Below are 223,791 nucleotides of genomic sequence, written 5' to 3'. Positions count from 1 at the left end.
GCGGCGCATGCTGGCTTCAACATCCGGAGCGCGACTGAAGGTCAGCGAGATCGCGCTCGGCTGCGGCTTCAACGACGTGTCCTACTTCAACCAGGCTTTCCGCAGCCGCTTCGGGGCAGCGCCCACCCAGTTCCGTCCCTGAGACGCGGCTTGGCCGATCGTCGCGAGGCGAGCGGTGGGGAACGCTGACGACTCGGCGCCGTGTCTCCTTACCCATCCGGGCAAAGAAAAAGCCGCCGGCTCGCGCCGGCGGCTCCTTGCTTGCGATGCTTCCCGCGTCAGTGGGCGACAAGGCCCGCCGCGGCGTCGTCCTCGGATGCCTTCGGCGTCGCCGCCTTCAGGTCCTCTTCCCAGACGATCGGCGTCGGCTGACGCACCAGCGCGTGCTGGAGCACCTGGTCCATGCGCGAGACCGGGACGATCTCGAGCCCGCTCTTCACCGACTGCGGGAGATCGACGAGGTCCTTGGCGTTGTCCTCGGGGATCAGCACCTTCTTGATGCCGCCGCGCAAGGCGGCGAGCAGCTTCTCCTTCAGGCCACCGATCGGCAGCACCCTGCCCCGCAGCGTGACCTCGCCGGTCATGGCGACGTCGCGACGGACCGGGATACCGGTCATGATCGAGACGATCGCCGTGGCCATGCCGATGCCGGCCGACGGACCGTCCTTCGGGGTCGCCCCCTCGGGCAGGTGGACGTGGATGTCGCGCCGGTCGAAGAGCGGCGGCTCGATGCCGAAATCGATGGCGCGGGAGCGGACATAGGACGCCGCCGCCGAGATCGATTCCTTCATCACGTCGCGCAGATTGCCGGTGACGGTCATCTTGCCCTTGCCGGGCATCATCACGCCTTCGATCGTCAGCATCTCGCCGCCGACCTCGGTCCAGGCCAGACCGGTGACGACACCGACCTGATCCTCGGTTTCCGCCATGCCATAGCGATAGCGCGGCGGGCCGAGATAGTCCTCCAGCACCGCGGGAGTGACCGCGACCTTCTTCTTCTTCGACAGCACGATCTCCTTCACCGCCTTGCGGACGGTGTTGGCGATCTCGCGCTCGAGGTTACGCACGCCGGCCTCGCGGGTGTAGCGGCGGACCAGCGTCGTCAGGGCCTCGTCGTCGATCGACCATTCCTTGGATTCGAGGCCGTGCTTCTTGATCGCACCCGGGATCAGGTGGCGACGCGCGATCTCGGCCTTCTCGTCCTCGGTGTAGCCGGCGATACGGATCACCTCCATCCGGTCCAGAAGGGCCGGCGGGATGTTCAGCGTGTTCGCCGTGGTCACGAACATCACGTTCGACAGGTCGTAGTCGACCTCGAGGTAATGGTCGTTGAAGGTCGCGTTCTGCTCGGGGTCGAGCACCTCGAGCAGGGCCGCCGACGGATCGCCGCGGAAGTCCTGGCCCATCTTGTCGATCTCGTCGAGCAGGATGAGCGGGTTCGAGGTCTTGGCCTTCTTCATCGACTGGATGATCTTGCCGGGCATCGAGCCGATATAGGTGCGGCGGTGACCGCGGATCTCGGCCTCGTCACGCACGCCGCCGAGCGACATGCGCACGAACTCGCGGCCGGTCGCCTTGGCGATCGACTTGCCGAGCGAGGTCTTGCCGACGCCCGGAGGGCCGACGAGGCACAGGATCGGGCCGGCGAGCTTGTTGGCACGCTGCTGGACGGCGAGGTATTCGACGATCCGGTCCTTGACCTTGTCGAGACCGAAATGATCGTCGTCGAGCACCTGCTGGGCTGCGGCGAGGTCCTTCTTGATCTTCGAGCGCTTCTGCCAGGGGATGCCCAGCAGCCAGTCGAGATAGTTGCGCACGACCGTCGCCTCGGCAGACATCGGTGACATCTGCCTGAGCTTCTTGACCTCGGCCAGCGCCTTGTCGCGCGCTTCCTTGGTCAGCTTGGTCTTGGCGATGCGCTCTTCCAGCTCGGCCAACTCGTCGCGGCCTTCCTCGCCGTCGCCGAGTTCCTTCTGGATCGCCTTCATCTGCTCGTTGAGATAGTACTCGCGCTGGGTCTTCTCCATCTGGCGCTTGACGCGCGAGCGGATGCGCTTCTCGACCTGGAGAACCGACATCTCGCTTTCCATCAGCGAGAGCACCTTCTCGAGCCGGTGGGCGACGTTCATCACCTCCAGCACGGCCTGGCGGTCGGCGATCTTCACGGCGAGATGCGAGGCGACGGTGTCGGCGAGCTTGGCCGGCTCGTCGATCTGCGAGACCGCAGCGACGATCTCGGGCGAGATCTTCTTGTTGAGCTTCACATAGCTCTCGAACTCGCTGACGACCGAGCGGCCGAGCGCCTCGACCTCGACCTTCTTGCCGGGCTCCTCTTCGAGCGCGACGGCCTCGGCCTGGTAGAAGCTGTCATCGGCGCTGTAGCTCAGCGCCTTGGCGCGGCCGACGCCCTCGACCAGCACCTTGACGGTGGAGTCCGGGAGCTTCAGCAGCTGCAGCACGCGGGCGAGCGTGCCGATCTCATAGATATCCTTGGTCTCCGGATCGTCGTCGCCAGCGTTCTTCTGGGTGGCGAGCAGGATCAGACCGTCGTTCTTGACCACCTCCTCGAGCGCGCGAATGGACTTCTCGCGGCCGACGAAGAGCGGCACGATCATGTGCGGGAAAACGACGATGTCGCGCAGCGGAAGGACCGGATAGGTGCCGGTCGTGCCGGGGACGAGCGGAGCGCGGGGCGTCGAGCCTGTCATGTCTTGTCCTTCAAGTTTTCGCCCGACCGATCCCCTGGATGGGCGACCGAACCGGACGTTCCGCGCCGGCGCGACCATTCGCGCCAACCGCCCCTGCGACTCACGCCCTCAAAGGCACGCTGTCTCGCAGGTGATGTTAAAGTGGATGCTTCCCGGCCAGCTTTCAAGCGACCCGCCGGCGCAGTCCACCGCAGCTTCCACTGCATGCCGGGACACGAAGCCGCGACCCGGGCAGATGGCCGAAGCAGTTTCGTGCAGTCGCGGCCACCAGCTCGACAAAGCAAAACGCGCGCCATGAGGCGCGCGTCTGAAAGTGGGACAGCTTAGTGCCGGATCAGGCCGAAGCGGACTTCGCCTCTTCTTCCCTGTCCGAGTAGATGAACAGCGGGCGCGACTTGGTCTCGACCGCTTCCGGCCCAATGACGACCTGCTCGACGCCTTCCAGCCCCGGCAGCTCGTACATGGTCTCGAGCAGGATGCCTTCCATGATCGAGCGCAGGCCACGGGCGCCGGTCTTGCGCTCGATCGCCTTGCGGGCAATCAGGCTCACCGCCTCGTCGGTGAAGGTCAGCTCGGTGTCCTCCATCTCGAACAGGCGCTGGTACTGCTTGACCAGCGCGTTCTTCGGCTCGGTCAGGATGGTCTTGAGCGCGGCCTCGTCGAGATCCTCGAGCGTCGCCAGCACCGGCAGACGGCCGACGAACTCGGGGATCAGGCCGAACTTCAGCAGATCCTCGGGCTCGACCTCGCGGAAGATCGCGCCGGTGCGGCGGTCGTCGGGGGCCTTCACGGTCGCGCCGAAGCCGATCGAGGTGCCCTTGCCGCGGCCGGAGATGATCTTGTCCAGCCCGGCGAAGGCGCCGCCGCAGATGAACAGAATGTTGGTCGTGTCGACCTGCAGGAACTCCTGCTGCGGATGCTTGCGCCCGCCCTGCGGCGGCACGGAGGCGACGGTGCCTTCCATGATCTTCAGCAGCGCCTGCTGGACGCCCTCGCCCGAAACATCGCGGGTGATCGAGGGATTGTCCGACTTGCGGCTGATCTTGTCGATCTCGTCGATGTAGACGATGCCGCGCTGCGCCCGCTCGACATTGTAGTCGGAGGCCTGGAGCAGCTTCAGGATGATGTTCTCGACATCCTCGCCGACATAGCCGGCCTCGGTCAGCGTCGTCGCATCAGCCATGGTGAAGGGCACGTCGAGGATGCGGGCGAGCGTCTGCGCGAGCAGCGTCTTGCCCGATCCGGTCGGACCGATCAGCAGGATGTTGGACTTCGCCAGCTCGACGTCGTTGTGCTTCGTCGCGTGCGAGAGCCGCTTGTAGTGGTTGTGGACGGCGACGGAGAGCACCTTCTTGGCGTGGTCCTGCCCGATGACATAGTCGTCGAGGACCTTGCGGATCTCCTTCGGCGTCGGCACGCCGTCCTTGGACTTCACGAGCGCGGACTTGGACTCCTCGCGGATGATGTCCATGCACAGCTCGACGCACTCGTCGCAGATGAACACCGTCGGGCCCGCGATCAGCTTGCGGACCTCGTGCTGGCTCTTGCCGCAGAACGAGCAGTAGAGCGTGCTCTTCGAATCGCCGCTGCTGACCTTACTCATTGTCGATCTCCATCTCGGAAGACGAAGCCAGCCACCGAATAACGGCGGGCCGATGTCGTCTCTCCGTCATAGTAGGCGCTCAGATCACGATTATTGGGTTAACGCATCGCTGTGGCGCAGGTGCCGACGAAACTGACCCAAAATCGGACCCCTCGAGCGCCTAACGCGCCCTTCCGATTCCCTCATGCAAACATGAGGCCTAGTGATAGGCAATATGGGCCCTCCTGCCCGGCACGCCAAGCCTTGGCCTGGCAGGAGGATCCAGGTCGCTCAGGCGGCCTCTTCCGGACGCTTGTCGATGACCTTGTCGATCAGGCCGAAATCGCGGGCCTGCTCGGAGGTCATGAAATTGTCGCGCTCCAGCGCCGCCTCGATGTCCTCGTAGGAACGGCCGGTGTGCTTGACGTAGATCTCGTTCAGGCGCCGCTTCAGGCTCTCGACCTCGCGGGCATGGATCAGGATGTCCGTGACCTGGCCCTGGAAGCCGCCGGAGGGCTGGTGAACCATGATGCGCGCGTTCGGCAGGGCGAAGCGCATGTCCTTGGCGCCGGCGGTGAGCAGCAGCGAGCCCATCGAGGCAGCCTGACCGACGCAGAGCGTCGTCACCGGGCAGCGGATGAACTGCATGGTGTCGTAGATCGACAGGCCGGAGGTGACCACGCCGCCGGGCGAGTTGATGTAGAAGGAGATTTCCTTCTTCGGGTTCTCGGCCTCGAGGAAGAGCAGCTGCGCCACGATCAGCGACGCCGAGTAGTCCTCGACCGGGCCGGTCAGGAAGATGATCCGCTCGCGCAGGAGGCGCGAATAGATGTCGAAGGCGCGTTCACCGCGGCTCGACTGCTCGACCACCATCGGGACGAGATTGTTGTAGGTCTCGATTGGATCGCGCATCGCAGCCAGTCCTTGAGGTGCAGGGGGCGGGAATCAGCCGATATCGGCGAAGGCCCCACATAAGCATGCCGGCCCCGCCTGAAAAGGGAAGCGCCGCCCGGCCGAAGCCGGGCGGCGCAAATTCAGCAACCTTGGCGCCGAAGCGGGCTCAGGCCGAGGCCTCGTCGCTGGCGGCGGCCTTCTTGGCCTTCTTGGCCTTGGCCGGCTTGGCCTTCTCCTCGCCTTCCGCCTCGTCATCGGCGTAGAGCTCTTCGCGGGAGACGCTCTTGTCCTCGACCTTCACCTGGCCGAGGAGGTGATCGACGACCTTCTCCTCGAAGATCGGGGCGCGGATTTCGGCGAGCGCCTGCGGGTTCTTGCGATAGAACTCCCAGACTTCCTTTTCCTGGCCCGGGAACTGGCGGGCACGCTCGATCAGGGCCTGCGTCACCTCGTCGTCGGCGATCTGGATCTTGGCCTGCTCGCCGATCTCGGCCAGCACGAGGCCTAGACGCACGCGGCGCTCGGCGATCTTGCGGTACTCCGCCCGCGCCTCTTCCTCGGTGGTGTTCTCGTCGGCGAAGCTCTTCTTCGCCTCCTTCATGTCGGCCTCGACCTGGCTCCAGACGCTGCCAAACTCCTGGTCGACCAGGGTCGGGGGCAGCTCGAAGGCGTACTTGGTGTCGAGCGCGTCGAGCAGGCTCTTCTTCAGCTTGCGGCGCGACTGGGCGCCGAGCTCGCGGCCGAGCTGCTCGCGGATCGCGGCCTTCAGCGCATCGAGCGACTCCATGCCGAAGCCCTTGGCGAGCTCGTCGTCGATCTTGAGCTCGCCCGGGGCCTGCACGTCGTCGACGGTGACGGCGAACTCGGCCGGCTTACCGGCGAGGTGGGTCGCGGTGTAGTTCTCGGGGAAGGTCACCGAGACGGTGCGCTGCTCGCCCTTCTTGGCGCCCTGCAGCTGGTCCTCGAAGCCCGGGATGAACTGGCCGGAGCCGAGGTCGAGCGGGATGCCCGTGCCGGTGCCGCCGTCGAAGGGCTGGCCTTCGAGCGTGCCGGTGAAGGAGATCAGCAGGCGATCGCCCTTCTCCGCGACGGCATCGTCGCCCTTGCTGGCGAAGGGACGGTTCTGGCCGGCCATGCGCTCGAGCGCGGCGTCGACATCGGCCTCGGGGGTCTCGGTGACCGGCTTGACCAGCGAGACGTCCGACAGGTCGGCGAGCTCGATCTTCGGCAGAACCTCGAGGGCGACGGTGAAGGCGAGGTCGCCCTTGGCCTCCATAGCGGCCTCGATCTCGTCCTTGTTCTCGGGGAACTTGATCTGCGGCTCGAAGGCGAGCTTCAGGCCGTGGTCGGCAACGATCTTCTGGTTGGCCTCGTTGACGGCGTTCTGGACGACGTCGGCCATGACCGAGCGGCCATAGAGACGGCGCAGATGGCCGACCGGGACCTTGCCGGGGCGGAAGCCGTTGATCTTGGCCTTGCCCTGCAGGTTCTGCAGTTCGTCATCGAGCCTCGTCTTCAGGTCGGCGGCGTTCAGCACCACCTGAAATTCGCGCTTGAGGCCCTGGGACAGGGTTTCGGTCACGTTCATCGTTCTGATCCGCCAACAGCTCGTTACTTCAATGTCCAAAGCGCGACGCCGGATGACCGCCGCCGCGCTCGCGAAATTCGCATCCTGGTGCGGGCGAAGGGACTCGAACCCCCACGACTTGCGTCGGCGGAACCTAAATCCGCTGCGTCTACCAGTTCCGCCACGCCCGCCAACCGATACACCGCGTGCGAGCAAACGCAGCGCCGCCATCGTTGGGCCGCGGTGCTATACGCATTTGCGACGGAGGATGCAGCAAAAAAATGCGACGTTTCTGCGAAGGAGCCTCTCAGGCGCCCACTCTCGCCAGCGGCGACGGGCCGCGCTATGTCGCTTAGTCATGAAAACCGATCTTCCCGCGACCGGCCCGCAGGCCGGACCGAATCGCCGCCAGGCGCTCGCCGGCATCGCGGGAATGGCCGTTCTGGGCAGCGCCGCACCACTACGAGCGCAGGCGCCGGCGGCGGCCGGCCCGGCTAGCGAGCCCGCCCCCACCCCAGCGGCGCGCGAGCTGATCGCCGCGCCCGCCAAGGCACGGCTGCGGCCGGCACCGGCGACGGAAAGCGAGGTCTGGGCCTTCGACGGCAGCAGTCCCGGACCTACCTTGCGCATGAAGCTCGGCGAAACGCTGCGGCTCAACCTGCAGAACCGCACCGACAAGCCGCTCTCCCTGCACTGGCACGGACTGCGTCAGGACCAGACCATGGACGGCGTCGGCGGCTTCAGCCAGGAGGCTACCGCTCCGGGCGACAGTTTCGAATACCGGCTGACGCCGCGCGATTCCGGCAGCTACCTCTATCGGCCACTCCTGCTCGGCGGCTCGTCCGAGCCGGCCGGACGCGGGCTCTGCGGCCTTCTCGTCGTCGAGGAAAAGGAGCCGCCGGCGGTCGACCTCGACCTGCCGGTGCTGGTCGGCGACTGGCTGCTCGGCGACGATCACAAGCTCCTGCCCTTCCCCGCGACCGGCCAGGAGGGTGCCGCCGCCGGCCGGCTCGGCAGCTGGCTCACCGTCAACAGCAAGCCGCCGCCGGAGCGGGTCGCGCTGCCGCCGGGTGCACGCGTGCGCCTGCGCCTCGCCAATGCCTGCAATGCCCGGATCATGCGCCTGCGCTTCGACGGGCTGAAAGCCTTCGTCGTCGCGGTCGACGGCCAGCCGACCGAAACCTTCGAGCCGGTGCGGGCCCAACTGCCCTTCGCGCCCGGCACGCGCTACGACGTGATCTTCGACATGCCGGAGGAGATCGGCGCGAGCGCCAGCGTCACGGCGCTGATCGGCCCCGGCATGCCCTTGGTGCGCTTCGTCAGCGAGGCCGCCAAGCCCGGGACAAAACGCGTCGCCGCCAGCCCGATCTCGGCCCTGGCGCCCAATCCGACGCTGCCGGCCGAGGTCAGGCTGCAGAACGCCAGCCGGGCCGAAATCCTCGTCGAGGGCGGCGCCAAGGTCGGTGCGGACAACAAGCTCAATCTCGACGGCGTCGACCAGGCGCGGCCATGGCGCCTCAACGGCGGAACGGGCGCTGCGCAGAGCAAGCCGCTGCTCAGCGTCCGGCGGGGCTCGCCGGTGGTGATCGGTATCACCAACAAGACCGACTTCCTGCAGCCTTTCCATGTCCACGGCCACAGCTTCCGGCTGCTGCACCCGCTCGACGATGGCTGGGAGCCCTATTTCCTCGACACGGTGCAGATTCCCGAGGGCAAGCGCCTGCACATCGCCTTCATCGCCGACAATCCCGGCCGCTGGCTGATTTCATCGACGGTGCTGGAGCGCTTCGACCTCGGCCTCTGGACCTGGTTCGAAGTGCTCTGAGCGCAGACCGGGCGCTCGCGCCTCAGCGAATCTCGACCTCGCGGCCGAGCAGGCGCGCGAGCTGCTTCAGCCGCCCGGTGACGCGCTGGCTGGCCAGCGAGCGGAATTCCGGCGGCAGGCTCAGGATCAGGCGTCGGTCATCGCAGACCAGCGTCGTCTGCGACAGGATCCCTGGCATGCCTGCCGACATCAGATAGGCGACGCGGAAGATCGCTGCGACCACATGCGCTCGCTCGAGCACGCGCGGTGTCAGCAGGCGGCGAAGGCCTTCCGCAGCCGGAGCCGCGCCCTTCAGCCCGGCATAGCGGTAGAAGGCGGTCAGCGACAGGAAGGCACGGCCGGCATGGTCGACGCCGCTGAACGGCGCGTGGGCGATGACGTTGAGGGTCTGCTCGCCGCGATAGTCGGGATGGGCCCGCCAGCCAATGTCGGAGAGCAGGCACGCAGCGATCTGCAGGCGCTTCAAGGCCGGTTCATCGTTCGGATAGGCACTGTCGAGCAATCGCTCGGCCCAGGGGACCAGATCCGCGGCATGGCGTGGATCGCGGGCGCGCAGCTGGTTGTAGTCCTGGGCACCGCGGAGCAAGGCGTCGGCATCCCGCTCCGCCGGAGCGAGCTGCTCATGCATGAGCCCTTCGCGGACACCGTGCGCCGAGATCACGACCTGGCGCGGGCGGCCGCGCTTTATCAGCTGGTCGAGCACGAGCGCGCCATAGGCGAGCAGCGGCCGGCGGGCCGAGGAGATCGCCTCGATCGATTCGAGCATGGCGGCGTCGGCGCGCTCGACGAGACGGACGAACTCGCTCGCCTCGCGGGCCGGCACGGTGTAGCCGTGCATGACGTTGAGCGGATAACCGGACTGGCGCTGATGGAGCGTCGCGAGCGCGCGCCAGGTGCCGCCGACGGCGAAGAAATCACGGCCACGCATCGCGGCGAGCTGCGGGTGGTTGTCCAGATCGTCCCGGACGATCTTCTCGGCAGCCTTGATCGAGTTCTTCGCGCGGTCCATCAGCGCGAGGCCGCCGAGCGCCAGGCTGACGCCCTCCCCGACCCTGCTGCCGTCGACCGCCGCGAGTTCGAGCGATCCGCCGCCGAGATCACCGACCACGCCATTGGGCCGATCGAAACCGGAGATGACGCCGAGCGCCGAGAGATAGGCCTCGCGGTCGCCCGAGATCAGCTCGATCGGCTGGCCGACCGCCGCCTCGGCGCGGGCGATGAAATCGGGACCGTTCGAGGCATAGCGCGCCGCTGCCGTGGCGATGACGCGCAATTGCGCGACATGCATCGCCTCGCAGAGGATGCGGAAACGGACGAGCGCCGCCAGCGCCTTCTCGACCGCGTCGGCGGCGAGCATGCCGGTCGAGGCGACCTGACGGCCGAGCCCCGCCATCTCCTTCTCGTTGAAGACCTGCCCCGGTGCCCGGGACAGGTTCTCATAGACGACGAGGCGGACCGAGTTCGAACCGATATCGATGATGGCGACGGTATCACCCAGGCTCAAACGCCCTTGCGCCTGCTCAGGCCTTCTTGCCGGAACGGCGGGAAAGGCTGCGAGGACTTGAACTGGAGAGTGATTTTCCACGACCGGACAGGCTCGGATTCGTCATAAAGTACTTGTGGGCGTTGAACGACTCTTCGGCCGACGGCGGGACAATGCGTCGCGAGCCGCCATCGGGCAAGATGGTCCAGCTCTGTTCGTTGTCGAGAAAATTGGCCAGCATGATCTGCTCGAGCAGCTGCTGGTGCACGGTGGGGTTGAGGATCGGCGTCAGCGCCTCCACACGGCGGTCCAGGTTGCGCGGCATCAGATCGGCCGAGGAAATGTAGAGCTTCGCCTTGGGCGACGGCATGCCGTGCCCGGCGCCGAAGGCATAGACACGGGTATGCTCAAGGAAGCGCCCGACGATCGACTTGACCCGGATATTGTCGGAAAGGCCTGGGACACCGGGTCGCAGGCAGCAGATGCCGCGAACGACGAAATCAATCTGAACGCCGGCCTGGCTGGCGTCATAGAGCGCGTCGATGATCTCGGGGTCGACCAGCGAGTTGCATTTGCCCCAGATCGCGCCCTTGCGGCCGGCCTTCACATGCTCGATCTCCTCGGCGATGTCGTCGAGCAGCCGCTTCTTCAGGTTGACCGGCGAGACCGCCATGCGCTCGAGCTCAGCCGGTTCGGCATAGCCGGTGATGAAGTTGAAGATCCGCGCCACGTCCTGCGCCATCACCGGATCGGCCGTGAAGAAGGAGACGTCGGTGTAGATGCGCGCCGTGATCGGGTGGTAGTTGCCGGTCGCGATATGGCAGTAGGTCACGAGCTGGCCTGCCTCGCGGCGGACCACCATCGAGAGCTTGGCGTGCGTCTTGAGCTCGATGAAGCCGTAGACGACCTGCACGCCGGCGCGCTCGAGGTCCTTGGCCCAGCGGATATTGGCTTCCTCGTCGAAGCGCGCCTTGAGCTCGACCAGCGCCGTCACGGACTTGCCGGCCTCGGCCGCCTCGGCGAGCGCCTGGACGATCGGCGAGTTGGAGGACGTCCGGTAGAGCGTCTGCTTGATCGCCACGACATTGGGGTCGCGCGCCGCCTGCTGCAGGAACTGCACGACGACGTCGAAGCTCTCATAGGGGTGGTGGACGATCAGGTCCTTCTGGCGGATCGCGGCGAAGCAGTCGCCGCCATGCTCGCGAATCCGCTCGGGGAAGCGGGCATTATAGGGCTTGAACTTCAGGTCCGGCCGGTCGACCCCGACGAGCTGCGAGAGCTCGTTCAGGCCGATCATCCCGTCGACGATCACGATCTCGTCAGGATCGACCCTGAGTTCGCGCACGATCAGCTGGCGCAGGTGGTCCGGCGTGTCGGCATGCAGCTCGAGGCGGATGACGACGCCGCGGCGGCGCTGCTTCAGCATGCTCTCGAAGACGCGGACCAGATCCTCAGCCTCCTCCTCGATGTCGAGGTCGGAGTCGCGAATGATGCGGAAGGAGCCAGTGCCCTTGATCTCATAGCCCGGGAAGAGCTTGCCGATGAACAGCGAGACCAGGTCCTCGAGCATGATGAAGCGCTGCACGCCATCGCGCGCCAGATCAGGCACCTCGATGAAGCGGTCGATCTTGCCGGGGACGCGGATCAGCGCGTCGAGAGCGCGCCCGTCGCTGATGCGCTCCAGAGCCAGCGCCAAGCTGAAGCCGAGATTCGGAATGAACGGGAAAGGGTGGGCGGGGTCGATCGCCAGCGGCGTCAGCACCGGGAAGACATAGTGCAGGAAGCGATCCTCGAGCCAGACACGCTCCTGCGGGCCGATATCGGCAGCCTTCAGGAGGATGATCCGGTTGTCCTGCAGGTCCTGCCTGAGCTCGACCCAGCGCGTCTGCTGGTCGCGGGTCAGGTCGGACACCGCCGCGCCTAATGCGACGAGCTGCTCGGCCGGGCTCAGCCCGTCCTGGCTCGGCGTCACCACGCCGGCCTTGAGCTGCTCCCGCAGTCCGGAGACCCGGACCATGAAGAACTCGTCGAGATTGTTGGCCGAGATCGAGAGGAAGCGCAGCTGCTCCAGCAGCGGATGGTTGCGGTTGGAGGCTTCCTCCATCACCCGGCGGTTGAACTGCAGCCAGGACAGTTCGCGATTCATGAAGCGCTGCGGCGATTGGCGCAGCTCATGGTCCACAGTGAGCACCGTGGCCTCCGGTGCCGGCGTCGCTGCCCTCGAAGCCGCCGCTTCGGCCAGATCCTGGTTCATTCGCCTCGCCTTCGCCGCTGCCGCTCGTGTCACTGCCAATCCTGTAGCTGTCGTCTGTGTCGGTTTGCCGTCGGCCGACCATCGGCCCACTCACCCTCAAGGCATCCTAGCGTAACGCTTCGATGACATTCGAGGTCCAGCGCCATGAGCAATGTTCGCGGCGGGCGTGTTCCAGCCCTTTTCCTATGACGGCCGCGCATGCCGTGCGGCCCGCTGCCGCAATTGTCGCCATGAGGGCTCAGGAACCTTGCGCTCAAACCCGCTCTCCTGTTTGGTCGCATGCGAATCCCGCATGCCGCGCCAGACATTTCCAGAGAACGATCTTGTCAGAACTCTCTTCAGCCCACGACCATGACGACATCGTCTACCCCTCGGCAGTGCCGTTCATCCTGGCGCATCTAGCCTGCTTCGGCGCGCTCTGGAGCGGCGTGACCGCGACCTCGCTCTGGCTCTGCTTCGGGCTTTACTGGCTGCGCATGTTCGCCGTCACGGCCGGCTATCACCGCTACTTCTCGCATCGCTCCTACAAGACCAGCCGCATCGGCCAGTTCGTCCTCGCCTTCCTCGCCCAGTCGACCGCGCAAAAGAGCGTGATCTGGTGGGCCTCGAAGCACCGGCATCATCATCGCTTCGCCGACACCGAGCACGACGTGCACTCGCCGGTGCAGAGCTCGTTCTTCTATTCGCATGTCGGCTGGATCTTCAGCCGCCAGCACCACGAGTTCGACGGCTCGACCGTCACCGACCTCACCCGCTTCCCCGAGCTTCAGCTGCTGCACCGCTTCGAACTCGCGCCGGCGATCCTGCTTGCCCTCGCCTGCTTCGCCATCGATGGCTGGTCGGGTCTGTTCGTCGGCTTCTTCATCTCGACCGTGCTGGTCTACCACGGCACGTTCTGCATCAACTCGCTCGCCCATGTGCATGGCGACAAGCACTACGTCACCGGCGACGAGAGTCGGAACAATTGGTGGCTGGCGATCATCACCATGGGCGAAGGCTGGCACAACAACCACCATGCCTATCAGTACAGCGTGCGCCAGGGTTTCCGCTGGTGGCAGTGGGACCCGACCTATTACCTGATCCTCGGCCTGTCGAAGCTTCGTCTGGTCTGGGATCTGAAGGCGCCGCCACAGGCCGTAATCGACCGCTCGCAGGCCCTGCCCCCGCGCGTCATCGAGCGCTCGGCCGAGCGCCTCGCCGCCTCCGTGCCGGTCGAGCGGATCGTCCAGGGTCTGCGCGATGCCTATGCCAACGCGCCCGGCCTGCCGGAGATGCATCTGCCCGCCCTGCCGACCCTGACCCTGCCTGAGCTGCGCGAGGCGCTCGCCGCGATGCAGAGCCGCGCCGGCGAGCGGCTGCACGCCATCCAGCTCCAGGCCCATGAGGCGATGGCGCAATGGCATATGCCGACGCTGCCGACCCGCGAGGAACTGACGGAGAAGGCGGCGGCCATGTTCGTCAAGACACCGTCGCTCGACGCCATCGCCGCGCGTGCGCACGACATGCTGCTCGAGGCGATCCATGCCCGGCTAGTGGCGACGCCAGCAGCCGCCAAGGCCTGAACCTAGTCGGCGTCGAACAGGCTGGCCGCGACTTCGTTCGCCATGGCGCGGGTGACGCGCCGGCCGCGTTCGAGCGAGAGCCGGTCGATGGCGTCGACGAGGTCGCGGGCCGCTGCGAAGGAGCGCTCCATGCGGAGCGCCAGCGCCTCGATGGTGCTGGTGTCGACGATCAATTGCCGGTCGACGAAGAGCTTGACCAGCAACGCCCGCAGCAGCGCATCATCGGGGGCCGCGATCTCGGCTGCAGGGGCGAGCCGCAGACGCGAGAGCAGGTCCGGCACACCAAGCCCCCATTGATCGGGGGGTGTACGCGCCGTCAGCAGGGCAAAGCCGCCGCGCGCCTTGATGGCGTTGAGCAGATGGAACAGCGCCCGCTCGTCGAGCCGGCCGGCATCGCAATCCTCGATGACCAGCGCCCCGCCGGAGGCGAGATGCGGCACCTTGGCCTCGTCGATCTCGCTGGCCTGCAAGGTCCAGGCATGGGCACGGGCCGCCCAGATCGCGGCAAGATGCGTCTTGCCCGAGCCCTCGGGCCCGACAAGGCGCAGCCAGGCATCCGGCCAGGCGGGCCAGCTCTCGACCAGCCCATAGGCCTGCTCGTTGGAGGGGCCGACGAGAAAATCCTCGACGCCGTGCCGGCTGTCGACCGGCAGGTCGAAGGCGAGCTGGCGCGGCCGGCGCGGCGGCTCAGTTCCCGGCATGACGGTCGACATGCTTGGCTGCGGCCTTGGGGGCAGCGCCATGATAGAGATTGCTGGCGAGATATTGGCGCAGGGCGAAGCGCATCAAGACGCCGATGATCGCCGCCAACGGCACCGCGAGCAGCAGGCCGACGAAGCCGAAGAGCGAGCCGAAGGCGAGCAGCGCGAACATCAGCCAGACCGGGTGGACGCCGATGGAGTCACCGACCAGCTTGGGCTGCAGGATGTTGCCTTCGAAGAACTGACCGGCGGCGAAGACGGCGAGCGTCGCCAGCGGCATCGTCCAGTCCGGCCAGAACTGCACGGTCGCGACACCGACGGAGAGAACGAGGCCGGTCAGCGAGCCGACATAGGGGATGAAGGAGAGGAAGCCGGAGATGATGCCGATCAGGGCGCCGAAGTTCACCCCGAGCAGCGAGAGCCCGACGGCGTAGAACAGCCCGAGCAGCAGGCAGACCAGCGCCTGCCCGCGCAGGAAGCCGGCGATGGCGGTGTCCATCTCGTGCAGCAGACCGCGGATCGTGTCGCGATGATCGCGCGGCAGCCAGCCATCGACGGTCTCGACCATGCGATCCCAGTCGGCGAGCAGATAGAAGGCGATGACCGGCGTCAGCACCAGCAGCGAGAAGACACCGATGATCGCGGTGCCGCCCGACCAGAGCGATTGCAGAAGGCCGCCGACCCATTTGGTCGCCTCGCCGACGAAATTGCCGAGCTGGCTCTGGGCATCCTCGGCGAGCTTGGCCCCGCCGAAGCGCTCGATCAGAGGCGCGCCGCGCTCCATGACCAGCGCCTGCAGCTTGGCGGCGACTTCAGGCAGGCGCGTCACGAGGCCGGCAAGCTGCTGGCTCAGCAGCGGCAGCAGCAGCACGAGCGCCAGCACGAAGAACAGCAGGAAGACGCACAGGATGACGATGGTCGCGGTCAGGCGGCGCATGCCGAACCGCTCCAGCCGGTCGGCGAGCGGATCGAGCAGATAGGCCAGCGCGAGCGCGGCTATGAACGGCAGGAGCACGTCGCGCAACAGGAGCAGCGCAAGCACGAAAACCGCGAGTGTGAGGGCCCAGAAGGCGAGTTGACGCTGAAGACTCATCCGCTGTCCTGAACTCGCCGTTACGCACTGTCCGCAGGGCCCGGGAGGCCGGCCGGGCGTCCTAGAGAATAGGAGCGCATCGGCGAGGTTCCAAGCTCAGGCCGCCATATGGCGCAGCCAGAAGGCGAGGTAGGCCGCCATCGAACCGACCGTCAAGAGCGCCACGGCGAGCTGAGCGACCGGGATCGCAGGGCCGAGATCGAGCCCGAAGGCGCGCGAGCCCAGCATCAGCGCGGCGAAGATAAGCTGCGCAGCCGTGTTGAGCTTGCTGACGGCGAAGGGCGCGATCTCGAGCGGCTTCTCCATCAACCAGGACAGGATCACCGCCGTGACGATCATGATGTCGCGCGAGACGACCAGGATGACGAGCCAGGCCGGGATCGCCCCGACCATGGCGAGGGTGATGTAGATCGAGACGATCAGCGCCTTGTCGGCGATCGGGTCGAGATAGGCGCCGAGTTCGCTTCCCATGTCGAAGCGTTTGGCGATGAAGCCGTCGACCGCATCGGAAATCCCGGCCGCGACGAAGAGCAGGAAGGCAGCCAGCCAGCGCTCGTTGATGATCATCACGATCACCAGGGGGACGAGGATCAGACGGCCGATGGTGATCAGGTTCGGAAGCGTCATCGCCGGGATCGTGGCCAGGATTCGTCGCGAGAACTACGACTGAAGGCTAATGCATGTGCTGGACAACTGCGAAACGCTTTCGTGGAAGAGCCGCTGCCGGCTTGCCAGCGGGGCCGCCCTTGCCTATCGCTCCCCGCACAGCAAGGAGCGCGGTTTCATGACCAAGACAGGCGGCAACGGGCTGACCTATGCGCAGGCGGGCGTCGACATCGATGCCGGCAATGCCATGGTCGATGCGATCAAGCCTCTGGTGCGTTCGACCCGGCGGCCGGGCGCGGATGCCGAGATCGGCGGGTTCGGCGGCCTGTTCGACCTGAAGGCGGCGGGGTTCAGCGACCCGATCCTGGTCGCCGCCAATGACGGCGTCGGCACCAAGGTGAAGATCGCGATCGAGAGCGGCCGGCATTCGACCATCGGCATCGACCTCGTCGCGATGTGCGTCAACGATCTCGTCGTGCAGGGCGCCGAACCGCTGCTCTTCCTCGACTATTACGCCACCGGCAAGCTCGACCCGCAAGCGGGCGTCGAGATCGTGCGCGGCATCGCCGAAGGCTGCCGTCAGGCCGGCTGCGCCCTGATCGGCGGCGAGACCGCCGAGATGCCGGGCATGTATGCCGACAAGGATTACGACCTTGCCGGCTTCGCCGTCGGCGCCGCCGAGCGCGGCTCGCTGCTGCCGCGCGCCGATCTGGTCGCGGGCGACGTCGTGCTCGGCCTGCCCTCCTCCGGCGTCCACTCCAATGGCTATTCGCTGGTCCGGCGCATCGTCGCGCTCTCCGGCCTCGCCTGGGAGGCCTCCGCCCCCTTCGCGCCCGGGCAGAGCCTCGCCGAAGCGCTGCTGACGCCTACGCGGATCTATGTGAAGCCGCTGCTGCAGGCGCTTAAGGCGGCGCCGGGGATCAAGGCGCTGGCGCACATCACCGGCGGCGGCTTCCCCGACAATATCCCGCGCGTCTTGCCCGACGATCTCGGCGTCTCGCTCGATCTCGCCGCGATCCCGGTGCCGCCGGTCTTCGGCTGGCTCGCCAAGGTCGGCGGCGTCGCCGAGCGCGAGATGCTGCGCACCTTCAACTGCGGCATCGGCATGATCGTGGTCGCCTCGGCGGCCGAGGCCGACGCCGTCGTCGCCGCGCTGCGCGAGGCCGGCGAAGCGCCGGTCCGGCTCGGCGAGGTCACGCCGGCCGGCAGCGAGGGGCAGGTCGCCTATCGCGGGAAGCTCGGCCTGTGAGCACGACGCCGCGGCGGGTCCGCACCGCGATCCTGATCTCGGGCCGCGGCTCGAACATGGTCGCGCTGATCGAAGCAGCGCAGGCCGCCGATTTCCCGGCCGAGATCGTGCTGGTCGCCGCGAACCTGCCGGAGGCAGGCGGGCTCGATCGCGCCCGACAGGCCGGCATCGCCACCGCCAGCGTCGACCATCGCCCCTTCGGCAAGGACCGGGAGGCTTTCGAACGCAAGCTCGACGAGGTCCTGCGCATCAACCAGATCGAGCTCGTCGCGCTCGCCGGCTTCATGCGGGTGCTGACGCCCTGGTTCGTGACGCGCTGGCAGGGCCGGCTGGTCAACATCCACCCTTCCCTGCTGCCTGACTTCCGCGGCACGCACACTCATGCCCGGGCGCTGGAAGCCGGCGTCGCCGAGCATGGCTGCACGGTGCATTTCGTCGTGCCCGAGCTCGACGCCGGCCCGACCATACTGCAGGCGAAGGTGCCGGTCCTGCCCGGCGACGACGAGGCAAGCCTGTCGGCGCGCGTGCTGGAGCAGGAGCACGTCCTTTATCCCAGGGCGCTCGCTCTGGTGGCGTCTGGCGCGGCCAGACTGGAAACCGGCGCTGGCGTCGGAACTTGAGGGCGCCAACCACGTAGCTTGCTTGGCCACAGCACAGACAAAGCTCCGCCGCTAACTATCCCGGCAAACTCACCTCGACAGCCGCCATTTGGCGAGGCATGACCGCAACCGAGCGTTGTATCGGAGGCGGGCTTGGCCATTTTCCGCTGGGTATCACTCGCAATATCGCTGGGCCTGACGGGCTATGCGATGTGGGGGCCGCTTTCCGACTATGTCGGCGCAGTGCTGGCGCAAGGGTCACCCCGTGCCTCGTCCCCGGAGCACAGCGCGAATGTGCGCAGCTGCGACGTGCTCGCCGGGAATCCGGAGGATCCGGAACGGGTCCTTGCGGTCCCGAATGCCACGAACCTGATCGGCCGGCTTTTTCTTGGCGCGAACGAAAGCGACGCCATCGCCCCCTGCCGTGCCGCGATCGAGGAGCAGCCGCATGTGCGCCGGCTGAGCTATCAGCTCGGCCGCGCCTATGAGCGCGCGCAGCGCGGCAAGGAGGCGCTCCCGGCCTACCGTCAGGCGGCCGAAGCAGGCCATGTCCTGGCCATGATCAAAGCCGGCAAGTCGCTGCGACAGGGCTTCGATGGCGTGGAGGACCGCGCGGAGGCACGGCGCCTGTTCGACAGGGCCGCACAAGCCGGCAATCCCGAAGCAATGTACTTCTTCGCGATCATGCTGGAGCGCGCGCAAGGCGGCCCCCAGGAGCTGCCAGAGGCCCGGCGATGGTACGGGCAGGCCGCGGAAGCCGGCAACGTCTGGGCGATGCGCGATTTCGCCCAGATTCTGGAAAACGGGCTCGGCGGCCCTGCGGACTTGCCGGCCGCACGGCACTGGTATGAGGAAGCGGCGAAGGCCGGCAATGACGACGCCATGTATCATTTGGCCCGCGTTCTCGACAGCGGGCTGGGTGGCCCGCGGAATGAGCCGGATGCCCGGCGATGGCTGGAGAAGGCCGCGCAGGAGGGTGAGCGAAGCGTGATGCTATGGTTCGATGTCGTCAAAGACCCGCTCATGCCTCGTGATCTACCAGCGGCACGCCGCTGGCTCGCCGAGCGCTTCCCGGACAACGCTCCCGACGCCATGAACAACCTTGCCATCATGCTGGCGCAGGGCCGTGGCGGCCCCAAGGACGTGCCTCAGGCGCGGCTCTGGTTCGAGCGAAGCGCCCAGGCCGGTCACTTGGACGCCATGAACAACCTGGCCGACATGCTGCGCATGGGTGTTGCCGGCTCTGTGGACCTGCCACAGGCAAGGCGCTGGTACGAGCAGGCAGCTCAGGCCGGCGAGATCAGGGCGATGATCAATGTCGGCGCCATGCTGGAGGGTAGTCTCGGCGGACCGCAGGATATGCCGGAAGCACGGCGCTGGTTCGAGAAGGCCGCGCAAGGCGGCGAGAAGATCGCGATGTACAATCTCGGCGTCCTGCTTGAAAAAGGCGAAGGCGGCCCGCAGGACCTTCCGCAAGCGCGCATCTGGTACGACAAGGCAGCGCAGGCCGGCCTGCTGCAAGCGGCGGAAAGTCTGCGCGCACTCGACCAGCAAATGCGCTAGCTGAGCGCGCCCCGAACGGACAGCGCACGCCTACTGAACGCTCGCCGCCACCGCCGCCTGCTGCTCCAACGCCCGCCGGGCCGCGACCTCCTGCTCCTCCTTCTGCCAGCGGCGGAAGAGGTCGGCGCGACGCGCCGGATAGCGCTCTTCGCGCGCCGTCAGCTCGGCGATGCGGTCGGTCCGGAAATGGCGGAAGGCCTGCCGGAGCTCGCACCAGGCAATGACCATGCGCACGCGCTCGAAGAAGGTCAGGCCGATCGGCCAGATCACCCGGCTCGACGATTTCCCGGCCTCGTCGCGATAGCTGATCTCGAGCTTGCGGCCATTGCGGATCGCGGCACGCACCGCCGCGACGTCAACCTGGTCGACCACCATGTCCTTGCAATAGGCCGGCGCGAACAGCGCTCCGTCGAGCAGGATCGGCCGCAGATGCGCCGGCAGAACCGCCGCGACCTTGGAGACGACATCCTCGGCGGCGCGCGCCAGCGTCGGGTCGGCGCGCTCGGAGAGCCAGCGCATGCCGACCAGCACGGCCTCGATCTCGTCGGGCGAGAACATCAGCGGCGGCAGGTCGAAGCCGGCATCGAGGACATAGCCGATGCCGGCCTCGCCGCGCACCGGCACGCCCTGGCGCAGCAGCGCGGCAATGTCGCGATAGACGGTGCGCACCGAGACATCGAGCTCGGAGGCGAGCGTCTCGGCGGTGACGGGGCGGCGGCGACGGCGCAGCCCCTGAATCAGATCGAGCAAACGTTCAGCGCGTTGCATGACGGGGCTTCCGCTTCGGGAAAGATCGGTTAGCGTCACTCTGCCGCAGACGCCCTGACAATCATTGTCAGGAGCGTGGCAGCAGTATGGTGGCCGGCCGGCGTGCAAATGTACCGCCGCGAGGAGGATTCATGTTGGAGCTGCACGTTTTCGGCCCCGGCTTCGGCCTGCCGGACCCGAGCCCTTTCTGCGTCAAGGCCATGATCCTGATGGAGATGTCGGGACTGCCCTATCGCCGGGTCCGCGGCAATCTGCGCAAGGCGCCGAAAGGCAAGTTCCCGGTTCTGGTCGACGACGGTGAAATCGTTCCGGACACCAGCTTCATCAGGCTGCATCTCGAGCGCAAGCACGGCATCGACTTCGACAAGGGGCTGAGCGCCGAGCAGCGCGGCCTCGCCTGGGCCGTCGAAAAGATGCTGGAAGATCACCTCTACTGGCAGATCGTCCAGGAGCGCTGGGCCAATCCCGCCAATTTCGACAAGGGCCCGCGCCATTTCTTCAACGCCGTGCCCGCGCCCCTGCGCCCGCTGATCATCGCCATGGTCAAGCGCGAAGTGCGCCGCAACCTGCACGGCCACGGCATCGGCCGGCACAGCGACGAAGAACGGCTGACCCTGGCGCGGCAGGCGCTGGATTCGTTGTCCGAGCTGCTAGGCAGCAAGCCCTACCTGACCGGTCCGGACCCGTGCGGCGGCGACGCGACGTTCGGCGCCTTCATGATCTCGGGGCTGTGCGAGACCTTCGACTCACCGCTGCGGAGCGCGCTCAGCGAGCACGCCAACCTCGTCGCGTATGCGGGCCGGATGCGGGATCGCTACTTCAAGGCCGACGCGGAGGCCGCGCCGGTCTGACGCCAGATGGCCTCAAGGCCGCTGCAGCTTGCAGCGGTCGATGAAGTCATAGCCCTTGGCGCGGGCGGAATCGTTGAAATAACCGGTCTCACGGAAAGCCTGGAGTTCGTCCTTGGTCATCGCGTTGACCGTGCCCTTGGCGTAGCAGCTGCAGGGCGAGTGCACCGCCTCGCGGGTGGTGTTCATCAGCCGCGACTGGGTGACCAGGCAGGCGTCGAAGGCGCGCAGCTGGATCATGTAGGGCGTCAGGTTCTTCGCGGTCGGGTCCGGCGGCGGCAAGGCGCTGGTGCCGGCGGCGGCCAGCGCCCCCTGCGAAACCAGCATGGACAAACCCACGGCCCAGAAGGCCGCACCAACCCGCCGCGTGATCATTGTCGATACCGTTCCGTCTTCGCGGCGCAGCCCGAGCGAAACCCCGAATCCGCTCTCGATTGACCCGCCTGCGTAGCGGAGGATGGTCCACAGCATCGGTGAAAAATCAATGACGCAAAGGTCACACCTTGCGAATCCAGACCCTGTTGTCGTGGAAGGCCGCACCGCCGAAAGGCGCGATCGAGTCCGCGCCGGTTAGGGTGTTGATGCCGCGTCCGCCGCGATGGGCGCCGTTCGGCCAGATCGACTCGGCGATGACGACGCCGCGCACCAGCCCGTCGAACAGCACCGCGTCGAGATGCACCTCGCCGCGACGGTTGCCGACCAGGATCGCGTCCCCCTGAGCGATTCCCAGCTTCGCCGCATCGTCCGGATGCAGCATCAGCGTCGGCCCGCCCTCCTTCTTGCGCGCCGTCGGCGTCTCGGTGAAGGACGAGTTCAGGAAGTTCCGGGCCGGACTGGTGGCGAGCCGGAACGGGTGCTCGGCATCAGCCGTCTCGATGACGTTCCAATGGTCGGGCATGGCCGGGATCGCGACATGCGGGCCGGTGAGGCCGGCATTGCTGTTGGGGACCTTGCTCCAGTCCGGCTTGAAGCGGAACCTGCCGCCCGGCCAGCCGAAGCCCTTGAGATAATGCGCCGTCTCAAAATCCGGCTGGATGTCGTGGAATTCGCTGGCGATCAGTTCCTCGAGCGTGCCGCGTCCGGTCTGCTGCAAGGTCCAGTCGACGATCTCGCGCGGGTTCATCGAGAAGCCGCGATGCTCGGCGCCGAGGCGCTGGGCCAAAGCGCAGATCACCTCATGGTTCGAGCGGCACTCGCCCGGCGGGTCGATCAGTTTGCCGCCCCACATGATGTGCTGGTGCCCGCCGCCCTGATAGAGGTCGTCATGCTCCATGAACTGCGTCGCCGGCAGGACGATGTCCGCCATGGCGGCGGTCTCGGTCAAGAACTGCTCGTGCACGACGGTGAAGAGGTCGTCGCGGGAAAAGCCGCGCTTGACCAGTTCCTGCTCGGGCGCGACCGAAACCGGATTGGTGTTCTGGATGAACAGCGCCCTCACCGGCCCGCCCTGCCGCAATGCCTCGGCATCACCCGTCAGGATGCGGCCGATCTGCGACTGGTCGAGCTGACGAACCTTCGGGTCGGCCTTGTCGAGCCCCTCGATCAGGCCCTTGCGCCATTTGTAGACGCCGCTGTTCGAATGGAAGGCGCCGCCGCCCTCATGCTGCCAGGCGCCGGTGACGGTCGGCACGCAGAGCGCCGCATGCATGTTGACCGCGCCGTTGCGCTGGCGCGCAAAGCCGTAGCCGAGCCGGAAATAGCTGCGCTTGCGGGTGCCGACGAGCTCGGCGAAGGCCTCGATCTCTTCGATCGAAAGGCCGGTGATCGCCGCGGCCCATTCGGGCGTGCGCGTCGCCAGATGCGCTTCCAGCTCCTCGGTTCCGTCGGCAAAACGGGCAAGGTAGTCGCGGTCCGCGAGGCTGTCGCGGAAGAGCACATGCATCACGGCGCAGGCGAGCGCGCCGTCGGTGCCCGGCCGCAATACGAGGCCGAGATCGGCCTGGTCGATCGTGGCGTTGCGATAGATGTCGATCGCCACGATCTTGGCGCCGCGCTCCTTACGGGCCTTGACCGCGTGGTGCATGACGTTGACCTGGGTGTGCACCGGGTTGGTGCCCCAGATCACGACGCAGTCCGACTTCGCCATCTCGCGCGGATCCGCCCCGGCGAGCCGTCCTGTGCCGGCGATGTAACCGGTCCAGGCGGACGTCGTGCAGATCGTCGAGAACTGGCCGGAATAGCGCTTGGCATTGCGCAGGCGGTTGATGCCGTCGCGCATCACCAGCCCCATCGTGCCCGCATAGTAATAGGGCCAGATCGTCTCGCCGCCGAACTGCTCCTCCAGCGCGAGGAAGCGCTCGGCGATCTCGTCCAGCGCCTCGTCCCAGGAGATGCGCTCGAAAGCGCCCGAGCCCTTCGGGCCGACGCGGCGCAATGGATACAGCAGGCGGTCAGGATGATGGATGCGCTCGGCGTAGCGCGCCACTTTGGCGCAGATCACGCCGTCCGTGTAGGTCTGTCGCTTGCTGCCACGGACCCGCCCGATGCTGCGGCCGTCGATGACCTCGACCTCCAGCGAACAGGCCGATGGGCAATCATGCGGACAGACGGAAGGCAGGCGCTGGACGCGAGGAAGTTCTGTCATGCATCCTTCCTAGAACAGGTCCAGGCTCTCCGGAAGTCGTTCCCGCCAAGACCGGCGGCGATACAGCGCATGGTTCCGATTCGTACCGAATCGGCCTCTTCTGGTAGGCAGCAGCTTTCCGCCCGCCCCGACGCGGCGCATCAACCTCGGGTTAAGACTAATGAATCACATTGTCGCCGTTGGTCTGGTCTGGGGCGCCTCGGCGCCGGAGTTGTGATGATGCGTTGCGTTGCGTTCCTTGCGGGCCTTGTCGGCCTGGCTTCCGTGCTTGCGGCTCCTGCAAAGGCACAATCTCCGGAATACACCCAGTACACCTCGCCTGAATCGGTCCAGAACTGGCACCTGACGCTGGGCGCAGGCCTGCGCTACCAGCCCGATTATGTCGGCTCCAACGACTACATCTTCCGGCCGCGCGGCATCATCTCGCTCGGGCGCGGCACCAGGAGCACCTGGTGGTCGGCCGAGGACGACGCGATCAGCATCGGCTTCTTCTCCGGCAAGGCCTGGCGCGTCGGCTTCTCCGGCAACCTGCTCTGGGAGCGCAAGGCGAGCACCAACGCGGCGCTGCGCATCACCGGCGTGCCGGACACCAAGTTCGGCGGTGAGGCCGGCATGTTCGCCGAGTTCTACCCGACTTCGTGGCTGCGCGGCCGCGTCGACCTGCGCCGCGGCATCGTCGCGCATGACGGCGTCGTCGCCGAGTTCAAGGTCGAGGCCTTCCAGCGCATCGGCGCCTGGTCGATCGGCGCCGGGCCGCGCATGACCGTCGCGAGCGCCGACTATGTCCGCACCTATTTCGGCGGCGGCTGGGCCGGCAATGGCGGCCTGCTGCAGCGCTTCAACACCGGCGTGCACTCGGTCGGCGCGATCGCCCAGGCGACCTATGCCTGGAGCGACAAGCTCCAGACCACGGCCTATGTCGAGTACAAGCACCTGATGGGCGACGCCGCCAAGGCGCCGATCGTCAAGACCTATGGCGCGCGCGATTCGATCACGGTCGGCGTCTCCGCGACCTACGCCTTCGACCTCGGCTTCAAGTAGCAGGCTCGCCAGACATTCCACCGCCTCGTCCAGGGCGGTGGCCGAAAGAGAAAGGGCGGGTCCTTGCGGACCCGCCCTTCTTTGTTCTCGATGCCTGAAAGAGGCAGTCGGCTCAGCCGACGATCTCGTTGCCGGCGAAGAACTGCGCGATCTCGATCGCGGCGGTCTCCGGCGCATCCGAACCATGGACGGTGTTCTCGCCGACGGACTCGGCGAAGAGCTTGCGCACGGTGCCCTCGGCAGCGTTGGCCGGGTTGGTGGCGCCCATCACCTCACGGTAGGCGGCGATGGCGTTCTCGCCTTCGAGGACCTGCACGACGACGGGGCCGGAGGTCATGAACTCGACGAGCTCGCCGAAGAAGGGACGCGCGCTGTGGACGGCGTAGAAGGTCTCGGCCTGGGCCTTGGTCATCTGGATGCGCTTCTGCGCGACGATGCGCAGGCCGGCCTTCTCGATGACCGCGTTGACCGCGCCGGTGAGGTTGCGGCGCGTCGCGTCGGGCTTGAGAATGGAGAAGGTACGCTGGACAGCCATCGTTGTAATCCTTGGGGCAAAATCGAGAGAATGCGGCGCGCTTATAGCGGCGCCCCTTCCGTGCCACAAGGCTACCGACGGCTTTCCCGCCTCAATGGCGCGTCAAGAACCTGCGCGCCTCGCGCAGCGCCTCGGCGATTTCCTCGCGGCTCATCTCCTGGGCCAGTTCGGCACGGTGGGCCGCGGCGCGGCTGCAGCCCTTGGCGAGCGCGACGTTGAACCATTTCTGCGCGGCGACCAGATCGACCGGGGCCGTGCGGCCGGCGGCGTGCATCAGGCCGAGTTCGTAATAGGCCTCCGCCGAGGCTTCCATCGGGATCGCCAGCGAAGCCGGGATCGCGCTCATCTCCATGCGTGCCATGACAAACCACCCTGTTTTCATCGTGGCCCGGCCCTTCCTGGACCGCGCTTCGTGAGGAGGAGGTTCGAGCCCGGCGGTAAAAGACTCCGCTAAAATTCGAGATGAATCGAAGCTCAACGACTCGTAAGCGCTGGGTTAAATCAACGTTCGATTCAGCCTCGCAATCCGAAATGACGAATACTTTCAAAGCGCTGCCAAAGTTACGCTGCGGCAGGCATTGACGGAGGATTCACCTTCGCGAGCATTCGGCAGAGGCCAGGCAGCAGCCGGCCCGCCCTCTTGAAGCCAGTCCGGGCTCGGATATAGTTTACATCTGAACCATGCGATCAACGCTGGTCACTGCCTGAGGAGGAACGTCATGAGGCTTCGCCCATACGCGGTCGCCGCCACGCTCGCCATGCTCGCAACCCCGACCCTGGCCCAGGAGGTCACCGGCACCTGGCTGCGCGACAGCGGCGCCTCCAAAGTGCGCCTTGCGAAATGCGGCGATGCCGTCTGCGGCACGATCTCCTGGCTCAAAGACAGCAGCGGCCCGGCCAAGCTCGGCCAGCGCATCTTCTACGACATGAAGCCGTCAGGTGCAGGGAAATGGAGCGGCAGCGCCTTCAATCCCGAGGACGGCAAGACCTATTCGGGCACGATGACGCTCTCCGGCGACACGCTGACCACCGCTGGCTGCGTGATGGGCGGCCTGATCTGCCGCTCGGTGAAGTGGTCGCGGAGCAATTGACGCAGAGCCCGTTTAGCTCGGCCAACCGTCATGGTCGGGCTTGTCCCGACCATCCACGTCTTCGCTTCGCTGCTCGAACATAGTGTTCGAGTCGTGGATGCTCGCCACGAGGGCGAGCATGACGGCCGTGGGTTCAAGCGGCGTCAGCGTGCCTTCTGGCCGAAGAGGATCGCCTTCTCCTCCGGCGTCGAGATGCCGGCCGGGTTGCGCAGCTCCTGCGCCACCGCGAGGCCACGCTGGACGGCCGGGCGCGCCAGCATCGTCTCGATCCAGCGCGCCACATTGGGGAACTGAGCGATGTCCTGGCCCTGGCGCTCCCAGCCGCGGGCCCAGCCGATGCAGGCCATGTCGGCGATCGAATAGGCGTCGCAGATATAGTCCCGGCCTTCGAGGCGCCGGTTCAGCACGCCATAGAGCCGGTTCGCCTCATTGGTGTAGCGGTCGACCGCATATGGCACCTTCTCCGGTGCGTAGATGCGGAAATGATGGGTCTGGCCGAGCATCGGGCCGAAGCCACCCATCTGCCAGAACAGCCATTCGTCGACCGCGACGCGGGCGCGCTCGTCGGTCGGATAGAACTTTCCGGTCTTGCGGCCGAGATATTGCAGGATCGCGCCGGACTCGAAGACCGAGATCGGCTCGCCGTCCGGTCCCTCCGGATCGATGATCGCCGGCATGCGGTTATTGGGCGAGAAGGCGAGGAATTCCGGCTTGAACTGGTCGCCCTTGCCGATGTTCACCGGGATGACATTGTAGGGCAGCCCGAGTTCCTCGAGCATGATGGTGATCTTCCAGCCGTTCGGCGTCGGCCAGTAATAGAGGTCGATCGGCTTGGCCTGCACTTGCGACATGCGATGCTTCCTCGTCTGCGTTGAGGTTGGCCGATCAATCTAGGAAGCCGCCTGCGGCTGCGTAAGCCGATTCGCCGCGCGTCCAGGGCGGGCGCGCCATGCCGTGAGAGGGCAAGGCCGCCGGCTCAGAGCTCCAGCTTGAAGCCCTCATGACTCTGTTCGAAGCCGAGCCGCCGATAGAAGCGGTGTGCCGCCTCGCGGGACTTGTTCGAGGTCAGCTCGACCAGGCCGGCCCCGTTGCGCCGGGCGAAATCGACCGCGAAGGCGACCATGACGGCGCCGATGCCGCGGCTGCGTTGAGCCGGGTCGACATGGACGCTCTCGAGCTTGGCGCGCTTGCGGCCGCGATTGACCAGGCCCGGGATCAGGGTCACCTGCAAGGTGCCGACCACAGCGCCGTCGAGCTCGGCAACGAAGAGCGTGTTATGCGGGCTCGCCGAGACCTCGTCGAATGCGGTGAGATAGGCCGGATGAGCCGCCTCGTCCTCGATCTCGGCCGCCGTTCGCGTCTGCTTGGCCGCGCCCATCAGGATCAGGGCGGCGATGCGCGCTGCATCGGCACGGGTCGCCTCGCGCATCGCGATTCCATCTCGATTGGACACGTCGTTCATCGTTGTCTCCGGAGGAAGGGCGGGCGCGGGCACGGTCAGCTCACGAACAGCCGCTTGGCCATGATCAGGGTGTTGGGCGTGTCCTCGCGGCCGTCGAAACGGGCCTGGCGCTGCAGGAAGAAGCCCATGCGTTCGTAGAAGGCGATGGCGAGCTCGTTCTGGCTCTCGACCTCGAGCCTTGCCACCGGCGCGTCGGGAAAGCAGGCGAGCGCAACCTGGAGCAGAGTCCGACCGATCCCCTCGCCCTGCCTCGCCGGCAGGACATAGAGCCGGGTCAGCAGCGCCGCATGATCGGGCTCGCTGCGGGCGGAGGCCGTACCGACGACTTCCCGGCCGAGCATGGCAATCAGGAAGACGCCGCTCTCGCGCCCGAGCTGGGCGGAAAGAGCATCGAGCGAATGCCAGGCGTTGGTGATCTCGGCGACGCGGCGCCAGCCATAGATGCCGTCATAGGTCGCGTGCCAGGTCTCGACCAAAAGCGAGCGCACGGCCGGCAGATCGGCGGCGAGCGCATCGCGGATGATGAGACCGGTCTGGGTCACGGCACGCGCCTGCGAAACGAGGGTCGGCGACACCCCAGCCACGTCATTCCGGCCGCAGCGAAGCGGAGCGCCGGGATCCATCGTAGAGCATCCAGCCCCTCGATGGATCCCGGATCTTCGCGGCTGTGCCGCTTGTCCGGGATGACGGCGTGTCTCAGGCTTTAGATTCCCAATTTGGCTTTCAGGATCTCGTTCAGAGCCTGCGGGTTGGCCTTGCCGCCCGAGGCCTTCATCGCCTGGCCGACGAACCAGCCAAGCATGGTCGGCTTCAGCTTGACCTGCTCGACCTTGTCCGGGTTGGCGGCGATGATCTCGTCGACCGCCTTCTCGATCGCGCCGGTGTCGGTGACCTGCTTCATGCCGCGGGCCTCGACGATCTCGCGGGGGTCACCCCCCTCGGTCCAGACGATCTCGAACAGGTCCTTGGCGATCTTGCCGGAGATCACCCCCTCGCCGATCAGGTCGACGAGCCCACCGAGCTGCGCGGCGGAGATCGGCGAGGTGGAGACGTCCTTGCCTTCCTTATTGAGGCGGCCGAACAGCTCGTTGATCACCCAGTTGGCGGCGGCCTTGCCGTCGCGGCCCTTCGCCACCGCCTCGAAATAGTCGGCCTGGTCGCGCTCGGCGACGAGCACCGAGGCGTCGTAGGGCGAGAGCCCGTATTCGGCGATGAAGCGGGCCTTCTTGGCGTCCGGCAGCTCCGGCAGGTGCTGCTTCAGATCGTCGACGAAGGCGTCGTCGAATTCGAGCGGCAGCAGGTCGGGATCGGGGAAGTAGCGATAGTCGTGCGCCTCTTCCTTCGAGCGCATCGAACGCGTCTCGCCCTTGCCGGGATCGTAGAGACGGGTCTCCTGGTCGATCTTGCCGCCATCCTCGAGGATGCCGATCTGGCGGCGGGCCTCGACCTCGACTGCCTGGCCGATGAAGCGGATCGAGTTGACGTTCTTGATCTCGCAGCGCGTGCCGAAAGGCTCGCCCGGCTTGCGGACGGAAACGTTCACGTCGGCGCGCAGATTGCCCTTCTCCATGTCGCCGTCGCAGGAGCCGATGTAACGCAGGATGGTGCGCAGCTTCGAGACATAGGCCTTGGCCTCGTCGGCAGAGCGCAGATCCGGCTTGGAGACGATCTCCATCAGCGCGACGCCCGAGCGGTTGAGATCGACGAAGCTCATGGTCGGGTGCTGGTCGTGCATCGACTTGCCGGCGTCCTGCTCGAGATGCAGGCGCTCGATGCCGACGCTGATCTGCTCGGTCGGCGACAGGTCGACCGCGATCTCGCCCTCGCCGACGATCGGGTGCTTGTACTGGCTGATCTGGTAGCCCTGCGGCAGGTCGGGATAGAAGTAGTTCTTCCGGTCGAACACCGAGCGATGGTTGATCGCCGCGTTGAGCCCGAGGCCGGTACGCACCGCCTGACGCACGCATTCCTCGTTGATCACCGGCAGCATGCCGGGCATGGCGGCGTCGACGAGGCTGACATGGGCGTTCGGCTCGCCGCCGAATTCGGTCGAGGCGCCGGAGAAGAGCTTGGCGTTGGACGTGACCTGGGCGTGGATCTCCAGGCCGATCACGACCTCCCAGTCACCGGTTGCGCCCTTGATGAGCTTCTTCGGATCGGCGGGACGTGAATGGGCGTTCATGGCGATATTCCGGAAACGGCGGGCGTGCCGGCCCTGCCAGAAATTGACGACCACCTCAGGTAGAGCGTTGGGCAGCCGCCAGCAAGCATCTGTTGCCGTCACGTTGCGGTAGGGCCACAATCCCTTCCGCAACGCACAAGACCGCTGCACTGTCGAGTGATGGAACTTGACAATCGTCAGCGGCGAGGCCTTTTAGCCGGATTGGCCGGAAACCGCGCAAGGTTGCGCCGGACACGCATTTTCGGAGTTTCATATGATCCGCCGTCGCTCCAGCCGGGCGCTCCTCGCATTGGCGGCCCTGCTTCCGGCCTTTTCGCTCGAAGCCATGGCCCAGGGCGCGCCGCCGGCGCCCCCGGTCACCGTCGCGACGCCGCTCGCCAAACGCGTCACCAACTGGGACGAGTTCACCGGCCGCTTCGAAGCCGACGAGCAGGTCGAGGTGCGAGCCCGCGTCTCGGGCTTCGTCGACAAGGTCCATTTCAGGGACGGTGACATGGTGAAGGCGGGCGACCTGCTCTTCACCATCGACCAGCGCCCCTACACGCTCGCGGTCGACGCCGCGCGCGCCGAGGTCGCCCGCACCAAGGCCCAGGTCGACCTCAACCAGAACGAGGTCGAACGCGCCGAGGCGCTGACGCAGAACCGGACGATCACCGCCCGCGACATCGACCAGCGCCGCGCTAACCTCAACGGCGCGATCGCCTCGCATCAGGCGGCCGAGGCCAATCTGAAGACGGCCGAGCTCAACCTCGAATGGACGCAGGTGCGCGCACCGCTCGCCGGGCGGCTTTCGAACCGCCGTGTCGACCCAGGCAACCTGATCGCGGGTGGCCAGTCAGGCGCAACCCTGCTGACGACCATCGTCGCGCTCGACCCGATCAAGTTCGTTTTCGACGTCTCGGAGTCGGACTACCTGCGCTACGCCCGCCTCGCGAGCCTGCGCGGCGTTACTCCCGAGGCGCGCGTGCGTCTCTCCGACGAGACCACGTGGACGCGCATCGGCAAGATCGACTTCGTCGACAACACCCTGAATGCGCGCTCGGGCACGATCCGCGGCCGCGCTGTCTTCGCCAATCCCGACCGTTTCCTGACGCCGGGCGCCTTCGGGCGGCTGCGTCTCGATGCCGGCGAGGTCGATGGCCTGCTGGTGCCGGATTCGGTGATCGTCTCGGACCAGGCCAACAAGATCGTGCTGACGGTCGGCGCCGACAACAAGGTCGTGCCCAAGCCCGTCACCCTCGGCCAGATCACGGACGGGCTGCGCGTGATCACCAAGGGCCTGACCGCCAGCGACAAGGTGATCGTCAACGGCCTCGCCAACCCCATGGTCCGGCCCGGCGTGACGGTGACCCCGCAGCCATCCGAGATCAAGGCGGCGGCCGCCAAGTAGGCGCGCCCCGCGACCAGCGCTGACGGCCCGCCCGTCCGCCCTGCCCTTCCGGCCAGGACCCGACAATGTTCCGCTTCGCCCATTTCTTCATCGACCGGCCCATCTTCGCCACCGTGCTCTCGGTGCTGCTGACGATCGCCGGCGCCATCACCCTGCGCACGCTGCCGATCGCGGAATATCCCGAGATCGCGCCGCCGACCGTGACGATCACCGCGACCTATCCGGGCGCCTCGGCCGAGGTCGTCGCCGCCACGGTCGCGGCGCCGATCGAGCAGGAGGTCAACGGCGTCGACGACATGCTCTACATCTCGTCGCAATCGACCGGCGACGGGCGCGTGACGATCAACGTCGTCTTCAAAGGCGGCACCGATGTCGACCAGGCCCAGGTGCTGGTGCAGAACCGCGTCTCGGCGGCCGAGCCGCGCCTGCCGCAGGAGGTGCGCACGCTCGGCCTGCAGGTCCGCAAGGCCTCGCCGGACTTCCTGATGGTCATCCACATGCTGTCGCCGGACGGCTCGCGCGACCAGCAATACGTCTCGAACTACACGACTCTGAACGTCAAGGACGTGCTGACCCGCGTCGAGGGCGTCGGCGACGTCCAGGTCTTCGGCGCGCGCGACTATTCGATGCGCGTCTGGCTCGACCCGGCCAAGGTCGCCTCGCGCAATCTGACCGCCGGCGATGTCGTCGCCTCCATCCGCGCCGCCAACATCCAGGTCGCGGCGGGCGCGATCAACCAGCCGCCGGCCACTTCGGACGGCGCCTTCCAGCTCTCGGTCAACACGCTCGGTCGACTCACCACCGTTGACGAGTTCTACAACATCGTCGTCCGCTCAGACGCGGATGGCGGCACGATCCGCGTGCGCGACGTCGCGCGCGTCGAGCTCGGCGCGCAGGACTATCTCTCGAACTCCTATCTCGACAACAAGGAAGCGGTCGCGATCGGCGTGTTCCAGCGCCCGGGCACCAATGCGCTCGCGGCCTCCGACGCTCTCATCAAGACGATGCAGGAGCTGTCGAAGAACTTCCCGGCCGGTGTCGAGCACACCATCGTCTACAACCCGACGGAGTTCATCAGGGAATCGGTCTCCGCCGTGGTGACGACGCTGCTCGAGGCGGTCGTGCTCGTCGTGATCGTCGTGATCCTGTTCCTGCAGACCTGGCGCGCGGCGATCATCCCGATCATCGCGATCCCGGTCTCGCTGGTCGGCACCTTCCTGGTGATGAGCGCGGTCGGCATCTCCTTCAACACGATCTCGCTGCTGGCGCTGGTGCTGGCGATCGGCATCGTCGTCGACGACGCGATCGTCGTCGTCGAGAACGTCGAGCGCTATCTGGCGCAAGGCATGAGCGCGGTGGACGCCGCCCACAAGACCATGGACGAGGTCGGCGGCGCCCTGTTCGCGATCGCGCTCGTGCTCTGCGCGGTGTTCATCCCGACGGCCTTCATCACCGGCCTGCAGGGCACCTTCTACCAGCAGTTCGCGGTGACCATCGCGGCCTCGACGGCAATCTCCTGCTTCGTCTCGCTGACGCTGTCGCCGGCGCTGGCTGCGATCCTGCTGAAGCCGCATAGCCATGAGGAGCCGAGGGGCGTCCTGGCGACGCTCACCGCGCCGCTGCGCTGGTTCTTCAAGTACTTCAACATGGCGTTCGACTGGCTCTCGCGCGCCTATGGCGCGGTGACCTCGCGCCTGATCCGCTTCGGCGTGATCATGCTGCTGGTCTATGCCGCCCTCATCGCGGTCGCCGGCCAACGGCTCGCCGCAGTCCCGACCGGACTGGTCCCGCAGCTCGACCGCGGCTACTTCATCGCCGTCTTCCAGCTGCCGCCGGGCTCGTCCTTGCCGCGCACCGACGCGGTCATCCGCAAGGCGACCGACATTCTGCTGTCGCGGCCCGGCGTCGCCCATGCCGTCGCCTTCGCCGGTCTCGACGGGGCCACCTTCACGCTCGCCCCCAATGCCGGCGTCGCCTTCGTCACGCTCAGCGACTTCCGCGAACGCGCCAATGCCGGCCTGACGACCCAAGGCATCCTGAACGACCTCAGGACCCAGCTGTTCCAGATCGGCGAGGCTTTTGCCCTGATCATCGAACCTCCGGCGGTTCCGGGCATCGGTAGTGGCGGCGGCCTCAAGGGCTATGTCCAGGATCGCGGCGGCCGTGGCCTCACGGCGCTGGAAGCAGCCACCTGGGCCGTGGCGGGAACCGCGGGCCAGACCCCCGGCATCCAGCAGCCCTTCACGCTGTTCTCGACGAGGACGCCGCAGATCTACGCGGATATCGACCGGACCAAGGCGGAGATGCTCGGGGTGCCCGTCACCCGCATCTTCGAGACGCTGTCGATCTATATGGGCTCGGCCTATGTGAACGACTTCAACCTGCTCGGCCGGACCTTCCGCGTCACGGCCCAGGCCGATAATCCGCACCGGCTTGACGTCCGCGACGTCGCCAATCTGAAGACGCGCAACACCGATGGCGAGATGGTGCCGATCGGCTCGGTCGCGACCTTCTCTGACACGACCGGCGCCTATCGCGTGCCGCGCTACAACCTCTATCCGGCAGCCGAAGTGCAGCTGTCGATGGCGCGCGGCTACTCGACCGGCCAGGGCATCGCGGCGGTGGAGAAGATCGCGAGCCAGGTCCTGCCGGCCGGCTTCGGCTTCGAATGGACCGAGATCGCGTTGCAGGAGAAGCTCGCCGGCAACACCGCCATCATCGCCTTCGGTCTCGCCGTCGTCTTTGTCTTCCTGCTGCTGGCGGCGCTGTACGAAAGCTGGACCTTGCCGCTGGCAGTCATCCTGATCGTGCCGATGTGTATCCTCGCGGCAATGATCGGCGTCGGCTACAAGGATTTCGACCGCAACGTGCTGGTGGATATCGGCCTCGTCGTGCTCGTCGGCCTCGCGGCGAAGAACGCGATCCTGATCGTCGAGTTCGCCAAGCAGGCCGAGGACGAAGGCATGAGCCGGCGCGATGCCGCCATCGCCGCAGCACGGACCCGTCTGCGGCCGATCCTGATGACCTCGCTCGCCTTCATCCTCGGCGTGCTGCCCCTGACCATCTCGGTCGGCGCCGGCGCGGAGATGCGGCAGGTGCTCGGCATCGCGGTGTTCTCCGGAATGATCGGCGTCACCCTGTTCGGCCTGCTGTTCACGCCGGTGTTCTATGTGGTCGTGCGCTGGCTCGCCTCGCTCGTTCCGCAGAAGAAGAAAAAGCCGGAGACGGAAGCCGCGGCGCCCCAGGGGCACTGAGGCGCACGCAAACGAACCCCGCCCCGGCCGCCCGGCCCGGGCGGGGTTTTTCGTTTCCGGAGGGCGAAGCCGAGCGCCGGCTCTCAGTTCCGCATGATCTTAGTTCTGCAGGATCTTGGAGCCCTTGATCGTCACGTCGGAGCTCGCGACGGCGTTGATCCTGCCGCCTGCCCGGATATTGACGTCCTTGCCCTTGAGATCGACCGTGCCGTCCTTCTTCAGGTGGAACGAGGCCGCGCCTGAATCGAGGAGCATCCCGTCGGCGGCCTCGATGCTGAGGGCCCGGCCGCTCGCGATAGCAAAGTCCTTGCTGCTGTCGATATCGATGCTGACCGAGGCCGCGACCTCGAAGGCGCGCGTCGCCAAGCTGATCTGCCGGTTGGCGTTGAGGTTGAGTGCCGTTGCGGCGAAGATGCCGATGCCCGTGCTGGCAGCCAGCCTGATGCCCGCGCCAGATTGCAGCGTGTAGGCGCTGCCGACGCTGGTCCTGAAATTGCTGCCGGCGTTAAGCGCCAGTTCGGCCCCGGCGCTGATCGTGCAGTTGCCGCCTACGGTGATGCTGAGCCCATTCGGCGCGGTAATCGCCACCGAACCGCCGCGACCGACATTGATCGCCTGAAGAAGGGCCGCGAGCTGGGCTTCGAGCGCGGCCACGCGGCGCGTCAGCGCCTCCACTTCCGGTGTCGCCATGAGACCGCCTCCCCTGAGCTGGACCCCGTCCTCGACCCGCAGCCGGGGCAAGTGTATCACGGCCCCGGCAGGCAGCAGCACGCAATGACGTTACGGCAAAGCGACCAGCGCCCTCATCCCGGGTGACGGCATCGGCGGAAGGGAGCGGTGGGACGGTGACACAAAGCCCTGCCCTGGTCTGGTTCCGCGAGGATCTGCGCCTCTCCGACAATCCGGCCCTGACCGCGGCTCTCGCGCACGGCCCGAGCCTCTGCCTCTACATCTTCGACACATCGCCGGAGCGGCGCGCGCTTGGCGGCGCTGCGCGCTGGTGGCTGTCGCGCTCGCTTATGGCGCTCTCGACGGCGATTGCCGCGCGCGGCGGCGAACTGCTCGTGATGCGCGGCGATCCGGCCGAGATCCTGCCCCAGCTAGTGCGTGATGCCGGCATCGGCTTCGTTGCCTGGAACCGGCGCTACGAGGCCAGCGCGATCGCACTCGACAAGGCCTTGAAGGCGGAGCTCGTCGCCAGCGGGGTCGTCGTGGAGAGTTTCAACGCAGCCCTGCTCAACGAGCCCTGGCAGGTGAAGAGCAAGGCCGGCGAGCCGATGCAGGTCTTCACGCCCTATTGGCGTGCGGCGCGCGAGCGCGGTACGCCGGGCCCGCCCCTGCCGGCGCCAGAGGGCATTCGCCGGGCGAAGCTGCCGGCAACCCTGCGCAGCATGACGCTGTCGGTCGAGGAGCTCGGTCTCGAACCGCGCAAACCCGACTGGGCCGGGGGCCTGCATGCAAGCTGGACGCCCGGAGAGGACGGCGCCCAGGCCCGCCTCGCCGATTTCCTCGACGACGGTCTCGCGGGCTATCGCACCGAGCGGGACAGGCCTGACCGGCCGGGGACCTCACGGCTCTCGCCGCATCTGCGCTTCGGCGAGATCGGCCCGCGTCAGATCTGGCATGCGGTGCAGATGGCGCTCGAGACGGGCGAGACGAAAGGCAGCCCCGCCGACGCCGAGAAGTTCCTGTCGGAGCTCGGCTGGCGCGAATTCTCCTATCACCTGCTCTTCCACAACCCGGAGCTGGCGACCCGCAACTTCAACCGGCGCTTCGACGGCTTCGGCTGGGAACAAGATGCCGCCGGTCTCGCTGCCTGGCAGAGAGGGCTGACCGGCTACCCGATCGTCGACGCCGGCATGCGCGAGCTCTGGGAAACGGGCTGGATGCATAACCGGGTGCGCATGGTGACCGCCTCCTTCCTGATCAAGCATCTGCTGACCGACTGGCGCGCGGGCGAAGCCTGGTTCTGGGACACGCTGGTCGATGCCGACCCGGCCAACAACGCCGCGAGCTGGCAGTGGGTGGCGGGGTCGGGGGCCGATGCCGCGCCCTATTTCCGTATCTTCAACCCGGTGACCCAGGGCGAGAAGTTCGACCCCGACGGCGCCTATGTCAGGCGCTTCGTGCCGGAGCTGACGAAGCTCGACGCCAAGTTCATCCACAAGCCCTGGACTGCTCCGCAAGCCGTTCTGCGGGAGGCTGGAATCAGTCTCGGCGAGGACTACCCCCGCCCGATCGTCGATCTCGACTTCGGCCGCAGGCGTGCGCTGGCCGCGCTGGCAGAGCTCCGGGCCGAGACCGGATCGGAATCCGCCTGACACATGACCTCCGGGCCTGCGGGAACTTGGGCGCTCCGCAGGCTCCTGAACGAAACTGTCCGCGCCGTGTTGTCGGATCAACCTAAGACCGATCGTCCTATGGTCCTGAATTCGAAACAGGAGAGGCAAATGTCCTATTATGTCGACGGCTTCGTGCTCGCCGTTCCCAAGACCAAGATCGAGGAGTACCGCAAGCTCGCCAGCCTGGCCGGCGACGTCTGGATGGAGCATGGCGCGCTGAGCTATGTCGAATGCGTCGCCGAGGACGTGCCTTATGGCGAGCTCACCTCGTTTCCGCGAGCCGTGCAGGCCAAGGACGACGAGATCGTCGTCTTCTCCTGGGCGACCTACGAATCGCGCGCCAAGCGCGACGAGGTCATGGCCAAGGTGATGGCCGATCCCCGCCTGAAGCCGGACATGGAGAACATGCCCTTCGACGGCAAGCGGATGATCTTCGGCGGCTTCACCACCATCGTCGAACGCTGAGCTTCCGGCGCGAGGTGCGGCGGCCGCTTCAGCCGTCGCGGTTCGCGCCGCCTGCCAGCGCCCGCGCCGCCCAGAAATAGAGCGGATAGGGCAACAGCCTGATGAGCTTCAGGGTCCAGGCGAGGCGGCGCGGGAAGACGATCTCGAAGCCGCCACGGGCGAAGCCATCGGCGATGCGCGCCGCTGCCGCCTGATCCGTCATCAGCAGCGGCATTGCGAAGGTGTTGCGCTTGGTCATCGGCGTGTCGACGAAGCCGGGATTGACCAGCTGCAGGCGGATGCCGAGGCGGTCGCATTCGAAGCGCAAACTCTCGCAGAGATGGATCGCGGCCGCCTTGGACGCGCCATAGGCGCCGCTTCCGGGCATGCCCGCATAACCGACGAGAGAGGCGTTCACGGCGATCTGGCCCTTGCTGCGGTCGCTCATGTTCTCCATCAGCGCCGCAAGCCCGCGCACGACGCCGAACAGATTGACGGCGAAGATGCGCTCGAAGGTCGTCGCATCCAGGCCGTCGGGCCGGTTTCCCTGGGCCGTTCCGGCATTCAGGAACGCCAGCGCGATCGGCCCGTGAACGCTCTCGATCCCCTCGACCACGGCGCGCATCGCCTCGGGGTCGGTAACGTCGCCGGCATGGGCGACGATGCGCCCCGAAAGGCCGGCGCCCTGCAGTGCGACCTCCTCGAGCAGTTCGAGCCGCCGCGCCGTGATCGCGACGGTCCAGCCCCGCCGCGCCAGTTCGAGCGCCACCGCCGCGCCGATACCGGAGCTCGCACCGGTGATCCAGGCGACGCCGTCCTTCGGCTGCATGCGTGGCATGGTCATCGAGGGGTCCCCACGCCGGTGACGGACCGGCGATCCAGCCCGGCAACCTAGTCACAGCTGCAGCGCGGCGGAAGCCCCGTCGGCGAAGAGGACGCCCGATCGCAGGCATCTTTGCCGCGGCCGCCGGGCCTGCGATAAGCTGACGATCCCAGGGAGATCTTCATGCCGACCGAATTGCTGTTCCGCGCCGACGCCTATCAGAGCGAAACCATGGCGACCGTGCTCGCCATCAACGAACGCGGCGGCATCGAGCTCGACCGGACGGTATTCTACGCCACGGGAGGCGGCCAGCCCGGCGATGCCGGCCTGCTGGTCACGGCCGATGGCCGCGAGATCACGATCGGCACCGCGATCTACAATCCCGAAGACAAGAGCCGCATCCTGCACGTCCCGCTCGAAGGCCAGGCGGCTCCGGCCATCGGCGACGCCGTCACCGCCCGACTCGACTGGCAGCGGCGGCTGAAGCGGATGCGCATCCACACCGCGCTGCATTTGCTCAGCGTCGTGCTGCCCTATCCGGTCACCGGCGGTGCCATCGGCGAGGGCGACGGCCGGCTCGATTTCGACATCCCGGAAGGCGGCCTCGACAAGGCCGAGATCGCCGAGAAGCTCAACGCGCTCGTGGCGCGCAATGCGGATGTCACCGAAAGCTGGATCACCGACGAGGAGCTCGACGCCAATCCCGGCCTGGTCAAGACGATGTCGGTGAAGCCGCCGCGCGGCTCCGGCCGCGTCCGGCTGGTCAAGATCGGCGAGATCGACCTCCAGCCCTGCGGCGGCACGCATGTGCGCAACACCTCCGAGATCGGTGAGGTCCTGGTCACCGACATCGAGAAGAAGGGCAAGCAGAACCGGCGCGTCCGCATCGCGCTCGCCTGAAGATCTCCCTTCAAGTCACTGAAATCAGACTCCTTCGAGGAAAAGCTCCCATGGCCAGCAACGATGTCTTCGTCTCCACGCAATGGCTGGCCGAGCGGCTCGACGCGCCGGACATCGTCGTCGTCGACGGCTCCTGGTACCTGCCGGCCCACGCCCGCGACCCGGCCGCGGAATATGCCGAGCGCCGCATCCCCGGCGCCGTGCGCTTCGACATCGACGCGGTGAAGGACACGACTTCGGCGCTGCCGCATATGATGCCGCGCCCCGAGGCCTTCGCCGCAGCGGTCGGCGCCATGGGGATCGGCGACGGCATGCGCATCGTGGTCTATGACGGGCTCGGCCTGTTCTCGGCGCCGCGCGTCCGCTGGACCTTCCGCACTTTCGGTGCCCGCGACGTGGTGATCCTTGACGGCGGCATGCCGCAATGGCTGGCCGAGGGCCGCCCGGTCGAGGAAGGCGCGCCCCGTGCCCGCCAGCCCCGCAGCTTCACGGCGCGCCTCGACCATTCCGCCGTCGCCGACATGAACGATGTGGCGAAGGCACTGGAGACCGGCTCGGCCCAGATCGTCGATGCCCGCCCGGCCGATCGCTTCCGCGGCGAAGCGCCGGAACCGCGGCCTGGCGTCCGCTCCGGCCATATGCCGGGCGCGCTCAACCTGCCCTCCTCGGCGCTGGTGGCGAACGGCAAGCTCAAGGCGCCCGAGGCACTCGCCGCCGCCTTCCGCGAGGCCGGTGTCGACCTCGACAAGCCGATGGTGACGAGCTGCGGCTCGGGCGTCTCGGCCGCGATCCTCTCGGCCGCGCTGGAGACGCTCGGCAAGCCTGCACGGGCGATCTATGACGGCTCCTGGTCGGAATGGGGCGCGAGCGCCCGCCCGATCGCGACCGGCCCGGCAAAGGGCTGAGGCGCATCTCAGCCTTTCACTCACATTCGGGCGTGGCGCCGCTGGAACACTCGGGCGCCCGCCTGCGGCAACTGTGGCCCAGGCGCCACAGATTACGGTTTCTTTGTGGCATCGCCACCCGGCGTTTCGTTTTGGCCTTCCGCCGAAATTGACTGCATGCAAGTCATTCTAACGTTACGTTAACTCAGGATTCTCCAGAGCCCGGGCCTCGCGGCGCGGTGGGTGATGACGACTCTCGCCCCCGGTGCCGCTGCCTCTCCAGGCAGGGCGCAGTTGACGTAGCTCCGGCCGGTTCCTCCGGCCCGGATCGTCTGCTGCAAACATTGCGAGAGCCCGTCCTGCGATGGCTAACCGGATTTCCTATCGGAACCGCTCCTTGGCGTGCCTGCTCGGCAGTACGGCCATCGCCCTCGCCCTGCCCGGGCTGGCCCAGGCGCAGATGCGCTGGGACGGCAGTGCGAGCAGCGACTGGAACAACGGCGACAACTGGAACACCGGCGTGGCCCCAACAGCCGGCAGCAACCCGGTCGTCGCGGGCCCGGCGCCGGCGATGCCGGTCATTTCGGGCGGGACAACCAGCCTTGGAACCCTGTTCGTCGGCTACGAAAACGGCCTCGGCGGCGCCAGCCTCGACATCCAGGGCGGCGCCAGCCTGACGACCGGCACAGCCGTTATCGGCGAGCAGTCTATCAACAATGCGGGCAATGCGCGGGAGACAGAATCCGGACTGGCGCGGCTTTCAGCGGCGTCGAGCTGGAACGGCGGCTCGATGAACATCGGCTCCTACGGAGCCGGCACGGTAGAAGTCCTCGGCGGCAGCACGCTGACCACGAGCAGCATGACCATAGGCGTGCATCACAACAGCACGACCAACCGGGCTGGCAACGGCACGCTAACGATCTCGGGAGCGGGCTCCCAGTGGACAGCGAGCGGGAGCAGCACCATCGGCAGCAACGGCCGCGGCACGATCTCCGTTGCTGCGGGCGGCAAGGCGATCATCACGGGAGGAACGACCCTCGGGAGCAGCTCGACCGGTGTCGGAGAGGTCACGGTCAGCGGGACCGGCTCGCGCTGGGAAATTGCGAGCGGGATCTTCACCATCGGCAGCAGCGGCAGCGGTGAGTTCACCTTGAGCGGCGGCGCCACCGCCAAGACGGGGCGTATCAATCTCGCCAGCAGCGCCAACTCCTCCGGCGCGCTGACGGTCACGGGAGCCGGCAGTCGTTTCGAGGCGGGGCAGATCTGGGCAGGCCAGGGCTCCGCGGCCATGATCTCGGTGAACGCAGGCGGCGTGCTTCAGGGCACACATCTGCTCCTCGGCACCACGGCCACTGGCGAGGGCCGAGCGGAGCTGCGCGGCGCCGGCAGCCTGATCGCCAGCAGCACGTACACCGCAGTCGGATACCTGGGCAAAGGCGAGTTGACGCTCTCCGACAGCGCAACGCTGCGCGGCGTGGTCCACATCGCGCTTGGAGCCGGTAGCCGGGGCACGCTGAACATTGGCGCAGCCGCGGGCAGCACAGCTGCGGCAGCCGGCGTGATTGACGCCGCCACTGTCCAGTTCGGCGCCGGCACCGGCAAGCTGGTGTTCAACCACACCAGCACCGATTTTCGGCTCGCCGCCGAGATCAAGGGGGCCGGCACGATCGAGCATCATGCCGGCACAACCCTGTTCACCGGCAACGGTGGAAGCTTCAGCGGCACGACCTCTATTTCCGGCGGCACCTTGCTGGTCGGCGATGCCTCGGGTGGTTCGCTCGGCGGCGCGGTCTCGGTCCTCGCCGGCGGAACGCTCGGCGGCAGCGGCATGATCGGCAGCCTCACCCTGGCCAGCGGCGCCACGCTTTCGCCCGGAAACTCGGTGGGCATGCTGACGGTCGGCGGCAACGTGACCTTCAATGCCGGCTCGACTTATCGGGCCGAGATCGTCGGCGGGGCATCCGATCTGCTCAGCGTCGGCGGCACGGCGAGCCTTGCCGGCACACTGCAGCTTGTCGCCGGCGGCGGCAGCTACAGCTTCAACGCGCCCTATACCGTGCTGAGCGCGGCGGGTGGGCGCAGCGGTACCTTCGGCGCCGTCAACACCAGCGGCAGCTTCGGCGTCGGCGTCACCAGCGAAGTCACCTATGGCGGCAACGACGTCACGGTGACGCTGAAGCCCGGCTCCCTCGTCGATGCCGGCTCGAATCCGGAACAGGTGCCCCCGAGCCCGTCACCGGGCAATCCGCCGAGCCCGGCGCCCAATCCCGTCTATAGCACGGCCTCCGGCCTCTCGCTGAACACCTGGTCGGTGGCCGCCGCGATCGACCGCGCCGTAGCGAACGGCGCCGATCCCTCCTTCCTCTACCAGATTTATGCCCGCGGTGACCGCCAGGCCCTGATCGCGGCCCTCGATACCCTGAGCGGCGAAGTCCACTCCACCATCGGCATGATGGGCTGGGAGGCCGCCGGCGGCTTCCTGCGGGCGATGCTCGACCCCTTCGCCACCGGCCGTGATCCCAATGCCATGCCCGGAGCCGCCGGCGCCTTCGCCACGGCCGGCTCCTACGCCTCGACCGGCTCGCAGGCCGAGCTGCCCTCGGCGAAGGGCCCGCGCATCGCACCGCAATTCGTGCCCGACCCGCTCTACAATGTCTGGGGCCAGGGTTTCGGCAGCAAGAGCCGCTCGGGCGCCGACATCGCGCGCGGCAGCCACGCCAGCGACGCTTCGAGCGGCCATCTCGCGCTCGGCGTCGATCTGCGCGTCCTGCCCGACACCATCCTCGGCGTCGCGATCGCCGCCGGCGAAACGCGCTCCAGCCTGTCCGGCGCCCTCGGCGACGCCAAGGCCGACATGCTGCAGGCCGGTCTCTACGGCATGACCCGGATCGGCGCACTCTCGCTCGGCGCCTCGCTCGGCTATGCCTCGGCCGATGTCGAGACGAACCGCGCCATTCCGCTGATCGGCGCCTTCGCCGTCCGCGCCAAATATCGCGCCGAGATCTGGAGCGGCCGCGCGGAAGCCGCCTGGCGCCTCGCCTCCTTCGGCGGGCTCAGCGCCTCGCCCTACGCCGCCTTCACCGCCCAGAACCTTCGCACTCCGAGCTTCGTCGAGCGTGACGGCGTTACCGGCCTGCCCAGTGGCGTCGCCGTCCAAAGCCGCGACGGCACCACTGCCCGCGCCGAACTCGGCCTCAGGGTCGATGCGGCCACCACCCTGTTCGGGCTCTCGACCACCGCCTTCGGCAAGCTCGGCTGGGGCTATTACGCCCGTCGCGACAACCAGTTCGCCGCAAGCCTGATCGGCCTGCCCGGCGCCGGCTTCGGCTTCCAGGGCACGAGGCCCGACCGCAATGCGGCGCTGATCGCCACCGGCATCGATGTCCGGCTCTCGAACACCGTCAGCCTCGGCGCCCGCTTCGACGCCGAACTCTCGCAGAACACCCAGTCCTATGCCGGAGCCGCAACCCTGAGGGTCAGCTTCTGAGACCGGCCTGGGCCTCCGCCCGCCGGCCTCAGAACACCGACCAGCCGGTCCTCTCCACCAGGCTCTCCAGCGCCAAGGCGCCGACCAGCGAGGTGCCGGCGGCATTGAGCCCCGGCGACCAGACGGCGATGGCGGCGCGACGGGGCGCGATGGCGAGGATGCCGCCACCGACGCCGCTCTTGCCGGGCAAGCCGACCTTGAAGGCGAACTCGCCGGACGCGTCGTAATGGCCGCAGGTCATCATCAGCGCCTTGACCCGGCGGGCCCGGGCCGGCCGGCAGATCGTCTCGCCGCTGAGCGGGTCGACGCCGTCTGCAGCCAGGAAGAGGCCGGCCCGGGCGAGCTGAAGGCAGCTCAGCTGCAGAGAGCACTGATTGAAATAGACCTCGAGCACCTCGGCGACCGGGTTCTGGAGGTTGCCGAAAGCCCGGATGAAGTTGGCGAGACTGGCATTGCGAAAGCCGGTCTGCGCTTCCGAGCGCGCCACTTCACCGTCGATCGAGACCTCGGCATCATCGGCGCGGGCGCGCAGGAAGCCGAGAATTTCCGCGATCGTTTCCGGCGGCCGGCGGCCGGCGAGCAGCGCATCGGTCACGACGAGCGCGCCGGCATTGATGAAGGGGTTGCGCGGCACGCCGCGCTCCTCTTCGAGCTGGACGATCGAATTGAAGGGCGAGCCCGAGGGCTCGCGGCCGACATGCTGCCAGAGCCGCGCCCCGACCCGCTCGAGCGCCAGCGTCAGGGTGAAGACCTTGGAGATGCTCTGGATCGAGAACGGGACCGCGGCATCGCCGGCGAAGGCCCGCACGCCATCGCAGGTGATGACCGCGATGCCGAAGCGCCTGGGGTCGACCTGCGACAAGGCCGGAATGTAGTCGGCGACGCGCCCGGCGCCGATATGGCCGGCAACATCGGCATGGACCGCGGCGACGACTTCGGAAAGACCCTGCATCCGCCCATGGCTCCAGCCGCCGGCCCACGCGGGCCTTCTCGGGCGCAGCCTCGCATCCCGTCAGCCGCCGGGCAATCGGCCCGCGCGAGGCTCTCGTCTCGTGCCGGCCTTGGCAAGTCCGACCGAGCTGCGTCATGCTGGCGATCGCTGCGGAGGCGCGCGATGACCTATTGCCTTGGAATCCTGCTGCCCGCCGGGCTGATCCTCGCTTCCGATTCAAGGTCGAGCGCCGGCGTCGACCAGATCGCCGTGGTCGAGAAGCTCGCCCTGTTCGAAGTGCCGGGCGAGCGCGTCATCGCCATCCTCTCGGCCGGCAATCTCGCGACCACGCAGGCGGTGGTGACGATGATCCGCCAGTACAGCCGCCACAAGCAGGAGAGCGCCGGCAGCGTCGAGAACCGGGACATCCTGGCGGCCCGGACCATGTTCGACGTGGCCCAGATCGTCGGCAGCACGCTGCGCGAGGTGCTGCGGCTCAACCGCAGCTTCGTCGAGCCCTATGGCGACCCGAACGGCACCTTCCTCGTTGCCGGGCAGATCGCCGGGGAGCCGCACCGGCTGTTCCAGGTCTACTCGGCCGGGAACTTCATCGAGGCGCTCGGCCGCACGCAGTTTCTCCAGCTCGGCGAGACCAAGTACGGCAAGCCGATCCTCGACCGGGCGCTGAGCCCGACGAGCGGGCTCGACGAGGCCGCCAAGCTCGCCCTGCTCTCCTTCGACGCGACGATCCGCAGCAATCTCTCGGTCGCGCCTCCGATCGACATGCTGCACTACGAGAGCGGCAGCTTCTCGACGCGTACGCTCGCAAAATACGACAGCAACCACCCCTACTGGACGGATCTGCGCCAGCGCTACAGCGACGGTCTGACGGCCTTGGTAGCAGGCCTGCCCGACCCGCAATTTCCGAGCTAGGGAACCTCCAGAACCGCGATCATCGCCGCATAGCCGCGGCGGCGGGCATGATCGAGCGGCGTCGTGCCGCTGCGGTCGGCAATGTCGCGGCGGGCACCGGCCGCAACGAGCGCGCGGGCGGTTTCGACATGGCGCCGGCCGCCATCTCCGAGGATCACGGCCTCGATCAGCGCGGTCCAGCCGAGATTGTTGACATGATCGAGCGGCGCACCGGCCGCAATCAGCGCCTTGACGACCTCGTCATGGCCGAGATGGGCGGCGGCGATCAAAGCCGTGCCGGCATAGGGGCTGGTGACGGCCCGCGCATCGCCGCCGATGGCAAGCGCGACCCGCATGGTCTCGACATCGTCATTGACCGCCGCGATCGTGATCGCGTCATAGCGCTGGCTGTCGAGCGCACGCGGATCGGCCCCTGCCCGGACCAGGGCTCGCATGATCTCGCGCTTGCCGGCATGGGCTGCGACATGCAGCGCTGTGCGGCCATGGCCGTCGCGGGCATCGAGAGCCGGCTTCTGCGCCAGAACTCGCTCCAGCGCGGCCATGTCGCCGCGATGGGCCGCAGCATGCAGCCCGCTATAGGCGGCGATCTCGGCCTCCGACGGCGGAATCTGCGCGACCGTGCGGAAGCCGAATCCGGCCGACGCCGCCAGCAGAAATACGAGGCCGGCGACAGCGTTTCCGATTGCCCGTTGCCCAAAAGCCATGGTCGCATCCTGCCATTTCCACGGCCGGCGCAAGAGGCAGCAAGCTGCACAAAAAAAGGACAGCAATTCTGCCCTTTCCCCCTTGTACCGCACCGCGGAACGCCCTATCTCTTGTGCACCGCAGCAGAGATGCTGTGGCGCCCTCCTTGGGCGTTTCCTCCCTAGACTTCGGCCTGCGCTCCGGCGCGGGCCTTTTTCTTTTCGGGAGGCTAGCCGGGCCGACGCAGGCCGGCAATCACTCCGGCGGCTCAGCCTCAGTCGATTGCGATCATCACGTCTGAAGCCTTGACCACGGCATAGGCCTTCTGACCGACCGCCAGCTTGAGCTCGTCCACCGCGGCATTGGTGATTGCGGAGGTGACGATCGTGCCGCCGACATCGAGGCGGACATGGGCGGTGGTTGCGCCCTTGGTGATCTCGACGATGGTCCCCTTGAGCTGATTGCGGGCGCTGATCTTCATGATCGTCTCCAGATGGAACGACGAGCCGCGGCATGCGGACTCGACCTTTGCAGCCTTGCGCTATATTCAACTGAATATAGCGACAACAGCCAAAGCGAGGTCAGCAATGTCATTCCCCCGTCGTCAAGTCCTGGGTTTTGCCGCCTCGCTGCTGATCGGCCTCGCCGCAGCCACTTCCCAGGCGCAGGCGCAGTCCAAGGAACTGGTGATCTTCGCAGCCGCCAGCCTGAAGAACGCGCTGGACGAGGCTGCCGCCAGCTGGGTCAAGGAGAGCGGCAAGCCGGCGCCGAAGATCTCCTATGCCGCCAGCAGCGCGCTCGCGAAGCAGCTCGAGCAAGGCGCCCCCGCCGACATGTTCCTCTCGGCCGATCTCGACTGGATGGACTATGCGGCCGGAAAGAACCTGATCAAGCCCGATACCCGCGTCAGCCTACTCGCCAACCGGATCGCGCTGATCGCCCCCTCCGATTCGACCGCGACCGCCACGCTGGCGCCCGGCGTCGACCTCGCCGCGACGCTCGGCGCGGGCCGCCTCGCCATGGCCAATGTCGATTCCGTGCCGGCCGGGAAATACGGCAAGGCGGCGCTGGAGAAGCTCGGCGGCTGGGACAAGGTCAAGGACAAGGTCGCGCAGGCCGATAATGTCCGCGCCGCGCTGCTGCTCGTCTCCCGTGGCGAAGCGCCGCTCGGCATCGTCTACGCGACCGACGCCGCCGCCGATCCGAAGGTCAAGGTGATCGCGACCTTCCCGGAGGACAGCCACCCGCCGATCATCTACCCCGTCGCGGTGACCAAGGATTCGACCAACCCCGACGCCGCCGCCTTCCTCACCTTCCTGCGCGGCAACGGCGCCAAGGGCTCGTTCGAGAAGCAGGGCTTCACGGTTCTGAACAAGCCTGCCAGCTCTTCGTGAGCGACTGGCTTTCCGCCGAGGAATGGACGGCGGTCCGGCTTAGCCTGCTCGTCGCCACCACTGCGATGGTGGCGAGCCTGCCATTCGGCATCGCCATCGCCTGGCTGCTGGCGCGCGGACGGTTCTGGGGCAAGTCGCTGCTGGATGCCGTCGTGCATCTGCCGCTGATCCTGCCGCCCGTCGTCACCGGCTACCTGCTGCTGATCGGCTTCGGCCGGCGCGGCCCGATCGGCCAATGGCTCTATGACTGGTTCGGGATCGTACTCTCCTTCCGCTGGACCGGGGCGGCGCTGGCCTGCGCCGTGATGGGCTTTCCGCTGCTGGTCCGCGCGATCCGCCTCTCGATCGAGGCCGTCGACCGCAAGCTGGAGGATGCGGCCGGTACGCTCGGGGCGAGCCCGGCCTGGGTCTTCCTCACCGTGACGCTGCCGCTCTGCCTGCCCGGCATCCTTGCCGGCATGATCCTGTGCTTCGCCAAGGCGATGGGCGAGTTCGGCGCCACCATCACCTTCGTCTCCAACATTCCCGGGGAAACGCAGACCCTGCCTTCAGCGATCTACACCTTCACCCAGGTTCCGAACGGCGACGCCGGCGCGCTGCGGCTGACGCTGATCTCGATCGCGATCTCGGTCGCGGCCTTGTTCGCCTCCGAGGTGCTGGCGCGGGTTATCGGAAAGCGGATCGCAGTCGAATGACCAACGCCATCGAAATCGCGGTTTCGCACCAGCTCGGCGCCTTCGCGCTCGCGGCCGATTTCACCTCGAACGGCCGCCTGACCGCCTTGTTCGGACGCTCGGGCTCCGGCAAGACCTCGCTGGTCAACATCATCGCCGGACTCATTAGGCCACAGCGCGGGCGCATCGCGATCGACGGGCAGGTGCTGCTCGACAGCGAACGCGGCATCTTCGTACCCAAGCACAAGCGCCGCATCGGCTACGTCTTCCAGGAGGCGCGGCTGTTTCCGCATCTCACGGTCAGGCAGAACCTGCTCTACGGCCAGTGGTTCGCGCCCAAGACCGATACCGTCGGCAGCGAGATCGCGGACGTGCTGGATCTGCTCGGCATCGGGCACCTGCTCCACCGCCACCCCGGGAGGCTTTCGGGCGGCGAGAAACAGCGCGTCGCCATCGGTCGCGCCTTGCTGGCCAAACCGCGCCTTCTGCTGATGGACGAGCCCCTCGCCTCGCTGGACGAAGCGCGCAAGGCCGAAATCCTGCCCTACATCGAGCGCCTGCGCGACGCTTTCGGCATTCCGATCGTCTATGTCTCGCATTCGGTCGCGGAGGTTGCGCGGCTGGCGTCCAATCTCGTCGTGCTCGATCAGGGCAGCGTCATCGCCAGCGGCAGCACGATCGACCTGATGTCACGGCCGGACGTGCCGCTGCTGTCGGCAGCGCCTGAAGCCGGCTCGGTTCTCGACGCGCGCATCCTGCGCCATGAACCCGAGCACGGCCTCTCCGTGCTGGAAACCCAGGCCGGGCAGGTTCAGGTACCACATCGGGCGCAGCCTCTCGGCAGCCAGCTGCGCGTGCGCATCCTCGCCAGCGACGTGCTGATCAGCCTGCAGCCGCTGCAAGGCATCAGCGCGCTCAACGTGCTGAGCGGCACCATCGCAGAGATCGGCGCGCGCCGGAGCGGAGGATCGGCCCTCGAGATCGGGATCGACTGCAATGGCGCCAGCCTGCTCGCGCGGCTGACCAGCAAATCGGCGGCGCATCTGGGCCTGAAGCCCGGCCAGTCCGTCTATGCCGTGGTCAAGAGCGTGTCGATCGACGGCCAGTGAAGCGCGCGGCTCAGTAGAGCCGCGTCCGGTAGGCCTCTTCGAGATTGGCATCGGCCTCGGCCGCGTCCACCGCCTTGGTCTGCTCGGCGACGATGCGCCCGAGCGTCGGGAAGCTGCCGCGCTCGACCTGCGCATCCTGCGCCCAGAGCTTCGAGCGGATCAGGGCCTTGCCGCAATGGAAATAGGCCTCGTCGACCTCGACGAGCAGGCCGAGCTTCGGCGTCTTCTCCTGCACGGTCGTCGGTTCGAGCAGCGCCTCGTCGCGCGTCAGCCTGGCCCGGCCATTGACCCGCAGCGTCTCGTTGATGCCGGGCACGAAGAAGACCAGCCCGACGCCCGGCGAGCTCAGCACATTGCCGAAGCTGTCGACGCGGTTGTTGCCGCGTCGATCGGGGATCAGCAGGGTCTTTTCGTCGAGCACCTGCACGAAGCCTGGCCCATCGCCGCGCGGGCTCGCATCGGCGCGGCCCTCGCTGTCCGAGCTCGCCAGCACCAGGAAGGGCGAGAGCGCGATGAAGTCGCGGCAGAAATGGTCGAGCCGGTCGATCACCTTGCGCTCGGCGAGCAGATGGACCTCGCCGACCAGGGCGCGCAAGTGCTGCGCGTCCGCAACTTCACTGTCAGGCTTCTCGCTTGTCGTCATCCCGCCCTCCGGCCGGCCGCGCTCCCGGCCGCACGATCAGCCGGGACAGGCTCCTCTCACGTCGACCTAGCATGAACCGGGCCGGCCGCCGAGGCCGCTCCTCGCAGAGCCGGCTTCGACAGTTGCCATCGCGATTCAGGGCCCTGCGAGATCGATTCAGATTTCCGGCGGAAGATCCTGATATTACGCCGGAAAGGAACGCATTGGTCTCAGCGCGGGTCCGGCTTGGTGCGGTTGGCCCCCTGGCGCTCCAGCATCCAGCCGGGATATTCGCGCGGCAGGGCGCTGACCGCGTCGAGGCTCGCCAGCTCCTCGGGCGACAGGACGATATCGACCGCCGCCAGATTCTCGGCGAGCTGCTCCGGGCGCTTGGCGCCGACGATCACGCTGGTCACGGCCTGCTGGTGCAGAAGCCAGGCGAGCGCGATCTGCGCGACGCTGCGTCCATGCGTCTCGGCGATGCCGCGCATCGCGTCGATGACGTCGTAGCCGCGCTCGCGATCGACGGGCGGGAAGTCGAAGCTGGCGCGGCGGCCATCACCACCCTGCTCGTTGCGCCGGTCGTATTTGCCGGAGAGCAGGCCGCCGGCGAGCGGGCTCCAGACCATCAGGCCGACCTTCTCGGAGAGCAGCATCGGCACGATCTCGCGTTCCAGATCGCGGCCGGCGATGGTGTAGTAGGACTGCAGCGAGGCGATGCGGGAGAGCTGGCGCCGCTCGCAGATGCCGAGCGCCTTGGCGACCTGCCAGGCCGCCCAGTTCGAGACGCCGACATAGCGGACGTGGCCCTGGCGGACGAGGCTGTCGAGCGCCTCCAGCGTCTCCTCCATCGGGGTGACGCTGTCGAAGGCATGAATCTGGTAGAGATCGACATGGTCGAGCTGAAGGCGCTTCAGGCTGGCCTTCTCCTGCTCCATGATGTGGTAACGGCTCGCGCCGCTGCCGTTCGGGCCCTGCCCCATGCGGCTGAAGACCTTGGTCGCGACCACGACCTCATCTCGGGCAATGCCGAGGTTGCGCAGGGCCTGGCCGGTGATCTGCTCCGAACGCCCTTCGGCATAGACATTGGCGGTGTCGATGAAGTTGATGCCGGCATCGAGCGCCGTCCGGACCAGCGCGTCCGCCTCCTGCTGCTCGAGCCTGCCGATATGCCCCCAGAAGCCCTCGTCGCCGCCGCCGAAGGTCATGGTGCCCAGGCATAGTTCGGAGACGAGCAGGCCGGTTTGGCCAAGCGTGTGATAGCGCATGACGATCTCTTTCCATTCGAGGAAAACGCCCGGACAGCATCGATCTCGCCGATCGCTCGTGGTCGGCCGTCACCGGGCCTGCTGAAGATAGTGCAGCAGAGAAGCGACGCAACGGCATCGCGGCCGAAGGTTGCGCCGCTCTCCGCCTCGTGAAGCCGCGTCGCGAGCGCAGTGCACATAGCCAGCCCGCAAATCTTGCATACAAAATGGCTTTAGCGTTGACGCTCCCGGCCGATGACGGGATAGTCGCGCCCCCTATAGAGCCCTTCCGGAACATCATGCCTCGTCCGACACCGTCCTCCGCGCTCGAGAATCTGCGCGTCCTCGATCTCTCCCGGGTCCGCGCCGGCCCGACCTGCGCCCGGATCTTCGCCGATTTCGGCGCCGACGTGCTGAAGATCGAAAGCCCGCCGGGGGTCGACCCGAACGAGAACATGAGCGGGGCCCGGCATGGCTACGACATGCAGAACCTGCACCGGAACAAGCGCTCGCTGACGCTCAACCTGAAGAAGGAAGCCGGCAAGGCGGTGCTGCGCCGGCTGATCGCCGATGCCGACCTGCTGATCGAGAATTTCCGCCCGGACGTGAAGGACCGGCTCGGCCTCGATTTCGAGACGCTGCATGCGCTCAATCCGCGCCTGATCCTGGTCTCGGTCTCCGGCTTCGGCCAGACCGGCCCCTATCGCCTGCGTGCCGGCTTCGACCAGATCGCCCAGGGCATGGGCGGCATGATGTCGGTCACCGGCCTTCAGGGCCAGGGACCGGTGCGGGCCGGCATCGCAGTGGCCGATTCCGCCGCCGGCCTCTACGGGGCGATCGGCGCGCTGGTCGCGCTGCAGGAGCGCGCGGTCTCCGGCAAGGGCCAGTGGGTGCAGACCTCGCTGCTCGAGGCGCAGATCGCGATGATGGATTTCCAGGCGGCGCGCTTCCTGGTCGAGGGCACGGTGCCGCCCCAGGCCGGCAACGACCACCCTTACGCGACCCCGATGGGCGTCTATGCGACGCGCGACGGCCACATCAATCTCGGCGTCGGCGCCGAAGGGCATTGGCGCTCCTTCTGCGGGGTGCTCGGCCGGCCGGAGCTGGCGAGCGACCCGCGCTATGACAGCGTCGAGAAGCGCTATGCGGCACGGCCTGAGCTGCGCATCCTGCTCGAGAAGATCATGTCGACGCAGGACAGCGCCTACTGGCTCGACGCCTGCGAGAAGGCTTCGGTGCCGGCGGGGCCGATCTACTCGGTCGACGCCATGTTCGACGATCCGCAGGTGCAGCATCTCGGCATCGCGCAGCCCGTCACCCACCCGGTTCTCGGCGACATCCGGGTCATCGGCGAGCCTGTCGGCCTGTCGCGCACCCCGGCGAGCGTGGTTTCGCCGACCCCGGACGCCGGCGAGCATAATGACGAGATCCTCGCCGAGCTCGGCTATGACGCCGCGGCGATCGCGCAACTGCGCGCCGACGGCGCGATCTGAAGAGGTTTTCCGATGACTGACGAGATTCTCTACGACGTCGCCGACGGGATCGGCACGATCACGCTGAACCGGCCGCAGGCCCGCAATGCGCTGACCTTCGCCATGTATGAGCGTTTGGCAGAGATCTGCAGCGCCCCCGAGAGCCACGGCGCGCCCAAGGTGATCGTGATGACCGGCGCCGGCGAGAAAGCCTTCGCGGCCGGCACCGACATCGCGCAGTTCCGCGAGTTCAAGACCGCCGAGGATGCGCTCGCCTATGAGAACCGCATCGAGAAGGTGATCACGGCGATCGAGAGCTGCTCGGTGCCGACGATCGCGGCGATCTCCGGCGCGGTCACCGGCGGTGGCGCGGCGATCGCCTGCGCCTGCGACCTCCGGATCGCGACGCAATCGGCCCGCTTCGGCTTCCCGGTAGCGCGCACGCTCGGCAACTGCCTGTCGATGGCGAACTATGCAAGGCTCGCCAGCCTGCTCGGCCCGGCCCGCGTCAAGGACATCATCTTCACCGCCCGGCTGGTCGAGGCCGATGAAGGCCATCGCGTCGGCCTCTACAACGAGCTCGTCGCCGACCACGCGGCGCTGCTGGCGCGCGTGAACGAGCTCGCCGAGACCATCCGCAGCCATGCGCCGCTGACCATGCGCGCCACCAAGGAGGCACTGCGGCGCCTCACCGAGGCGGCCAGCGCCGGTGTCGACGGCGATGACCTCGTCGCGCTCTGCTACACCAGCGCCGACTTCCGCGAGGGCATGGAAGCCTTCCTCGGCAAGCGGACGCCGAACTGGCAGGGCAAGTAGTCCGCCTGAACTATCCGCTGCCCGGTACCCGCGCCGTCAGACGCGGGTGCCGCCATCGGCCATGATCACCGACGCCGTCATGAACGACGCCTCGTCGGAAGCGAGCCAGAGGATCGGCCAGGCGACTTCGCGCGGATCCGCCCAGCGGCGCTGGATGTTGTGGTCGACCTTCTCGGTCCGCAAATCCTGCTCGCTCTTGCCCTGCGGGGCGAAGCGGCGGACATGGAACGGCGTCAGCGTCAGGCCGGGACAGACGGCGTTGACCCGCACGCCGCGATCGGCCTCCTCGAAGGCCAGCGTCTTGGTCATCGAGATGATGCCGGCCTTGGCGACGTCGTACTGGCCCATGCCGCCGCGCGGGTTGAAGGCGTGGGTCGAGGAGATGTTGACGATCGCGCCCTTGCCCGCCTGCCGCAGCGCCGGCAGCGCCTCCCGGGCGAGATAGGCATAGCTCAGCAGGTTCACGGAAAGGATCTTCTGCCAAGTCTCGGCCTTGGCCTCGTCGAGCGGCTCATAGGAGCGGATGCCGGCATTGTTGACGAGGATGTCGAGCCGGCCGAAGGCGGAGAGCGTCTCGGCAACGATCGCCGCCGCCGAAGCCTCCTGCCCGACATCCCTGGCGATCTCCAGGATTTCCGCGCCCGGCACCGCTGCACGGATCCGTGCGCCGACCTCGGCGAGCGCCGAGGCGTCGATGTCGACGAGCGCGACCTTCGCGCCCTCCTCGGCGAAGAGTTCGGCGGTCGCCGCGCCGATGCCGCCGGCACCGCCGGTGAGGATCGCGACCTTGCCTGCAAGACGGGCCATGAGTGCTTGCCTTTCCGGACGGCGCTGTCAGCCGACGAGTGAAGTGGTCGAATGGAGTTCGCCCTGGCCGCGGACGACGCGGTAGAGCCAGACGAGGCTGTAAACGGCCATGAGCGCGCCGCAGCCGGGGATGGCGGCATACCACCAGCCCTTGTCGAGCCGGAGGAACGGCGTCGTCTCGCCGGCCATCTGCATGAACTCGATTCCGTAGAAGACGAGGATCAGCGCAAAGCCGAACATGGCGAGGTTAATCAGGATCTCGAGCATGCGCCGCAGATTGGGCGGCAGCAGGCTCTCGAGCATCACGACACGGTAGAGAACGCCTTCGCGCCAGAGCGCGAGCGAGGTTAGCATCACCATCCAGATGAACAGGAACTCGATGATCTCGTCATAGCCCGCGATCGTGAAGAGCGGCACGATCCGCAGCACGATCGCGGCCCCGAGCAGGACGAAGACGCCCAGCATGCACAGGATCGCGGCGACCTTGCAGGTGACGGCGACGAGCCTGTCGAGAACTTCCAGCGCGGCGATCATCGCGTCACTCCATAGCCCAGCGCATGAGGCAGCCAGAGCGAGAGGCCCGGCACATAGGTGATCAGCATCAGCACGCCGATCAGCGCCAAGACGTAGGGCCAGATCTCGCGCGTGATTTCGCCGATCGAGATCTTGGCGATGCCGGCGACGACGTAGAGGCAGAGCCCGACCGGCGGCGTCACCAATCCGATCATCAGATTGAGCACGAGGATCACGCCGAAATGGACCGGGTCGATGCCGAGCTGGACCGTGATCGGCAGCAGCACCGGGAAGGCGATGATCATCAGCGCGATGCCCTCGATGAACATCCCGAGGACCAGCAGCGCTACATTGATGATCAAAAGGATCATCCAGGGCTCGGAGGAGAGCGTCAGCAGCGCCGTCAGCACGGCATTGGGAATCTGCTGCTGCACCAGAACCCAGCCGAAGGGCGCCGCCAGTGCGATGATGAACATCACCTGAGCGGTCTGGCGCGCGCTTTCCCAGAGCACGGCGATAGTGTCATCCCAGCTCAGCTCCCCGTAGACGAACCGGCCAAGGACGAAGGCATAGGCTGCGGCGACCACGGCCGCCTCGGTCGGCGTCGCGAAGCCGGTCAGAATCACCAGCAGGATCGCCGGCGGCAGGGCGAGCGCGGGCAAGGCGGTGCGGACGATCCGGGCTGCCACCGGCAAGGGCGGCATGCCCTCGCCGCGCGGCAGGTTCATCCATTTCGCGGCGACCGCGATGACCGCCATAAGCGACACGGCCATCAGCAGCCCCGGCACGACGCCGGCCATGAACAGGGCGCCCACGGAAACATTGGCGAGGCTGCCATAGATCACGAAGGGAATGCTCGGCGGAATGATCGGCCCGATCGTCGCCGAAACCGCCGTAATGGTGGCGGCGAACCTGCCGGTATAGCCGGCCTTGGTCATGGCACGGTGCTCGATCACGCCCATGCCCGCGGCATCGGCGATCGCCGAGCCGGACATGCCGGCGAAGATCACGCTGCCGACGACGTTGACATGGGCAAGGCCGCCGCGAATGCGCCCGATGCAGAGCTGCGCGACGCCGAAGATGCGCTCGGTCGTGCCGCCGACATTCATCAGATTGCCGGCGAGGACGAAGAACGGGATCGCCAGCAGCGGGAACGAGGTCGTACCCGCATAGGTGCGCTGGATGAAGATGACGAGCAGCTCCGGGCCGGCCGTCGCAACCATCGTCCCGATCGCGACCAGCCCCAGGGCTACGGCAATCGGGATGCCCAGCATGATGACGACGCACACGCCGAGAAGTACCGCGGTGACCAGCATCGCGCGTCGACCCTTTTCTTTATCTTGTAGGCTGTGGTCAGGCGGTGCGTGCGGCCGCGACGAGCTTGGTCCACTCGTCCCAGGTCTTGTCGCCGAGGGCCTTGCGGAGCTGGTCGTAGGCCGGCCCCATCTTGTCGCGGAAGGGCGCGACATCCGGCCGGGTGATCGCGAGACCAGCCTTCTCCATCGCCGCGAGGTTGCTGTCCTCGTTGTCGCGCACGCCCTTGCGCGCCCCGGCGCCGGCCTTGGTGCCTTCCTCGATGACGATCTTGCGCTGCTCCTCGTTGAGCTTGCTGCTCCAGACTCGCGGATTGGCGCAGAACATGATCGAAGCGTAGATGTGCTTGGTCAGCGCGATGTGCTTCTGCGCCTCGTAGAACTTCGCGGCGAAGGTGGTGCCGACCGGGTTGTCCTGGCCGTCCACGACATTGTTGGCGAGCGCCAGATAGACTTCCTGGAAGGCGATGGTCTGGGTGCTGGCGCCGAGCGCCTCGAAAGCCGCCTTGATCGCGAGCTCGGGCGGGACGCGGATTTTCAGGCCCTGCACGTCGGCCGGCTGGTTGATCGGCCGGCGGCTGTTGGTGACGGCCCGGAAACCCCATTCCAGATTGGAGATCCAGGTGAAGCCGGCGGTCTTCAGCTGCTCGGCGATCCAGTCGCGCGCGGTGACGTCGAGCGTCTTGTGGGCGTGCTCATAGCTGTCGAACTGGTAGGGGATGTTGATGACGCCGATCGTCTTCGACAGCGCCTCGATATTGGCCGGGTTCAGCATCATCATGTCGATGGCGCCAAGCCGCGTCTGCTGCGCCGCCTCGACCGGCGAGCCCAGCGCATTGTTCGGGAAAATCGTGATCTTGACCTGGCCGTTGGTGCGCTCGGCGATGCGCTTCACCATCGCTTCGGCTTCGATATGCACGGGATGGCTCATGTCGGCCGGGTGGGTCAGGCGCAATTCGACGGCTGCTCGGGCCGGCCTAATCGCAGGCAGCGACACCGAGAGCGCCGCGCCGGCCCCCAGCAGCGAGCGACGCGTCCACGTGATCTTCCCGACCATGGCGTTCTTCCTTCCCCGGTGATTGCAGCCGGCCGCCGGCTTTGTCAGCAGCGACCGTACGAGCCGTCTGCGCGGCCTCACCGGAAAAGTTGCATGCAAGAATGCGGGCCGTCAACCGCGTTCGGCGCCCTGCCGAAAGATGCGGCGCTATCGCGAGGTGGCCCCGCCTTGCTTCTTGCCTCGTTCGGCCTCGGGCTGCGCGGCCGCCTGCTTCGCGCGCAGCGAGGCGACCAGCCCCTCGAGGCCGTTGCGGACATGACTGCGCAGCGCCTGGCCGGCGCGGGCGGAATCGCGCGCGGTCAATGCATCGAGGATCTGCTGATGCTCCTCGATCGCGGTCCGCCAGCGTGTCGGCCAGAGATTGGAGGAGAAACGGGCGCGATCGACCCTGAGCGCCAACAGCTCCCAGACCCAGAGCAGGATCGAATTACCCGAAAGTTCGACGATCCGGCGATGGAAAGCCTTGTTGGCTTCGAAGTAGCCGGGTAGCTCGTCGCGGGCATGATGCAGCAGCATGCGGTAGTGCAGCATGCCGATCTCGGCTACGGCCTCATCACTGATGTTCTTCGCCGCCAGTTCGCCGGCGAGGCCCTCGACCACCGTCACGACCTCGATCAGCGCCACGACCTCGTCGAGATCGAGCTCCGAGACCACGGCCGAATGATTGGGCAGAGCGCGCAGCAGGCCGTCCTGGATCAGCGTCTTGATCGCTTCCCGCACAGGGGTGCGCGAGATCGCCAGCTGATCGCAGAGCTCACGCTCGTTCAGCTTGGTCCCCGGCGCCAGCACGCCGGTAACGATCAGATTGCGCAGCCGTGCGACGGTGTTGCCGTGCAGATGGCCCTTGCGCTTGCCCGGCTCGGGCGGCGGCAATTGCGCGAGAAGCGCCGCGAGCGGCGTCGTATCGTCCGAAATGGTCATGGCCGGTTGTACACTCCCGTCACACTTGACGGTCAAATTTTCTTGCATGCAAGATGTCGACCCTCTACCGAGAGCCCGCCCGCAACATTTTTTTGAGGGCGGAGCCAAGCTCTGCTGGATGCTGCCATGAAAATCATCGACCTCAGCATGCCGATCGCGCCGCATTTCCGTTGGCCCGTCGAGCTTTCGATCAAGGGCGACATCGCCGCGGGTGACCAGTTCCGCGTCTCGAAGATCGCCGGCCCCTGCCATGGCTTCTCGCATGTCGACGCCGCCGCGCATTTCGTCGCGGGCGCGCCGACGATCGAGGCGACGCCGCTCTCGGAAGTGGTCGGCGCCTGCCGCGTGCTCGATCTCAGCGCCCGCCCGGCGAATGCGCCGATCGAGCCCGAGCACCTCGCGGCGGCCGATCCCGGCGGCGAGGAGGGCGAAATCCTCCTGCTCGCCGCCCATTGGAGCGACCGGCGCGACTACCAGGACAAGACCTTCTGGACCGAAGCGCCCTGGCTGACGCTCGAATCGGCGCAGTGGCTCGCGGCCCGCAAGCCGACCGCCGTCGCTTTCGACTTCCCGCAGGATTACCCGATCCGCCTCCTGCTCGAAGGCAAGGAGGTGCCGAAGCCGGAGCATGTGACGCATCACGTCCTGCTCTCGCACGGCGTCACGCTGATCGAGTACGTCTGCAACACCAGCCGCCTCAGCGCGCCGCGCAACCTGTTCTCGGCAGCGCCGCTGCTGATTCCGAACGCCGATGGTGCGCCCGCCCGCTTCTACGCCATCGAGGGCCTGCCGGTCTGACACGGCCCGTTTCAATCCCGAACTGAAAGTCCAAGACCTTGAACATCGAGAACTTCTTCGCCTCCCGGCCGGATGTCGCCGGGCGTGTCGTTTCGGCTGCCCTCGTCGGCGCCGGTGAATTCGGCGCCAGCTTCATCGGCCAGGCCCGCCGCACCGCGCATATAGCGCCGCGCGTGGTCTGCGACCTCGATCTCGGCCGCGCCCGCAAGGCCGCGCTCGCGGGCGGCTTCAGCGAGGGCGACCTCGCGGACTGCCGGAGTGCGGCCGAAGCGAAGGCTGCGCTCGAGCGCGGCCTCGTCGCGCTGATCGACAATTCCGACCATCTCGCCAGCCTAGCCGTCGACCTCGTGGTCGAGGCCACCGGCGATCCGGAAGGCGCAGCCAAAGTCGCCCTCGCCGCGATCGAAAACGGCCGCCACTGCGTCATGGTGACCAAGGAGGCCGAGTGCATCATCGGCCCGATCCTGGCACACAAGGCCAAGCAGAATGGCGTCGTCCACACCCCGGTCGACGGCGATCAGCCGAGCCTGCTGATCGGCCTGATCGGCTGGGCGCGCATGCTCGGGCTGCCGATCGTCGCGGCTGGCAAGTCGAGCGAGTCGGATTTCGTCTGGGATCCGGAGACCGGCACGGTCACCGCCTGGGAAACCCCGGCCGACGCCAAGGATTTCGCTGCCGCTTTCGGGCGCCTCGGCAGCAACCCGCTGCCGCTGCTGGCCGAGCGCGCCAAGCTGCCCTTCCCGCGCGCTACCGTGCCCGACCTCTGCGAGATGGGCATCGTCTCGAACCATACCGGTCTGATGCCGGATATCGCCGAGATGCACGCACCGATCGCGCGCACCACCGAGCTGCCGACGCTTTTCCGGCCCGCTTCCGAGGGCGGCCTGCTCTCCGGCTCCGGCAAGGTCGACATGTTCAACTGCCTGCGCCGGCCGGACGAATTGTCCTTCGCCGGCGGGGTCTTCGTCATCGCCGAGGCGCCTGATCTTACGACCGGAGCGCTGTTCGCCGGGAAGGGCATCCCCTGCTCGCCCGATGGCCGCTATGTGCTGGTGCACAATCCTGTCCATCTGCTCGGTGCCGAAGCGCCGATGTCGGCCCTCTCGGCCGCGCTGCTCGGCCAGTCGACCGGCGGTGCCGAGGTGCTGCCGCGCGTCGACCTCGTGGCCCGCGCCAGCCGCGACCTCGTCCCCGGCGAGACGCTGACCATGGGCTATCGCCATGTCATCGGCGGGCTCGAGCCGCTGCTGCAGCCGGCCCGTCCGCTCGGCGCCGACGAGCCCGTGCCGTACTACCTGACCGCTGGCCGGCCTGTCGTGCGGCCGGTGGCACGAGGCGCGATCCTGACCTGCGCCGACATCGCGCTGGATGAGTCGACGACGCTGGTGCAGCTGCGCCGCGAGCAGGACGCCCTGTTCAACACCGGCAAGGTTTGACACATTGTTAAGGCTATGCTGTATGCAGCATACAGCATAGCCTGCCAAACGATCGCTCAAGCGACGAGACCATCGAGGAAACATCGGGGAGACCGCGATATGTGCCCAGTCCCGGCCTCCGACCGGCCCGGCTCGTCGCCCGGCCGCGCCCGAACAGCCGCCGGAAACTGAGCAGATGCCCGTCGCCTCCCCCGCACAACGCGCCCGCTTCCTCGACACCGGGGATGATGCGGTCCTGCCGATCATTGATCCGCATCACCATTTCTTCGATCTCGGCCGGAACCATCATCCCTGGCTGAGCGACCACATCCTGACGAATTTCCGCTACGGCGATTACACGGCGATCCGGCGCGACTTCCTGCCGGCCGACTATCGGCGCGTGGCCGCCGGCCATCTTGTCGTCGGCAGCGTGCTGATGGAGGGCGAGTGGGATCCGCGCGACCCCGTCGGCGAGATGCGTTGGACGACAGAGGTCGCAGCCGAGCATGGCGCACCCGACGCTGCGATCGGCCAGATCTGGCTCGACCGCGAGGACGCGACCTCGGTCGCTGCCGCCTATCGCGACATGCCGATCGTACGCAGCGTCCGCCACAAGCCGGCGGCGGTGAGCCGCGAGGCGCATCAGGCGGGCTTCAATGCCCCGGGCTCGATGCGCGATCCGAAATGGCGCGAGGGCTATGCCAAGCTCGCCCCGGCCGGCCTGCATTTCGACCTGCAGACGCCGTGGTGGCATCTCGACGAGGCGGCGGAGCTCGCGCGCGATTTCCCGGACACCACGATCATCCTCAACCATTCCGGCCTGCCCTCGGACCGCAGCGCCGAAGCGCTCGCGGCTTGGCAATCCGCGCTGGAGCGCCTGGCGAAGCAGCCCAATGTCGTCGCCAAGATCTCCGGCATCGGCGTGCCCGGCCGCGAATGGACGCTCGAACTGCAGGCGCCGGTGATCGCGGGCATGATCTCGGCCTTCGGCGTCGAACGCTGCGCCTTCGCCAGCAACTTCCCGGTGGACGGCCTCTGCGCCGATTTCGGCACGATCTTCGACGTCTTCAAGGCGGCGACCACGGACCTGTCGCCTGCTGAACGGCTGGCGCTGTTCCACGACAATGCCGCCCGCTGGTACGGGCTGGCGCCCGCGGCGGCAGCCGGAGCGAAGTCATGAAATTACGTGCCGCGCTGCTCCGGATCACCGAGGACCTGCTGATCGCGGGCTTCGTCGTGATGATCGCGATGGTCTTCGGCAATGTCGTGCTGCGCTACGGCTTCAACTCCGGCATCATCATGTCGGAGGAGGTCTCCCGGATGGTCTTCGTCTGGCTGACTTTCGGCGGCGCCTTCCTCGTCGCCAAGGACGGCCAGCATCTCGGCATGACCACCGTCGTCACCATGCTGGGCCGCAATGGCCGCTGGTGGTGCCGGCTCGCGGTCGAGGCGCTCTCGCTGCTGTGCATGGCGCTGCTGATCATCGGCTGCTGGCAGCAGGCGGTGATCAATCTCGACAATCATGCGCCGGTCACCGGCGTGCCCGTGGCCGTGACCTATTTCGCCGGGCTGGCCGGCGGCATCGGCATCGCGGCGCTCAACCTGATCGCGCTGGCGCGCCTGCTGACCGGCCGCATGCCGGATTCCGAGCTGATCTTCGGGGCTGAATCGGAAGAGCTGACCGCCTTCGAGGCGCATCAGGCCGAGGAGAAGCGGCGGTGACGGTCTTCGTTTTCCTCGGTTCGCTGCTCGGCGCCATGGCGCTGGGCATGCCGATCGCCCTCGCCCTGCTGGTCTGCGGTGTCGCGCTGATGCTGCAGCTCGACACCTTCGACGCCCAGATCCTGGCGCAGAACCTGGTCGGCGGCGCCGATTCCTTCCCGCTGATGGCGGTGCCCTTCTTCATGCTCGCAGGCGAGTTGATGAATGCCGGCGGCCTGTCAAAACGCATCATCGCGCTCGCGGTGACGCTGGTCGGCCACGTCCGGGGCGGGCTCGGCTATGTCGCGGTCATCGCTGCGCTGGTGATGGCGAGCATTTCCGGCTCGGCCGTCGCCGACACCGCCGCGCTGGCCGCCATCCTGCTGCCGATGATGCGGCAGGCCGGCTACAACCTGCCGCGCGCGGCCGGGCTGATCTCGGCCGGCGGCATCATCGCGCCGGTGATCCCGCCGTCGATCGGCTTCGTCGTCTTCGGCGTCGCGGCCGGGGTCTCGATCACGCGCCTGTTCATCGCCGGCATCGTGCCCGGCCTGCTGATGGCGCTGGCGCTGTTCATCACCTGGTACGTCGTGGCCCGCGACGAACCGGCGGCGCGCGTGCAACGCGCCAGCAGCCGCGAGGTCGGCAAGGCGCTGCTCGACGGACTCTGGGCCCTCGGCCTGCCCTTCCTCATCATCGGCGGCATGAAGGCCGGCGCCTTCACGCCGACGGAGGCCGCCGTGGTCGCGGCCGTCTATGCCGGCTTTGTCGGCGCCTTCATCTACCGCGAGCTCAAGATCGCACATCTGCGTCCGGCGCTGCTTTCCGCACTGAAGACCTCGGCGGCGGTGATGTTCCTGGTCGCGGCCGCGATGGTCTCGGCCTGGCTCATCACCATTGCCGACATCCCCGGCCAGGTCGCCGGCATCCTCGGCCCGCTGATCGAGTCGAAACTGCTGCTCATGATGGCGATGATGCTGCTCGTCATCGTCGTCGGCACAGCGCTCGATTTCATCCCGACCGTGCTGATCCTGACGCCCGTGCTGATGCCGATCGTCAAGCAGGCCGGCATCGACCCGGTCTATTTCGGCGTGATGTTCATCATGAACAACGCCATCGGCCTGCTGACGCCGCCGGTCGGCGTCGTGCTGAACGTGGTCTGCGCCGTCGGGCGCATCCCGATGGACAAGGTAATCCGCGGCGTGATGCCGTTCCTGCTCTCGCAATGCGCGGTGCTGCTGCTGCTGATCCTCGTGCCGGAGATCGTCACCGTGCCGGCCCGATGGTTCTACGGGCGCTAACGCGCCTGCCACACCCGACGACAGAACAAGACGACGACAAAACCACACAAGGAGGACGCCATCATGAGCATCACCCGCAGGACCGCCCTCACCGGTGCCGGCGCAGGCCTCGCCCTGTTCGCCATCGGCCGCCCGGCGCTGGCGCAGACAACGAAGCTGCGCTTCGCCCACCCACACCCCGAAGCGGATAGCTGGCACAAGGCCGCGCTGCTCTTCGCCGAGCAGGTCAAGGCCAAGAGCCAGGGCCGCTACGAAGTCCAGGTCTTCGCCAATGGCGCGCTCGGCTCCGACGCGCAGACGATCAGTGCGGTGCGCGGCGGCTCGCTCGACATCTGCCTGACCGGCAATCCGTTTTTCACCGGGCTCGCGCCGAAGCTCAACGTGCTCGACCTGCCCTTCCTGATCCAGAGCCGCAAGCATGCGGCGATCGTCATGGACGGCCCGATCGGCGACGGCCTGCGCAAGGAGCTCGAGGGCTCGAACCTCAAGGCACTCGCCACCTGGGAGATCGGCTGGCGCAACCTGACCAACAACCGTCGCCCGGTCGCAACCGCCGCCGACATCAAGGGCCTGAAGATCCGCACCACGCCGAATCCGGCCCATATCAAGGCCTTCCAGCTGCTCGGCGCGGTGCCGACCCCGATGGCCTTCACCGAGCTGTTCACGGCACTGGAGACCGGCGCGGTCGACGGCCAGGAAAACCCGGTGACGCTGATCCTCAACGCCAAGTTCAACGAGGTGCAGAAGCATCTCTCGCTGACGCGGCACGCCTTCACCACCGGCCCGGTGGTGATGAACAAGACCAAGTTCGACGCGATGCCGGCCGACATCCAGGCGATGCTGCCGACGATCGCAGTCGAGATCGCCGGCATCCAGCGCCAGATGAACGAGGATACCGAGGGATCGAGCCTCGCCGCCCTCAAGAAGGCCGGCATGCAGGCCGTCGAGACCCCCGATCGCGATTCCTTCGCCAAGATCGTGACCGCCGAGGTCGAGAAGGATTTCGTCAGCAAGTTCGGCAGCGAGACTCTGGACGCGATCAAGAAGGCCGCCGTCTGAGGCGAGACTGCTGGCCTCACCGCCAAATGCCGCGCCCCTTTGCGGGGGCGCGGTCAGCATTCTCTTTCGGAGCCCTACGCTCCGGAAGAACGTTTTCTCGGCTTCGCGTCGATCTTTGAAATGCGGTTCCATTGACCCGCAGGGGTCTGACCGCGGATGATCAGGGCAACGCCTCGGAGCTGAGCCGGGCGTTCGCGGGGATTTGTCGGAGCAGCTTGCGCCGCGTCAACAACGCTAAAAGCACCACGATGCTATCGTGGGCTCGTCGCCGTTTGGAGACCCGCGATGTACGTCATCCTGCACCTGACCAAGCAGAGCCTGCTGCGCCTGTCGGCCTTCCTGCGCTGGACACGCGATGAGCATGCCGCGGACAGGCCGAGCCCGCGCCGCGGACAGAACTCACGCTGATCTGGACCGTGACACCGCGGCCCCTGCTCTCAATGCGGCGAGCGATCTTCCGACAGCAGATGCACCGAGGCCTTGATCGGCAGGTGATCCGAGGCGACACGCGCCAACGGTGAATCGTGCAGCTCGACGCTGGCGATCAGGTCGGCGGGATAGGCGACGATCCGGTCCAGCGCCAACAATGGGAAACGCGCCGGAAAGCTCGGGATCGCCGCCTGGAGCGGACCGAATTTCGGGGCGAGCCCCTGCAGCGCCGAGCGGCGTCCGACGCGCCATTCGTTGAAATCACCCATCAGGAAGACAGGGCGACCATCGGTCGGCTTGGCGGCGGCGATCAGCGTCTCGATCTGGCGCGAACGCGAATGGCGCAGCAGGCCGAGATGCGCGCCGATGATGCGGACATCGCCTCCCGGCAGCGTCAGATCGACGATCAGGGCGCCGCGCGGCTCCACGCCGGGCAGCACGATCTCGCGCGTCGCGGTGACGATGCCGGGGCGGAACAGCACGACATTGCCGTGCCAGCCATGGCCGCGGCCCTGCACCGGCGCCGCGATCAGGCCGGTACGCCGCTTCAGCGCCTCGAGGTCGAGCAGCCCGGCGCGTTCGCCGAAGCGCTGGTCGGCCTCCTGCAGCGCAATGATGTCGGCGCCGATCTCGTCGATCACGTCGACGATGCGCTCGGGGTCGAAGCGCCGGTCGCGGCCGACAGCCTTATGGATGTTGTAGGAGGCGACCAGAAGATCCGTGCTGCGCGGCGGCTTGCCGACATGGGCCTTCCCCGCTCGATCCCGGCTCCAGGTCGATATCCGGACGGGGCGCAGCCGGCGAATCCGGGCCAGGCCGCGATGCTCCGTATCCTGCATGACTTCATCGATCTCCATAGCCGGTCGCAAGCAACTGCCGTGCCGCAATCGCAGCAGGGCGGCAGGAGATCAATGCGTCAAACATGGCGAGGTTCTGTCGTTCGCGAAAGAATGAACGACATCGGCGATAGCCCGTTATGATGGAAGAGGTAAAGCGGCAGGAGGAAATGCACATTTTCGAGATCGTGCTGTTCGGCGTGACGCTGTTCGTCCTCTCGTCGCTGGCCGCCATCTATTCCTATGGCCGCTTCAGCCGCCGGGCACGCGGCGCACCGACCATGGCGCTGCCCGTTTCCGATGAGGAAACCGCTCTCGACCGTGCTGTCGCACCGCTGCTGCGCGACCATCCGAACCAGAGCGGCCTGCTGCTGGTCGCAGACAATCTCCAGGCCTTCGCCGTGCGCGCCTTCGCCGCGCGCAATGCCGGACGCAGCCTCGATCTGCAGTACTACTACTGGCTCGACGACCTGACCGGCGGGCTGCTCGCCCGCGAGGTGATCGCCGCCGCCGACCGCGGCGTGCGCGTGCGCCTGCTAATCGACGACATCAACACCCGCGGCGACGATGCAAGCTATCTCGGGCTCGACCGCCACCCGAACATCGAGGTCCGCCTGTTCAACCCGAGCCGCAACCGTTCCAGCTCCCTGCGGCGCGGGATCGAGCTGGCGCTGCGCGCTTTCAAGGCGACAAGGCGGATGCACAACAAGGCCTGGATTGCCGATGGCCGGATCGCCATCATCGGCGGGCGCAATATCGGCGATGCCTATTTCGACGCCTCCCGCACCGCCAATTTCCACGACCTCGACGTTCTGCTGGTCGGCGACGCCGTGCCGCAGGCCGAGCGCATCTTCGACGATTTCTGGAACAGTCCGGCGGTGATCCCGCTCTGCTCGCTCAGTCGCTCGAAGCTGCGCCGCAAGCTCGCGAGCCAGACAAGGCGGCCGTCGCGTCGCCTGCTCAACGCTGCGCCCTTCCTGACCAATCTCGCCGAGCGCAAGGAGGCCAACGTGCTGCCCGAGGCCGGCCGCTCCCTGCTCTGGAGCGCCGAGGTCGAGGTCGTCTCCGACCCGCCGGCGAAAGCCTGGGATCCGCGCGGCACCGGCTGGCTGGCAGGGCGTCTGCTGCGCGCGCTCTCCGCCGCGCGCAACGAGCTCAACATCACCTCGCCCTATTTCATTCCCGGCAGGAAGGGCGCCTCGGCCTTCGCCGCCCTCGCCCGGCGAGGCGTGAAGATCTCGGTGCTGACCAACTCTCTCGCCGCGACCGACGTGGTCGCCGTCCACGGCGCCTATGCGAGATACCGCAAGCCCCTGCTCGAAAGCGGCGTCGCCCTTTACGAACTCCGGCCGGAAATCATTCGCGAGGGGCCCTCGCTGTTCGGTTCGCGCGGCGCGAGCCTGCACACCAAGGCGTTCACGGTCGATGACGGGGTCGGCTTCGTCGGCTCGTTCAATTTCGATCCGCGCTCGGCCTCGCTCAACACCGAGATGGGGGTGATATTCAACGACGCTCGGCTGGTCGAGCAGATGCGCGCGATCTTCGTCTCGCAGACCTCCCCGAACTGCAGCTATCAGGTCGCGATCGAAGGCAGCAGCCTCGTCTGGAACGATGCCGCGGTGGCGCAGCCGCGCAAGCTGCGCTCGGAGCCGGGGGCAGGCCTCGGCCGACGCCTCGCGGCAAGCGTCATCGGACTGCTGCCGATCGAGTCGCAGCTCTGAGCAGCCATCCGGCCAGCGGCGACGTTTCGGCCGGAAACAAACTGCAACGACCCGGCAACATTCGCCGGGCACGTCAGAAACAATAGGTGCCTATCCACCGGGCTGCAGAGGACAAGCCGCTCCGATATGGTTGCGGCGCGTGAGGCATTGGTAATCGACGTGAACACATCGGCGAATATTCTGGTCGTCGAGGACGACCGCGAAATCAGCGCGCTCGTCGCGCGCTACTTGTCCCAGAATGGCATGCGCAGCGTAGCCGTGCATGACGGCCGCGAGATGGACCGGGCTCTTCGGGAGGGGCGATTCGACCTGATCGTGCTCGACCTCAATCTGCCTGGCGAGGACGGGCTGTCGATCTGCCGTCGCCTTCGGCAGAGCACAGCGATCCCGATCATCATGCTGACCGCCCGCAGCGAGGACGTCGACAGGATCATCGGCCTGGAAATGGGCGCCGACGACTATCTCGGGAAGCCCTTCAATCCGCGCGAGCTGCTGGCCCGAATCCGCGCCGTGATGCGCCGGCAGCAAGGCGCGCAACCTGAGCAGGACGCCCCTCCGGGCGCGTTCGCGTTCAACGGCTGGACCCTGGACGCGGGCAAGCGCGAGCTGAGCAATCCCGACGATATCCGCGTCGCCGTGACCGGGGCGGAGTTCGATCTGCTGCGGGCCTTCTGCGAGCGGCCGGGGCGCGTGCTCTCGCGCGACATCCTGCTCGACCTGACGCAGGGGCGCTCGGCCGCGCCCTTCGAGCGCAGCATCGACATCCTGATCAGCCGCCTGCGCCAGAAGATCGAACGCGATCCGCGCGAGCCGGAGATGATCAAGACCATCCGCTCGGGCGGCTATCTCTTCACTCCGGCCGTCGAACGGCGATGAGGCGGTGGTTTCGCCTGCCGGCCCGCATCGGGACCCAGGTCGCTCTGCTGGTGGCCGGCGTCATCGCCCTGCTCTACCTGATCCTCGCCATCGCGCTGTACCTGCAAGCCCCACGCAACTGGCCGGGCCCGCCGGCCTTCGAAACCATCGCGACCATCAGCAAACTCGTGGCGCAGACGCCGGCTGGGCAACGCCAGGCCTTGATCGCGACCGCGAATGGCGCGGATCAGCGCTTTGCCTTCACGCTCACCGAGAGCTTCTCCGGGCGCTCGCCGGGTGCTGCTCCGGATCCTGACAGAGGCGGAATTGCCCGACGCCTGGGCGACGGCTTTCGGGTAACGCCCCTATCGGAGCCGGATGGGCGCGGGCCCCCGAGGCAGTTCGCGATCGGGTTTCCGGACGGAGCTGGCCTCGAGGTCACGATCGCCGCCGGCGTCATGGAACCACCGCCACGCCCGCTTTCGGTTCTGGTGCTCGCCACCATCGCCCTTGTCGGCCTCAATGTCGGCGCCCTCACCCTTTGGGCTTCGCGCGGCATCACGGCGCCGCTGGCGCGCTTCGCCTCGGCCGCGGAAGAATTCTCGATCGATCGCGACCCGTCGCCGCTGCGGGAGGAAGGCCCCGCCGAGGTCCGGACCGCCTCACGCGCCCTGAACAGGCTGAGGGATCGGATCCACGCGCTGTTCGCGGACCGCACGCGCATGCTGGCGGCGATCAGCCACGATCTGCGAACCCCGATCACGCGCATGCGGCTGCGGGTCGAGTTCATCGAGGACGGCGTGCTGCGCGGCCAGTTCACCCGCGATCTCGCGCACATGGACACGATGGTCCAGGGCGCGCTTTCCTATCTCCGCGACGCCAACCGCCGCGAGAAGCGCGCCGCCTTCGACCTGTCGAGCCTGCTCCAGACCATATCCGACGAGTTCAGCGATATCGGACACGAGATCCACTATGACGGCCCACGCTGGATCGTCGTGACCGGCGATGCACAGCAGCTCGAGCGCGCCGTCACGAACCTTGTCGAAAACGCCGTGCGTTATGGAACGCAAACCATCATCCGGTTGGGCGAAGAGGCTGAAAGCCTGCTGATCGAGGTCGCGGACGACGGCCCCGGCATCCCGGAAAATGATCGTCAGCGCCTGCTAGAGCCCTTCATGCGCGGCGACGAAGCGCGCGGCCGGATCGACTCCGAGGGATTCGGCCTCGGTCTTGCGATCGCCCATTCCATCGCTGCCGCCCATGGCGGGAACCTGACGCTGCACGACAACCTGCCGCGGGGCCTCATCGCCCGGATCAGGCTGCTGCGGCATGCCCCTCCCTCGCAGCCATGAGCACCGGAGCACCTACAACTTTCAACACGCGCGAAACACTCGGCAACATTCGCGCCGGCATTTCGCCCGACCGCCTCGCGACTGTCCCAGCGAACCGAATGGGACAGTCATGTTCGCAATTGCCCAGAACCGCCGCCGGCTAACCGCCCTGGCCTCGCCTTTCATCGCGGCCGCATTGCTCGGCGCGCCCAATGTCCAGGCACCCACCGCACCGGACCGGCATCCGATCGCGGCACAGCACAGCGCGACGGGCAAGATCATCGACCGACTGCCGGGCAATGCTTCGGCACCGCCGAAATTCGAGACGCACCTCGCCCGAGCAGATTGGGCACTGGCGGCGATGCCCCACACCAACGTTGCTTTCGCCGCGGAGCCGATGCGGGGCACTTCCGTCGCGGTGGCAACAACCGTCAGCAAGCCAGTCGCCGTCGTGACCGCTTCGCCGACGCGGCCGCACAAGGCATCCCCGGTCGTCGCGACGCTGCCACCGCGGCGCCCGGTCTCGTTCAATGCACCACAAGGCCCAGTCCAGATTGCTGCTCCACAGCAGAAGCGCCCTTCCGTCACGTCGCGGATGTTCGCCTTCGTCGGCTCGCTCGCAGGGTTGGCCAATCTGCTATGAGCCTGCCTGCCGCAACTGCTCGCCGGCCCGCATTGTCGCACGACACGCTGAAGCGGGTCGGAGTGACGATGCTCGTGACCTCCCTCATGCTGCTCGCAGCCACGATCGGCTGGGCGGGCCACGGCTGGCTCGCCAACAGCGAGGCGCGCCGACCTTTCGACGGTTTTCGGCAGCTTCGCCTTGAGACCATACGGACCCAGCTCGATCAGGTCAGGGGCCCTTACATCGTGGTCATGGGCGATTCCCATGCCGAGCGGCTGTTCCTGACCAGCTTCTGCGGCCTGCCAGTCGTCAATGCCGGCCTGTCGGGAGCACTCGTCGGCGACGTTCTCGATCTAGCCCGCAGGATAACTCCGCCCCACAAGGCCGAAGCGGTCCTGCTTTCGATCGGCACAAACGACATCTGGGTGAAGCGTGAACCAGAGACCGCGAAGGGCGAGAACAGTTTCAAGGCCGGCCTCGGAGGCCTCAGGCAACGCCTCAGCACCTCATGGAGCGACCGCCGCGCCGTGATCGCCATCCCGCCGGTCGCCGACAAGGAGGCCGTCCTGTTTCCGCGGTCGGCGGCGACCCGCTACTCGTCTCTGCTCGCCGGTTCATGCGAGCCGCAGCGCTGCGTCTATGCAGATCTCTTTGCCGGAGCGGACCGCGCTCCGGAGCCTCGCGCCGCCTTCAGCGACGGCGTCCATCTGCGCGACTATGCCAGTTTCGTGCGGGACGGCGAGCCGGAACTCTGCCGGAAGCTCGGCCTTCCCGCCGCAAAGTGAGCCGCCGCCGGTCGGTTCAGGCCGAAGCGCCGGTTCAGGCCTCTGCTCGCGCCGCCCTACCTGCGGTTCGACGGGGCAAGACAGCCCGGCAGGTCGGCGAGCGTTCTCGCGCCCAGCATGCCCATGGTGATTGAGAGCTCGTTGCGCAGCAGGTCGAGCACCCGGCTCGCCCCGGCCTCGCCTGCGACCGCCACGCCATAGAGCGTCGCCCGTCCGATCAGCACGCCCGACGCGCCGAGCGCCAGGAAACGGGCGATGTCGGCGCCACGCCGGACGCCGCTATCAGCGAGGATGGAAAGGCGGTCGCTGACCGCATCGACGATGGCGGGCAGCACCTCGACCGGCCCCGGCGCGCAATCGAGGTTGCGGGCACCATGGTTCGAGACGACGATTGCGTCGGCGCCGTACTCGGCGGCCTTGCGGGCATCGTCGACGCGCAGCACGCCCTTGAGCACGAGCTTGCCCTGCCAGCGCTTCCGCAGCAGCGCGACATCCTCCCAGGTCACGTCGGTCGCCAGGCTCATCTCGTCGGAGAGCGAGACGCGGCCGAGCTGGGTGCGGAACTCGTCCGGGTAGTGCGCATAGGTCGGCACGCCGGAGGCGATGACCGAGCGCAGCAGCACGTCGAAGGTCCAGCGCGGATGCAGCGCGAGATCGATCCCGGCGCGCAACGAGGGCTTGAGCGGGATGCCGAAGCCGTTGCGCAGATTGTATTCGCGGTTGGGGCCGACCGCGGTGTCGACCGTCAGCACCAGCGTCCGCGCGCCCGCCGCCCAGGCCCGGTCGAGCAGGGCAAGCGTCCGCTCGCGATTCTTCCAGACATAGAGCTGGAACCAGAGTTCGGCCCCGGATTCGGCCGCGATCCGCTCGATCGAGGTGATCGACTGGGTCGAGACGCAGAACGGGATGCCCGCCGCGGCGGCAGCCCGCGCCAGGGCGATCTCGCCGTCGCGCCAGACCAGGCCGGCGACGGCCGTCGGCGCGATCACCAGCGGGGACGGCTGCTGGCGGCCGAGCACCTCGGCTTCCGGCGTGCGCTGCGAGACATCGACGAGCACGGAGGGCGCGAGCTTCACCGCATCGAGGTCGCGCCGGTTGCCGTCGATCGAGATTTCGTCCTCGGCGCCACGGTCGACATATTCGAACAGTCCGCGCGGCAGGCGCCGGCGGGCAGCGCGCCGCGCATCCTCGACATTGAGGATGGCGTTCAGGCCGGTCAGGATCATCGTTCCAATCTCGTTCCAGCGCCGGCCGCGCGCGCCTTGCGGACGACCAGTCCGGCCAGAGCGAGATCGGCCAGCGCGAAGCCGCGGAAGCAGAACATCCGGCGCCCCTGCCCGGCCGGTCCGACGCCGCGCGCCGCGATCTGGATCAGGTCGTCCTGGAAGCGGACGGTCTCGACCGGCTGAGAATTGACGTCATAGGGCGCGGTCGACTGCGCCAGGCTGTCGGTCGCGAGGAAGTCGAAGGCCGGCAGCGCCTCGGGGAGCCAGCTGCGGCCGATGTCGACCGCCGAGGCGAAGGACGAGGCCCGCATCCGGCCGGCGTCGAGGAAGGGCTTCAGCCCGGGCGCGCCCGGCACCATCGAGATGACGATGTCGGAACGGCCGAGCAGTTCGTCCGCATCGGCGAGGATCTCGGTCTTGAGTCCATGCGCTGAAGCGGCCTCTGCAAGGCGCTCGGCAGAGGCCCGGCTGCGGCTCAGCGCCAGCACCGTCTTCAGGCCGGGATAGAGATCGAGGAAGGCGGCGAGATGGGCGTGGGCCTGCAGGCCGCAGCCGACGAAGCCGATCGTGAGCGGCTCAGCCGGAGCAAGATAGGAGGCGGCGGCGGCCGACATTGCGGCGGTACGGATCAGGGTGATCTCGTCGCCATCCAGCACAGCAAGGGGCAGGCCGGTCGCATAGTCGTTGACGCAGATCAGGGCGCTGATGCCGGGCGCCGTGCTGCCCGGCGCGACCGGCGCCATCGACACCCATTTCACCGTGGCGATCGCCTCCGGCTCGGAGGCGGCGGACATCGCCTGGAAGCCGTGGCCCGGGCCGAGATCGAGCGACTTCTTCGGCAAGCTTCGGTTCAGCCCGGCAGCATGGTCGCGGAAAGCCTGGAGCACGGATTCGCGGACCTCGCCGGGCGAGATGCCGAGCCCGCGAACCTCGCGCCGAGAAAGATAGAGCAGATCGTCGCTCATCAACGAAACCTTCCTGCCGAGAATGGCGCCGGATCGAAGGGCGGCGCGCGGCCGTCGAGCAGCGCCGCAACCAGGCGGGCCGAAGTCGGCGCCTGGATCAATCCCGTATGGGCATGTCCGAAGCAATGGAAGATATCGGGGCTGCCAGAGGAGGCGCCAATGCAGGGCAGACCGTCCGGCGTCGAGGGACGGTGGCCCATCCAGCGGTCGAGCCTGGCCTCGTCGATCTTCAGCTGCGGGAACATTTTGCGGGCGAAACCGAGCAGGATCTCGGTGCGGCGCCAGTCCGGCGCGGCCGAGACCGAGGCGAGCTCGACCTGTCCGGCGAGCCTTAGCCCCTGACGGGTCGCGACCACCGCCATCAGGCCGTCGGACGGCATCAGGCCGCAAGGGATGTCGAAGCCCGGCTCTTGCAGCACGACATGGTAGCCGCGTTCGGAGATCAGCTTGACGCGGTCGCCTGCCTGACGGGCCAGCTCGCGGGAGCCGATGCCGGCGGCGATCACCGCCTTGTCGCAGGAGATCGGCCCGGCCTGCGACCGCACCGCGCTGAGCTGCCCCGCCGCGAATTCGAAGCCCGTGGCGCGCGCGACGATGCGTTTGCCACCCCGACGCAGGAGAAGTTGCTCCAGCGCGCGGCAATAGGCGCCGGGGTCGACGACGTAGGCGCCGCCATCGAGCCGGGCACCGAAACGATAGCGCGGCGCCAGCTCCGGCTGGATCCGGCGCAGCTCCTCTTCCCCGACCTCGCTGAAGGGAACGCCCAATGCGCGGCGCATCCGCCAGACGCGTTCCTCGGCGAGGAATTCCGAGCGGTCGAGATAGACGTACATGACGCCTTCCCGCCGGATCAGCTCGGGAACGCCGGCCTCCTCGGCGAGCGCAAGATGCTCGTCGACGGCAGTCCTGCACAGCTCGAAACGGGTGCGCGCGCAGGCCTCGACCAGATCCCAGTTGCGGCCAGCCAGCACGAAATCGAGCAGCCAGCCGGCGAGACCGGGCAGATCACGCCAGCGAATGACAAAGGGGCCAGTCGGATCGAGCAGGAAACCCGGCACCTTGCGCCAAAGGCCGGGCAGCGAGATCGGCATGATCGCGCCGGGGTTGAGCCAGCAGCCATTGCCATAGGAGGCCGCCTGCCGGCCGCCCGGCTCCTCGGGCTCGATCAGGGTCACCTGATGGCCGGAGCGCTGGATTTCCAGCGCAGCGGCGAGGCCGACGATGCCGCCCCCGATGACGGCGACATGCGAGCCGGAAGAAGCCGTCATCGTCCTGCCCTCAGGGCTCAGCCGCGATTGTGGAAGTGGCTGAGGAAGGCGCGGGTCGCTTCTTCCTTCGGGCTGTCGATGACCTCACGGGCCGGCCCTTCCTCGACGATCACCCCGTCGCGCATGAAGACGAGGCGGTCGGCGACCTCGCGGGCGAAGCCGATCTCGTGGGTGACGATGATCATCGTCATGCCTTCGGCCGCAAGCGCGCGCATGACGTTCAGCACCTCGCCGACGAGCTCCGGGTCGAGTGCCGAGGTCGCCTCGTCGAAGAGCATGACCGAGGGCTCCATCGCCAGCGCGCGGGCGATGGCGACACGCTGCTTCTGTCCGCCGGAGAGCTTGTTCGGGAAGACATCGACCTTGTCGCTGAGGCCGACCTTGTCGAGCAGCCGCCGGGCGAGCGCGTCAGCCTCCGCCTTCGGCATGTTCTTCACCGAGAGCGGACCCTCCATGACGTTCTGGAGAACCGTCATGTGCGGGAACAGGTTGAAGTGCTGGAACACCATGCCGGTGTTGGAGCGGAAGCGCGCCTGTTCGCGCACGCCTGGCAGCTTGGCGCCGCCGTCGAAGGCGAAGACGTCGTCGCCGATGCGGATACGTCCGCCTTCCGGGACGACGAGCAGGTTCATGCAACGCAACAAGGTGGATTTGCCGGAGCCCGAGGGCCCGATCAGCGCGATGACCGCGCCGGCTTCCACCTTGAGGTTGATGTCACGCAGGACGACGAGGTCGCCGAACTGTTTGCGCAGGCCCGAGATTTCGATCTTGCTGGTGGTCATCTCTGCCTCAATTGCTCTGCGACAGGCGCTTCTCGGCGCGCTTGACGATCACGGTCGCCGGCAGCAGGACTACGAAGTAGATCGCGGCGATCACGGTGTAGACCTCGAGGGCGCGATAGGTCTCCATGGCGACGATCTGGCCCTGGTAGAGCAGGTCCGGCACCGCCAGTACCGAAACCAGCGAAGTGTTCTTGAACTGGATGATCGACTGGTTCATCAGCGGCGGGATCATCCGCTTGATCGCCTGCGGCAGAACGATGCGGCGCATCACCTTGCCGGGGGTCATGCCGAGCGCGAGCCCCGCCTCGCTCTGCCCGGTCTCGATCGAGACGATGCCGCCGCGAATGACCTCGGCATAGAACGAGCCGCCATAGAGCGAGAGCGTCACGACCGCCGCCGTCAGCGCGTCGATCTTGATGCCCGTCAGCATCGGCAGCGCGTAGTAGAACCAGAGCAGCAGCACGAGCAGCGGCGTCAGCCGGAACATCTCGATATAGAGCCAGGACAGCCAGCGCAGCGCCGGCGAGCGCGACAATTGCGCGAGACCGGCGATCAGCCCGACGACGAGGCCGAGCAGGACGACTGCAATGGTAAGACCGACCGTCACCGCGGTTCCGGTCAGGAACAGGTCGCGATAGCCCCAGACGGCATCGAAACGCCACGTATACATCTTTTCCCTTTCGCAAGCCTGCCCGGCGACCAGGCCGCAGGAACCGGTGAAACCGCAAGAGGGTCTCCGGCGCGAAGCCGGAGACCCTGTCCCACACTCAGAAGGTGACGCCCGGCGGGATGTCATCCAGCGTCAGGTCGACCTGGGCGAGGCTGTTCACCACCGCCTCGCGGATCAGGCCGAGGCCGCGCGAATAGGTGATCCAGGCCGAGGCGAAGTCGCGCCAGGTCTTGTCGGTCTCGCGGCGCACGATGGCGTTCGAGGTCGAGCCGAACATCGGCTGCGGCACGATGACCTTGCCGAGCCCGGGGTCGCGCTTCACGGCGCGCACGCCGCCCATCCAGAAGATGCTCTGAGCGTCGACGCGGCCGCTACGGAGCGCGAGCGTCGCCTCCTCCAGCGACTTGAAGCGCACGATCTGCGCCTTCGGGCAGAGCCGGGCGGCGACATGGTCGTGCGCCGAGCCGACATCGACCGAAATCTTGATCTTGGGGTCGTTGAGATCGGCCCAGTTCTTCGGCTCGAAGCCGGGACGGGCGATGACGACGAGCGCGCTGTCATAGACCGTGGAGGTGTAGTCGACGACCAGGGCGCGCTTCGGCGTCAGGTTCATGCCGAACATGATGTCGATCTTGTCGGCCTGGATGTCGAGGACGGCGTTGCCCCAGGTGGTCTCGACGATCTCCAGCTGCACATCCATGTCGGCAGCGAGCGCGGTGCCGATGTCGACGAACTGCCCGCCCCATTTGCCGGTCGCCCGGTCCTTGAAGGTCCAGGGCTGGCCGGCGGCGACAGCGCCCATCCGGAGCTTCTTCGAGCTGAGGATGCGCTCGAAGGTATTGGTGGTGGCCGCCTGCGCGCTGGCTTCCTTCGAAGCCAGCGTCAGCGCCGTTGCCGCAACCGCGCCGGCGCCGAGCAGCCCGGCGAGATCCCTGCGTGTCGTCATGTCGTCTCTCCCGATTGAAAACATGCTCCATGGTCGATGGAGCGCGATCCCGCTTGTCTCGGCGGGTAGGCCGTCCCGCGCCCCGAGGGAAGCGCTGGCGGATTTTCTTGCAGCGCCCTCACCCGGCCTTGGCCGGAAGCAGGACACCGGGATTCATCAGCTCATGCGGGTCGAACAGCGCCTTGACCTTGCCCATCAGCTCGTAGCGCAGCGGGTCGGCGAGGCGTTCGAGTTCCTCGGTCAGCTTGCGGCCGACGCCGTGCTCGGCGCTGAAGGTGCCGCGGAAGCGCGCCGCCACGTCATGAACCGCCTGCTCGACTTCGAGCGCGAAGGCTTCCGTATCCGGCAGGCTCGCCCAGAAGGCGCGCTGGAACATCAGGATGTAGTGGACATTGCCGTCGCCGAGATGGCAAACCACCTGGGTCACAGCCTGCGGATAGCGCGCGGCGGCAACCACATCGGCGGCCGCGATGAAGCCTGCGACGTCGGAGGTCCGCACGGCGACGTCGTGGACGACGCCGATGCCCTCCTTCTTGTTGGCCTCGGAGACCGAGTGGCGGACATGCCAGAACTCGTCAGCCTGCTGCTGCGAGGCGGCGACGACGGCATCGACCACCGTGCCCTTTTCCAGGCAGTCGCCGAGGACCTCTTCGAGAATGGCGCCAAGGTCGGTCGATCCATCCTCGCTGCCGAGCTCGATCAGCACCGACCAGGCCGGAATGGCGTCGAAGGGAATGCGGATGCGCTCGACATGGCGAACCACAAGCTCGAACTGCGAGGCGGAGACCAGTTCGAAGGCCTGGATCGCGCTGCCTGCCCGATCCTGCATGGCGGCGAGAAGAGCGACCGCAGCGGCTGGATCGGCCACCGAAACCCAGGCGTGGGCGGTGTTCGGGGTCTGCGGGTGCAGCCGCAGCGCCGCGCCGGTGATGATGCCGAGCGTTCCTTCGGCACCGATGAACAGGTGCCGAAGCATATAGCCGGTATTGTCCTTGCGCAGGGCCGCGAGATCGTCGAGCACGCGGCCATCGGCAAGGACGACCTCCAGCCCGGCGACGAGATCGCGCATCGGCCCGTAGCGGACGACGCCCGTCCCGCCGGCATTGGTCGAGATCAGCCCGCCGATCTGGGCACTGCCCTCGCTGCCGAGATGGAGCGGGAACTGGCGTCCGGCGTTGGCTGCCGCCGTATGCAGGTCGCCGAGCACCACACCGGCATCGACGGTCGCGACATTGCCGGCCCGGTCGATGGCGCGGATCTTGTTCATCCGGCGCAGCGACAGGACGATTCCGGGCTTCTCGGCGCGACCACTCTCGGGCACCGCACCGAAGCACAGCCCCGTATTGCCGCCGACCGGGAAGACCGGCTGGCCGTGCTCGGCGCAGAGCCGCATAACGGCTGCGACCTCGGCGGTGGAGGCCGGGGCAACGACGCAGAGCGCCCTGCCCTGGCGCCGCTCGCGCCAATCGGTCAGCCAGGGGGCCATCTCGCCGGGATCGGCGATGAGCCCCTTGTCGCCAACGATATCGCGCAGCCGATCGAGCACGATGCGGTTCCCTTCGTTCAGGCGAGGCTGACCGATTTCGCCTGTTTGGCGGCGGTCTCGAGCTTGGCGATCGTCTCGGCGCTCGGGCCCTGCAGCGGCAGGCGGACGCCGCCGACCGGCATGCCGGCAAGCGCCATGTAGCGCTTCAGCGGGCCGGGATTGGTCTCGACATAGATCGAATCGATGACCGGATCGATCTTGTCCTGGAGCTTCAGCGCCTCGTTCAGCTTGCCCTGCTTGGCGAGCTCGAAGATCTCGATCCAGATCTTCGGATAGATCGTCGCCGAAGCCAGGACGCCGCCACGGGCGCCGAGTGCGACATGGGTCGCGAACAGGGGCTCCTCGCCGCTGAGGATCGCGATCTTGTCGCCGGCGTACTTCACCGTGCGGATATAGTCCGGCATGTCATAGGACGAGTACTTCATGCCGATGATCGAGCCGTCCTCGGCCATCGCCTGTACCGTGTCGGCGAAGGCGGAGACGGTGGTGCGGCGCGGGATCTGGTAGAGCATGACCGGCAGGTCGAGCGAGTCCCGGTAGCGCCGGAAATAGGCGCGCATGCCGTCCTGGGTGCCGGGCGCATAATAGGGGGTGACCGTCATCACCGCGGCGGCGCCCGCCGCCGCGAAGTCGCGGCCGGCTTCCAGAGCGTCCTCGAAACCGGTCGAGAGCACACCCGGGATCACCGGCTTGCCATCGGCGGCCTCGACGCAGGTCGCAACGATGGTGCGGCGCTCGTCACGAGAGAAGGCAGGATACTCGCCCGTGCCGCCGATCGGCACGATGCCGGCCGCGCCAGCGTCGAGCTGAAAGCGCACCAGCTTCTTCAGGGCCTTGACGTCGACAGACCCATCCTCGGCGAGCGGGGTGACGATGGCCGTGTAGAGGCCGTTCAACTGGTCTTTCGTGAGCGTCATCAAGCGTTTCCCTTGTCTAGCTGCCAACCGGATTCAAGCCGGCGCATGCCCTGGACGGAGCGTCGCGCAGCGGTTTGCCGGCTCGTCAGCCAATCCAACGCTCATCCACCATTCGACCGATGTCAATACTAAGATATAAAAATCCACTATCCGACAATTTGTGGAGCATTATGGATCAAGCGCTTTCCATGCCCTATGCTGCCCGCTATGAGAGTCCGGGCCGGAGGCATTGCAGCCTTCCGGCTGCGCCAGGGAGATCAGGATGCCGGAAATCTCGTCGCTCGACCGGGACGACACGGCCCGCGGCGCAGGCCGCCCGGTCGATCACGATTCCGAGGACGCGCGGGGGCATCTCGACATCGGCGCGCGGCTGCTGAAGGTGCGCAAGCGCCGCGGGCTGACCTTGCAGGATGCGAGCCGGCTGACCGGCGTCTCTTCCTCGGCGTTCTCGAAGATCGAGCGCAACGAGCTTTCGCCGACCATCTCGACGATGCAGCGCATCGCGCAGGGGCTCGGCATCGAGCTGGTCTCCCTGCTCAACGACCAGGACAACGATCCTGGCGCCTTCCGCGGCCGGCGCAGCGTGACGCGGGCCGGCGCCGGAAGCCGCCATGCGACGGTGACCTGCAACAACATGCTGCTGTGCGCCGACCTCAAGAACAAGCGCGCGACGCCGATCCTGACCACGGTGACGGCACGCTCGCCGGACGATTATCCGGCCTGGGCCAAGTCGGAGGCCGAGATCTTCGTGATGGTGATGGAAGGCACGCTGATCGTGCACAGCGCGCTCTATGAGCCGCTCGAGCTCAACAAGGGCGATTCGGTCTATTACGACGCGAGCACCGAGCACACCTGGACCTCTTCGGGTCCGACAGACGCCGTCGTGCTCTGGGTGCTGGTCGATCTCTGAGGCAGGGTTTCAACCGCGGGTGGCGGAAGTCAGAAAGACCCTTCCAGCTCAAAGACCTGAAGCGCCTTTCGCAGATTTTGATTCAGGCTCGCGGCATTCCTCCCGTCATCCCGGACAAGCCGCGAAGCGGCGCAGCGCCGGGATGACGAGGCAAGGTCGACCGCGTGCGCAGGCGACCGACGACCCGCCGTGCCTAGCGCGGCATCAGCCAATCATGGGCGGGATCGTTGGCGAACTTCCAGATCCGCTTCGGGCCGGCCATCACATTGAGATAATAGAGATCGTAGCCATGCGGCGCGCCGACGGGATGATAGCCCTTCGGCACCAGCACGACATCGCCATTCTCGAAGCTCATGGTCTCGTCGAGCGAGCGGTCATCGGTATAGACGCGCTGGAAGCCGAAGCCCTGCGGCGGGTTCAGCCGGTGGTAATAGGTTTCCTCCAGCTGCGATTCGTCAGGCAGCCGGTCCTCGTCATGCTTGTGCGGCGGATAGCTCGACCAGTTGCCGGCCGGGGTGATCACCTCGACCACGAGCAGCCCGTCGGCGGCTTCGGTTTCGGGGAGGATGTTGCGGACATGGCGGACATTGCTGCCCTGGCCGCGCGTCAGGCAGCCGACATCGGCGGGCGCGATCAGGCGCGGCGGGCGCTGGCCGACGATCCCCGGCGCCGAACAGATCGCGAGTTCGCACGGCCCACGTGCGGCAACGCTCCAGGCGGAGCCGGCAGGCACATAGAGCGACCAGGGATCGGCCTCGAAGGGCGAAGCCCGACCGCCCATTACTCCGAAATCCTGACCATCGGCACGGGCCGCCACCTTGCCCGAGAGCAGGACGAGGCAATGCTCCCGCTCGCCGGTCTCGCGCGACAGGGTCTGACCGTCGGCAAGGCGGTGGACGGCGAAGCCGACATGGCCCCAACCCGCCGTCTCCGGCGTGATCTCATGGATGCGCCCATCGGCATCGGGGACCTGCGGTTTCACCAGCAACTTCGACATGGCGATCCCGGGCTCAAACGAGCCCGGCCTCCTTCAGGCTCGCCTCGAGATGGGCGACGCCCTTCTTGGCATAGGTCAATGGATGGGCTTTTTCGGGGTCCTGCTCGGCCTCGACGACAACCCAGCCGGAATAGCCGGGCAGCGCCTTGAACACTGCAGGGTAGTCGACCATGCCGTCGCCCGGCACGGTGTAGACCCCGAGATCGGCGCCCTTGCCGAGGATCGCGTCGAGGAAACTCCAGTCTTCCGCCCTCGCCTGCTCCATCACAGACTTACGGACGTCCTTGGCGTGGACATGGCTGATGCGGGCGCGATAGCGCCGCGCCAGCTTGACCGGATCGGCCCCGCCCCAGGTCGCGTGGCCGGTGTCGAGCAGCAGATGCGCGGCCTCGCCGGTCGCCGCCATGAAGGCGTCGATATCGGCCTCGCTCTCGACGATCGTGCCCATATGGTGGTGGTAGACCAGCCTGACGCCCTCGGCGAGCGTTCGCTCGGCGACCTCGGTGATCCGCGCTCCGAACTGCGCCCAGTCGCCCGCCTCCATCACCGGGCGCTGCGACAAGGGCTTGCTGCGGTCGCCATGGATCGCATTCGAGGTCTCGGCGAAGACCAGCACGTTCGAGCCCATCGCCTTGAGCAGATCGAGATGCGGTCGCAGATGCTTCATCTCCTCCTCGGCATCGCGCTTCAGCAGCTCCGCCGAATACCAGCCGGAGATGCAGGCCATGCCGAAGGGCGCGAGCGCAGCCTTCAGGGCCTTGGGCTCACGCGGAAACTTGTGGCCGAGCTCCATGCCGACGAAGCCGGCCTCCCGAGCCTCGGCCAGGCAGGTCTCGAGCGAGGTCGCGCCGCCGATCTCCTGCAAATCATCATTCGACCAGCCGATGGGATTGGCGCCGATACGGATAGACATGTCATCCTCTTTGACTCAGTTGTCGCGCGCGGCGAGCGCGCCGTCATAGCGCTGGCGCGCCGCCTTGACCTCGTCGCGCACAGAAACCTCGGGCACCGCGACCTCCCACCAGTGCCCGCCGGCATCGGTCGAGATCAGCGGGTCGGTGTCGATGACAATCACGCTGGTCCGATCGTGGCCGCGGGCCTCCGCGAGTGCGGTTTCCAGCTCAGCCAGGCTCGCGACCTTGCGGGAGATCGCGCCCATCGCGCCGGCATGGGCGGCGAAGTCGACCTCCGGAAGCACCTCATGGCGGGCATCGCGCAGCAGGTTGTTGAAGGAGGCGCCGCCGGTCGCGTTCTGCAGGCGGTTGATGCAGCCAAACCCCCGGTTGTCGAGCACGACGATGGTGAGCTTGATCCCGAGCATGACCGAGGTCGCGATCTCGGAATTCATCATCAGGTAGGAGCCGTCGCCGACCATGACGACGACCTCGCGGGCCGGGTCGGCGAGCTTGGCCCCGAGGCCGCCGGCGATCTCGTAGCCCATGCAGGAATAGCCGTATTCCATGTGGTAGCCACCCGGCGCGCCGGCTTGCCAGAGCTTGTGCAGTTCACCGGGCAGGCCGCCCGCCGCACAGAGCACGACATCGCTCGCCCGACTCTTGCGCTGCACCGCGCCGATCACCTGCGCATCGCTCGGCAGCGCCGCATTGCCGGCGGCTGTATAGCGGGCAGCGGTCGCGAGCCATGTATCGCGCGAGGCCTGCACCTGCGTCGTCCAGTCAGACGGCGCCCGCCAGCCCGTCAGCGCCGCCTCCAGCTCGGCAAGCCCCGCCCTGGCATCGGCAAGGAGCGGCTGCGCACCGTGCTTGCCGGCATCGAATCCTTGAGTGTTCAGGCCGATGATCCTGCAGTCCGGATCGGCGAACAGCGCACGCGACCCCGTCGTGAAATCCTGCAGGCGCGTGCCGACGGCGAGCACGACATCCGCTGTCTTCGCGGCATCGTTGGCGGCGCCGGTACCGGTGACGCCGATCGCGCCGAGATTGAGCGGATGGTCATGCGGCAGGGCGCTTTTCCCGGCCTGCGTCTCCGCGCTCGGGATACCGTGCGTAAGGCAGAAGCGGGCGAGCTCGCCCTCGGCCTCGCTATAGAGCGCGCCGCCGCCGGTGACGACCAGCGGGCGCCGGGCGCCCTTCAGCAGCGCGACCGCCTGTGCCAGCTCCTGCTCGTCGGGACGCACCCGGCGCGGCTGCCAGATCCGCTCGGCGAAGAAGCTCTCCGGATAGTCGTAAGCCTCAGTCTGCACATCCTGGCAAAGAGCCAAGGTCACCGGGCCGCAGTCGGACGGATCAGTCAGCACCTGCATCGCCCGTTCGAAGGCAGGGATCAGCTGCTCCGGCCGGGTGATCCGGTCGAAATAGCGCGAGACCGGGCGGAAGCAGTCATTGGCGGAGACGGTGCCGTCGCCAAAGTCCTCGATCTGCTGCAGCACCGGGTCGGGCCGGCGCCCAGCGAAGACGTCGCCCGGCAGCAGGAGCAGCGGCAGGCGGTTGACATGGGCGACCGCCGCCGCCGTCACCATATTGGTTGCGCCGGGGCCGATCGAGCTCGTCACCGCCATCATCCGGCGCCGGCGCGAGGCCTTGGCGAAGGCGATCGCGGCGTGCGCCATCGCCTGCTCGTTATGGGCGCGCAGCGTCGGCAGGATGTCGCGGGCGCCATGCAGCGCCTCGCCGAGCCCGGCGACATTGCCATGGCCGAAAATCGCCCAGACGCCGGCGAAGAGCGGCAGCGTGCGGCCGCCGACGCGTGTCTTCTGCGCCGCAATCGCCGCGACGAGCGCCTGCGCCATGGTGAGCCTGATCGTGGCCATCGCCGTTCTCCTCAGCCGCGCTGCCAGGCGCCGACCAACTGGCCGAAGCGCTCGGCCATCATCGCGGTCGCCGCCTCGTCCTCGAGCTTGCCGGCGAGCCAGCCGCGCGCCGCATCGCCGAAGATCGTCCGGCCGACGGCAAAACCCTTCACCGTGCTCGCGCCCTTGGCCAGCCGGAAAGCGGCTTCCAGCTCGGCGGCCGGCGCATCGAGGCCGAGCAGCACGACGCCGCGGCAATAGGGGTCGTTCTCTGCAATCGCGGCATCGACCGCAGCCCAGGCCGCCGCGCTCGGCTGGCCTTCCAGCTTCCACCAGTCCGGCTTGATGCCGATCTCGTAGAGCCGGCGCATGACGCTCGCCATGGTGTCGTCGCCGACCGGCCCGTTCTTCGAGCAGATGATCTCGACCAGCAGCTCGCGGCCGACCTGCCGGCAGGCAAGCGCGACGCGCTTGAGGGTCGCCTCCTGCCCAGCCTTCAGCGCCGCATCGTCATCGGGGTGGTAGAAGGCCAGCACCTTGGCGATGTGATCGACCGGCCATTCGTTCAAGGCCGCGCCCAGCGAGCCGTCCGCATCCGTCTCCAGGCGCAGCGGCCGCGAGCCCGGCACCTCGAGCGGCCGGGCGATCCAGAAACCGTGATCGCCGGCGCGGAACAGCGCCTCGCGGCCATAGCGACCATCGAGCAGCATACCGAAGCCCGGCGCGCCCTTGGCGACCCGCGCCGCGGCATCGACCGCAAGCCGCTTGAAGGCAGGAATGCGCTCGCGCGGTACACCGGCCTCGTCCGCCATCGCCTCGACCTGGGCGCGGTGGTCGATGGCAAGTGCCATCAGCGTTTCGGCCTGCGGCCGCCGGGTCGTCGCCCAATGGACATGGTTGATCGCAACGTCATGGCGCAGTGCCCGATGCGGCGAGCCATGTTTCAGGAAGAACTGCAGTTCGGCGAAGGTCGGGCTCTCCGGCGAGCAGAGCAGGCGCGAGACGGCGAAGGCGCCGCAGGCGTTGGCCCATTTGCAGCAGGTCTCGACCGGCTCGTCGCGGAGCCAGCCGCGCAGGAAGCCGGACATGAAGGCGTCGCCCGCTCCCAGCACATTGTAGACCTCGACCGGAAAGCCCGGGCCCTTGATGCCGTCCTCGATTGATTCTGGGATGGCTCCGGGGAAAACCACACACCCCATCGGGCCGCGCTTGCAGACGATGGTCGCCCGGCTCAGCGCCCGGATGTTGTGGATCGCGGCGAGCGTATCCTCCGAGCCGCCGGCGGCATGCAGTTCCTCTTCCGTGCCGACGATCAGATCGCAGTCCGGCAGGATCGCCTGGAGATGCTGTGTCACGTTGTCCGAGCGGATATAGCGCTCTTCGCCCGCGGCATGGCCGGCGAGGCCCCAGAGATTGGGCCGGTAGTCGACATCGAACACGACCTTGCGGCCATGCTTGCGGGCGAGTGCGATCGCCTTCTTCTGCGCCTTGGCAGCGTTGGGGATCGCGAAATGCGTGCCGGTGACCACGACCGCTTTCGCCGAGGCGATGAAATCCTCGTCGATCTCGCTCTCGTCGAGCGCCGCATCGGCGCAGTCGGTGCGGTAGAAGATCAGCGGAAAAGTCTTCTCGTCGCGCACGCCGAGGATCACCAGCGAGGTCAGCCGCTTGGGATCGACGACGACGCCGCTGGTCTCGACGCCCTCGCGCTGCAGCTGCTCGAGGATGAAGCGGCCCATCTGCTCGTCGCCGACGCGGGTGATCACCGCCGATTTCAGCCCGAGCCTGGCGGTGCCGATGGCAATGTTGGTCGGGCAGCCGCCGACCGCCTTGGAGAAGCTCGCCATGTCCTCGAGCCGGCCGCCGATCTGCTGGCCGTAGAGGTCGACCGAGGAGCGGCCGATGCTGACGAGATCGAGCACGGGTTCAGGCATCGTCGCGGACTTTCTCGGCAGTGCCGACGGCAAGCGTCATCGCAAGCGCGAAGGTCGCGGCCATCGAGCGGAAGGCACCATAATCGGCCTCGCTGACTTCGAGGCAGAGATCGCAATGCGCCGCCAGCGGGCTGAGCGCGTTGTCGGTCAGGACGATGACCGGGACACCGGCAGCCTTGGCCACCGCCGCCATCTCGATCGTCGCCGGGGTGTAGGGCGCGCAGCTCACCGCGAACATCACGTCCCCCGGCCGGGCCATCGCAGCCTGCTCGGCCCCCAGCGACGCGACATTGTCGACCAGCACGGCGCGGATGCCGAGCTTGCCGAAGGCATAGGCGAGATAGGCGACGACCGGGAACATGCGGCGCGCGCCGACGAGCACGATGGTGCGAGCCTCGGCGAGCATGTCGGTTGCCCGCTCGACCAGAGCGGCGTCGAGTCCGCGCCTCAATCGCTTCAGCGAGGCCTCGCCGGCATGGACGAAGCCGTCGAGCAGCGCCGCGGCCATGCCGGGCCCGGCCGCCCCGCCCTCGCGCAAAGCTACGAGCCGCTCGCGATGGTCGGGCAATTGCTGGCGCAGCCTGGTGCGAAAGACCTGCTGCAATTCGCTGAAGCCGGAATAGCCCAGCGCCTGGGCGAAGCGGACCAGGGTCGAGGGCTGGACGCCGGCCTTCTGCGCGATCTGCGAAGCGGTGTTCAACGCCATGTCATCGGGATGGGCCAGAGCATGGTCGGCGACCTGGCGCAGCCGCCGTGGCAGGAGCGGGGCACGCTCGCGCAGCAATGCGACGAAGCCCTCGAAATCCGGCCTTGGCGTTCCCTGCTGAAGCTCTGCGGACATGGGGCTCCAATCGCGTCCGGCCGGCTCTGCGGCGGCCTTGACTTGCGGGGGCGAAGATTGAAATATTTGTTCCACTAGTCAAGCAGAACAAAAAATCTGTGCCGAAATTTCGGATTTGGGGAGCAGGCGCCAGTTGTCGGAAGCACGGGATTTCAGCCGCAATCTGGCAGGCAAGGTGGCTGTCGTCACCGGCGCTACTCAAGGGCTGGGCGAAGCGATCGCGCGCGAACTCGCAGAACGCGGCACCGCCGGCCTGATCCTCACCGGCCGTAACCGCGAGCGTGGCGAAGCTGTGGCGCAGAGCCTGCGCTCCGGCGGCTGCGATGCCCGCTTCCACAGCGTCGACCTCGCCGATCTCGCCGCCGTCAGGACGATCGTTCCGGCGGCCGACAAGGCCTTCGGGCGGCTCGACATTCTGGTCAACGCCGCCGGCGACACCGATCGTGGCACCATCTTCGACACCTCGCCCGAACTCTACGACCGCATCATGGCGGTCAACCTGACCGCGCCGTTCTTCCTGATCCAGGACGCCGCGACGCTGATGCGGCGCGAGAAGACGCAAGGTGCCATCGTCAACATCCAGTCGATGTCGGCCCATGGCGGGCAGCCCTTCCTCGCCGCGTACAGCGTCTCGAAGGGCGCGCTCGCGACGCTGACGAGAAACGCCGCCTACGGGCTGCTCGCCGACAAGATTCGCGTCAACGGCCTCAATATCGGCTGGATGTCGACGCCGGGCGAGGACGCGATCATGCGCCTGCGCCATGGCGCCGAGGATGGCTGGCTCGACAAGGCCGCCGCCGGCCAGCCCTTCGGCCGGCTGATCGATCCGCGCGAGGTCGCCAAGGCCGTCGCCTATCTGGCTTCGGCGGAGTCGGGGTTGATGACCGGCGCCAATATCGACTTCGACCAGACCATTCTCGGCGCGCACGACTAGCGCGGCCGCAACTCGACGACGGGAAACAGGATCACGATGCGTTTTGGTCTTTTGGGCGCCGGCAGGATCGGCCGGATTCACGGGCTGAATGTCGCGGCGCGCGGCGATGCCACCCTGGTCGCGCTGGCCGATGCCTCGCATGACGCCGCGGCCTCGCTCGCCGCCGTCTCCGGCGCCAAGGTCGCCAGCGCCGAGGCGATCCTCTCCGATTCCTCGATCGACGCGGTGCTGATCTGCACGCCGACCGACACCCATGCCGATCTGATCGAGGCCGCGGTCTCGGCCGGCAAGGCGGTGTTCTGCGAGAAGCCGGTCGATCTCGACGCCGCCCGCATCCGCCGCTGCCTCGATGTCGTCGCGAAATCCGGCAAGCCGCTGATGATCGGCTTCAACCGCCGCTTCGACCCGAACTTCGCCGCGCTGGAAAAGCGGCTGCGCATGGGCGAGGCCGGCGCGATCGAGATCGTCAGCGTGATCTCGCGCGACCCCTCCCCGCCGCCGGTGGACTATGTGAAGCGCTCGGGTGGCCTGTTCCGCGACATGATGATCCATGATTTCGACATGGCGCGCTTCCTGCTGGCCGAGGAACCGGTCGAGGTCTTCGCGCTCGGCTCCGCCCTGGTCGACCCGGCTATCGGCGCGGCCGGAGACGTCGACACCGCCGCCGTGCTGATGCGTACCGCGAGCGGCAAGATCGCCCAGATCTCGAACTCGCGCCGGGCAACTTACGGCTACGACCAGCGCATCGAGGTGCATGGCTCACAAGGCATGCTGCGCGCCGGCAACATCCACGAGACCACGGTCGAGATCGCGACCGGCGCCGGCTTCCGCGCCGACCCGGTGCAGAACTTCTTCCTCGAGCGCTATGCCGGCGCCTATCGTGCCGAGCTCGACGCCTTCATTTCCGCGGTGCGCGACCGGCGCCAGCCGGCCCCCTCCGGGCAGGACGGGCTCAAGGCCCAGATCCTGGCCGATGCCGCGACCGAATCGCGCCGCACCGGCAAGCCAGTCAGCGTCGCGCTGGAGACGATCTGATCATGTCGCCTGCCGATCTCGACCTGCGCCAGTTCGCCGTCCTCGGCCTCGTCGCCGAGGCCAGCCGCCTGGCGCTCGACTATTTCAACAAGCGCGACAGCCTCGGCATCACCATGAAGGGTGAACAGGACTGGCTCACCGTCGCCGACGGCGCGGTCGAGGCCTTCCTGCGCGAACGGCTGGCGGTGCTCTTCCCCGGCGACGCCGTGATCGGCGAAGAAGGCGGCGGCGAGGCGGCCGATGCGGTCTGGATCATCGACCCGATCGACGGCACCGCCAATTTCGCCCATGGCGACCGCAACTGGTGCATCTCGATCGGCCTCCTGCTGAACGGCCTGCCCGAGATCGGCATCGTCAGCGCCCCGGCACTGGACGAAGTCTATGTTGGCCGCCGCGGCCGCGGCGCGACCCTGAACGGCGAGCCGATCAAGGTCTCCGGCCAGACCAACATGGCCCATTCCTGCATCGAGATCGGCTGGTCGACCCGGATTCCGCACGCGGACTATCTCGCCACCGTGCAGGGGACGCTGGTGGCGGGCGCTTCGGTCAGGCGCGTCGGCTCCGGCACGCTCGGCATCTGCCATGTCGCGGTCGGCCGGACCGACGGCTATGCCGAGCACCACATCAATGCCTGGGATGTCGCGGCCGCCATGGCGATCGCCGCCGAAGCCGGCGCCGATCTCAACGACTTCTTCGCCGGCGACGGCATCCGCACCGGCAACCCGATCCTCTGCTGCACACCCGGCCTCTCGGCCGAGTTGGAACGGATCACCGGGATCATTTGCCGGCGCAAGGGTGATTGATCTTTTCCCGCGAACCATCAGTATCGCTGCAAGAACAAAAGAACAAAAATCAACCATCGGGGAGGACGACATGCAGAAATCCAACTGGCTCCGGGCGGGGCTCCTGGCGACGCTCGCCGGCGGCGCGCTGCTCGCGGCGACACCGGCCAGCGCGCAGGGCTCGCTGGTGATGTATTGCGGCGTCCAGGAGGAATGGTGCCGCGCGATGAGCGGTGCCTTCGAGAAGGAAACCGGCATCAAGGTCGCGATGACCCGCAAATCGGCCGGCGAGGTCTATGCGCAGGTCAAGGCGGAGGCCTCGAATCCGCGCGGCGACGTCTGGTGGGGTGGCACGGGCGACCCGCATCTCCAGGCAGCCGAGGAGGGCCTGACCCTCGAATACGAATCGCCGGTCAACAAGGACCTGCATCCCTGGGCGATCTCACAATGGGACGCCGCCAAGAAGCGCACGGTCGGCATCTATGCCGGCGCGCTCGGCTACGGCTTCAACACGCAGCAGATCAAGGCCAAGGGCCTCGCCGAGCCGAAATGCTGGGCCGACCTGCTCGATCCCAAGCTGAAGGACGACGTCCAGGTCGCCGACCCGAACTCCTCGGGCACGGCCTATACGCTGCTCGCGACGGTGGTGCAGCTGATGGGCGAGGACAAGGGCTTCGACTATCTCAGGGCCCTGCACAAGAACATCAGCCAGTACACGAAATCGGGCGCCGCCCCCGCCAAGGCGGCGAGCCTCGGCGAGACCGCGGTCGGCATCGTCTTCATCCACGACGCCGTGGTGTTCGCCGTGCAGGGCGACCCGATCAAGCCGGTCGCTCCCTGCGAAGGCACCGGCTACGAGATCGGCTCGATGTCGATCATCAAGGGCGCGCGCAATCTCGACAACGCCAAGAAGTTCTATGACTGGGCCCTGAAGCCGGCGGCCCAGGCGCTCGGCGCCCCCGCCAAGTCCTACCAGGTGCCTTCGAACAAGAACGCTCCGGTCCCGGCGCAGGCGCCGAAAATGTCGGAGATGAAGCTGATCAACTACGATTTCGTCAAATACGGCTCCTCGGCCGAGCGCGTCCGCCTGCTGACCAAGTGGGACAAGGAAATCAAGGCGCTGCCGAAGTGATCCGGTACTGACGAAAGCGAGATCAAGACGATGCGTCCCGCGACCCGGCTCGCGCTGCTGGTCGGCTGGCTCGGCTATGCGCTGATCCCCTGGTATCTTGCCGAGGGGATGAGCCTGACCGGATTCGGCTGGCTCGCAGGCTACCCATTCGGCAAGGCCGGAACGGCCCTGGCACTGGCCCTCTCGGGCAGCGCGCCCTGGCTGCTGCCGGTCGGCATCGCGCTTGTGGTGGCGACGCTGCTGAGCAACCGGCAACCTAGCACAGCGACAGGCTCCGCCCTGATCTGGACCGGGTTCGCCGGGCTCGTCTTCTTCTTCGCCCAGGGCTTCGCCGTCACGCTCAAGGGCCAGGGGATTCCCTGGCTCGCGGCGCTGCTCGGCGGCGCCGGCGCGGCGCAACCCGGCATGGGCTTCGGCGCCTTCCTGACCGTGCTCTCGCTGCTGCTGCTGCTCTGCCACGGCCTGGCCTATCGCGGCGTCTGCCGCGGCGACATCTTCACGACCTCCTCGATCGGCATCGTCATCATGCTGATCGGGCTGTTCATCTTCCTGCCGGTGTCGACCATCCTGCAGAGCGCGCTGGTCGACTCCGATGGCGGCCTGGCGCTCGGGGAGTTCGTCGAGCGCTTCCTCAGCCCGACGATCTGGGGCCTCGGCTGCCTCACCGCCAACACCAATTGCGGCGTCGCCTGGAACACGCTGATTCTGGCCGTGCTGACCGGCGTGATCACCACCCTGCTCGGCCTCGCCTGCGCGCTGCTGATCCTGCGCACCGGCATGCCCGGCAAGCGCGCCATGCGCCTGCTCACCGTGCTGCCGATCATCACGCCGCCCTTCGTCATCGGCCTGGCGCTGATCCTGCTTTTCGGTCGCTCCGGTCTGTTCTCGACCCTGATGTTCGAGTGGTTCGGGGTCCCGCGCTCGCGCTGGATCTACGGCTTGCCCGGCGTGCTGCTGGCGCAGGTCCTGGCCTTCGCGCCGATCGCCTTCCTGGTGCTGATCGGCGTGGTGCAGGGCATCGCGCCGAGCCTGGAGGAGGCCTCGCAGACGCTCGGCGCCAAGCGCTGGACGACCTTCCGGACCGTGACCTGGCCCTTGCTGCGGCCCGGACTCGCCAACGCCTTTCTGCTCGGCTTCGTCGAGAGCATGGCCGATTTCGGCAATCCGCTGGTGCTCGGCGGCAATTTCGAGGTGCTTTCGACCAAGATCTTCTTCGCCGTGGTCGGCGCCGCGCATAATCAGGGTCAAGCGGCCGTGCTCGCCATCGTGCTGCTAGGCTTCACGCTCGCCGCCTTCTGGGCGCAGCAGCGCTGGCTCGGCAGCAAGTCCTATACGACCGTCACCGGCAAGGGCGATTCCGGCCTGCCGACGCCGCTGCCCCGCCGGATCACCTGGATCTCCGCCCTCGTCATCGGCCCCTGGGTGGCGCTGACCGCGGTGATCTACGTCGTCATCCTGATGGGCGGCTTCGTGAAGACGATGGGGCGCGACTACACCCCGACGCTGCAGCACTACATCACCGGCTTCTCGATCGACTTCAGCCGCGGCCTGCATTTCGACGGCTCGGCCTGGCCGTCCTTCTTCACCACGCTGAAGCTCGCGGCGATCTCTGCCCCGCTGACAGCGCTGATCGGCCTGCTCACCGCCTACCTGCTGACGCGCCAGCGCTTCGCCGGCCGCGGCGCGCTGGAATTCGCGACCATGCTGAGCTTCGCCATTCCCGGCACGGTGCTCGGCGTCGCCTATATCCTCGCCTTCAACGTGCCGCCGGTCGAGATCACCGGCACAGGGCTGATCCTCGTCATCGCCTTCGTCTTCCGCAACATGCCGGTCGGCGTGCGCTCCGGCATCGCCGGGCTGTCGCAGATCGACAAGTCGCTCGACGAGGCGTCGGCGACGCTCTCGGCCCGCAGCTTCACCACGCTCTGGCGCGTCGTGCTGCCGCTCCTGCGCCCTGCCCTGGTCGCGGCGCTGGTCTATAGCTTCGTGCGCAGCATGACGACGGTCAGCGCCGTGATCTTCCTGGTCTCGGCCGAGTACAACCTCGCCACCGCCTATATCGTCGGACGCGTCGAGGCCGGCGAGTTCGGGCTCGCCATTGCCTATTCCTCGGTCCTGATTGTGGTGATGGCCATCGGGATCAGCCTGATCCAGCTCGGCGTCGGCGAGCGCAAGCTCGGGCGGCGCGGCACGCCAGCGCTCGCCTCCTCCGCCGCCGAGCCGATCAAACAAGGATAAGCCATGCCCAAGGCCGGCCCCGCCTCCGTCGAGTTCCGCAATGTCAGCATGCGCTATGGCGCGGTGACGGCGGTCGACAATGTCAGCTTCTCGATCGAGGCCGGCAAGCTCGTGACCCTGCTCGGCCCCTCCGGCTGCGGCAAGACCACGACGCTGCGCATGATCGCCGGACTCGAGATCGCCAGCGAAGGCCAGATCCTGATCGGCGGCAAGGACGTCACCAAGCTCTCCGCCGCCGACCGCGATGTCAGCATGGTTTTCCAGTCCTATGCGCTCTTTCCCCATATGAGCGTGCTGGAGAACGCCGCCTATGGCCCGACCGTGAAGGGGCTCTCGAAGGAGACCGCGCGCGACATGGCGCTGGAGAAGCTGGCGCTCGTCGGCCTCAAGGGCTTCGAGAAGCGCTTCCCCTCGGAGCTGTCCGGCGGCCAGCAGCAGCGCGTCGCCGTCGCCCGTGCGCTGGTGCTTGAGCCGCAGGTGCTGCTCTTCGACGAGCCGCTTTCCAATCTCGATGCCAAGCTGCGCCGGCGGGTGCGCGAGGAGATCCGCGAGCTGCAGCAGAACCTCAACCTGACCGTCGCCTATGTCACGCATGACCAGGAGGAGGCGCTGGCCGTCTCCGACCGGATCATCGTGATGTCCAACGCCCGCATCGCCCAGGAAGGCGCACCGCGCGAACTCTACGAGCAGCCTGTCGACGCCTTCGTCGCCGACTTCATCGGCGACGCCAACCTGCTCGATACGACGATCGGCTCGGTCTCCGGCGAGATGGCGACGGTGACGCTCGGACAGGCGACGCTTTCGCTGCCGGCGCGCGGCCTCGCACCCGGTCCCGCCAGGATCGCGATCCGCCCCGAGAGCCTGCTGATCGATGGCGCGGAGGCCGGCGCCGGCCTGCCCGGCACAGTGCGCAAATGCACCTATCTCGGCAACCACCAGGACATCATGGTGGCGACCGAGCTCGGCGAGCTTTTCGTCGTCCGCTACGGAGCCCATGCGATGCTCGAGCCGGGCACCCCGGTGCGGCTCGGTTTCGCGAATTCGGGGGTTACGCTGATCCCGCCCGCCTGAGCGGAACGGCGCAAAAACAGATTTCTCCAATCGCCGATTTCTGCCGCAATATCAGCATGTTTCGCGTGCATAGCCTATAAGCTGGCTAATGAAAAACTCAGGAATCCGAGCTATGCTACGGCCTTGAGTCGATAGAACCTCGGAAAGACCCTCGGCACGATGAACGCGAGCGACAACGCCACCACCATCCTGATCCACCTTGCAGGCGGCGTCGCGCTGCTGATCTGGGCGGTGCGGCTGGTGCGAACGGGGGCGATGCGCGCCTTCGGCGTCTCGCTGCGGCAGGCGCTGCAGAGCTTCACGCGCAACCGTTTCGCAGCCTTCGGCAGCGGCATCGCGGTGACCATGGTGCTGCAGAGCTCGACGGCGACGACGCTGCTCGTCTCCTCCTTTGCCGGGCGCGACCTGATCGTGCCCGCCATGGCGCTGGCGGTGCTGCTCGGCGCCAATCTCGGCACCGCGCTTGCCGCCTTCGTGATCTCGATGGATCTCGGCTGGGTCTGGGGCTTATGCCTTGCGGTCGGCGTCGCGCTCTATCTCGGCCATGAGGCGATGGACCGGGCCCGCAATATCGGGCGCGTGCTGGTCGGCATCGGGCTGATCCTGCTCTCGCTGATCGAGCTCAATGCGGCCGCCGCACCGCTCGCCCAGTCGCCAACCTTCCGCACCGTGCTCGGCGCGCTCTCCGGCGAGCCGCTGCTCGCCGTGCTGGTCGCCGTCGCCGCGACCTGGCTTACGCATTCGAGCATCGCCGTCATCCTGCTGATCGCGACCTTCGCGGCTTCGGGCCTGTTCCCGCCGGCGACGGCGATCGCCCTGGTGCTGGGCGCCAATCTCGGCAATGCGCTGATCCCGGTGCTCGACCAGATCGGGGCTCCGGCGGCGCAGCGGCGCGCGGCCGTCGGCAACCTCGTGACCCGGCTCGTCCTCGTCGCCGCCCTGCTGCCCTTCGCCAAGCCGCTCTCGGCCTGGCTGAATGCCCTGCCCGGCCCCGATGCCCGCCTCGCCATCGAGTTCCATGTCGGCCTCAACCTGATCGGCGCGCTGATCTTCCTGCCCTTCGTCGGCCCGATCTCGGCGCTGGTGGGCAAGCTCATGCCGGGCCAGAAGTCGGCCGATGCCGTCGTCAAGCCGCGCCATCTCGACCCGAGCGTGCTCGACAGCCCGACCGAGGCCCTCGCCGGCGCGATGCGCGAGGCGCTCAGCCTCGGCGACCGCGTCGAGGCGATGCTGCACGACACCATGCAGATGATCGAGAAGGACGAGCTGAAGCTCTCGCGCGCCATCGCCGAGGCGGATGACGGCGTCGACGCGATCCATGAATCGATCAAGCTCTATCTGGTGAAGGTCTCGCGCAACGAGCTCAGCGAGGCCGAAAGCCGCCGGCTGCTCGAGATCATCACCCTGATCACCAATCTCGAGCATATCGGCGACATCATCGACAAGAACCTGCGCGAGCTCGGGGAGAAGAAGATCCGCAAGCGCTACGCCTTCTCGCCCGAGGGTCTCGCCGAGATCCGCGACTTCCACCAGCGCGTCGCCTCCGGCCTGCGCCTCGCGCTCAACGTCTTCGCCACCCGCGACGTCGCGCTGGCGCGCCAGCTCTTCGCCGAGAAGGCGCCGATGCGCGACGCCGAGCGCCACGCCGCCGAGAGCCATTTCGAGCGCCTGCGCAGCGGCCGTCCGGAATCGATCGAAACCAGCGCGATCCATCTCGACATCATCCGCGATCTCAAGCGCATCCATGGCCATGCCGCCTCGATCGGCTATCCGATCCTGGAAAGCGCCAATGCCCTGCGCGAGAGCCGGCTGAAGGCCGACGAGGAGGCGAAGCCGGAGGTCAAGCTGGCGCCGGCGACGCAGCCCAGCCGCTAAAACTGGACCTGCGGGCGCGATTTCGGCTTTGGCGCCATGGACGCCATGCGCCGGATGCAGCGCGCGCCAATTGACGCAGCGGCTGGCCGCGCCCAAGCCTGAGCCATGACCTCGATCCCGCTGAACGCCCGCGCCGCCCGCCCGCTGATGCCGATGCTGGCGGCTCTCAGCATGGCGCATCTGCTCAACGACCTGATCCAGTCGATGATCCCGGCGCTCTACCCGCTGATCAAAGAGGCGTACCAGCTCGATTTCGCGCGGATCGGCCTGATCACGCTGGCCTTCCAGGTCACCTCCTCGCTGCTCCAGCCGGTGCTCGGATATGTCACCGACCGCAGGCCCTGGCCCTATGCGATGGTCGCCGGCATGGGCTCGACCCTGCTCGGCCTGCTCGGGCTCTCCTTCGCGGTCAGCTACGAGATGGTGCTGGTCTCGGCGGGCCTGGTCGGGCTCGGCTCGGCGGTGTTCCACCCCGAAGCGACCCGGATGGCCCGCCATGCCGCCGCCGGCCGGCAGGGCTTCGCCCAGGGCATCTTCCAGATCGGCGGCCACACCGGCTACGCCATCGGCCCGCTGCTGGCTGCCGCCATCGTCGTGCCCCGGGGGCAGCAGAGCCTCGCCTGGTTCTCGGTGATCGCGCTGGCGGCGATGGTGCTGATGGCCTGGACCGGCGCACGCTATGCCGCGATGCGGCGCGACCAGGCGGCGGCGAGCAAGGACAGACCGGCCGAGCCGGCGGCGCCGCGCCTGCCGCGCGCCCACATCGCCCTGGCGATGACCGTGCTGATCATCATCCTGTTCTCGAAGAACGCCTACACGGCGGGCTTCACCTCCTACTACACCTTCTATCTGATCGAGCGTTTCGGGATCAGCCTGCAGCTCTCGCAGATCATGCTGTTCCTCTATCTCGTCGTCGGTGCGGTGGGCGTCATCGTCGGCGGCATGATCGGAGACCGGATCGGCCGCGACCGGCTGATCTGGATCTCGATCCTGGGCTCGCTGCCCTTCGCCCTGCTGCTGCCCTATGCCGACCTGTTCTGGACGGGCGTGCTCAGCATCCTGATCAGCCTGATCATGGCCAGCGCCTTCTCGGCGATCCTGATCTACGCCATCGATCTCGTGCCCCACCGGGTCGGGCTGGTCGGCGGGCTGTTCTACGGGCTAGCCTTCGGCCTCGGTGGCATCGCCGCAGCCGGGATCGGCGCGCTGGCCGACCAGATCGGCATCGTCGCAGTCTTCAAGCTCTGCTCCTGGCTGCCGGCCGTCGGCCTGTTGGCCTTCCTGCTGCCGCGCATGCCGAACGCGTCCTGAGATCAGCGTTGCGCGTGAAAGCGCGCAAGCTCAGGACTTGCCATCGCGGGACTCGCGCTCGGCAGAGCCAGCGGCTGCTGCCGTCGGCTATTGGGGCCTGCGCCGGGGCGTGGCGTCGCTCGGCGCGGCGTGCCCGCTACCCGAGGCCTCCATCTGCCGATCCGAGGTCTCGGCCTCGTCGTCGCGATGCCGGAAGTTCCAGATCTCCTTGGCCCTCTCCCAGTGCTCGCGGTCGCGGCCCTCGGGTTGCCCCTCCTCCATCCAGAGCCGGTAGGCGATCCTGCGGATCTCCCGCTGCGCATTGCCGACATCGGCCATGTCGTCCTCCTTGGCTTGCTGCTGCAGGTCTGGGTCAACACCGGACAGGCAGGATGGTTCCCGGAGGAGACCAACCTCTTGCAACGAACCGTGGTGCGGCCGGACGGGCGGTCCCTGTCTAGCCTCGCCTGCTCGCGCTGCCGGGCGGCGGTGCGACTTGCCGCCCGTGCCTGATCGCCGCGGCGCCGTCGCTTTCATGCTCCTCGAAAGGCGCGTGGGGCCCAGTCGGATGCTGGGAAAGCGGGCTCGGCCCGTTGCGCCTCTGCTCCGGCGCCCCGGACTGCCCCGGTCGCTGGGCCGTCCGGTAGACCGCCGGCGCGTCCGTCAACATCGGTGTCCTCTGATTGGCCATGGCGTTGTCTCCTCTCGGGAGCAACGGGCCAATGCGCGCGAGGTTCCGGCGCAGGCATCGCAGCGACGAAACCGCTTGGGCTGCCGCGGAGTTCCGCGCGCTTCCTGTTTGCCAATTCGCAAACAAGCCCGGAGGGCGACCAGCTATCGCTAGGCCGCTCCCTTCCGCGACCGGACGGGGAGCGCGGCGCCGGCCGTCGCCGGTCTGCCGCCGCAACGGCTATTCAGCGGAAGGGGAAATGCATGGCCGAACGTCTGACAAAGGCGGGGGCGCGAAACGTCTTCTATGGCGGGTCGATCTTCTTCTTCGCCATCTTCGTCGGCCTTACGGCCCACAGCCACTGGTTCATCCGGACGCAATCGACCGATGAATCGACGCTGACCCAGGCGGTCGCCCGCGGCAAGCATGTCTGGGAGCGCAACTCCTGCATCAACTGCCACACGCTCCTCGGCGAAGGCGCCTATTTCGCGCCGGAGCTCGGCAATGTCTGGAAGCGCTATGGCGGCGACAAGGACCATGCCGGCGCACGCGAGAGCCTGAAGGCCTGGATGGGGGCGCAGCCGACCGGCATCGAGGGCCGGCGCCAGATGCCGCAGTTCAACCTGACCGATCAAGAGCTGAACGATCTCGCCGATTTCCTGGAATGGACGAGCCGGATCAAGACCCAGAAGTGGCCGCCCAACGATGCCGGTTGAGACAGCGCGACAGGAGAGAGCCATGAGTGGCTACAACACAACGAGATACAAGACCCAAAGCGTCGCAATGCTCTATTTCTACGGAGCACTGGCGCTGTTCGTCGCGCAGGTGGCGTTCGGAACCCTCGCCGGACTGATCTACGTCCTACCCAATACGCTGTCCGAGCTTCTGCCCTTCAGCATCGTCCGCATGATCCACACCAACGCGCTGGTGGTCTGGCTGCTGCTCGGCTTCATGGGCGCGACCTATTACCTCTTGCCCGAGGAGGCGCAGACCGAGCTCTACAGCACCAAGCTCGCCGTCATCCAGTTCTGGCTGTTCTTCATCGCGGCAGCGGTGGCGGTGGTCGGCTATCTCTTCCGCATCCATGAGGGCCGCGAATTCCTCGAGCAGCCCTTCGCGATCAAGGTCGGCATCGTCGTAGTGGTGCTGATCTTCCTGTTCAACATCACCATGACCTCGCTGAAGGGCCGCAAGACCACCGTCACCAACATCCTGCTCTTCGGCCTGTGGGGCCTGGCGATCTTCTTCCTGTTCGCCTTCTACAACCCGATCAACCTCGCGCTCGACAAGATGTACTGGTGGTACGTCATCCATCTCTGGGTGGAAGGCGTCTGGGAGCTGATCATGGCCTCGGTCCTGGCCTTCCTGATGATCAAGCTCAACGGCGTCGACCGCGAGGTGGTCGAGAAGTGGCTCTACGTGATCGTCGGCCTCGCCCTGTTCTCCGGCATCCTCGGCACCGGCCACCACTATTACTGGATCGGCGCGCCCGGATACTGGCAGTGGATCGGCTCGCTGTTCTCGACGCTGGAGGTCGCTCCCTTCTTCACGATGGTCATGTTCACCGTCCACATGACCTGGAAGGCCGGCCGCAATCATCCCAACCGCGCGGCGCTGCTCTGGTCGATCGGCTGCTCGGTGATGGCCTTCATCGGCGCCGGCATCTGGGGCTTCCTGAACACGCTGTCCTTCACCAACTACTACACCCACGGCACGCAGCTCACCGCCGCCCATGGCCACCTCGCCTTCTTCGGGGCCTATGTGATGCTGAACCTCGCGGTGATGGCCTACGCCATTCCCGAGCTGAAGAACCGGGCGCCGTACAACCAGTGGCTCTCGATCGTCAGCTTCTGGCTGATGGTGCCGGCGATGATGGTGATGACCTTCGCCCTGACCTTCGCCGGCGTGGTGCAGACCCATCTCCAGCGCGTGCTCGGCCAGTCCTTCATGGAGGTCCAGGACCAGCTCGGCCTGTTCTACTGGGTTCGGCTCGGCTCCGGGGTCGTGGTGGTCATCGCCGCGCTGATGTTCGCCTGGGCGGTGCTCGTGCCCGGCCGCGAGCGTGAGCCGCAGGCACTCGGCCTCGCCCAGCCCGCAGAATGACGCTGAGGCCCGCCGGCTCAGGCCGGCGGGCCTCGCCCGCATGCTTCCCAGGGAATTCCAACGATGAACATGATCTCGCCTCCGCTACTCGCGGCACCGCTCGCCGACAGCTGCGACATCCCCGCCTACAGCGCCTCCGGCAATGAGCGCGCCCTGTTCGAGAAGGCCTGGGAGAAGCGGCTGCCGCTCCTGCTCAAGGGGCCGACCGGCTCCGGCAAGACCCGTTTCGTCAGCCATATGGCGGCCACCCTCGGCCTGCCGCTCTTCACCGTGGCCTGCCATGACGATCTTTCGGCAGCCGACCTGACCGGCCGGCATCTGCTCAAGGGCGGAGAGACCGTCTGGGTCGATGGGCCGCTGACCGGCGCGGTGCGCGAGGGCGGGCTCTGCTATCTCGACGAGATCGTCGAGGCCCGCAAGGACGTCGCCGTGGTATTGCACCCGCTGACCGACGACCGGCGCATCCTGCCGCTGGAGCGTACCGGCGAGCTGCTTTCGGCCCCGCCCGCCTTCATGCTCGCGGTCTCCTACAACCCCGGCTACCAGAACCTCCTGAAGAACCTGAAGCCGTCGACCCGGCAGCGCTTCGTCTCGATCAGCTTCGACTTCCTGCCGCGCGACCAGGAGATCGCGGTGGTGGCGCAGGAAAGCGGCCTCGACGACAGCGCGGTCGCACCGCTGGTCGACCTCGCCCGGCGGCTGCGCGGCCTGAAGGGCCAGGACATAGAGGAAGGCGTCTCGACCCGCCTGATCGTCTATGCTGCGAGCCTGATCGCGGCCGGCCTGCCGCGGCAGGAAGCGGTAATGGCTGCGATCATCGAGCCGTTGACCGACGAGCCCGAAGTGCGAGCCGGCCTCGTCGAGGTCGCCCGCGCGGTTCTCGGCTAGGAGAGCGCCATGCTGGACTTCCTCGAGCTCGAGGAAACCGTCGGGCGCTTCTGGCACAAGCTGGTCGGCGACACCGGCAGCCTGGCGCATCACCCGCAGGCGGCGGTGAGCCTGGCCGCGATGGCGCCGGCGCTCGCCGTCTGCTTCCGCGGTTTCGGCGGCGAATCCGGCGTCAGGATCGTCCCCGCCCGCGAGCGCGCCGCGACCCACCGGCTCAACCTGCGCCAGCGCGTCGGCCTCGGCGAGGAACGTCTGGCGCAGGCGCTGCGCGCCTCGGACAGCCTGCAGCTGCCTGTCGAGATCGCCATTTTCCCCGAAGCCGCGCTGAACCGCGACCTCTATGTCTGGCTGACCGCCTGCATGGCGCGGATGACGCCACAGCCGGTCGCGCAAGCCGATCCGCTGCAGCGCGACCTCGCCCTGATCGCGCTCGCCGGGGGTCTGGTCCGCGACGTCCTGGCGACCTTCCCCGGCCTGGCACCGACCTATGCGCGTCTCGCCGCGGCGACGCTGGCCGACCGCCGGCGCCAGAGCCTGCCGGCGACGGAAAGCAAGGTCGAGGCGCTGATCACGGCGCAGCTCCGCGGCGAGGAGCTGCCGATCCAACCCGAGGACTGGCCGGTCAAGGCGCCGCCCGGCTATCTGCCGGCGCTCGACGTTCCGCTCTGGCCGCTCGCCAGCGCCGCCAAGCTCGCGCGCTCGCGCCGCAGGGACGAGGACAGGCCGCTCCCGGCGACGCCGCATGCCGCCGAAGAGATGAAGACCTATGCCGCCAGCCGCGACGAGACCGAGGAAGCCTGGAGCGAGCGCAGCCCCTTCGTCCTCAACCGCTTCGAAACGATCCTGGCGATGTCGGAGATGGTCGCTGTCGACCGCCCCGCCGACGACAGAGAGGAGCATGATTCCGAGGCGGCCGACGAGCTCGACGACATGGTGCTGAGCGAGCGCAAGGGCCGCCCGGCTTCGCGCTTCCGCTTCGATCTCGACCTGCCGCCGGAAGCGATGGACGAGACGGTGCTGGCCGGGCCGCTGACCTATCCCGAATGGGATTTCCGCAGCGCCAGCTATCGCGAGGACTATTGCCGCGTCCTGTCCGCCATCGCCGGCCAGGAGATCGCGGCGCCCGCGCTCGATCCCGCGACGCGGGCGCTGGTGCGGCAGGTGCGCCGCCAGTTCGAGGCCTTGCGCCCCCTGCGCGAGCCGCAGCGCAGCCAGATCGACGGGCCGGACCTCGATCTCGACGCGGTGGTGCGCCGCCAGGCCGACCTCGCCGCCGGCGGCCCCGGGAGCGACCGCATCCATATCGCCAGCCGGCCGCAAGCGCATGATCTTGCAGTCACGACACTGATGGACGTCTCGCTCTCGACCGATTCCTGGTTCGACGATCTGCGCGTGCTCGACGTCGAGAAGCAGGCGCTGACCGTCTTCGCCCATGGCCTCGCCGCCTGCGGCGACCACCACGAGATCCTGACCTTCACCTCGCGTCGGCGCGATTGGGTCAGGATCGAGACGCTGAAGCGCTTCGACGAGGCGATGGGGCCGGCGGTGGAGGCGCGCATCGCCGCGCTGAAGCCGGGCTACTACACCCGCATCGGCGCGGCGATCCGCCATGCCGCGGCCGGGCTCAAGGCACGCCCCGACCGTCGCAAGCTGTTGCTCGTGCTGACCGACGGCAAGCCCAACGACATCGACCACTATGAGGGTCGCTTCGCCATGGAAGACACCCGCATGGCGGTGATCGAGGCGCGCCGGGCCGGCATCTGCGTCTTCGCGGTCACGGTCGACCGCGAGTCGCGCGCCTACATCCCCTATCTGTTCGGACGCAACGGCCACGCCGTGGTGTCGAAGCTGGAGCGCCTGCCGACCGCCCTCCCGGCGATCTACCGCGCGCTGGCAGCCTGAGGAGCCCCCGCCATGACCGATGCCCAGATGGGCCTTGCCGTCGCCACGCCCGCCATCATCGTGATGGCGCTGCTGCTCTACCGCATGGGCGTGCTGCAGAAGGGCGGCGTCACCGCGGCGGTGCTGATGTCGCTCGCCATCGCGACCGTGCTGTTTCTCGAACAGTGAGGCGGCTGCCTGCGCGCTCTTTGAGATTCGACAAATTGCCGCAGGCGCATCGCCGCTAGGCTCGTCAGGGCCCCGCATTTTCCGGGGCGCTACCGGAGCCGACACCATGACGACAATGCCGCTGGAACCCCTCGACGTCCGCATGATCCCGCCGGTCGTTCGCCATGCGACGATCTTCGGAATCCTCGAACGCTTGCCGCCCGGCGAGAGCTTCAGCATCGTCAACGACCATGATCCGGCGCCGCTGCGCCGGCAGATCGAGGCGCGCTATCCCGGAACCTATAGCTGGGCCTACATCGTGCAGGGCCCCGAGATCTGGCAGGTCGAGATCGGCCGCGGCGAGGCCAACGGCGCCGATTGCGGCGGTCATGACGAAGGCCATGCCTGCACCTGCGGCCACTGAAGCCCGCCAGGTCGCCGCGCGCCATATCAGGCGCTGACTGCGATCCACCTTTATCTCGAAGCATCGGATTCCGCCGGAAAGCCGAAAGCACTTTCCGGTCCGATGCTCCAGCCCCCGCTCGGGAGACCCGGCCATGCCGATGGCGTCTCTGTCCCGCTGGACGATGAGCTATTTCGCGGCCGCACTGGCCTTCCTGCTGGCGGCTGAGGTTCTCACCGTTGCCGGCGTCGGTTATCCCGGCGCCGGGCTCCTCGAGCCCGCGACCCTCGTGGTCGTCCATGTCGTGGCGATCGGCTGGCTCAGCCTCGCCATGGCGGGGGCGCTGCTCCAGTTCGTGCCCGTGCTGGTCGCGCGCCCCCTCGCCTTTCCCGGGCTCGCCCTGCCGGCGCTGCTCGCGATCCTCTCCGGATTGCTCTTGCTCTGTGCCGGTTTCGCCACCCTGGCCGGCTGGGCCGACTGGCCGTCGGCGCTGATGCCGCTGGCCGCCCTGGCGCTGCTCGGCGGCTTCCTGATGCTCGGGCTGATGCTCGTCGCGACCTTGCTGAGCGCAAGGCCGGTGACGCTGTTCGCACGCTTCGTCCTGATTGGCCTCGCCTGCCTGATCGCCACCGTTGTGAGCGGCGCGACCTTCGCCGCGATCCTCTCCGGCAGCGGCGACTGGCTTGGGGAGATCGCGCTCCTGCCGGACGGCCTGCCCTTCCATGCCCTGCTCGGCTTCGGCGGCTGGCTCGGCCTGATCGCCTTCGGCGTCAGCTACCGGCTCCTCGTCATGTTCATGATGGCGCCGGAGCCGCCGGCCGGGCAGGTCCGCCTCGTGCTGGTCTTCGGCAGCCTCGGCCTCGGCCTCGCGCTCGCGGGCTTGCTCGCCCCGCTCGCGGGTTTCGGGATCGAGGCCGGCTTCGCCGCGGCGCCGCTCGCGGCGCTGGCGCTCGCCGGCGGCCTCTACGGCCGCGACATCCTCGCCCTCTATCGCGCGCGCCGGCGGAAAGCGCTCGAGATCAATATGCTGGCGAGCATTCCGGCCTTCGCCGCGCTCGGCTTCGGGCTGCCACTGCTGCCAGTCGCGACCGCCGCCGGTGCACCCGACGCCTGGCTGGCGTCCCTCACCTTCCTCCTTGCCTTCGGCTGGCTCGGCGGGCTGACGCTGGCGCAGCTCATCAAGATCGTCTCCTTCATGACCTGGCTCGAGACCTATGCGCCGCGGCTCGGGCGTGGGCCGGCGCCGCGGGTCGGCGACCTCGTCGCCATGCCTCGCACCGGCCTGTGGTTCATTCTCTACTATGCCGGCGTCGCGCTCGGGACCGTCGCACTCGCCGCCGGGCTCGCCACGGCCTTCCGATATGCCATGCTGCCGGCCCTGATCGGGAGCGCCGGTATCGCCGGCGAGCTGGCGAGGGTGCGGCGCTTGTCCGAAATCAAGGCCGAGCAGCGGCCGCCCTTTCATGAATATCCGCGGCTGCTGCTGGCACGCGCCGAGGAAAGGAGACAACCCCATGTCGACAACCGAACCGCTGCAAGCCCGCGAGCTTGACGTGAGGCCGGCCCTGCGGGCCGGCGAGGAGCCGTTCCAGGCGATCATGGACGCCGTCAGCACGCTGGCTCCCGGCCAGTCGCTGCGCCTGATCGCGCCGTTCAGGCCGGTGCCGCTGTTTTCGGTGATGGCCAATCGCGGCTTCGCCGCGAGCGACCGCGCCATCGGCAATGGCGACTGGGAGATCACCTTCTCGCCGGTTGCAGCGGAGCAGGACGACACGGCCGGCCTCGCCATCGGCAGTAGCCCATCGGCCGTATCCTGGGGAGCACCGATCGAGGAGCTCGACCTGCGCGACCTCGATCCGCCGGAGCCGATGGTCCGGATCCTGGAAGCGCTGGAGGATCTGCAGGCCGGCGACGTGCTGTTCGCCCTGCTGGCGCGCGAGCCGGTGTTCCTGTTCCCGGAGCTGGCGAAGCGCCAGCACGAATGGGCCGGCAATTTCGACGAAGCGGGCGCGACCTATCGCCTGCTGGTCCGCCATGGCGGCGGGAGCGCGCACTGATGAGCGCCCGGCTGGAACGTCTGGTCGAGATCGCCCTGCGCGACGTGCTCGACCCTGAAATGGGCCGCAGCGTCGTCGATCTCGGCCTGATCTATGCCATCGCCGCAGCACCCGACGGGGCGGTCACCATCACCATGACGACGACGACCCGGGGCTGCCCGCTCGCCGGCTTCCTGCGGGAGGCCGTCGCCGCGGCGGCCGGCGCCATAAGCGGGGTGACTTCGGTCGCGGTGACGCTGACCTACGAGCCCGCCTGGGAACCGGCGATGATCGCCGCCGAATGACGCCGACGATCATGCGCCCGGCGCATGATCGTCAAAAATGTTGTGCTGCAACAAAGAGCGATTCTGCCCTGGCCCTAAAGTCTTCATGACCGGTCGATGTCCGGTCGTTGCAAGGAGACAAGCCATGGGCGAAGAGCTCAAACTGACCCGCCGCAGCATTCTGGCGGGAGCAGCTGCCACCGGGGCGATCGTCCAGGCGGCGACTTCCGCGCCGGCGCAGGCCCAGGGCGTGATGACCAAGGCGAGCGCCACGGACGTCGCCAAGCTGCCGCGCGTCAAGCCGAAGCTGGTCGATCCTCCGTTCGTCCATGCGCATGAGCAGATCGCCACCGGCGGCCCCAAGCTCGTCGCGTTCGAGATGACGATCCACGAGAAGAAGATCGTCCTCGACGACGCCGGCACCGAGACCTTCGCATTCACCTTCAACGGCACCGTACCCGGCCCGCTGATGGTCGTGCATGAGGGCGACTATGTCGAGCTGACGTTGATCAACGCCGAAACCAACGAGCTGATGCACAATATCGACTTCCATTCGTCGACAGGTGCGCTCGGCGGCGGCGGGCTGACCGAGGTCAACCCGGGCGAGAAGGTCGTGCTGCGCTGGAAGGCCACCCGGCCGGGCGTCTTCGTCTACCACTGCGCCCCTCCGGGCATGGTGCCCTGGCACGTCACCGCCGGCATGAACGGCGCCATCATGGTGCTGCCGCGCGACGGGCTGAAGGACCATCAGGGCAAGGCGCTGAAGTACGACAAGGTCTACTATGTCGGCGAGCAGGACTTCTATGTGCCGCGCGACGAGAAGGGCAACTTCAAGCGCTATGCCAGCGTCGGCGAGTCGCATGACGACGTCGTCAAGGCGATGCGCACCCTGACCCCGACCCATGTCGTCTTCAACGGCAAGGTCGGTGCCCTGACCGGCAAGGCAGCGCTCACCGCCAAGGTTGGCGAGACCGTGCTGATCGTCCATTCGCAGGCCAATCGCGACACCCGCCCGCATCTGATCGGCGGCCATGGCGACTATGTCTGGGCGACCGGCAAGTTCCGCAACCCGCCGGAGCGGGACCTCGAGACCTGGTTCATCCCCGGCGGCTGCGCGGGAGCGGCGCTCTACACCTTCCTGCAGCCGGGCATCTACGCCTACGTCAACCACAACCTGATCGAAGCCTTCGAGCTCGGCGCCGCCGGACACTTCAAGGTCGAAGGTGAGTGGAATGACGACCTGATGAAGCAGGTCGTAGCGCCCGCCGGCATCTGACCGGCCACCGCCTCCCCGCTCCGGCGGGGAGGCCTATTCCTTTCGCGACAGGAGACGATGATGGGCACGACGCTGCGTATGGGACTTCCCGCGCTGACGACCTCGCTCGGGTTCCTGTTCATGGCTGGCGCAGCCACCCTTCTGTTCGCGGTCCAGCCACGCACCGCGCCGTCGCTGGTGCCGTTGCCGCAGACCGCAATCGTGCCGCCGGGGACGATGACCCACCGGCTCGACGGCGAATATCTGCGTGCCGGACGGCCGGTCGACGCGCCGCGCGTCGCCGTCCAGATCGACAAGCCGCTGGTGATGATGCGCTACCAGGTCACGGTGGCCGACTACACACGCTGCGTCGCGGCCGGTGCCTGCAAGCGGCAGGACAACATCGCCGCTCGCGGCGACCTGCCGGCGACCGGCGTCAGCCATGCCGACGCCACCGACTACGCCAGCTGGCTGTCGCACGAGACCGGGATGACCTGGCGCCTGCCGACCGACGGGGAATGGGCGCACGCCGCCGGCACGCGCTTCATCGACGATGCGCGCGGCTTCGATCCGGAGAACACCAACCCCGCCCGGCGCTGGCTCGCCGACTACGACCGCGAGGCGGCCCGCAAGGCGGCGAGCGACGCCGTGCCGCGCCCGGTCGGCAGCTTCGGCGCCAATGAACACGGCATCCACGACATGGCCGGCAATGTCTGGGAATGGACCCAGAGCTGCCTGCGCCGCGTCACGCTGGACGCCTCCGGCCGCATGACCGGCGAGACCAGGAATTGCGGGGCCTATGTGGTCGAAGGCCAGCACCGCGCCGTGATGACCTCGTTCATCCGCAATCCCAAGAGCGGCGGCTGCTCGGTCGGCACCCCGCCCGACAATCTCGGCTTCCGCCTGGTCAAGGAGCAGCGGTGGCAGGACCGGGTTCCCGCCGGGCTGCGCCGGCTGCTCCCCGCATGAACGCACACACTCCGCCGGCCCGCTTCGCAGCGGACCAGTCGACCAATGAAGGCGGCATGGAACTGCTGCTCTGGATCCTGATCTGGAGCGAGTTCGCCGTCTTCGGCGCGTTTCTGATCGCCTTCCTGATTCTCGGGCTCATCGACCCGCCGGCCCTCGCAGGACTCCACGGCGCGCTCGACCTGCCGCTCGCCGGCGCCGCCACGGCGGTGCTGCTGACCAGCGGCTTCTTCGCCGCCCGCGCCGCCGTCGGCCCGTCGCTGCGCTGGAACCTGGTCGCTGCCGCGCTCGGCGGCCTCGGCTTCGTCGCGCTCAAGCTCGTCGCCTATAGCCACGAGATCCCCACCATCACCGGCGTGGAGAGCCGCCTCGTCGAGCTCTATTTCCTGATCACCGGCTTCCATCTCGCCCATGTGGCCTTCGTCGCACTGATCATGCTCGCCATCGCCTGGCGGCCGACGCCGCGCCGGACCGGGACGATCGCCGCCATCTGGCACGCGATCGACCTCGTCTGGCTCCTGATCCTGCCCGTCATCTATCTGGGTTGAGATGTCCTCCCTCCGCGAACTCCCGCTGCCCCTCGTGCTCGGCGCCCTGCTTCTGGCGACCGCGCTCGGCCTCATCGCCAGCATGCTGCTTCCACAGGTGCCGCGCGGTTTCGCCATCGCCGCCTTGAGCCTGATCAAGGCGGCGCTCCTCGTGATCGGCTTCATGCGGCTGCAGCAGGAGAGCCGGGCGCTCGCCGGCGCGCTGATCGGCTACGCGGCCGTGCTGTGCGCACTGGCGGGCCTGCGGATCGCCCTTGCCGCCTAGCGCGCGGGCTTGAATGCTGCCGATGGTTGCGCTCAAATCCGGCGCCGACCGGGTCCGGGGGCTTCGTCGCGGGCGAGGTCTCCGGTCCGCCAAAAGGAAAGACGATACTGTGGGAATGGACCGCAGCGTCCTGCGCAGCATTCCGCTGTTTGCGACGATGGGCGACGAACAGCTCGACCGCATGACGGCGCAGGCGAATGCGCGCCGTGTCCCGCAGGGCGATGCGGTCTTCGAGCAGGGCGACCCGGCCAAGGCCTTCTATCTCCTGCTGCACGGCCGGCTGAAGGTCACCCAGGTGACGCGCGACGGCCAGCAGATCATCGTGCGCGTCGTCCATCCCGGCGACCTGTTCGGCTTCACCCGGGCGCTCGGCCGCCCCGACTATCCGGGAACGGCGACCGCAGCGGTCGACAGCCTGGTCGCGAGCTGGCCGACCGAATCCTGGGACGGCTTCGTCGAGAACAATCCGCAGCTCGCGATGAGCGCGATCCGTACCATCGGCCAGCGCCTGGACGAGGCCCATACCCGCATCCGCGAAATGTCGACGGAAGAGGTCGAGCGCCGCGTCGCCCATGCCGTGCTGCGGCTGGTCGAGCAGGCCGGCATGCGGGTCGAGACCGGGATGCGCGTCGACTTCCCGATCTCGCGCCGCGACATCGCCGAGATGACCGGCACGACGCTGCACACCGTCTCGCGCATTCTCAGCGCCTGGGAGACGCAAGGACTGGTCGAGGGCGGGCGGCAGAGGCTGGTGGTCTGCGACGCGGCCGCCCTCACCTGTCTGGCCGAGAACGCGGAATAGCGCACCGCCGGAGCGGCGCGCTGTTCGCGAGCGCCTAAATCTCAAGCCTGCTGTGCGACGGACGGCGCCTTCGGGCCCTGGCGGGCGCCGGTCAGCACCTGCCAATAGGCCAGCGCGAAGACCAGGAAGGCCAGCGACCAGGACAGCGCAGCGACATGCAGCAGCGCGGCTGGGCCATGGCCGAGCGCCGAGCAGATCCTGGCGACCGTGCCGATGACGACCAGCACATAGCAAGCCTGGGTCGCTGCAGTCGCGACGAGCGGCCGGCCGGTATGGCCGAGGCTCGCCCGCGACATCACGGCGAGCGTCATCGTGCCGAAGGCGCCGGCCGTCCAGGCGTGGAGACCGGCGCCGGTGCCGACCAGGCCGAAGCTCGCGGCCGCCGTCAGGGCGAAGCCGACCGGCACGAAGAGATAGCCGACATGGAGGATGATCAGCAGCGGATTGCGCCAGCAGCGGTCGCCGGCCCAACGCGCCAGCCGGACGAGATTGAGCAAGGCCGCGAGCCCGAGCGCCAGGCCGCTAGCCGGACCGTCCGGCGACGCGATCCAGAGCGCCAGCGCAATGGCGCTGGCGGCCAGCACGAACTTGTCGAAGCCAGCGAAGGGCACGGGCAGGCGACCCTCGCCCCGCGGCGCCAGCCAGTTGCGCGTGAAGCTCGGCACGATCCGCCCGGCGATCAGCACGACCAGCATCAGCACGACCGCGATGGCGAGCCGACGGGATACTTCGGCGCCCCCGGTCAGTCCGGCCTCGAGATGGAAGGCGAGATTGGCGGCGAGCAAGAGCCCGACCAGCACGACGACCTTGAGATTGCGCCAGTTGCGGCCGGCGAGGATCTCGCGCGCCGCCGCGGCGGCGAGCAGCAGCAGGAAAAGCGCGTCGACCGCCATGGCGAGGCGCCAGCCGATAAAGGCCGAGGCCGAGACGGCGATGCGCCCGGCGACCCAGGCGAGGACGAGGACGAGCAGCGGCCTTCCCTGAACGGGGAGCCGGCCGGTCCAGTTCGGGATCGCGGTCAGGAGGAAGCCACCGATCGCCGCGGCCTGATAGCCGAACAGCATTTCATGGATATGCCAGTCGATGGGCCCGAAGGCCGTTGGAATGGCGAGATGCCCGGTGACGAAAGGCAGCCAGACCAGGATCGTCAGCCCGGCCTGCAGCGCCGCGAGCAGGAAGAACGGCCGGAAGCCGTAAGAGAGCAGTGCCGGCCCCTCATAGGAGCGCAGTCGCGGAATGGGCGCCATGATGGTTCTCCCGACGGCAATAGGCGCGGCCGGCCAGCCGCGCCTCCTTGTCCAGACGCTTGATGATGGGCGGTCGCGCTCGTGCGCGGCCGGCTCACTTCGCCTTGGCCACCAGATCGGCAAAGGTCGTCTTGGCCTTGCCCGGATGCTTGGCCGCCGCAGCCGCATCGAGATTGGTCGGGTCGCCGACCACGACGAGCGCGACCATGCCCATGCTGTAATGCGGCTTGCACTTGATGCCGTAGACGCCGGGCTCCTTGAAGGTGATGTCGACCTGCTCGTTCAGCTTGCCGATGAAGGGCGTGGCGCCAGCCGGCATCATCTCGGGGATGCTCTCGGCATTGTGGCTCTTGTCGGTCGGCAGGAATTTCACCGTGTCGCCGGGCGCGATCTTGATCAGCGCCGGCTCGAACACCATGGCCCCGGCGGCGCCCTTGTTGAGCATCTTGACCTCGACTTCCGCCGCATTCGCGCCGGCGGCAGCCAGGGTCATCAATGCGCCGGCCAGAATCATCTTGAACATCTTTTCTCTCCTTCAGCGCAGCGGGTTCGTCAGCCCCTCGCTGCACCGCAACATTAGCTGCGGCAGCGCACGCGACTTTGCGAAAAGTCAAACATCGGGAAGATTGGCCGTGGCCTCCCCGGAATCCGCCGACGCGCCGGCCATCCCGTGCGAGGACAGCCGGAATCTCGCAGTCGTGGAATCCCTTGGAGAGGAAACCTGAAGCGCGATCTAAAGCTCGCGCAGCGCTGCCGCGCCCGCCTGGGCGCTGCGGCCGATTTCGGCGAAGAGCAGCGCCATCTCCTCGAAGACGCTGCGGTCGCTTTCGGCCTCGGTCAGCGAGTCGAGATCCGAAAGGAAGCCGAGCAGCGCGGCGATCCGCTCCTTATGGTCGCGCGCCTTGGCGAGCTGCCGGCGGGATTCGCGCCGGCGTTCGAGCTGGTCGAACCGCTCGAGCGCGCCGTCGAGCCGCTCGCGGCAGGCGCAGTCGAGATCCTCCGGCCGCAGGACCCGGCGCAACCGGCCGATCAGCTCGCTCGCCGGGGTCGCCCGGCTGGCCGGCTCGGAGCCGGGACGCGGTACTCCGCCTTGGCCGCCGTTCATGCCCGCCTCCATTTCCGCACTCGCTGGCGGTTCAGACGCCCGCTCCGACCCGAAGATGCCCGGGGACCGCATGCAGGAAGCCGTTGGCGAACGGCACCTCGGGATAAAGCTCGCCGAGCCGCTGCTCGCCCTCCTCGGCGTCGAGACGCCCGTCGGCGACATCGCGGAACAGCTTGGCGACCGCCGCCATGTCGCAGCTCTGCGGCGAGAGCCGCAGCGAGGCGACGCCGGCCTCGCGCAATGCCGGAATGTCGTGCAGCAGGCTGGCGCAGCCATGCGAGAGCGTCTGCACCCCGTTCACCGACAGGAATCCGGCGCCGTCGAGCGTCTTGACCGGCATGCCGTCCGGATCGAGCTCGCAGACGAAGCGGCAATTATCCTTGGTCAGCTTGTGGGCGCGGGCATGGTAGCAGCGTGCCGAGATCGCCAGCGGGACCTTGCCGAAGGCGAAGACCTCGATCGCCAGCTGTGGCAGGGCGGCGGCGATCGTCGCGACGGCCGGCAGCGGCAATTCCGGCGGCAGGCAGATCCGGCTCGCGCCGCACTCGGCCAGGAAGCTCGCCGCGCCTTCATTATACACGTTGACGAACGGACCGACGGCGAAGGGCCGGCCGTTCAGCGAGGCGAGACAGGTCAGGTCGTTGATCTCGACCATGGTGTCCTCGGCCTGCATCAGCTCGCGGCTCTGGCGGCGCTCGCGCGGCAGCGAGACCAGTATGAGCGAGGCGGGCAGGACCTGCTTGCCCGCCGCCTCGAGCCGCTCGATTACGTCGGGGAGAAGATCCTGCTTGAACGGCGCCCGCTTGGAGCAGACGACCTCGCCGACCACCACGGTTTCGACCGGCGCCTCGTCGGCGATGCGATAATAGAAGTCGCGCCAGCGCTCGGGTGACCAGTGGTAGAGCACGGGGCCGAGGGTTAATTGCATCGGCAATTTCCTTGATACGCGAGTAGCGGCTAGCGCCAGGCCTTGCGATAGGCGCCGACCGTGTTGGCCTGCCCCTCGGACATGGCGACGAGCCCCGTCATTGGCGCGCTGCGCCCCTGGTCGATGGCAGCGAGAATGCCGCGGAAGGAGCGGACGACGCCGGCGATATAGGCCCGGCCGCGCTGGCGGCCCTCGATCTTGAAGGCCGTCACGCCGGCATCGCGCAGCGCCGGCAGCAGCACGCCGGCGTCGAGGCTGACCGGTTCCTCGAAAATGTAACCGGTACTCTTGGGCGTGACGAAGCGGCCCTTGCACAGGGTCGGGTAGCCGGCGGGCTCGTCCTTCTCGAAGCTGTTGATGGTGAAGCCGCCGAGCTTGGAGACGATGCGTCCACCCTGCTGCGCATAGGCGACATCGCCGGCCGGCGAGCAGACGCCCTGCATGTTCGGGGATTTTCCGGTGGCGTAGGAAGAGAGCGAGCAACGCCCCTCCTCCATCACGCAGAGGCCGCCGAAGACGAAAACCTCGGTCTCGCAGCTCGTCTCGCGGACGATCGAGGCGATCTCCATCACGCCGAGCACGCGCGGCAGCACCACGCGCTGCGCCCCGAAACGCTCGACATAGAAGCGGATCGCGTCGGGATTGGCCGCGGCCGCCTGCACCGAGACATGCAGGCGCTGGCCGGGATGGCGGCGCGCGGCATAGGCGAGCGTCGCGAGATCGGCAAGGATCAGCGCGTCGGCGCCGGCCGCGACCGCATCGTCGATCGCCGACTGCCAGAGCTGGAAGGCCCCGGCCCGCGCGAAGGTGTTGATCGCGACCAGCACCTTGACGCCGTGGCGATGCGCGAAGGCGATGCCCCGTCGCAATTCGTCCCGCGAGAAATTCAGGCCGGGGAAGTTGCGGGCATTGGTCTCGTCGCGGAAGCCGCAATAGACCGCATCGGCGCCGGCCTCCACGGCCGCCTCGAGGCTCGCCGGCGTGCCGGCAGGGCAGATCAGTTCCAAGACGAGCCTCCGGGTGCGGCCTGCGCAGGCCGGGCCTGTCCGGTCTGCCGGCGCAGGAACGCGGCGGCGCGGATCCCGAGGGGGCCGAGGCAGCCGAGCAGGAGCGTGCCGAAATCGAGCCGGGCGTCGTCGAGCGCGTTGCGCAGAGCGAGCGTCGCCTCCATGTCGCCCTCGATCGACAGCGTCCGCGAGAAGAACAGCGCATCGCCGTCGAGTCGGCCCTCGGCCATGCCGATCAGCCCGGACAGCGGACCGCGAATGCGCACGTCGAGCCCGGGCGGTAGCCGGCGGACGGCACGCGCCTGCGGGCGTTCCGGCCGCGGCTCCAGCACGAAGGCGAAGGGCAGGTCGGTCGGCTCGATGCCGAAGCGCTTCTCGGCGTGCTCGCCGAGGCGGCCGTAAAGATCGGGGTGGAGGCGACCGATGCGCGACAGCGTCAAGGCCAGCAGCGGCTGCAGCGGCCCAAGCGGCAGCGGTGCCATGGCGTGGGTGAGCCAGGGCGGCAGGACCAGAGGTCCAGGTGGTGCTGCATTCGGCGTCGCGCTGTTCGGCATCGATCTCCTCCTGCCCGCAAGATCGCGGCAAAGACCCGTCCGGTCGTTGCGCCACCGCAAAGACGAGGAGGAATGCGCGGGAGCATGGTGCGGCAACCGGAGCCCCTGCCCTTGCCGATCCGTGAACTGCCCCGCTTTCGCGACCTCAGCGCCTTCCTCGCCCATCTCGACGACGCCGGTCAGCTGCGGCGGATCGCCGAGCCGGTCAGCGTCGTGCACGAGATCACCGAGATCCATCGCCGCGTCATCGCGCAGGAAGGACCGGCGCTGCTGTTCGAGCGTCCCGTACGGCCGGACGGCACGGTCTCGCCGATCCCGCTGCTGACCAATCTGTTCGGCACGGTCGAGCGCGTCGCCTGGGGGCTCGGCCGCACGCCCGGACAGTTGCCTGCCCTCGGGCGAACCCTCGCCGAGCTGCGCGAGCCGCGTCCACCCCGCGGCCTCGCCGAAGCCTGGAAGGCGCTGCCGCTGGCGCGCGCGGCACTCTCAATGCGCCCGCGCGGCGAGAACCGGGCGCCCGTGCAGGAGCAGGTGTTTCGCGGCTACGACATCGACCTGACGGCCCTGCCCGTTCAGACCTGCTGGCCGGGCGAACCGGCGCCACTGATCACCTGGCCGCTGGTCATCACCGCGCCGCCGGAGCCGACGCCCGAGGACGAGTGCAATCTCGGCGTCTACCGCATGCAGGTGCTGGGAAAGGACCGCGCCATCCTGCGCTGGCTCGCCCATCGCGGCGGCGCCCGCCATCACGCGCAATGGCGACGGCTTGGCCGCGACATGCCGGTCGCCGTGGTGATCGGCGCCGACCCGGCGACGATCCTGTCGGCCGTGCTGCCGCTGCCGGAAACCGTTTCGGAGATGCGCTTTTCCGGCCTGCTGCGCGGCGAGCGGCCGGCCCTCACGAATTGCGTCAGCGTGCCGCTTGCCGTGCCGGCCGCGGCCGAGATCGTCATCGAGGGGCTGGTCTCGCCAGACGAAACCGCTCTGGAAGGCCCGTTCGGCGACCATACCGGCTACTACAACGCGGTCGAGCCCTTCCCGGTGATGCGGGTCACCGCGGTGACGATGCGCCGTGCGCCGCTCTATCTTTCGACCTTCACCGGACGCGCGCCCGACGAACCTTCTCGCATCGGCGAGGCGCTGAACACGCTGTTCCTGCCTTTGCTTCAGCGGCAATTTCCGGAGGTGGTCGATTTCTGGCTGCCGCCTGAAGCCTGCTCCTACCGGATCGCGGTCGTCGCCATCGCCAAGCGCTACCCCGGCCAGGCGCGCCGGCTGATGCTCGGCCTGTGGTCTATGCTGCCGCAGTTCAGCTACACCAAGCTGATCATCGTGGTCGACGCCGACATCAACCCGCGCGACTGGGCGCAGGTGATGTGGGCTGTCGCGACCCGCTCGGACGCCAGCCGCGACCTCGTGACGATCGCCGACACGCCGATCGACTATCTCGACTTCGCCTCTCCCAAGCCCGGCCTCGGCGGCAAGCTCGGCATCGACGCCACCAACAAGCTGCCGCCCGAGACCGAACGCGAATGGGGCGCCCCGATGGCGATGGATCCTGAAGTCAGCGCCCGCATCGACGCGCTCTGGCCCTCGCTCGGCCTTGCAACGCCCCCCGGAACCGCATCATGAATCAGCTTCCGCCCGCCGCCGTCTTTCCGGGGGCCCCCACCGTTTCGAGCCGCCCGCTGCGGGTCATCGTCGGGCTGAGCGGCGCATCCGGCGCGGCGATCGGGCTGCGCGTGCTCGAGCGGCTCGCAGCCTCCGGCCGGGTCGAAACCCATCTCGTGGTCTCGCGCGCGGCGGAGCGCACGCTTGCCGCCGAGGTCGGTCCCGACGCCCTGGCACGGGCGCTCGCCCTCGCCAATGTCCATCACGACCATTGCGATATCGGCGCCTCGATCGCGAGCGGGTCCTTCCCGGTGGCGGGGATGATCGTCGCACCCTGCTCGATGCATACGCTCTGCGCCATCGCCTATGGCCAGCTCGGCAATTTGCTGGTGCGCGCCGCCGATGTGCAGCTCAAGGAGCGCCGCCGGCTGGTCCTGATCGCCCGCGAGAGCCCTCTGCATCTCGGCCATCTGCGGGCGATGGCGCAGGTCACCGAATATGGCGCCATCGTCGCGCCGCCGGTCCCGGCCTTCTATCTGCGGCCGCCGGACATCGCCGCGATCATCGACCAGATCGCCTTGCGCGCCATCGGCCTGCTCGGCCTCGGGCTCGACGAGATCGCGCCCCTCGCCTGGCAGGGAGAGATGGAAACAGGCGTGCCCGTCACGATCAACGACTAGCTTCGCCGATTGTGCACGCGTCTCCGTCATCCCGGCCGCAGCGAAGCGGAGCGCTGGGATCCATCGCAGGGTACCGAACCCTATGATGGATCCCGGAGCGGCGCCGCTGCGCGGCTTGTCCGGGATGACGAAGTGGTTCCGAGCAAGCGCGGCATGCTCCCGGCAGCTCAGACCGCGCGGCTGAACTGGCGCTGCGATTGGTCGAGATGCGCGTCGAAGGCCGAGGCGACCTTGCGCACGAACAGGCGCGCGTCCTCGGGCAAGAGCACCCGGCTGCCATCGAAGCGGATCAGGCCATCGCGCGACAGGTCCTCGAGCTTGGCGAGCGACGGAGCCAGGACCCCGCGGTCGACCGGGTGCTGATCGCAGACGGCGTCGATATCGACGGCCAGATCGCACATCACCCGCTCGATCAAGGCCGCCCGCAGCCGGTCCTCGGCGGTCAGCCGATAGCCCTTGCCGGTCGGCAGCGCGCCATCGGCGACGCGCTCGGCATAGCGCCCGATCACCACCTCGTTCTGGACGAAGCCCTGCGGCAGTCGCCCGATCGCCGAGGCGCCGAAGCCGATCAGCGCCTCGCAACGATCGGTGGTGTAGCCCTGGAAATTGCGATGCAGCCGGCCCTGCGCCAGGGCCTGCGCCATCGCATCGGTCGGCCGCGCGAAATGGTCGAGCCCGATGCGGACATAGCCGGCAGCGACGAGCTGCTGGGCCATCGCCTCGGCCTGCTCATGCCTGGCCTGGCCGTCCGGCAGGTCTTCGACCGCGATCCGGCGCTGATGCTTCTTGAATTCCGGGACATGGGCATAGCCGAAGATCGAGAACCGGTCCGGTCGCATGGCGAGGCATTGCTCGACAGTGTCGCGGCAGGATTGCAGCGTCTGCTTCGGCAGCCCGTAGATCAGGTCGAAGCTGACCTCCTCGATGCCGGCGCGACGCAGGCCGGTAACGACGCTCGCGGTCTGCTCGACGCTCTGGATGCGGTTGATCGCCTTTTGCACCGCCGGATCGAAGCTCTGCACGCCGAGGCTGGCACGGTTGACGCCCGCCGCGGCAAGCGCCGCCGTCATCTCGGCGCCGAGCCGGCGCGGGTCGATCTCGACGGCGATCTCGGCCTGCGGATGAACGGCGAAATGCTGGCGCAGCAGCGCGACGAGCGCGACAAATTCCTGCGGCTCGATAATCGTCGGCGTGCCGCCGCCGAAATGGATGTGACGAATGTCGAGCGGGGCTGAACGCTGCGCCGCGACCAGAGCAATTTCGCTGCGCAGCACGGCGAGATAGTCGACGATCGGGCCGTCGCGCAGGGCGACCGTGGTGTGGCAGCCGCAATACCAGCACATCGAGCGGCAGAACGGCACGTGCAGATAGAGCGAGGTCGTCGTCCCCGCCGGCAGCGCCTTCAGCCAGCCGGCATAGGTCGCAGCGTCGACGCCGGCATTGAAATGCGGCGCGGTCGGATAGCTGGTGTAGCGCGGAAGCCGCTCGTCCGCGTAGTGCGCGCCCTGCATCGAAAGCTCCGAAAATCGACTGTTCCCGGTTACCTCGTACCCCGCATGGCGGCGCGCTTCTTTGATCGAATGCAAACTGGCAGGGGTCGATCCGCATCTGCCGCGCTGGCCGGGGTCGCCCTGATTGAGGCCGCGCGCGCCATTCTTTTTCGCACAGCCACGAGCCCGAGGGCGTTTGCCGCCTGGCTGGCGCAATCGCCCGATTATTTGACCTGCAGCAATGTTCCGCACCGCTGCCTGGTAGATGCTGGTCTCCAGGAGGAGGAAACCATGCATCTCTCCGAACTCGCACAGCGCTGGCGGCAGCGCCATTCCGCGCGCCGCGAACTCGATGCGCTCGGCCGTGATGGCCTGCGCGAACTGGCCAGCGACATCGCCGTAAGCCAGGCGGATCTCTACGATCTGGCCTTGCGCGATGCGTCCGAGAACGAGCTGCTGCCGCGGCTTCTCGCCAGCACCGGGTTCGACGCCGAGCGCCTCTCCCGTCTGCAGCCGGCCGTGATGCGCGACATGGCGGTCGTCTGCGCGAGCTGCACGATGACACAGCATTGCCGCCGAAGGCTCGACCGCGACGAAGCGGAGCTGACCTATCAGCAGTATTGCGCGAATGCCGCCACCATCGCCGCGCTGAGACGCGAGCGCCTGCGCCGGCCAAAGCTGCGGATCGTCGAGACGCCTTGCTAAAGCCGGCACCGCAGCCGGCCGTCTGGTGAACAGCCGTCAACAATGGCGGCTGCAATCGCTTGAATTCGGTCGATCCTTGTTGGATCGTCCGCCCGGCCGGAGCGCGAGACCTGCCATGAAGGGGGCCGCCGGCCGGGGATTGCGGGGCAGATGGACGCGACATCGGGAGAACGGCTGGTCATCGTCGAGGACGACCCCGTCACCCGTGCGGTCATCGCTGGCTATTTCAGCGACCAGGGTTTTCAGATCCAGGAGGCGGAGACCATCGCCCAGGCGAAACGGGCCGTCCGCAGCTTCAGGCCGGAGCTGATCTTCATCGATGTCGTGCTGCCCGATGGCGACGGCTTTGAGCTCGCCAGGGAGCTTCAGAGCTTTTCGGATGCCGGCATCATCTTCGTGACGCAGCGCGATGCCGATATCGACCGGATCGTCGGGCTCGAACTCGCCGGCGATCACTATGTCAGCAAGCCCGTCGACCTGCGCGACCTGCTCGCCCGTACCCGCTCGGTGCTGCGGCGGCGCAGGATCGAGCGTGATACGGCCCGGCGCAGCACCACAGCGACCTTCGGCCCGTTCATCATGGACCTGTTGCGGCGAGAGCTCGCGACGCTCACCGGCGACCCGATCCGCCTGACCCGTGGCGAATTCGACCTGCTGGCGGCTCTCGTCGAGAGCACCGAGCATGCCCTGACACGCGACTATCTGATCGAGGTGGTCAGCAACCGCTACACCGATGTCGACGCGCGCAGTGTCGATGCGCTGGTCGCCCGACTCCGGCGCAAGCTCAGCGATGCCGGCCATCCCGGGATCATCGTCACTGTCTCCGGCATCGGCTACAGGCTCGGGCTGCCGGTCGAACGCGACATCTGAACCTCAAGAAGGCCGGGCGCCTCGTCTTCGAGACCAGTGAGAGCCTCGAAGGCGTCGCTGCGGGCCCGGCCGAGCAGCTCGACCGCGAGTGCCAGCGCGTCGGGCTCGACGACCAGCGCCTCGCGCTCGAGCCTGCCCGCCAGGACGACGACGCGCCCGAACCCGACCGCACCGGCCGAGCTCGCGAGCTGATGGGCCAGCCGCCGCAGCTCCCCCCTGTCCGAAGCCATCAGCGCCGTGCGCATGTCCTTCATGATCTGCTCCGACACGGTCGCGAAGAGCAGAACCAGCTGCCGTGTACGCTCCTCGCCGATCAGGCCGCGCTGTGTGCGAAAGAAGGCGATATCGACGGGGAGCTCCGCCGAAAGCGCCACGGACGGCCCTTCGCTGCGACGGGCCCCACCTCGCCCGATGGCCTGCATCAGCGATGCCGAAGTGATCGGCTTCGACAGGATCGTCGTCAGCGCCGCCGCACGCATCCGCCGCATCGTCTCAGGGGAGACATCAGCCGTCAGCGCGATGATCCGGAGCTGCGAAGCTCCCGGCAATTCCCGCATCGCCAGTGCGGTCTCGACGCCGTCCATGCCGGCCATGTGCATGTCGAGCAGCACGAGGTCGATGGCGCCTTTGCGCAGCCTTGCCAGCGCCGCTTCGCCCGAGGTCACAGCCTGCACCTTGTGGCCGGCCTTGCCGACCATGACCCGGGCAACCTCGCGGGTCACCGGGTCGTCGTCGACCACGAGGACGCGTTGAATCTGCGTCGGCGTCCGGTCCGGGGGCCGCGGTTCTCCCTTGGCCGTCGCCAAGGGCAGCCTGACGGAAAAGCTGCTGCCTTCCCCTTTGGTGCTGGCGACGGAGATCGCGCCGCCCATCAGCTCCGCCAGTTTGCTGCAGATCGCCAAGCCCAGTCCGACACCGCCATTGCGCCGGCCCGTCTCCGGGTCGACCTGCACGAAATCACGAAAGATCTGACCCTGCATCGCCCGGTCGATGCCGATGCCGGTGTCGCGGACCATGAGCGTCAACCAGATGCTGCCGCCGGCCGACGGAGGCTCCAGCTCGGCGCTGAACTCGATCTCGCCCCGCTCGGTAAAGCTGATCGCGTTGCGCAAGAGGTTGATCAAGATGCGCTGGACCTTGCCGGGGTCGCCGTGAAGACGGGCACGATCGGACGGCGGACGCCGCAGCTTCAGGGCAAGCCCCTTCTGCTCTGCCGGGTGACGCATCAGGGCATCGACGGCCTCGAGCAGCGCGCCAAGATCGAAATCGCGCAGGTCGAGGCTTTCGCTCCCGGCCTCCAGCCGCGACAGGTCGAGCGTCGCATTGGCCAGATCGACGAGCGCTTCGCCCGAGGTGGCGGCCATAGCGACGAGGCGGCGATCGCGCTGGCTCAGGCGGCTTCGATCGAGCAGATCCAGAACGCCGAGCATACCGGAGAGCGGCGTGCGGATATCGTGGCCGACCACCGCCAGGAACCTGGATTTTGCCCGGGTCGCCTCCTCCGCAGCCTTCTGTCCCGCGGAGGCCAGCTCCAGCGCCGTCTTCAGGGCCGCGGTACGGGCGACAACCTTGTCCTCCAACATGGCGCGACTTTCCTCCAGACTTTCGGCCATCTGGTTGAACTGCTCGCCGAGTTCCTGAAGCTCGTCACCGGTGCGGATGTCGATCCGCTCGTGCAGCTGTCCCCGGCCGATCCGAGCCGCGCCGTCGCCGAGAGCCCTGATCGGCGCCACAAGCTTCCGGCTCAAGGCGATTGCGGCGACGATTGCGGCGAGAAGCGCCAGCGCGAGGAACACAAGCGAACGCAGCAGCGATGCATGGATCGGAGCGAAGGCTTCCCATTCAGGCAGATCGACCACCACATTCCAGTCGAGCTCGGGAACCGCCGCCATGACCGACAGCACCTTGCGCCCCTCGATATCGGTCGTCGAAAGCCCAGCCCCGGGCTCTCCCGCAGCCTGATGCCCGCCGATGAGGTCAGCGAGGTTCGTGTTGCGGAGGACGAAGCGCAGATCGGGATGGGCGATCAGCCGCCCGGACTGCGTGACGATATAGGCGCGGCCGGCCTCGCCGACCTTGAGCCGGGAAACCAGATCGCGGATGAAGACGAGGTTGACCGTCGCCTGCGCGACCCAATGTGGCGGCGCCTCGCCGCGCCGGAGCAGCACCACATAGGGCTCCGAGCCCCGGCGGAACTGGACATCGCCATGGAAGCTGCCCTGCGCGAGCGCCGTCTTGAAGCCGGGATCCGCCGACCAGTCGACGCCGCTGCGGATCCGGTCGCGCTCGATGCGTGAAAGCGCGAGCTGCTCGCGCCCGGTCGGATCGATCTGGCGCAGTTCGAGGATGGCCGGCACCTGCCGCAGCAGCCGCAGACCGTCCAGCCGACGCTCCTCGGCCGAATTGTCGGCAGCACCGCTCTGCGCGGCCCAGTCCAGCTGATGCATGATATCGGCCACGAAAGCACCGATCCTCTGCGCCGCCGCCCGGGCCTGTTCCTGCTGCACACGGACCACGAGCGCCCTCTGGTCCGAGAAGGCGAAATAGGTCGAAACGGCCGTGCTGAGGCCGAGCGCAAGGCAGATCGCGACGGCCATGAACTGCGCATACCGCCGACCGAGCGCGCCACGCGGCTCAGAGGCGTTTCGCGGTGCAGCGTCGTGCCGCGTCACGAAACAATCCGCTGGGCGCGTATCCGCAGCGAAGGCGGCAGGCCAAGTCCGAGCGCGGCGGCGGCCTTCTCGTTGATGACAAGCTCGAAGCTGCGGGAGAACTGCACCGGCAGCTCCGCGACATTCGCGCCGCGCAGGATCAGGTCGACATAGGAGGCCATGAGTTCGGCGGTGCCCTCACGGGCACCGGTGTAGGACATCAGTCCGCCCTGCTGCGTGAAGGTATCGAACGGATAGATCGCCGGCAGCCGCCCGCGCGCCGCCGCCGCCGTGCACCGGCCGGCATGGCGAAAGGTGAAGCTATCCGGCAGGAAGACCAACCCTCTGCCGGGACCCTGCGCCGCAAAAGCGACGAGCAACCGCTCGATCGCGGCTGGTTCGGGCACTGGCAGCGTCTCGAGCTCCAAGCCCTGCTCCGAGATGCTGGCGTTCAGGCTCGCGAGATAGGTCTCGCCGGCGGCCGGTGTGGTGCGCGGGTTGAAGACCACGCCGATCCGGCGGGTCGCCGGGGCGATCTCGCCCAGCAGTTCGAGCCATTTGGCCGACATGGCGGGGTCATTGTTGCTGAAACCGGTAGCATTGCCTTCGGGGCGCTCGAGCGAGCGCACGAAGCCGCTTCCGACAGGATCAGAGGCGGTGCTGAACAGGACAGGGATCCGCCGTGTTTCGGCAAGAACCGCCTCGGCCTCGGTGCTGGAACCGACGATGATGACGTCGGGCCGGTCCTGAAGCGTCTGGCCGACGGCGCGTGCCAGATCGCCCTCGCTGGCGCCCGAGAACCGCCAGATCGCGCGCAGATTGCCGCCTTCGACCCAGCCACGCTCGGCCAGCAGGCCGCGAAGCTCGGCCATCCTGGAACGCACGACAGGATGGTCGAGCGGCAGCGCGGTTATCACCGCGATCAGCTTGGTTGGCGCCGCCGCCCGCACCGCGTGATCGCAGAGCGCGAGCCCGCACCCTGCCAAGGCAACCAGAAGGGAGCGACGACGCATGCGGCGAGCCAGAATGTGAGAGGAGCGCTCCTGCCGCGCTCCCTGAGCCCAGTTTCGCATGCCTCGGCCAGCCGCGTCGAGGGCGAGCGCCGCAATGGCTGGGAGAGACGGGTCGGCGCCTTGGTGAGGCGCGAATCCGTCGCCCGTCTCAATGCCCGCTGAAGACCAGCGTCTGGATCGGCAGGACCAGCGCCTGGATACGCAGCAGCAGCGCGTGCACCAGCCCGACCGCGTCGACCCCGTGGAGCATGATCTTGCGCCCGGTTGAGAGCTTCCCGGACGCGATCAGCTCGTGATTGCTGGAATAGGCATTGGCGATGCAGGTGCTGCCCGGGGTGACGCCGTCGAGTCCGTCGGCATAGAGCGGCTCGAGATAGGCCAGAAGCGTCCCCGGCTTCGAAACCTGCTGGACGTCGAGCAGGACCTCGCCGCTGCGAAACTGGCCGGCGGCAATGAAGTCCTGCACGTTGGTGACGACCATCGGGATGATCACCCAGGGCTTGGAGAGGCAGGTCGCTTCCGCGACCATGCCGACCTTCATGACCTGCGCTTCGAGCTGCGAGAAGCCGGCCTGCAGGGTCGTCCGACCCGCCTCCTGGGGGATCAGAACGCCAGCCGGCCGCAGCAGCGGGTTGACGACGTCGCCGACGCGCAGCGTGAACTGCTCGATGCGGCCGGTTACCCCGGCGCGCACCACCGTGCGGTCGAGATCGGCCTGCGCCTGCGCCAGCGCCGCTTCGGCGCTCGCCTTCTCGGCCGGCAGCAAGGTCGAGATCCGCGTTTCCGCGCTGGCCTTCGAGGCGACGGCCGCGGAAACCGCTGCTTCTCGCCCGGCGACCAGGTTCTCGAGCCGCTCGATCTCACGCCGCGCGACGATGTCGTCATTGCGCCGGCGCAGCTCCTGCTTGGTCTCGAGCTCGTCGAGTGCCTGCTGATGCGCGCTTTTCGCCTCGAGGATCTTGCTCTCATCGGTGAGGAGATCGGCCCTGGCGACGACAATCGAGGCCTCGACCTCGGCGATCTTGTTCCTGGCGGTCGCGACCGCCGCCTCCTGCCGGCTGCTGTCGAGCCGGAAGATCGGATCGCCCTTCGTGACGTTGCCGCTGACGCCGACATTGACCTCCGCAACGCGGCCATTGATCTCGGGAACGATCGGAACGGTCCGGAACATCACCGAAGCGCTGGTCGAGGACGGGTGATTGTAGAAGATCACGGTGATCAGGGCGATCGTCAGCATGAGGCAGGTGGTGATGCCCCAGCGCAGCTCGAACCAGACCGAATAGAAGGTGATCTCCTTGCCGAGGCGCTTGCCTTGCCGGAACCGCCGGTAGAGGTAATCGGGGACGATGGTGAGGAGCGAGCAGACCAGCAGTTCAAGCATGGCCGGGCTCCTTCCGGATCGGCGCATGGCTCTCGCTTGCGGCATGGGCGGTGTCGGGCGGCGGCGCTTCGTCGAACTCCGTCTCGCTCGCCGGCGACCTCACTCCGGCGATGCGCTCGAGCGCATGTGCCATCCGCCCGAATAGCCCGGTGAAGTCCGGAAGATCGATCAGCGCCAGAAGCAGGCCCGCAACCCAGAACAGATGCACATGGGTGAACAGAGCCAACAGGCCTAGAACCGCGACGATCTCGAACTGGAGTTTCTGGGACTTGTGCGCCATGCGCTCGGGCAGCGTATGCAGGCGCAGGAAGATCAGGCCGACGCCGAGCACCGCCGCCAGGAGGATGATGCCGGTTACGACCAGCAGCGTATCCGTTTCGCCAGGCGCGGTGATGAAACCCGGCAGATGATGCGGCGCCAAGGGGTGAAGGCCAGCGGCCATAAGAACACTCCAGATCAAGAGCACGCCGCGACCAGCCTGCAATACAAGCTAGTCGGATCGCGCGTTCTCTATCAATAGCTTAGAGCCGAATTCGGCCAGATTGAATCAACGCGATCGACCGGACGCCCCTCCGTCCGGAGTTCGCAGGCGGATTTTGATCTAGCCTATCCAGTTGCGGGCGAAGTTGACCTCCTCGTAGCCATGCGGCTTCTGTCGCTTCGGTAGCTTGATCTTTTCGCGCGGCAAGTCCTCGTAAGGAACAGAACTCAATATGTGCGAGATGATGGCCAGCCTCGCCTTACGCTTATCGTCGGAGTGAACGGCGTACCAGGGCGCCCAGGCCGTATCGCTCGCACGGAACATCTCGTCCCTGGCGCGCGAGTATTCGTACCAGCGCGAATACGACTTGAGATCCATCGGCGAAAGCTTCCAAATCTTTCTGGGGTCGTTGATGCGCTCCTCCATGCGGCGCGTCTGCTCCTCCTGACCGACCTCGAGCCAGTATTTCAGCAGGATGGCGCCGGAATCGACGATAGCCTTCTCGACGCTGGGAACGATCTGCAGGAAGCTCTTGGCCTGCTCTTCCGTGCAGAAACCCATGACCCGCTCGACCCCCGCACGATTGTACCAGCTGCGGTCGAAGATCACGATCTCGCCTGCGGCGGGCAGATGCGGCACATAGCGCTGAACGTACATCTGCGAGCGCTCGCGCTCGGTCGGCGGCGGCAGCGCGACGACACGGAAGACGCGCGGGCTGACCCGCTCGGTGATCGCCTTGATCACCCCGCCCTTGCCGGCGCCGTCGCGCCCCTCGAAGACGATGCAGACCTTGCCGCCGGCATGTTTCGCCCATTCCTGGAGCTTGACCAGCTCGCCGTGCAGCTCGCGCAGTTCGCGCTCATACTGCTTCCGTGCCATGGGCTTGTTCGGATCCGCCTTCATCGTCGTCCTCCGGTCGCTAGGACCAGCTCAGGAAGAATGCGACATCGCCCGGCAGGCCCCCCGGCCATTCGACGATCATGGCGCGCAGCTTGTACTTCGCCGGCTGCAGATGTTCCTTCCAGAACTCGTAGGCCTGGCGCGGCCGCCCCGTCAGCGTGGTCGGCCAATCGGCCTCAGAATTGTTGATGGCGCGGCCCCGATCCGTGCAGAGCGCGCTCGGGAAGCGCATCACGAGCACCTCCTTCTCGCCGCGCTCGGCGGCAGCGCGTGTCTTGTTCGCCAGGCTCTGCTTGATCTCGGCGATCTTCGCCGGGGTTACGGCGATCTCTTCCTTCAAGGCTGCCACCAGCTTGAGCCGGGCCTGCTCGGCCTTGTCCATGGCGCCAAGCAGCTTCGAGGCCTTGGCCATTTCGAGCTCCGCCATATACGAGCGGAGATCGTCGGCGGACATGAAGCTCTCATCGGCGAGCGTAGCCGTCTGCGGTTTGGAAGCTGCGGTCGACATGGTTCTCAACTCCTGCGTCCAGTCCCGCCACAGGCGGCCGCGCGGGCAGCCTGTGGCGGGGGCGGCGTAGTCAGAGCTTCACGACGTGGATAGCCTCGGCGAAGGTGAGGTCGACCATATCGCCGCGCCGCAGGCGCCGCAGATCCTTGGCGATGTCCGGATCGACCACGCGGTGCGTGCGAGGCCCCGCGGGACCGACATAGCTGACCATGCCGGTGGCAGGATCGTAGCGCTCGAACTTCGCAGTCAGAGTGAGCGAGCGCTCGACGAACCTGTCGGGCAGATTCTGGAAGCGCGGCGCGCTGACCTCCTCGGTGTAGACGATCTCAGGCCGGGCGCCCCGCTTCGCGCGCCGGGCGCCGAGCAGCGCACCCTCGACGCGCCGGATCTGCAACCGGTCGCCCGGGCGGACGCCATTAAGATCGCCGAAAATCTCGGGGACCATCACCCGCCACGCATACTGCCCCTGGCGGACCACGACGATGCGCGTCGCGGGATCGATGGTGACGACCTCGACATCAATCCGCTCGACCTCGACCGCGCCCACACCGGCCACGATCACGGTCTCGCTCGTCACCGTTGGGGTCGTGGCGCAGCCTGCGGCACCGATAGCCAACGAGATTGCGAGGAGCCAGCTTGCATGCTTCGACATCGGAACTCTCCACCCTGAGGAACACCAGTCTGCTTCCTGAGCGCCATGCGTCCGATCGAGGCGCAGTGGCGTCCCATCCCCATCATCGAAGCATCGGATGCGTCCGAAAGCCACACCTGTTCTTTCGGTCCGATGCCCTAGCCGCCATGCCGCCCGGAATGCCGGGTCTGTCGCTCGTGTATCGCCTGCCGGAGCTCGGCCTCGAGCCCGTCGATCAGATGCCTGTATTCGTCGCGCCGGGCAGCGGCTCCCGGGGCTTCCGAGGCTTCCCAGCGCTGCAGCGCCAGTTCGGCCTCGGCGAGGTCTCCGCAGATATTGCGGAAGCTCTCGCTGCCCAGGACAAGCTCCTCGATCACCTTTTTGTGTTTCGGCAAGCGCCTGATGGCAGCCAGAACGCCCGTATCCATAGGATCGAGCCCCCCGCGAAAGGCCATAATTATGTGGCCCGTCCGCCGAGTTGGGAGTAAATAACGAGAGGTTACACAGAAGTACCGCCTCGCCTTGCCTTTACTATCGGGATGTCCGGCTCGGGGGAGCCTATTCCGTGGAGCAGCATCGGCCCAGGAACTGTGATGACGACAGTGCTGCTCCGTCCGGGCCGCACCCGCCGGAGCAGGAAGTCCGTGCGCAGCTCGACCGTATTCTCGCCAGTGCCGAGTTCAACGTGCCGGCCCGGGTCCGCCAGTTCCTGGTCTATGTGGTCAACGAGACGCTTGCGGGCCGGGCGGACCGGATCAAGGCCTATTCGGTGGCGGTCGAGGTCTTCGGCCGGGATGCCAATTTCGACATCCAGAACGATCCGGTCGTGCGCATCGAAGCAGGGCGCCTGCGGCGTGCGCTGGAGCGCTACTACCTGCTGGCGGGCAATTCCGCCCCTGTCCTGATCGAGATCCCCAAGGGCGCCTATGTGCCCCATTTCCAATGGCGGCAGGATCATGGGGATGACGCCCAGTCCGCTGCGCCGCTGCGCGTCGACCGGCATGGCAGCGACACCGCCGCTTCCACCAGGCAGAGCCCGCCCTGGCTCGTGGGCTCGCTGCTCGCGCTGACAATGCTCGCAGCAGGTTACCTCGCCTGGCTTGCGACCCCGCCACAGCCTGTGACCTCCGCGAGGGCGCTGTCCGCCCCCGAAGCGCCCTCGCTGTCGCTGAAGCCCTTCGCCAATCTCTCGGGCCAGCCAGAGGTCAACTACTACGCCGCCGGGCTCACCGAGGAATTGCTGGCGCAACTCACCCGTTTCAAGGAGCTGACGGTCCTGGCGCGTGAGCCTCCGGGCCCGACCGCCGGGGCAGCGACCGTCGAAGTCCCGCGCCCTTCCGGCAGCCGCTACGTGCTGGAGGGCGGCATCCGCCTGTCCGATGGCAAGTTGCGGATATCCGCTCGCGTGCTCGACGGTGAAAGCGCGATCGTCCTGTGGGCCGGGACCTATGATGCCGATCCGCGCGACAAGCCGATCGTCGATATCGAAACGACGATCGCCGCGAACGTCGCGACGGCTGTCGCGCAACCCTATGGGGTGATCTTCACCAATCCGCCGCTTGTGCGGCCGGGAAAGCTCGGACTGGCGAGCCTGCCGCAGGATTGCTCCTACCGCTTCTACCATTACCGTACCGTGATCGACGCCAGCGAGCATGCGCAGGCGCGCGAGTGCCTGGAGCAGGTCACGGAGCGCTATCCGCAGCATGCGACCAGCTGGGCGATGCTGTCCTATCTCTATCTCGACGAGGAACGGTTCAAGCTGAACCGCCGCGCCGGTCCACCGACGCCAATCGTGCGGGCGCGGGCCGCCGCCGAACGCGCCGCCAGGCTCGCGCCCGAGAATGTCCGGGCGCTTCAGGCGCTGATGACGGTGCTCTACTTCAGCGGCGAGCCTGCCGAGGCGCTGCGCATCGGCGCGCAGGCGCGGGCGCTCAATCCCAACGACACCGAATTGCTCGGCGAGTTCGGCGCCTGGGTCGCGCAATCCGGCAACTGGGGGCCCGGCGCCAGCCTGATCGAGGAGGCAATGGCCAAAAACCCCGGCCATTCCAGCTACTATACCGGGCTTCTCGCCCTCGCCGCCTATATGCAGGGCGAGGATGCGCGCGCCGTCGACCTGATCAAGCGGGCCAATCTGCAACGCTTCTCGATCTACCATTTCGTTGCCGCGCTGATCTTCGCCCGACGCGGCATGGGCCATGAAGCCGCGCAGGCCCGCGCCGAATTCCTGAAGCTGCGCCCCGGGTTCTTTGCCGACTTCGACGGCGAGCTCGACCGGCGGAACTTCAATGCGAGGGACCGCGCGATCCTCGTCCGCGGCGCCATCCAGGCCGGCTTTCCGGTGCGGACACAGCTCTCCGCCTGGGAGGCGGGGCAACACGCTGCGGCCCCTGCGGCGGAGCCGGCCGACGATCCCCCCCAACGTAGCCAACCGTAACCTACTTCCCGGAACCGCTTTTGCGGCCTGCACTACGGTCAGAAATGAGGTGCAGCGGCATGGCGGCGGCGCGACGCAACAACCCGTTCAGGTTGCGATACCGTCGGCGATAATACTCCGACACGCGTCCTGCCATCCCGGATCGACTGAGCGCGTCGGCTTCCGGCGCTCCCTGCTCGACCGGGCCTGCCCGAGCGATGGAGGCTGGATGACCGCATCAATCTGCCGCCTGACGCTCCTTGTCGCGTCTGTGGCCACGGCCACGCTCACCCTGCCTCTCTCCTCGGAGGTACGGGCGCAGACGGGAGCCTTGCAAGGTGCCTGGCTCGAGGAAGGCGGCGCCTGCTCCAGCGTCTTCGTCCCGAAGGGAGCGGCAATAGCGTTCCGGCGGCCGGCAGCTGCCTTCGCACCGGCCTTCATCATTGCCGGCCAGCGGCTGGCGACGCCACTCGCCACCTGCCGGATCGTCCGCATGACAGCCCAGGGCGATCGGCAGGTGCTGAACCTGAGCTGCACCACCACCGTCTCATCCGACAGCGCCCGCGCGGTGTTCGCGTTGGCGGAGGGCGGGACGCTCAATCGCTATCTCGGCCCGGAGGGCGGCATGGCGACCAAGTATCAACGCTGCGACCGGGACTCGTTGAAGCCACCCTGAGGCCGCGCGCATTCCGAGATGACCGGCGGAGCGGCTGCCCGCCAGCCAGCAGATCGGGGGAAAGCCATGTCAGCTCTTGTGCATATCGTTGAAGGAGATTTATCCGCCCAGGCCGGGATCGACGGACTGCTCCGCGCCTGCGGCTACCGGACCAAGGCCTATGGCAGCACCGACGAGATCCTGAGCCAGATACCGGACGACGACAGCGCCAGCTGTATCGTCGTCGATGTGGAGAAGCCGGACACGGACGTGCCCGACCTGTTCGATCGGCTGAACAGGGCCGGCTCGAACCTCCCGGTGATCTGCCTTTCCGGCCAGAACGACGTGCGCACCGGCGTCAAGGCGATCAAGGCCGGAGCCGAGGACTTCTTCACCAAGCCGGTGGCCTCCGAGGAGCTGATCGTCGCGATCGATCGCGCCATCGCCCGTCATCGCCTCGCCAGCGAGCGGGAGGGCCGGGTACGCGCGGCAAGGCAGCGGCTGCTCCTGCTGACACGACGCGAGCGCGAGGTCTTCGATCTCGTCATCCGCGGCAAGATGAACAAGCAGGTCGCCTTCGCACTCGGGACCACCGAGCGGACGGTGAAGGCGCATCGCCACAACGTGATGGAGAAGCTGCAGATCCGCTCCGTGGTGGAGCTTGTAACCTGCGCCGAGCGGCTCGGGCTGCTGCGCTTCGCCGATCCCTAGCCTCAGAGCCCTGCGGCTGGCTCCGGCGCGGCCGCCGAATTTGCAGTCAACGGGGTCGAGCATGGCGTCGTCCGCCCATCACGCACCTGCCGGGCTGAAGGCGCCGCGGGCCGCGGCGGTCGCCGGCATCCTGTTCTCCGTCCTGCTCCTGTCGGCGATCTTGCTGGTTCTCCAGACGCTGCGCCTGCATCCGCGCGACCCCGGCGACTGGCTCGGGGCCCAGGCCTGGAAGGTCGAGCTCGCGCTCCACCTCATCCCCTTCGCCGGCATCGCCTTTCTCTGGTTCATGGGCGTGCTGCGCGACAGGCTCGGTGCGCAGGAGCATCCGCTGTTCGCAACGGTCTTCCTCGGCAGCGGCCTGCTCTTCGTCGCCATGCTGTTCACCGCGGCTGCCGCCATCGGAGCGATCCTGACCACCCATGCGGCGCTGCCTCGCGAACTCGCGGGCTCGGTGACCTTTACCTTGGCGCGCTCCTTCTCCTATTTCCTGGTCAGCGTCTACGCATTGAAGGTCGCCGGCGTCTTCCTGCTGACGGCCTCGACCATCGTGCTGCGCACCGGGATCGCGGCGCGCTGGACGGCGTTCTGCGGCTACGCCGCAGCCGCCTTCCTGCTGCTCGGCAGCCATATCGTCGACGGGGCTTTCCTGGTCTTTCCGCTCTGGGTGCTGATCATCAGCGGCGACATCCTGGTCCGGGAGTACCGGCGCACCGAGCCAGCCTAGACGGAGCCGGGCCGCCCCTCGCCGACCGGTCCTTCGCCGACCGGCGCCGGCTGCGCCGCAGTGCCGGGTTCGCGGCCGGCAAGCGCACTGACGGCATCCTCGACATCGTCGAAGACCATTGTCGCTTCCGGCCCCTCGAAGAAGCCGGCTCGCTGCAGAATCTCCCAAGGCTCGCGGTGGAGTTCGGCCAGAACCAGCGTCAGGCCGAGCTCCGACAGATCGGCCCGCAGCTTCTGCAGCATGGCAACCGCCGTCGTATCGATCTGGGCGACGGCGCTGGCATCGACCAGGAGCCAGTCGGTACCCGGCGGGACCGCCTGCGCCACGCTCTCGAAACGGTCGCGCAGAAAGTCCGTATTGAAGAACAGGATGCTGCCCTGCACGAGGAAGATCACCATGCCCGGCACCGGAGCCGCGCGTTCGCTGCGGTGGAGCTTGTAGAAGCCCGGCCGCCCTGCGATCCGCCCGAGCAGGGCGACGCGCGGGCGCATTTCCTTGAGAAGGACATGCAGCAAGGTGCCGGCAATGGCGATGACGACTCCGCTGAGCACGCCGAGGCTGATTGCGCCCCACATGCTGATCAGGGCGAAGACGAACTCGGTGCGGCTGACCCGCCAGATCTCGCGAAGACCGCCGAGATCGATCAGGTTCAGCGCAGCGAAGGCGAGGATGGCGCCCAGCGCCGGATTGGGCAGGAGGCGCAGCGCGTCGTTGAGATAGAGCAGCAGCGCCGTCAGCGCGAAGGCGGCGACGAGCCCCGAGATCTGCGAGCGCGCGCCGGCCGAGATGTTGATCGCCGTGCGCGAGTCCGAGACCGTCACCGGAAAGCCGCTGAACAGGCCCGAGAAAATGTTGCTGTATCCAAGTCCGGTCAGCTCGCGGTCGGCGTCGACGTCGAACTTGTCCCGAGCTCCGAAGCTGCGCGCCGCGACAAGGCCGGAGCTGACGCTGACCAGCCAGACCGCGCCGGCGCCGAGCAGCAATTCCTTCACCGGCAAGCGCGAGACATCCGGCAAGGACAAGCTCGGCATCGTGCTCGGCAGGCTGCCGATCACCTTCATGCCGCGGCCCTCGAGATCGAACAGCGCCGAGGCGATGCCCGCCAGCACGACGACGACGAGCGGCCCGGGAATCGGAAAGCGCAGCCGCGCCAGCAACACGAGCAGGCCGAACATCACGGCACCGAAGCCAAGCGAGGGCCAATGGATCTGGCCGGCCTTGCGGATGATCTCGAGCAGCGGCTGAATCAGCCCGTCACCTTCGATACGGACACCGGTCAGCCGTCCAATCTGGCCGATCAGGATCGAGATCGAGATGCCGCTGATGAAGCCGATCAGGATCGGGCGCGACAGGAAGGACGCGACGACGCCGAGACTCAGCCTGCCAGCCAGGACACAGAGCACGCCGACCATCAAGGCCAGCGCCGCCGCTGCGGCGACGCGATCGGCCGGATTGTCGAGAGGCAGGGTCGCCAGCGCCGCGGCCAGCACGGTCATGGTCGCGGCATCCGGGCCGACCATCAGCTTGCGCGACGGCCCGAACAGCGCGTAGCCGACCAGCGGCAGGATGCTGGAGTAGAGGCCGACCTCGGCCGGCAGGCCGGCGATCGCCGGATAGGCGATGGCACTGGGAATGGCGACGGCGGCGACCGCGAGGCCAGCCGTGACATCGAAGCGCAAGCTTTCCAGCCGGTAGCCCACAAGGCTCGCGGGAAGCAGATCCCGGGCTTTCATCGCCGCAGCCCCGGCAGTTTCCGGGTCTTGCCTCCCGAATGGGCATCACGAGCCGAACGAAGATGAATGCGGGCTCGAAGCATCCGGAGGCCACCACTGCTGCTATTGGCCGGGCGAAACCTTCTCCCAGCCGCTGTCGGGGTTGAAGCTGCCCATCCGGGCCGCGATGCGGGCGGTCCGGGGGCCGAGGTCCTTCTGATAGACCGTGCCTGAATGATTGAGCATGAAGCTCATCACCCCGGACCTGCCATACTCCGCCGGATAGGCCAAGATGGCGAAGCCGCCGATCATCCGCCCGCCGGCGACATAGTCGATCCGGCCGCCGGGCGCCGCGGAGCCCTGCCGCGTCAGGATTTTGAAGTAATAGCCGTGATAGGGCCGGCGCTCCTCGCCAGCGCGGTAGCCCTCGCCAGCCGCTTCGGCGGCGAGCTCTCCCAGCGGGCTCTGCTCCTCGCCGGCAGCGCTCGGCCAGTACAGTCCATCGCGCGTGCCCGGCCGGCTGACGATCCGGCTCGCATAGAGACCCGCCCCCTTCCCTGTCCGATCCTTCGCGGCATAGTCCTGCTGCGCATCGTAGAAGGCGAGGATCGCCTGCATGGCGGCAAGCTCGTTGCGGCCGATCCGGCGCGCGGTGATCTCCCTGCTGCCGGCCTCGGAATCGAACTTCCAACGGCCGCCGCTGCGAACGATGGGAATCGGGAACGGAAACTCGTCCTGGCCCACCAGCAAGGTGGCGGTATCGCCCTTTTCGCTCACCGAATGGCGATTGTCGTAGGCGACGACGAAGCGCTCGCGATCGGCTGCGTCGGCGACCGTATCACCGGAGCTGAGGATCGCGCGCGCCGGAGCGCCGAGAATGGTCCGCAGGCGCGCCGTGTCGCGGGCGCGGACCGCGTCGACCAGGGCGGCCGCGGCCTCGGCCGGGGTCTTGAAGGGCTGCTGGGCGCGTGCGGCCGTCGCCGGCGAGAGGATGAACGCCGCGCCCGCCGTGAGCAGGAGAGCGAGCCGACGCAGCGCTTGCCATGGCTTTGTCATGGAACCGATCCCGGGAGTTGAATGAAACTGGCGACGAGATCCCTTCTCAATCCGCGCCGCCGACCGGCACGAGCGAAGGCGTGGCGGAGACGCGCCAGTGGTCGAAGCTCTGGAACGGCACGCCGATCACCCGGTAGTCGACGCGCAGATAGCCATCGGCGCCGCGCCTCACCGCCCAGGGCGCAACGCTCAGGACCTCCTGGGCGATCACGCCGACATAGCGCTTCTCCGAGCCGCCATAGGCGAAGCTGTAGAGGCCGAGGCCATTGTCGAGATGCCCGAGCAGCGCGACGTCGTGCTTCAGGCGGATGTCGGAGCGGCGACCGCCGCCCCTGCCACCGCCACGGCCGCCGCCCATGCCGCCGCGGCTCATCCCGCCGCCCCGGCTCATGGCTGGCCCGCGCCCCATGCCGCCGCCGGGCCTCATGGCCGGTCCGCGTCCCATGCCGGGACCGCCGGCATGCATCGCCCGGGGAGCAGCAGCGCGCGCATGCGCCAGACTCGCCTGCCCGCGCTGGGACTGGCGGTTCGCAGCCCGCCCCTGCTGCACATTGCCGAAAGCACTGTCACGACCCGGCGCAGGGCGCCGCGCACCCGCATCCGGACGCCGAGGCTGCGTCGCTGCGCGCGCACCCTGGCCGCGGCCATCACCGCCCGGGCGCGCGTCACGGCCGGGCCCGCCCGGTCGATTGCCCGCGCCTGCCCGGTCGCCGGGACCGCGATCGGGACGGTTCGCAGCATTGGCGCGGTCACCCGGGCGCTGGTCAGGGCGGGCTCCGGCGCCGAGATCGCCGCGGCCACCTTCGGGGCGCAGCACCTGATCGCCACCACGGCCGCGGAAGTCCATCCGCTCGCCGGCTCCGGCCCGGAGGTTGTTGTTGCCCCCGAATTTCTGCTGGACGGCATTGTTCCGGTACTGGACGCCATGGCGATGCTGGGGGTTGTGCTCCCAATGCGCCACGCGGTTGCGGTCGATATTGATGTTGTTGTTGTTCCAGTTGACGTTGCCGCCCCAGTACCCACCCGTGCTCCAGCGCCCGAGCGCGTAGGCGGTTCCGAAGGCGAGTCCGGTCGCGAGCACGCCGGTGGCGATGTATCCCGGCGCCGGGAAATAATAGGGCGGATAGGCCGGATAGGGCCAGGAACCATAGGCCACGGCCGGGTCGTAATAGGGAACGTAGAGCGTGTCGGGCTGCGTCGGCTCGATCAGGATCGTCTGCTTGCCACTCTCCTGCCGCACCGTGACCTTCTGCTGGGAGCCGGAGGACAGCTTCTTGGCATCATAAGCCCGCGTCCGCATGCGCTGGACGCCATCCATCACATCCGGCTGCTGGGCGAGGACCGCGTCGCCGAGCTTCTGCGTCCAGTCCAGGTTCTTGCTCATCATCTCGAGCACGGAAGGCGTCGCGACCAGTGATTTGACGCTGGCGTCCCAGGGCTGCTTCTCGGCAGCGACCTTCAGCGCATCGCCCTTGAGCTTCTTGTTGGCTGCGACCCAGCGGTCGGCCTGCACGACCTCGAGCGGATAGGTCGATGCCATCAGCACCTGCGCCAGCAGCGTATCGGGATAGAGCGCGACCGGCGCGACGAGCGCCTCCAGTTCCGCATTGCTCAGTACTTGCGCGGCCTGCGCGGGCGTTGCCGCGACCGGCGCGGCCGCCGGGGGCGCGGCCTGAGGCGGCGGGGTCTGCGCAAGCGGCCGGGAAACCAGGCCACAGGCGAGGAAGCAGGCCAGCGCGATCCGCAGATCCATGAGCTTCTCCCTGGCGAGACGCCTTCGCGCCCGCACCCGGCATCCAGGTACAAGGCTGCCTCTACGTCTTGGTCAGAGCATCGGATCGGGCCGATGCTTTATCGCGGCGCCGCCACCGTTCTCCGGGCCGGCCAGGTCGCCATGTTTTCCTCGGCCTCGCGCAACCTCCGGAAGGCCTCGACATTGGCGCGCCCGGCGGCCATCGCCTCGGACATGCGCCCATCGCGCATCATGTCGTGGCTTTCCTCCAGCGTATCCATCGCGCATCCGGCCGTCTTGTTGCAGGCCTGGGCTGGCTGGCTGCCGATGCACGGACAGATCATGGCGCCGAGCACGAGAACTGCCGCTGCGGTCACGGTTCTGCTGGTCATGGGCGCAAACTCCGAGACGAAATTCCCTCAGATTCGCCCCGCTCGCGGGGCGCTGCATGCAAGCCCGGTCTCGATCGGCTCCGGCCCGGCTCAGCGCCGATAGTAGCGCATTCGCCAAGGCGGAAACCTGTCCCTGGGGACAATAGCCGGTACCGATGTCGGGCGGACGGAGCGCCAACCCAGCCTTCAGCGCTGCCTGGTCCGAGCCGACAAGAAGCCGTGATGGCCGGCACGGGCAGCCAACCGCGCGCTATCAGGCCACAAGCCGGACAAGCTGGCCCAGCCGCCGGCACATCGCCGATCTAGACGTGCGAACCGCCGGATTCGCCGCTCTTGTTGAGCGGAGGCCGTCCATCAGGCACGCAGAAGCCATGCGATCGACCTTCGCTGATCAACTGGCAGATTGTCAGACCGACCGCGTCTCCCTCGCTTGCGCGACCCGCGCGGTAAAGACCGAGTTGCTCGCGCTCGAGTTTCGCGAGTCGATCCAGCCATTCCTTGAGTGTCATGGACAGTGGCCTCCCCCGAAGCGACAGGAGATCTTAGACACTGCGCCGCACATGCCCTTGAGGCAAATCAAATTCGAGATGGCGGCGCAGCCGCCGGCCCCGTCTCGATTCGCCGGCTGCGCGTAGGGCATCACGTCAGCCGACCGATGAGCCGCGAAGATCGAGGGCGAGGGAAACGCAGGTCCTAGCCCGCCCTCGGAGTGCGACGACACCGCCGGCCCCACGAACGGGAGCGCTAAGCTAGGCAAGCTGCTGTGAGATCAAGGAAGTGGCGGACAGGGAGGGATTTGAACCCCCGATACCCTTGCAGGTATGCCGCATTTCGAGTGCGGTGCATTCAACCACTCTGCCACCTGTCCGCGGTGCTCATGTCGAAGCGGGGTGCTTGTTACACACCACCCGCGCGCCGCACAAGCCTCCTTGAGCAGAAGTTTCAACTCATCGACAGGGAGCGTGCCGGGCAGGGTTTTCCTTGACGCAGGCCCCCTGCCCGCCTAGAGAGCCTCGTCCGGCGTGGGGAAACCCGCGCCCGATCTCTTTTGGCGCGAGCGTGGCGCCGGGCTCTTCAGGGAGCCGGCGACGCAAGCCTCGGAAGAGCAAACCCAAAACGCAACGACTGCCAAAAAGTCGCCCTGCATGCGCCGCGAGGCCAGTGACAGGGCGGGGCCGAACATGGAGAACAATGATGTTCGCAGTCATCAAGACCGGCGGCAAGCAATTCCGCGTCGCCGCCAATGACCGCATTACGATCGCCAAGCTCGAGGGCAACCCGGGCGACACCGTCGCCTTCGGCTCCGTGCTGATGCTGACGGACGGCGAGAAGTCGACGATCGGCGCCCCCTTCCTGAGCGACATCACCGTCGCCGGCGAGATCGTCGAGCAGACCCGCGGCGAGAAGGTCATCGCCTTCAAGAAGCGCCGCCGCCAGAATTCGAAGCGCAAGCGCGGCTTCCGCGCCGAGCTGACCGTGGTGCGCATCACCGACATCCTCACCGGCGGCAAGAAGCCGGAGATGAAGAAGGGCGAAGCCGCTCCGGCCGCGCTCAAGGCCGCCAGCCCTGCCGTCAAGGGCAAGGCCAAGCCGGCCGCCAAGGCCGAGGCGCTCGACGCCTCTAACCTCTCGCTGATCTCAGGCGTCGGCCCGACCATCGAGAAGAAGCTGCGCGCCGCCGGCATCACCTCGTGGAACGACATCGCGTCGTGGACCGAGGCCGACGTCGCCAAGTGGGACGAAGAGCTGAAGCTGCGTGGCCGCGCCACCCGCGAAGAGTGGGTCGAGCAGGCAAAGGAGCTGCTCGCCGGCAAGCCGCCGCGGGCCAAGGCCGACCAGGCCGAGCTCGCTTCCGGCGAGGACTACTGACCCTCGCTGTCAGGTTCTCACGGGCTTCGTTTCCGAAACCGGTGGCATTTGCCGCCGATTCGGGTTACATGGACTGAAGAGTTTTCGAGGTAGGGCGTTATGGCTCACAAAAAAGCAGGCGGTTCGTCGCGCAATGGTCGCGACTCCGAAAGCAAGCGTCTCGGCGTGAAGCGTTTTGGCGACCAGGCCGTCGTGGCCGGCAACATCATCGTGCGTCAGCGCGGGACCAAATGGCATCCCGGCGTGAACGTTGGCCTTGGCAAGGATCATACCCTTTTTGCCACGGCGAACGGCCGCGTGCGATTCACGACGAAACTCGGCCGAGCTTTCGTCAACGTAGTTCCGGCCCAAGAGGCCGCAGAATAAACGGCGGATAGGGAACTTTCTCGATCCGCCGGTTCCATCGAACCGGACGATCGAGAAGGGGCAAAAACCCGTCACGGGTTTCCCGAAGGTCAACGAACCGGGGGAGATGGGACCAAAGCCCATCTCCCCCTTTCTCGTTGCGCCGACGGAGAGACCCCGATGTTCCCTGAACTGACAAGAGACGACGTCTTCCGGCTCGAGACCCGGCGTCTTTGGCTGCGCTGGCCGCGCATGGCCGACGCCTCCGCGATCCTGCGCCTCGCCGGTGCCAAGGCCGTGGCGGAAATGACCGCATCGATCCCGCACCCCTATCCTTCCGGGGCGGTCGAGCCTTTCATCTTCGCGATGCGCAAGGGCAATGCGCTCGGCGAGCACCTGGTGCTGGCCGTCACGCCGCGCGACCGGCCCAATGAGCTGATCGGGATGATCGGCGCGCATCCGCAGGCGAGCGGGCGCCCCTTCATCGGCTACTGGCTCGGCACGCCGCACTGGAACAAGGGGCTGGCGACGGAGGCGGTGCAGGCGCTGATCGACACGCTGTTCTCGCTGGTCGAGATCGAGGCGATCGAGGCCGATACGCGCGTCATCAACCCGGCCTCGCGGCGGGTGCTGGAGAAGAGTGGCTTCCGCCAGGAGGGCTCCTTCCTCAAGGCGCTTCCGGCACGCGGCGGCCTCTTCCCCTGCGAGCAGTTCCGGCTCGACCGCTCGACCTGGGCGGCGCTGAAGAGCTGGGGCGCCTCGGGCTGGACACCGGCCCCGCCGGAGGGAATCCCCGACGAGGAAGCCTGCCTCGCCTGATATCGCACAAGGGCCCGCCAGGAGGCGGGCCCTCTTTTCATCGACCGCATTGCTCTCCCCGGCGCATACGACTACCTAAGCCAGCATGAAATTCCTCGACCAAGCCAAGATCTATGTGAAAGCCGGCAATGGCGGCGCCGGCTGCGTCTCGTTCCGGCGCGAGAAGTTCATCGAGTTCGGCGGCCCCAATGGCGGCGATGGCGGACGCGGCGGCGACGTCGTGGTCGAATGCGTCCAGGGCCTGAACACGCTGATCGACTTCCGCTTCCAGCAGCATTTCAAGGCCAAGACCGGCGAGCACGGCATGGGCAAGGACCGCCATGGCGCCAATGGTGCCCCGGTCGTGCTCAAGGTGCCACCGGGCACCGAGATCCTCGACGAGGACGGCGAGACGCTGATCGCGGACCTGACCGAGCCGGGTCAGCGTTTCGTGCTGTGCAAGGGCGGCAATGGCGGCTTCGGCAACGCCTATTTCAAGACCGCGACCAACCAGGCGCCGCGCCACGCCAATCCCGGGCTCGACGGCGAGGAGCGCTGGGTCTGGCTCAGGCTGAAGCTGATCGCCGATGCCGGGCTGATCGGGCTGCCCAATGCCGGCAAGTCGACCTTCCTGGCGACGGTGACGGCCGCCAAGCCAAAGATCGCCGATTATCCCTTCACCACCCTGCACCCCGGCCTCGGCGTCGTTCGGATCGACGCCCGCGAAATGGTGCTCGCCGACATTCCCGGCCTGATCGAGGGCGCGCATGAGGGCCATGGGCTCGGCGACCGTTTCCTCGGGCATGTCGAGCGCTGCCGGGTGCTGCTGCACCTTGTCGAAGGCACGAGCGAGCATGCCGGCAAGGCCTACAAGACGGTGCGCAACGAGCTCGCGGCCTATGGCGAGGGGTTGGTGGAGAAGCCGGAGATCGTGGCGCTCTCCAAGGTCGACGCGCTGACGCCCGAAATGCTGAAGGAACAGCTCGCCCGCCTGAAGCGCGCCTGCAAGCGCACGCCGATCGTGCTCTCGGCCGCGTCCGGCGAGGGCGTCGAGGCGGCGCTGCGGGCGGTGCTCTCGGTCGTCGAGTCCGCCCGTGCCGAGGAAGAGCGCGAAAACGCTCCGGCACAGGAGGTCGGCTGGCGGCCCTGAGGCATCGGCGCCGCCGGCGCCAGGGCTCCCTTCAGATGGCGCAGTGCAGGGAGTGACCCAGATTTCCAGCATCGTGCGCTATACGCCTGAAGACGCGCGGGAATTCGCGTTTCGGTCGGCGATTGCCGCTGGCGCAGGAGAAGCCGCCGCGAGTGCGCTCGCGAGCGCGACCGTCGCCGCGGAACGCTCCGGTCGCTCCTCCGTCGGCTTTGCCCATTTGCCGGACTATCTCGACGGCTTCGCCGCCGGACGCATCGTCGGCACCGCCGAACCCGAGATCGACTTTCCGACCCCGGCGGCCATCCGCGTCGACGCCAAGGGCGGCATCGCCCAGCTCGGCTTCGACCGCGCCTTCGATGCGCTGATCGAGCGCGCCGGCCTCTATGGCCTGGCCGTCTTCATGCAGCACAACAGCTACACGGCCGGGGAGCTCGGCTACTATGCGCGGCGCCTGGCCGAAGCCGGGCTCGTCGCGCTCGCCATGAGCAATGGCCCTGCCCTGCTGACCGCCGGAATCGGACGCAAGCCGGTCTATGGCACGAACCCGATGGCGTTCGCCGCGCCGGTGAGCAACGCGCCTCCCCTTATCATCGACCAGGCATCGAGCGCGACCGCCTTCGTCAATGTGCGGCGGGCTGCGGAGATGGGCGAGGCGATTCCCGCCGGCTGGGCCGTCGATGCCGCGGGGCGGCCCACCACCGATGCCGGCGAGGCGATCAAGGGAGCGCTTCTCGCCTTCGGCGGCGCGCGCGGCGCCAACATCGCGCTGATGGTCGAGATCCTGGCCGCGGGCCTGACCGGTGGCAACTGGTCGCTCGATGCACCATCCTTCGCCGACGGCGCGGATTCGCCCGGCATCGGCCTGTTCCTGATCGCCTTGAGCCCCGCCCTGCTGGCGCCCGACTTCCCGGCCCGGATGGCTTTGCAGGCCGAACGGCTTGCCGCCAGCGGCGTTCATATTCCCGGCCGAACGCCGATGGCCGACGAAATCACGCTGCCGCAGGCGCTGGTCGACGCGATCAAGGAACGCGGCAGGGCTTGAAAGCGGTCGCGGCGCCCCTTGCCTCCGGCGCCCACTTGCCATTCAACTCGGGTCCTTGCCTCCCAAGCGAACCGGACCTGCCATGCTGATCAAAACCACGCTCTTCGCGCTGCTCTCCTCGCTGGCGTTGGCGGGACCGGCCTTGGCACAGGCGCAGCGGCCGGCGCAGCCTGCGCCAGCCGCGCCCGCCCCCCCGGCCGCAGGCGCGGTCTCGCAGCCCGACAACACCACCGCGACCTATGGCGACTGGGTGCTGCGCTGCCAGCAGGGCGTCGGCACGAATCGCGTCTGCGAGATCGTCCAGACCGTCGAGCAGCAGGGCCAGCGAGGACCGGTCGCCCTCGTCGCCGTCGGCCGCCCGGTCAAGGGCGAGCCCTACAAGCTGGTCGTCCAGGTGCCGCCCAATCTCACCCTCGGCAACAATGCCGGCGTGCGGGTCAGCGGCGGCGACAAGGAGGACGTCGTCGCCCTGTTCCAGCGCTGCATGCCGGCAGGCTGCTTCGGCGAGGCCAATCTCAGCGACGAGGCCTTCAAGCGCTGGCGCGGACTGAGCGAGGCCGGGCAACTGCGCTATCTGGACGCGGCGAAGCGCGAGGTGACGCTGCCGATCTCCTTCCGCGGCTTCACCGCGGCCACCGACGCTCTGGTGCGCGAGCAGCCCTGAGCGCCTGGCTCAGCCTTCGGCGAATTGCAGCCGGTAGAGCCGGGCATAGGCTCCGTCGCGGGCGATCAGGGCGTCATGGTCGCCGGTTTCGACGATCCGGCCCTCATCGAGCACGACGATCCGGTCGGCATCGCGCACGGTCGAGAGCCGGTGCGCGATGACAAGGGTGGTGCGGCCCTTCATCAACTGCGTCAGCGCCTGCTGGACCACCCGTTCCGAGTGCGTGTCGAGTGCGCTCGTCGCCTCGTCGAGCAGCAGGATCGGCGCATCCTTGAGGATGGCGCGGGCGATGGCGAGGCGCTGGCGCTCGCCGCCGGAGAGCCGCGAACCGCGCTCGCCGACCCGGGAATCATAGCCTTCCGGCATCGCCATGATGAAGTCATGAGCCGCCGCCGCCTTGGCCGCTGCGATGATGTCGGCATCGGTCGCGCCGCGCCGGCCGAAGCCGATATTTGCGCGCACCGTATCGTCGAACAGCACGACATCCTGGCTGACCACGCCGATCTGGGCCCGCAGGCTTGCCAGCGTGACATCGCGCAGATCCTGGCCGTCGATCTCGATGCGTCCCTCGTTCGGGTCGTAGAGGCGCGGCACCAGCGCCAGCATGGTCGACTTGCCGGAGCCCGAGCGCCCGACCAGCGCCGTGGTCTTGCCGGCCTCGGCCACGAGATCGATGCCCTCGAGCCCGCGCGCATCGTCGCGGTAGCGGAAGCGCAGGTCGCGGAAGGCGACCTCGCCACCGGTGACGGCGAGCAGCTTGGCGTCCGGGCGCTCGGCGATCAGCGGCTTCTCGTCGATCAGGGCGAAATAGCGCTTCAGCGAAGCGCCGGCCTCCTGGACGATGGCGTTGAGGTTGCCGAGCGAGCGCATCGGCTGGGCGGCCAGCAGCAGGGCCGAGACATATCCCGTGAAATCGCCGACGGTCGAACCGCCGGAGGTGATGCGCACGCCGATGGCGGCAAGAACGCCAGCGACCGCAAGGCCGCCGCCGACCTCGAGCAGCGGGTCCAGCCGGCCGCGCGCATTGGCGGCCTTCATCTTCAATGCCCGGATCGTCTCGAAGGCGCCGGCCGCGCGGTGCTTGAGATAGGGTTCGAGCGAATCGGTCTTGGCGACCCGCGCCCCCTGCAGGCTCTCGGTGACGAGGCTCGCCATCAGCCCGGTCTGCTCCTGCTGCGACATCGCCATGCGGCGCAGCTTTTTGCCGATCCGGCCGATCGGGCTCGCCACGACGGGAGCGACCAGGAGCACGATCAGGGTCATCTTCCAGTCGATCCAGAGCATCGCGCCGACCAGCGCGACCGCGGTCAGCACGTCGCGGATGGCGATATTGATGATCCGGGTCAGCGCTTCCTTGACGAATGTGAAGTCGGTGGTGAAGCGCTGCGTGAGGGAGGCGGGATTTTCTCTCTGCAACTGCGCGAGGTCGGCATCGATCAGATGCGCGTAGAGCGCCGTCTGCATGTCGGCCTCGATCCGGCTGACGACGCTATTGGTCATCACGGTCTGGGCCAGCAGGGAGAAGCCCTTGATCGCGGTGACGATGACCACGACGATCGCGACGGCGTTGACGACGCCGATCTCGATGCCGATCGACTTGGAGACCAGACGCTCGGCGCGGCGCACGAAGCCCGTGGCCTCGGCGGTGAGCGGGTCGGCGAAGGCGTCGAAGGCAGCCTTGATCAAGAGCGGATAGAGGCTCGTCGTCGCGGCGATAACGACGACCAGGCCGAGGATCATCGCGATCTGGGGGAGATAGGACTTGACCCGCTCGCGCCAGACGCGGGCGAAAAGCGCGAGGGTATCGTCCGTGACCTTGCCAATCTTCATGGGGCGCGGCCTATCATGGCCGCCATGCGAGCGCCACTGCCGGTCTTGCTCGCGACACGATGCTGACGTCCGATAGTCCGATTGATTCACCAGACATAGAGAACCCATGCCTCTCACGCCGCCGGCTCAGCCCGGACAATCCTTCGCCGAGATCGACACCCCCGCGCTGATTCTCGATCTCGACGCCTTCGAGAGGAACCTCGTGACCATGGCCGCCTTCGCGGAGGCCTCCGGCGTGCGTTTGAGGCCGCATGCAAAGACCCATAAGAGCCCCGAGATCGCGCTACGCCAGATCGCGCACGGCGCCGTCGGCCAGTGCTGCCAGAAGGTCGGCGAAGCCGAGATCCTGGTCGCCGGTGGCGTCAGCGACGTGCTGGTCACGAACGAGATCGTCGGAGCGACCAAGCTCGACCGGCTGGCCCGCCTCGCCCGCGAGGCCCGGATCGGGCTCTGCGTCGACCATGTCGACGGCGTGCGCGAAGCGGCCGAGGCGGCGGCCCGCAACGATGTGATCTTCGACGTTCTGGTCGAGCTCGACATCGGCTCGCGGCGCTGCGGCGTCGCGCCCGGCGAAGCAGCGGTGCGCCTCGCCGAGGCCGTGGCGCGCAGCAATTCGCTGCGGCTCTCCGGCGTGCAGGCCTATCACGGCAGCGCCCAGCACATGCGCTCGATCGACGAGCGCCGCGAGGCGATCGAGCGCGCCGGCTTCCTGACCCGCAACGTGGTCGACCGCATTCGCCAGGTCGGCCTGCCCTGCGAGATCGTCAGCGGCGCCGGCACCGGCACCTTCGACCTCGAAGGCCGCTCCGGCATCTGGAACGAGCTGCAAGCCGGCTCCTACATCTTCATGGACGCCGACTACGCCCGCAACCGCAATGCCGATGGCTCGCCCTTCCAGACCTTTGAGCATGCGCTGTTCATTCTGGCAGGCGTGATGAGCAAGCCGGTCCCGGACCGCGCCATCGTCGATGCCGGGCACAAGACGGCAGCGGTCGACTCCGGCATGCCGACAGCCTTCCGACGCGAAGGCGTGGTCTACACCAAGCCTTCCGACGAGCACGGCGTCCTCACCGGAGATCCGGTTGCCCTGCCCCATCGCGGCGACCGGCTGCTGCTGGTGCCCGGCCATTGCGACCCGACCGTCAACCTGCACGACTGGTATGTCTGCGTCCGCGGCCTGCACGGGCCGGATGCCCATGTCGAGGCGGTCTGGCCGGTGGCGGCGCGCGGCGCCCTCACCTGAGCGCATGCTGGCCGAGCTCGCCCTGCGCGCGCTGACTCCGGCCGAACCGCTCGCACGCCGCTTCGGGTTGCTGCAGGAAAGCGTGGCGCTGTGGTCGCGAGGCCTGCGCCAGCGCCGCGCCTGGGCCGATCATCATGCCCGTTGCCGCAAGCTTGTCGCCGAAATTGCAGCGGCGCTGCCAAGCCGGCGCAAAGCCGTGATCCTCGGCTCCGGCCTCGTCCGCGACGTTCCCCTTGATCAGCTCTGCCGGCAGTTCGAGGAGGTCGTGCTGGTCGACATCGTGCACCTGCCGCTGGTGCGCCTGCGGCTTCTGCCGCGCCGCAACATCCGTCTCCTGACCCGTGATCTCACCGGCGCCATGGCCTGGCTCGCAGGCGAAGCGGAAGGCCGCGCGGACCCGCTCGCCGATCTGATCGCCGACGAGGCCGTTGATTTCGTCGTCTCGGCCAACCTGCTCTCGCAGCTCGCCTGGCCGGTGGCGGACTGGCTGGAAGACCACCCGGAGCGGGCCGCCACGCTCCCGGCCGACCTGCCGGCCCGCTGCATCGCCTGGCATCTCGATGATCTCGCGCGCTTCAGGGGACGCGTCTGCCTGATCAGCGATGTCGAGATGGTCGAGCGCGAACGCGACGGCGCGATCCATGACCGGCTCGACCTGATGTACGGCGTCACTCTGCCGCCGGAGGACCAGAGCTGGCCCTGGCCCGTCGCGCCCTTCGGCGAAGCGGCGCGGGACCGCGAATTCGTGCACCGCGTCTGCGCCTGGCGCGATTTCGGCCGAAGCCGGGCCGCACACAGGCCTGCTAGCGATTGAGCCGGATCGTCCCGCTGAGCGAAAGGTCATAGCCGCCGAATTCCCGCGCGCGCGCCGCCATGTCGGGGCTGCGCATCCAGGCCAGCAGCTTCTGGGGACCGGGCTCGAAATAGCTCCGCCGACGCATGACGAGGTCGACATGCTCCCAGACCAGCGGCAGGAATTCGAGGCCGAAGGCCGTGGCGATGGCACGCGCCGCGATGCCGCAATCGGCACGGCCATTGCGGATCGCCAGCGCGAGATCCTGCCCGGTGGCGCAGATGCCCTCCGCGGCAACCATCCTGCCCGAGCCGACCCCGGCCCGCTCCAGCAGGCTCTGCAGCAGTAGCTGCGCGCCGGCGCCGCGCTGGCGCTGGGCGAAACGCGCGCCCTGCGCGATGGCCGAGGCGAGGCCGTCGAGCCCCAGCGGATTGCCGGGCGCCAGCAGCAGGCCCTGCTCGCGCCGGGCGAAATTGATCACCACCGCATCGTGCAGCATGCCCTCGGCACGGATCGCCACGAGATTGGCGGCGTCATCATCGGGCGTGGCGTGGAGATGCAGCGCCGCGATCGCAACCTCGTTGCGCAGCAGACGGTCGAGCCCGGCCTGCGAGCCCTCTGCCAGCAGCGCCAACCCGCAGCCCGATTCACGGATGGCGAGTTCGAGCAGCGAATCCTGGCTGCCGCCGACGATCGGCGGTGGCGGCGCCGGCTCGAACCCGTCGGGGCGTGCCAGACCGGCCTCCAGCCAGCGGTCGAGACCGCCGCGCGGGAACAGCCATTTACCGGAAACCTTGGTGCAGGGCACGGCGCCCTGCGCGACGAGCTCGTAGAGCTTGCGCTCCTTGAGCCGGACATAGGCGGCGGCTTCCTCAGTGGTCAGCCAGGATTGATCCTGCACCTGCATGTTCCTGTCTGCACAGGCTACGAGATTGGCTTTTGGTCGCATTGAACTCTACCAATTGCAAATGCTTGCAATCGGATGCGGGCATTGGCGGGAGCGGGGTGTGGAGGTCGGCGCAGTATTCCAGGCGGCTTTTGCGCTGGTGGTCGGGCTCGATCCCGACTTCCTCGGCATTGTCGGCCTGTCGCTGCGGGTGACGCTGACCGCGGTCGCGGTCGCGGCGCTGGTCGGCCTGCCACTCGGTGCGGCGCTGGCACTGGCGCGCTTTCCCGGCCGCTCGGCGATCATCGTCTGCCTGAACGCGCTGATGGGGCTGCCGCCGGTCGTCGCCGGCCTCGCCGTATTCCTGATGCTGTCGCGTTCCGGACCGCTCGGGCCGCTCGGCCTGCTGTTCACCCCGACAGCGATGATCATCGCCCAGGTCATCCTGGTGCTGCCGATCGTGATCGCGCTGACCCGGCAGGTGATCGAGGACCTCTGGGGCGAGTATCGCGACCATCTCCGCTCGGTCGGCCTCGAAGGCATGCGGGCGATCCCGACGCTGCTCTTCGACGGACGCTTCTCGCTGGCGACCGCCCTGCTCGCCGGCTTCGGCCGGGCCAGTGCCGAGGTCGGTGCCGTGCTGATCGTCGGCGGCAACATCGCCGGCTACACCCGCACCATGACCACGGCGATCACGCTGGAGACGTCGAAGGGCGACCTGCCACTGGCGCTCGGCCTCGGCCTCGTCCTGCTCTCGTTGACGCTCGCCATCAACGCCGTCGCCTTCGGCGCGAGCCGGATCGGCGCACGCTATGCGGGATAGGCGCCATGCTTGACGCGACCTCGATCCTGCCGCTCACCGTCGACGCCGTCTCCTTCTCCGGCGGCGGCAAGCAGTTGCTGGAGCCGAACAGCTTCGTCATCCCCGCCGGCGGCCTGACGGTGGTGCTCGGCCCCAATGGCGCCGGCAAGTCGCTGACGCTCAGGCTCTGCCACGGCCTGCTGAATCCGAGCCGCGGGACGGTGCGCTGGGCGGACGCGCCGGGTGGCCAGCACGCCGCCAGAAGGCAGGCCAAACGCCATGCCATGGTCTTCCAGAAGCCGATCATGCTGCGCCGCTCGGTCGAGGCCAACATAGCCCATGCGCTGGCGGCGTCCGGAACGGCAGGTGCGGAGCGCAAGGCGCGCACGCAGCAGGCGCTCGCCCGCTTCGGCCTCGCGGAGCGCGCGGCGCAGCCGGCACGGCTGCTCTCCGGCGGCGAGCAGCAGCGCCTCGCCATCGCCCGCGCCTGGGCGCTGCGGCCGGAACTGCTGTTTCTTGACGAGCCGACCTCGCAGCTCGACCCCGCCGCGACGCGCCAGATCGAAGAACTGCTCACCGTCCTCGTCGCCGAGGGCATCACGGTGATGATGTCGACCCATGATCTCGGCCAGGCCCGCCGCCTCGCCGACCGGGTGCTGTTCCTGCATCGCGGCCGCCTCGTCGAGGACGCGGCTGCCGCGAGCTTCTTTGCCGGCCCGCAATCGGCCGAGGCGCGCGCCTTCCTGGCGGGAGAGCTGCTGTGGTGATACCGCGCGCCGCCCGTCACAGCCTCCGCCCTCATTCCGAGGAGCGGTGGCAGACAGATCTCGAAGGATGCTTCGCAGCGCGCCGAGCCGTCCTTCGGGGCGCCGCGGAGCTCTTTGCCGGCCAGCCAAAGGCCAGGCCGGAGAGTGGCGCGGCATAACGAGGTCTGAAGGAACATGTCCGACAGAAACCAAGGGGATGAAACAATGTCATTGATCCACCGCCGCTCCCTCATCGCCGCCGGGCTGTTCCTGGGCCTTTCCGGCCATGCCCTCGCGCAGGCTCCCGCCGCGGCGCCGCCGGCCGCGACGGCCCCCGCCGGAACCCGCTTCATCACCGTGGCGTCGACGACCTCGACCCAGGATTCCGGGTTGTTCGGCCACATCCTGCCGATCTTCAAGGACAAGACCGGGATCGAGGTCCGCGTCATCTCGCAGGGCACCGGCCAGGCGCTCGACACCGCGCGGCGCGGCGATGCCGACGTCGTCTTCGTCCATGCCAAGGCGCAGGAGCTGAAATTCGTCGAGGAGGGCTTCTCCACCGAGCGCCGTCCGGTGATGTACAACGACTTCGTGCTGATCGGGCCGAAATCCGATCCGGCCGGCGTTGCCGGGACCACGGACATCGTCGCCGCCCTGAAGAAGATCCAGGAGAAGGGCGCGCCCTTCGTCTCGCGCGGTGACAAATCCGGCACCCATGCCGCCGAGCTCAATCTCTGGAAGGCCGCCGGCATCGACATCGCCGCGCAGAAGGGTCCGTGGTATCGCGAGATCGGCCAGGGCATGGGCGCCGCCCTCAACACCTCCGGCGCGATGAACGCCTATGTGCTCTCCGACCGCGCCACCTGGATCTCGTTCAAGAACCGCGGCGACCTCGTGATCTCGGTCGAGGGCGACAAGCGCCTGTTCAACCAGTACGGCGTGATGTCGGTCAGCCTCGCCAAGCACCCGCACGTCAAGTTCAACGACGGCAAGCTCTTCGCCGACTGGCTGACCAGCCCGGAAGGCCAGAAGGCGATCGCCGACTACAAGATCGACGGCCAGCAGCTCTTCTTCCCCAACGCCGGGCAGGCCGGGGCGTGACGTCGTGCGCCGCCTCGCGCTCGCCGGACTTGTCTGCCTGATGGCCGGGACCGTAGCGGCGCAGGAGCCGGTGCTCCTGCATGCGGCCGGCAGCCTGCGCGGGGCCCTGACCGAGGTGGCGCATGCTTTCGAGGCGCAGACGAAGCTTGCCGTGAAGCCCGTCTACGGGGCTTCCGGCCTGCTGCATGACCGTATCGCCAAGGGCGAGGCGGCGGAGGTCTTCGCCTCCGCCAATATGGAGCACCCACAGGCACTGGTACGGGCGAACCGTGCCGGGCCGGTCGTGCTCTTCGCCCGCAACGAGCTCTGCGCCTTCGTCCGGCCGGACCTTGCCGTGACCAGCGAGACCCTGCTCGATCGCCTGCTCGATGCCAAGGTGAAGCTCGGCACCTCGACGCCGCGCGCCGACCCGTCCGGCGACTATGCCTTCGCCGTATTCGCCCGCGCCGAGGCGGTGAAGGCGGGCGCCCGAGCTGCCCTCGAAGCGAAGGCGCTGCAGCTCACCGGCAGCGCGACCAGCATGCCGGCGCCGGCCGGCGTCAATGTCTACGGCCACAAGATCGCCAGCGGCGAGGCCGATATCTTCCTCGCCTATTGCACCAACGCCCAGCCCCTGGCGCAGGAGCAGCCGGGAATCCGGCTCGTCCGCCTGCCGCCGGCGCTCGCGGTCGGCGCCGATTACGGGCTGACGGTGCTCGATACGGCCTCGCCAAATGGCTACCGGCTCGCCATGTTCATCCTGTCGCCGGCAGGGCAGACGATCCTGGCGAGGCATGGCTTCTCGGCGCCTGGACTGCCGCGTGGCGAACCTTGAACGGAACAGGACGGCGGCCATGGACTGGCAAGCGACGCGGCCGGGCGAGACCGAAGCCCCCCTGCCCGAACGCAGCGACGCGCATCTCGTCTTCATCGGCCGCATCCGCACGCCTTTCGCGAAGCGCGACCAGTGCCCGCGCCGCGGCAGCCAGGATGGGCCGCTCTGCCGGATCGAGCTCGACCCGGCCTTTCGCCCGGCGCTGCTCGGCATCGAGGCCTTCGACGAGCTCGACATCCTCTACTGGATGCACGAGGCGCGGCGCGATCTGCTGACGCAAACCCCACGTGGCGGCACCGTCTCCGGCACCTTCGCCTTGCGCTCGCCGGTCCGGCCGAATCCGATCGCCCTGTCGCGGGTGAAGCTGGAGGGCGTCGAGGATGGCGTCCTGCTGGTGCGCGGGCTGGACTGCCTGGACGGCACCCCGCTCATCGACATCAAGCCCTGGCGCTGCCCGCATTCTGCCGCCCGGGCGGAGAAATCACATGCTGCGTCCTGACAGACGCGCCCTGCTCGCCGGTCTAGGGGCCGTCCTCGCGGCGCCGCGCCTCGCCCGCGCCGCGACCGTTCGCGACGGTGCCGGGCGCGAGGTGCCGATCCCGGGCAAGGTCGAGCGCATCTTCCCGGCCGGGCCGCCGGCCGCAATCCAGATCTACACGCTCGCCCCCGATCTGCTGCTCGGCTGGCCGCGCGCCAACCGGCCCGAGGAGCGCGAATTCCTGCTTCCGGGCATCGGCGACAAGCCCGAGATCGGCCGCATCACCGGCCGCGGCAACAGCGCCAATCTCGAGGCCGTGCTGCAGCTCAAGCCGGATCTGATCATCGATTCCGGCTCGACGGGCCGCACCTATGTCGAGCTCGCCGAACGCGTCCAGAGCCAGACCGGCATTCCCTATGCGCTGCTGGACGGACGTTTCGCGCAGATTCCGGCGAGCTATCGCATCCTCGGCCAGTTGACCGGTCGCAGCGAGCGTGCCGAGACGCTGGCGCGCTGGTGCGAGGAGACGATGGCGACGATAAGCGGCCGCATTGCCGCGATCCCGGCGGAGCAACGGCCGAGCGTCTACTACGCCCGCGGCCCGCGCGGGCTGGAAACCGGGCTCGGCGGCTCGATCAATGTCGAGACCCTGTCCTTCCTCGGCGCTCGCAATGTCGCCGCGGAGCAACCGGGCAGCGGCCTCGCCCAGGTCTCGCTGGAACAGGTGCTGAGCTGGAACCCGGATGTGATCGTCACCATCGATCTTGCCTTCGCCGAAAACGTGCGCAGCGACCCGAATTGGGCCGGGGTCAGGGCGGTGAGCGAGGGCCGCGTGCATCTTTCGCCGAAGCTGCCCTTCGGCTGGGTCGACTTTCCGCCCTCGGTCAACCGGATGATCGGCCTCTGGTGGCTGGCGAAGCTGCTCTATCCCGCGCAGTTTCCGGAAGAGATCCGCCCGCTCGCCCGCAATTTCCACACGCTATTTTATCAGGTGACGCCGAGCGAGGCGCAGCTCGACCGCGTGCTTGCGGGGCGGGGATAACCCCTTGGCATCACCTTCCCTGCGCGGCAACCTGATCGCCCTCGGACTGCTCGGCCTCGCCGTGATCGCCGCCTTCGCGCTCGGCCGGTTTCCAGTCAGCCCGGGCGATATCCTCCGGTCGATCTGGTCCTGGCTTACCGGTACGCCTTCGGCCCTGCCGCCGCAGATCGAGACGGTGATCTGGAATATTCGGGGCCCCCGCGTCCTCGCGGCGATCCTGTGCGGCGCGGCGCTCGCCGTCGCCGGCGCCGCCTTCCAGGGCCTATTCCGCAACCCGCTCGTCTCGCCGGACATTCTCGGCGCTTCCTCCGGCGCGGCGCTCGGTGCCGTCCTCGGCATCTATTTCTCGCTCGGCCTGCTGGCGATCCAGCTCGCCGCCTTCGCCGGTGGGCTCGTCGCGGTCGCCGCCGTCTATGCGGTCGGCTCGACGATCAGGCGCGGCGATCCGGTGCTGGTGCTGGTGCTGACCGGCGTCGTCGTCGGCTCGCTGCTGGGGGCAGGCATCGGCCTGATCAAATACTGGGCCGACCCCTACAATCAGCTGCCGGCGATCACCTTCTGGCTGCTCGGCAGCCTCGCCGGTACCGCGAGGCCCGACCTCGTGCCGTTGCTGGGTCCTGTCCTGCTCGGAACCGGCGTGCTGCTCGCTTTGCGCTGGCGGATGAACGTGATGTCGCTGCCGGAGGAGGAGGCGCGCGCGCTCGGCCTCGCCACCGGCCCCTTGCGCATCGCGATCGTTGCCGCGGCGACGCTGGTGACTGCGGCGAGCGTCGCAGCCGCAGGCATCATCGGCTGGGTCGGCCTCGTCGTGCCGCATCTGGCGCGCTTCCTGGTCGGACCCGATTTCGGCCGCCTGCTGCCGACGGCCGCGATCCTCGGCGGCGGCTATCTTCTCGCCATCGATACCCTCGCCCGCACCGCCGCGCCGGTCGAAACGCCGCTCGGCATCCTCACCGCCGTGGTCGGGACGCCCTTCTTCATCTGGCTGCTGGCCTCGGCCCGCGGAGGCTGGTCGTGAGCCTTGCCGCCAGCGCCCTCGCCTATGGTTACCCTGCGCGCGAGATCGGCCGCGACATCGAGCTTGCCCTGCAGGCCGGCGAGGTCATGGCCCTGCTGGGCCCGAACGGGCACGGCAAGACCACCCTGCTCAAGACCATGCTTGGGCTGCTGCCATCCCGTGGCGGCGGCCTCAGCCTCGACGGGCAAGCGCTGGAGACGCTCGGCGCCGGCGCGCGGGCGCGAGCACTCGGCTATGTGCCGCAGGCTCATGCCGGCACCTTCGCCTTCTCGGTGGCCGAGATGGTGCTGATGGGCCGCACCGCCCATGCCGGGCTCTTCGCCGCCCCCTCGGCCCATGACCGCACCGTCGCGCGGGCGATGCTGGAGCGGCTCGGCATCGCGGCATTGGCGGAGCGCCCGTATACCGAGATCTCCGGCGGCGAACGGCAGCTCGCGCTCGTCGCCCGCGCCCTGGCGCAGGAGCCGCGCTACATCATCCTCGACGAGCCGACCGCCAGCCTCGATTTCGGCAACCAGGGCAAGGTCATGGCGCAGATCCGCCGGCTCGCGGCGGAAGGGCTCGGCGTGCTGTTCACCACGCACGATCCGAACCAGGCGCTGCGCTATGCCGACCGGGTGATGCTGCTGCGCGATGGGCGGGCACTTGCCAGCGGACCGGCTGCCGCCCTGCTCACCCAGGACAATCTCGTCGCGCTCTATGGCAGCGCGGTCGAGATCGTACGCGACGCCGATGGCCGGCTCGCCTTCCTGCCAGGGTGACACCGGCCCGTCACGGCAATCTGGTCAGAATCTCCCGATTCTGTTTACCTAACGGCAGACAAGACCATGCGAGCTTGCGGCCTCCTGCCCGGCCCGCAGCGTATCCTCGCCGCGATTTCTCGGCCTTTTTCAATACCCTGGAGCGACTGGATGAAGCGATTCCTCGGAACACCCGTGCTGCGCGGCCTCGCGCTCGCCGGCGCCTTGGCGGTCAGCGGCGCGCAGGCGCAGGAGCCGAGCCAGGCATCGATCGAGGCACTGCTGCCGGAGCTGGAGAAGCAGGTGGCCGCCGGCATGAAGGCCTTTTCGGTGCCCGGCATCGCCGTCGGCATCGTGCACGACGACAAGCTGATCTACGCCAAGGGCTTCGGCATCAAGGCGCAGGGCAAGCCCGAGCCTGTGAACGCCGAGACGCTGTTCCAGGTCGGCTCGACCACCAAGGCGTTTCTCGGCGTGACGCTGGCGCAGGCCGTCGATGCCGGCCGGATCGGCTGGAACGACCCGGTGATCGATCACCATCCCGCCTTCCAGCTCTCGGACCCCTGGATCACCCGCGACTTCCGCGTGCTCGATCTCGCAGCGCAGCGCTCCGGGCTGACGCCTTATGTCAACGACGCGCTGGCCTTCCTCGGCTTCGACAAGGAAACGCTGATCCGCTCGCTACGGGTAGCCCCGCAGCTCGGCGCCTTCCGCTCCGATTTCCGCTATCTCAATATCCCGCATGTCGTCGGCGGCGAGATCGTCGCCAAGGCCAATGGCACGCCGTCCTGGTTCGCCTCGCTGAAGCGCAGCGTGCTCGACCCGCTCGGCATGGCGGCGACCACGGCGACCGCCGAGGCAATCGAGAAAGCACCGGACCATGCCATGGGTCACCGGCTCGACGCCGCGCCCATCGCAGTGCCGTTCCATCCCGCCTTCCCCTATGCGCTCGGGCCGGCCGGCGCGCTGAACTCGAACGTGCCCGACATGGCCAAATGGCTGCGCCTGCAGCTCGGCCGCGGCATCTTCGACGGCAAGGTCGTCGTCTCCGAGGAGAATCTCGACGTGACCTGGACCCCGCGCGTCGCGATGAACGAGCGCACGGCCTATGCCGTCGGTTGGGTCGCCAGCGCGACCCCGCGCGGCCGGATCATCTGGCACAATGGCGGGACCTCGGGCTTCGGTGCGCATGCCGGCTTCCTGCCGGATGCCAGGACCGGCATCGTCATCCTGACCAATCTCGAGAACACCGGCATGCCGGACTCGCTGGCGATGTGGTTCTACGATCGCGTCCTCGGCAATCCGACCGTCGACAACATCGCGCTCGGCGCCGCGGCCTCGAAGGCCAAGCGCGAGGCCGCCCTCAAGGAGGCCGCCGGCTTCGTGCCGGGGCCGCTGCCGGCCAATGCCGCCGCCCTCGCCGGGACTTACGTCTCGCCGATTCTCGGCGACGCGACGGTCTCCCTGGTCAATGGCAACCTGCAGATGAAGCTGGAAACGACGGAGGCCATCGGCCTGCTCACGGCAAGCCGGGACGACCCCTTCCTGTTCTCGGCGACGCTCGCCCCGGTCGGCGACTTCGCGGGTCCCGCAGCGATGAGCGGCGGCGAAGCCTTCACCCGGTTGCGCTTCGAGCCCGACAACAACGGCAGGATCACGCAGATGCGCTGGCTCAGCCCCGAGCTGCCGCATCTCTTCAACCGCACCCCGGCCCAGTAATGCCGACGACACCGAGGATGCCCGACATGATGCTCCGCCCTGCCCTGATCCTGAGCCTGGCCGCTTTCATCGTGGCCTCGCCGGCCGCAATCGCCGCGCCTGCTTTCGCGCCGCTCCCGGCCGGCGCGCAGTCCCTGCCGGTCGAACCGGCCCGCTCGCTGCTGAAGAACTTCCTCGACGCTCTCGGCGACGACGACGATGTCCATGACGACCACTACGACTGGAAGGACTACCGCAACTCGACCTCCCGCAAGGAGCGGATCCGCGACTATTACGAGATGCAGCGGCAGGGCCAGATGGACTACTGGAGGGCCCAGAAGGACATGCAGAAGAAGGCGATCAAGGCCCAGCGCGGCTGGTGACGCTGGACGTCAGCTACGCCTATCGTCCCCCCTACCTCTCTTGGTGCGTCTGTTGCATAGTCAGCCCCAGCGCCGCGCATGACGCCTAAGGACGCAGGGGAACAGGACATGAAGACCATCTATCTGGCAGGGGCCATCCTCGCCGGCAGCGCCTCAATGGTGCTCGCCCAGCAGCTCGCGCCGAGCCCGACGCTCGACGCGGTCAAGGCCCGCGGCCATATCGAATGCGGCGTTCATCTCGGCCTGCCCGGTTTCTCCTTCGCCAACGACAAGGGCGAATGGACCGGCCTCGACGTCGACTATTGCAAGGCGCTCGCTGCGGCCGTGCTCGGCGACGCGACCAAGGTCAAGTTCACGCCGACCTCGGTGCAGCAGCGCTGGCCGATCCTGCAATCGGGCCAGGTCGACCTGCTCTCGCGCAATTCGACCATCACCTTCTCGCGCAATGCGACGCTCGGCCTGAACTTCCAGGGCATCAACTTCTACGAAGGCCAGACCTTCATCGTCCGCAAGAAGGCCAACGCCAAGACCGCGGCCGATCTCGACGGCGCCTCGATCTGCGTCGCCGCCGGCTCGACCGAGGAGAAGAACGCCGCCGACTGGTTCCGCGAGCGCAACCTCAAGGTGACCATCACCAACTTCCAGAAGAACGACGACGCCATCACCGCCTATGATTCCGGCCGCTGCGACGCCTACACCGCCGGCGTCGGCGCTCTCGCCGGCCAGCGCGCCAAGCTCAAGGTGCCGGACGAGCACGTCATCCTGACCCAGCCGATCTCGAACGATCCGCAGGGGCCGGTGACGCGCTGGGGCGACGAGCGCTGGCAGCTGATCGTGCGCTGGGTGCTGAACGGCACCATCGCCGCCGAAATGCTCGGCGTGACCTCCAAGAACGTCGACGAGATGAAGGCGAACTCGAAGAACACCGAGGTCCGCCGCCTGCTCGGCGCCGAGGGGGGCTTCGGCGCGATGATGGGCCTGCCCGACGACTGGATGTACAAGGTCATCAAGCAGGTCGGGAACTATGGCGAGAGCTATGAGCGCACCGTCGGCATGGGCTCGCCGCTGAAGCTCGAGCGCGGCCAGAACCAGCTCTGGACCAAGGGCGGCCTGCTGTTCACGCCTCCGTTCCAGTGAGAGCGGGGCGGCCCGGCCAAGCGAGCTGAGCGCCGTCATTCCGGACAAGCCGCACCGCGGCGCAGCTCCGGAATCCATCGAAAGGCGCCGGAGTCCTGCGATGGATTCCGGCCCTCCGCTTCGCTCCGGCCGGAATGACGGCCCGCTCCTTCAGCCTTTCCCAGCGAGCCTGCGATCGTGAGCAAAGCCCTCGCCTTCATCAACGACAAGCGCGTCCGCGACTGGTTCTACCAGGCGGCGGTGCTGATCGGCCTCGTCGGCCTGCTGGTCTATTTCATCCGCAACGCCTCGGAAAACATGGTCAAGGCCGGCATCGCGTCAGGCTTCGACTTCCTGTGGCGCACCTCCGGCATCGACGTGCCATTCGTGCTGACGAACTACACGCAGTCCGACAACATCCTCGCGCTGTTCTGGGCCGGCGTCGCCAACACGCTGTTCGTCACCGCGGTCTCGCTGGTGCTGGCGACGCTTCTGGGTTTCGCGATCGGCATCGCCCGCCTCTCCTCGATCTGGCTCGTCTCGGCGCTCGCCGGGGCCTATGTCGAGTTCGTCCGCAATATCCCGCTGCTGTTCTTCGTGCTGTTCTGGTATTTCGGCGTCATCGCCGCGCTGCCTTCGCCACGGGAGAGCATCAGCGTCTTCGGCGTTGCCTTCCTCAACAATCGCGGGCTGACCATTCCGCTGCCGGACGCGCCGGCGAACTTCCACTGGGCCTTCGGCGTCATCCTGGCGGCCTTCGTCGCGCAATGGCTGTTCGCCCGCTGGGCGCGGCGGCGGAAGGAAGCGACCGGGCAGGACGCGCCGCTCCTCGCCGTCAGCCTGATCCTGCTCGTGCTGGTGCCCGTGCTGGCCCTGAGCTGGGCGAGCCTTGCGACGCGCTGGGACATCCCGGTGCTGCGCGGCTTCAACTATCGCGGCGGCTTCGTCGTCATCCCCGAATTCGTGGCGCTGCTGGCGGCGCTGGTGACCTACACGGCCGGCTTCATCGCCGAGATCGTGCGCGGCGGCATCCAGTCCGTGCCGCACGGCCAGATCGAGGCCTCCGCCGCTCTCGGGCTGCGGCCTGCCCAGACGCTGCGCCTCGTCACCATCCCGCAGGCGCTCAGGGTGATGACGCCGCCGATGACCAACCAGTATCTCAACGTGCTGAAGAACTCGTCCTTCGGCGCCGCGATCGCCTATCCCGATGTGGTCAGCCTGTTCATGGGCTCGGCGCTCAACAATACCGGCCAGGCGATCGAGATCATCGCGATGACGCTGGCGGTCTATCTCGTCATCGGCCTCGCGGTCTCCGCCTTCATGAACTGGTACAATGCCAGGATCGCGCTGGTGACCCGATGAGCGCCGCCACCGCAACCTCCCAGAGCTGGCGCGAGCGCCTCTTCGGCACGCCGGTGACGACGGTCGTCACCCTGGTCCTCGCCCTCTTCATCGCCTGGATCGCCATCCCGATCATCCGCTGGGCGCTGATCGACGCGACCTGGCGCGGCACAACGCGCGAGGACTGCGCATCCGGCGGGGCCTGCTGGGTTTTCATCCGCGCCCGCTTCGGCCAGTTCATGTACGGGCTCTACCCGCAGGAGGAGCGCTGGCGCGCCGATCTCGCCGGCATCCTGTTCGCGCTGTCAGGCGCTGGGCTGGTGTTCGCGCCGCAGCGGCTGAAGCTCAAGCTCGCTCTGGCGGCGCTCGTCATCCTGCCGCCGCTCGGCGTCTGGCTGCTTGCCGGGGGCTTCGGCCTCAGGCCCGTCGAGACGCGCGAATGGGGCGGTCTGATGCTGACCGTCTTCATCTCGATCTATGCCAGCCTGATCGCGATCCCGCTCGGCATCGTGCTCGCGCTCGGACGGCAATCGCAGCTCAGGGTGATCCGACTGATCAGCGTGCTGTTCATCGAGTTCTGGCGCGGCGTGCCGATCATCGCGGTGATCTTCCTGGCATCGCTGCTGCTGCCGCTGATCATGCCCTCGGGCATCGGCGTCGACCGACTGGCGCGGGCGGTGATCGGGCTCGGCTTCTGCATCGCGGCCTATATGGCGGAAGCGGTTCGCGGCGGCCTGCAGGCCCTGCCCTCCGGCCAGCGCGAGGCGGCGACTGCGCTCGGCCTGACCTATTGGAAGGCGACCTGGTTTATCATCCTGCCGCAGGCGCTGCGCATCTCGCTGCCGGCGATCACCAACGAGTTCATCGCGCTGGTGAAGAACACCACGCTCGTCCTCGTCGTTTCGATCCTCGACCTGCTCGGCATCGCCCAGGCCTCGCTCGCCGACCCGAACTGGGTCGGCATGAGCATGGAAGCCTATGTCTTCTCCGGCGGGATCTACTGGCTGATCTGCTTTGCACTGTCGCGCTGGAGCAAGAGCCTGGAGACGAAGCGGGGACGATAGCCTTAGCGCCACGGCAGGAACCCTCTCTGAGAGATCGATTCCGCAATCGCCTCTAAACACCTGTCATTTCAGGTAAACGCACACCTGTCATCGCTCCTGCGGCGGCACGGCGCGCAGGCGCTCGGTCAGCTCGCGGCGCTGCGCTTCCGTCCATTGCGAGTGCTTGCGGGCGGTCGATGGCGGCCGGTTGGCGAGGCCGAGCCCGATGCCGCGCAGATCGTTGACCGGGCGGACCGGCCGCTGGACGAAGCCGCCGCCGCAGGTCGGGCAGACATTTTCCAGCACCCGCTCGGCGCAATCGGCGCAATAGGTGCACTCATAGCTGCAGATCCGCGCCTCCAGAGAGGTCGGCGGCAGGTCGCGGTCGCAGAGTTCGCAATTCGGGCGCAGTTCCAGCATCGTCGTTTCCGTTCCAGCCTGGCGTCAGCAGCCTTGCGGCGAGTGAAGCCCGAGGCGAAGACAGCGTGCGTCAGTGGCGACGCCGCCGACCCCGGGGCAGCCATGCCCCCTGATCAGCTCGCCCCAAGCTCCACCGGCACCGAGAAGGAGCGCTTCACCTGACCGAGCGCGAAGCTCGATTCGATCGAGGCGACATTGTCGAGCCGCGTCAGCTTGTCCTTCAGGAAGCGCTCATAGGCAGCGAGATCGCTGACGATGATGCGCAGGAGGTAGTCGCGCTGGCCGGTCATCAGATAGCAGTCGGCGACCTCGGGCCAGCGCTGCACGGCCGCGCCGAAACGGTCGAGTTCCTCCTCGCGCTGCCGCTCCAGCTTGATCGAGGCGAAGACCGAAACCGGCAGGCCGAGCTTCTCCTGGTCGATCACCGCGACATAGCCCTTGATCACCCCGGCATCCTCGAGCAGCCGGACACGCCGTGCGCAGGGGCTCGGCGAGAGCCCGACCTGCGCCGCGAGGTCCTGAATGCTCATGCGTCCGTCGGCCTGCAGGGCCTGAACGATGCGGCGGTCGATATCGTCGAGTTTTGGATTTGGCATGAATGTTCGCTCCTCGGCTCAAGATTAGCGGAACCCGCCAATTCTGGAAGCACGCAGCTCCGTCTTTAGCTGCTTTCGCCAGCGCGAATATGCATGATACGCTAATCCAAGGAGCGCGCCCGATGTCCGACCCACGCCTGCCCGTTCTCGCCGAACTGGAAAAGAAGATTCTCTGGCTGGCCTCGTGGACGATCCACAACGCCAACCATCTGCGCGATAATGGCGACGGCATGAAAGTGGGCGGCCATCAGGCCTCCTCGGCTTCGCTCGCCACCATCATGACCGCGCTCTACATGGCGGCGCTGAAGCCGCAGGACCGGGTCGCTGTGAAGCCGCACGCCTCGCCGATCTTCCACGCCATCAACTATCTGATGGGGCTGCAGACGCAGGAGAAGCTCGAGAACTTCCGCGGCTACAAGGGCGCGCAGAGCTATCCTTCGCGCACCAAGGACATTGACGACGTCGATTTCTCGACCGGCTCGGTTGGCCTCGGCGTGGCTCAGACGCTGTTCTCCTCGCTGACCCAGGACTATGTGAAGGCGCATGGCTGGGCGAAGGACCGCCCCGAAGGCCGGATGGTCTCGCTGATCGGCGATGCCGAGCTCGACGAGGGCAACATCTTCGAAGCCCTGATGGAGGGCTGGAAGCACGGCGTGCGCAACACCTGGTGGGTGATCGACTATAATCGCCAGTCACTCGACGCGGTGATCCGCGAAGGCCTTTACGACCGCTTCGAGACGATGTTCCGCAATTTCGGCTGGGACGTCGTCACCCTGAAATACGGCTCGCTGCAGCAGGCCGCCTTCAAGGAGAAAGGCGGCGAGCGCCTGAAGGCCTGGATCGATTCCTGCCCGAACCAGCTCTATTCGGCGCTGACCTTCCAGGGTGGTGCCGCCTGGCGCAAGCGCCTGATGGACGATCTCGGCGACCAGGGCCCGGTGACCAAGCTGATCGAGAAGCGCTCCGACGCCGAGCTCTCGAAGCTGATGTGCAATCTCGGCGGCCATGACCTGCCTTCGATCCTCGAGGCCTTCGAGGCGATCGACCATGACCGGCCGGTCTGCTTCCTCGCCTACACCGTCAAGGGCTTCGGCCTGCCGCTCGCCGGGCACAAGGACAACCATGCCGGGCTGATGACCAAGGAGCAGATGGAAGGCTTCAAGCAGGCCAACAAGGTCCGCCCGGGCCATGAATGGGACCTGTTCGAGGGCCTCGACCTGCCCGAGAGCGAGATCCGCGCCTTCCTCGGCAAGATCCCGTTCTTCTCCGAAGGGCGGCGCCGCTACAGCGCGCCGGCCCTTCCCGTGCCGGAAAAGCTGGAAGCCGGCATCCAGCCGGTGATGTCGACGCAGATGGGCTTCGGCAAGGTGCTGGACGAGCTCGCCAAGCTCGGCGGGCCGCTGGCCGACCGCATCGTCACCACGGCGCCCGACGTCACCGTCTCGACCAATCTCGGGCCATGGGTCAACCGGCGCGGCCTGTTCGCGCGTGCCTCGATGGCCGACACCTTCAAGGACGAGCGCATCCCCTCGATGCAGAAATGGGAGTTCTCTCCCAAGGGCCAGCATATCGAGCTCGGCATCGCCGAGATGAACCTGTTCATCAACCTCTCGGCTCTCGGCCTGTCGCATTCGATCTTCGGCGAGCGCCTGATCCCGATCGGCACGCTCTACGACCCGTTCATCTCGCGCGGGCTCGATGCGCTGAACTATGCCTGCTACCAGGATGCCCGCTTCATGGTCGTCGCGACGCCGTCCGGTGTCACGCTGGCGCCGGAGGGCGGCGCGCATCAGTCGATCGCGACGCCGCTGATCGGCATGAGCCAGGACGGGCTCTGCGCCTTCGAGCCGGCCTTCGTCGACGAACTTTCCGTGATGATGCGCTGGTCGTTCGAATATCTGCAGAAGGATGGCGAGGGCGATCCGGACGAGCGCACCTGGCTGCGCGACGAGACCGGCGGCTCGGTCTATCTGCGCCTATCGACCCGTCAGGTCGAGCAGCCCAAGCGGGCGATGACGCCGGAGCTGGAGCGCGACATCATCGACGGCGCCTATTGGCTGAGGAAGCCCGGGCCGAACGCCTCGGTGGTGATCGCCTATACCGGCGCGGTCGCGCCCGAAGCGATCGAGGCCGTCGGCCTGCTCGCCGAGGACCGGCGCGATGTCGGCCTGCTCGCCATCACCTCGGCCGACCGGCTGAACGCCGGCTGGCAGGCGGCGGAACGGGCGCGCCAGCGCGGCAATCATCGCGCCACCAGCCATGTCGAGCGCCTGCTCGGCGAGCTCTCGCGCGATTGCGGCATCGTCTCGGTGCTGGACGGGCATCCGGCGACGCTGGCCTGGCTCGGCAGCGTCCACGGCCACAAGCAGAAAGCGCTCGGCGTCGAGCATTTCGGCCAGACCGGCACCGTCGCCGACCTCTACCGGCATTTCGGCATCGACGCGAACGCGATCGTCCACGCCGCCCAGTCGGCGGCGCCCGGACGGCCGGTGAGGTATCTGAAGGCGCTGCCGTAGGCGCGGCGCGCTTCCTTCTCCCCTTGCGGGAGAAGGTGGCCCAAAGGGCCGGATGAGGGGTCGAGCAGTCCTGGACGGTTTCGCCCGTCAGCACGGTAGCGTGTGGCTAGCGTCGCGCGACCCCTCACCCCAACCCTCTCCCGCAAGGGGAGAGGGAGCAGGTCGCGCCGCCCGCGCCTTGAATCAACCGCCGCGCTTCACCTTCACGCCGGCGATCAGCCAGCCTCCGGTGAGGAAGAAGGCGATCAGCACGGCGAGGCCTGCCCGTTGGCTGGCAAAGAGCGTCGTCGCCAGCGCGACCAGGGTCGGCCCCATGAAGGAGGTGACCTTGCCCGCCAGTGCGAAGAGGCCGAAGAACTCGCCGATCCGCGCCGGCGGGGCGATGCGGGCGAGCAGGCTGCGCGAAGAGGCCTGCAACGGCCCGGCGACGAGGCCGATCAGAAGGCCGAGCCCGAGATAGACCTTCTCGGGCAGCGAGGCGAACAGGCCATCGCCGGGGGCCGCCGGCGTCGCCTCGATGAAGAAGGCGACCTGTCCCGGCCCGAGCGAGAGAATGCCGAGACAGGCGAAGAGCAGGCAAGCGATGGCGCCGAGGATCACCGGCTTGCCGCCGACGGCATCGTCGAGCTTGCCGCCGAGAAAGGCGCCAAGCGTGCCGGTGATGGTGAGCAGGATGCCGAACACGCCGAGCTCGATCGTCTGCCAGCCGAACACCCCTGCCCCGTAGATGCCGCCGAAGGCGAAGAGCGCGACGAGCCCGTCCTGGTAGATCATGTTGGCGAGCAGGAAGCGGCCGAGCCCGGGCAGGCTCGGCAGCTCCGCCAGCGTCGCCTTCAGCCGTGCCACGCCGCCGCTGGCGGCCTCCCGGAAGGATATGCCGGTGCGCGGCGTATCCGGCGTCAGCAGGAACATCGGCGTGACGAAGATCACGAACCAGAGCGCAGTGAGCGGCCCGGAAAAGCGATCGCCCTCGCGGGTAGCCGCATCGAGCCCGAACATCGGCGAAAAGCCGGCGAGCGTCTTGCCAGTATGCGGATCGGCCGCGAGCAGGCCGAGCGTCAACGCCAGCGAGACGAGCCCGCCAAGATAGCCGACGGCCCAGCCGGTACCTGATAGGCGCCCCAGACGCTCGGGCGGCACGAGCCGCGTCATCATCGCGTTGTTGAAGGTCGTTGCGAACTCGGCCCCTATCGTCGCCATGACGAAACCGGCGAGCGCGATCGGCACGGCCGCAGGCGAGCCGGGCTTGGCGTACCAGAGCATGCCGGAGCCGATGACGAGCAGCGCCCCGAAACTGGCGATCCAGGGCTTTCGCGGACCGGTTCGGTCGGCGATGCCACCGAGCAGCGGCGAGAGCAGCGCGATGCAGAGCCCGGCAAAGCCGGTGGCGTAGCCCCAGAGCGCCTGCCCCTGCGCAGGATCGGAAGCCAGCGCCGCCGCGAAGAAGGGCGCGAAGACGAAGGTGGTGACCAGCGTGAAGAAGGGCTGGGCCGCCCAGTCGAAGAAGATCCAGGCGACGATCGAGCGCCGCGGCGGATAGGTCACCGGCGAACTGCCGGCACCGCCGGACTGGGTCATCGCGACATTCAAAGGACAGCACCTGATCTGAAAGGAAGCTGGTCGTCCCGGACAAGCCGCGTCAGCGGCGCCGATCCGGAATCCATGCCTGGACGTCTGCCTGAACCTCTCCGGCAGACGTCCAGGCATGGGTCCCCGGTCTCCCTCCGGTCGCCCGGGACGACAGCCGGAGGGAAAACCCGCAAATCACTCACTGCAGCGTCGTGTCCGGATCGGAACCGCCGCGGGCAAGCTCGATTTCCGTGATCGCGACCAGAACCTCGGCCCGGCTCCTGAGGTCAGGCGCCTCGAGCAGTGCCTGCTTCTCGCGCGGTCCGAAGGGGCACATCATCGAGAGCGCATTGACCAGCGCCTCGTTGGGCGCCTCGTTGACGCCCTTCCAGTCGATCTTGAGCTCATTGGCCTTGGCGAAGCTGCGCAGCGCCTTGAGCAGGCTCACGCGATCGACAGCCTCCTCGCCGGCCCGCGCCTGGAAGTCGACCGCGAAATCATCATAGGAGACCCTGGCCTGGCGATAAGCGGTGGTGACCGAAAGCTCCTCGACCAGCCGGAAGCGGGAAATGCCGGTCAGGGTCAGGATGTAGCGGTCGTCGCCCGTCTCGGCGAACTGGGTGATGCGGCCAAGGCAGCCGACGTGCAGCAGCGCCGGCGCCGTCGATTGCCGACCGTTCTCCGGCTCAGGCTGGATCAGGCCGATGACACGATGGGTGCGGATCGCGTCATCGACCATGGCGAGATAGCGCGGCTCGAAAATGTTGAGCGGCATCTGCCCACGCGGCAGCAGCAGCGCGCCGCTGAGCGGAAACAGCGGGATCACCGCCGGGCAATCCTCGGGCCCGTGATAAACCGCGTTCATGCCCATCGGCGCCTGCCCATCTGCACGTGGTCCCCTCCGGCCTAGGCGAAGAGTGCGGTGGAGAGCTTGCGGCGCCCGGCGACGCTGTGCTCGTCCATCGGCCCCCAGGCCTCGAAGAACTGCAGCAGCTGCTTGCGCGCGCCATCCTCGTTCCAGCTCCGGTCCGCCTTGAGAATGGCGATGAGCTGGTCGACCGCCTCCTCGCGCCGCTCGCGGGCGTTCAGCGCGAGAGCGAGGTCGAAACGGGCCTGATGATCCTTCGGATTCGCCGCGACCCTGGTCTCGAGCTCGGCGGTGTCGCCGAGGGAGGCCGCCTGTTCGGCGAGCTCGATCGCGGCACGCAGCGCCGTCACGGCCTGGTCCTCGGCCTTGTCGGCCGGCACCATGGCGAGGAAGCCCTTGGCGCCCTCGATATCGCCCTCGTCGAAATGCAGCCGGGCCATGCCGGCGATCGCTGCGACATTCCCCGGCTCCAGCGCCAGCACCTCGGCATAGAGCTCGCTCGCGCCGCCGGCATCGCCGGCCTCGAGCGCCTCGCCCGCCGCCGCGAGCATCTCCTCAACCGGGCCGGGGCCCATCGGCCCGACAAGCTTCTCGATGAAGGCCTTGATCTGGCCCTCCGGCTGGGCGCCCATGAAGCCGTCGACCGGCTGGCCGCGCTGGAAGGCGATCACCGCCGGAATCGACTGGATGCCGAGCTGGCCGGGGATCGCCGGGTGCTCGTCGATGTTCATCTTGACCAGCTTGACCTTGCCGCCGGCCTCGTTGACCACCTTCTCGATCACCGGCGTCAGCTGCTTGCACGGGCCGCACCAGGGCGCCCAGAAATCGACCAGCACCGGCTGGTTCATCGATTCGGCGATGACGTCCTGGCGGAAGCCCTGCGTCGTCGTGTCCTTGATCAGCCCGGGGGCCGGTGCCGCTTCGCCATTGACCAGCATGGGTCGTCCTTCATCTCGTCAACAAGCCGGGCTCCACGCCGGCAGGGTCGTAGCCCTGCCTTTTAGGGGATTGCCCGGACAACCGAAACCGCCGGGCAGCGCTGCCCGATCCGCGCCCCATAGATGGGGAGCTTCGTCCGTTCTGTCCATTGCCCCTGGCGCATCTGATGCGATGGCCGGTGCAGGTCATCCGCCTCAAGGCTCGGGCGGCGCCGGCAGCTCGACGATCAGCGGCTCGTGGCCGGTCGAACGCAGGAAGGCGAGCATGTCGTCGCGGGCGATGCCGAGCGTCGCCGTGTTGACCAGAGGGTGGAAGTTCATCGGCTCGCCGGTCATCAGGCCGGCGTCCAGCACCATGGTCACATCTCCCGCCCGGTCGTTGATCACCGCGAAGGCGGTGACCGAGCCCGGCGTGACGCCGAGCTTCTCCATCAGCAGCTCGGCCGAGCCGAAGGAGAGCCTGCCGCTCGCACCGAGAGTCTCGTGCAGGCGCTTCAGGTCGATTCGCGTGCTCTCCAGCGCCGAAACCAGGAAAATCCGGCCCTTCTTGTCCTTCAGGAACAGATTCTTGGTGTGGTGCCCGCTGATCGCGCCACGCAACTCCTTGGATTCGGCCACGGTGAAGACCGCCTCGTGGTCGATCCGGGTGGTGGCGATGCCGAGGTTATCCAAGGCTGCGACGAGATCCTGAGGAGAAATTGGCGCGGTCATTTTTGCCCTGGAAACGCGGAAAAGCTGGAAATCCCTAGCTTTCTCCCCTCGCCGCGGCAAGCTCGAGGCATTGCCCCCGGCTGAACCGGGCAGCGAGTTGTGAAATTCCTGCAACAAGGCACTTGCGCTCCTCGCGGCGATGGGCAATAAGCCGCCCATCGCCGCTGCGGCGGCGATGAATGTCTCGGATGCGGGTGTAGCTCAGGGGTAGAGCACAACCTTGCCAAGGTTGGGGTCGAGGGTTCGAATCCCTTCGCCCGCTCCAGACAATCTCAAGTTAAGAGAAGCATGCAAGCGTCGGGTTTCCCGGCGCTTTTTGCTTTTCTGGCCTGGGCGGCTCGGCACCAGTTCTGAACGGTTCCGAAAGCCCGTGGTTACACCGCGGTTACAAGTACGCCTCAGGCGCGCACAGGTCGCCTGGGCGCACTCCCTCCTCCTCACTGCTTGAAGCAATTCTCTCGGTGCCACCGCAGGAAATGCGGGTGCGGACGGTCGTGAGCTCGCACAGGCGGTAGGGCTCGACCGGTCCTGTTTATGAAGCTGCGTATTCCATCGGGGTCGTTCGCCTGCCGGGAGATCAGGATGTCGAGGTCGTCGGACAGACTGATCAGACCGCGATCGAACATCCAGTGCGCGGTGCCTGACAACGCGATTCCGTTGCTGACGATGTCAGGCCCCTTCCTCTCGACGGGACGGATGTGAGCCGCATCGACTTCCGCCCGGCCGCCGCCGTTGATGAGCTTCAGGCCGGTGATCGCGCAGCGTTCGTCGTAAGCGCGCAGAACGACGCGGCGAAAGACGCGGTCGCGGACGATCCGGGAGGCCAAGAATGTCGCCCGCTCGCGATCCTGCTCGAACACAAACGGCGCCTGTTCCTCCGCGAAGCCGTTCGATGCCGCATCCGCATCAACGCGCGGCAGCAACGGGGCCTCGTCGTCCAAGCCGAGACTGGTGATACGGTGAAAGTCGGCTGGTGAGAGCGGTCGAACCGCCGCCTGAGCGCGCCCAGAGATGCGCCCGTCCTCATTCAGTACGCCGCGCTCGATCACGCCCCGAGCATCCGTGAAGGGAACCGGGTTGGCGAAGTCGAGATAGCTGCCGGGCTCGATGATGGCGATGTACATGTCCGGCGCGCCCTGATCGGGGATCACCTGCTGGACCTTTGCCACTGCAAAGTAGCCACGCGTGCCGGCCACCTTGCGCGGCTCGTAATAGATGATCCAGCTCCCGACGCAGGCCTGGACGCGGCCGAGATACTGACGCGGGAACTGATAATGTTCGGCCGGACTGTCCCGATAGATCGAATCGTGCCGATGAATGAAGACGCCGAAGGCCATGCCTGCTCAGATTCGCGCGAGCCCGAGCGAATTGAGCAAGGCCGGCCTGCCAGGTCAATCCATCGGCAGTGCGCGACAAGCTGACCTTGGTGCTTCGCCCGAAAGCGGACGGTAGCGGCTTTCAGGCGAGATCGGTTCCCGACCAAAAACCGCCGCTGCCGAAAGCTCAGATGGCGCGTTGGAGCCGCCGGCACCCGGCGTGCTCCTGTCATGGGCCGGCTTTGGACGCAGGGCCGACGATTGAGCCTCCCGACCAAGGAAGATCGGGCAAGTTCCGTCTGTAAGGTTCATGTCAGCTGCCGCGACCTAACCTCATTTCATCAGGAAGCGGACGGGGTGTCCCGGGATCGGCTTCCAGGCATCGAACGAAGGACATTGCCATGACCACCGGTTTCAACATCGCCTCCTCCCAGGTCTCCGAGCGCGGCGCGCCGCTGAGCGACGATGTCCTCGACGCCGTCAGCGGCGGCGGGCTGATCACGGGCGCTGTGGATCTCGTGGCCTCGGGGGTGAAGACGGGCATCCACTACGCTGCAAAGGGGGTCGGGATGTTCATGGACGCCGATCAGGTCGGTGGCCGCTCCATGCACAACTTCCAGGACAGTGTTCCCGCCTTCGTCGACAAGATCGTCGACAAGATCATCTGAGGCGCTCTCGAGAGCGTCGCTCCGCGGCCGCCGAAGCCGATCGGCGCTGACCAAGGATCGCGCCACGGAGGGGGACCTCGTGGCAATCCTCGGCGACAAGACGACGCGAAGCCAGATCGGGCGAGGCGGGGCGCACGCGCGCGCCAAGCAGATGCACCGGCTAGAAGCGCAGCGCATCCGCTGAACTGGGAAGACTCCTGCTGAGGCCCGACCTCAGGGAGAGCGCCCGATCAGCCGGTCTTCCACATTCTGCAGGTGGCGCCTCACCGCCTCGGCTGCCGCTGCGGGTTCGCGGTGGGCGATGGCATCGACGATCCGGGCATGGTCGTCGAAGCTGTGGTGGTCGGCGGGTGGGCTGCTCAGGCTCGGTCGAGGCCGTCCCCAGGTAACGGCGCGACGCACTGCGTTCAGCGTTTCGAAAAGCGCGAGCAGGATCGGGTTGTGCGCAGCCTCGGCGATCTCGTGGTGGAAACGCGCGTCATAGGCCTCGTATTCCCGCCAGGTCGCCGAGGCGCGGCAGGCCGCGTTCAGTTCTGCCAGCGTACCGATTTCAGCCGCGGTCGCGTTGACCGCGGCAAGGCGTGCCAGTTCCGGCTCGAGAGCTATGCGCGCCTTCATCACCTGGATCGGATTGCAGCGCTGCGCGAGATCCGAGATGTCCGCCAGTTGCGGCGGCCTTGGCCCGACGAAAGTCCCCTTGCCGACATGGCGCCAGAGCTGCCCCTCGCGCTCGAGCGCAGCCAGCCCCTTGCGCAATTCGGTGCGCTTCACGCCGAGCAGTTCGGCGAGCTCCCGCTCCGGCGGCAGGCGCCCGTCATCGGGCAGCCGGGCAGCCGCCAGAAACCCGTAGAGCTGGGTCAGCACCCCCGGGAGGGCAGCATCGGTGGGAGCGGCGACTTTCTGATCCATCATGCGTAACCGGCGGCGAGTGATACCCCTTGATCCCACGGATTTTCCGTCAACGCAACCATTTTGCCAATTGGTTCGCAAAACCCATCGCATACGCCCCAATATCGGCTCTCTTTAGACCAAGACACGGCCTTGACAGGATCAAATTACCATTTGACACTGCCCAAAAGAAAATTGGTTGCGACCAGATCGCTCAAAAAAGCCAAACAGAACTCTGGGAGGAGTCAGACCATGAAGCCCTTGGGAAGCAGGCTGTCCACCGTGTTCGCCGCCGCCATCGCGGCCACCGTCGCCCTTCTGGGCGGCAGCCCGGCAGCGCAGGCACAGAGCAAGGTCCGCGTCGCGCTGGGAGACGTCCTATCGACCGAAACGCTCGCCATGGTCATCGCGCTCGAACGCGCCAAGGAGAAGGGCGTCGACTATCAGGTGACGCATTTCTCGAAGGAGGATCTCGCCATCCAGGCCGTGATCAACGGCCAGGCGGACCTCGGCATCGGCACGCCGTACGCAGTCGTCCAGAAGAGCAAGGCGCCGCTGCGCGTGCTGTTCCAGGGCACCCGGCTCGTCTTCTTCCCGGTCGCCGACAAGTCCTACAAGACCTGGAAGGACATGAACGGCCAGCCGATCACCTTCCATGCCCGCGCGACGGGCACGGAGGCGATCGGCAACATCATCGCCAAGCGCGAGGGCATCCAGTTCGGCGAACGCAGCTATGTGCCGGGGTCCGAGAACCGGATCATCGGAATGATGAAGGGGCAGATCAAGGCCACCGTCGTCGATCTCGCCAACAAGAACATGCTGCTCGAGAAGGCCGGCGACCGCTTCCATGTCCTTCCCGGCGTCAGCGCCCCCGCTTCCGACGAGACCCTGTTCGGGCAGATCGAGTGGATCAAGAAGAACGAGCAGCAGGTCGACGTCATCGTGACGGAATTCCTGCGGCTCTGGCAGGAGATGGCGGCCAATCCGGCAGTGGTCGAGCAGGAGCGGGCCAGGCGCAAGCTGATGGCCGACCAGCCGAAGGAGGTGCTCGAGGGCATCACGAAATTCTACACGATGGCGACCAAGGAAGGCGTCTATGCGCCGGCCGGCGGCAACGCCGAGATCGCGAAGGCCGATTTCGAGTTCTACACCGAGGCAGGCCAGATGCAGGGGCCGGCGGCGGAACTGAAGGTCGAGGACTTCTGGTATCTCGCGCCGCTCGAGCGGGCACGCAAGTCGCTCGGCGGCTAGCGCCACTCGCCCTCACCGGGCAACCGGCATGCCGGGTCCTCACGATCCGGCATGCGACCAAGCTGCGGCCTCAAGCGGAGTGACCTCCCTTGCAGATTTCCGACCTTGCTACCGCTCTCCCTCGCCTTCGCGACACTCCGGCCCGGCGCTGGCGCGACATCCTGATCCACCCGCTCGTCCTGCGTCTGCTTTCCTTCACGGCGGCATTCGCGCTCTGGGAGTATGCCGGGCGGATTCCCTTGAGCCCGGCCTTCCCGACCTTTCTTGAAACGCTGGGCGGGCTCGGTGCGATCATCGCCGACGGGTCTCTCCTCAAGGCCTTCCTGATCACGCTCTACCCCCTCGCCATCGGCCTTGCCGTTTCGGTGCTGCTCGGCGTCGCGCTTGGTGTGCTGATGGGCCTGCACGAGCCTTCGGAATGGCTGATCGCGCCGCTCTTCATCATCGCGCAGGCCGCCCCCCTGGCCGCACTCATCCCGATCCTGACCTTCGCCTACGGCATCGGCCTCACCGCCAAGATCATGACCGTCTGCATCATGGCCATGCCGGTCATCGTGCTGAACACGCTCGGCGCGGTCCGCAACACCCCGAAATCGCTGCTGGAAATGGGCCGCTCCTTCCTCGCCACCCGCAGCCAGAGCATCCGGCTCATCATCCTGCCGGCCGCGAGCCCGATGATCTTCGCTGGCCTGCGACTCGGCTGCGCCGCCGCCTTCATCGGCATCATCCTCGCCGAACTGCTGATCACGCCGACCGGCATCGGCGACGTGATCTCCTACAACCAGTCGGTCGCCGACTATCCGAAAATGTACGCGGCCATTCTCGCCATCATCGCCTTCTCGGTCCTGTTCATCGAATTGCTGGAACGGATCGAGGTCACCCTGTTCCGGCCGGAGGGACGCGCATGACCCCGAACGTCGCAGACGCCACAGCGCGGCACATGGCCGAGCTCCCTCCCCCCGCCCTCGCCACGCGGCCGGTCGTCGAGGTCAAGAGCGTCTCCAAGACCTATCCGGGCGGCATCGAAGCGCTCAGTGGGATATCGCTGGACTTTCCCGAGGGCCGGCTGACGACGCTGCTCGGGCCGTCCGGCTGCGGCAAGACCACGTTGCTCAAGATCATCGCCGGCCTGATCCCGGCCACCGGCGGCCAGGTCTTCGTCGACGGGCGCGAGGTCAAGGGGCCCGGCCCCGAACGCGCCTTCGTCTTCCAGGATTTCGCGCTGATGCCCTGGGCGAGTGTCATCCGCAACGTCGCCTTCGGGCTTGAGCTGCGCGGCGTCGCCCATAGCGAGCGCGAGGCGATCGCCGAGCGCCACATCGCACGAGTCGGCCTCAAGGGTTTCGAGCGGAAATATCCGCACGAGCTCTCCGGCGGCATGCGGCAGCGCGTCGGCCTTGCCCGCGCCCTCGCGGTCGATGCCAAGGTCGTGCTGATGGACGAGCCGTTCTCGGCCGTCGACGAGCAGACACGCCGCAAGTTCCAGGAGGAGCTGCTCGAGCTCGTTGCCAACGAAGGCAAGTCGTTCATCTTCGTGACGCACAGCATCGAGGAGGCGGTCTATGTCTCGGACCGGATTGCGCTGCTTTCGCGCCGGCCGAGCCGCGTCTCGGCGGTGATCGAGCCGAAGATCAGCCGCGACGGCGACCCCGACAAGATCAGGCGCGACAGCGCCTACCTCGATGTCGTCGAGGAGATCTGGCAGCAGCTCAAGCACTATCTCGATTAGGGGGGCGGGCATGGTTATTTCCGGCATCCGCCTGCCCTTGATGACGTCGCTCATCGTCTGGGCCGTGATCTGGGAGATCGTCGGCCATACCGATGCCGGCTTCATCCTGCCGCCGCTGTCCAGCATCGTCTGGCGCGTCGTCGAGATCGTGCCGACCGCTTCGTTCCTCGACGCGCTGGTGATCACCGGCCGCGCTTTCCTGTTCGGCAACATCATCGCGATCGGCATCGGCGTCCCACTCGGGATTCTGCTGGGCCGCTCCGTCATCGCCGACCGGCTGCTCCTGCCCTGGGTCAACCTCTTCCTCTCCGCGCCGCTCAGCGCACTGGTTCCGGTGATCATGGTGCTGTTCGGCCTGGGCGAGACGACGATCGTGCTGACCGTGGTGCTGTTCTCGATGTGGATCATCGTCCTGAACACCCGCGCCGGCATCCGCGCCATCTCGCCCTCGCTGATCGAGATGGCGCGCAGCTTCGGTGCCAGCCGCTGGCAGGCCTTCAGCCGCATCTATGTCTGGGCGGCGCTGCCCGAAATCCTGGCCGGCATCCGGCTCGGCATGATCCGCGCGGTCAAGGGCGTGGTCATCGGGCAGTTGCTCGTCTCGGTCGTCGGTTTCGGGACGCTGTTCGAGATCTACCAGTCGCACTTCCTGATGGAGCATTTCTGGGCGCTGCTGCTCGTGCTCTTCAGCTTCGCCTTCACCCTCAACGAATTGCTGGCCGGGCTCGAACGTCGGTTCGCCTATTACGCCGCCTCGCGCTGACCCATCCTCTTGCCAACGAAGGACGCCGCAAGATGAACATCGCCACGCCTCAGAACCATGTCGTCACGGCCCCGGCGCCGGTCACGCTCCCGGTGCGCGGGACGCAAAGCCGCTTCCCGGTCCATCGCATCTATTGCGTCGGCCGCAACTATGCCGCCCACACGATCGAGATGGGCGGCGATCCGAACCGCGAGGCCCCGTTCTTCTTCCAGAAGAACCCGGACAACGTCGTCCTCGATGGTGGCGACTTCCCCTATCCGCCGCGCAGCAGCAACGTCCACCACGAGATCGAAATGGTCGTCGCCCTCGCCAAGGGCGGCAAGGACATCCCCGTCGAAAGCGCTCTCGACCATGTCTACGGCTACGCCGTCGGTCTCGACATGACCCGCCGCGACCTGCAGGACGAATGCAAGAAGGCGGCAAGGCCGTGGGAGATCGGCAAGGCCTTCGAGCATTCCGCGCCGATCGGCGAGATCGTTCCGGCGAGCACGATCGGGCATCCCGAGAATGGGGCGGTCTGGCTCAAGGTCAACGGCGAGATCCGCCAGCAGGGCGACCTCAACCACATGATCTGGAAGGTGCCGGAGATGATCTCCTACCTCTCCGGCCTCTTCGAGCTCCAAGCCGGCGACCTGATCATGTCGGGCACACCGTCCGGCGTCGGCGCGATCGTGCGCGGCGACGTGATGGAAGGCTATGTCGAGGGCATCGGCACGCTGCGCACGACGGTGGCGTGACCGGCGGCGAAGGCGCCTCGTAGAGGCCGAGGCATTGGCTGACAGTGCCGAAAAAAGGAGATCTCGGGACAAGGTGCCGACGGAGACTTATCGCGCCGGCTCCGTCGGCACCTTCCCCAAAGGCAACCCCCCGAGGTCCGGCGAGAGCGCGGTATGCCGGCCGCTTAGGCTCTACGTGAACGTCGGCTCGAGACACTGGCAGCGACGATTGCTGGTCTGCGGCCAACGCCAACGGCAGCCCGGAGGCGGAGGCTCATCAGAAGCGAAGCTCGCCAACCTTCGTCTTGCTCCCGTCCACAATCGTCAGGGCGCTCAAGCCAGCAACTGGTCGCGCGAAAGCCCGGTTCTCATGAGCTCAGGCAGAATGTCGTTGTCCTCAGCGAGATCGCGCCCGTAGAGCGCCGAGAAGATCGCAAGGCCCGCCTGATGCAAAGGCATCGCCACGCCGGCGAGGCGCCCGAGCTCGGCCAGCGGCAGCAGCCCGAACGGCACGTCCTCCAGCGTATAGCGGGTGTCGATGGTCGCCGGTCCCAGCGTCGTCGGCTGGGTCTCCGCCAGCATCCGGGAGGTCTCGCCGAGCGGGGCGTCAGGCACGCCATAGGTCAGCGAATAGTGCTCGCGCATCGTCCGGACGGTCAGGCCGAACGCAGCCGCCAGGGCGAGCCGCTCGGCATCGATGGCTTCGAGCAGGCGGCCGACCGCCATGGTCAGGTTCTCGCTCTGCCCCCAGGCTTCGCCCTTCTCCATCCGGGTGAAGTTGGCCAGCGCCAGCGCCATGTGGCTCTGCGGATTGACGTTGCTCAGTGACACCGCGAGCAGGCCGTCTACGGCGCGGAAGCGATCGCCGAAGAGCTTTCGGCAGAGGTCGAGGCCGTCCTGGGCGAGCGGCCGCGGCAGGGTGGCGATGTCGACCTTGCTGCGGATGGTCGCGATCTTGACCGTGTTCGGCCCCGTGCGCCGCGAGCGCAGGATCGTTGTGCTGAGCGCGATGATCGGCACCTCCACGCCGCGCGCGGCCAGCAAACGCGAGAGGTAAAAGGCGCCTAGCGAGGCGTGCGAGGAGATGATGACCGGCTGTCCCGGCGATAGCAGCGGCGCCATCGCGTCCATGACGTGCTTGTGCCCGTTCGCCGGCAGGGCGATCAGAACGGCGTCGGCGCCGTGAAGGGCAGCCTCACAGCTCTGCGCTACCCCGGTGCGGAACTCCCCCGTGATCTTGCCTTCGCTGACGAGCGGGGCGCCGGCGGCGAGCGCCTCCGTGCTCTTGCCCGAAGGCGACCAGAGCACGGCGTCATGCCCGTTCTCGGCGAGAAAGGCGGCGGCGGCGAAGGCGGCGGCGCCCGCGCCCATGATGGCGACACGCATCGTGCGATCCTCAGTTGAAGAAGCGGTTCGGGCGGAATTCGGCGAGCTCGTCGCGCTCACGTCCATGGACGAGCTCGTCGGCGACCACCTCGCCGAGGAAAGCGCCGAGCGTCACGCCGCTGTGGGTGACCACGGCATAGTAGCCGGACAGGCCGGGCACCGGGCCGACGGCGGAATAGGAGTCCTTCGGGATCGGCCGCGTCGCGATGCGGACCGCCTCGACCTCGACATTCTTCAGCGCTGGAACGGTCGTGATGGCGCGGCGCATCAGCTCTTGCGCCTGAGGATGCGACGGCACCGCGCCTTCATCGGTTGTCAGCAGCCGGTCGAGCTCGTTCGAGCGCAGCAGGAAGCGCCCGCCCCCATCGGGGCGCATATTGACCAGGGGCGTGCGCAGCGCACTCCTGAGCGACGTGCCGGCAGGCGGCGTGTAGGCGACGATACCGAGCGTCGGTGCCAGCGGAACGCGATGCTGTGGCGTCTGGACGAGGTCGTTGAGCCAGCGACCGGCGCAGTTCACCACGACATCGGCCTCGATCGTCTGGCCATCGCCCAGCACAACTCCGGTGCAGCGCTCGCCGGCCAGCACCAGGCGCTCGACGCGGCCTTCGACGAATGTCGCGCCATGCCGCTCCACAGCGGCTGCGACCAGGGCGCCGGAATACGGCACCGGGTCGAGCCAACCATCCTGGGGATAGTGGATGACCGGGGCATTGCCGATCGCCTCGGGATTGATCTGCGGCTCGAGCCTGCGGACGTCGTCGAGGCTGAGGACCTCGGCCGGATAACCCCAGGCGATCAATTGCTGCAGCTTGGCGAGCGGGTCGGTGCCGTCGCGCCCGCCGGCTTCCGCTTCCGCGTCCTGCCATTGCAGCACGCCGGGGCGATGGTACCAGTCCGCGCCGGGGAATTCGGCGAGGATGTCCTCATGAGCCTGGCGGCCGGCGAAGTTCAGCCGGAAATAGGCCTCCGAGGTCAGCTTCTCGCAAGCGTTGACCCAGGCATAGGTCACGCTCGAGGTGCCGCCTCCAGGCCGCCTCGCCTCGATGACGGTGACCTCGGCCCCAGCCTGAGCCAGGCGATAGGCTACCGATGAGCCGACGACGCCGGCTCCCACAACGATCGCTTTCATTGTCCAATCCTCGAAAGGTCAGGATCGGCCGGCCGGGCGCTCAGCCCTTGCCAACCAGGATGCGGTCCAGCCCGTAGATGCGGTCCACGATGGCCATGAGCAGGAAGGTGAGGAGGATGACGACGGTCGAGACCGAGGCCACCAGCGGATCGATCGACTCCTCGATGTAGTGGTACATGCGCACCGGCAGCGTCATCGAGGACGGGGTCGCGACGAACACGGTCATCGTCACCTCGTCGAAGCTCTGGATGAAGGAGATGACCCAGCCGCCGGCGACGCCGGGGATCATCAGCGGGAAGAGCACGCGCCGGAACACCGTCCATTGCGAGGCGCCGAGCGAGATCGCGGCCCGCTCGATCGCCGGGTCGCTCGTCGTCAACGCCGCCAGCACCAGCCGCAGCCCATAGGGGAAGATCACCAGCACATGGGCGCCGAGCAGCCCGATGAAGGTCCCGGTCGTGCCGATCTGGGTGAAGAAGCGCAGGAAGGCGACGCCGAGCACGACATGCGGGATGATCAGCGGCGACAGAAAGAGCGCGACGAAGCCGTCCCGCCCCGGGAAACGGTAGCGGGCCAAAGCGAGCGCCGCCGGCACGGCCAGCACCATCGCGAGGCTCGCCGAGAGGGCGCCGAGCAAGATGCTGAACCAGAAGGCGTCGATGAATTGGCTGTGACGCAGGATCGCCCAGAACCAGCGCAGCGAGAACGAGGTCGTCGGCAGCGACAAGAGGTTCGAGGGCGTCAGCGACATCCACATCACCACCACCAGCGGCGCCAGCATGAAGGCGACGAACAGCGTGTGGAACGCGACCGCGAAGGCTCCGTTGCGGCTCATTGCGCGAACCTCTGATAGCGCCGCTCGACGATGCGGTTGTAGGTCAGCATGATCGCGGCGTTGACGATCAGCAGGACGATCGCGATGGCGGCGCCGAGCGGCCAGTTCAGCGTGCCGAGGAACTCGTCATAGGTCGCGGTCGCCACCACCTTGAGCTGGCGCCCGCCGATGATCGCCGGCGTCGCGAAGGCGCTGGCGGCAAGGGCGAAGACGATCAGCGAGCCCGACAGGATGCCGGGGATGACCTGCGGCAGCACGATGCGTCGGAAGATCGTGAACTCGCTCGCCCCGAGCGAGCTCGCGGCCCGGATCACCTTGGGATCGAGGCGCTGCAGCGCGGCCCAGACCGAGATCACCATGAACGGCACCGCGACATGGACCAGCGCGATGACGACGCCCTGGACGGTGTAGAGCATCGGGATCGGCCCCGAGGCGAGGCCGAGCGCCGCCAGGACCTGGTTGATCACGCCGTTGCGGCCGAACAGCAGGGCCCAGCCCAGCGTGCGGACCACCACCGAGATCAAGAGCGGGCTCAGGGTCACGATCAGGAAGATCGAGCGCCAGGGCGCGCGCATGCGCGACAGGAAATAGGCCTCCGGAGCGCCGATCAGGATGCAGATTGCCGTCGTCGCTAGCGCGATGCCGACCGTGCGCAGGAAGATCGTGTGGTAGTAGGGATCGCCCAGCGTGTCGGCGTAGTTGCCGAGGGTGAAGCCGCCGATCTGCCCGGTGTTGAGGTCGAAGGCCTGGAAGCTCAGACCCGCAATCATGGCGAGCGGCGTCACCAGCAGCGCCGCGAAGACCAGCAGCGCCGGCAGACTCAGCAGATAGGGCGCGCGACGCTTCGGGCTAGCCACGGGGCGCCTCCGGAACCACGGCGGCATCCTCCGGCGTCCAGGCGATCGAGACGATGTCGCCTTCCCGAAAGCGGGGCGCTCCGCGATGCGGCTCGGAGACCAGCACGCTGCCGAGATCCGTCTGGATCGAAAACAGCCAGGAGCTGCCCTGGAAGACCCGCGACTGCAGACGGCCGTCGACCGCACCCGAACCGGGGAGCCCGAGCTGAACCTTTTCCGGCCGCAGCGCGATCAGCACGGCTTCGCCCACCGGGACGGAGCAATGAAGTCGTCCGCCGACCTCGGCCGCGAGACCATCGATGCGCAGGCGCGCGACCGACCCGTCCACCGCGGTCACCGTGGCCGGCAACTGCGAGGAGCGCCCGACGAAGGCCGCGGCGAAACGGCTCGCGGGTGCATCATAGAGCGTCAGCGGGTCCGCGAGCTGGACGATGCGGCCGGCATCCATCACTGCGATCTTGTCGCAGGTGGCGAGTGCTTCCGCCTGGTCGTGCGTGACCATGATCGTCGTGGTGCCGACGCGACGCTGGATCGCGCGGATCTCGACCTGCATTTCCTCGCGCAGCTTGGCGTCGAGATTGGACAAGGGTTCGTCGAGCAGGAGCAGAGCGGGTTCGATGGCAAGCGCCCGCGCCAGCGCGACGCGCTGCTGCTGGCCACCAGAGAGCTGGCGTGGATAGCGCTCGCTCATCGCCGAAAGATGCACGAGGTCGAGGGCCTGGCGGATCGCCTGGTCGCGCTCGGCCCGGCCGATCCCGCGCATCTCCAGCCCGAAGGAGATGTTCTCCGCCACGGTCATGTGCGGGAAGAGCGCATAGCTCTGGAAGACGATGCCCATGCCGCGCCGGTTCGCCGGCACGCCCGCAAGGTCGCGGCCATCGAGGAGGACCCGGCCGCTGGAGGGCTCCTCGAAGCCCGCAACGATGTTCAGCGTCGTGGTCTTGCCGCAGCCGGAGGGCCCGAGAAGCCCGACGAATTCGCCCGGCTCGATCGCCAGGTCGATGCCGGAAAGCGCCGTGAAGCTTGCGAAGCGCTTGGTCAGCGCCTCGAGCACGATTTTGGCCATTGCTTGGAAAACCCGTTCGGGACGTGTCCGGCCGGGCAAAGCCGGCCGGTTCAGGATTGCTCAGCGTTCGACTTCGCGATTCCAGCGCTGCGTCCAGGCGGCGCGGTTCTGGTTGACCGTCGGCCAGTCGATCCGGGCGAGCTTGCCCACGGCTTCGTCACCGACCGCGAGCCCCTCCTTCTCCTGCTCTGTCAGCTCGGTCTTGCGATTGACCGGGCCATAGCCTGCCTTGGCGAAGACCTTCTGGATTTCGGGCGAGAGCATGTGCTGGATGAATTTCTGCGCCTGCGCGGGCATGTCGCTGTCGACCACGGGGCACATCGTCACCATCAGCGCCGCGGCGCCTTCCTTGGGCTCGACGGCCTGCAGCGGCAGCCCTTCCTTCTTCAGCGCAACGGCGCGCGAGCGAGCGACCACCGTCATCGCGATCTCGCCACTCTGCAGGAGTTCCTCCAGCTTCGGGGCGGAGGGAGCGAAGGTCACGATGTTCGGGCGGATCTCATCCTTGAAGGCCTTGAAGCCTGGGTCGATGCTGGCCTCGCCGCCGCCCTTGGCGCGCGCGACCATGATCAGCCCGTGAAGGCCGGTCGTGCTGGCGGCACCCAGCAGAGCAAGCTGGCCCTTGTAGGCGCTGTTGCCGAGGTCGCCCCAGGACGTCGGGACAGGAAGCCCCTTCTCCTTGAAGATCTTGGTGTTGTAGACCGGCGCCGTGACACCGATACCAAACGCCATCGCCTGATCGGCCAATTTCGCGATCGGATAGATGTCGTCGAGGACCGGCGCCTTCTGGATCGGCGCGCAGAAGCCGAACTGCACGGCCTGATACATCGGACCGTCATCGACAATCGCGACATCGATCTCCTGCTTGCTGCGCTGTGCCTGCAATTTTGCGAGCGTGGCCGTCGACTGACCCGCGACGTACTCGATCTTGACGCTGTTGGCTTTCTCGAAGGGCGGAATCACCGAATCCCGCATCAGGCGCTCGAACGAGCCGCCATAGCCGGCGACATACATGGTGTCCTGCGCGAGAGCGCCGGGCGCCATCCAGCCCGTGGCCGACAGCGCCAATCCGAGCGCGATCGAACAGATTCCGTGATGCGGAGACTTCATGCCAGCAACCCCTCGTTCTTGTCCTGATTGCCATCAGGGTTTCGGTCGGAGGGGTATCTGTCAATTGACGAAGTATGGATCGCTCGATCCGGATTTGATATGGGCGCAACTCTTCGTTCGGCGAGCGCTGCCGCTCGTCGAGCATCGTTTGGCCGGAGTATGAGGCGTTCGATCCCGGGGAGCTTTGATTTGACGCAAATTGGCCACAAGCACTGGGAGGCCTTCAACGCCGTGCTGCATGTCGGCAGCTTCACGCAGGCGGCGCGCCTGCTGCGCACCTCGCAGCCATCCATCTCGAGGCTGCTGAAGGAACTGCAGGAACGCCTGGGCTTTGCCCTGTTCACGCGGGCGGATGGACGCAGCTGGCCCACGGCGGAGGCACTGGCCCTGCACGAAGAGGTCGAGCGCAGCTTCGTCGGGCTGGAGCGGATCGCCGAGCGGGCTGCCCAGATCAAGGAGCAGCGCGTCGAGCAGCTCAGGATCGTCAGCATGCCGGCACTCGCCCATCAGTTTCTGCCGGCCGCGCTCGCTCGCTTCCTGAAGCAGCACCGCGGCGTGGCGGCCGCCCTTCAGGTGCAGCGCTCCGAAACGATCGCGTCCTGGGTCTCAACCCGCCAGTTCGACATCGGCTTCGCGATGCTGCCGATGGAGAAGCCGGGCGTCGACATCGAGCTGTTCGATCCGGCGATCGGGGTTTGCGTGATGCTGCCCGACCATCCGCTTGCGGCGCGCGAGGTGATCACCCCGCGAGACCTGCACGGCTTGGCCTTCGTCGGAAAGGGGCGGGACAGCTTTGCCCATCTGCCGCTGCAGCGCGCTCTGGATGATGCCGGCTCCATACCGGACATTCGCGTCGACACCCCCATCGCCGCAGTGGCTTGCGAGCTGGTCGCCAATGGTGTCGGCGTCACGATCACCGATCGCTTCACCGCAAGCGCCTTTACGCCGCGAGGCCTCATCTGGCGCCGGTTCGAGCCCGATGTACCCTATAATTTCGGCGTACTGTTTCCCTCACACAGCCAGCGGACCGAGCTTGTCGAGGAGTTCATCCGCTTCCTGCGAAGCGAGAGCCTGCGTTCCGGATCCTCGTAACTCCCGCGCGATCGCTCGCGATCTGATGACTAGGCCCGGTGCATTGAGCCTGCGCTGCTCGACGACCGCCACCTCGGAAGGCAGGACCGCTGTCGGCGGATTCCTGGCAGCGGTTTCTTGGCGGCGGCCGCCAAAGAGGCGTTCAGCAAGACGGCCGACACCAAGGGAATATCGATGGGTAACATCAAGATATGTCGAAACATCCGGGCATCTATTGAGGTGAGCGACAGATTTTCTCAATGCGCAATCAAGAAATAAAATATCATCTTTGCAAGTGCGTGTGATTCGATGCTCTGCCGACCCAGAGGCGCCTGCTCGTTTTCCAGATGATCGCGGGTGCGTGTCAGACTTGACCCGCATTCGCGAGGGCTACGTCGAAATCACCGCCAGGACGCAGGTGTCGTTTGGGGCGGGGGCAAGAGACTGTGAAGATTGAGCGCCGGAAGTCCAACCTCCGTGCAGAGCCCTCCGCCCGGCGGGCAAGTTTCGCAAGGCAGCTCCTCTGCACTGTCAGCTGGGCCTCCTTCGTCCCCTTCCTGGCCATAGACCCGGCGTTGGCACAACAGGCTCCCGAGCGGGCGTCGATCGACCGGCGCATGCTCAGGGGCGCGAACGGAACGGCCGGGCGGGCGGGCTTCTTCGGCGTCGAGCGCCACGCCACGGACGGCGCGGCAGGGCCCGGGATATATCTGGAGAATTCCCTTTCCTCGTCCAAGGAAACGACCAAAGGCAGCGCGGTCATCATCGGATCGACCGGCGGCTATGGTGGCGATGGTCCCTCGACCGGTTTCACCGATGTCGACGGCGGCCATGGCGGCAAGGGCGGCGAAGTCTTCGTCACGCAGACCGGCTCCTTGTCGGGCCTGGGCGAGCAGAAGGGGCCTCCGCTTCCCGGCACGCTCAACGATCCCTGGTTCCACAGGGATCCGCGCTGGTCGGGGGCGAAGGGCACGAGCCTGCTGCTGCTCTATTCGCACGGTGGCAATGGCGGCGACAGCAACGCCGCGATGGGCCGAGGCGGGGCTGGTGGAACCGTTCGGCTCGACCTCCTCGGCTCGATCCAAACCGAAGGATCGAACTATGCCGGGGCATGGGCACGTTCGCTCGGCGGCGATGCCGGCGGTGGCGGAACCTCCCGGGATCAGGTCACGAATCTGACAGGAGGCGTCGGTGGCAGGGTGTCGATCGACGTCAGAACGGCGAGCACGATCGTCACCAGCGGAGCGAGCGCGACGGGCATCATTGCGGAATCGCTGGGCGGGGCCGGCTCTACCCGCGGCAACGCCTTCTTCTCGAAAGCCTACACCAGCAACGGTGGCGCCGGTGGCTTGGTCGAAGTGACCAACAGCGGCTCCATCACGATCAATGGCTCCAGCTCGGCCGGCATCCTCGCCCAAAGCATCGGTGGACACGGCGGCAATCAGGAGCACAGCGGCGGCCAGCCGGGCGGCGCCGGCGGCAAGGGCGGGATCGTCAAGCTCACGCAGTGGGGCGGCATCCTGACCCGGGGCGAGTATTCGTTCGGCGTCGTCGCGCAATCGCTCGGAGGGACCGGCGGACGAGGCGGCGGAGGCGTCTTCGGAGGCGGAGATGGCGGCATGGCCGGCGCCGGCGACGAGGTCATCATCGCCAATTACGGTACCATCGATACCCATGGGCTGGGCGCGACCGCCATGGTCGCCCAGAGCGTCGGCGGCGGCAATGCGACCGGCGCCTTCCAGCTTGGCCGGATCAAGCCCGGCGTATCGACGACGAGCGGCGGCGAAGGCGGCTCGACCTTCTTCGGCTCCGGTGGCGCAGGCGGCACTGGCGGCAAGGGCGGTCAGGTCATGGCCAGCAATCTCGGGGCCCTGTCGACCAGCGGGAAGGAAGCCTATGGCATGCTCGTCCAGAGCGTCGGCGGCGGCGGCGGCGCCGGTGCGTCCTCCCAGACCCTGGGCTTCGCCGTCAGCGTCGCGGTAGGCGGTCACGGCGGGGCGGGCGGAAACGGTGGGGAGGTCTTCGTCTCGCGGCGGGCCGCCGAGCTGACCGGCGGGAATTTCCAGCCGGGAACAGCACCATCGATAATCACGACCGGCGAGGCGGCCACCGGCCTGATCGCGATGAGCGTGGGCGGCGGCGGCGGCGTCGGCGGAGCGGCCAAGGCTTCGTCCGGCGGGGTGGTCGCCAGCCTGTCGATCGCGATCGGCGGCGCCGGCGGCAATGGGGGCAATGGCGCGAAGGTCACGGTCGACAACGATTCGCTCATCACGACCAAGGGGCGTGCTGCGATCGGGATTCAGGCGAAAAGCGTCGGCGGTGGCGGCGGCAATGGCGGCAATGCCGCGAGCTACGCCCTGGCGGTAGCACCGCCCGACCTGCCGGCGGTTTCCCTGAGCTTCGCCGTCGGTGGCAAAGGTGGCAAGGGCGGCAGCGGCGACGAGGCCGTGGTCTACAATCGCGCAGCGATCTCGACCTTCGGCAACGACGCGACCGGTATCGAGGCGATGAGCGTCGGCGGCGGCGGGGGATCCGCCGGATCGGCGACGACGACCGCGGACATGCTGAGCGGCTATGCCAATATCGGACTGGCCGTGTCCGTCGGCGGCGCCGGCGGCGACGGCGGCAGCGGCAAGGCGGTGACGGTTCACAACTACGGCTCAATTCGAACCGCCGGGGACTTCGCGACCGGCATCATCGCGCAAAGCATCGGTGGCGGCGGCGGAAACGGCGGCAGCGGCTCGGCCCAGGCAGCTCCGGGACTGTCGTTCAACGATATCGCCAAGACCATCGCGAGCGAGGCCCTTCCGCTCGCGGATTCCATCTCGGCCCGGGTCGCGGTCGGCGGATCGGGCGGTGACGGCGGCGCAGGCGGCAAGATCGAGGTCGAAAACGCCGGCCTCATCGCCGCGACCGGCAAGAACTCATTTGGCGTCTTTGCCCAGAGCGTGGGCGGTGGCGGAGGCAACGGCGCCGGCTATCTCGCGAGCGGCAAGGGCACGCTCAGCGGCAAGCTGACGATGGGCGGCAGCGGAGGCGGCGGCGGCAAGGGGGACGTCGTCTCGGTGACCAACAGTGCGGGCGCGCGCATCGAACTGGGCGGGCCCGGCACGATCGGGATCTTCGCGCAGAGCGTCGGCGGCGGCGGCGGCAATGGCGGCAGCTTCAGCGGCAGCACCAAGAAGCTGCCGGAATTCGGCGAGAAGCCGGCGGAGTTCATCGTCCAGGTCGTCGACGAGCTGTTCAAGGTCGACGGCCTCATCGTCAGCGCGATCGGCGACCCGAACGACAAGAAGGCCGTCGAGGACTACAAGTTCTTCGACAAGAAGAGCCCGGCGCAGACGAAGATCGGCCACGCCAAGAACGTGCTCAAGATCGTCAACATCCTGATCGAGAAGGACAAGAGCTTCGGCGAACGTCTGCTCAAGGCCGGCGGCTTCGCCGTCGCCGGCGTCGCATTGCAGAAGCTCAAGAGCGAGTTGAAGGCTGCCTACAAGGAGGCAAGCTCCAAGCCCAAGCAGGAGTTTCCGAACATCGATCTCACGCTCGCCTTCGGCGGTTCGGGCGGGACGGCGGGCGAAGGCGGGGTCGTAACCGTCGACAATTACGGCACGATCGCCACCAAAGCCGACAACAGCTGGGGCATCTTTGCGCAGTCGATCGGCGGCGGTGGCGGCCGAGGCGGCAGCGGCGTCGCCACCGGCAACAACAACATCAACGCCAATTTCACGTTCGGCGCCGATGGCGGCAAGGGGGGCAAGGGCGGCGACGTCATCGTGACGAACACTTGGGACATCGCGACTGCGGGCGCGGGTTCGATCGCAGTGTTCGGGCAGAGCGTCGGTGGCGGCGGCGGCACCGGGGCGTTGGCAGCCAGCGGCAATTCGATTTCGATTTCCAGCAATGTCCGGATGGGCGGCGACGCGGGAGAAAGCTCGCCCGGCGGCACGGTGAAGATCACGAACACCGGCAAGATCGAGACGCGTGGTCGCGAAGCGCACGCGGTGGTCGCGCAGAGCATCGGCGGAGGCGGCGGAGCGTTCATCTTCAGCCGACCCGACCCGACATCGTCCTCGGTTCTGGCCGCCGATGCCGATCAGCAGGAAGCGCTCGACCTGACCTACGAGTTGCTGCGAAAGGTCGGCCTCGTCACAGGCGACGGCACGTCCACGGGTGGCGGCGAGGAGAACCTGTCGACCACCATCCTGCCGATGCCCACAGCCACCCTTGCCTTCGGTGGAAAGGGCGGTCGTGGCGGCGCTGGCGGCAAGGTCGAGCTCTCTCATTCGGGAACGATCGAGACGCACGGAATGGGCGCGTTCGGCATATTCGCGCAGAGCGTCGGCGGCGGCGGCGGCTTCAGCGCCGACGCCTCGAGCAGGGGATTCCTGGAGCAGGCGACCAAGATGGGAGCCGAAGGCGGCAGCGGGGGAGCCGGCGGCAAGATCGAGCTCAAGCTGGGCGCCAGCGCTTCCGTCAGGACCGAAGGAGATGGTGCGCACGCCGTCTTCCTGCAGTCGATCGGCGGCGGCGGCGGCTATACCGGCGTCGGCTACGGGGCACCTGTAAGCCAAGGAGCCGGGTTCGTCCGGGACTCCGCCGCCAGCGGAAAAGGCGGCGATATCGAGCTCATGATGGCCGATCCGCAGAGTTCGTTCACCCTCGCGACGAGGGGCAAGGCCGCCCACGCCATCTTCGCCCAAAGCCTGGGCGGTGGCGGCGGCTGGACATTCGACGTCAATGGCAAGGCAGGCACGGCCAAGGACGGCGGCACGACCCGTTCCCGTGCGGTGGGCGAAGGCGGCATCATCAAGCTCGATACGCGCGGCCAGATCCTCGCCTTCGGTGACGACGCCTATGGCATCTATCTGCAGAGCGGCGTCCAGAAGACCGACGGCTCCCTGGACCGCACGCGCAAGGCCGGCTCGATCACGATCGAGCACGCGGGCACGATCATCGGTGGCTCCGGGCAAGGTGCAGGCATCCGCATCGATGGCGGCAACGACGAAAACAAGATCGTCCTGAAGAGCGGCTCGCATCTGAGCGCGATCTCGGGCACCGCGATCCTGGGTTCAGTTCATGCGGATCGGCTCGAAAATCATGGCGAGATCATTGGGAATGTGGACTTGGCTCGCCAGGGCAACTTGGCAGACGACACCTTCATCAACATGCCGGGAGGGCGATATGCCGTCGCCAGCTCCGGATATGTGAATGTCGGCCCAAATGGGCTCTTCCGGAATGATGGCGTGTTCGACATCGGAGGCCGGGCGCGTGTCACCGGTCGCTTCGAGCACAAGGGCCAGATGATCGTGCACTTCATGAATCCTGCAACGAACAACGGCCTGAGCCACGGCCAGTTGCAGGTCGACGGCTCGGCCCACATTGGCGGTGACATCGAACCGAGAGTTTCGTGGCTGCTGCCGGGCAACTATCGGGTCGTGTCCGCGACGAGAGGAGTCGATGGCTTTGGAGGCGTCACCGGCCCGCAAGGAAACGGCATACCGATATCCTGGGCGGTCGGCCGCGATTGGGGCAGCATCACGCTCACGCCCCAGGCCAAGTTCGACAACCCGGCCGGCATGACGCTGACACGCGATCAAGGCGAGGCCGCCAAGCACCTGCAGGCCGCATGGAATGCCGGATCGAAGGCGCAAGGAAGCGTTTTCCCGCGCTTCCTCGGGATCGGGACGCCGGAGCGGTATGGCGCCGCGCTCGACGAGGTTTCGCTCGAGTCGACGCAGTATGTGACCAACACCAAGTTCAAGGATGCACGCCTGTCGATGCGGGCGGCGATGAGCTGCCCCGCTTTCGAGAGCGGGACGACGCTGATGCGCGAAGGCGAATGCGTCTGGGGGCGGATCAGCGGCGACTATTCGCGGATGTCGCCCTCCCCGGACGAAGGAGGCTATCGCCAACGGCAAACGAGCTATCGCATCGGCGGGCAGAAGGAGTTCTCCCCCGGCTGGTTCCTCGGTGCCACAGCGTCGTTCGCGCGCGGCGAACTCGACGATGCGGACGGCATCACTGGCAGCAAGACCGATAGCTACGACGCATCGATCGCGGTGAAGCGGCAGCTCGGCAACTGGCTGTTCGCGGCTTCTGCTACGATCGGAAAGACCGAGCAGCAGAACCTGAGAGCGATCACGATCGACTCGATCACGGCCGTGGCCAAGAGCCAATCGCATGTCGAGGCACTCGGCGGTCGGTTCCGTGCCGCTTACGAACTGCCGTTCGCAAACTGGTATCTGCGCCCCTATGTCGACGTGGACGCGCTCCATCTCCGCACGCCCGCCTTCCGTGAATTCGGCGCGGAAGGTCTCGATCTCGACGTCCACCGGCAGAGCAAGACGGTGTTCGCAGTCAACCCGAACCTCGAGATCGGCAGCCGCTTCGAACTTTCCGGCGGGTATTGGGCGCGACCATATGCGACCGTCGGCTTCACTTTTCTGTCCTCGGATCACTTCACGACCCGCGCCAGCCTGATCGGGGCGCCTGCGGAAGTCGGAACCTTCGAGAGTCGCTCGCGGATGCCCGATCGCTTGCTGGATCTCGGCCTCGGCTTGCAGATCAGCTCCGGAAGCGGGCTGGAGTTCACCGGCGAATACCAGGCACAGACCGGTCGGGACTTCTTGTCCCATACAGGCTCGGCACGTCTGGCGTGGCGGTTCTGAGGCAAAGGAGGGTTGAGCGCGCTACGCGCACCACCCTTCTCATCGTCCGGACTTGCAGGGTGCTCCCCTCGTCAAGCCACCGCGGCACTCCTGACGCACTGCATCACCAGGCGCGCCACCAGCGCGCCGGCTTCGACATGCGGCATATGGCCGACGCCTTCCAAGCTGTGGCAAGCGACATGGCCGGGCAGCTCGTTCTGGTGCGCCTGTGGGATGATGCGGTCGGAACGCCCCCAGAGGACCTTGAGCGGCCCCGAAAAGCGCTCGAGGTCGCCGGCGATCCTGATCGTCTGGGTGCTGTCCGGGAAGAGCGTCTGCGCCACATCGGCCTGGGCGGCTCCGACGCCGAAGCGTTCGCGCTCGCGCAGAACGGCCTGAGCGTAGCCGCGCGGCAGCGTTGCGGCGTCGCCGACCAGGCGGTCGAGCCAGGGCTGCAGGCCTTCCGGGGTACGGGCGGCGAGGAAGCCGGCGAGGAAGGCCCCGTCGATCTCCGGTCCTAGGCCGGCCGGCGCGATCAGGGTGAGCGAGCGGACACGAACGGAGAGATTGCCCGACAGGACCGCCGCGACAGCGCCGCCGAGCGAGTGGCCGACGAGATCGCACTCGGTTGCGCCGCTCTCTTCGATCTGCGCCAGCACGGTCTCGGCAAGACCATCCAGCGACGGCTTCGACAGGGCCGCGGTGCGGCCATGGCCCGGAAGTTCCGCGGTCAGGACCTGACGCCCACCATCGAGATGCGGCCTTAGCGTATTCCAGGCGGCGGCATTGGCGCCGAAGCCGTGGATCAGGACGAGCGGAGCGGCAGAATCCGTCGAAGCCGAGGAAAGCGGCCTGGCCGCCGCCGACGCCACTGCCGGCACCGGCGCACGCTCGCGCAGCGCCCGCTCGACATCGCGGCTCTTGATCCGCCCGCCCGGCCCGCTGCCGGTGAGGCCCGCAGGGTCCAGTCCGGCCTGGCGTGCGAGGCGGCGTGCCAAGGGCGAGATGCTGATGCGCCGACCGACCTCACCGCTGACCACGATAGCGGGCATTTCCAGCGTTGCCGGAGCCGGAAACGCGGCTTCGACCATTGTCACGGCCTGCGGCGCAGATGCCGGCAGGCTGTCGGCGATGCGGCCGAGCACGGCGCCGATGCCAACCTCCGCGCCCTCGGGCGCCAGGATCTCGGCAAGGATGCCGTCGCGCTCCGCTTCGATTTCGGTCGCGGCCTTGGCGGTCTCGACGACGACGACGACCTCTCCCGCCTTGACGGGATCGCCGAGCTTGGCCGACCAGGAGACGACGGTCGCGCTTTCCATGTATTCGCCGGCGCCACCGGCGAGCGTGATCTCACCCGACATGTTTCCTCCTCAGGCCAGCGCCCGGCGTGCCGCCGCCGCGATCTTGGCGGCGTCGGGCAGGACGGTGCTTTCCAGCGGCTCGCTGTAGGGAATCGGAATGTCGTGGGTCGCGACGCGCTCGACCGGCGCATCGAGCTCGTCGAAGCAGCACTCCATGATCGTCGCGCTGAGCTCGGCGGCATAGCCGCAGAAGCGCCAGCCCTCGTTCACCACGACGGCGTGATGCGTCTTGGCGATCGAGGCCCGGATCGTGTCGCGGTCGAGCGGGCGCAGCGTGCGCAGGTCGACGACCTCTGCCGAGACGCCCTCCTTCGCCAGCTCGTCTGCCGCCTTCAGAGCGTCGATCACCATCTTCGAGGAGGCGATGATCGAGACGTCCGTCCCGGCGCGGGCAATGCGCGCCTTGCCGATCTCGACCAGATGGTCTCCATCCGGCACCTCGTCGCGGGTGTTGTAGAGCAGCTTGTGCTCGAGGAAGACCACGGGATGGTCGTCGCGGATCGCCGCCTTGAGCAGCCCCTTGGCGTCGGCAGCCGTCGCCGGCGCGACGACCTTGATGCCGGGAATATGCGCGACCAGCGCGTCGAGGCTCTTGGAGTGCTGCGCTCCGGCGCCCGCCCCGCCGCCGCCTTGCGTGCGCAGCACGAAGGGCATCGTGACCTGCCCGTTCCAGATGTAGTTGTAGATCGAGGCCTGGTTCATCAGCGCATCGACGCTGAGCGGCAGGAAGTCGGCATACATGATCTCCAGCACCGGGCGGGTGCCGGCCATCGCCGCCGTCACCGCCATGGCGGTGAGCGTCTGCTCGGAGATCGGCGTGTCGCGCACGCGCTCAGGCCCGAACTCCTCCATCAGATCCTTGGAGACCTTGAAGACGCCGCCATAGACGGCGATGTCCTCGCCCATCAGCCAGACGGATGGATCGCGCTGCATCTCCTCGCGCAGCGCCGCACGCAGCGCCTCGGCATAACGCATCATCGCCATGGTCAGGCTCCCGCGATGGTGTAGGGCGCGCTCGGCGCATGGTCGGTGAAGGTTGGCAGCGGATCGTTCAGCGCCTGCTCGACAGCGGCATCGACCTCGGCGCGCGCTTCTGCGACGATCTCGTCGAGACGCCCGGCCGGGATGCTGTCGGCCAGCATGGCACGCGCCAGCACGATCGGGTCTCGCTCGCGCCAGATGGCGAGATCCTCGTCCTTCTGGTAGCCGCCGACATCGCTCGTCGAGAAGCCGACCATGCGATAGGTCTTGGCCTCGACCAGGGACGGCCCCTCCCCGCGCCTTGCCCGCTCGACCGCCGCGCCGACGGCGCGGTGGACGGCGATGACGTCGTTGCCGTCGACGATCTCGCTCGGCATGCCGTAGCCCGCCGCGCGGATCGAAAGGTCGGGCACCGAGGACTGCGTCGAGTGATGCGCGGTCAGCCCGTACTGGTTGTGCTCGAGCACGAAGACGACCGGCAGCTTCCACAGCGCCGCGATGTTCATCGATTCGTGGCAGATGCCGGTCTGCGCGGCGCCATCGCCGAAGATGCACATGGCAACGCGCTGTCCGCCATCGGCACGGTTCTTCATCTGCAGCGAGACGGCGAAGCCCGTCGCCGCCGGAATGCCGCCGCCGACGATGGCGTTGCCGCCGAGCAGGCCCTTCTGCATGTCGGCGATCAGCATGTGCCCGGCCCGGCCGGCGCAGGCGCCGGTGGCGCGGCCGAGGATCTCGGCGACGATCGGATGCATGCCGACCCCCTTGCCGACATAATGCGCGTGGCCGCGATGGGTGCTGGTCAGCAAGTCCTCGTCGTCGAGCATAGCCGTCGCCCCGATGCCGATGGCCTCCTGCCCGTCGCAGCGATGGATCGGCCCGCGCGTCTTGCCGGCCTTGTGCAATTCGCCGAGGCGCTCCTCGAGATGGCGCACGGCCACCATGCGCCGCAGCATTTCGAGCTGCTCCTCGACCGTCGGTGAGTTCTTCATCGCCACCCTTCTCCCCGCGCCGAGCGCCATCGCCCGCGCTTGGCGGGACAAGTGCGGCTCCGGCGCGCCGTGCCTTTTGCCGACGGGGACCCTAGCGCAGTCGGCGGCGCAGCGCTATAAGTGTCTACACAAGATAATGCAGTCTTGCAGCGAGCGGCGAAACCAGCCGTAGCGCCGTACGGACAGCCTCCGATCGCGAGCAGCGGGCGGCGGCACCATCGGACAGAACGGGCGGCCTTCCGCCGGAGCATGGAGAAGCACGATGATCTTCGACCACCGCGTCTATACGGCCCGACCGAACCGCCTGAACGACTTCCTGAAGCTCTATGAGGATGTCGGCCTGCCGATGCAGCGCCAGTATCTCGGCGAGCCCTTCGGCTTCTTCCAGACCCATATCGGCGACCTCAGCCGGGTCGTACATCTCTGGAAGTACGACAGCCTGGCCGATCGCGAGGCGCGCCGTGACGCGATGGAGGCCGACCCCGCCTGGCAAGCGTATCGCCGGCAGGTCGTCGAGGCCGATCCACTACTCGACATGCGCAACCAGATCCTCAAGCCGGTCTCGTTCTTCAACCCGAAGGGCTGAGCCATCTTGCGCCGCGCTGGACGCCATTCATGAAACTCGACCTTCACATCGGCGATACGCGCTGGCGGATCGCCTGTGACACGGCCCGAGCGCCGCGAACCCTCGCGGCGCTCAGCGCAACGCTTCCCGCGGAGCTTCAGCTGCACACGCCGAAGATCGCCGGCCAGCACATCTACTGGCACGCGCCCTTCGTCGAGGACGCTGAGGGCGGCGTCGACGTGATGGAGGCGCAACCGGGCGCCTTCCTGTATTGGCCCGCCCGGCAATTCCTCGAGCTGATCTTCGCGCCGCTCCAGGCCGAGACGGCCGAGGTGACATTGCTCGGCCAGATCGAAGGCGGGTTGCCGGAGCTGCAGGCCCTGGGCCTGAAGCTGCGCGAGCAGCACGGGCGCCAGCTGTTCGCCGGCAGCCTGAGGCATGTAGAGACCGACCGGCATTCGGCAGCACCGCTCTCGCCACTGCCGGCCGAGCTCATTGCCCTCAGGCAAAGGCTCTGGGACGCGTCGCCGGCCGACATCGAGACGCTGCTGGCCTCGCGCGCCACCATGCATCCGGCCGGGCCGCTTTTCCTCGCCGAATCCGAGGCTCGCATCCTGCACGAGCTGCTCTGGTGGGTGCGCGGCGGCCTTTCGCGGGAAGAGCCGCATGTCTCGCGCCGCATCGCCGCCGTGGCCTGCAACAAGGCCGGAACGAGGCTGCGCGATTTCTGTCATCTCGGCGAGAGCGCTGCTGCGATCTTCGCCCTGGAGGCCGCGTTCGGTCGCGAGGAGATTCCGCTCGCCGAACTGACCGACGAGGCGATCCTTTGCGCCGGCCGGCTGGCAGCCTGGCTCGATCTGCGGATTCCGTGGTCGGCGGTGAACGAGGCCACGCGATCGGCTCTCGACGAGGCCGGCACTGAGGCGACCGCGTCATGAACACCGGGCTCGCCTCCCTTCCCGATGGCGGGGCTCTCGCCTACACCGTCCGCGGCGAAGGCCCGGCGCTCGTGCTGATTTCGGGCCTCGGCGGCCTCGCCTCATTCTGGAACGCCTTCGCGGAGGTCTGCGCTCCGTATTTCCGGGTCGTCACCTATGACCATCGCGGCGTCGGTGGCTCGTCGGCCCTGGAAGGGCCAACCAGCATCGCCGCGATGCGCGAGGACCTGATCGGCCTGCTCGACCATCTCGGCATCGCCAGCGCCGCCGTTCTCGGCCATTCCACGGGTGGTGCTATCGCCCAGGATCTGGCGCTCGCCCAGCCCGAGCGCGTCTCGCGGCTGGTGCTGTCGGCCACCTTCGCCCGCCCCTGCGCCTATATGCGCCGGCTCTTCGCCGGACGGATCGAATTGCTCGACCAGCTCGGCATCGACGCCTATCGCCGCCATGCGGTGACGCTGCTCAACGCGGCCTATTGGCTCGACGCCAACGACGCCGTCGTCGAAGCCGAGCTTCAGGCAGCCGCGGCGCGTTCGAAGCTGACGGATGCGGCGGTGGTGCGCGAACGCATGCTCGCCGTGCTCGGTCATGACGCGCAGGACCAGCTGGCGCAGATCGCCGCCCCGGTGCGCGTCGTGGTCGCGGCCGACGACATCGTCACCCCTGCCTATCTGTCGCAGCGCCTCGCGGACGCGATCCCGCAGGCCGAGCTGCGGCTGCTGCCGCGCGGCGGCCATTACGCGATGCGCGCCGAACCCGCGCTCTACCGCGACGCGGTGCTGGATTTCCTGCGCGGCGGGCACCCCGCTGCCGAGACGAGGACATGACCATGGACATCACCCCTGAGCGCGGGCCGATCGGCGTCGTCGGGCTCGGCACGATCGGCCAGCGCTGGGCGGCGACCTTCGCCCATCACGGCTACGAGGTCTCCTGCTACGACCCCGACCCGGCGCGCTGGGAGGCGTTCCAGACGCTGCACCCGGCCCTGATCGACGATCTCGAACGCCTGGCGCCGGCGCGGGTCGCCCGCGGCCCGATCCGCTTCTCGACCGATCTCGGCAAGGCACTCGCCGGCACCGCCTTCGTGCAGGAATCCGGCCCCGAGCGCCTCGACCTCAAGCAGGAACTGCTCGCGGCGATCGAGCGGCATCTCGGCGAGGAGGTGGTCATCGCCTCCTCCTCCTCCGCGCTGCTAGTCTCGGAGATGCAGGCGAAATGCGCGCGTCCGCAGCGCGTCGTCCTCGCCCACCCGTTCAACCCGGTCCATCTGATGCCGCTGGTCGAGATCGTCGGCGGGCGCGAGACCTCCCCGGAAGTCGTCGAGCAGACGCGCGCCTTTTACGACGCACTCGGCAAGAAGCCCGCCGTTCTGCGCAAGGAGGTCACCGGGCATCTGGCGCTGCGCCTGATGGGCGCGATGTGGCGCGAGGCGATCGCGCTGGTCGAAAGCGGCGTCGCCAGCGCCGAGGATGTCGACCGCGCCTTCTGCTACGGGCCCGGCCCGAAATGGACCCTGCAGGGCTCGTTCATCTCGAACCACCTCAACGCCGACGGCATCGAGTCCTTCCTGACCAAATACGGCAAGACCTATCAGGACATCTGGGACGATCTCGGCGATGCGAAGCTGCAGCCGGAGACGATCACGCGCGTCTCGCGCGAGGTTCGCCAGGCGATCGGCGAACGCAGCGACGCCGAATTGCGCGACCAGCGCGATGCCGGCCTGGTCGACCTGCTGCGCGTGATGACGCAGCGCGCAGCCCTCTGAGGACAGCAACGGGAGCCCCCGCATGGCCACGGACTTTCCCTACCGTACAGCCCTCGTCACCGGCGCCTCGCGCGGCATCGGAGCGGCGATCTGCCGCCGCCTCACCGGCCTCGGCATGACAGTCTACGGCGTCGCCCGCAGCCGCGAGGCGCTCGACGATGTCGTCCAAGAACTCGGCGTCGTGCCCGTCGTCGCCGATGTGCGCGACCCCGATGCGATCGTCGCCGGCCTTGCCAGCGACGAGATCGACGTTCTCGTCAACAATGCCGGCATGGTCGCGACGGTGAAGCCGCTCTACGAACAGAGCGCCGAGGAAATCGCCGAGACAATCGCGGTCAACCTGACCGCGCCGATGCTGCTGATGCGGGCGCTGCTTGGCGGGATGGTCGCACGCCGCCGCGGCCATGTGGTCAACATCACCACCACGGCTGCGCGCGGCGTGCTCGCCGGGACTTCGGCCTATGGCGGCGCCAAGGCCGGCCTGTCCCATGCCTGCCGCTCGCTACGCTACGATCTTGCCGGCAGCAATGTGCGGATCACCGATCTCGCGCCTGGACGCGTCGAGACTGAGATCTACCTCCGCGCCTTCGGCGGCGACCGCGGCAAGCTGCATGACACGATGTACGGCAATGTCCGGGCCCTGCAGCCGCAGGACATCGCCGAGACCATCGCCGCCGTGCTCAGCCTGCCGCAGCATGTCGACGTCACCGAGATCGAGATCTCGCCGACCGATCAGGCGGTGGGCGGCCATGTCTTCAAGTCGGTGCAGGGCTGAGCCGCAGAAGCGTTCAGGCGCCCCGGTCGACCGGGGCGCCGTCGGTCAGCTTCGCCAGCACGGCGTCGCAGGCCCGGTTCCAGCCGGCCTCGACACCCTCGGCCGCAAGCACCTTCAATCCGCATTCGGTGATGCCGCCCGGCGTCACCAGACTCTGCAGCAGCGCCTCGCCCGTTTCCGGCCGCTCGGCGATCATCCGCCCCGCGGCCACGAAAGTCTCAGCCGCCAGGCGTCTTGCCGCGTCCGGTTGCATGCCGTGCGCGACAGACCAGTCGCTGCCGAGGCCGATCAGCATCTGCGCCCAGCCATAGATCGCGGCACTGACGGTCGCGGTCTCGAACTCGGCCTCGTGGGAGAGTGGAATCACCGAGCCGAGCCGCCCCAGCAGCGGCCGGAGCTCCGGCAGGTCGGGATAGACCGTCGTCGGGCTCGCTCCGAGCGAGGAGGCGGTCAGCGGCATGATCCGCACGACCTCCGCCGGCGCCGCGGCCGCCCGAAGCTCCTTCAGCTGCACACCGGCGCAGGCCGAGATCAGGATCTGCCCGGGGCGCCAGCCGAGGCCCGCGACCGCCGCGACGGCATCGCGGGGACGCGTCGCCAACAGGACGATATCGGCCGCGGCGACCAGCTGCAGATTGTCCGTTGCGAGATCGATTCCATGCAGAGCCGCCAGCTTCGGCCCATAGCCGCGCGAGGACAGGATGAGTTCCGAGGCCGGCTGCCCGCTGCGCAGGAGACCGTCGATGATCTCCTGAGCGAGATGGCCGACGCCGAGAAAGCCTATTCTGGTCATGATGCATCCATGAGTGCACACACCACCGGGCGGGTTTGCGATCGGTGGTTGATTTTTGGTCGCGACACCATTTGAAACGTCGAGCGTCGTGAGGCCGCGAACGTCGCGGCAAGAGATCGGCCGTAAAGAGAGGCGGAATGCCGGACACCTCGAAGGCCCCCAGCGTCGACACCGACAAGACGGGCGCGAAATCCCCCGCGCCGCGCCGCGCGGCCGACAGCGCAGAACGCGCCTACAAGGCGATCCGGCAGCAGCTGGTCGAGTTCAAGATGCGTCCGGCGGAGCGAATCAACGAGGTCCATCTCGCGCAGATGCTCGACCTCTCGCGCACGCCGGTCCGCGAGGCGCTGAACCGGCTCGCCTCCGAAGGCTTCGTGGTGTTCACGCCCAATCGCGGCTTCTGCTTCCGGGGCGTCGACATCGACGATCTGCTCGACCTGTTCGAGATGCGCTCGATCATCGAGACCGGGGCCTTCGCCCTCGCCTGCGAACGCGCCGACGAGGCCGGCATCGCCCGGCTCCAGGCCTTCTGGGCGGATGCCCGCATGCGCTACGAGAACAAGGATCCCGACGAGATCCTCGAACTCGACGAGGGTTTTCACGTCCATCTCGCCGAGCTCGCCAACAATCCCGAGATCGTCCGCCAGCTGATCGGCGTGAATGCGCGCATCCGTTTCGTGCGCCGCGTCCAGATCGAGAACGGGCCGCAGCACTGGAGCCTGGTCGAGGATCACAGCCGCATCGTCCAGGCGATCGTCGATCGCGACCGGGAGCGCGGCATCGAAATCCTGCGCAGCCATATCTCGCTGACCTTCGCGGAGGCCCGCGCCGTGCTGAAGGAAGCCCTGCTCAAGATCTTCCTGCCGGAGCAGACCGCGCCACGCCGCGGCCGCGCCCGCTCCCGAAAATAGCACGGCGATCTCGCCGGCGTGGTCCGGGAGGCCGTCCAGCGCAGCTTCGGCGAAGGCTGCTCTCCGGCCGCGCCCGGGCATCATCGCATTCTGGCAGTGCATTGTATTCAAAGGAGTTTTCTTCACTTCCCAAGTTTACCGCGCGCCGATCCGGACGTTGCATTGCCGCCGCTTTCACCAGCGAAGCCGAGATTTGTGCATAAGCCGAGCACGCGATAGCCAAAAGTGCCTGTACAACTGCATGCACTTATGACACGGTCTCGCCATCGGGGAAATCCCGCCTCGCATGGAACCTTTGCCGAATGCGCGACCACGTCCTTGGGCTCGACCACATCGTCATCGCCGTGAGCAATCTCACTGCGTCGGCCGAGCGCTGGCAGGCCCTCGGCTTCACGGTTTCGCCGCGCGGCCTGCACAGCGACTATCTCGGCACCGCCAACCACACGATCATGTTCGAGGACGACTATGTCGAACTCCTCGGCGTGCTCGCCGCGACCGAATTCAACCAGCCGACCCGGGCCTTCCTGGCCCACGGCGCAGGGCTGGAACGCCTCGCCATGCGCACCGACGACGCGGAAGCCGGGCTCGCCGCGCTGAAGCGCGACGGCTTCGAGGGCAGCACCGGGCCGTTCGAGTTCCGCCGTCCCGTCGATCTCGACGGTGGGCGCACCGGCGAGGCCGGCTTCCGCATCTTCCAGTGGCCGCTGGAGCCGGCGCCCGGCGGGGCGCGCCTGTTCGCCTGCCAGCATCTCACCCGCGAGACGGTCTGGCTGCCGAGCCTCATCGAGCACCGCAACGGCGCCCGTGCCCTGAAGCGCATCGAGATCGTCGCCGCCGCCCCGCGCGCCGAAGCCGAGCTCTGCGGCCGGTTGCTTTCGCTTTCGGTCGGCGAGCGTGACGGCGCCTTCACGGTCGCGATGCAGCCGCGCGGAGCAGACCTCGTCTTCGTCGATGCAGCGCGGTTCGCGCAGCGCTGGGGCCGCAATCCGGACGACGCGCTTCCGCCTTGCGGCATCGTGCTCGCCTGCGACGACTTTTCCCGCGCGCAGCCCTTCGCGGAATGGACGGGCCCGGGCGCCCTGCCCTGCGCTGCCGTCGACGGGGCGCTGATCGGCTGGGAAACGGCATCACGCCGGCCAGGCTGACCGCCGGCCAGGCAAAAATTCACAAGCAACCGCAATAATGGAGGGGACTATGACTGCAGGACATCCGACCCGGCGCCATCTGCTCGCCAGCGCCGGCGCCCTTGCGCTGGCGGCCGCCTTGCCCGCCGGCGCCTTCGCCCAGGAGCCCAAGCGCGGCGGCACCGTCACGGTGCACATGCCGCAGGAGCAGCGCATCCTGAATCCGGCCCTGCGCGCCTCGACGGGCGTCTACGTCATCGCCTCCAAGATCATGGAGCCGCTGGTCGACCTCAACGAGAAGGGCGAGCTGGAGCCGATGCTGGCGACGAGCTGGGAAGGCTCGCCGGACGGCAAGACCATCACCATCAAGCTGCGCGAAGGCGTGAAGTGGCATGACGGCAAGCCCTTCACCTCGGCCGATGTCCAGTACACGGCGATGGAGCTGTGGAAGAAGCACCTGAACTACGGCACGGCGCTGCATTCGGCGCTCGAGGCGGTCGACACGCCGGACGCCCATACCGCGATCTTCCGCTACAGCCGTCCGATGCCGATGGACCTGTTCATGGGTGCGGCGCCCGACCTCGGCTACATCGCGCCCAAGCACATCTACGAGGGCACCAACATCCTCGACAACCCGGCGAACGTCGCGCCGATCGGGACCGGACCGTTCAAGTTCGCGCAGTACGAGCGCGGCCAGTACGTCATCGCCGAGCGCAACCCGGATTACTGGCGCAAGGGCTACCCCTATCTCGACAAGATCGTCTGGCGCTTCATCACCGACAAGGCCGCCGCGACCGCCGCGATCGAGGCCGGCCAGGTCCATATGAGCAATTACTCCTCGCTGCCGCTGGCCGATATCGACCGGCTCGGCAAGGATCCGCGCTTCGAGGTCTCCTCGCGCGGCAATGAGCGCCAGCCCTTCCAGAACACGATCGAGTTCAACCTGCGCCGCAAGGAACTCGCGGATGTCCGCGTGCGCCGCGCCATCATCCACGCGGTCGACACCGACTTCTTCATCGAGAACTTCCTGTACGGCAACGGCAAGCGCGCCCACGGGCCGATCCCGTCGGTCTCGACCAATTTCTACAAGCCGGGCGCGCCGGACTATGCCTTCGACGTCAAGAAGGCCAACGCGCTGCTCGACGAGGCCGGTTTCAAGCGCGGCGCCGGCGGGGTGCGCTTCTCGCTGAAGATGCTGAGCCCGCCCTTCGGCGAGGACATCCCGCTCTGGTCGACCTTCATCCAGCAGTCGCTGCAGCAGGTCGGCATCAAGGTTGAGCTCCAGCGCCCGGACGCCGCGACCTATCTCACCGCGGTCTATCGCGACTGGGATTATGATCTCTCGACCGGCTGGCACATCTATCGCGCCGACCCGGCGATCAGCACGATGGTCTGGTACCGCTCGGGCAGCCCGAAGGGCACCGCCTTCACCAACCAGTGGGGCTGGGTCGACCCCAAGGCCGACAAGATGATGGACGATGCGGCGTTCGAGATCGATCCGGCCAAGCGCAAGGCCGCCTATCCGGAGATCGTCAACCTGCTCAACACCGAAGTCCCGCTGTGGATGGCGACGGAACGCCAGTTCATCTCGGTCACCAGCAAGAAGCTGAAGAACCACCACAACAATCCGCGCTGGCCGTCGAGCCACTGGGCGGATCTGTGGATCGAGTCCTGAGTGGACGCACCAGAGCTGCCTGTCCCTGGCGACAGGCAGCTCCGGGCCTGACGAACGTCTTTTGACAAGCACCGCTTGGCGATCTCGGATGGCCCGCCCCGTGCGGCCATCCCGGCTTGCTCGGCGCTGGAAGAGCACGCCATGCAAATTCTGAAGCTGGCCGGACGACGGCTGATGAGCAGCGCGCCGACGCTGCTCATCCTGCTCGCCGGTTTGTTCATCCTCCTGCAGTTCGCGCCCGGCGACACGGTCGACGCGCTGATGGCGCAGATGGGCGGCGGCGATCCGGCGCAGGCAGCGGAGCTGCGGCGCTTCTACGGGCTCGAAGGCAGCGCCGCGGTGCGACTGCTCGACTATCTCTGGCGGCTGGTCCGCCTCGATCTCGGCTTCTCCGCCATCTACAATAAGCCCGTCGCGACCGTGATCCTGGAACGGCTGCCGGCGACGCTGATGCTGATGTTCTCGGCGCTGAGCTTCGCCTTCTTCGCCGGCATGGTGCTCGGCATCGTCTCGGCGCAGCGCGTCAACGGCTGGGCCGACACGCTGATCTCGCTGCTCGGGCTGCTGTTCTACGCGACGCCCTCCTTCTGGCTCGGCCTGATGAGCATCGTCGTGTTCTCGATCTGGCTGGCCTGGCTGCCGCCGGGCGGGCTCTACGAGATCGGCTCCGGCGCGACCGGCATCTGGCTGGTGCTCGACATCGCCCGCCATCTCGTCCAGCCGACGATCACGCTCGCGCTGATCTTCCTCGCCATCTACCTGCGCATCATGCGCGCCTCGATGCTTGAGGTCTCGACCCTCGACTTCGTCCGCACGGCGCGGGCCAAGGGCCTGACCCGCGGCGAGATCGTCCGCAAGCATGTGCTGCGCAACGCGCTCCTGCCGATGGTGACGCTGATCGGCCTACAGGCCGGCACCATGCTCGGCGGTTCGGTGGTGATCGAAAGCGTGTTCTCGCTGCCCGGCATCGGCCGCCTCGCCTACGAATCCGTAGTGCAGCGCGACCTCAACACGCTGCTCGGCATCGTCTTCGTCTCCGCCATCATGGTCATCCTCGTGAACTTCATCGTCGACCTGATCTATGCGCGGCTCGACCCACGCATCGCGGCGGGAGCCTGAGCCATGAAGGCCCTCAAGCACTTCCTGATGAGCCCGGCCGCGATGCTCGGCCTCCTGCTCCTCGTCGGTATCGTCGGTCTCGCCGTCTTCGCCGACCTGCTCTACCCGCGTGATCCGCTCGGCCTCGCCGGCCGGCCGCTGCAATGGCCAAATCCCGCCGGCCGCTTCCTGCTCGGTACCGATGCCTCGGGTCGCGACATCGCCGCCCAGATCGCCCATGGCGCCCGCACCACCCTGCTGATGGGCGTCGTCTCGACACTGATCGCGATCGCGATCGGCATCGTGGTCGGTGCTGTCGCCGGCTTCTATGGCGGGCTGACGGACGATGTGCTGATGCGCCTGACCGAGGCTTTCCAGACGCTGCCGAACTTCATCCTGCTGCTCGTCCTCGTCGTCGTGGTCGGCTCCAACATCACGGCGGTGACGATCGCGATCGGCGTCGTCTCCTGGCCGGCCGTGGCCCGGCTGACGCGCGCCGAGTTCCTGACGCTGCGCAACCGCGAATTCGTCCAGGCCTGCCGCACGCTCGGCCTGACCAATCGCTGGATCATCTTCCGCGAGGTCCTCCCGAACGCGCTCGCCCCGATCATCGTCTATGGCAGCGTCGTGATGGCGACCGCGATCCTGCTGGAAAGCGCCCTCGCCTTCCTCGACCTCTCCGATCCGAACATCGCCTCCTGGGGCAATCTGATCGGCCAGGGCCGCAAGGTGCTGCGCAGCGAATGGTATGTCTCGGCAATCCCCGGCGTCGCCATCCTCCTGACCATCCTCTCGGTCTCGCTGGTCGGCCAGGGGCTGAACGACGCGCTCAATCCGAGGCTTCGCAACCGATGAGCGCCGCCCAGATGATTGCTTCCGCGCCGGCGCCGCTCGTCCGGATCGAGGACCTGACCATCGCCCTGCCCAAGGGCGCCGACCGGCCCCATGCGGTCGAGAACCTGTCGCTGACCCTGAACGCCGGCGAGATCGTCTGCGTCGTCGGCGAAAGCGGCTCGGGCAAGTCGATGACCGCATCGGCCCTGATGGGGCTGCTCCCGCCCATGCTGCCGATCCGCGGCGGCAGGATCATGCTCGGCGAGCGCGACATCGTCCGCCTGTCCGAGGACGAGATGCGGGCGATCCGCGGCCCCGAGATCGGCATGATCTTCCAGGAGCCGATGACGGCGCTGAACCCGCTGCGCACCGCCGGCGACCAGATCGCCGAGATGTTCCGCGCCCATACCGATCTGCCTAAGAAGGAAATCGAGGCGCGCGCCCTCAAGCTCCTCGACGAGGTCGGCATCCCCGATCCGGCTTCCGCTTATCGCGCCTATCCGCACGAGCTCTCCGGTGGTCAGCGCCAGCGCGTGATGATCGCGATGGCGCTGGCGCTCGAGCCGAACATCCTGATCGCCGACGAGCCGACGACGGCGCTCGACGTCACGATCCAGGCGCAGATCCTCAAGCTGATCCGCGACATCCAGCGCCGCACCGGCATGTCGGTGCTGTTCATCACCCATGATTTCGGCGTGGTCGCCGAGATCGCCGACCGGGTGATGGTGATGCAGCACGGCAAGGTGGTCGAAAGCGGCAGCGCCGAGGCCGTGCTGGAGAACCCGCAGCACCCCTATACCAAGGCACTGATCGCGGCCGTGCCGAGCCTGACGCCCCCGCCGCCGCGCACGCTGCCGCAGAACAGCATCGCGACGATCCGCGAGCTATCCAAGACCTATCGCAGCGGCGGTGGCTGGTTCGGCCGCAAGGAGCGCGTCACCTATGCGGTGAAGTCGGCGAGCATCGAATTGCCGAGCCAGGCGACGCTCGGCATCGTCGGCGAGTCCGGCTCCGGCAAGTCGACGCTGGCGCGCTGCATCGTGCGCCTGCTCGACCCGGACCAGGGCGCGATCGAGCTTGACGGCGTCGATTTCGGCAAGCTCGAAGGCGAGAGCCTCCGGCGCCATCGCCATCTCGTCCAGATGGTCTTCCAGGACCCCTACGCCTCGCTCAACCCGCGCCGAACCGTCGGGGATCTCGTCACCCAGGGCCTGATCGCGCGCGGCACCAAGCACGGCGCGGCGATGGCGCGCGCCAAGGAGCTCTTCGCCCTTGTCGGCCTCGATCCGAGCGCGACCGACCGGCTGCCACACGAATTCTCCGGCGGCCAGCGCCAGCGCATCGGCCTCGCACGGGCCCTGGCGCTGGAGCCCAAGGTGCTGGTCGCGGACGAAGCCGTGTCGGCGCTCGACGTCTCCGTGCAGGCGCAGGTGCTCAAGCTTCTGGTCGAGCTGCGCGACAAACTCTCGCTTTCGATGATCTTCATCACCCACGATCTGCGCGTCGCGGCGCAGATCTGCGACCGGATCGCGATCATGCAGCGCGGCGAGGTCGTCGAGCAGGGCGTGACGGCGGAGATCTTCGCCGCGCCCCAGCACCCCTACACCCAAAGGCTGCTCTCGGCCGTGCCGGGACGAGCCAACTGACGGAGTCTTGCGCCATGAGCGAAGTCCACGAACCCGGCGAGACCTTCGTCGTCCAGCCCGGCACGGCCACCAGCTTCTGGCAGCCGGTGCCGGCCAACGGCCATATCGAGGTCGCGCTCGACCCGTCCAAGGTCAAGATGGACAACCCGCTGGCCTTCGGCACCCAGACCGTGCCGCCCGGCGGCTATGTGCGCGAGCACAGCCATGACCGCCATGAGGAGGTCATCTACTTCATCAAGGGCAAGGGCCGCGCCGTGCTCGACGGCAAGGACGTCCCGGCCGTGCCCGGCACGGCGATTTTCGTCGGCAAGAGCCGCCGCCACATGTTCATCAACGACGGCACCGAGGACCTGCACTGGGTCTGGCTGATCGTGCCGAACGGTCTCGAAGACTTCTTCCGCCTAATCGGCCGCCCGCGCACTGCCGGCGAGCCCGCGCCGGAGAATTTCCCGCGGCCGGAGAACGTGCTGGAGATCGAGCGCCAGACGGTCTTCGCGGCCCAGCCCACCGACCAGCGCAAGCCCTGACGGAGGCTGGAATGGCGAGCGAGCGGCGCCTCGCGCTGATCGGCTTCGGCACGATCGCGCGCGACATTCACGCCCGCCTTGGCGGCGATGGCTTTGCCTTCGCCTGCCTGCTGCGGCCGGGCTCGCCGAGCCGGGCGAGCCTGCCTGCCGGCGTCGCTGCGCTCGATAGCCTTGGCGACCTGCTGGCCTGGCGCCCCGACCTCGTCGTCGAGGCCGCGGGCCATGCAGCGGTCGCCGAAACGTTGCCGCAAGTGCTCGCCGCCGGTATCCCGGCGCTGCCGGCCTCGACCGGTGCGCTTGCCGACGATGCCCTGCTCTTGCGCCTCGCCGAGGCTGCACAGAAGGGCGACGCCCGGCTGATCGTTCCTTCCGGAGCGGTCGGCGGCCTCGACTATCTCGCGGCGTTGCGCGAGACGCCGGACGCGAAAGTCCGCTACACCTCGCGCAAACCGCCGGCAGCCTGGAGGCCGGAGCTTGCCGCGGCCGGCCTTGCCGAGAAAGCCGCTCAGGCCGAGATCGTGCTCTACGAAGGCTCCGCGCGCGAAGCCGCCAGGCGCTACCCGAAGAACCTCAATGTCGGGCTGACCATTGCGCTCGCCGTCGGGCATGACCGCCTCTCGGTCAGGATCGTTTCCGACCCGGCCGCGGCCGGCAATACGCACGAAATCGAGGCGACGAGCGCGCTCGGCACCGCGCGGCTGAGCTTCGTCAACCTGCCCTCGCCAACCAATCCGAAGACCTCGGCCCTGACGGCGGCGAGCCTGACCGCCGCTATCCGCCGCCAGTTCGACCGCATCGCGGTCTAGCCGGCAGGCCGGTGGAGAACGCCAGATGACCGCGCCTGTCTTGCCGCCGCTCGCCGACCTCGTCCCGCCGCGGCTGCGGCCCGGTCATGAACTGCTGACCGAGGGCGCCGTGATGGCGCGCGAATGGCAGGTCGGCCGAAATCTCTTCCTCGATACGGCGCAGGTCGCCTGCGAGGCTGATTACAAGCGCAGGACGGCCGCCGAAGGCCGGATCATGCAGCACGCCCATATCGGCTTTCGCAGCGTCGAACGCACGCTCGAGGCGATCCGCAGCGTGCATGAGAGCTGTGCCGGGCGCGGCGTCACCGTCGATCGCTTCGGCATCACCCTCGACTGGTCGATGGGCTATCCCATCGCCGAGCGCGACAAGCGTCCGCGCGGTACCGGCATCGTGTTGACCGGGCCGGAGGATTTTGCCCGCATCACCGGCGTCGTCCCGGCCGCGGCGCATTTCGGCGATTTCATGCTCGGCCTTCCGGGCGCCGTCGAGAACACCCGTGCGGCACTCGCGGCGGGCGTCACCACGGTCGGCAATCTCGGCCAGTACTTCACCTTCCGCCTGCCCGACTGGGACGACGACGTCGCGACGACCGAGGCCACGGTGACGGCGCTCGGACTGATCGCGGCCCAGCCGGTCGAGGTTCTCGTCCATTCCAATCTCGACGACGGCTTCGCCGGCCTTTTCTCCGACATGAGCTCGGCGCTCGGCATGGTGCTGGTCGAGAAATACATCGTCGAGGAGCTGATCGGCGCCCGCGCCTCCCATTGCTACGGCCATCATTTCACCGCGCCGCTGGTGCGGCTCGCCTTCCATCACGCGCTGATGCAGGTGACCGACACGCCCGGCAGCATGATCTTCGGCAACACGGTCAGCTACAAGTCGACCCCGGCCGGCAACTTCGCCAGCCTCGCCAGCTATCTCCAGGCCGATATCTGGTCGCTGCGCCGGCAGCACAGCGGCCACGCCATCAACCCGGTGCCGGTCACCGAGAACGAGCGCATTCCCGACACCGACGAGATCATCGACGCCCAGACCTTCGCCGGAAAGCTGGTCGAGCATGCCTCCGCCAGCCTTGGCCTGATCGATCTGGGACCTGTCGATGCGATGGCGGGAAAGCTCGTCGCCGGCGCGCGCCAGTTCCGCGACCAGGTCCTCGCCGGCCTGGCGCAGATCGGCGTCGATATCCGCGATCCCGCCGCCACCATGCTGGCGCTCCGCCGGATCGGGCCGCGGCGGCTGGAAGCGCTCTATGGCGTCGGGACGCAGGACCACGCCGCCTGGGGCGGACGCCGCGCGCTCGTCGAGGCCGAATGGGTCGAGGAACTCCGCCACGAGACCGAAGCCTGGCTCGACAAGGTCGCGGCGCCGGTCCGCAGCGGCATCGGCCAGGCGGGGCTCAAGGTTTGCGTCGCCAGCAGCGACGTGCATGAGCACGGCAAGAGCCTGATCGAGCATCTGCTGACCCAGCTCAAGGCCGAGCCGGTCGATGGCGGCACCTCGGCCGATCCCGACGACCTCGTCGCCATCGCCCTGGCGAATGGCTGCGACGTGATCGCGATCAGCACCTATAACGGCATCGCCCTGCGTTTCGCGACCGAGGTACTGGCGGCGCTCGAACGCGCCGGCGCCAAGCTGCCGGTCTGCATCGGCGGCCGCCTCAACCAGATCCCCGAGGATTCCAACTCCGGCCTGCCAGTCGATGTCACCGACGACCTCGCCCGGCTCGGAGCAATCCCCTGTCCGACACCAGAACGGCTGGTCGCCGAGCTCGCAGCATTGTCGGCCGCGCGCCCGCAACCTTAGGGCCGACGTACCAGCGCCGACCCAAGCGAAGGACCGGGCTTGCTGGCACTATCTCAGGCGGCCGACGCCCTCGCCTCCTGCTTCTCCCATTCCTCGCCCCAGATCATCACGGCATGGCCCGGCGAGACCTCGCGATATTGCCGGACCGGCGGGACATAGTCGGGTGCGCGGACCGGGCTCCTGATCTCGTCGTTCGAAACCGGGCGCTTCTCGTGGCGTCGGGCGGGATCGGCGACCGGCACGGCGGCGAGCAGGCGCCTTGTATAGGGGTGCTGGGGATTGCCGAAGATCGCCGCGCGCGGGCCGATTTCGACGATCTCGCCGAGATACATCACGGCGACGCGATGGCTGACGCGCTCGACTACCGCCATGTCGTGCGAGATGAAGAGGTAGGCGAGCTTCATCCGCTCCTGCAGCTCGAGCATCAGGTTGATCACCTGCGCCTTCACCGAGACGTCGAGCGCAGAGACGGCCTCGTCGGCGACGACGAGCCGCGGCTCGACCGCAAGCGCCCGGGCGATCGCGATGCGCTGGCGCTGGCCGCCGGAGAATTCGTGCGGGAAGCGGCTCGCCATGTCGGGCTGGAGGCCGACGCGCTGGAGCAGGTCGGCGACCTTGTCCTGCGCCTCCCGGCGATTGGCGAGCTTGTTGATCAGCAACGGCTCGGCGACCGCGGTGCCGACCGTCATGCGCGGATTGAGGCTCGCGAACGGGTCCTGGAAGATCATCTGCATGCGGACCCGGCGCTCGCGCAGCGTCTTCTGGTCGAGCTTCAGCACGTCCTCGCCATCGAGCAGGACCGAGCCGGAGAGCGGCTCGATCAGGCGCATCACCGATCGCCCGGTCGTCGACTTGCCGCAGCCGGATTCGCCGACCAGCGCCAGCGTCTCGCCCGAAAGCAGGCTGAAGGAGACGTTCTCGACCGCATGGACCCGGCCGGAAACACTGCCGAGCAGCCCGGAGCGGATCTCGAAGCGCGTGGTCAGATTGGCGACTTCGAGCACCGGCCGCTCGCTCGCGGCGACGGTATCGGCCGTCTCGGCCGGCACGTCCGAGAGACCGGTCTTGCGGTCGACCACCGGGAAACGCATCGGCCGGCGGCGCCCTTCCATCGAGCCCAGCCGCGGCACCGCCGAGAGCAGCGCCTTGGTGTAGGGCTTCTGCGGATTGGCGAAGATGTCCTCGGTCCGGCCGGTCTCGACCTGCTCGCCATTGTACATCACGACCGTGCGGTCGGCGATTTCGGCGACCACGCCCATGTCGTGGGTGATGAAGAGGACCGACATGCCCTCCTCTTCCTGCAGCAGCTTGATCAGCTCGAGGATCTGGGCCTGGATCGTCACGTCAAGCGCCGTGGTCGGCTCGTCGGCGATCAGGAGCTTCGGCTTGCAGGCGAGCGCCATCGCGATCATCACGCGCTGGCGCATGCCGCCGGAGAAGCGGTGTGGATAGTCGTGGAAGCGCGCCTTCGCCGCCGGGATCCGCACCTTCTCCAGCAGCCTGACCACCTCGGCCTCGGCCGCCGAACGCGACAGGCCGCGATGCAGCATCAGCGCCTCGGCGATCTGAAATCCGATGGTGAGCACCGGGTTCAGGCTCGTCATCGGCTCCTGAAAGATCATCGCGATGTCGTTGCCGCGCACCTCGCGCATCCGCGCCTCCGGCAGCGTCAGAAGCTCCTTGCCCGAGAGCTTCACGCTGCCTTCGATCTTGCTCGAGCCGGGCGGGGTCAGCCGCATGATCGAGAGCGCGCTCACGCTCTTTCCCGAACCTGACTCGCCGACGAGTGCCACGGTCTCCTTCGGCGCGATGTCGAAGGCGGCGCCCCGGACCACGGAGCGCCACGCTCCCTCGACCCGGAACGAGGTCGTCAGGCCGGAAACGGAGAGAATTGGAGTCGTCATGAGGTCGCTTTCCGGTCGGCTTCAGATGACGCGGCGAGGATCGAAGGCATCTCGCAGGCCGTCGCCGATGAAGTTGATCGAGAGCACGGTCAGGAAGATCGCGGCGCCGGGGAACATCGCCCAGTGCGGGGCGACGTCGAGATGATCCTTGGCGTCGAAGAGCAGGCGCCCCCATGTCGGGATATCCGGCGGGAAGCCCAGGCCGAGGAAGGAGAGCGTCGATTCCGCGATGATCGCCGAGGAGACCTCGATGGTCGCCGCGACGATCACCGGACCGATCGCGTTCGGCAGGATGTGGACGACCATCTGGCGCGTCTTGGTCGCGCCCTGTGCCCGCGCCGCCTCGACGAACTCCTTCTCGCGCAGCGAGAAGAACTGGGCCCGGACCAGCCGCGCCACCGGCATCCAACGCAGGCCGCCGATGACGACGACGATCAGGATGAAGACGCCGCCCTCGACGCCGAAGACGGCCTTGAGCTGCTCGCGGAAGAGATAGATCACCAGCAGAAGCAGAGGCAGCTGAGGCAGCGACAGGAAAAGGTCCGTCACCCACATCAGGAAGGGATCGAGCCCGCGGCGCGACATGCCGGCAAGCGCGCCGACCACCACGCCGACGAGCGTCGCGACCACCATGGCGGCCAGCCCGACGGCGAGCGAGATGCGCCCGCCATACATCATGCGGGCCAGCAGGTCCTGGCCGAGATCGTCGGTGCCGAAGGGATGCGCCCAGGACGGGCCCTGCAATTGCGCCGAGAAATCGATCTCGTTGATTGGCACCGTCCAGATCCATGGGCCGACAACGACACCGAGGATCAGGAGGGCGAGAATGACGGTACTTGCCATTGCCAGGCGATGGCGACGGAAGCGCCGCCAGGTTTCGCGCCCGGGCGAGACCGATACGCTCGCCGCGGCGGCGGCCGCAGCCGGATCAGCCGAAGGAGATGCGAGGGTCGAGCCAGCCATAGAGCAGATCCGCGATGAGGTTGAAGAGGACGACCAGGCAGGCGAAGACGAAGGTGACGGCCATGATCACGGGCGTGTCGTTGGCTAGGATCGCGTCGATCAAAAGCGAGCCGATGCCGGGAATCCGGAAGATCTGCTCGGTGACGATCGCGCCGCCGAAGACCGCCGGCATCTGCAGGGCGACGAGCGTCACGACCGGGATCAGCGCGTTGCGGGTGATATGCCGGAGCGTGACGGTCTTCTCGCCCAGGCCCTTTGCGCGCGCCGTGGTGACGTAATCGAGCCGGATCACGTCGAGCACGGCCGAGCGGACATAGCGGGTATAGGACGCCGCCTGGAACAGGCCGAGCACCGTGATCGGCATGATCGCCTGGCGGAACATCTCCCAGTACCAGCGCCAGCCGGTCGCGGCGATGTCGGAGCGATAGACGAAGGGGAACCAGTCGAGCTTGATCGAGAACAGCAGGATCAGCAGCAGGCCGGTGAAGAAGGTCGGCAGCGAGAAGCCGACGAAGGCGAGCGTGTTGGCGATCTGGTCGAAGACCGAATAGGGCCGCGTCGCCGCGTAGATCCCCACCGGCAGCGCGACGCACAGCGCCAGTATCTGCGAGGCGCCGACGACGAAGAGCGTGGTCGGGACGCGCTGCAGGATCAGGTCGTCGACATTGATGCGGCTGGCGAAGGAGAAGCCCCAGTCACCCTGCAGCATGGCGGAGAGCCAGCGCAGATAGCGCACCATGATCGGATCGTTGAGGCCGAAGCTGGCGCGCAGCGCCTCGCGCACCTCGGGCGGAACATTCGGATTGGTCGCCATCTCCGAGAACGGGTCGCCCGGCGCCATCGCCAGGACCGTGAACAGGATCAGGCTGATGCCGAGCAGGCTCGGAATGGCGATCAGCAATCGCCGCAGAAGATAAGTCGCCATCAAGGGTTCCCGTGAACGGGGTCGCTAAAGCGAGCAGCGCGAGTCGATGGCGAGGAGACACCACCGGGCCGAGCCAACTCGCGCGGAAGCGGCAGAGGGCCGCTCACGGACGGTTTCGACCGTCCGTGAGCGGTTTAGCCGGCCTCAGCTGCGATACCAGGCAGCCACGTTCCAGGTGTCGACGTCCCAGCCGCTATGGTCGTGCATCAGATTGCTCGCCGAGGCGGCGACGCGGGTGCGCGAGAGCAGCGGCAGGATCACATTGGCTTCGCAGAAGATCTCGTTGACCTTGATCAGCAGCGCAGCGCGCTTGGCCGGGTCGAGCTCCTTCTGCGCAGCCTTGTAGGCTTCGTCGGCCGCCGGGTCCGAATAGCGCGAGACGTTCCGGCCCAGCCACTTGTTCTCCTTGGTGGCGATCTCCCAGGAGACGAACTGGTTGAGGAAGCGCTCCGGATCGGGCTGCGGCTGCGTCGTGGTGTACATCTCGATGTCGACATAGAGCTTGGTGTAGGTGTCGGGGTTGGCGACGTCGGAGGAGAAGAACACCGACGCCGTCACCGACTTCAGCTCGAGATCGATGCCGGCCTTCTGGGCGGCCTGCTTGATGATCGCCTGCGTCTTCTGGCGCGGGGCGTTGATCGAGGTCTGGTAGACGTATTTGAGCTTCTTGCCGTCCTTCTCGCGGATGCCGTCCGAGCCGCGCTTCCAGCCGGCGTCGTCGAGGATCTTGTTCGCCTTGTCGACGTTGAACTCGTATTTCAGCTTCTGCGACTTGAACTGCTTGGGCTCGTTGACGAAGCTCGCGGTCGCGGTGCCGCCGCGGCCATAGATGAACTTCTGGATCGAGTCGCGGTCGATCAGCAGGTTGAAGGCCTCGCGGACCTTCGGGTCCGACAGCGTCGGGTGCTTGGTCTTGATGCTGGAGCGCTCGCCATCGACCTCGGTCCACGGATCCGTGGTGTTGAGGATGATGAACTCGATGTCGCCCGACGGCACCGCGCTGACCTTGCCGCGGCCACCGGTTTCCATGCGCTTCAGGACCTCGTCCTCGACCTGCAGGTTCCAGGCATAGTCGAACTCGCCGGTCTGCAGCACGGCGCGGGCCGCCGATACCGCATCGCCGCCGCCCTTGACCTCGATCGTGTCGAAATGCGGCTGGTTCTTGACGTGATAGTCCTCGTTGCGCACGCCGGTGAGAATGTCGCCCGGCTTGAAGTCGACGAACTTGTAGGGGCCGGTGCCGACCGGCTTCAGATTGGCCGGCGCCTCGCGGGACTTGGCGCCCTTGTACTCGCCGAAATGGTGCTTCGGCAGGATCTGGCCGACGACGCCGACGAAGGGGTCGGCCCAGAACGGCGTCGGCTCCTTGAAGATCACCTTGACGGTGTGGTCGTCGACCTTCTCGACCTTGATGTTGGTGTAGGAGCCGGTGGTGTAGGCGGCAGTCGCCGGGTCGGCGGCATATTCCCAGGTGAAGACGACGTCGTCGGCGGTGAACGGCTTGCCGTCATGCCATTTGACGCCCTGCTTCAGCTTCCAGGTCACCACCTTGCCGTCTTCGGAGAGCCCGCCATTGGCGCGGGTCGGCACCTCGGCCGCGAGCTGCGGCGTCAGGTTGCCTTCCTTGTCCCAGCCTGCGAGCGGCTCGAAGAAGATGCGGCCGGCGATCTGGTCCTTGGTGCCGCTGGCGAAATGCGGGTTGAGCAGCGTCGGCGCCTGCCAGAGCAGGATCTTCAGCGGGCCGCCGCCGCCGGCCTTGGTCGGCTTGTAGGCGAGCGAAGCCTGCGCCATCGCGACGCCGTTCCAGGCCAGGATCTGCGATGCAAAGGGAGCGGCGACACCAACGGCCGCCATTCGCCGCATGAAAGCGCGCCGCGAGATGGCACCGTCCTTCACGCCCTCAACCAGTTCGCGCAACTTGTGGTCGTCCATAGCTCATCCCCTCTGCTGACCTTGGTCAGTCTGTTCCGAAAGCGAGGCTTTTCGCCTCATTCTTGATAGTCGGCTGCGCCAGCAAGGCATGTGCCGCGAAAAGCGTCAACCGGCGGCTTGCGGAGGGATGGTCTCGACCGTCGCTCCACGCACCAAAACCGCGGCGGGCGCGGCATCCGCTCGCACCAGCAAGTTCCGGGCCGCTTGCCGGCCGGGCCGGGACCCGTTCGTCGGAGCACACCGGAAACCTCGAATCGACACATTAGACTTTCTATAAACTACTGTTTTCGTTGACTTTCTTCTCGCGATCGGTCGATAGCGGGCGCGGCGCCGGAGGGCGCAATGACTGTGGAGATCGATGTCCGACGAGGCGCTCAGCGTGGCCGCACTTTACGCAACCGAGCAGGACAGGCTCCGGCGGCGGCTGATCGGGCGCGGCCTCAGCGCCCAGCAGGCGGCGGACGCCGTGCAGGAGCTTTTCCTGCGCCTGCTGCGGGCGCCGCGCGCCGAGCTTCGCGATCCCAGCGCCTATCTCAGCCGCGCCGCCGACAGCATCGCCATAGACCATTGGCGAAGAGAGCAGCGCAGCAGGCTGCTGTTCGCAGTCGAAGAACCGGATGCCCTGGCGATCCCGGACCCGGGCCCCTCCGCCGAAGCCCGGCTGGTCGAGCAGGAAAGGTTCGCGGATCTGGAGCAGGAGCTCGCCGCGCTGCCCCCGCGCAGCCGCGAGGTGCTGCTGCTGCACAAGTTCGAAGAGCTGAGCTACGCCGAGATCGCCCAGCGTCTCGGGATCTCACGCAACACCGTGATGGTCCATCTCGCCAACGCCATGCGCCTGCTGCGGCAGCGCGTGCGGGAGAAAAATTCCCCGGGCGCTAATTAGTTTTCCGTGCCGGATCGTCTAGAGAATCAGGACAGGGCCGAGATCGGCCAGATGGAGTTTTGGCGCGCGATGCGTCTGCGAAAACCGGCCTCGCGGCCCGGGCCGACCCGCTGATGGAACCGGTCCAGGCCGACACGATCGACGATGCCGCCATCGCCTGGTTCGTCCGACTGCGCGACGAGCAGGCCTCGGAGGCCGATCGCGCCGCCTTTGCCGCATGGCGAAGGGCGGACCCGGCGCATGAACGGGCCTGGCGCGAGCTCGAGGTGATCTGGGGCGCGCTGGACCAGCTGGCGCCGCCGAAGCTCGCAGGACCGGCCACAGTCGTCAGCGCTCCCCGGCGCCGGCCGCGGCCGCTCTGGCAACCGCTCGCCGCCGCCGCGATGCTGCTGCTCGCCGTCACGGCCAGCCTGCGCCTGCAGCCGCCGGGACTGTTCGCCGATCACCGAACCGCGATCGGCGAGCGCCGCACGATCGCGCTGGCCGATGGCTCGCGGGTCGAGCTCGGGCCGGGGAGTGCCATCGATGTCGAAATCGACGGCGCGCGTCGCGCGGTCAGGCTGGTTACCGGCGAGGCCTTCTTCAGCGTCGCAAGGGACGAGACGCGGCCATTCGTCGTCAGCGCCGGACAGGGGCAGATCGCGGTGCTCGGCACCGCCTTCGACGTCAAGATCGCGCCGAGCGAGAGGGTCTCGGTGGTGGTCACCGAGAGCAAGGTCGCAGTCAGCGCCGGCGGCGGGGCGGCGGTCGGCGTCAGCGCCGGCCAGGAGGTCAGCTATGACGGACGCGGCGTCTCGCCGGTCCGCATGGCCGACCTCGATGCCGCGCAGGCCTGGCGGCAGGACCAGATCGTCTTCCACGACGCCCCGCTCGACACCGTGCTGAGCGAGCTTGGTCGCTACCGGCGCGGCCATGTCCAGCTGCTCGGTGGCGAGCTCGGCAAGCGGCGCGTCACCGCGGTGTTCGACGCCAAGCGCCCCGATGCGGCGCTCGAGACCATCGCGCGCAATCTCGATCTGCGGCTGCTGCGCGCGACCGGCTATTTCGCCGCCCTCGTGGCCTGGTGAGAAAAATCCGCGCACCGGCCTAATTACTTTTCGCCACGCCAGCGTCTTCCCCAGCGAGGGAGCGCCACAGCGGCGCTCCGCAGGATTGCGGACGGGGACTTTGCCGACATGAACAACGCAACTTTGGCCGGCGGGCGCTTCCGGCGGTCGACGCTCGTCACGGCCCTGCTCGCCAGCTCCGCCCTCGCCTCGCTCCACTCCATCCCTGCGCTCGCCCAGACGCCCCCGGCCGCCAGCACGAGCATCTCCATCCCGGCGCAGCCGCTCTCCTCGGCGCTGATCGCCTTCTCGCGCCAGACCCGGATCGAGATCTTCGTGCCGTCCTCCCTCGCCGCCGGCAAGCGCTCGAGCGCGGTCTCGGGCGCAACCTCGCCGGAAGCGGCCTTGCAGCAGTTGCTCGCCGGCACGACCCTGACCTATCGCTTCACCGGCGCGCGCTCGGTGACGGTCGAGGCTCGGCGGGCGCCGGGCGCCGCCGGTGCGGCGCCGGCCGGCGCAATTGCGCTCGACGAGGTCGTGGTCGACGGCGCGGGGCTGCCACCGCCGACCGGAACGATCGGTCAGCCGCCCGTTCCCTATGCGGGTGGGCAGGTCGGAACCGGCACGAGGCTCGGCTTCTTCGGCAACCGCTCGGTGATGACGACGCCGTTCAACGTGACGGGCTATACCGACAAGCTGATGCGGGACCAGCAGGCCCGGTCGCTCGCCGACGTCGTGCAGAACGACCCGTCCGTGCGCAACGATGCTCCGGCGTTCAGCGAGCGCGATTCCTTCTTCATTCGCGGCTTCTCGGTCGTCAATCTCGACACCGCCTTTGACGGCCTCGCCTACATGGCCAATCCGCGCCGCAGCTTCGTCGAAGGCATCGAGCGCGTCGAGATCCTCAAGGGCCCGACCGCGCTGCTGAACGGCGGCGTCGCCCGGATCGGCGGCACGATCAATCTCATTCCCAAGCGCGCCTTCGACGAGCCCCTGACCCGCGTCACGACCACCTATCTCAGCGACTCGCAGCTCTGGACCCATCTCGACCTCGGCCGCCGCTTCGGCGCGTCGAAGGAATGGGGCGTCCGCTTCAACGGCTCCTACCGCCAGGGCAACACGGCGCTGGACAAGAACGACATCGAGGTCGGCAACGCCTCGCTCGGCCTCGACTACCGGGGCGACCGCTTCCGGGCCTCGCTGGACTTCGCGCACTCGACCCAGAACGTCACGGCCCCGACATCCCTGTTCAACGAGGTGGCGCCCGGCATCGTGATCCCCAAGGCCCCGAACGGCCGCAAGAACACCTCGAGCTCGCTCGAATACATCGACAGCCGGTACAACATGGTCGCCGGCCGGATGGAGTTCGACCTGCTCCCTGACACCACGATCTATGCCGCGGCCGGCGCCAGCCGCTATCGCGAGGACTTCCTGTCGTCGTACTACCGGATCACCAACTCGGATGGCCGGGCCACGAACAGCCTGACCATCATGCCACTGGAGCTGCAGGGCTTTTCGGGCGAGGTCGGCCTGCGCTCGAAATTCCAGACCGGGTTCATCCAGCACCAGTTCAACATCTCCGCCTCGCAGGCGGTCAACGAGAACTACTCGCGCGGCTTCTTCCCGGTCGCGCTGCCGAGCTTCCAAACCAATATCTATGCGCCGGTGCATCTGCCGCGCGGCTCGGTCAGCACGATCGGCTTCCCGAGGTCCAACCAGCAGCCGCTCTTCACGAGCCTCAATCTGCGCAGCATCGCGATCGCCGACACGATGTCGGTAGCCGGCGATCGGATCCAGCTCACGCTCGGCGGGCGCTATCAGGACATCGACCTGAAGAGCTACGTCACCCGTCCCGTCCCGACCCAGGGGGCGCTCGCCTCGACCTATCAGGAAGGACGCTTCAGCCCGGCGATCGCAGCGCTGGTGCGCCCGACCGACAAGCTCTCCGTCTATGCCAACTACATCGAGGGCCTGACCGAAGGGCCGAGCCCTCCGGCGAGAGCCGTCAACGCCAGCGAGGTGTTCGCGCCGGTCGTCAACAAGCAGACCGAGGTCGGCATCAAGTATGATTTCGGGACCGTCGCCATGACGGCCTCGCTCTTCGAGATCCGGCAGCCCAACGGCTTCACCGACCCGGCCACGAACCGCTTCTCGGTCAGCGGCCTCCAGGTCAATCGCGGTCTCGAACTCACCATGTTCGGCGAGCCATTGCAGGGCCTGCGGCTGCTCGGCGGCGTCACCTTCATGCATGCCGAGCTCGCCAGCACGGCAGGCGGCCTGCTCGATGGCAAGACCGCGCCGGGCATTCCGAGAACGGCGATCAATCTCTACGGCGAGTACGATCTTCCCTGGGTCCAGGGCCTCACCGTCACCGGCCGGATGATCTACACGAGCAGCATGTTCTACGACCAGGCCAACACGCAGTCGGTGCCTGACTGGACGCGGTTCGACATCGGCCTGCGCTATGCCTTCACCGGACCGGCCGGCAAGCCGGTGGTGGTCAGGGCCGGCGTCGAGAACGTGTTCGACGCCTCGTACTGGGCATCGGCCGCGCGTGGCTTCCTGGCCGTCGGCGCGCCCCGGACCTTCGTGGTCTCCGCCCAGGTCGACTTCTAGCTCCCGCCCGAAGCTCACCCGGAAGCCCAACGCCATGCTGCGCAGCGTCCTGCTTTGCCTAGCGCTCCTGCTCGCACCCGCCTCGGCGGGTGCGAAGCAGATTACCGACCTCGCCGGCAGGACGGTCACCGTTCCCGACAAGGTCGAGCGCCTCATCATCGGCGAGGGCCGCTATATTCCCGCCCTCGCCATTCTCGACAGGGACGACCCGGTCGGCCGCGTGGTCGGCATGATGGGCGATTACGAGAATGTCGACCCGGCGAGCTATGCCCGCTATCGCGAACGCTTCCCGGGCATCGCCGGCATTGCCCGGATCGGCCGTACCGCCAAGGAGAGCTTCAGCCTGGAGCAGGCGATCGCGCTCCGGCCGCAGGTCGCGATCTTCGGCATTGGCGGCCATGGTCCCGATACCCGTTCCGGCGAGGTGATCAGGGCTCTGGAGGCGACCGGCACCGTCATCCTCTTCATCGACTTCCGCAGCGACCCGCTGGCCAATACCCCGCGATCGATGGAGGTGCTCGGGCAGGCGCTCGGCCGCGAGCGCGAGGCGGCCGAATTCAACGCCGCCTGGCGGGCCGCGCTGGCGCAGGTCACGGAGCGGCTGGCGCAAGCGAAACCCGCTCCCGTCGGCGTCTTCGTCGAAAGCCGCGTCGGCCTCGATTCAAGCTGCTGCGAGACGATGACGCGCGGCATGATCGGCCGGTTCGTCACTGCGGCCGGCGGCGTCAACATCGCCGAGGCGATGGTGCCGGGCGAAGCCGGCACGGTCAGCCTCGAATGGCTCATCGCCAACCCGCCGCAGGTCTATATCGGCACGGCGATCGGCGATCTCGCCTCCGCCGGCTCGCGACCATGGCTCGCGCTCGGTGCCGGTGTGCCGGCGGGCGTGGCGCAGGAGAACCTGAAACGCTCGATGGCACGCCCCGGCATCGCCGAACTGCAGGCGATCCGCGATGGGCGAGCCCATGCCGTCTGGCATCATTTCTACAATTCGCCTTTCAATGTCGCGGCGGTGCAGGCTTTCGCCAAATGGCTGCACCCTGCCCTCTTCGCCGATCTCGACCCCGAGGGGCTGCTGCGCGAGCTGCATGCACGCTTCCAGCCCTTCCCGCTCGACGGCGTCTACTGGAGTTCGCTGCCATGACCGAAACGCCCAAGCCGACCCGCCCTGCCCTCGACGAATGGCATCTTTCCGTCGTCGAGGCCTTCGACATCGCCCCGCGCCTGCGCCGCGTCGTCTTCACGGCCGAAACGCTCGACCAACTCGACTACCGGCCCGGCCAGGCACTGATCCTGCGCATGCCGTTGCCGGGCGGCGAGACCGGCCGGCGCGACTACACCATTCGCTGGTTCGACCGGGAGGCGAAGCGGCTCGCCATCGATTTCGTCCTGCACGGGACGACGCCGGCGCCGAGCTGGGCAAAGGCGGCCCGCCCCGGCGACACGCTGCTCGCGCAGGGTCCGCGCGGGCGTAGCGTCGTAGCAGCGGGCGCCGACTGGCACCTGTTCTGCGTCGACGAGACCGGCCTGCCGGCGATGCTGCACATGCTCGAGACGATGCCCGCCGGCTCGGTCGTCCACGCCCTGATCGAGACCGCCTCGGCTCAGGACGAGATCGCGATCGAGACAGCGGCGGCACTCACCTGCCGCTGGCTCGCCCGCGATGGCATGGCACAGGGCCCGAATACGCTGGTACTGGACGCGCTGCGGTCGCTGGCGCTGCCGACCGGGCGCGGCCAAGCCTATCTGATGGGCGAGACGAGCAATGTCCGCTCCTGGCGGCACCACCTCGTCCAGGTGGGGCTGCCGAAGGCGAGCATCGCTTCGGAGGGCTACTGGCGGCCGGGGCGGATCGGCGGTCATGATCATGTCGACGACTAGGCCGTGCGTCGGGCGCGAGGCGCGCCGAGCGGTGTCGCCCCCCAAGCCTCGCGGAGAGGCTTGCAATAGGCTGCCGGCTGCAGTCCTGGCACGCATGGCGCCGGCCGGCGCGTCGCCTTTTGGCGCCGCAGGACACGAATCGAACATGTGACGCGAAACCGGGCGCCCCGCTCTCCTGCGGCTTGGCCGGCGCCCTTTTCAGCAATGCGATCCGCGCGTCCGCGACGAATGCCAGCAAACGTCCATGTGCCGGCGGCAGCACAAAAAGTGATCGCCCCCGCAGCGTGTCAAGCCGCCGATTGACCTAACATTGTGCTTATCGTTGCGCTGACGGGTTGGCCGAACAGCGAGAATCAATTGTATTGGGGGCAGCGAAACTGCTTTCGACAGATGCCCGTTTAACGCGAAGCGCCATGTAAGCTCCCGTTAACGAATATTAACGATGGTCAAGACATGACGGCACGCAACAACCGCTTCGCGCGACCATGACAGGTTGCCGGCAGCTGCCGACCGCTCTTGGTAACAGGCGCGCGTTACGGCGCACCCGACGAGCGGCTCTGGCAGCAGCGGCCGGCGTCGCGGCGATCCTCGCCGGCTGCGGCGAGCAGCGGCTTTCGGAAAGCGATCTGGTGTTCTCCACCCGCGCGGTGAACGTCGACCCGAGCCGGGCGATGGTCGTGCTTCCGCCCGGAGGCCCGCCCGCCGTCGCCGTCACGCAGCGCCAGTACGACAACGCCATCGCCCAGACGATCTCGCTCGCGACGCGCGGCCGCACGCCCGGCGAGAACACGATCCATGTGGCGTTCCTGACCTCGGCTGACCTTCCCGACGGCGAAGGCGTTGCCGGGAACCTGCTGAAGGAGCCCGGGCTCGACGACCACGTCCTCGCAGCGGAAATGGAGGAGCGCTTCCCCGGCGTGGCGATGTCGACCGCCGCCGTGTTCGTGCAGAACAAATACGGCCCCTTCGGCTATGCCTACGGCCGCGGCGTCGGCAACGATGGCTGCATCTATGTCTGGCAGCGCCTGATGCGCGGCGACAGCCTGTTTCGCCCCAAGACGGGTGCGGCGTCGATCCGCCTGCGCGTCTGCGAGCCGGGCGCGAGCGAAGCGTCGCTGCTGCGGCTCGCCTATGGCTACGCGCTCAACGCCTCGCTCGGGCGCAGCGGCTGGGATCCCATCGGGGAAGCGCCGGACCCGGCGCCGAATCTCGGCGAGGCAGGCGCGCCGATCTATCCGGCGCCGCAGCCCTCCTTCGATGATGTCATGGCGCCACGCACCACCGTGGTGCGGCCCCGGCCCCGGCCGGCACGCGTAGCCCCCCTGCGCGACGTAGCGCCCGCAGAGACTGCCGTTCCCGACCGCCCGCTCGAAGGCTACCCGACAGTGCCACCGCCGCCCTCACGCTGAGCAAGAAGTCCGTAGCATCTGATGCCAACCGCGATTTACGTCATCGTCTGGGCCGTCACGGCAGCGCTGGTCACGGCGCTGATCGCGCTGCCGATCAGCCTGCAGGCGCATCTGATCGCGGGTACCATCCTGGTCGGCGCGATGATCCTGCTGAAGCTGCTGCGCCCGCTCGGCGTCTGGCGGCTGATCGCGCTCGGCCTCGGGACAGCCGTCGTGCTGCGCTACGTCTATTGGCGGACCACCAGCACGCTGCCGCCGGTCAACCAGCTCGAGGACTTCATCCCCGGCGTCATCCTCTACGTCGCCGAGCTTTACAATATCGGCATGCTGTTCCTCAGCCTGTTCGTCGTCGCGATGCCGCTGCCCCGCCGCGCCACGCCGCCGATCGACCTTGCGAACGCCCCGACCGTCGACGTCTTCGTGCCGTCTTACAACGAGGATGCGGAGCTCTTGGCGACGACGCTCTCCGCAGCGCTCGCCATGGACTACCCGACCGGGAAACTGCAGGTCTATCTGCTCGACGACGGCGGCACCGACGAGAAGTGCGCCTCCGACAATTTCGCCGCCGCACATGCCGCCAAGGAGCGCCGGGCGACGCTGCAGAAGCTCTGCGAAGGGCTGGGCGTCACCTATCTCACGCGCGAGCGCAACCTCAACGCCAAGGCCGGCAACCTCAACAACGGCATCGCACATTCGCAGGGCGAGTTGATCGTCGTCTTCGACGCCGACCATGCCCCGGCGCGCAGCTTCCTGACCGAGACCGTCGGCTTCTTCGCCCGCGACCCGAAGCTCTTCCTGGTCCAGACCCCGCACTTCTTCATCAATCCCGACCCGCTCGAGCGCAATCTGAAGACCTTCAAGGAGATGCCGTCCGAGAACGAGATGTTCTACGGCATCATCCAGCGCGGGCTCGACAAGTGGAACTCCTCCTTCTTCTGCGGCTCGGCGGCGGTGCTGAGCCGCAAGGCGCTGCTGACCACCAACGGCTTCTCCGGGCGCTCGATCACCGAGGACGCCGAGACGGCGATCACTCTGCATGCCGCCGGCTGGAACAGCGTCTATGTCGACAAGCCCCTGATCGCCGGACTGCAGCCGGCGACCTTCACCAGCTTCATCGGCCAGCGCTCGCGCTGGGCCCAGGGGATGATGCAGATCCTGATCTATCATCGGCCGCTGCTGAAGCGCGGTCTCTCCCTGCCGCAACGGCTCTGCTACACCTCTACCGCCCTGTTCTGGCTGTTCCCCTTCGCGCGAATGATCTTCCTGATCTCGCCGCTGTTCTACCTCTTCTTCGGACTGCAGATTTTCGTCGCGACCGGTGGCGAGTTCATCGCCTACATCCTCGGCTACATGGTCGTGAACCTGATGATGCAGAACTACCTCTATGGCCGCTATCGCTGGCCGTGGATCTCCGAGCTCTACGAGTTCATCCAGTCGATCTATCTGCTGCCGGCCGTGATCTCGGTGATGCTCAATCCCAGCAAGCCGACCTTCAAGGTGACCGCCAAGAACGAATCCCTGGAGACGCGCCGCGTCTCCGAACTCGGCATGCCCTTCCTGATCATCTTCATCGTCCTGACGCTCGGCGTCGTCGCCCAGTACTGGCGGACCATCGCCGAGCCCTACAATGCCGACACGACCCTGGTCGTCGGCCTGTGGAACATGATGAACCTGCTCATGGCCGGATGTGCCCTCGGCGTCGTCTCCGAACGGCCGGAGGGGCGCGCCGCGCGGCGCTTCGCCGTGAAGCGGCGGGGCGAGATAACGCTGAACGGGGACGCCATGCCGATGGTCACCGAGAACGCCTCGGTCGACGGTATCGCGATCCGGATCGGCGCGGCACCGGCCACCAAGCCCACGGTCGGGGACCAGGCGCTGATCTCGTTCGAGACCACGCTCGCCATGCCGCGCGGCACGCTGCCGATCAGGGTCAAGCGCATCGAGCAGGACCCGCAGGGACTGATGCTCGGCTGCCGCTACGAGCCGTCCGAGCCGCTGCACAGCCGGATGATCGCCGATCTCGCCTTTTCCGACGCGGAGCGCTGGAGCCGGTTCCAGAAGGCGCGGCGCAACAATATCGGCGTGGTCCGCGGCACGACCCGCTTCCTGCGGATCGCGCTCTTTCAGACCAGTCGTGGCCTGTCCTATTTCCTCGGCCTTTACCGGCTGGGCAAGGTCGCCTCCAAGCCGAGTGCCGCGGAATGACGGCGCACCGTCCACCCCTTCTGCTTCGTGGCCTGGCCGTTGCGCTGGCCATGGCGACGGCGCCCGCCCTCGCCCAGCAACCGAGCACTGGGACCAATCCGCCGCCCCCCTTCATGATCGCTCCGGGGACGGCACCTGCGGCTCCGGCGCTGACGCCGGCCGCGCCTCCCCCGATGGCCAGCAAGCCGGCGGCAGCCCCGGCTCCCGCCGCCGGTCCCGGTTTCAAGCCGCTCCTGCCGGCGGCACGCGTGACGCTGGAAGGCGAGGCCGACACGCGCAGCTGGGCCTTCTACCTGACGGAGGAAGAGGCGAATTCCGACCTCGCCCTCGACATCGCCTTCCAGAATGCGCTGGTCGTCATGCCGGAAGCCTCGCGCCTGACGGTCCGGGTCAATGGCGAGCGCGTGGTCGAGACGCCTGTCGCCTCATCCGATCGCATGGCGCGCCTGTCGACCAATCTGCGCAAGGGCCTGCTCCGGCCCGGGCAGAACACGATCCGCTTCGAGGCGATCCAGCGCCATCGGACCGATTGCTCGGTCGCATCGACCTATGAGCTCTGGACCCGCATCGACGGTGCCGGAACGAAGCTGAGCTTCCGATCCCCGGGCGCGGCCGAACTGCGCCTGCGCAGCATCGACGACCTGCCCGCGATCGGCGCCGACGAGGCCGGTCAGACCACGATCCGCATCGTCGCGCCCGGCGCTTCGAGCGCTGCGGCAGCGAACATGATTTTCGCTGTGTCGCAGGCCACGGCGCTGCGCGGACGCTACGGCCAGGCGGTGGTGCAGGTCTCGGAACGGGCGCCCGGCCGCGCGAGGCCGGGC

At 67.5% G+C, this 223,791-nt stretch carries 207 protein-coding genes and 3 tRNA genes (2 of these 210 only partly in view); 118 read left to right on the top strand and 92 right to left on the bottom strand.

Translation table 11 applies throughout. The features are described 5' to 3' along the window. A protein-coding gene (locus AC1REK_RS19980) for an AraC family transcriptional regulator (RefSeq protein WP_492268713.1) crosses the window boundary here: on the top strand, nucleotides 1-142 show its 3' end. The gene continues 824 nt to the left of window position 1, outside the view; 142 of the gene's 966 nt are visible here — the last part of the coding sequence; its start codon lies beyond the left edge, outside the window; the stop codon is at nucleotides 140-142. Between the two features lie 136 nt (nucleotides 143-278). Here the strand turns inward: AC1REK_RS19980 and lon are convergent, their stop codons facing one another. From lon to AC1REK_RS19955, 5 genes are all read right to left on the bottom strand, one after another. Next, on the bottom strand, nucleotides 279-2,708 hold the full coding sequence (lon, locus tag AC1REK_RS19975) for an endopeptidase La (RefSeq protein WP_316017992.1): 2,430 nt from the start codon (nucleotides 2,706-2,708) through the stop codon (nucleotides 279-281). A 334-nt stretch (nucleotides 2,709-3,042) separates the two neighbouring features. Next, nucleotides 3,043-4,311 carry an ATP-dependent Clp protease ATP-binding subunit ClpX gene (gene clpX / locus AC1REK_RS19970; protein WP_316017993.1) on the bottom strand — a complete coding sequence of 423 codons (1,269 nt, stop codon included), beginning with the start codon at nucleotides 4,309-4,311 and terminating at the stop codon, nucleotides 3,043-3,045. 270 nt (nucleotides 4,312-4,581) lie between these two features. Then, nucleotides 4,582-5,202, bottom strand: a complete 621-nt coding sequence (locus tag AC1REK_RS19965) for an ATP-dependent Clp protease proteolytic subunit (protein ID WP_316017994.1) — start codon at nucleotides 5,200-5,202, stop codon at nucleotides 4,582-4,584. A 148-nt stretch (nucleotides 5,203-5,350) separates the two neighbouring features. Beyond that, a complete protein-coding gene (gene tig / locus AC1REK_RS19960) occupies nucleotides 5,351-6,772 on the bottom strand; it encodes a trigger factor (protein WP_492268714.1) in 1,422 nt (473 codons plus the stop codon). Between the two features lie 85 nt (nucleotides 6,773-6,857). Further along, nucleotides 6,858-6,942, bottom strand: a tRNA-Leu gene (locus AC1REK_RS19955). 167 nt (nucleotides 6,943-7,109) lie between these two features. Here AC1REK_RS19955 and AC1REK_RS19950 point away from each other — a divergent pair. Then, on the top strand, nucleotides 7,110-8,576 hold the full coding sequence (locus tag AC1REK_RS19950; protein ID WP_492268715.1) for a multicopper oxidase family protein: 1,467 nt from the start codon (nucleotides 7,110-7,112) through the stop codon (nucleotides 8,574-8,576). Between the two features lie 22 nt (nucleotides 8,577-8,598). Here AC1REK_RS19950 and ppx read toward each other — a convergent pair whose 3' ends face one another. Together ppx and AC1REK_RS19940 are read right to left on the bottom strand one after the other, a co-directional pair. Then, nucleotides 8,599-10,080, bottom strand: a complete 1,482-nt coding sequence (gene ppx, locus AC1REK_RS19945; RefSeq protein ID WP_492268716.1) for an exopolyphosphatase — start codon at nucleotides 10,078-10,080, stop codon at nucleotides 8,599-8,601. 16 nt (nucleotides 10,081-10,096) lie between these two features. Further along, nucleotides 10,097-12,313, bottom strand: coding sequence for an RNA degradosome polyphosphate kinase (locus tag AC1REK_RS19940; protein WP_492268717.1), 2,217 nt, complete (start codon nucleotides 12,311-12,313; stop codon nucleotides 10,097-10,099). Nucleotides 12,314-12,636: 323 nt separating this feature from the next. On the opposite strand from AC1REK_RS19940, the gene AC1REK_RS19935 reads away from it, so the two are divergent. Beyond that, a complete protein-coding gene (locus tag AC1REK_RS19935; protein ID WP_492268718.1) occupies nucleotides 12,637-13,875 on the top strand; it encodes an acyl-CoA desaturase in 1,239 nt (412 codons plus the stop codon). A 2-nt stretch (nucleotides 13,876-13,877) separates the two neighbouring features. On the opposite strand, the gene AC1REK_RS19930 is transcribed toward AC1REK_RS19935, so the two are convergent. The 3 genes from AC1REK_RS19930 to AC1REK_RS19920 form a co-directional block, all read right to left on the bottom strand. Continuing rightward, nucleotides 13,878-14,588 (bottom strand): P-loop NTPase family protein, encoded by a 711-nt coding sequence (locus AC1REK_RS19930; protein WP_492268719.1) that lies wholly within the window; start codon nucleotides 14,586-14,588, stop codon nucleotides 13,878-13,880. Next, entirely contained in the window at nucleotides 14,563-15,669 is a 1,107-nt protein-coding gene (locus tag AC1REK_RS19925; protein WP_492268720.1) for an AI-2E family transporter, read from the bottom strand. The genes AC1REK_RS19930 and AC1REK_RS19925 overlap by 26 nt, the downstream gene beginning before the upstream one ends. A 96-nt stretch (nucleotides 15,670-15,765) precedes the next feature. Continuing rightward, a complete protein-coding gene (locus AC1REK_RS19920; protein ID WP_492268721.1) occupies nucleotides 15,766-16,296 on the bottom strand; it encodes a CDP-alcohol phosphatidyltransferase family protein in 531 nt (176 codons plus the stop codon). Nucleotides 16,297-16,453: 157 nt separating this feature from the next. Here AC1REK_RS19920 and purM point away from each other — a divergent pair, with 157 nt between their 5' ends. From purM to AC1REK_RS19905, 3 genes are all read left to right on the top strand, one after another. Next, nucleotides 16,454-17,524: a phosphoribosylformylglycinamidine cyclo-ligase gene (gene purM / locus AC1REK_RS19915; protein ID WP_492268722.1), complete on the top strand. Its 1,071-nt coding sequence runs from the start codon at nucleotides 16,454-16,456 to the stop codon at nucleotides 17,522-17,524. Then, complete coding sequence (purN, locus tag AC1REK_RS19910; protein ID WP_492268723.1) at nucleotides 17,521-18,144, top strand: phosphoribosylglycinamide formyltransferase; 624 nt, start codon at nucleotides 17,521-17,523, stop codon at nucleotides 18,142-18,144. The genes purM and purN overlap by 4 nt, the downstream gene beginning before the upstream one ends. A gap of 132 nt (nucleotides 18,145-18,276) precedes the next feature. Next, a complete protein-coding gene (locus tag AC1REK_RS19905; RefSeq protein WP_492268724.1) occupies nucleotides 18,277-19,686 on the top strand; it encodes a tetratricopeptide repeat protein in 1,410 nt (469 codons plus the stop codon). Between the two features lie 30 nt (nucleotides 19,687-19,716). Here AC1REK_RS19905 and AC1REK_RS19900 read toward each other — a convergent pair whose 3' ends face one another. After that, the gene (locus AC1REK_RS19900; protein WP_316018008.1) at nucleotides 19,717-20,454 is read right to left on the bottom strand and encodes a helix-turn-helix transcriptional regulator; all 738 of its coding nucleotides are present in this window, start codon (nucleotides 20,452-20,454) and stop codon (nucleotides 19,717-19,719) included. A gap of 86 nt (nucleotides 20,455-20,540) precedes the next feature. Between AC1REK_RS19900 and AC1REK_RS19895 the strand changes: the two genes are divergently transcribed. Continuing rightward, nucleotides 20,541-21,305 (top strand): glutathione S-transferase family protein, encoded by a 765-nt coding sequence (locus tag AC1REK_RS19895; protein WP_492268725.1) that lies wholly within the window; start codon nucleotides 20,541-20,543, stop codon nucleotides 21,303-21,305. A gap of 12 nt (nucleotides 21,306-21,317) precedes the next feature. On the opposite strand, the gene AC1REK_RS19890 is transcribed toward AC1REK_RS19895, so the two are convergent. After that, complete coding sequence (locus tag AC1REK_RS19890; protein WP_316018010.1) at nucleotides 21,318-21,629, bottom strand: hypothetical protein; 312 nt, start codon at nucleotides 21,627-21,629, stop codon at nucleotides 21,318-21,320. Nucleotides 21,630-21,798: 169 nt separating this feature from the next. After that, complete coding sequence (locus AC1REK_RS19885; protein ID WP_492268726.1) at nucleotides 21,799-23,886, bottom strand: molybdopterin-containing oxidoreductase family protein; 2,088 nt, start codon at nucleotides 23,884-23,886, stop codon at nucleotides 21,799-21,801. Between the two features lie 216 nt (nucleotides 23,887-24,102). Between AC1REK_RS19885 and AC1REK_RS19880 the strand changes: the two genes are divergently transcribed. Then, on the top strand, nucleotides 24,103-24,927 hold the full coding sequence (locus tag AC1REK_RS19880) for a MipA/OmpV family protein (RefSeq protein WP_492273816.1): 825 nt from the start codon (nucleotides 24,103-24,105) through the stop codon (nucleotides 24,925-24,927). Nucleotides 24,928-25,039: 112 nt separating this feature from the next. On the opposite strand, the gene ndk is transcribed toward AC1REK_RS19880, so the two are convergent. After that, complete coding sequence (ndk, locus tag AC1REK_RS19875; RefSeq protein WP_066475354.1) at nucleotides 25,040-25,462, bottom strand: nucleoside-diphosphate kinase; 423 nt, start codon at nucleotides 25,460-25,462, stop codon at nucleotides 25,040-25,042. A 91-nt stretch (nucleotides 25,463-25,553) separates the two neighbouring features. Continuing rightward, entirely contained in the window at nucleotides 25,554-25,823 is a 270-nt protein-coding gene (locus tag AC1REK_RS19870; protein WP_248310013.1) for a sel1 repeat family protein, read from the bottom strand. A gap of 358 nt (nucleotides 25,824-26,181) precedes the next feature. Between AC1REK_RS19870 and AC1REK_RS19865 the strand changes: the two genes are divergently transcribed. Next, nucleotides 26,182-26,553: a DUF2147 domain-containing protein gene (locus AC1REK_RS19865; protein WP_327524272.1), complete on the top strand. Its 372-nt coding sequence runs from the start codon at nucleotides 26,182-26,184 to the stop codon at nucleotides 26,551-26,553. Nucleotides 26,554-26,696: 143 nt separating this feature from the next. Here the strand turns inward: AC1REK_RS19865 and AC1REK_RS19860 are convergent, their stop codons facing one another. The 4 genes from AC1REK_RS19860 to gatB form a co-directional block, all read right to left on the bottom strand. Beyond that, nucleotides 26,697-27,404, bottom strand: coding sequence for a glutathione S-transferase N-terminal domain-containing protein (locus tag AC1REK_RS19860; RefSeq protein ID WP_492268728.1), 708 nt, complete (start codon nucleotides 27,402-27,404; stop codon nucleotides 26,697-26,699). Nucleotides 27,405-27,529: 125 nt separating this feature from the next. Next, a complete protein-coding gene (locus AC1REK_RS19855; protein WP_492268729.1) occupies nucleotides 27,530-28,015 on the bottom strand; it encodes a GNAT family N-acetyltransferase in 486 nt (161 codons plus the stop codon). 35 nt (nucleotides 28,016-28,050) lie between these two features. Next, the gene (locus tag AC1REK_RS19850) at nucleotides 28,051-28,557 is read right to left on the bottom strand and encodes a GNAT family N-acetyltransferase (RefSeq protein WP_492268730.1); all 507 of its coding nucleotides are present in this window, start codon (nucleotides 28,555-28,557) and stop codon (nucleotides 28,051-28,053) included. 161 nt (nucleotides 28,558-28,718) lie between these two features. Then, nucleotides 28,719-30,197: an Asp-tRNA(Asn)/Glu-tRNA(Gln) amidotransferase subunit GatB gene (gatB, locus tag AC1REK_RS19845; RefSeq protein ID WP_492268731.1), complete on the bottom strand. Its 1,479-nt coding sequence runs from the start codon at nucleotides 30,195-30,197 to the stop codon at nucleotides 28,719-28,721. A 253-nt stretch (nucleotides 30,198-30,450) separates the two neighbouring features. Between gatB and AC1REK_RS19840 the strand changes: the two genes are divergently transcribed. After that, nucleotides 30,451-31,587 (top strand): efflux RND transporter periplasmic adaptor subunit, encoded by a 1,137-nt coding sequence (locus AC1REK_RS19840; protein WP_492268732.1) that lies wholly within the window; start codon nucleotides 30,451-30,453, stop codon nucleotides 31,585-31,587. Between the two features lie 65 nt (nucleotides 31,588-31,652). After that, the gene (locus AC1REK_RS19835; RefSeq protein ID WP_492268733.1) at nucleotides 31,653-34,841 is read left to right on the top strand and encodes an efflux RND transporter permease subunit; all 3,189 of its coding nucleotides are present in this window, start codon (nucleotides 31,653-31,655) and stop codon (nucleotides 34,839-34,841) included. A 99-nt stretch (nucleotides 34,842-34,940) separates the two neighbouring features. Here the strand turns inward: AC1REK_RS19835 and AC1REK_RS19830 are convergent, their stop codons facing one another. Further along, the gene (locus tag AC1REK_RS19830) at nucleotides 34,941-35,531 is read right to left on the bottom strand and encodes a DUF2345 domain-containing protein (protein WP_492268734.1); all 591 of its coding nucleotides are present in this window, start codon (nucleotides 35,529-35,531) and stop codon (nucleotides 34,941-34,943) included. 155 nt (nucleotides 35,532-35,686) lie between these two features. Between AC1REK_RS19830 and AC1REK_RS19825 the strand changes: the two genes are divergently transcribed. Continuing rightward, complete coding sequence (locus AC1REK_RS19825) at nucleotides 35,687-37,162, top strand: cryptochrome/photolyase family protein (protein ID WP_492268735.1); 1,476 nt, start codon at nucleotides 35,687-35,689, stop codon at nucleotides 37,160-37,162. Nucleotides 37,163-37,291: 129 nt separating this feature from the next. Next, on the top strand, nucleotides 37,292-37,648 hold the full coding sequence (locus AC1REK_RS19820; protein ID WP_327524263.1) for a DUF1428 domain-containing protein: 357 nt from the start codon (nucleotides 37,292-37,294) through the stop codon (nucleotides 37,646-37,648). A 28-nt stretch (nucleotides 37,649-37,676) separates the two neighbouring features. Here AC1REK_RS19820 and AC1REK_RS19815 read toward each other — a convergent pair whose 3' ends face one another. Then, nucleotides 37,677-38,471, bottom strand: coding sequence for an SDR family NAD(P)-dependent oxidoreductase (locus tag AC1REK_RS19815; RefSeq protein ID WP_492268736.1), 795 nt, complete (start codon nucleotides 38,469-38,471; stop codon nucleotides 37,677-37,679). 162 nt (nucleotides 38,472-38,633) lie between these two features. On the opposite strand from AC1REK_RS19815, the gene AC1REK_RS19810 reads away from it, so the two are divergent. The 3 genes from AC1REK_RS19810 (at nucleotide 38,634) to AC1REK_RS19800 (ending at nucleotide 43,721) form a co-directional block, all read left to right on the top strand. Beyond that, nucleotides 38,634-39,350, top strand: coding sequence for an alanyl-tRNA editing protein (locus AC1REK_RS19810; RefSeq protein WP_492268737.1), 717 nt, complete (start codon nucleotides 38,634-38,636; stop codon nucleotides 39,348-39,350). 50 nt (nucleotides 39,351-39,400) lie between these two features. Beyond that, nucleotides 39,401-40,255, top strand: coding sequence for a 3-mercaptopyruvate sulfurtransferase (sseA, locus tag AC1REK_RS19805; RefSeq protein ID WP_492268738.1), 855 nt, complete (start codon nucleotides 39,401-39,403; stop codon nucleotides 40,253-40,255). A 376-nt stretch (nucleotides 40,256-40,631) separates the two neighbouring features. After that, nucleotides 40,632-43,721: an autotransporter outer membrane beta-barrel domain-containing protein gene (locus AC1REK_RS19800; RefSeq protein ID WP_492268739.1), complete on the top strand. Its 3,090-nt coding sequence runs from the start codon at nucleotides 40,632-40,634 to the stop codon at nucleotides 43,719-43,721. 28 nt (nucleotides 43,722-43,749) lie between these two features. On the opposite strand, the gene AC1REK_RS19795 is transcribed toward AC1REK_RS19800, so the two are convergent. Continuing rightward, the gene (locus tag AC1REK_RS19795) at nucleotides 43,750-44,673 is read right to left on the bottom strand and encodes a glutaminase (protein WP_492268740.1); all 924 of its coding nucleotides are present in this window, start codon (nucleotides 44,671-44,673) and stop codon (nucleotides 43,750-43,752) included. A gap of 162 nt (nucleotides 44,674-44,835) precedes the next feature. On the opposite strand from AC1REK_RS19795, the gene AC1REK_RS19790 reads away from it, so the two are divergent. Further along, nucleotides 44,836-45,585, top strand: coding sequence for a proteasome-type protease (locus AC1REK_RS19790; protein ID WP_316018029.1), 750 nt, complete (start codon nucleotides 44,836-44,838; stop codon nucleotides 45,583-45,585). Here AC1REK_RS19790 and AC1REK_RS19785 read toward each other — a convergent pair. Continuing rightward, nucleotides 45,582-46,289, bottom strand: coding sequence for an ankyrin repeat domain-containing protein (locus tag AC1REK_RS19785; protein WP_492268741.1), 708 nt, complete (start codon nucleotides 46,287-46,289; stop codon nucleotides 45,582-45,584). The two genes, AC1REK_RS19790 and AC1REK_RS19785, sit on opposite strands and share 4 nt — an antisense overlap. Before the next feature lie 254 nt (nucleotides 46,290-46,543). After that, entirely contained in the window at nucleotides 46,544-46,750 is a 207-nt protein-coding gene (locus tag AC1REK_RS19780; protein WP_316018031.1) for a TOBE domain-containing protein, read from the bottom strand. 106 nt (nucleotides 46,751-46,856) lie between these two features. On the opposite strand from AC1REK_RS19780, the gene modA reads away from it, so the two are divergent. From modA to modC, 3 genes are read left to right on the top strand one after another with little or no spacing between them, the layout of a single operon-like run. After that, entirely contained in the window at nucleotides 46,857-47,663 is an 807-nt protein-coding gene (gene modA / locus AC1REK_RS19775; protein WP_316018032.1) for a molybdate ABC transporter substrate-binding protein, read from the top strand. After that, nucleotides 47,660-48,358, top strand: a complete 699-nt coding sequence (gene modB, locus AC1REK_RS19770; protein ID WP_316018033.1) for a molybdate ABC transporter permease subunit — start codon at nucleotides 47,660-47,662, stop codon at nucleotides 48,356-48,358. The genes modA and modB overlap by 4 nt, the downstream gene beginning before the upstream one ends. Continuing rightward, complete coding sequence (gene modC, locus AC1REK_RS19765; protein ID WP_492268742.1) at nucleotides 48,355-49,446, top strand: molybdenum ABC transporter ATP-binding protein; 1,092 nt, start codon at nucleotides 48,355-48,357, stop codon at nucleotides 49,444-49,446. The genes modB and modC overlap by 4 nt, the downstream gene beginning before the upstream one ends. Before the next feature lie 10 nt (nucleotides 49,447-49,456). Here modC and AC1REK_RS19760 read toward each other — a convergent pair whose 3' ends face one another. Next, nucleotides 49,457-50,089 (bottom strand): pyridoxamine 5'-phosphate oxidase family protein, encoded by a 633-nt coding sequence (locus tag AC1REK_RS19760; protein ID WP_492268743.1) that lies wholly within the window; start codon nucleotides 50,087-50,089, stop codon nucleotides 49,457-49,459. Between the two features lie 209 nt (nucleotides 50,090-50,298). Beyond that, on the bottom strand, nucleotides 50,299-51,336 hold the full coding sequence (locus AC1REK_RS19755; RefSeq protein WP_492268744.1) for an aldo/keto reductase: 1,038 nt from the start codon (nucleotides 51,334-51,336) through the stop codon (nucleotides 50,299-50,301). 278 nt (nucleotides 51,337-51,614) lie between these two features. Here AC1REK_RS19755 and AC1REK_RS19750 point away from each other — a divergent pair, with 278 nt between their 5' ends. Then, nucleotides 51,615-52,808: a CaiB/BaiF CoA transferase family protein gene (locus AC1REK_RS19750; protein WP_316018037.1), complete on the top strand. Its 1,194-nt coding sequence runs from the start codon at nucleotides 51,615-51,617 to the stop codon at nucleotides 52,806-52,808. A gap of 12 nt (nucleotides 52,809-52,820) precedes the next feature. Further along, nucleotides 52,821-53,603 carry an enoyl-CoA hydratase/isomerase family protein gene (locus AC1REK_RS19745; RefSeq protein ID WP_492268745.1) on the top strand — a complete coding sequence of 261 codons (783 nt, stop codon included), beginning with the start codon at nucleotides 52,821-52,823 and terminating at the stop codon, nucleotides 53,601-53,603. A gap of 36 nt (nucleotides 53,604-53,639) precedes the next feature. Here the strand turns inward: AC1REK_RS19745 and AC1REK_RS19740 are convergent, their stop codons facing one another. The 5 genes from AC1REK_RS19740 to AC1REK_RS19720 form a co-directional block, all read right to left on the bottom strand. Further along, a complete protein-coding gene (locus AC1REK_RS19740; protein WP_492268746.1) occupies nucleotides 53,640-54,410 on the bottom strand; it encodes an SDR family NAD(P)-dependent oxidoreductase in 771 nt (256 codons plus the stop codon). Nucleotides 54,411-54,437: 27 nt separating this feature from the next. Beyond that, the gene (locus tag AC1REK_RS19735; protein ID WP_492268747.1) at nucleotides 54,438-54,944 is read right to left on the bottom strand and encodes a TRAP transporter small permease; all 507 of its coding nucleotides are present in this window, start codon (nucleotides 54,942-54,944) and stop codon (nucleotides 54,438-54,440) included. Next, entirely contained in the window at nucleotides 54,941-56,239 is a 1,299-nt protein-coding gene (locus tag AC1REK_RS19730; RefSeq protein ID WP_492268748.1) for a TRAP transporter large permease, read from the bottom strand. The genes AC1REK_RS19735 and AC1REK_RS19730 overlap by 4 nt, the downstream gene beginning before the upstream one ends. A 37-nt stretch (nucleotides 56,240-56,276) precedes the next feature. Then, nucleotides 56,277-57,293, bottom strand: a complete 1,017-nt coding sequence (locus AC1REK_RS19725; protein WP_492268749.1) for a TRAP transporter substrate-binding protein — start codon at nucleotides 57,291-57,293, stop codon at nucleotides 56,277-56,279. Between the two features lie 147 nt (nucleotides 57,294-57,440). Then, a complete protein-coding gene (locus AC1REK_RS19720; RefSeq protein WP_492268750.1) occupies nucleotides 57,441-58,214 on the bottom strand; it encodes a GntR family transcriptional regulator in 774 nt (257 codons plus the stop codon). Nucleotides 58,215-58,340: 126 nt separating this feature from the next. Between AC1REK_RS19720 and AC1REK_RS19715 the strand changes: the two genes are divergently transcribed. From AC1REK_RS19715 to AC1REK_RS19685, 7 genes are all read left to right on the top strand, one after another. After that, on the top strand, nucleotides 58,341-59,012 hold the full coding sequence (locus AC1REK_RS19715; RefSeq protein ID WP_492268751.1) for a cyclase family protein: 672 nt from the start codon (nucleotides 58,341-58,343) through the stop codon (nucleotides 59,010-59,012). Nucleotides 59,013-59,050: 38 nt separating this feature from the next. Beyond that, nucleotides 59,051-60,448 carry an NAD(P)H-dependent oxidoreductase gene (locus AC1REK_RS19710; protein WP_492268752.1) on the top strand — a complete coding sequence of 466 codons (1,398 nt, stop codon included), beginning with the start codon at nucleotides 59,051-59,053 and terminating at the stop codon, nucleotides 60,446-60,448. A 175-nt stretch (nucleotides 60,449-60,623) separates the two neighbouring features. Then, a complete protein-coding gene (locus tag AC1REK_RS19705; protein ID WP_492268753.1) occupies nucleotides 60,624-61,607 on the top strand; it encodes an amidohydrolase family protein in 984 nt (327 codons plus the stop codon). Further along, on the top strand, nucleotides 61,604-62,149 hold the full coding sequence (locus AC1REK_RS19700) for a TRAP transporter small permease (RefSeq protein WP_492268754.1): 546 nt from the start codon (nucleotides 61,604-61,606) through the stop codon (nucleotides 62,147-62,149). Before AC1REK_RS19705 ends, AC1REK_RS19700 begins: the two co-directional genes overlap by 4 nt. After that, entirely contained in the window at nucleotides 62,146-63,429 is a 1,284-nt protein-coding gene (locus AC1REK_RS19695; RefSeq protein WP_492268755.1) for a TRAP transporter large permease subunit, read from the top strand. Before AC1REK_RS19700 ends, AC1REK_RS19695 begins: the two co-directional genes overlap by 4 nt. Nucleotides 63,430-63,492: 63 nt before the next feature. Further along, nucleotides 63,493-64,488, top strand: coding sequence for a TRAP transporter substrate-binding protein (locus AC1REK_RS19690; protein WP_492268756.1), 996 nt, complete (start codon nucleotides 63,493-63,495; stop codon nucleotides 64,486-64,488). A 285-nt stretch (nucleotides 64,489-64,773) separates the two neighbouring features. Then, entirely contained in the window at nucleotides 64,774-64,896 is a 123-nt protein-coding gene (locus tag AC1REK_RS19685) for a hypothetical protein (RefSeq protein WP_316018050.1), read from the top strand. Nucleotides 64,897-64,925: 29 nt separating this feature from the next. On the opposite strand, the gene AC1REK_RS19680 is transcribed toward AC1REK_RS19685, so the two are convergent. Continuing rightward, nucleotides 64,926-65,756: an endonuclease/exonuclease/phosphatase family protein gene (locus AC1REK_RS19680; protein WP_492268757.1), complete on the bottom strand. Its 831-nt coding sequence runs from the start codon at nucleotides 65,754-65,756 to the stop codon at nucleotides 64,926-64,928. A 137-nt stretch (nucleotides 65,757-65,893) separates the two neighbouring features. Here AC1REK_RS19680 and AC1REK_RS19675 point away from each other — a divergent pair, with 137 nt between their 5' ends. The 5 genes from AC1REK_RS19675 (at nucleotide 65,894) to AC1REK_RS19655 (ending at nucleotide 71,070) form a co-directional block, all read left to right on the top strand. Then, nucleotides 65,894-67,474 carry a phospholipase D family protein gene (locus AC1REK_RS19675; protein WP_492273815.1) on the top strand — a complete coding sequence of 527 codons (1,581 nt, stop codon included), beginning with the start codon at nucleotides 65,894-65,896 and terminating at the stop codon, nucleotides 67,472-67,474. 126 nt (nucleotides 67,475-67,600) lie between these two features. Continuing rightward, a complete protein-coding gene (locus tag AC1REK_RS19670) occupies nucleotides 67,601-68,350 on the top strand; it encodes a response regulator (RefSeq protein WP_492268759.1) in 750 nt (249 codons plus the stop codon). Between the two features lie 50 nt (nucleotides 68,351-68,400). After that, a complete protein-coding gene (locus tag AC1REK_RS19665; RefSeq protein WP_492268760.1) occupies nucleotides 68,401-69,681 on the top strand; it encodes an ATP-binding protein in 1,281 nt (426 codons plus the stop codon). Nucleotides 69,682-69,790: 109 nt separating this feature from the next. Next, entirely contained in the window at nucleotides 69,791-70,303 is a 513-nt protein-coding gene (locus tag AC1REK_RS19660; protein WP_492268761.1) for a hypothetical protein, read from the top strand. A gap of 68 nt (nucleotides 70,304-70,371) precedes the next feature. Then, nucleotides 70,372-71,070: an SGNH/GDSL hydrolase family protein gene (locus AC1REK_RS19655; protein WP_492268762.1), complete on the top strand. Its 699-nt coding sequence runs from the start codon at nucleotides 70,372-70,374 to the stop codon at nucleotides 71,068-71,070. A 56-nt stretch (nucleotides 71,071-71,126) separates the two neighbouring features. On the opposite strand, the gene AC1REK_RS19650 is transcribed toward AC1REK_RS19655, so the two are convergent. From AC1REK_RS19650 to dapA, 8 genes are all read right to left on the bottom strand, one after another. Further along, nucleotides 71,127-72,296, bottom strand: a complete 1,170-nt coding sequence (locus tag AC1REK_RS19650; RefSeq protein ID WP_492268763.1) for an alpha-hydroxy acid oxidase — start codon at nucleotides 72,294-72,296, stop codon at nucleotides 71,127-71,129. Further along, the gene (locus AC1REK_RS19645; protein ID WP_492268764.1) at nucleotides 72,293-73,261 is read right to left on the bottom strand and encodes an ornithine cyclodeaminase family protein; all 969 of its coding nucleotides are present in this window, start codon (nucleotides 73,259-73,261) and stop codon (nucleotides 72,293-72,295) included. The genes AC1REK_RS19650 and AC1REK_RS19645 overlap by 4 nt, the downstream gene beginning before the upstream one ends. Further along, nucleotides 73,261-74,529 carry an NAD(P)/FAD-dependent oxidoreductase gene (locus tag AC1REK_RS19640; protein WP_492268765.1) on the bottom strand — a complete coding sequence of 423 codons (1,269 nt, stop codon included), beginning with the start codon at nucleotides 74,527-74,529 and terminating at the stop codon, nucleotides 73,261-73,263. The genes AC1REK_RS19645 and AC1REK_RS19640 overlap by 1 nt, the downstream gene beginning before the upstream one ends. Nucleotides 74,530-74,546: 17 nt before the next feature. Then, nucleotides 74,547-75,311 (bottom strand): amino acid ABC transporter ATP-binding protein, encoded by a 765-nt coding sequence (locus tag AC1REK_RS19635; RefSeq protein WP_327523536.1) that lies wholly within the window; start codon nucleotides 75,309-75,311, stop codon nucleotides 74,547-74,549. 7 nt (nucleotides 75,312-75,318) lie between these two features. Then, a complete protein-coding gene (locus tag AC1REK_RS19630; protein ID WP_327523537.1) occupies nucleotides 75,319-75,981 on the bottom strand; it encodes an amino acid ABC transporter permease in 663 nt (220 codons plus the stop codon). Between the two features lie 97 nt (nucleotides 75,982-76,078). Then, nucleotides 76,079-76,927 carry a transporter substrate-binding domain-containing protein gene (locus tag AC1REK_RS19625; protein ID WP_316018062.1) on the bottom strand — a complete coding sequence of 283 codons (849 nt, stop codon included), beginning with the start codon at nucleotides 76,925-76,927 and terminating at the stop codon, nucleotides 76,079-76,081. A gap of 118 nt (nucleotides 76,928-77,045) precedes the next feature. Continuing rightward, entirely contained in the window at nucleotides 77,046-78,473 is a 1,428-nt protein-coding gene (locus AC1REK_RS19620; protein WP_492268766.1) for an FAD-binding oxidoreductase, read from the bottom strand. A gap of 17 nt (nucleotides 78,474-78,490) precedes the next feature. Continuing rightward, on the bottom strand, nucleotides 78,491-79,390 hold the full coding sequence (dapA, locus tag AC1REK_RS19615; protein ID WP_316018064.1) for a 4-hydroxy-tetrahydrodipicolinate synthase: 900 nt from the start codon (nucleotides 79,388-79,390) through the stop codon (nucleotides 78,491-78,493). A 262-nt stretch (nucleotides 79,391-79,652) separates the two neighbouring features. Between dapA and AC1REK_RS19610 the strand changes: the two genes are divergently transcribed. Continuing rightward, nucleotides 79,653-80,300 (top strand): helix-turn-helix domain-containing protein, encoded by a 648-nt coding sequence (locus AC1REK_RS19610; protein ID WP_316018065.1) that lies wholly within the window; start codon nucleotides 79,653-79,655, stop codon nucleotides 80,298-80,300. Between the two features lie 193 nt (nucleotides 80,301-80,493). On the opposite strand, the gene iolB is transcribed toward AC1REK_RS19610, so the two are convergent. Genes iolB through AC1REK_RS19585 form a run of 5 tightly spaced genes read right to left on the bottom strand, consistent with a single transcriptional unit; the run spans nucleotide 80,494 to nucleotide 86,821 of the window. Continuing rightward, nucleotides 80,494-81,297 (bottom strand): 5-deoxy-glucuronate isomerase, encoded by an 804-nt coding sequence (gene iolB / locus AC1REK_RS19605; RefSeq protein WP_492268767.1) that lies wholly within the window; start codon nucleotides 81,295-81,297, stop codon nucleotides 80,494-80,496. Nucleotides 81,298-81,310: 13 nt separating this feature from the next. Next, on the bottom strand, nucleotides 81,311-82,210 hold the full coding sequence (gene iolE / locus AC1REK_RS19600) for a myo-inosose-2 dehydratase (RefSeq protein ID WP_492268768.1): 900 nt from the start codon (nucleotides 82,208-82,210) through the stop codon (nucleotides 81,311-81,313). Between the two features lie 15 nt (nucleotides 82,211-82,225). After that, nucleotides 82,226-84,067 (bottom strand): 3D-(3,5/4)-trihydroxycyclohexane-1,2-dione acylhydrolase (decyclizing), encoded by a 1,842-nt coding sequence (gene iolD / locus AC1REK_RS19595; RefSeq protein WP_492268769.1) that lies wholly within the window; start codon nucleotides 84,065-84,067, stop codon nucleotides 82,226-82,228. 11 nt (nucleotides 84,068-84,078) lie between these two features. Beyond that, nucleotides 84,079-85,980 (bottom strand): bifunctional 5-dehydro-2-deoxygluconokinase/5-dehydro-2-deoxyphosphogluconate aldolase, encoded by a 1,902-nt coding sequence (locus tag AC1REK_RS19590; RefSeq protein ID WP_492268770.1) that lies wholly within the window; start codon nucleotides 85,978-85,980, stop codon nucleotides 84,079-84,081. Continuing rightward, nucleotides 85,973-86,821, bottom strand: coding sequence for a MurR/RpiR family transcriptional regulator (locus AC1REK_RS19585; protein WP_492268771.1), 849 nt, complete (start codon nucleotides 86,819-86,821; stop codon nucleotides 85,973-85,975). Before AC1REK_RS19585 ends, AC1REK_RS19590 begins: the two co-directional genes overlap by 8 nt. Before the next feature lie 133 nt (nucleotides 86,822-86,954). Between AC1REK_RS19585 and AC1REK_RS19580 the strand changes: the two genes are divergently transcribed. The 8 genes from AC1REK_RS19580 to AC1REK_RS19545 all read left to right on the top strand — a co-directional run bounded on the left by AC1REK_RS19580 (nucleotide 86,955) and on the right by AC1REK_RS19545 (nucleotide 97,199). Next, on the top strand, nucleotides 86,955-87,755 hold the full coding sequence (locus AC1REK_RS19580; protein WP_492268772.1) for an SDR family oxidoreductase: 801 nt from the start codon (nucleotides 86,955-86,957) through the stop codon (nucleotides 87,753-87,755). 36 nt (nucleotides 87,756-87,791) lie between these two features. Continuing rightward, nucleotides 87,792-88,790, top strand: a complete 999-nt coding sequence (gene iolG, locus AC1REK_RS19575; protein WP_492268773.1) for an inositol 2-dehydrogenase — start codon at nucleotides 87,792-87,794, stop codon at nucleotides 88,788-88,790. Between the two features lie 2 nt (nucleotides 88,791-88,792). After that, complete coding sequence (locus AC1REK_RS19570) at nucleotides 88,793-89,593, top strand: inositol monophosphatase family protein (protein WP_492268774.1); 801 nt, start codon at nucleotides 88,793-88,795, stop codon at nucleotides 89,591-89,593. Between the two features lie 70 nt (nucleotides 89,594-89,663). Beyond that, nucleotides 89,664-90,704, top strand: coding sequence for an ABC transporter substrate-binding protein (locus tag AC1REK_RS19565; RefSeq protein WP_492268775.1), 1,041 nt, complete (start codon nucleotides 89,664-89,666; stop codon nucleotides 90,702-90,704). Between the two features lie 30 nt (nucleotides 90,705-90,734). Then, complete coding sequence (locus AC1REK_RS19560; RefSeq protein WP_492268776.1) at nucleotides 90,735-92,942, top strand: ABC transporter permease; 2,208 nt, start codon at nucleotides 90,735-90,737, stop codon at nucleotides 92,940-92,942. 3 nt (nucleotides 92,943-92,945) lie between these two features. Beyond that, a complete protein-coding gene (locus AC1REK_RS19555; protein WP_492268777.1) occupies nucleotides 92,946-94,013 on the top strand; it encodes an ABC transporter ATP-binding protein in 1,068 nt (355 codons plus the stop codon). Nucleotides 94,014-94,172: 159 nt separating this feature from the next. After that, a complete protein-coding gene (locus AC1REK_RS19550; protein ID WP_492268778.1) occupies nucleotides 94,173-95,888 on the top strand; it encodes a Na/Pi cotransporter family protein in 1,716 nt (571 codons plus the stop codon). 105 nt (nucleotides 95,889-95,993) lie between these two features. Continuing rightward, nucleotides 95,994-97,199, top strand: a complete 1,206-nt coding sequence (locus AC1REK_RS19545) for an MFS transporter (protein ID WP_327523549.1) — start codon at nucleotides 95,994-95,996, stop codon at nucleotides 97,197-97,199. A gap of 87 nt (nucleotides 97,200-97,286) precedes the next feature. Here AC1REK_RS19545 and AC1REK_RS19540 read toward each other — a convergent pair whose 3' ends face one another. Next, nucleotides 97,287-97,517 (bottom strand): DUF2934 domain-containing protein, encoded by a 231-nt coding sequence (locus tag AC1REK_RS19540; RefSeq protein ID WP_492268779.1) that lies wholly within the window; start codon nucleotides 97,515-97,517, stop codon nucleotides 97,287-97,289. A 594-nt stretch (nucleotides 97,518-98,111) separates the two neighbouring features. On the opposite strand from AC1REK_RS19540, the gene AC1REK_RS19535 reads away from it, so the two are divergent. From AC1REK_RS19535 to AC1REK_RS19470, 14 genes are all read left to right on the top strand, one after another. After that, nucleotides 98,112-98,564 carry a c-type cytochrome gene (locus tag AC1REK_RS19535; RefSeq protein ID WP_316018079.1) on the top strand — a complete coding sequence of 151 codons (453 nt, stop codon included), beginning with the start codon at nucleotides 98,112-98,114 and terminating at the stop codon, nucleotides 98,562-98,564. Nucleotides 98,565-98,586: 22 nt separating this feature from the next. Continuing rightward, nucleotides 98,587-99,951 (top strand): cbb3-type cytochrome c oxidase subunit I, encoded by a 1,365-nt coding sequence (locus AC1REK_RS19530; protein ID WP_327523551.1) that lies wholly within the window; start codon nucleotides 98,587-98,589, stop codon nucleotides 99,949-99,951. A 63-nt stretch (nucleotides 99,952-100,014) separates the two neighbouring features. Then, the gene (locus AC1REK_RS19525; protein ID WP_492268780.1) at nucleotides 100,015-100,839 is read left to right on the top strand and encodes a CbbQ/NirQ/NorQ/GpvN family protein; all 825 of its coding nucleotides are present in this window, start codon (nucleotides 100,015-100,017) and stop codon (nucleotides 100,837-100,839) included. Between the two features lie 9 nt (nucleotides 100,840-100,848). After that, the gene (locus AC1REK_RS19520) at nucleotides 100,849-102,741 is read left to right on the top strand and encodes a nitric oxide reductase activation protein NorD (protein ID WP_492268781.1); all 1,893 of its coding nucleotides are present in this window, start codon (nucleotides 100,849-100,851) and stop codon (nucleotides 102,739-102,741) included. Nucleotides 102,742-102,753: 12 nt separating this feature from the next. Further along, the gene (locus tag AC1REK_RS19515; protein WP_316018083.1) at nucleotides 102,754-102,909 is read left to right on the top strand and encodes a hypothetical protein; all 156 of its coding nucleotides are present in this window, start codon (nucleotides 102,754-102,756) and stop codon (nucleotides 102,907-102,909) included. A gap of 106 nt (nucleotides 102,910-103,015) precedes the next feature. Beyond that, nucleotides 103,016-103,312 (top strand): DUF2249 domain-containing protein, encoded by a 297-nt coding sequence (locus AC1REK_RS19510; RefSeq protein WP_316018084.1) that lies wholly within the window; start codon nucleotides 103,016-103,018, stop codon nucleotides 103,310-103,312. Nucleotides 103,313-103,445: 133 nt separating this feature from the next. Next, nucleotides 103,446-104,843 (top strand): hypothetical protein, encoded by a 1,398-nt coding sequence (locus AC1REK_RS19505; protein ID WP_327523554.1) that lies wholly within the window; start codon nucleotides 103,446-103,448, stop codon nucleotides 104,841-104,843. Further along, nucleotides 104,806-105,348, top strand: coding sequence for a DUF2249 domain-containing protein (locus AC1REK_RS19500; RefSeq protein ID WP_327523555.1), 543 nt, complete (start codon nucleotides 104,806-104,808; stop codon nucleotides 105,346-105,348). Before AC1REK_RS19505 ends, AC1REK_RS19500 begins: the two co-directional genes overlap by 38 nt. After that, on the top strand, nucleotides 105,348-105,632 hold the full coding sequence (locus AC1REK_RS19495) for a metal-sulfur cluster assembly factor (RefSeq protein ID WP_390893303.1): 285 nt from the start codon (nucleotides 105,348-105,350) through the stop codon (nucleotides 105,630-105,632). The genes AC1REK_RS19500 and AC1REK_RS19495 overlap by 1 nt, the downstream gene beginning before the upstream one ends. 124 nt (nucleotides 105,633-105,756) lie before the next feature. Beyond that, the gene (gene nirK, locus AC1REK_RS19490; RefSeq protein WP_316018087.1) at nucleotides 105,757-106,887 is read left to right on the top strand and encodes a copper-containing nitrite reductase; all 1,131 of its coding nucleotides are present in this window, start codon (nucleotides 105,757-105,759) and stop codon (nucleotides 106,885-106,887) included. Between the two features lie 60 nt (nucleotides 106,888-106,947). Then, nucleotides 106,948-107,835, top strand: a complete 888-nt coding sequence (locus AC1REK_RS19485; RefSeq protein WP_492268782.1) for an SUMF1/EgtB/PvdO family nonheme iron enzyme — start codon at nucleotides 106,948-106,950, stop codon at nucleotides 107,833-107,835. Further along, nucleotides 107,832-108,383, top strand: coding sequence for a cytochrome c oxidase subunit 3 family protein (locus AC1REK_RS19480; protein WP_492268783.1), 552 nt, complete (start codon nucleotides 107,832-107,834; stop codon nucleotides 108,381-108,383). Before AC1REK_RS19485 ends, AC1REK_RS19480 begins: the two co-directional genes overlap by 4 nt. A gap of 1 nt (nucleotide 108,384) precedes the next feature. Beyond that, a complete protein-coding gene (locus AC1REK_RS19475) occupies nucleotides 108,385-108,648 on the top strand; it encodes a hypothetical protein (protein WP_316018090.1) in 264 nt (87 codons plus the stop codon). A gap of 109 nt (nucleotides 108,649-108,757) precedes the next feature. Then, nucleotides 108,758-109,450, top strand: a complete 693-nt coding sequence (locus AC1REK_RS19470) for a Crp/Fnr family transcriptional regulator (RefSeq protein ID WP_492268784.1) — start codon at nucleotides 108,758-108,760, stop codon at nucleotides 109,448-109,450. A 41-nt stretch (nucleotides 109,451-109,491) separates the two neighbouring features. Here the strand turns inward: AC1REK_RS19470 and AC1REK_RS19465 are convergent, their stop codons facing one another. The 6 genes from AC1REK_RS19465 to ubiT form a co-directional block, all read right to left on the bottom strand. Beyond that, the gene (locus AC1REK_RS19465) at nucleotides 109,492-110,697 is read right to left on the bottom strand and encodes an NnrS family protein (protein WP_492268785.1); all 1,206 of its coding nucleotides are present in this window, start codon (nucleotides 110,695-110,697) and stop codon (nucleotides 109,492-109,494) included. Nucleotides 110,698-110,791: 94 nt separating this feature from the next. Next, a complete protein-coding gene (locus AC1REK_RS19460; RefSeq protein WP_316018093.1) occupies nucleotides 110,792-111,220 on the bottom strand; it encodes a pseudoazurin in 429 nt (142 codons plus the stop codon). Nucleotides 111,221-111,430: 210 nt separating this feature from the next. After that, entirely contained in the window at nucleotides 111,431-111,802 is a 372-nt protein-coding gene (locus tag AC1REK_RS19455; RefSeq protein ID WP_492268786.1) for a hypothetical protein, read from the bottom strand. A gap of 31 nt (nucleotides 111,803-111,833) precedes the next feature. Then, nucleotides 111,834-112,730, bottom strand: a complete 897-nt coding sequence (gene ubiV / locus AC1REK_RS19450; protein ID WP_492268787.1) for a ubiquinone anaerobic biosynthesis protein UbiV — start codon at nucleotides 112,728-112,730, stop codon at nucleotides 111,834-111,836. Nucleotides 112,731-112,759: 29 nt separating this feature from the next. After that, nucleotides 112,760-113,737: a ubiquinone anaerobic biosynthesis protein UbiU gene (gene ubiU / locus AC1REK_RS19445; protein ID WP_492268788.1), complete on the bottom strand. Its 978-nt coding sequence runs from the start codon at nucleotides 113,735-113,737 to the stop codon at nucleotides 112,760-112,762. Further along, nucleotides 113,728-114,291 carry a ubiquinone anaerobic biosynthesis accessory factor UbiT gene (gene ubiT, locus AC1REK_RS19440; protein ID WP_492268789.1) on the bottom strand — a complete coding sequence of 188 codons (564 nt, stop codon included), beginning with the start codon at nucleotides 114,289-114,291 and terminating at the stop codon, nucleotides 113,728-113,730. The genes ubiU and ubiT overlap by 10 nt, the downstream gene beginning before the upstream one ends. Before the next feature lie 84 nt (nucleotides 114,292-114,375). Here ubiT and AC1REK_RS19435 point away from each other — a divergent pair, with 84 nt between their 5' ends. Further along, nucleotides 114,376-115,923, top strand: coding sequence for a UbiD family decarboxylase (locus AC1REK_RS19435; protein ID WP_327523564.1), 1,548 nt, complete (start codon nucleotides 114,376-114,378; stop codon nucleotides 115,921-115,923). After that, the gene (locus AC1REK_RS19430; protein WP_327523565.1) at nucleotides 115,920-116,582 is read left to right on the top strand and encodes a UbiX family flavin prenyltransferase; all 663 of its coding nucleotides are present in this window, start codon (nucleotides 115,920-115,922) and stop codon (nucleotides 116,580-116,582) included. The genes AC1REK_RS19435 and AC1REK_RS19430 overlap by 4 nt, the downstream gene beginning before the upstream one ends. A 167-nt stretch (nucleotides 116,583-116,749) precedes the next feature. Here the strand turns inward: AC1REK_RS19430 and hemN are convergent, their stop codons facing one another. Further along, nucleotides 116,750-118,093, bottom strand: a complete 1,344-nt coding sequence (hemN, locus tag AC1REK_RS19425; RefSeq protein ID WP_492268790.1) for an oxygen-independent coproporphyrinogen III oxidase — start codon at nucleotides 118,091-118,093, stop codon at nucleotides 116,750-116,752. A 45-nt stretch (nucleotides 118,094-118,138) separates the two neighbouring features. On the opposite strand from hemN, the gene AC1REK_RS19420 reads away from it, so the two are divergent. Together AC1REK_RS19420 and AC1REK_RS19415 are read left to right on the top strand one after the other, a co-directional pair. Next, the gene (locus tag AC1REK_RS19420) at nucleotides 118,139-118,777 is read left to right on the top strand and encodes a DUF6455 family protein (protein ID WP_492268791.1); all 639 of its coding nucleotides are present in this window, start codon (nucleotides 118,139-118,141) and stop codon (nucleotides 118,775-118,777) included. Nucleotides 118,778-118,927: 150 nt separating this feature from the next. Beyond that, entirely contained in the window at nucleotides 118,928-119,647 is a 720-nt protein-coding gene (locus AC1REK_RS19415; RefSeq protein WP_492268792.1) for a response regulator, read from the top strand. Here the strand turns inward: AC1REK_RS19415 and AC1REK_RS19410 are convergent. The 8 genes from AC1REK_RS19410 to AC1REK_RS19375 all read right to left on the bottom strand — a co-directional run bounded on the left by AC1REK_RS19410 (nucleotide 119,611) and on the right by AC1REK_RS19375 (nucleotide 127,589). Next, nucleotides 119,611-122,244 (bottom strand): ATP-binding protein, encoded by a 2,634-nt coding sequence (locus tag AC1REK_RS19410; RefSeq protein WP_492268793.1) that lies wholly within the window; start codon nucleotides 122,242-122,244, stop codon nucleotides 119,611-119,613. The two genes, AC1REK_RS19415 and AC1REK_RS19410, sit on opposite strands and share 37 nt — an antisense overlap. Nucleotides 122,245-122,315: 71 nt before the next feature. Beyond that, nucleotides 122,316-123,311: an ABC transporter substrate-binding protein gene (locus AC1REK_RS19405; RefSeq protein WP_492268794.1), complete on the bottom strand. Its 996-nt coding sequence runs from the start codon at nucleotides 123,309-123,311 to the stop codon at nucleotides 122,316-122,318. A 148-nt stretch (nucleotides 123,312-123,459) separates the two neighbouring features. Next, nucleotides 123,460-124,692: an HlyD family secretion protein gene (locus tag AC1REK_RS19400; protein WP_327523570.1), complete on the bottom strand. Its 1,233-nt coding sequence runs from the start codon at nucleotides 124,690-124,692 to the stop codon at nucleotides 123,460-123,462. Beyond that, a complete protein-coding gene (locus AC1REK_RS19395; protein WP_327523571.1) occupies nucleotides 124,685-125,134 on the bottom strand; it encodes a hypothetical protein in 450 nt (149 codons plus the stop codon). The genes AC1REK_RS19400 and AC1REK_RS19395 overlap by 8 nt, the downstream gene beginning before the upstream one ends. Nucleotides 125,135-125,293: 159 nt before the next feature. After that, nucleotides 125,294-126,052, bottom strand: a complete 759-nt coding sequence (ppk2, locus tag AC1REK_RS19390; RefSeq protein WP_492268795.1) for a polyphosphate kinase 2 — start codon at nucleotides 126,050-126,052, stop codon at nucleotides 125,294-125,296. Between the two features lie 40 nt (nucleotides 126,053-126,092). Further along, on the bottom strand, nucleotides 126,093-126,581 hold the full coding sequence (locus tag AC1REK_RS19385) for a hypothetical protein (protein WP_327523573.1): 489 nt from the start codon (nucleotides 126,579-126,581) through the stop codon (nucleotides 126,093-126,095). A gap of 70 nt (nucleotides 126,582-126,651) precedes the next feature. Next, complete coding sequence (locus AC1REK_RS19380; protein WP_327523574.1) at nucleotides 126,652-127,233, bottom strand: hypothetical protein; 582 nt, start codon at nucleotides 127,231-127,233, stop codon at nucleotides 126,652-126,654. Between the two features lie 137 nt (nucleotides 127,234-127,370). Beyond that, entirely contained in the window at nucleotides 127,371-127,589 is a 219-nt protein-coding gene (locus AC1REK_RS19375; protein WP_327523575.1) for a hypothetical protein, read from the bottom strand. Nucleotides 127,590-127,777: 188 nt separating this feature from the next. Here AC1REK_RS19375 and AC1REK_RS19370 point away from each other — a divergent pair, with 188 nt between their 5' ends. From AC1REK_RS19370 to AC1REK_RS19355, 4 genes are all read left to right on the top strand, one after another. Further along, nucleotides 127,778-129,649 (top strand): adenylate cyclase, encoded by a 1,872-nt coding sequence (locus AC1REK_RS19370; RefSeq protein WP_492268796.1) that lies wholly within the window; start codon nucleotides 127,778-127,780, stop codon nucleotides 129,647-129,649. Nucleotides 129,650-129,857: 208 nt separating this feature from the next. Beyond that, complete coding sequence (locus AC1REK_RS19365; protein WP_492268797.1) at nucleotides 129,858-130,304, top strand: hypothetical protein; 447 nt, start codon at nucleotides 129,858-129,860, stop codon at nucleotides 130,302-130,304. Nucleotides 130,305-130,370: 66 nt separating this feature from the next. Next, nucleotides 130,371-130,994: a response regulator transcription factor gene (locus AC1REK_RS19360; RefSeq protein WP_492268798.1), complete on the top strand. Its 624-nt coding sequence runs from the start codon at nucleotides 130,371-130,373 to the stop codon at nucleotides 130,992-130,994. 61 nt (nucleotides 130,995-131,055) lie between these two features. After that, nucleotides 131,056-131,718, top strand: a complete 663-nt coding sequence (locus tag AC1REK_RS19355) for a hypothetical protein (RefSeq protein ID WP_492268799.1) — start codon at nucleotides 131,056-131,058, stop codon at nucleotides 131,716-131,718. Here AC1REK_RS19355 and AC1REK_RS19350 read toward each other — a convergent pair. The 6 genes from AC1REK_RS19350 to AC1REK_RS19325 all read right to left on the bottom strand — a co-directional run bounded on the left by AC1REK_RS19350 (nucleotide 131,715) and on the right by AC1REK_RS19325 (nucleotide 137,478). Further along, nucleotides 131,715-133,451, bottom strand: coding sequence for a SulP family inorganic anion transporter (locus AC1REK_RS19350; RefSeq protein WP_492268800.1), 1,737 nt, complete (start codon nucleotides 133,449-133,451; stop codon nucleotides 131,715-131,717). The genes AC1REK_RS19355 and AC1REK_RS19350 overlap by 4 nt on opposite strands. A 102-nt stretch (nucleotides 133,452-133,553) precedes the next feature. Beyond that, the gene (locus AC1REK_RS19345) at nucleotides 133,554-134,486 is read right to left on the bottom strand and encodes a DUF2950 domain-containing protein (protein ID WP_492268801.1); all 933 of its coding nucleotides are present in this window, start codon (nucleotides 134,484-134,486) and stop codon (nucleotides 133,554-133,556) included. Between the two features lie 46 nt (nucleotides 134,487-134,532). Beyond that, nucleotides 134,533-136,239 (bottom strand): DUF3300 domain-containing protein, encoded by a 1,707-nt coding sequence (locus AC1REK_RS19340; RefSeq protein ID WP_492268802.1) that lies wholly within the window; start codon nucleotides 136,237-136,239, stop codon nucleotides 134,533-134,535. Between the two features lie 98 nt (nucleotides 136,240-136,337). Continuing rightward, nucleotides 136,338-136,610, bottom strand: a complete 273-nt coding sequence (locus tag AC1REK_RS19335; RefSeq protein WP_492268803.1) for a hypothetical protein — start codon at nucleotides 136,608-136,610, stop codon at nucleotides 136,338-136,340. Nucleotides 136,611-136,912: 302 nt separating this feature from the next. Continuing rightward, complete coding sequence (locus AC1REK_RS19330; RefSeq protein ID WP_327524233.1) at nucleotides 136,913-137,119, bottom strand: hypothetical protein; 207 nt, start codon at nucleotides 137,117-137,119, stop codon at nucleotides 136,913-136,915. 269 nt (nucleotides 137,120-137,388) lie between these two features. Then, a tRNA-Ser gene (locus tag AC1REK_RS19325) sits at nucleotides 137,389-137,478 on the bottom strand. Between the two features lie 326 nt (nucleotides 137,479-137,804). Between AC1REK_RS19325 and AC1REK_RS19320 the strand changes: the two genes are divergently transcribed. The 6 genes from AC1REK_RS19320 (at nucleotide 137,805) to AC1REK_RS19295 (ending at nucleotide 142,478) form a co-directional block, all read left to right on the top strand. Next, on the top strand, nucleotides 137,805-138,479 hold the full coding sequence (locus AC1REK_RS19320) for a 50S ribosomal protein L21 (protein WP_492268804.1): 675 nt from the start codon (nucleotides 137,805-137,807) through the stop codon (nucleotides 138,477-138,479). A gap of 99 nt (nucleotides 138,480-138,578) precedes the next feature. Beyond that, on the top strand, nucleotides 138,579-138,845 hold the full coding sequence (rpmA, locus tag AC1REK_RS19315; RefSeq protein WP_332682542.1) for a 50S ribosomal protein L27: 267 nt from the start codon (nucleotides 138,579-138,581) through the stop codon (nucleotides 138,843-138,845). A gap of 159 nt (nucleotides 138,846-139,004) precedes the next feature. Continuing rightward, nucleotides 139,005-139,643: a GNAT family N-acetyltransferase gene (locus AC1REK_RS19310; protein WP_066475135.1), complete on the top strand. Its 639-nt coding sequence runs from the start codon at nucleotides 139,005-139,007 to the stop codon at nucleotides 139,641-139,643. Between the two features lie 85 nt (nucleotides 139,644-139,728). Next, on the top strand, nucleotides 139,729-140,772 hold the full coding sequence (gene obgE, locus AC1REK_RS19305) for a GTPase ObgE (RefSeq protein WP_492268805.1): 1,044 nt from the start codon (nucleotides 139,729-139,731) through the stop codon (nucleotides 140,770-140,772). Between the two features lie 61 nt (nucleotides 140,773-140,833). Further along, the gene (locus AC1REK_RS19300) at nucleotides 140,834-141,814 is read left to right on the top strand and encodes an Ldh family oxidoreductase (protein WP_492269121.1); all 981 of its coding nucleotides are present in this window, start codon (nucleotides 140,834-140,836) and stop codon (nucleotides 141,812-141,814) included. 82 nt (nucleotides 141,815-141,896) lie between these two features. Next, the gene (locus AC1REK_RS19295; RefSeq protein WP_492268806.1) at nucleotides 141,897-142,478 is read left to right on the top strand and encodes an invasion associated locus B family protein; all 582 of its coding nucleotides are present in this window, start codon (nucleotides 141,897-141,899) and stop codon (nucleotides 142,476-142,478) included. 9 nt (nucleotides 142,479-142,487) lie between these two features. On the opposite strand, the gene AC1REK_RS19290 is transcribed toward AC1REK_RS19295, so the two are convergent. After that, nucleotides 142,488-144,308: an ABC transporter ATP-binding protein gene (locus tag AC1REK_RS19290; RefSeq protein ID WP_492268807.1), complete on the bottom strand. Its 1,821-nt coding sequence runs from the start codon at nucleotides 144,306-144,308 to the stop codon at nucleotides 142,488-142,490. 106 nt (nucleotides 144,309-144,414) lie between these two features. Here AC1REK_RS19290 and AC1REK_RS19285 point away from each other — a divergent pair, with 106 nt between their 5' ends. Further along, nucleotides 144,415-145,551 carry a DSD1 family PLP-dependent enzyme gene (locus AC1REK_RS19285; protein WP_492268808.1) on the top strand — a complete coding sequence of 379 codons (1,137 nt, stop codon included), beginning with the start codon at nucleotides 144,415-144,417 and terminating at the stop codon, nucleotides 145,549-145,551. Here AC1REK_RS19285 and AC1REK_RS19280 read toward each other — a convergent pair. Next, the gene (locus AC1REK_RS19280) at nucleotides 145,544-145,837 is read right to left on the bottom strand and encodes a hypothetical protein (RefSeq protein ID WP_492268809.1); all 294 of its coding nucleotides are present in this window, start codon (nucleotides 145,835-145,837) and stop codon (nucleotides 145,544-145,546) included. The two genes, AC1REK_RS19285 and AC1REK_RS19280, sit on opposite strands and share 8 nt — an antisense overlap. On the opposite strand from AC1REK_RS19280, the gene AC1REK_RS19275 reads away from it, so the two are divergent. Next, complete coding sequence (locus tag AC1REK_RS19275) at nucleotides 145,817-146,365, top strand: hypothetical protein (RefSeq protein WP_492268810.1); 549 nt, start codon at nucleotides 145,817-145,819, stop codon at nucleotides 146,363-146,365. The genes AC1REK_RS19280 and AC1REK_RS19275 overlap by 21 nt on opposite strands. On the opposite strand, the gene AC1REK_RS19270 is transcribed toward AC1REK_RS19275, so the two are convergent. Continuing rightward, complete coding sequence (locus AC1REK_RS19270; RefSeq protein ID WP_492268811.1) at nucleotides 146,355-147,245, bottom strand: substrate-binding domain-containing protein; 891 nt, start codon at nucleotides 147,243-147,245, stop codon at nucleotides 146,355-146,357. The two genes, AC1REK_RS19275 and AC1REK_RS19270, sit on opposite strands and share 11 nt — an antisense overlap. Before the next feature lie 106 nt (nucleotides 147,246-147,351). Between AC1REK_RS19270 and AC1REK_RS19265 the strand changes: the two genes are divergently transcribed. From AC1REK_RS19265 to AC1REK_RS19205, 13 genes are all read left to right on the top strand, one after another. Continuing rightward, nucleotides 147,352-148,053, top strand: a complete 702-nt coding sequence (locus AC1REK_RS19265; protein ID WP_390893526.1) for an ABC transporter permease — start codon at nucleotides 147,352-147,354, stop codon at nucleotides 148,051-148,053. Between the two features lie 5 nt (nucleotides 148,054-148,058). Continuing rightward, nucleotides 148,059-148,799, top strand: a complete 741-nt coding sequence (locus tag AC1REK_RS19260; RefSeq protein WP_492268812.1) for an ATP-binding cassette domain-containing protein — start codon at nucleotides 148,059-148,061, stop codon at nucleotides 148,797-148,799. 204 nt (nucleotides 148,800-149,003) lie between these two features. Next, nucleotides 149,004-149,879, top strand: coding sequence for an ABC transporter substrate-binding protein (locus AC1REK_RS19255; RefSeq protein ID WP_492268813.1), 876 nt, complete (start codon nucleotides 149,004-149,006; stop codon nucleotides 149,877-149,879). Between the two features lie 4 nt (nucleotides 149,880-149,883). Further along, nucleotides 149,884-150,693, top strand: a complete 810-nt coding sequence (locus AC1REK_RS19250) for a molybdate ABC transporter substrate-binding protein (protein WP_492268814.1) — start codon at nucleotides 149,884-149,886, stop codon at nucleotides 150,691-150,693. A gap of 19 nt (nucleotides 150,694-150,712) precedes the next feature. Continuing rightward, a complete protein-coding gene (gene tsaA / locus AC1REK_RS19245) occupies nucleotides 150,713-151,192 on the top strand; it encodes a tRNA (N6-threonylcarbamoyladenosine(37)-N6)-methyltransferase TrmO (protein WP_492268815.1) in 480 nt (159 codons plus the stop codon). Then, entirely contained in the window at nucleotides 151,179-152,213 is a 1,035-nt protein-coding gene (locus tag AC1REK_RS19240; protein WP_492268816.1) for an iron ABC transporter substrate-binding protein, read from the top strand. Before tsaA ends, AC1REK_RS19240 begins: the two co-directional genes overlap by 14 nt. A 4-nt stretch (nucleotides 152,214-152,217) precedes the next feature. Then, a complete protein-coding gene (locus tag AC1REK_RS19235; protein WP_492268817.1) occupies nucleotides 152,218-153,231 on the top strand; it encodes a FecCD family ABC transporter permease in 1,014 nt (337 codons plus the stop codon). Then, a complete protein-coding gene (locus AC1REK_RS19230; RefSeq protein ID WP_492268818.1) occupies nucleotides 153,228-153,992 on the top strand; it encodes an ABC transporter ATP-binding protein in 765 nt (254 codons plus the stop codon). The genes AC1REK_RS19235 and AC1REK_RS19230 overlap by 4 nt, the downstream gene beginning before the upstream one ends. Nucleotides 153,993-154,142: 150 nt before the next feature. Next, entirely contained in the window at nucleotides 154,143-155,690 is a 1,548-nt protein-coding gene (locus AC1REK_RS19225; RefSeq protein ID WP_492268819.1) for a serine hydrolase domain-containing protein, read from the top strand. A gap of 26 nt (nucleotides 155,691-155,716) precedes the next feature. Then, a complete protein-coding gene (locus AC1REK_RS19220) occupies nucleotides 155,717-156,052 on the top strand; it encodes a hypothetical protein (RefSeq protein WP_492268820.1) in 336 nt (111 codons plus the stop codon). Between the two features lie 108 nt (nucleotides 156,053-156,160). After that, nucleotides 156,161-157,189, top strand: a complete 1,029-nt coding sequence (locus AC1REK_RS19215) for an amino acid ABC transporter substrate-binding protein (RefSeq protein WP_492268821.1) — start codon at nucleotides 156,161-156,163, stop codon at nucleotides 157,187-157,189. A gap of 177 nt (nucleotides 157,190-157,366) precedes the next feature. After that, the gene (locus AC1REK_RS19210) at nucleotides 157,367-158,530 is read left to right on the top strand and encodes an amino acid ABC transporter permease (RefSeq protein ID WP_492268822.1); all 1,164 of its coding nucleotides are present in this window, start codon (nucleotides 157,367-157,369) and stop codon (nucleotides 158,528-158,530) included. Beyond that, a complete protein-coding gene (locus AC1REK_RS19205) occupies nucleotides 158,527-159,573 on the top strand; it encodes an amino acid ABC transporter permease (protein WP_492268823.1) in 1,047 nt (348 codons plus the stop codon). The genes AC1REK_RS19210 and AC1REK_RS19205 overlap by 4 nt, the downstream gene beginning before the upstream one ends. 87 nt (nucleotides 159,574-159,660) lie before the next feature. Here AC1REK_RS19205 and AC1REK_RS19200 read toward each other — a convergent pair whose 3' ends face one another. Together AC1REK_RS19200 and AC1REK_RS19195 are read right to left on the bottom strand one after the other, a co-directional pair. Next, nucleotides 159,661-159,972 carry a DUF1272 domain-containing protein gene (locus AC1REK_RS19200; RefSeq protein WP_492268824.1) on the bottom strand — a complete coding sequence of 104 codons (312 nt, stop codon included), beginning with the start codon at nucleotides 159,970-159,972 and terminating at the stop codon, nucleotides 159,661-159,663. A gap of 113 nt (nucleotides 159,973-160,085) precedes the next feature. Continuing rightward, nucleotides 160,086-160,568, bottom strand: a complete 483-nt coding sequence (locus tag AC1REK_RS19195; RefSeq protein ID WP_492268825.1) for an Lrp/AsnC family transcriptional regulator — start codon at nucleotides 160,566-160,568, stop codon at nucleotides 160,086-160,088. Between the two features lie 122 nt (nucleotides 160,569-160,690). Between AC1REK_RS19195 and AC1REK_RS19190 the strand changes: the two genes are divergently transcribed. Further along, on the top strand, nucleotides 160,691-163,084 hold the full coding sequence (locus tag AC1REK_RS19190; protein ID WP_327524256.1) for a thiamine pyrophosphate-binding protein: 2,394 nt from the start codon (nucleotides 160,691-160,693) through the stop codon (nucleotides 163,082-163,084). Nucleotides 163,085-163,267: 183 nt separating this feature from the next. On the opposite strand, the gene AC1REK_RS19185 is transcribed toward AC1REK_RS19190, so the two are convergent. From AC1REK_RS19185 to AC1REK_RS19170, 4 genes are all read right to left on the bottom strand, one after another. Continuing rightward, nucleotides 163,268-164,662 (bottom strand): MFS transporter, encoded by a 1,395-nt coding sequence (locus AC1REK_RS19185; protein ID WP_492268826.1) that lies wholly within the window; start codon nucleotides 164,660-164,662, stop codon nucleotides 163,268-163,270. Between the two features lie 190 nt (nucleotides 164,663-164,852). Continuing rightward, nucleotides 164,853-165,524 (bottom strand): LON peptidase substrate-binding domain-containing protein, encoded by a 672-nt coding sequence (locus AC1REK_RS19180; protein WP_492268827.1) that lies wholly within the window; start codon nucleotides 165,522-165,524, stop codon nucleotides 164,853-164,855. 35 nt (nucleotides 165,525-165,559) lie between these two features. Further along, complete coding sequence (gene trxA / locus AC1REK_RS19175) at nucleotides 165,560-166,459, bottom strand: thioredoxin (RefSeq protein ID WP_492268828.1); 900 nt, start codon at nucleotides 166,457-166,459, stop codon at nucleotides 165,560-165,562. Between the two features lie 195 nt (nucleotides 166,460-166,654). Then, nucleotides 166,655-167,170: a prolyl-tRNA synthetase associated domain-containing protein gene (locus tag AC1REK_RS19170; RefSeq protein ID WP_492268829.1), complete on the bottom strand. Its 516-nt coding sequence runs from the start codon at nucleotides 167,168-167,170 to the stop codon at nucleotides 166,655-166,657. A 190-nt stretch (nucleotides 167,171-167,360) separates the two neighbouring features. Between AC1REK_RS19170 and AC1REK_RS19165 the strand changes: the two genes are divergently transcribed. Further along, nucleotides 167,361-167,435, top strand: a tRNA-Gly gene (locus AC1REK_RS19165). A 172-nt stretch (nucleotides 167,436-167,607) separates the two neighbouring features. Here the strand turns inward: AC1REK_RS19165 and AC1REK_RS19160 are convergent. Then, nucleotides 167,608-168,507 carry an HNH endonuclease gene (locus AC1REK_RS19160; RefSeq protein WP_492268830.1) on the bottom strand — a complete coding sequence of 300 codons (900 nt, stop codon included), beginning with the start codon at nucleotides 168,505-168,507 and terminating at the stop codon, nucleotides 167,608-167,610. Between the two features lie 380 nt (nucleotides 168,508-168,887). On the opposite strand from AC1REK_RS19160, the gene AC1REK_RS19155 reads away from it, so the two are divergent. Next, complete coding sequence (locus tag AC1REK_RS19155; protein WP_327523869.1) at nucleotides 168,888-169,154, top strand: hypothetical protein; 267 nt, start codon at nucleotides 168,888-168,890, stop codon at nucleotides 169,152-169,154. Between the two features lie 213 nt (nucleotides 169,155-169,367). Here the strand turns inward: AC1REK_RS19155 and AC1REK_RS19150 are convergent, their stop codons facing one another. Beyond that, complete coding sequence (locus tag AC1REK_RS19150; protein WP_492273814.1) at nucleotides 169,368-170,066, bottom strand: FadR/GntR family transcriptional regulator; 699 nt, start codon at nucleotides 170,064-170,066, stop codon at nucleotides 169,368-169,370. A 228-nt stretch (nucleotides 170,067-170,294) separates the two neighbouring features. Here AC1REK_RS19150 and AC1REK_RS19145 point away from each other — a divergent pair, with 228 nt between their 5' ends. The 5 genes from AC1REK_RS19145 to AC1REK_RS19125 all read left to right on the top strand — a co-directional run bounded on the left by AC1REK_RS19145 (nucleotide 170,295) and on the right by AC1REK_RS19125 (nucleotide 174,522). Then, on the top strand, nucleotides 170,295-171,293 hold the full coding sequence (locus AC1REK_RS19145) for an ABC transporter substrate-binding protein (protein ID WP_492268832.1): 999 nt from the start codon (nucleotides 170,295-170,297) through the stop codon (nucleotides 171,291-171,293). An 89-nt stretch (nucleotides 171,294-171,382) separates the two neighbouring features. Further along, nucleotides 171,383-172,201: an ABC transporter permease gene (locus AC1REK_RS19140; RefSeq protein ID WP_492268833.1), complete on the top strand. Its 819-nt coding sequence runs from the start codon at nucleotides 171,383-171,385 to the stop codon at nucleotides 172,199-172,201. 32 nt (nucleotides 172,202-172,233) lie between these two features. After that, nucleotides 172,234-173,022, top strand: coding sequence for an ABC transporter ATP-binding protein (locus AC1REK_RS19135; protein ID WP_492269122.1), 789 nt, complete (start codon nucleotides 172,234-172,236; stop codon nucleotides 173,020-173,022). 10 nt (nucleotides 173,023-173,032) lie between these two features. Then, nucleotides 173,033-173,785 carry an ABC transporter permease gene (locus AC1REK_RS19130; protein WP_327523865.1) on the top strand — a complete coding sequence of 251 codons (753 nt, stop codon included), beginning with the start codon at nucleotides 173,033-173,035 and terminating at the stop codon, nucleotides 173,783-173,785. Between the two features lie 32 nt (nucleotides 173,786-173,817). Then, on the top strand, nucleotides 173,818-174,522 hold the full coding sequence (locus AC1REK_RS19125) for a fumarylacetoacetate hydrolase family protein (RefSeq protein ID WP_492268834.1): 705 nt from the start codon (nucleotides 173,818-173,820) through the stop codon (nucleotides 174,520-174,522). 312 nt (nucleotides 174,523-174,834) lie between these two features. On the opposite strand, the gene AC1REK_RS19120 is transcribed toward AC1REK_RS19125, so the two are convergent. The 6 genes from AC1REK_RS19120 to AC1REK_RS19095 are packed head-to-tail and all read right to left on the bottom strand — an operon-like array spanning nucleotide 174,835 to nucleotide 180,887. Then, on the bottom strand, nucleotides 174,835-175,887 hold the full coding sequence (locus AC1REK_RS19120; protein ID WP_492268835.1) for an NAD/NADP octopine/nopaline dehydrogenase family protein: 1,053 nt from the start codon (nucleotides 175,885-175,887) through the stop codon (nucleotides 174,835-174,837). 10 nt (nucleotides 175,888-175,897) lie between these two features. After that, nucleotides 175,898-177,019: an NAD(P)/FAD-dependent oxidoreductase gene (locus AC1REK_RS19115; protein WP_492268836.1), complete on the bottom strand. Its 1,122-nt coding sequence runs from the start codon at nucleotides 177,017-177,019 to the stop codon at nucleotides 175,898-175,900. Nucleotides 177,020-177,059: 40 nt separating this feature from the next. Then, on the bottom strand, nucleotides 177,060-177,854 hold the full coding sequence (locus tag AC1REK_RS19110; RefSeq protein ID WP_137881255.1) for an ABC transporter permease: 795 nt from the start codon (nucleotides 177,852-177,854) through the stop codon (nucleotides 177,060-177,062). After that, complete coding sequence (locus AC1REK_RS19105; protein WP_414645005.1) at nucleotides 177,851-178,738, bottom strand: ABC transporter permease; 888 nt, start codon at nucleotides 178,736-178,738, stop codon at nucleotides 177,851-177,853. Before AC1REK_RS19105 ends, AC1REK_RS19110 begins: the two co-directional genes overlap by 4 nt. Then, the gene (locus tag AC1REK_RS19100; protein WP_492268837.1) at nucleotides 178,704-179,777 is read right to left on the bottom strand and encodes an ABC transporter ATP-binding protein; all 1,074 of its coding nucleotides are present in this window, start codon (nucleotides 179,775-179,777) and stop codon (nucleotides 178,704-178,706) included. The genes AC1REK_RS19105 and AC1REK_RS19100 overlap by 35 nt, the downstream gene beginning before the upstream one ends. Nucleotides 179,778-179,837: 60 nt before the next feature. Beyond that, on the bottom strand, nucleotides 179,838-180,887 hold the full coding sequence (locus tag AC1REK_RS19095) for an ABC transporter substrate-binding protein (protein ID WP_492268838.1): 1,050 nt from the start codon (nucleotides 180,885-180,887) through the stop codon (nucleotides 179,838-179,840). Between the two features lie 189 nt (nucleotides 180,888-181,076). Between AC1REK_RS19095 and AC1REK_RS19090 the strand changes: the two genes are divergently transcribed. Next, nucleotides 181,077-181,979, top strand: coding sequence for a LysR substrate-binding domain-containing protein (locus AC1REK_RS19090; protein ID WP_492268839.1), 903 nt, complete (start codon nucleotides 181,077-181,079; stop codon nucleotides 181,977-181,979). Between the two features lie 425 nt (nucleotides 181,980-182,404). Next, complete coding sequence (locus tag AC1REK_RS19085; RefSeq protein WP_492268840.1) at nucleotides 182,405-188,629, top strand: autotransporter outer membrane beta-barrel domain-containing protein; 6,225 nt, start codon at nucleotides 182,405-182,407, stop codon at nucleotides 188,627-188,629. Between the two features lie 71 nt (nucleotides 188,630-188,700). Here the strand turns inward: AC1REK_RS19085 and AC1REK_RS19080 are convergent, their stop codons facing one another. Genes AC1REK_RS19080 through AC1REK_RS19070 form a run of 3 tightly spaced genes read right to left on the bottom strand, consistent with a single transcriptional unit; the run spans nucleotide 188,701 to nucleotide 191,993 of the window. Further along, nucleotides 188,701-189,969, bottom strand: a complete 1,269-nt coding sequence (locus AC1REK_RS19080) for an acetoin dehydrogenase dihydrolipoyllysine-residue acetyltransferase subunit (protein ID WP_327523856.1) — start codon at nucleotides 189,967-189,969, stop codon at nucleotides 188,701-188,703. Between the two features lie 9 nt (nucleotides 189,970-189,978). Next, nucleotides 189,979-190,953 (bottom strand): alpha-ketoacid dehydrogenase subunit beta, encoded by a 975-nt coding sequence (locus AC1REK_RS19075; RefSeq protein WP_327523855.1) that lies wholly within the window; start codon nucleotides 190,951-190,953, stop codon nucleotides 189,979-189,981. 2 nt (nucleotides 190,954-190,955) lie between these two features. Continuing rightward, nucleotides 190,956-191,993, bottom strand: a complete 1,038-nt coding sequence (locus AC1REK_RS19070; RefSeq protein WP_327523854.1) for a thiamine pyrophosphate-dependent dehydrogenase E1 component subunit alpha — start codon at nucleotides 191,991-191,993, stop codon at nucleotides 190,956-190,958. Nucleotides 191,994-192,204: 211 nt separating this feature from the next. Here AC1REK_RS19070 and AC1REK_RS19065 point away from each other — a divergent pair, with 211 nt between their 5' ends. Genes AC1REK_RS19065 through AC1REK_RS19045 form a run of 5 tightly spaced genes read left to right on the top strand, consistent with a single transcriptional unit; the run spans nucleotide 192,205 to nucleotide 195,985 of the window. Beyond that, nucleotides 192,205-192,528 carry an NIPSNAP family protein gene (locus AC1REK_RS19065; RefSeq protein ID WP_066469506.1) on the top strand — a complete coding sequence of 108 codons (324 nt, stop codon included), beginning with the start codon at nucleotides 192,205-192,207 and terminating at the stop codon, nucleotides 192,526-192,528. Nucleotides 192,529-192,557: 29 nt separating this feature from the next. Then, a complete protein-coding gene (locus tag AC1REK_RS19060; protein ID WP_492268841.1) occupies nucleotides 192,558-193,445 on the top strand; it encodes a hypothetical protein in 888 nt (295 codons plus the stop codon). Beyond that, nucleotides 193,442-194,272, top strand: a complete 831-nt coding sequence (locus AC1REK_RS19055; protein ID WP_492268842.1) for an alpha/beta fold hydrolase — start codon at nucleotides 193,442-193,444, stop codon at nucleotides 194,270-194,272. The genes AC1REK_RS19060 and AC1REK_RS19055 overlap by 4 nt, the downstream gene beginning before the upstream one ends. A gap of 2 nt (nucleotides 194,273-194,274) precedes the next feature. Next, a complete protein-coding gene (locus tag AC1REK_RS19050; RefSeq protein ID WP_492268843.1) occupies nucleotides 194,275-195,210 on the top strand; it encodes a 3-hydroxyacyl-CoA dehydrogenase family protein in 936 nt (311 codons plus the stop codon). A gap of 22 nt (nucleotides 195,211-195,232) precedes the next feature. After that, a complete protein-coding gene (locus AC1REK_RS19045) occupies nucleotides 195,233-195,985 on the top strand; it encodes an SDR family oxidoreductase (RefSeq protein WP_492268844.1) in 753 nt (250 codons plus the stop codon). A gap of 13 nt (nucleotides 195,986-195,998) precedes the next feature. Here AC1REK_RS19045 and AC1REK_RS19040 read toward each other — a convergent pair whose 3' ends face one another. Beyond that, nucleotides 195,999-196,778 (bottom strand): pyrroline-5-carboxylate reductase family protein, encoded by a 780-nt coding sequence (locus AC1REK_RS19040; protein WP_492268845.1) that lies wholly within the window; start codon nucleotides 196,776-196,778, stop codon nucleotides 195,999-196,001. A gap of 137 nt (nucleotides 196,779-196,915) precedes the next feature. Here AC1REK_RS19040 and AC1REK_RS19035 point away from each other — a divergent pair, with 137 nt between their 5' ends. From AC1REK_RS19035 to AC1REK_RS18995, 9 genes are all read left to right on the top strand, one after another. Continuing rightward, nucleotides 196,916-197,689, top strand: a complete 774-nt coding sequence (locus AC1REK_RS19035) for a GntR family transcriptional regulator (protein WP_492268846.1) — start codon at nucleotides 196,916-196,918, stop codon at nucleotides 197,687-197,689. A 302-nt stretch (nucleotides 197,690-197,991) separates the two neighbouring features. Beyond that, nucleotides 197,992-198,834, top strand: coding sequence for a VOC family protein (locus AC1REK_RS19030; RefSeq protein ID WP_492268847.1), 843 nt, complete (start codon nucleotides 197,992-197,994; stop codon nucleotides 198,832-198,834). Nucleotides 198,835-198,883: 49 nt separating this feature from the next. Continuing rightward, on the top strand, nucleotides 198,884-200,488 hold the full coding sequence (locus tag AC1REK_RS19025; RefSeq protein ID WP_492268848.1) for an ABC transporter substrate-binding protein: 1,605 nt from the start codon (nucleotides 198,884-198,886) through the stop codon (nucleotides 200,486-200,488). Nucleotides 200,489-200,629: 141 nt separating this feature from the next. Beyond that, complete coding sequence (locus AC1REK_RS19020) at nucleotides 200,630-201,607, top strand: ABC transporter permease (protein ID WP_492268849.1); 978 nt, start codon at nucleotides 200,630-200,632, stop codon at nucleotides 201,605-201,607. Nucleotides 201,608-201,610: 3 nt separating this feature from the next. Next, complete coding sequence (locus tag AC1REK_RS19015) at nucleotides 201,611-202,441, top strand: ABC transporter permease (RefSeq protein ID WP_316020697.1); 831 nt, start codon at nucleotides 201,611-201,613, stop codon at nucleotides 202,439-202,441. Nucleotides 202,442-202,452: 11 nt separating this feature from the next. Next, nucleotides 202,453-204,066, top strand: coding sequence for an ABC transporter ATP-binding protein (locus tag AC1REK_RS19010; RefSeq protein ID WP_316020698.1), 1,614 nt, complete (start codon nucleotides 202,453-202,455; stop codon nucleotides 204,064-204,066). 14 nt (nucleotides 204,067-204,080) lie between these two features. Beyond that, nucleotides 204,081-204,593 carry a cupin domain-containing protein gene (locus AC1REK_RS19005; RefSeq protein ID WP_492268850.1) on the top strand — a complete coding sequence of 171 codons (513 nt, stop codon included), beginning with the start codon at nucleotides 204,081-204,083 and terminating at the stop codon, nucleotides 204,591-204,593. An 11-nt stretch (nucleotides 204,594-204,604) separates the two neighbouring features. Continuing rightward, nucleotides 204,605-205,399 (top strand): aspartate dehydrogenase, encoded by a 795-nt coding sequence (locus AC1REK_RS19000; protein WP_492268851.1) that lies wholly within the window; start codon nucleotides 204,605-204,607, stop codon nucleotides 205,397-205,399. A gap of 25 nt (nucleotides 205,400-205,424) precedes the next feature. Next, on the top strand, nucleotides 205,425-207,203 hold the full coding sequence (locus AC1REK_RS18995; protein ID WP_492268852.1) for a cobalamin-dependent protein: 1,779 nt from the start codon (nucleotides 205,425-205,427) through the stop codon (nucleotides 207,201-207,203). A gap of 53 nt (nucleotides 207,204-207,256) precedes the next feature. Here AC1REK_RS18995 and AC1REK_RS18990 read toward each other — a convergent pair whose 3' ends face one another. From AC1REK_RS18990 to AC1REK_RS18975, 4 genes are all read right to left on the bottom strand, one after another. After that, the gene (locus AC1REK_RS18990; RefSeq protein WP_492268853.1) at nucleotides 207,257-209,107 is read right to left on the bottom strand and encodes an ABC transporter ATP-binding protein; all 1,851 of its coding nucleotides are present in this window, start codon (nucleotides 209,105-209,107) and stop codon (nucleotides 207,257-207,259) included. A 21-nt stretch (nucleotides 209,108-209,128) separates the two neighbouring features. After that, nucleotides 209,129-210,070 carry an ABC transporter permease gene (locus AC1REK_RS18985; protein ID WP_492268854.1) on the bottom strand — a complete coding sequence of 314 codons (942 nt, stop codon included), beginning with the start codon at nucleotides 210,068-210,070 and terminating at the stop codon, nucleotides 209,129-209,131. Beyond that, nucleotides 210,036-210,995 carry an ABC transporter permease gene (locus AC1REK_RS18980; protein ID WP_492268855.1) on the bottom strand — a complete coding sequence of 320 codons (960 nt, stop codon included), beginning with the start codon at nucleotides 210,993-210,995 and terminating at the stop codon, nucleotides 210,036-210,038. The genes AC1REK_RS18985 and AC1REK_RS18980 overlap by 35 nt, the downstream gene beginning before the upstream one ends. Before the next feature lie 144 nt (nucleotides 210,996-211,139). Continuing rightward, nucleotides 211,140-212,927: a peptide ABC transporter substrate-binding protein gene (locus AC1REK_RS18975; RefSeq protein WP_316020705.1), complete on the bottom strand. Its 1,788-nt coding sequence runs from the start codon at nucleotides 212,925-212,927 to the stop codon at nucleotides 211,140-211,142. Between the two features lie 358 nt (nucleotides 212,928-213,285). On the opposite strand from AC1REK_RS18975, the gene AC1REK_RS18970 reads away from it, so the two are divergent. From AC1REK_RS18970 to AC1REK_RS18935, 8 genes are all read left to right on the top strand, one after another. Continuing rightward, nucleotides 213,286-213,810: an RNA polymerase sigma factor gene (locus AC1REK_RS18970; protein WP_327523098.1), complete on the top strand. Its 525-nt coding sequence runs from the start codon at nucleotides 213,286-213,288 to the stop codon at nucleotides 213,808-213,810. 113 nt (nucleotides 213,811-213,923) lie between these two features. Next, the gene (locus tag AC1REK_RS18965) at nucleotides 213,924-214,877 is read left to right on the top strand and encodes a FecR family protein (RefSeq protein ID WP_492268856.1); all 954 of its coding nucleotides are present in this window, start codon (nucleotides 213,924-213,926) and stop codon (nucleotides 214,875-214,877) included. Between the two features lie 108 nt (nucleotides 214,878-214,985). Next, a complete protein-coding gene (locus tag AC1REK_RS18960) occupies nucleotides 214,986-217,472 on the top strand; it encodes a TonB-dependent siderophore receptor (protein ID WP_492268857.1) in 2,487 nt (828 codons plus the stop codon). 34 nt (nucleotides 217,473-217,506) lie between these two features. Continuing rightward, the gene (locus tag AC1REK_RS18955) at nucleotides 217,507-218,616 is read left to right on the top strand and encodes an ABC transporter substrate-binding protein (protein WP_492268858.1); all 1,110 of its coding nucleotides are present in this window, start codon (nucleotides 217,507-217,509) and stop codon (nucleotides 218,614-218,616) included. Next, nucleotides 218,613-219,353, top strand: coding sequence for a siderophore-interacting protein (locus tag AC1REK_RS18950; RefSeq protein ID WP_492268859.1), 741 nt, complete (start codon nucleotides 218,613-218,615; stop codon nucleotides 219,351-219,353). Before AC1REK_RS18955 ends, AC1REK_RS18950 begins: the two co-directional genes overlap by 4 nt. Before the next feature lie 629 nt (nucleotides 219,354-219,982). Next, entirely contained in the window at nucleotides 219,983-220,762 is a 780-nt protein-coding gene (bcsN, locus tag AC1REK_RS18945) for a cellulose biosynthesis protein BcsN (RefSeq protein ID WP_492268860.1), read from the top strand. A gap of 21 nt (nucleotides 220,763-220,783) precedes the next feature. Beyond that, nucleotides 220,784-222,967: a UDP-forming cellulose synthase catalytic subunit gene (bcsA, locus tag AC1REK_RS18940; protein WP_492268861.1), complete on the top strand. Its 2,184-nt coding sequence runs from the start codon at nucleotides 220,784-220,786 to the stop codon at nucleotides 222,965-222,967. 50 nt (nucleotides 222,968-223,017) lie between these two features. Next, nucleotides 223,018-223,791, top strand: the beginning of a protein-coding gene (locus AC1REK_RS18935; RefSeq protein WP_492268862.1) for a cellulose biosynthesis cyclic di-GMP-binding regulatory protein BcsB. The gene runs 1,626 nt beyond the window's last position; only the first 774 of its 2,400 coding nucleotides appear in the window; it begins with the start codon at nucleotides 223,018-223,020; the stop codon falls past the right edge of the window.

Source organism: Allobosea sp. GW823-FHT02B03, from assembly GCF_058797755.1.
Note: the sequence above shows the minus strand (reverse complement) of the source record. Positions and strands in the feature narration are given on the sequence as shown.

What these genes read in the sequence shown, in the direction of transcription:
- AC1REK_RS19095 (WP_492268838.1), bottom strand. Translation starts at nt 180,887, where the DNA reads ATGAAGTCTCCGCATCACGGAATCTGTTCGATCGCGCTCGGATTGGCG.
- iolD (WP_492268769.1), bottom strand. Translation starts at nt 84,067, where the DNA reads ATGGCCACGATCAGGCTCACCATGGCGCAGGCGCTCGTCGCGGCGATT.
- tsaA (WP_492268815.1), top strand. Translation starts at nt 150,713, where the DNA reads ATGGACTGGCAAGCGACGCGGCCGGGCGAGACCGAAGCCCCCCTGCCC.
- AC1REK_RS19760 (WP_492268743.1), bottom strand. Translation starts at nt 50,089, where the DNA reads ATGACGACAAGCGAGAAGCCTGACAGTGAAGTTGCGGACGCGCAGCAC.
- AC1REK_RS19310 (WP_066475135.1), top strand. Translation starts at nt 139,005, where the DNA reads ATGTTCCCTGAACTGACAAGAGACGACGTCTTCCGGCTCGAGACCCGG.
- AC1REK_RS19625 (WP_316018062.1), bottom strand. Translation starts at nt 76,927, where the DNA reads ATGACGACACGCAGGGATCTCGCCGGGCTGCTCGGCGCCGGCGCGGTT.
- modC (WP_492268742.1), top strand. Translation starts at nt 48,355, where the DNA reads ATGACCAACGCCATCGAAATCGCGGTTTCGCACCAGCTCGGCGCCTTC.
- AC1REK_RS18955 (WP_492268858.1), top strand. Translation starts at nt 217,507, where the DNA reads ATGCTGCGCAGCGTCCTGCTTTGCCTAGCGCTCCTGCTCGCACCCGCC.
- AC1REK_RS19815 (WP_492268736.1), bottom strand. Translation starts at nt 38,471, where the DNA reads ATGACCATGCCACGCATGCAGCCGAAGGACGGCGTCGCCTGGATCACC.
- AC1REK_RS19015 (WP_316020697.1), top strand. Translation starts at nt 201,611, where the DNA reads ATGAAGGCCCTCAAGCACTTCCTGATGAGCCCGGCCGCGATGCTCGGC.
- ndk (WP_066475354.1), bottom strand. Translation starts at nt 25,462, where the DNA reads ATGGCTGTCCAGCGTACCTTCTCCATTCTCAAGCCCGACGCGACGCGC.
- AC1REK_RS19430 (WP_327523565.1), top strand. Translation starts at nt 115,920, where the DNA reads ATGAATCAGCTTCCGCCCGCCGCCGTCTTTCCGGGGGCCCCCACCGTT.
- AC1REK_RS19700 (WP_492268754.1), top strand. Translation starts at nt 61,604, where the DNA reads ATGAAATTACGTGCCGCGCTGCTCCGGATCACCGAGGACCTGCTGATC.
- AC1REK_RS19885 (WP_492268726.1), bottom strand. Translation starts at nt 23,886, where the DNA reads ATGACAGAACTTCCTCGCGTCCAGCGCCTGCCTTCCGTCTGTCCGCAT.
- AC1REK_RS19715 (WP_492268751.1), top strand. Translation starts at nt 58,341, where the DNA reads ATGAAAATCATCGACCTCAGCATGCCGATCGCGCCGCATTTCCGTTGG.
- AC1REK_RS19570 (WP_492268774.1), top strand. Translation starts at nt 88,793, where the DNA reads ATGTCGCCTGCCGATCTCGACCTGCGCCAGTTCGCCGTCCTCGGCCTC.
- AC1REK_RS19830 (WP_492268734.1), bottom strand. Translation starts at nt 35,531, where the DNA reads ATGGCGACACCGGAAGTGGAGGCGCTGACGCGCCGCGTGGCCGCGCTC.
- AC1REK_RS19680 (WP_492268757.1), bottom strand. Translation starts at nt 65,756, where the DNA reads ATGCAGGATACGGAGCATCGCGGCCTGGCCCGGATTCGCCGGCTGCGC.
- AC1REK_RS19740 (WP_492268746.1), bottom strand. Translation starts at nt 54,410, where the DNA reads ATGGCCCGTCTTGCAGGCAAGGTCGCGATCCTCACCGGCGGTGCCGGC.
- AC1REK_RS19460 (WP_316018093.1), bottom strand. Translation starts at nt 111,220, where the DNA reads ATGTTCAAGATGATTCTGGCCGGCGCATTGATGACCCTGGCTGCCGCC.
- AC1REK_RS19240 (WP_492268816.1), top strand. Translation starts at nt 151,179, where the DNA reads ATGCTGCGTCCTGACAGACGCGCCCTGCTCGCCGGTCTAGGGGCCGTC.
- AC1REK_RS19550 (WP_492268778.1), top strand. Translation starts at nt 94,173, where the DNA reads ATGAACGCGAGCGACAACGCCACCACCATCCTGATCCACCTTGCAGGC.
- AC1REK_RS19055 (WP_492268842.1), top strand. Translation starts at nt 193,442, where the DNA reads ATGAACACCGGGCTCGCCTCCCTTCCCGATGGCGGGGCTCTCGCCTAC.
- AC1REK_RS19355 (WP_492268799.1), top strand. Translation starts at nt 131,056, where the DNA reads ATGGCGTCGTCCGCCCATCACGCACCTGCCGGGCTGAAGGCGCCGCGG.
- iolB (WP_492268767.1), bottom strand. Translation starts at nt 81,297, where the DNA reads ATGTCGAAGTTGCTGGTGAAACCGCAGGTCCCCGATGCCGATGGGCGC.
- AC1REK_RS19855 (WP_492268729.1), bottom strand. Translation starts at nt 28,015, where the DNA reads ATGAACGACGTGTCCAATCGAGATGGAATCGCGATGCGCGAGGCGACC.
- AC1REK_RS19040 (WP_492268845.1), bottom strand. Translation starts at nt 196,778, where the DNA reads ATGACCAGAATAGGCTTTCTCGGCGTCGGCCATCTCGCTCAGGAGATC.
- AC1REK_RS19560 (WP_492268776.1), top strand. Translation starts at nt 90,735, where the DNA reads ATGCGTCCCGCGACCCGGCTCGCGCTGCTGGTCGGCTGGCTCGGCTAT.
- AC1REK_RS19650 (WP_492268763.1), bottom strand. Translation starts at nt 72,296, where the DNA reads ATGATCCTGACCGGCCTGAACGCCATCCTCAATGTCGAGGATGCGCGG.
- AC1REK_RS19585 (WP_492268771.1), bottom strand. Translation starts at nt 86,821, where the DNA reads ATGTCCGCAGAGCTTCAGCAGGGAACGCCAAGGCCGGATTTCGAGGGC.
- AC1REK_RS19690 (WP_492268756.1), top strand. Translation starts at nt 63,493, where the DNA reads ATGAGCATCACCCGCAGGACCGCCCTCACCGGTGCCGGCGCAGGCCTC.
- AC1REK_RS19415 (WP_492268792.1), top strand. Translation starts at nt 118,928, where the DNA reads ATGGACGCGACATCGGGAGAACGGCTGGTCATCGTCGAGGACGACCCC.
- AC1REK_RS19105 (WP_414645005.1), bottom strand. Translation starts at nt 178,738, where the DNA reads ATGCCGCCGTGGTTCCGGAGGCGCCCCGTGGCTAGCCCGAAGCGTCGC.
- AC1REK_RS19525 (WP_492268780.1), top strand. Translation starts at nt 100,015, where the DNA reads ATGAACATGATCTCGCCTCCGCTACTCGCGGCACCGCTCGCCGACAGC.
- AC1REK_RS19655 (WP_492268762.1), top strand. Translation starts at nt 70,372, where the DNA reads ATGCTCGTGACCTCCCTCATGCTGCTCGCAGCCACGATCGGCTGGGCG.
- AC1REK_RS19290 (WP_492268807.1), bottom strand. Translation starts at nt 144,308, where the DNA reads ATGAAGATTGGCAAGGTCACGGACGATACCCTCGCGCTTTTCGCCCGC.
- AC1REK_RS19185 (WP_492268826.1), bottom strand. Translation starts at nt 164,662, where the DNA reads ATGACCCAGTCCGGCGGTGCCGGCAGTTCGCCGGTGACCTATCCGCCG.
- AC1REK_RS19190 (WP_327524256.1), top strand. Translation starts at nt 160,691, where the DNA reads ATGTCCGACCCACGCCTGCCCGTTCTCGCCGAACTGGAAAAGAAGATT.
- AC1REK_RS19610 (WP_316018065.1), top strand. Translation starts at nt 79,653, where the DNA reads ATGCCGGAAATCTCGTCGCTCGACCGGGACGACACGGCCCGCGGCGCA.
- AC1REK_RS19940 (WP_492268717.1), bottom strand. Translation starts at nt 12,313, where the DNA reads ATGAACCAGGATCTGGCCGAAGCGGCGGCTTCGAGGGCAGCGACGCCG.
- AC1REK_RS19200 (WP_492268824.1), bottom strand. Translation starts at nt 159,972, where the DNA reads ATGCTGGAACTGCGCCCGAATTGCGAACTCTGCGACCGCGACCTGCCG.
- AC1REK_RS19505 (WP_327523554.1), top strand. Translation starts at nt 103,446, where the DNA reads ATGCCGATGGCGTCTCTGTCCCGCTGGACGATGAGCTATTTCGCGGCC.
- AC1REK_RS19400 (WP_327523570.1), bottom strand. Translation starts at nt 124,692, where the DNA reads ATGCTTGAACTGCTGGTCTGCTCGCTCCTCACCATCGTCCCCGATTAC.
- dapA (WP_316018064.1), bottom strand. Translation starts at nt 79,390, where the DNA reads ATGACGCTCACGAAAGACCAGTTGAACGGCCTCTACACGGCCATCGTC.
- AC1REK_RS19420 (WP_492268791.1), top strand. Translation starts at nt 118,139, where the DNA reads ATGGCGGCGCGCTTCTTTGATCGAATGCAAACTGGCAGGGGTCGATCC.
- tig (WP_492268714.1), bottom strand. Translation starts at nt 6,772, where the DNA reads ATGAACGTGACCGAAACCCTGTCCCAGGGCCTCAAGCGCGAATTTCAG.
- AC1REK_RS19295 (WP_492268806.1), top strand. Translation starts at nt 141,897, where the DNA reads ATGCTGATCAAAACCACGCTCTTCGCGCTGCTCTCCTCGCTGGCGTTG.
- AC1REK_RS19380 (WP_327523574.1), bottom strand. Translation starts at nt 127,233, where the DNA reads ATGTCGAAGCATGCAAGCTGGCTCCTCGCAATCTCGTTGGCTATCGGT.
- AC1REK_RS19725 (WP_492268749.1), bottom strand. Translation starts at nt 57,293, where the DNA reads ATGGTCGGGAAGATCACGTGGACGCGTCGCTCGCTGCTGGGGGCCGGC.
- AC1REK_RS19345 (WP_492268801.1), bottom strand. Translation starts at nt 134,486, where the DNA reads ATGACAAAGCCATGGCAAGCGCTGCGTCGGCTCGCTCTCCTGCTCACG.
- AC1REK_RS19180 (WP_492268827.1), bottom strand. Translation starts at nt 165,524, where the DNA reads ATGGGCATGAACGCGGTTTATCACGGGCCCGAGGATTGCCCGGCGGTG.
- AC1REK_RS19895 (WP_492268725.1), top strand. Translation starts at nt 20,541, where the DNA reads ATGGTGGCCGGCCGGCGTGCAAATGTACCGCCGCGAGGAGGATTCATG.
- AC1REK_RS19150 (WP_492273814.1), bottom strand. Translation starts at nt 170,066, where the DNA reads ATGATGGATCAGAAAGTCGCCGCTCCCACCGATGCTGCCCTCCCGGGG.
- AC1REK_RS19110 (WP_137881255.1), bottom strand. Translation starts at nt 177,854, where the DNA reads ATGAGCCGCAACGGAGCCTTCGCGGTCGCGTTCCACACGCTGTTCGTC.
- AC1REK_RS19480 (WP_492268783.1), top strand. Translation starts at nt 107,832, where the DNA reads ATGAACGCACACACTCCGCCGGCCCGCTTCGCAGCGGACCAGTCGACC.
- AC1REK_RS19045 (WP_492268844.1), top strand. Translation starts at nt 195,233, where the DNA reads ATGGCCACGGACTTTCCCTACCGTACAGCCCTCGTCACCGGCGCCTCG.
- AC1REK_RS19395 (WP_327523571.1), bottom strand. Translation starts at nt 125,134, where the DNA reads ATGGCCGCTGGCCTTCACCCCTTGGCGCCGCATCATCTGCCGGGTTTC.
- AC1REK_RS19930 (WP_492268719.1), bottom strand. Translation starts at nt 14,588, where the DNA reads ATGTCGACCGTCATGCCGGGAACTGAGCCGCCGCGCCGGCCGCGCCAG.
- AC1REK_RS19410 (WP_492268793.1), bottom strand. Translation starts at nt 122,244, where the DNA reads ATGGCCGTCGCGATCTGCCTTGCGCTCGGCCTCAGCACGGCCGTTTCG.
- AC1REK_RS19555 (WP_492268777.1), top strand. Translation starts at nt 92,946, where the DNA reads ATGCCCAAGGCCGGCCCCGCCTCCGTCGAGTTCCGCAATGTCAGCATG.
- AC1REK_RS19125 (WP_492268834.1), top strand. Translation starts at nt 173,818, where the DNA reads ATGAACATCGCCACGCCTCAGAACCATGTCGTCACGGCCCCGGCGCCG.
- AC1REK_RS19035 (WP_492268846.1), top strand. Translation starts at nt 196,916, where the DNA reads ATGCCGGACACCTCGAAGGCCCCCAGCGTCGACACCGACAAGACGGGC.
- AC1REK_RS19030 (WP_492268847.1), top strand. Translation starts at nt 197,992, where the DNA reads ATGCGCGACCACGTCCTTGGGCTCGACCACATCGTCATCGCCGTGAGC.
- AC1REK_RS19160 (WP_492268830.1), bottom strand. Translation starts at nt 168,507, where the DNA reads ATGGCCTTCGGCGTCTTCATTCATCGGCACGATTCGATCTATCGGGAC.
- AC1REK_RS19010 (WP_316020698.1), top strand. Translation starts at nt 202,453, where the DNA reads ATGATTGCTTCCGCGCCGGCGCCGCTCGTCCGGATCGAGGACCTGACC.
- trxA (WP_492268828.1), bottom strand. Translation starts at nt 166,459, where the DNA reads ATGCTGGTCAATGGCGAAGCGGCACCGGCCCCCGGGCTGATCAAGGAC.
- AC1REK_RS19335 (WP_492268803.1), bottom strand. Translation starts at nt 136,610, where the DNA reads ATGACCAGCAGAACCGTGACCGCAGCGGCAGTTCTCGTGCTCGGCGCC.
- AC1REK_RS19835 (WP_492268733.1), top strand. Translation starts at nt 31,653, where the DNA reads ATGTTCCGCTTCGCCCATTTCTTCATCGACCGGCCCATCTTCGCCACC.
- ubiT (WP_492268789.1), bottom strand. Translation starts at nt 114,291, where the DNA reads ATGCCGAACAGCGCGACGCCGAATGCAGCACCACCTGGACCTCTGGTC.
- AC1REK_RS19155 (WP_327523869.1), top strand. Translation starts at nt 168,888, where the DNA reads ATGACCACCGGTTTCAACATCGCCTCCTCCCAGGTCTCCGAGCGCGGC.
- rpmA (WP_332682542.1), top strand. Translation starts at nt 138,579, where the DNA reads ATGGCTCACAAAAAAGCAGGCGGTTCGTCGCGCAATGGTCGCGACTCC.
- AC1REK_RS19510 (WP_316018084.1), top strand. Translation starts at nt 103,016, where the DNA reads ATGACGACAATGCCGCTGGAACCCCTCGACGTCCGCATGATCCCGCCG.
- AC1REK_RS19330 (WP_327524233.1), bottom strand. Translation starts at nt 137,119, where the DNA reads ATGACACTCAAGGAATGGCTGGATCGACTCGCGAAACTCGAGCGCGAG.
- AC1REK_RS19130 (WP_327523865.1), top strand. Translation starts at nt 173,033, where the DNA reads ATGGTTATTTCCGGCATCCGCCTGCCCTTGATGACGTCGCTCATCGTC.
- AC1REK_RS19840 (WP_492268732.1), top strand. Translation starts at nt 30,451, where the DNA reads ATGATCCGCCGTCGCTCCAGCCGGGCGCTCCTCGCATTGGCGGCCCTG.
- purM (WP_492268722.1), top strand. Translation starts at nt 16,454, where the DNA reads ATGACCAAGACAGGCGGCAACGGGCTGACCTATGCGCAGGCGGGCGTC.
- AC1REK_RS19820 (WP_327524263.1), top strand. Translation starts at nt 37,292, where the DNA reads ATGTCCTATTATGTCGACGGCTTCGTGCTCGCCGTTCCCAAGACCAAG.
- AC1REK_RS19750 (WP_316018037.1), top strand. Translation starts at nt 51,615, where the DNA reads ATGCCTCGTCCGACACCGTCCTCCGCGCTCGAGAATCTGCGCGTCCTC.
- AC1REK_RS19660 (WP_492268761.1), top strand. Translation starts at nt 69,791, where the DNA reads ATGTTCGCAATTGCCCAGAACCGCCGCCGGCTAACCGCCCTGGCCTCG.
- AC1REK_RS19205 (WP_492268823.1), top strand. Translation starts at nt 158,527, where the DNA reads ATGAGCGCCGCCACCGCAACCTCCCAGAGCTGGCGCGAGCGCCTCTTC.
- lon (WP_316017992.1), bottom strand. Translation starts at nt 2,708, where the DNA reads ATGACAGGCTCGACGCCCCGCGCTCCGCTCGTCCCCGGCACGACCGGC.
- AC1REK_RS19060 (WP_492268841.1), top strand. Translation starts at nt 192,558, where the DNA reads ATGAAACTCGACCTTCACATCGGCGATACGCGCTGGCGGATCGCCTGT.
- AC1REK_RS19670 (WP_492268759.1), top strand. Translation starts at nt 67,601, where the DNA reads ATGGTTGCGGCGCGTGAGGCATTGGTAATCGACGTGAACACATCGGCG.
- ubiV (WP_492268787.1), bottom strand. Translation starts at nt 112,730, where the DNA reads ATGCAATTAACCCTCGGCCCCGTGCTCTACCACTGGTCACCCGAGCGC.
- AC1REK_RS19195 (WP_492268825.1), bottom strand. Translation starts at nt 160,568, where the DNA reads ATGCCAAATCCAAAACTCGACGATATCGACCGCCGCATCGTTCAGGCC.
- AC1REK_RS19590 (WP_492268770.1), bottom strand. Translation starts at nt 85,980, where the DNA reads ATGCCTGAACCCGTGCTCGATCTCGTCAGCATCGGCCGCTCCTCGGTC.
- AC1REK_RS19225 (WP_492268819.1), top strand. Translation starts at nt 154,143, where the DNA reads ATGAAGCGATTCCTCGGAACACCCGTGCTGCGCGGCCTCGCGCTCGCC.
- AC1REK_RS19880 (WP_492273816.1), top strand. Translation starts at nt 24,103, where the DNA reads ATGATGCGTTGCGTTGCGTTCCTTGCGGGCCTTGTCGGCCTGGCTTCC.
- AC1REK_RS19545 (WP_327523549.1), top strand. Translation starts at nt 95,994, where the DNA reads ATGACCTCGATCCCGCTGAACGCCCGCGCCGCCCGCCCGCTGATGCCG.
- AC1REK_RS19925 (WP_492268720.1), bottom strand. Translation starts at nt 15,669, where the DNA reads ATGAGTCTTCAGCGTCAACTCGCCTTCTGGGCCCTCACACTCGCGGTT.
- AC1REK_RS19255 (WP_492268813.1), top strand. Translation starts at nt 149,004, where the DNA reads ATGTCATTGATCCACCGCCGCTCCCTCATCGCCGCCGGGCTGTTCCTG.
- AC1REK_RS19745 (WP_492268745.1), top strand. Translation starts at nt 52,821, where the DNA reads ATGACTGACGAGATTCTCTACGACGTCGCCGACGGGATCGGCACGATC.
- AC1REK_RS19920 (WP_492268721.1), bottom strand. Translation starts at nt 16,296, where the DNA reads ATGACGCTTCCGAACCTGATCACCATCGGCCGTCTGATCCTCGTCCCC.
- AC1REK_RS19735 (WP_492268747.1), bottom strand. Translation starts at nt 54,944, where the DNA reads ATGATCGCCGCGCTGGAAGTTCTCGACAGGCTCGTCGCCGTCACCTGC.
- AC1REK_RS19705 (WP_492268753.1), top strand. Translation starts at nt 60,624, where the DNA reads ATGCCCGTCGCCTCCCCCGCACAACGCGCCCGCTTCCTCGACACCGGG.
- AC1REK_RS19785 (WP_492268741.1), bottom strand. Translation starts at nt 46,289, where the DNA reads ATGGCTTTTGGGCAACGGGCAATCGGAAACGCTGTCGCCGGCCTCGTA.
- bcsA (WP_492268861.1), top strand. Translation starts at nt 220,784, where the DNA reads ATGCCAACCGCGATTTACGTCATCGTCTGGGCCGTCACGGCAGCGCTG.
- AC1REK_RS19000 (WP_492268851.1), top strand. Translation starts at nt 204,605, where the DNA reads ATGGCGAGCGAGCGGCGCCTCGCGCTGATCGGCTTCGGCACGATCGCG.
- AC1REK_RS19520 (WP_492268781.1), top strand. Translation starts at nt 100,849, where the DNA reads ATGCTGGACTTCCTCGAGCTCGAGGAAACCGTCGGGCGCTTCTGGCAC.
- AC1REK_RS18950 (WP_492268859.1), top strand. Translation starts at nt 218,613, where the DNA reads ATGACCGAAACGCCCAAGCCGACCCGCCCTGCCCTCGACGAATGGCAT.
- AC1REK_RS19500 (WP_327523555.1), top strand. Translation starts at nt 104,806, where the DNA reads ATGTCGACAACCGAACCGCTGCAAGCCCGCGAGCTTGACGTGAGGCCG.
- AC1REK_RS18995 (WP_492268852.1), top strand. Translation starts at nt 205,425, where the DNA reads ATGACCGCGCCTGTCTTGCCGCCGCTCGCCGACCTCGTCCCGCCGCGG.
- AC1REK_RS19630 (WP_327523537.1), bottom strand. Translation starts at nt 75,981, where the DNA reads ATGTATACGTGGCGTTTCGATGCCGTCTGGGGCTATCGCGACCTGTTC.
- AC1REK_RS18980 (WP_492268855.1), bottom strand. Translation starts at nt 210,995, where the DNA reads ATGGCGACTTATCTTCTGCGGCGATTGCTGATCGCCATTCCGAGCCTG.
- AC1REK_RS19865 (WP_327524272.1), top strand. Translation starts at nt 26,182, where the DNA reads ATGAGGCTTCGCCCATACGCGGTCGCCGCCACGCTCGCCATGCTCGCA.
- AC1REK_RS19100 (WP_492268837.1), bottom strand. Translation starts at nt 179,777, where the DNA reads ATGGCCAAAATCGTGCTCGAGGCGCTGACCAAGCGCTTCGCAAGCTTC.
- iolE (WP_492268768.1), bottom strand. Translation starts at nt 82,210, where the DNA reads ATGTCTATCCGTATCGGCGCCAATCCCATCGGCTGGTCGAATGATGAT.
- AC1REK_RS19435 (WP_327523564.1), top strand. Translation starts at nt 114,376, where the DNA reads ATGGTGCGGCAACCGGAGCCCCTGCCCTTGCCGATCCGTGAACTGCCC.
- AC1REK_RS19360 (WP_492268798.1), top strand. Translation starts at nt 130,371, where the DNA reads ATGTCAGCTCTTGTGCATATCGTTGAAGGAGATTTATCCGCCCAGGCC.
- AC1REK_RS19025 (WP_492268848.1), top strand. Translation starts at nt 198,884, where the DNA reads ATGACTGCAGGACATCCGACCCGGCGCCATCTGCTCGCCAGCGCCGGC.
- hemN (WP_492268790.1), bottom strand. Translation starts at nt 118,093, where the DNA reads ATGCAGGGCGCGCACTACGCGGACGAGCGGCTTCCGCGCTACACCAGC.
- AC1REK_RS18990 (WP_492268853.1), bottom strand. Translation starts at nt 209,107, where the DNA reads ATGACGACTCCAATTCTCTCCGTTTCCGGCCTGACGACCTCGTTCCGG.
- AC1REK_RS18970 (WP_327523098.1), top strand. Translation starts at nt 213,286, where the DNA reads ATGTCCGACGAGGCGCTCAGCGTGGCCGCACTTTACGCAACCGAGCAG.
- AC1REK_RS19220 (WP_492268820.1), top strand. Translation starts at nt 155,717, where the DNA reads ATGATGCTCCGCCCTGCCCTGATCCTGAGCCTGGCCGCTTTCATCGTG.
- AC1REK_RS19675 (WP_492273815.1), top strand. Translation starts at nt 65,894, where the DNA reads ATGATGGAAGAGGTAAAGCGGCAGGAGGAAATGCACATTTTCGAGATC.
- AC1REK_RS19455 (WP_492268786.1), bottom strand. Translation starts at nt 111,802, where the DNA reads ATGAACGGCGGCCAAGGCGGAGTACCGCGTCCCGGCTCCGAGCCGGCC.
- AC1REK_RS19790 (WP_316018029.1), top strand. Translation starts at nt 44,836, where the DNA reads ATGACCTATTGCCTTGGAATCCTGCTGCCCGCCGGGCTGATCCTCGCT.
- AC1REK_RS18960 (WP_492268857.1), top strand. Translation starts at nt 214,986, where the DNA reads ATGAACAACGCAACTTTGGCCGGCGGGCGCTTCCGGCGGTCGACGCTC.
- sseA (WP_492268738.1), top strand. Translation starts at nt 39,401, where the DNA reads ATGGCCAGCAACGATGTCTTCGTCTCCACGCAATGGCTGGCCGAGCGG.
- AC1REK_RS19900 (WP_316018008.1), bottom strand. Translation starts at nt 20,454, where the DNA reads ATGCAACGCGCTGAACGTTTGCTCGATCTGATTCAGGGGCTGCGCCGT.
- iolG (WP_492268773.1), top strand. Translation starts at nt 87,792, where the DNA reads ATGCGTTTTGGTCTTTTGGGCGCCGGCAGGATCGGCCGGATTCACGGG.
- AC1REK_RS19495 (WP_390893303.1), top strand. Translation starts at nt 105,348, where the DNA reads ATGAGCGCCCGGCTGGAACGTCTGGTCGAGATCGCCCTGCGCGACGTG.
- AC1REK_RS18975 (WP_316020705.1), bottom strand. Translation starts at nt 212,927, where the DNA reads ATGGACGACCACAAGTTGCGCGAACTGGTTGAGGGCGTGAAGGACGGT.
- AC1REK_RS19535 (WP_316018079.1), top strand. Translation starts at nt 98,112, where the DNA reads ATGGCCGAACGTCTGACAAAGGCGGGGGCGCGAAACGTCTTCTATGGC.
- clpX (WP_316017993.1), bottom strand. Translation starts at nt 4,311, where the DNA reads ATGAGTAAGGTCAGCAGCGGCGATTCGAAGAGCACGCTCTACTGCTCG.
- AC1REK_RS19260 (WP_492268812.1), top strand. Translation starts at nt 148,059, where the DNA reads ATGCTTGACGCGACCTCGATCCTGCCGCTCACCGTCGACGCCGTCTCC.
- AC1REK_RS19385 (WP_327523573.1), bottom strand. Translation starts at nt 126,581, where the DNA reads ATGTCGACCGCAGCTTCCAAACCGCAGACGGCTACGCTCGCCGATGAG.
- nirK (WP_316018087.1), top strand. Translation starts at nt 105,757, where the DNA reads ATGGGCGAAGAGCTCAAACTGACCCGCCGCAGCATTCTGGCGGGAGCA.
- AC1REK_RS19860 (WP_492268728.1), bottom strand. Translation starts at nt 27,404, where the DNA reads ATGTCGCAAGTGCAGGCCAAGCCGATCGACCTCTATTACTGGCCGACG.
- modA (WP_316018032.1), top strand. Translation starts at nt 46,857, where the DNA reads ATGTCATTCCCCCGTCGTCAAGTCCTGGGTTTTGCCGCCTCGCTGCTG.
- AC1REK_RS19950 (WP_492268715.1), top strand. Translation starts at nt 7,110, where the DNA reads ATGAAAACCGATCTTCCCGCGACCGGCCCGCAGGCCGGACCGAATCGC.
- AC1REK_RS19285 (WP_492268808.1), top strand. Translation starts at nt 144,415, where the DNA reads ATGCCTCTCACGCCGCCGGCTCAGCCCGGACAATCCTTCGCCGAGATC.
- AC1REK_RS19755 (WP_492268744.1), bottom strand. Translation starts at nt 51,336, where the DNA reads ATGCGCTATCACACGCTTGGCCAAACCGGCCTGCTCGTCTCCGAACTA.
- AC1REK_RS19635 (WP_327523536.1), bottom strand. Translation starts at nt 75,311, where the DNA reads ATGACCACCAGCAAGATCGAAATCTCGGGCCTGCGCAAACAGTTCGGC.
- AC1REK_RS19720 (WP_492268750.1), bottom strand. Translation starts at nt 58,214, where the DNA reads ATGACCATTTCGGACGATACGACGCCGCTCGCGGCGCTTCTCGCGCAA.
- AC1REK_RS19340 (WP_492268802.1), bottom strand. Translation starts at nt 136,239, where the DNA reads ATGGATCTGCGGATCGCGCTGGCCTGCTTCCTCGCCTGTGGCCTGGTT.
- AC1REK_RS19890 (WP_316018010.1), bottom strand. Translation starts at nt 21,629, where the DNA reads ATGCTGGTTTCGCAGGGGGCGCTGGCCGCCGCCGGCACCAGCGCCTTG.
- AC1REK_RS19005 (WP_492268850.1), top strand. Translation starts at nt 204,081, where the DNA reads ATGAGCGAAGTCCACGAACCCGGCGAGACCTTCGTCGTCCAGCCCGGC.
- AC1REK_RS19685 (WP_316018050.1), top strand. Translation starts at nt 64,774, where the DNA reads ATGTACGTCATCCTGCACCTGACCAAGCAGAGCCTGCTGCGCCTGTCG.
- gatB (WP_492268731.1), bottom strand. Translation starts at nt 30,197, where the DNA reads ATGAACGCCCATTCACGTCCCGCCGATCCGAAGAAGCTCATCAAGGGC.
- AC1REK_RS19215 (WP_492268821.1), top strand. Translation starts at nt 156,161, where the DNA reads ATGAAGACCATCTATCTGGCAGGGGCCATCCTCGCCGGCAGCGCCTCA.
- AC1REK_RS19020 (WP_492268849.1), top strand. Translation starts at nt 200,630, where the DNA reads ATGCAAATTCTGAAGCTGGCCGGACGACGGCTGATGAGCAGCGCGCCG.
- AC1REK_RS19065 (WP_066469506.1), top strand. Translation starts at nt 192,205, where the DNA reads ATGATCTTCGACCACCGCGTCTATACGGCCCGACCGAACCGCCTGAAC.
- AC1REK_RS19115 (WP_492268836.1), bottom strand. Translation starts at nt 177,019, where the DNA reads ATGAAAGCGATCGTTGTGGGAGCCGGCGTCGTCGGCTCATCGGTAGCC.
- obgE (WP_492268805.1), top strand. Translation starts at nt 139,729, where the DNA reads ATGAAATTCCTCGACCAAGCCAAGATCTATGTGAAAGCCGGCAATGGC.
- AC1REK_RS19405 (WP_492268794.1), bottom strand. Translation starts at nt 123,311, where the DNA reads ATGCGTCGTCGCTCCCTTCTGGTTGCCTTGGCAGGGTGCGGGCTCGCG.
- AC1REK_RS19135 (WP_492269122.1), top strand. Translation starts at nt 172,234, where the DNA reads ATGGCCGAGCTCCCTCCCCCCGCCCTCGCCACGCGGCCGGTCGTCGAG.
- AC1REK_RS19645 (WP_492268764.1), bottom strand. Translation starts at nt 73,261, where the DNA reads ATGAGCGACGATCTGCTCTATCTTTCTCGGCGCGAGGTTCGCGGGCTC.
- AC1REK_RS19475 (WP_316018090.1), top strand. Translation starts at nt 108,385, where the DNA reads ATGTCCTCCCTCCGCGAACTCCCGCTGCCCCTCGTGCTCGGCGCCCTG.
- AC1REK_RS19530 (WP_327523551.1), top strand. Translation starts at nt 98,587, where the DNA reads ATGAGTGGCTACAACACAACGAGATACAAGACCCAAAGCGTCGCAATG.
- AC1REK_RS19145 (WP_492268832.1), top strand. Translation starts at nt 170,295, where the DNA reads ATGAAGCCCTTGGGAAGCAGGCTGTCCACCGTGTTCGCCGCCGCCATC.
- AC1REK_RS18985 (WP_492268854.1), bottom strand. Translation starts at nt 210,070, where the DNA reads ATGGCTGGCTCGACCCTCGCATCTCCTTCGGCTGATCCGGCTGCGGCC.
- AC1REK_RS19485 (WP_492268782.1), top strand. Translation starts at nt 106,948, where the DNA reads ATGGGCACGACGCTGCGTATGGGACTTCCCGCGCTGACGACCTCGCTC.
- AC1REK_RS19080 (WP_327523856.1), bottom strand. Translation starts at nt 189,969, where the DNA reads ATGTCGGGTGAGATCACGCTCGCCGGTGGCGCCGGCGAATACATGGAA.
- AC1REK_RS19540 (WP_492268779.1), bottom strand. Translation starts at nt 97,517, where the DNA reads ATGGCCGATGTCGGCAATGCGCAGCGGGAGATCCGCAGGATCGCCTAC.
- AC1REK_RS18965 (WP_492268856.1), top strand. Translation starts at nt 213,924, where the DNA reads ATGGAACCGGTCCAGGCCGACACGATCGACGATGCCGCCATCGCCTGG.
- AC1REK_RS19965 (WP_316017994.1), bottom strand. Translation starts at nt 5,202, where the DNA reads ATGCGCGATCCAATCGAGACCTACAACAATCTCGTCCCGATGGTGGTC.
- AC1REK_RS19320 (WP_492268804.1), top strand. Translation starts at nt 137,805, where the DNA reads ATGTTCGCAGTCATCAAGACCGGCGGCAAGCAATTCCGCGTCGCCGCC.
- AC1REK_RS19870 (WP_248310013.1), bottom strand. Translation starts at nt 25,823, where the DNA reads ATGGCACGCATGGAGATGAGCGCGATCCCGGCTTCGCTGGCGATCCCG.
- AC1REK_RS19780 (WP_316018031.1), bottom strand. Translation starts at nt 46,750, where the DNA reads ATGAAGATCAGCGCCCGCAATCAGCTCAAGGGGACCATCGTCGAGATC.
- AC1REK_RS19640 (WP_492268765.1), bottom strand. Translation starts at nt 74,529, where the DNA reads ATGACGGCTTCTTCCGGCTCGCATGTCGCCGTCATCGGGGGCGGCATC.
- AC1REK_RS19730 (WP_492268748.1), bottom strand. Translation starts at nt 56,239, where the DNA reads ATGCTGGTCACCGCGGTACTTCTCGGCGTGTGCGTCGTCATCATGCTG.
- AC1REK_RS19050 (WP_492268843.1), top strand. Translation starts at nt 194,275, where the DNA reads ATGGACATCACCCCTGAGCGCGGGCCGATCGGCGTCGTCGGGCTCGGC.
- AC1REK_RS19365 (WP_492268797.1), top strand. Translation starts at nt 129,858, where the DNA reads ATGACCGCATCAATCTGCCGCCTGACGCTCCTTGTCGCGTCTGTGGCC.
- ppk2 (WP_492268795.1), bottom strand. Translation starts at nt 126,052, where the DNA reads ATGGCACGGAAGCAGTATGAGCGCGAACTGCGCGAGCTGCACGGCGAG.
- AC1REK_RS19120 (WP_492268835.1), bottom strand. Translation starts at nt 175,887, where the DNA reads ATGCGTGTCGCCATCATGGGCGCGGGCGCCGCCGCCTTCGCCGCCGCC.
- AC1REK_RS19795 (WP_492268740.1), bottom strand. Translation starts at nt 44,673, where the DNA reads ATGCAGGGTCTTTCCGAAGTCGTCGCCGCGGTCCATGCCGATGTTGCC.
- AC1REK_RS19810 (WP_492268737.1), top strand. Translation starts at nt 38,634, where the DNA reads ATGCCGACCGAATTGCTGTTCCGCGCCGACGCCTATCAGAGCGAAACC.
- AC1REK_RS19465 (WP_492268785.1), bottom strand. Translation starts at nt 110,697, where the DNA reads ATGGCGCCCATTCCGCGACTGCGCTCCTATGAGGGGCCGGCACTGCTC.
- AC1REK_RS19075 (WP_327523855.1), bottom strand. Translation starts at nt 190,953, where the DNA reads ATGGCGATGATGCGTTATGCCGAGGCGCTGCGTGCGGCGCTGCGCGAG.
- AC1REK_RS19350 (WP_492268800.1), bottom strand. Translation starts at nt 133,451, where the DNA reads ATGAAAGCCCGGGATCTGCTTCCCGCGAGCCTTGTGGGCTACCGGCTG.
- AC1REK_RS19170 (WP_492268829.1), bottom strand. Translation starts at nt 167,170, where the DNA reads ATGACCGCGCCAATTTCTCCTCAGGATCTCGTCGCAGCCTTGGATAAC.
- AC1REK_RS19565 (WP_492268775.1), top strand. Translation starts at nt 89,664, where the DNA reads ATGCAGAAATCCAACTGGCTCCGGGCGGGGCTCCTGGCGACGCTCGCC.
- AC1REK_RS19515 (WP_316018083.1), top strand. Translation starts at nt 102,754, where the DNA reads ATGACCGATGCCCAGATGGGCCTTGCCGTCGCCACGCCCGCCATCATC.